Raw genomic sequence first — 225,646 nt, 5'->3', positions numbered from 1 at the left:
GGGGCGCCAAGATCCTCTTTGCAACCAGCTACGGACACCTCCAGGCAGCGCAGAAGATCGCTGCTGAGAATCCCGATGTTGCTGTGGTGCAGCAAGGCAACTACATCGCCGACCCGAAGGACATCGGGCCGAACATCGGTACCTACTTCGGCACGGTGTACGAGCCGGTCTACCTCGCTGGCATTGCCGCGGGCAAGGCGACCAAGTCCAACAAGCTGGGCTACATCTACGCCTTCCCAATCCCGCAGACGATCAACAACATCAACGCTTTTGAACTGGGTGCCCAATCGGTGAATCCGAAGGCCACCACTTCAACGATCAGCACCTCCAGCTGGTGTGATCCGCAGAAGCAGAAGGCTGCAGTTGACAGCCTGCTCAAAGAGGGCGTGGACGTGATCAGTCAGCACCAGGATTGCACCGACACCATCATCAAGGCGACTGAAGCAGCCGGCGCGATGACTGTTGGCTACCACTCTGATGCCTCATCCCTTGCACCCAAGGGCTGGCTGACTGGTTCTCAGTGGAACTGGGGTCCGCTTTACAACGACATCGTCAAGACCGCCGTTGAAGGCAAGTTCACTGGCAGCCCGTACAACTCGAACTTCCGCGTTGGTCTTCAGGCCGGCGAGAATCCGTTCGTGCAGTCACCATACGGAGCGACTGTCACCGATGACACCAAGTCGACGATCTCCGCAGCACTGGAATCAATCTCAACTCCGGGCGCCTCGGTGTTCACCGGTCCGATCAAGGATCAGTCCGGCAAGATCGTGGTTCCCGCAGGCACAGCACTGCAGTACGGCGATCCTGAGATTGAAGGCATGAACTGGTTCGTCGAGGGAGTCAAGGGGAAGATCGCGCAGTGACCACTGATTCCAGGCCTGCTTCCGTCGAGCGGCTCGAGCAGCAACCAGATGTCTGGGTGGCCGGTTCGACTCCGTATCCCTGGCCATATGACGCAAGGATTCAGCCGGCAACTCTGGCCCTGATCGTCATCGTGCCCGATGGAGCAGCGCCTGGAATCACCCCCGCTGCGGGCGATGCGGCTATGGCCAGCATCACCACTCTCGCTCAAGCAGTGATTGCCTTCGGTGCCACGGTGCTGCATGTGACAACTGCGAGTCCTGTCTTGCGAGCAGGGCTTGGAGCGACTGACACTGACAGTTCTGTGGGAGGCGCCTGGTCGCCTCCCACAGAACTGCCCTTTCCTGCAACGAAGTTGAGCGCAGTCGGCATCGATGCCTTCTTCGGAAGTCAGCTGGATTCCCTGCTTCGCTCATCGCACCTGACTCACCTCCTGCTGGTGGGTGTGCCACTTGAGACCGCCGTGCATTCGACTATGCGTGCGGCCAACGACATGGGCTACGAATGCCTGCTTGTCCAGGACGCAACTGCCGCACTCGACCCCGACTTGAAGCGCAACACACTGTCCATGGTCGAGATGTCCGGTGGAATCTTCGGCGCGATCGGCACCACCGCTGCCGTGCTCGCCGCACTTGAACTCTGAGCCATTCACTACTTCAACAAGCCCTACGTCACCAAGGAGCGCCAGTGTCCCTCTTCGGCCAAGTCGAGTCCGAGCCCTATGCATGGCCATACGACGGTGTCATCGATACTGAAAGGACGGCACTTGTTCTCATTGACTGGCAGGTGGACTTCTGCGGACCTGGCGGGTACGTGGATGCCATGGGATATGACCTGAACCTCACGCGTGCTGGTTTGGAGCCAACAGCACGAGTGCTTGCCGCGGCTCGCGAAGTCGGCATGACCATCATTCACACGCGCGAAGGACATCGCGCAGATCTTGCTGACTGCCCACCCAACAAGCTGTGGCGCTCTGCCCGGATTGGCGCAGCCATTGGTGACAGCGGGCCCTGCGGACGCATTCTGGTGAGGGGCGAAGTGGGCTGGGAGATCGTTCCCGAGGTGGCACCCATTGCAGGCGAGCTCATCATCGACAAGCCTGGCAAGGGCGCGTTCTACGCCACCGACCTGGACCTTCTGCTGCGCACTGCCGGCATCACGCACTTGATCTTCACTGGCATCACCACGGACGTATGCGTGCACACCACGATGCGCGAAGCCAATGACCGCGGTTACGAATGCCTCCTGCTCACTGACTGCACTGGCGCTACTGACACGGGCAACTACGCGGCAGCATTGAAGATGGTGACGATGCAGGGAGGTGTTTTCGGTGCGATAGCTGAATCATCAGCTCTCCTGGGCGCTCTGGGGATGAGTGCGGGAGTTCATGCATGAGCGTTTCTGCCCAAGCCGCTCTGGAGGCACTCACCGCAGCCAGAGCTTTGGAGCAGCCGGCGTTCATCTCGATTCAGACAGACGCAGATGTTGAAGAGCTCGCCCACACGGCACCCCGCGGACCACTGGCCGGATTGCCCTTTGCGGTCAAGGACAACATCGATGTGTATGGACTGGCAACAACTGGGGCCTGTCCAACGCTGACGACCAGAGCTCCCGCGCATGCATTCGCGGTGCAAAGACTCATCAACGCCGGGGCGATCCCGATCGCCAAGACCAACATGGATCAATTCGCTACTGGGCTGGTTGGAACTCGCAGCCCGTACGGCGCCTGCCACAGCATCTACTCCACTGACCACATCAGCGGAGGAAGCAGCAGTGGAAGCGCGGTGGCAGTTGCTTCAGGCATCGTCCCACTCGCGCTCGGTACTGACACTGCCGGCAGCGGTCGTGTCCCCGCCGCCTTCAACGGCCTCGTTGGGATGAAGCCGTCGCGCGGATTGGTATCCAATACCGGATTGCTACCCGCCTGCCCATCACTTGATTGCATCACCACCCTCACGCGAACTGTGGGTGAAGCACAAGCGGCCTTCGAGGCAATCATCGGATTCGACCCCAGTGATCCCTACTCGCGCAGAATGCCCGCGGCCTTGCCACCAGGTGTTGCGCAGCACCTTCGTGTGATTGCAGTGCCAAATGGCCCGCTTGACCTGGAGCCTGCGCAGGAGACTGCGTGGCAGGAAGCGCTCGCGTTCGCCGCCACTGTCGCGATCCTGGTGCCAGTTGACATTGAGCCATTTCTGGCCGCCGCACGACTGCTCTATGAAGCCCCCTTCGTGTCTGAACGCACTGCAGCATTCGGTCACCTGCTGCAGCCCGACGGCCCGCATCTGGATCCAACTGTGCGGGCAATCGTGCTGCGCGGTGCTGAGTTCACCGCCGTGCAATCGTGGTCAGCTGCACATGAACTTGCACGACTGCGATCACTTGCCGAACGTGTGTTCATCAGTGCTGACGCGCTGTTGCTGCCCGTGACTCCTTGGCATCCAACCCTCGCCCAAGTTGCTGCCGACCCCATTGGGGCAAATTCGCGTAACGGTGTCTTCACGAATATGTGCAACCTCTTTGACCTCAGTGCAATCGCGATTCCCGCCGGGATGCGACCTGACGGACTCCCGTTCGGTGTGCAACTGCTCGCGCCAACGTTCAGCGATCGACCGCTGATGGAGCTGGCGAGTGTGTGGACCGGCGAGTCCAAGCCTGATCCGTGGACAGTCGACGGCACTCGCACTCTGCTGGCAATTGCTGGCGCGCATCTCACAGGGCAGCCTGCCAACCGTGAGCTCGTTGAACTCGGCGGCCGACTGCACGCGCGTGCTCGAACATCTGGCGGATATCAGCTGTTCACCGTGCCTGGTCCGTTTCCGCGACCGGGGCTCATCGATACCGGCAAGGGTCCGAACGCCGGAATGGAAATTGAAGTGTGGAGTCTGCCCAGCGCTGGCGTGACTCAACTCTTCTCTCGAGTGGCTCCGCCGCTGCATCTGGGGCTGGTAACTCTCGATGACGGCACGCGCATTCAGGGCTTCGCATGCGACGCCGCGGCTGCAGATGCTGCCAATGACATCAGTGCATATGGCAGTTGGCGCGCGTACCTCAGTTCATTGAGCTGAGACACGGTAATGCAGGTGCACGACTCCTGATGTGAATCGGCGCTCGCCGAGCAGTTCCAAGTCGTGCCGGAAGTTGGCAGGGAAGACCGCGGTCCCGGCGCCGATGAGGATCGGATGCATGAACTGATGAATCTCGTCGATCAAGCCTGCCTGCAGAGCCACGCCAGCGATTGTCGGTCCGCCGATGCTCAGGTCGGTGTCTGCAGATTGCTTCAACTGACGCACAGTTTCAGGGTTGAACTCCCGATGCAGGTGCGTGCGGTCAGTGGTGGCTGCATTGAGAGTTGATGAGAACACATGCTTGTCCGCATCTGCCCAGATCCGCGCGTAGTCACGCACAACCTCAGGCTCGTCCTCGATGCCCGGAAAATCACCCCAGACCTGCATGATCTCGTACATGCGCCGGCCATAGAGATAGGTCCGAATGGGTGCTTCGAGTTCATTGGCTGCCTGATGCAACTCCTCGTCAGGGAAAGCCCAGTCAAAACTGCCGTCTGCATCATTAACAAAGCCATCCAGTGAGCAGATGGCTGCATAGATCAGCTTGGCCACGAACTACAGCCGCACGTCGTCCAGTGTCGTGAGCACCCAGGGTCCATCGGCAGTGATGGCAACAGTGTGCTCCCAGTGCGAGGCCCATCGGCGATCACTGGTGACCACCGTCCAGCCATCACTCAGTACCTCAACCTCGGATGAGCCAAGGGTGGCCATCGGCTCGATCGCCAAGGCCATCCCGACTTTCAGTATTGGGCCATGACCCGCAGCACCGTAATTGGGAACCGGCGGCGCCATGTGCATCGAGGTACCGATGCCGTGCCCGACGTATTCCTCGATCAGGCCGTACTCCCCCTGTGAGCGAATGACAGTTTCGACTGCATGGCCAATGTCGCTGAGATGGTTGCCGGCGCGGGCTTGCGCCAGGCCAGCCCACATTGATGCCTCGGTCACCCGCGAAAGTTCGGCTACTTCTTGACTCGGTTCACCGACGAAGACACTGACCGCGGCGTCGCCGTGCCAACCATCAACGATTGCACCGCAATCGATGGAGATGATGTCGCCGTCAAGGAGTCGTCGAGGGCCAGGAATGCCGTGCACAACTTCTTCGTTGATGGAGGCGCAGATGGCTGCGGGATAGCCGTGGTACCCGAGAAACGATGGGGTGGCACCGGCGTCGCTGATGATCTGGTGGGCGATCATGTCAAGGTCAGCCGTGGTGACACCCGGGCGAACAGCTTCTGACACCGCCTTCAATGCCGTGGCGACAACCAGCCCGGCCTGCCGCATCACGGCAAGTTGATCTGCGGATTTAATCTGAATGCTGTCCTTCTTGCGGAACATGACGAGCTATTCGCTCAGCACGGCAAGCAGTCGAGCGGTGACATCAGAGACCTCACCCATGCCGTCGACCTGAACGAGCAATCCGCGCTGCGAGTAGACCGCGGTCAACGGAGCCGTCTGCTCGGAGTAGACCTCAAGTCTGCGCCGGATGACTTCTTCATTGTCATCTGCGCGGCCTTGATCAAGAGCGCGCTTGACGAGGCGATCAACAACTTCGTCGATATCAACAGTCAGTTCGATGACCTTCTGGATCGGGCTGGCAGTGAGCATCGAATCCAGCTCGCTCACCTGATCCAAGGTGCGGGGGTAACCATCAAGCAGAAAGCCAGGCTCGCAGTCGGCGTGGGTGAGGCGATCGCGCACCATGGCATTGGTGACGTCGTCAGGCACGTACTCGCCGGCATCCATGAAGCGCTTGGCTTCAATGCCCAAGGGGGTACCGGCGCCAACATTGGCACGGAAGATGTCGCCAGTTGAGATGTGCGGGATGCCCAACTTGTCAGCGACGAAGACCGCTTGAGTTCCCTTGCCCGCCCCCGGCGGGCCCATGAGTATCAGACGCATGTCGACCCCTAGCGGAGGAATCCCTCGTAGTTGCGCTGCTGCAGTTGCGATTCGATCTGCTTCACGGTGTCCAGGCCAACGCCGACCATGATCAGCAAGCTGGTGCCGCCGAAGATGAACTGACCGGAGACGCCGAGCATCCCGAAGGCGAAGACCGGCAGTACCGCGATCAATCCGAGGTAGATCGAGCCAGGAGCAGTGAGGCGCGTGAGCACGTAGTCGAGGTAGTCCGCCGTCGGTTTGCCAGCGCGAATACCAGGGATGAATCCGCCGTACTTCTTCATGTCGTCGGCCACGTCAACTGGGTTGAAGGTGATCGACACGTAGAAGTAGCAGAAGAAGACGATGAGAACGAAGTAGAAGAGCAGGTACCAGGTTCCGCTGCCGGTGCCGAAGTTCTGCTGAACCCAGATGGCGATATCGGACTGACTGCCGGTGAGCTGAACGAGCAGAGTCGGAATGAAGAGCAGGGAGGAGGCGAAGATAACCGGGATGACACCGGCCATATTGACCTTCAACGGGATGTAGGTCGACGTGCCGCCGTACATTCGGCGCCCCACCATCCGCTTGGCGTACTGCACAGGGATTCGACGTTGAGCCTGCTCAACGAAGACCACGAATGCCATGACGGCCACGCCGACTGCAAGAGTCAGCAGGAAGGTGAAGGCTCCATGACTGCCCCAGATCGAGGCAAACTGCGCGGGAACCGTTGCAATGATCGAAGCAAAGATGAGCAGGGACATGCCATTGCCGACACCGCGTTCGGTGATCAGTTCACCGAACCACATCACCACTGCGGTACCTGCGGTCATGGCCAGGATCATCACCATCAGGATCCAGACGCCCTGATCAGGGATGATGGTCTCGTTGCACCCGCTGAATAGCGCTCCCTGAGTTCGAGCGAGAGACAGAATCGCTGTTGACTGCAGCACAGCAAGCGCGATCGTGAGATAGCGCGTGTACTGGGTGATCTTGGCCTGACCGGCCTGGCCTTCCTTCTTCAAGGATTCCAGGCGCGGAATCACGACCGTCATCAACTGCAAAATGATGCTCGCAGTGATGTACGGCATGATGCCGAGCGCAAAAATAGACAACTGCAGCAGTGCGCCACCGCTGAACAGGTTGATCATCGCGTAGACGGAGTTGCCTTCGACTACATCTACACAGCGTTGGACAGCCGAGTAGTCAATGCCTGGGGTCGGGACGACCGAACCCAAGCGGTAAAGAGCGATAAGGCCAAGGGTGAACAGGATCTTCTTGCGAAGGTCCGGAGTCCGAAAGGCAGAGCCGAACGCACTGATGTGCACTATGCCTCCTGCCTAGCGTTCGGTGACGGTCCCACCTGCAGCGATGATCTTGTCACGAGCGGTCGTTGAGAATGCATCCGCACTCACAGTGATCGCCACGCTGATATCGCCTTGGCCCAGAACCTTGACTGGCTGACCCTTGCGGACTGCTCCACGGGCCACCAACTCATCAACAGTGACTTCGCCGCCCTCTGGGAACAACTTCTCGATCATTGCCACGTTGACGACCTGGAACTCAACACGGTTGGGGTTCTTGAAACCCTTGAGCTTGGGCAGGCGCATATGCAAAGGCATCTGGCCACCCTCGAAGCGGGCCGGAACCTGGTAACGCGCCTTGGTGCCCTTGGTGCCACGACCAGCGGTCTTGCCCTTTGAGGCTTCACCACGACCCTTGCGGGTGCGCTCAGTCTTGGCGCCCGGAGCCGGGCGAAGGTGATGGACTTTGAGTGCCATGGTTACTCGACCTCCTCAACTACTACGAGGTGCTGCACGGTGTTGACCATGCCGCGGATTTCTGGGCGGTCTTCCTTGACCACGGTGTCATTGATGCGCTTCAACCCAAGTGAGCGCAAAGTGTTGCGCTGTCCCTGAGTGCCGCCGATCCCTGACTTCTTCTGGGTAACCTTCAAGCTCGCCATTACGCACCGATTCCTGCTGCACGCGCACGCAACAACTGCGGCGGCGCAACTTCTTCGACCGTCAGACCGCGGCGTGCCGCAACCTGCTCAGGTGATTCAAGACCCTTCAACGCCGCGATGGTCGCGTGGACCACGTTGATTGCGTTGTCTGAGCCCATCGACTTGCTGAGGATGTCGTGGATGCCAGCGCATTCCAGTACTGCACGCACCGGGCCACCGGCAATAACACCGGTACCGGGAGCAGCTGGGCGCAGCATGACCACGCCGGCAGCGGCCTCACCTGTGATGGGGTGCGGAATGGTGCCCTGGATGCGCGGCACCTTGAAGAAATGCTTCTTGGCTTCTTCAACACCCTTGGCGATCGCTGCGGGTACTTCCTTGGCCTTGCCATAGCCGACACCGACCATGCCGTCGCCGTCCCCGACGACAACAAGCGCGGTGAAGCTGAAGCGACGACCACCCTTGACGACCTTGGAGACGCGGTTGATTGCGACTACACGCTCGACGAATGCGGACTTCTCTTCGCGAGGAGCACGCTCCTTGCGATCCTTGCGCTCACCTGTGCCGCCTTCGCGGCGCTGGGTTGCTGCCATGGTTGTTCCTTCTTCCCTATGTCCGAATACGTCTTAGAAGTCCAGGCCACCCTCGCGGGCGCCCTCAGCGAGAGCGGCCACACGACCGTGGTACTTGTTGCCGCCGCGGTCAAACACAACCGCTTCGACTCCGGCCTTCTTCGCGCGATCAGCGACCAACTGGCCGACCGAACGTGCCTTGGCAGTCTTGTCATCAGTTACACCGCGAAGATCGGTCTCCATGGTGGACGCCGAAGCCAAGGTGCGACCCACGGTGTCGTCGACGATCTGCGCCACCATGTGGCGGGCAGAGCGGGTGACAACCAGGCGGGGACGCTCGGGCGTTCCGGAAACCTTCTTGCGCACGCGGATGTGGCGACGCTTGCGGCCGACAACATTCTTGTTGCCCTTGCCGAGCTTGATGCCGTAGGAACTCACTTCTTGCCCGCCTTTCCAGCCTTGCGGCGGATGACTTCACCCTCGTAGCGCACGCCCTTGCCCTTGTAGGGCTCCGGTGGGCGAATCTTGCGGATGTTGGCGGCGACTTCGCCGACCTGTTGCTTATCGATGCCCTGAATCTTCAGCTTCACAGGGCTTTCGACCTGGAAGGAGATCCCGGCTGGTGCGGGTACGACCACTGGGTGGCTGAAGCCGAGCTGGAACTCAAGGTCAGTGCCCTTGGCTGCAACGCGGTAACCAGTGCCGACGAGCTCGAGTGACTTCTCGTATCCGGTCGTCACACCGATCACCATGTTGGAGATCAGCGTGCGGCTCAGACCATGAAGTGCGCGCGAGCGACGCTCATCATTGGGACGGGTGACGGCAAGAACGCCGTCCTCCTGAGTGACTTCGATGGGCTCAGCAACGTTGAAGTGCAATGAACCCTTGGGTCCATTGACCGTGACGAGCTGGCCGTCGATTGTCGCCGTGACTCCCGCTGGAAGCGTGATAGGCAGACGTCCAATACGTGACATCAGATACCCCTACCAGACGTAGGCGAGGACTTCCCCACCTACGCCTTTCTGCTTGGCCTGGCGGTCTGTGAGCAGACCAGTGGACGTGGAGAGAATCGCGATTCCCAAACCACCGAGCACGCGTGGGATCGCGGTGTTCTTCGCGTAGACGCGCAGTCCGGGCTTGGACACCCGGCGCAGTCCGGCGATGGAACGCTCGCGGCTGGGACCGTACTTCAGCTGCAGGGTCAAAGTGCGCCCCACTTCGTCTTCGGTCTCGCTAAAGCCAGCGATGTATCCCTCGCGCTTCAGGATCTCGGCAATGTGCACCTTGATCTTGCTGTGCGGCATCGCCACTGTGTCGTGATACGCAGAGTTTGCGTTGCGCAGTCGCGCAAGCATGTCTGCAATCGGGTCAGTCATTGTCATGTGTTTGGCCTAAGGCCTTCCTCGTTGCGGTTTCCGCCGTAGCGGACCTTCAGCGTCGTGGTTTACCAGCTGCTCTTGGTCACGCCTGGCAGTTCGCCAGCGTGTGCCATTTCACGGACACAAATACGGCAAAGGCCGAACTTGCGGTAGACAGAGTGCGGACGTCCGCACTTGTTGCAACGCGTGTACGCGCGAACCTTGAACTTCGGCGTCTTCTGCTGCTTTTGGATGAGTGCTTTCTTCGCCATGGCTCAGGCCTCCTTGAAGGGGAATCCGAGAAGGCGAAGCAGTGCGCGGCCTTCATCATCGTTGGTCGCGGTGGTCACCAGTGTGATGTCCATTCCACGGGGACGATCGATCTTGTCCTGATCGATCTCGTGGAACATCGACTGCTCACTGAGCCCGAAGGTGTAGTTGCCCTTGCCATCGAACTGCTTCGGCGAAAGCCCGCGGAAGTCGCGGATGCGAGGCAGGGCGACGGACAGCAGGCGGTCCAGGAACTCCCACATGCGGTCACCGCGCAGTGTGACGTGCACACCGATCGGCTGGCCTTCACGCAGCTTGAACTGAGCGATGGACTTGCGAGCCTTGGTGGTCTGGGGCTTTTGACCCGTGATCTCGGTGATGTCGCGAATCGCGCCCTCGATCAACTTGGAATCGCGAGCGGCCTCGCCAACACCCATGTTGACCACGATCTTGGTCAGACCAGGGACCTGCATGATGTTGGTGAATGCGAACTCGGTCTTCAGCGCAGGGACCATCTCCTCGCGGTACCGTGCTTTGAGGCGCGGGATCGCGGGAGCGTCAGTCGTGGCTGTTTCAGTGCTCATGCTCAGATGTCCTTACCTGTGCGGCGTGAGATACGCACGCTGCGCTGTGCTTCGTATGTTGAGCCATCCGGACGACGCTTCTCAACGTCCTCGCGGCGGTACCCAACGCGAGTCGGACGGCCATCTTCTGGGTCGATGACCATGACATTGGATGCATTGATCGGGGCCTCAGTTGTGATGATGCCGCCGGTCTGTGCACCACGAGCGTTCTGCCCGACCTTGGTGTGCTTCTTGACGCGATTCACGCCTTCGACAATCACGCGGTTGGCGTCAGGAAGGACTTCAAGGACCTTGCCCTTGACCCCGCGATCCTTGCCGGAGATGACCTGAACGAGATCGCCCTTGCGGACGTGCAGCTGCTTGGTCATTACAACACCTCCGGTGCGAGCGAAATGATCTTCATGTACTTCTTGTCACGAAGCTCACGGCCCACAGGTCCGAAGATGCGCGTGCCACGTGGCTCGCCATCGGGCTTGAGGATGACAGCAGCGTTCTCGTCAAAACGGATGTAGGAACCATCCGGACGGCGACGCTCCTTCTTCGTGCGAACGATGACCGCCTTGACGACGTCACCCTTCTTCACTCCACCACCGGGGATGGCGTCCTTGACCGTGGCGACGATGACGTCACCAATGCCGGCGTAACGGCGCCCGGAGCCACCGAGTACACGAATGCACAGCAACTCCTTGGCACCCGTGTTGTCAGCGACACGTAGTCGCGACTCTTGCTGAATCACTTCATTCTCCTGATCGTCTGCCGGTTCTCAAATAAGAGCCTGGCGGAACTGACTACTTGGCCTTCTCGAGGATTTCCACGACGCGCCAGCGCTTGGTTGCTGACAACGGGCGGGTCTCCATCAGAAGCACGCGGTCACCGATACCGGCTGCGTTTGCCTCGTCATGTGCCTTGAGCTTGTTCGTGCGACGCACGACCTTGCCGTAAAGCGGGTGCTTGAAACGGTCTTCGACCGCAACCACCACTGTCTTGTCCATCTTGTCGCTGACCACCAGACCCTCACGGGTCTTGCGGTAGCCGCGCTTGACGTCATTCACACTTGCCTCTTTCGCACTCATGCTGCGCCACCCTCAATTGGGGTGATGCCCAGTTCACGTTCACGCAGGATCGTGTAGATCCGCGCGATGTCCTTGCGCACGGCGCGAAGACGGCCATGGTTCTCCAGCTGTCCAGTTGCGCCCTGAAAGCGGAGGTTGAAAAGCTCCTCCTTGGATTCGCGCAACTTGGCTGTCAGCTCGACGTCATCAAGATTACGCAATTCACCAACCTGGGTTCCTGCGGCCATCAGTTCTCACCTACTTCATCGCGCCGAACAATGCGGCACTTCATCGGCAGCTTGTGCATGGCGCGAGTCATCGCTTCCACAGCAACCTTGTCATCGGGGTACGAGAGCTCGAACATGACGCGGCCTGGCTTGACGTTGGCCACCCACCATTCGGGCGAGCCCTTGCCGGAACCCATGCGGGTCTCAGCTGGCTTCTTCGTGAGGGGACGGTCTGGGTAGATATTGATCCAGACCTTTCCGCCACGACGGATGTGACGCGTGATTGCGATACGAGCCGACTCAATCTGACGGTTCGTGACGTAACCATGCTCAAGTGCCTGCAGGCCATAGGCGCCGAAGGTCACCTCGGTGCCGCCCTTGGCAACACCACGACGAGTCGGGTGATGCTGCTTGCGGTGCTTGACGCGACGAGGAATCAGCATGGCTCAGGCCTCCGTCACGGTATCGACAGTCTCAACGACTGCCTCAACTGGTGCTTCGACAACAACCTCGGCGGTTGCCTCTGGGTTGGCCTCAACTGCAGGGGCATCACTGCCGCCACGACGGGGACGAGCTGCTGCTGGGCCACGCTGACCAAGGCGGGCAGCTGCAGCAGCAGCTTCACGCTCGGAGCGGGTCGGCAGGGCATCGCCCTTGTAGATCCAGACCTTGACGCCAATGCGACCGAAGGTGGTGCGAGCCTCGTAGAAGCCGTAGTCGATATCTGCGCGCAGGGTGTGCAAAGGAACGCGGCCTTCGCGGTAGAACTCGGTGCGCGACATTTCTGCGCCACCCAGACGACCTGACACCTGCACTCGGATGCCCTTAGCACCACTCTTCATCGTGCTCTGCATGCCCTTGCGCATTGCGCGACGGAACGACACACGACTGGAGAGCTGCTCGGCAATGCCTTGGGCAACGAGCTGGGCATCGATCTCGGGGTTCTTGACCTCGAGGATGTTCAACTGCACCTGCTTGCCGGTGAGCTTCTCCAGATCGCCGCGAATGCGATCGGCTTCGGCTCCACGGCGACCAATGACGATGCCTGGGCGTGCGGTGTGAATGTCTACGCGGACGCGATCGCGGGTGCGCTCGATCTCGACCTTGGAGATGCCAGCACGCTCCATGCCCTGTGAGAGCACCTTGCGGATCTTGACGTCCTCGTCGACATAGTCGCGGTAACGCTGTCCGGGCTTCTGGGAGTCAGCAAACCAACGTGACTTGAAGTCAGTGGTGATACCGAGGCGGAAACCATGCGGATTTACTTTCTGTCCCACGAGCGGGTCACCCTTCCTTCTGGTCTGACACAACCACAGTGATGTGGCTGCTGCGCTTGCGGATCTGGTATGCCCGACCCTGTGCGCGTGGACGGATGCGCTTCATGGTTGGACCTTCGTCCACATATGCCGCGCTTACGACGAGCGAACGGGCGTCCATCGCATGGTTGTTCGTAGCATTTGCAATCGCACTGTCCAGCACTTTGCCAATTGGCTCCGATGCTGCCTGTGGTGCGAATGCCAATACCGCCTGGGCGTCGCTTGCGTTCATGCCTCGAATGAGGTCAATCACGCGGCGCGCCTTCATGGGCGTGACGCGGACGTACCGCGCCTGGGCCCTGGCTTCCATCGCTATCCCCTTGCTTCGTCGTGTCGTTCGGTAGTGGTCATTGAGTAGCGCTGCGGTTAGCGGCGCTTGGCCTTGCGGTCATCCTTGACGTGGCCCCGGAAGGTACGTGTCGGTGCAAACTCGCCGAGCTTGTGTCCGACCATGTTCTCGGAGACAAACACGGGAACGTGCTTGCGGCCGTCATGCACGGCGATCGTGTGACCCAGCATCGCTGGCACGATCATCGAGCGGCGCGACCAGGTCTTGATCACTGTCTTTGTGCCGGCTTCGTTCTGTGTGTCGACCTTCTTGATCAGATGGTCGTCGACGAACGGACCCTTCTTGAGGCTACGTGGCATGACTTCCCTTAGCGCTTCTTGCCGGACTTGCGGCGACGGACAATGAACTGGTCGCTGGCCTTGTTGCGCCTGCGAGTGCGGCCTTCTGGCTTGCCATTGGGATTGACCGGATGGCGTCCACCTGAAGTCTTGCCTTCACCACCACCATGTGGGTGGTCTACCGGGTTCATGGCCACACCGCGGACGGTCGGGCGCTTGCCCTTCCAGCGCATACGGCCGGCCTTACCCCAGTTGATGTTGGACTGCTCAGCGTTGCCAACCTCGCCGATAGTTGCGCGTGAGCGCAGATCAACGTTGCGGATTTCACCGGATGGCATACGCAACTGTGCGTAAGGGCCGTCCTTGGCCACCAGCTGAACACTGGTTCCAGCTGAACGAGCAATCTTGGCTCCACCGCCTGGCTTGATCTCCACGGCATGGATCACAGTGCCGACGGGGATGTTGCGCAGTGGCAGGCTGTTGCCCGGCTTGATATCGGCACTTGGGCCGTGCTCAATCGGGTCGCCCTGCTTGAGCTTGTTCGGGGCCAGGATGTAGCGCTTCTCGCCGTCCGCGAAATGCAGCAGCGCAATGCGCGCAGTGCGGTTCGGGTCGTACTCGATGTGCGCGACCTTGGCAGGCACGCCGTCCTTGTCATTGCGACGGAAGTCGATCAGACGGTAGGCACGCTTGTGACCGCCACCTTGGTGCCGAGTGGTGATCTTGCCGCTGTTGTTGCGGCCACCCTTCTTCGGCAGTGGACGAACGAGCGACTTCTCCGGCTCAGACCGCGTGAGCTCGACAAAGTCGGCCACGCTTGAGCCACGACGGCCCGGCGTTGTCGGCTTGTACTTGCGGATTCCCATTTCAGTTCCTCAGGTTGTCTTTGGCCGGTCAGGAGACCGGGCCTCCGAAGATGTCGATGCGGTCGCCGTCTGCAACAGACACGATGGCGCGCTTGGTGTCAGCCCGCTTGCCGAAGCCGGTCTTGGTGCGAAGACGCTTGCCTTCACGGTTCATGGTGTTCACAGCCGTGACCTTGACGCCGAATACCTGCTCAACGGCGATCTTGATCTGTGTCTTGTTGGCATCTGGCGAGACGATGAACGTGTACTTGTTCTCGTCGAGCAGTGCGTAGCTCTTCTCTGACACCACGGGTGAGATCAGAATGTCGCGCGGATCTGGGATTCTCATGCTTCAACCTCGCTCTCGGCTGCAACAGCCTTGACGCTCTTGCCGGCAGGAGCACCAGCGACGAAAATCTCAAGTGATGCCTCGGTGAAGATCACGTGGTCACTGACCAGCACGTCATAGGTGTTCAGCTGATCGATGTAGAGCACGTGCACCGTGGGCACATTGCGAAGGCTCAGAGCAGCAATGTCGTCATCACGAGTGATGGCAGCAAGAATCTGACCTTCAAGACCAAGTGCGGTCATTGCGGCAATAGCGGCCTTGGTTGACGGCACCTCGCCAGCAACGATCTGCGACACCACATGAACGCGACCATCACGAGCGCGATCAGACAATGCGCCACGAAGTGCGGCGACCTTCATCTTCTTGGGAGTGCGCTGTGCGTAGTCACGAGGGTGCGGTCCGTGAGCAACTCCACCGCCCTTGTAGTGCGGGGCGCGGATTGAGCCCTGACGTGCGCGGCCAGTGCCCTTCTGCTTGTACGGCTTGCGGCCGCCACCACGGACTTCGCCACGACGCTTGGTGTCGTGGGTGCCCTGGCGTGCAGCAGCAAGCTGTGCCACGACCACCTGGTGGATCAACGGAACGTTGACCTGCACGTCGAAGATCTCAGCTGGGAGTTCAACCTTGCCCGAAGTCACACCTGCGGCGGTGCGGACGTCAACATCAGTCATCGTCAGGCCTCCTTCACAGCGGTACGAATGAAGATCAGTGCGCCCTTGGGTCCAGGAACGGCACCCTTGATGAGCAGCAGGCCCTTTTCGACGTCAACGCTTTGCACGCGAAGGTTCAAGGTGGTCTGACGATCGGTGCCCATACGGCCCGCCATCTTCATTCCCTTGAACACCCGGCCTGGGGTGGAGCAGCCACCGATGGAACCTGGCGAACGGTGCTTGCGCTTGACACCGTGCGAGGCGCGCAGACCGTGGAAGCCGTGACGCTTCATGGCGCCGGCGAAGCCCTTGCCCTTGGTGGTGCCAACGACGTCAACACGCTGGTCAGTCTCGAAGGTGTCAGCACTGAGCTCCTGGCCCAGGGTGTACTCCGAGGCGTCGTCGGTGCGGATCTCCACAAGGTGACGGCGAGGAGTGACGCCAGCCTTATCGAAGTGACCAGTTGCCGGCTTGTTGACCTTGCGAGGGTCAATAGCGCCGAAAGCGATCTGAACGGCTGAATAGCCGTCGTTCTCGGGGGTGCGGACCTGGGTGACGACACAAGGACCGGCTTGAATCACAGTCACGGGAACAACCTTGTTGTTCTCATCCCAGACCTGAGTCATGCCGAGCTTGGTGCCCAGTACGCCCTTCACGTTGGTGCCCATCGTTTCGTCTTCCCTACAGCTTGATCTCGATGTCGACACCGGCCGGAAGGTCAAGACGCATAAGCGAATCAACGGTCTTCGGCGTGGGGTCGAGAATGTCAATGAGGCGCTTGTGCGTGCGCATCTCGAAGTGCTCGCGGCTGTCCTTGTACTTGTGGGGCGAGCGGATGACGCAGTAGATGTTCTTTTCCGTCGGCAAAGGCACCGGGCCTGCTACCGATGCACCAGTGCGGATCACCGTCTCGACGATCTTGCGCGCCGATGAATCGATGACCTCATGGTCATAGGCCTTAAGCCGGATGCGGATCTTTTGTCCCGCCATGGTGGCTGGTGTCCTTACTTCTCGTGTGCCAATGCTTCGGTTCGTACTTGTGGTGCAGTCGGTGCAGGTAGTGCAGTGGTGCTGTTGGGAGCGGCCCGAGGGCCGCCCCCAACTTCACTACTTGGTGATCTTGATGACGCGGCCAGCGCCAACCGTGCGGCCACCCTCGCGAATTGCGAAGCGAAGGCCCTCTTCCATGGCGATGGACTGAATGAGCTCCACTGCCATGTCGGTGTTGTCGCCTGGCATAACCATGTCCTTGCCGTCAGGCAGGGTCACAACGCCGGTGACGTCAGTGGTCCGGAAGTAGAACTGCGGACGGTAGTTGTTGAAGAACGGGGTGTGACGGCCGCCTTCATCCTTGGAGAGGATGTAGACCTGTGCGTCAAAGCCCGTGTGCGGGGTGATCGAGCCTGGCTTGCAGCAGACCTGACCGCGCTCGACATCTTCACGCTTGGTGCCACGAAGCAGCAGTCCGACGTTCTCGCCAGCCTGACCTTCGTCAAGCAGCTTGCGGAACATCTCAACGCCGGTGACCGTGGTCTTCAGCGGGATGCCCGGACGGATGCCAACGATTTCGATTTCCTCGTTGATCTTGACGATGCCACGCTCGATACGGCCGGTGACGACGGTGCCACGACCAGTGATCGTGAAGACGTCCTCGACTGGCATGAGGAAGGGCTTGTCAACTTCGCGCTCAGGGGTCGGGATGTAACTGTCGACGGCATCCATGAGGGCCATGATCGACTCGCCCCACTTGGCATCACCCTGAAGAGCTGGGAAGGCTGCCACGCGCACCACTGGGATGTCGTCGCCTGGGAACTCGTAGGTTGACAGAAGTTCGCGAACCTCCATCTCGACCAGCTCAAGCAGATCCTCATCGTCAACCATGTCGCACTTGTTGAGTGCAACGACGATGGAGGGAACGCCGACCTGGCGAGCAAGGAGCACGTGCTCCTTGGTCTGAGGCATCGGGCCGTCAGTGGCGGCAACCACCAGGATTGCACCGTCCATCTGAGCTGCGCCGGTGATCATGTTCTTGATGTAGTCAGCGTGACCTGGGCAGTCGACGTGTGCGTAGTGACGCGTCTCGGTCTGGTACTCGACGTGCGCGATCGAGATGGTGATACCGCGCTGACGCTCTTCTGGCGCCTTGTCGATCATGTCGAAGGGTGTGAAGGGGTTCACATCCGGGTATTTGTCGTGCAGCACCTTGGTGATGGCAGCAGTCAGGGTCGTCTTGCCATGGTCAATGTGACCAATGGTGCCGATGTTGACGTGCGGCTTGGTGCGCTCAAACTTGGCCTTCGCCACTTGAGTTCTCCCTTGTCGTGTAGCCGTCCGGCGGTATCGCGGATCGGATGGTTATTTTTGTTAGTGGTGTGTTTCTTTTGATCCGCGACTATTCGCCGCGAGCCTTGGCGATGATCTCCACCTGCACGTTGGACGGAACCTGTGCGTAGGAGTCAAATTGCATGCTGTAGCTCGCACGTCCCTGAGTGCGGCTGCGTAGATCTCCTACGTAGCCGAACATCTCGGACAGCGGTACAACTGCTTTCACAACACGAGCGCCCATGCGTTCTTCCATCGCCTGGATCTGTCCGCGTCGTGAGTTCAGATCGCCGATGACATCACCCATGAAGTCATCAGGTGTGGTCACCTCAACAGCCATCATCGGTTCCAGGATGACTGCGCCAGCCTTGCGCGCAGCATCCTTGAACGCCATGGAGCCGGCGATCTTGAATGCGAGTTCTGAGGAGTCAACATCGTGGTACGCACCGTCTTGCAGCGTGACCTTGACGTCAACCATTGGGTAACCAGCGAGCACACCGTTCTCAAGTGCTTCCTGTGCTCCCGCGTCAACGGATGGGATGTATTCACGAGGAATGCGTCCACCGGTGACCTTGTTCTCAAATGCGTAGCCGCCACCTTCATCGGTGTTCGGCTCGAGGTCGATGATCACGCGAGCGAACTGGCCTGAGCCACCTGACTGCTTCTTGTGCGTGTAGTCGATCTTGACGACCTTCTTGGTGATCGTCTCGCGGTAGGCAACCTGTGGCTTGCCGACATTTGCCTCGACGTTGAATTCGCGCTTCATGCGGTCAACGAGGACCTCAAGGTGAAGCTCACCCATGCCACCGATGATGGTCTGGCCGGTCTCTTCGTCGGAGCGCACGTGGAAGGTGGGATCTTCTTCAGCAAGACGCTGAATTGCGATGCCCAGCTTGTCCTGATCGCTCTTGGTCTTGGGCTCAATGGCGATGTGGATGACAGGTGCTGGGAAGGTCATCGACTCCAGCACTACTGGGTTCGATGAATCGCACAAGGTCTCGCCTGTGGTGGTGTCCTTCAGACCCATCACAGCAACAATGTCGCCGGCGCCCACTGAATCGATTTCTTCGCGCTTGTTGGCGTGCATTCGGTAGATCTTTCCGATGCGCTCCTTGCGATCCTTCACGCTGTTCAGCACGGCAGTGCCGGTGTTCAGGCGACCGGAGTACACGCGCAGGTAGGTCAGCTTGCCAAGGTGTGGATCAGTCATGATCTTGAACGCGAGAGCTGCGAAGGGCTCGCTGTCACTTGGCTTGCGCTCGATGATGACATCTTCGTTGCCCGGCTTGTGACCCTCGACAGCCTCGACGTCCAGCGGGCAGGGCAGGTAGGCCACAACTGCATCGAGCATGGGCTGGACACCCTTGTTCTTGAACGCAGAGCCGGTCAGGATCGGGGTGAGCTTGTAGGCCAGGGTCGCGCGGCGAATGGCGGCCTGCAGCTCGGCAGGAGTGAATTCCTCGCCTTCCAGGAACTTCTCCAGGATTGCGTCATCGGCCTCGGACAGCACCTCGAGCAGCTTCTCTCGGTACTCCGCAGCCTGAGCAGCAAGCTCGGCTGGGATTTCCTCGATCTCGTAGTCCTCGCCCTTTTCGGTCTCGCCACGCCAGGTCAATGCCTTCATGGTGATGAGATCGACGACGCCCAGGAAGTCGCCTTCGGAACCGATGGGGATCTGCAGAACCAGAGGAGTTGCACCAAGGCGCTCGACGATCATGTCAACGCAGCGGAAGAAGTCAGCACCGGTGCGGTCAAGCTTGTTCACGAAACAGATGCGTGGAACGCTGTACTTGTCAGCCTGACGCCACACGGTCTCGGACTGTGGCTCTACGCCGGCAACGCCGTCGAACACCGTGACTGCGCCATCAAGCACACGCAGTGAGCGCTCAACTTCAACAGTGAAGTCCACGTGACCGGGTGTGTCGATGATGTTGATGGTGTGGTCTTTCCAGACACAGGTGGTGGCAGCCGAGGTGATCGTGATGCCGCGCTCCTGCTCCTGCTCCATCCAGTCCATCGTCGCTGCACCTTCGTGAACTTCACCGATCTTGTAGTTGATACCGGTGTAGAACAAGATGCGCTCGGTCGTGGTGGTTTTGCCCGCGTCGATATGCGCCATGATCCCGATGTTCCGGACCTTGGCGAGGTCGAGGCTGGTCTGCGTAGACACGAATGCTCTCCGTTGCGTAAGCGATGAAGGGGTGGGGGGTGCGGACTACCAGCGGTAGTGCGCGAAGGCCTTGTTGGACTCAGCCATCTTGTGGGTGTCTTCACGCTTCTTGACGCTTGCGCCAAGGCCGTTGGAGGCATCCAGGATTTCGTTCATGAGGCGTTCGGTCATCGTCTTTTCACGCCTCTGGCGCGAGTAGCTGATCAACCAGCGAAGGGACAGGGTGGTTGCCCGGCCTGCCTTGACCTCGATGGGGACCTGGTAGGTGGCGCCACCGACGCGGCGGGACTTCACCTCAAGGGTGGGACGAATGTTGTCCAGAGCGCGCTTGAGGGTCTGCACTGGATCGGTGCCGGTCTTTTCGCGGCAGCCTTCCAATGCGCCATAGACAATGCGCTCTGCGGTGGAGCGCTTGCCGTCAAGGAGCACCTTGTTGACGAGCTGGGTGACCAACGGGGCCTGGTAGACCGGGTCGATGACGATGGGCCGCTTGGCGGCAGGACCCTTGCGAGGCATTAGGCCTTCTCCTTCTTCGCGCCGTACTTACTGCGAGCCTGCTTGCGGTTCTTGACACCCTGGGTGTCAAGGGCGCCGCGGATGACCTTGTAGCGCACACCTGGCAGGTCGCGGACACGTCCACCGCGGATCAGCACGATTGAGTGCTCCTGCAGGTTGTGACCAACACCTGGGATGTAGGCGGTGATCTCGATACCAGAGGTCAGTCGCACACGGGCCACCTTGCGCAGAGCCGAGTTCGGCTTCTTGGGCGTGGTTGTGTACACACGGGTACAGACTCCGCGACGCTGAGGACTGCCCTTGAGTGCGGGAGCCTTCGTCTTGGTGATCTTGTCCTGCCGACCCTTACGGACCAGCTGCTGGATCGTTGGCACGCGTTGCCTTTCTCGGTTGGTGACCTTGCCGTTCCTGTTCCCTCAGTCTCCGACCCACGCGGTCGGGTGTGTCGCGCTGCGCAAGGCAACAACGATCACCAGATCGTGGCTGGATCCCAGACGCAAAGCGTCGGTGCATGCCTTCGGGGGAAGTTCGCACGGCGGGATGTGCCTGAGGGGTCAGACACGAAGGGGAAGATTACCCGGCTTTAGGTCGGGGAGTCAAAACGGGGTCCGATTTGCGAAACTCTGGCGACAGTCGCCTCACGGAAGGGCGGGCTCAGAGCCAGCGCCAGCCAGCAGCAGGACCAGTCCGATGAAGCCACCGATGAAGATCAGGGCCACCCAGAAGCCGATATTGATCCAGGCAATCAGCTTGGCTGCCAGGTTCAGGCCACTGCCGCCCAGCGTCGACGGGGATGCGGCCAGGGCCCGATCTGCCTTGGCAGCGAAGATCAGGGCCACGATCGCGAAGATGATCGGGCAGACCGCCCATGAGACCAGAGACAAGATGAACGCCACGATCGCATCTGCCGACGTGGACTTGGCAGGCGTCGGGACGGCAACCGCCGCATAGGGAGGAATGGGGGGAGCCGGGATCGGCTCGCGCGGCCAGGATGGATCTGGTGGCTGCGGATCCTGCGGACTCATGGCTTGACTCTATTGGATGCCTAGAGCACGGACTCTGCAATCCGATCAAGCTCCCGCTTGGCATCCTCCTCATTGGTGATGGTGGCTAGCGAGATGAGCACCCGATCAGCCCCGGCATCAACGAGCTCGGAGACCATTGCTCGGTTCACCTCACGCGCCGGACCAAGGTCGCCATCAATCTGTGGCCCGCGGACGATCACACTGATCTGAAAGTCTGCCGGTTCGCGACCCGCTTCAACAGCAAGTGCGCTGATCTGTCGTCGACCATCTGCAATGATCTCTGGGCCATGGGCAAGATCCTCCTCACTGACAAGGGCCGGCAACCAACCGTCTGCGTAGCTGACGATTCTGGCAAAGCCCTTCTCACCGGGTCGAACGCCAAGTAGCACTGGCGGTCCCAGGGGATTCACGGGCTTGGGATACAGCTGCACTGGTGGAACTGTGTAGATCTCACCTTCATATGTCGTGGTCTCCTGAGTCCACAGCAGCTTCATAATCTCCACGGTTTCTCTGGTCTGCTGCCAGCGCCGACCCCATTGGCCCCCGAGCAGTTCACATTCGACCTGGCTCCAGCCGATGCCTGCACCGACCAGGAGTCGACCTCCGCTGTAGAAGTCAAGGCTGGCAAGCTCCTTGGCGAACTGCACGGGATTGTGTTGCGGGATCAGGAACACTCCGCCACCGAACTTGATCGTCGTCGTCAGCGCAGAAATGCGCGCCATCGCAATGAGCGTGTCCTGAAAGAATGGGATTCCATCTGCGTGCACGCCCTGACCCGCCTGGTCAACGGGACGTATCGGGTGCTCTCCATACACGATGGATTCAAACCCCATGCCTTCGGCAAGCACGGCTACTACGGCAGCATCAACATCAGGTATCGGATGCGGGGGCGTCGGTGGCCGAGAAATTCCAATGTGCACAGCCCATGACGCTAGTTGATCCGTACGGCGTAGAGGCGGATATCGCCAACCACGTCAGGGTAGGCGCAGCGCCCACAGGGCCACTGCCGAGGCTGCAGCGACATTCAGGGAGTCCACTCCCCCGGCCATTGGGATGCGCACCGTGACGTCAGCATCGGCGATCACCGCCGAGGACAGCCCGTCTCCCTCAGAGCCCAGCACAATCGCCAGTCGATCAGGTGCTGTCGACGCAAAGCTCCCCAGATCCTTGGCCTGCAGCGTCAATGCCAGAGCCGCAATGGTGAAGCCGGCGTCGCGCAACTGGCCCACATCAGCCGTCCAGCTGCCAATGCGCGTCCACGGCACCTGGAACACCGAGCCCATCGATACCCGCACACTGCGGCGGTACAAGGGATCGGCGCACTGCTCTGTCAGCAGCACAGCATCGGCCCCCATGCCGGCAACTGATCGGAAGATCGCGCCGATATTGGTGTGATCAACGATCCCGTCCAGGATGACCAGGCGCGCAGGGCCATCGGAAATGAGGTCACCCAGTGCGGGCAGAGCCGGACGATGCATGGCAGCAAGGGCTCCGCGATGCACATGGAAGCCGGCGAGTGCTTCGAGCTCTGCCTCATCCCCGATGAAGATGGCGGTGCGGGGGTGACGTGACTGGATGTCTTCAATGAGTTCGCCCATGCGCGGCAGCCATCGATCTGACATCAGTACCGAACGCGGAACGTGGCCTGCGCGCAATGCTCGCGTGATCACTTTGGCGCTCTCAGCGATGTAGAGCCCGTGCTGGGATTCGAAACTGGTACGCAGTGCCACATCAGTCAAGGACGAATAGTCGGCCAGGCGTATGTCTTCAATGTCGCTGACGGGGATTACTGGCATGAGGCATTGTCTCCAGACAGCAAGAAGGGGAAGGGCCAAGGCCCTTCCCCTTCTTGCTTAGCACTGATTGCTTATGCGTTGTATCCGCGGAAGTCGAACTCCTCCAGAGGTACAGCAGCACCGGAAGATGCGCTGAAGCTGGTGTAGTCGAGCTCGTCGTAGTTCGCGAATGTTGCATACATTGCGTTCTTGGCTTCCTCGGTGGGCTCAACTCGAACATTGCGGTAGATCGGCATGCCGGTACCTGCAGGAATGAGCTTGCCCAGGATGACGTTCTCCTTCAGACCAAGGAGCGGATCGCTCTTGGCATGAATTGCTGCGTCAGTGAGCACACGAGTGGTCTCCTGGAAGGAAGCCGCTGACAACCAGGACTCAGTTGCTAGCGACGCCTTGGTGATACCCATGAGTTCCGGGCGACCAGCTGCAGGCGAACGACCCTCAGAGACCACACGACGGTTGACGTTCTCGAAGTTGGTGCGCTCGACAACATCACCGGTGAGGAAGCCTGAGTCGCCATCGTCAATGATCGTGACGCGCTTGAGCATCTGACGAACGATGACCTCAATGTGCTTGTCGTGGATCGAGACACCCTGCGAGCGGTAGACCTCTTGCACCTGATCAACCAGGTAGAGCTGGACTGCACGCTGACCAAGGATGCGCAGCACCTGCTTGGGATCAACTGCACCAATGGTGAGCTGATGTCCAACCTGCACATGCTGGCCGTCTTCGACGAGCAGACGAGTTCGCTTCGACACTGGCTGCGCGATTTCTTCGCTGCCATCATCGGGAACGACCACGATCTTGCGGGTCTTGTCGGTGTCATCAATGCGGACGCGGCCAGTGACCTCGCTGATCGGGGCGACACCCTTGGGGGTACGTGCCTCGAAGAGCTCAACGATGCGAGGCAGGCCATGCGTGATGTCCTCACCAGCAACACCGCCGGTGTGGAAGGTACGCATAGTGAGCTGAGTGCCTGGCTCACCGATGGACTGTGCTGCAACGATGCCGATGGCCTCGCCGACGTCAACCAACTTGCCGGTTGCCATTGACTTGCCGTAGCACATTGCGCAGGTGCCGACCTTGCTCTCGCAGGTCAGCACTGTGCGCACCCGAACCTCTGCTGCACCCAGTTCGACGAGTTCAATGAGTCGTGGTGTGGTGAGTTCTTCGCCAGCCAGCGCAATCGTCGTGCCGTCGACCTCAACGTCGCGACCAAGCACCCGTGAGGTGACAGCGGTATCGAGGTTCTCCACTGGGCGCAAGTGACCGTCGACAGTCTCACCGATGATGATCACAGTGCTGCGATCGGTGAAGCAGTCGACCTCGCGAACGATGACATCCTGTGACACGTCAACTAGGCGACGAGTCAGGTAACCGGAGTCAGCGGTACGAAGTGCGGTATCAGCCAGACCCTTGCGAGCACCGTGGGTGGAGATGAAGTACTCCAGAACCGACAGGCCCTCGCGGAAGTTGGACTTGATCGGGCGCGGGATGATCTCGCCCTTGGGGTTGGCCACCAGACCACGCATACCTGCGATCTGACGAACCTGCATGAAGTTACCGCGAGCACCTGAGTCGACCATGATGTGGACGGGGTTGGTGCGCGGGAAGTTCTCCTGCATGGCCTTGGCAACCTCGTCGGTCGCACGGGTCCAGATCTCAATGAGCTCCTGACGGCGCTCAGCATCTGTGATCAGACCACGCTCGTACTGCTTCTGCACCTTGTCAGCAAAGCCTTCGGCAACAGCGAGCAGTTCAGCCTTGCGTGGCGGGGTGACGACATCGGAGATCGAGATCGTGACACCGGAACGAGTGGCCCAGTAGAAGCCGAGTTCCTTCAGCTTGTCCAGGGTCGCGGCTACATCAACCTTGGCGTAACGCTCTGCGAGCTGGTTGACCACTGCGCCCAGCATCCGCTTGTCGACCTGCGCGTTGACGAATGGGTAGTCACTTGGCAGTGCCTCGTTGAAGATGGCCCGACCGAGTGTGGTCTTGAGCAGGAAGGGCTGACCTGGCTCCCAGCCCTCAGGGGCTTCAAAGCCCTCTGGAGGCATGCCGTCAGTCAGGCGGATCGTGATTTCCGACTGACGTGAAAGCGATTTGGCGTCAAAGGCCATCATGGCTTCAGCGATCGAGGAGAAGGCACGGCCTTCGCCCTCGGCACCTGGCTCGTTCATCGTCAGCGAGTAGATGCCCAACACCATGTCCTGAGTAGGAGTGGTGATGGCGCGACCGTTTGCTGGCGAAAGGATGTTGTTGCTTGAGAGCATCAAGATCCGAGCCTCTGCCTGAGCCTCTGCCGACAAGGGCAGGTGGACGGCCATCTGGTCACCATCGAAGTCTGCGTTGAACGCTGTGCAGACCAGTGGGTGAATCTGGATGGCCTTGCCCTCGATCAGTTGAGGCTCGAAGGCCTGGATGCCAAGGCGGTGCAGGGTAGGGGCGCGGTTGAGCAGCACTGGATGCTCAGTGATGACCTCTTCAAGGACATCCCACACAACTGAACGCGAACGCTCGACCATGCGCTTTGCACTCTTGATGTTCTGAGCATGGTTGAGATCAACCAGGCGCTTCATGACGAAGGGCTTGAAGAGCTCAAGTGCCATCTGCTTTGGCAGACCACACTGATGCAGCTTCAACTGCGGGCCAACCACGATGACCGAACGGCCTGAGTAGTCAACGCGCTTGCCGAGCAGGTTCTGACGGAAGCGGCCCTGCTTGCCCTTGAGCATGTCGGACAGTGACTTCAGCGCGCGGTTGCCTGGTCCGGTGACCGGACGGCCACGACGACCATTGTCAAAGAGCGCGTCAACAGCCTCTTGGAGCATGCGCTTCTCGTTGTTCACGATGATCTCGGGAGCACCGAGATCCAGCAGGCGCTTCAAACGGTTGTTGCGGTTGATCACACGGCGGTAGAGGTCGTTGAGGTCGCTTGTTGCAAAGCGGCCACCATCGAGCTGCACCATCGGGCGAAGATCCGGTGGGATGACAGGAACTGCGTCAAGCACCATGCCGGTAGGCGAGTTCGAGGTGGTCAGGAATGCGTTGACAACCTTGAGTCGCTTGAGTGCACGAGTCTTCTTCTGGCCCTTGCCGTTGACGACGATGTCGCGCAGGATCGTGTTCTCTGCATCGAGGTCGAAGGTCTCCAGGCGCTTTTGGATTGCAGCCGCACCCATGCTTCCGTCAAACCAGCGACCATAGCGATCACGCATTTCGCGGAACAGCATTTCGTCACCCTCAAGGTCTTGGACCTTCAGCGTGCGGAAGCGATCGAAGATGCGATCAAGACGCTCGATCTCTGTGTCGGCGCGACGGCGTACAGCAGCCATCTCACGTTCGCCTGACTCGCGAACCTTGCGACGCACATCAGCCTTGGCGCCTTCGGCCTCAAGCTCGGCCAGATCGGTCTCAAGCTTCTTGGCACGGGCATCGATATCTGAATCGCGACGATTGGCGATCTGCTTCTTCTCAACACCCAACTGGTTCTCAAGTGATGGCAGCGCCTCATGGCGACCATCGATGTCGACCCACGTGATCATGTATGCCGCGAAGTAGATGACCTTTTCAAGATCCTTCGGTGCAAGATCAAGCAGGTAGCCAAGACGACTTGGCACACCCTTGAAGTACCAAATATGCGTCACTGGTGCAGCGAGCTCAATGTGACCCATGCGCTCACGACGAACCTTGGCGCGAGTGACTTCAACGCCGCAACGCTCGCAGATGATGCCCTTGAAACGCACGCGCTTGTACTTGCCGCAGTAGCACTCCCAGTCGCGAGTAGGACCGAAGATCTTCTCGCAGAACAGGCCGTCCTTCTCAGGCTTGAGGGTGCGGTAGTTGATGGTCTCTGGCTTCTTCACCTCGCCGTATGACCAGGTGCGGATGTCATCCGCAGTGGCAAGGCCAATGCGGAGTTCGTCAAAGAAGTTAACGTCTAGCACTGAAGTGTCCTTCGTTCGTGTGCGGGAAGTTGGCTAGGAATAGCTCTGCGGTGCTAGAGCTCTTCAACGCTGCTGCGCTCTGGGCGTGACAGGTCAATGCCGAGTTCCTCGGCGGTGCGGAAGACATCCTCATCGGTGTCACGAAGCTCGATGGCCTGGCCATTGCTGGACAGAACTTCGACATTCAGACACAGCGACTGCATTTCCTTGACGAGCACCTTGAATGATTCAGGGATACCCGGCTCAGGAACGTTTTCGCCCTTGACGATTGCCTCGTAGACCTTGACGCGACCAAGCACGTCATCGGACTTGATGGTGAGCAACTCCTGCAGCGCGTAAGCCGCGCCATAGGCTTCAAGTGCCCACACTTCCATCTCACCAAAGCGCTGGCCACCGAACTGCGCCTTACCGCCCAATGGCTGCTGGGTGATCATCGAGTACGGGCCAGTTGAGCGTGCGTGGATCTTGTCGTCAACCAAGTGCAGAAGCTTGAGGATATAGATGTAGCCGACCGTGACCCGACCTGGGTACGGCTCGCCGCTGCGTCCATCAAACAGTGAGGCCTTACCGTCAGCGCCGACGAGAGTGAAGCCGTCATCTGTTGGCAGGGTGGACTCGAGCACGAGCGCGAGCTCATCCTCATGTGCGCCATCGAACACTGGCGTGGCAACCTTGGTGCGGCGTGGAGCCTCCTTGACCATCTCAGGAAGGTTCTTTGCACGTGGGTCAGAAGGATCAACCTTCCAACCCGTTGCGGCAGCCCAGCCCAAGTGGGTCTCAAGGATCTGGCCGACGTTCATACGACCAGGAACACCCAGTGGGTTCAGCACCACATCGACAGGCGTGCCATCTTCAAGGAAGGGCATGTCCTCAGCAGGCAGGATCTTGGCGATGACGCCCTTGTTGCCGTGACGGCCAGCAAGCTTGTCACCTTCTGTGATCTTGCGCTTCTGAGCGATGTAGACGCGGACCAAGCGGTTGACACCTGGGGGAAGCTCGTCACCCTCTTCACGATCAAAGACGCGAACGCCGATGACCTTGCCGGACTCACCGTGCGGAACCTTCAGCGAGGTGTCGCGAACTTCGCGAGCCTTCTCACCGAAGATGGCGCGCAGCAAACGCTCTTCAGGGGTGAGCTCGGTCTCGCCCTTGGGCGTGACCTTGCCAACCAGGATGTCGCCAGGGACGACATCGGCACCGATACGGATGATGCCGCGATCATCGAGATCGGCCAGCACCTCCTCGGCAACGTTGGGGATGTCGCGAGTGATCTCCTCTGGACCCAGCTTGGTGTCGCGTGCGTCGACTTCGTGCTCCTCGATGTGAATCGAGGAGAGCACATCGTCTTGCACAAGTCGCTGGTTGAGGATGATCGCGTCCTCGTAGTTGTGGCCTTCCCATGACATGAATGCCACGAGCAGGTTCTTGCCGAGTGCCATTTCACCGAGATCCGTTGACGGACCATCAGCGAGCACCTGGCCAACTTCGACACGGTCATTGGTGCTGACAATCGGGCGCTGGTTGAAGCAGGTGCCCTGATTGGAACGGTGGAACTTCTCGATGCGGTACGTCATGTACTCGCCGTCGTCCTGCATCACCGTGACGATGTCAGCGGAAACCTCGGTGACCACACCTGCAGCCTGCGCAGTGACGATGTCACCTGCGTCGTATGCAGCGCGGAACTCCATGCCGGTACCCACGAGTGGGGCCTCGGAACGAAGCAACGGCACTGCCTGACGCTGCATGTTGGAACCCATCAGGGCCCGGTTTGCATCGTCATGCTCGAGGAAGGGAATCATCGCGGTGGCAACTGACCACAGCTGACGAGGAGAGACGTCCATGTAGTCGACATCCTGTGGAAGGATGTAGTCGACTTCGCCGCCCTTGCGTCGCACGAGCACACGGTCGTCAAGCATCTTGCCGTTGCTGTCGATCGTCGTGTTGGCCTGTGCCACCACGTGCAGATCTTCTTCATCAGCAGTCAGGTAGTCCACGTCATCGCTGACGCGGCCGTTGATGACCTTGCGGTACGGAGTTTCGATGAAGCCGAAGGCATTCACGCGGCCATAGGTCGACAGCGACCCGATCAGACCAATGTTCGGGCCTTCTGGAGTTTCAATCGGGCACATGCGGCCGTAGTGCGAAGGGTGAACGTCGCGAACCTCAAAGCCGGCACGCTCACGCGAAAGACCACCGGGCCCAAGTGCGGACAGCCGACGCTTGTGGGTCAGACCGGCAAGCGGGTTGGTCTGGTCCATGAACTGCGACAACTGCGAGGTTCCGAAGAACTCCTTGATCGAGGCAACCACGGGACGAATGTTGATCAGGGTCTGCGGCGTGATCGCCTCGACATCCTGAGTCGTCATGCGCTCACGGACCACGCGCTCCATGCGGGACAGACCCGTGCGAATCTGATTCTGGATCAGTTCGCCAACGGTGCGCAGACGGCGATTGCCGAAGTGATCGATGTCATCGGTCTCGCAGCGAACCTCACCGCGAGGGCCTTCGATCGTCGTCTCGCCTGCATGCAGACGAACCAGGTACTCGATTGTCTGAACGACGTCTTCAAGGGTGAGCACACTCTGCGTCAGTGGCAGGTCAAGACCGAGCTTCTTGTTGATCTTGTAACGGCCAACCTTGGCGAGGTCATAACGCTTGGGGTTGAAGTAGAAGTTGTCGAGCAGGTTGCGGGCGTTCTCCAGTGTTGGCGGTTCGCCGGGACGCAACTTGCGGTAGATATCCAGCAGCGCATCCTCTTGAGTGGCGATGTGATCCTTCTCAAGCGTGGCCATGAAGGTCTCGTACCGGCCAAAGCGCTCCACGATCTGCTCGTGGTTCATGCCCAGTGCCTTCAGCAGCACCGTGACCGGCTGCTTGCGCTTGCGGTCAACACGAACAGCGACGAGATCCTTCTTGTCGATCTCGAACTCAAGCCAGGCACCACGGCTGGGGATGATCTTGCAGGCGAAGACATCCTTGTCCGTGGCCTTGTCGACTGAGCGATCGAAGTAGACACCCGGTGAGCGAACCAGCTGGGACACCACGACACGCTCGGTGCCGTTGATGATGAAGGTGCCCTTGTTGGTCATCAGGGGGAAGTCACCCATGAAGACGGTCTGAGACTTGATCTCACCAGTCTCGTTGTTCATGAACTCAGCCGTGACGAACAGCGGCGCAGAGTAGGTGAAGTCCTTGTCCTTGCACTGCTCAACGGTGTACTTGGGAGGCTCAAAGCGGTGATCGCGGAACGACAGCGACATGGCGCCGGCGAAATCCTCTATCGGGCTGATCTCCTCGAAGATCTCGGTCAGGCCAGAGGCCTGCGGGATCTCGTTGTTGCCCGAGGCCAGGGTCTCACGGACCACCTGCTGCCATTCGGTTCCGCCAAGCAGCCAGTCAAAGCTGGCGGTCTGCAGCTTCAGCAGATCAGGCGCAGCCAGAGGCTCACGAATCTTGGCAAAAGATGCCCGGTGCAAACCGGGTGAGAGCGGCGTGACGCTAGACGTACGCGTGGGGGCCAAAGTAGTTCCTTCCACAGGGCGCTAATTTCCAGCTTGCACAGGCCTGAATCAATGCGAACAGTCCGGATAGTCAAGGAGCAGACCCTTGGACAACCCGGTTTGAGTTAGCAATGAAATGGCAGCGCAAAGCGGCAGCCTACCCTAAGGGCAAACCGCTGTCGACCCCGACCCCTTGGCCAATCACCCTCGATGCCTTACCCGCAAGCACGACGTTCGACAGCCATGAGCTCATCGACTAACGCGGGCAGGTCCTCGGTAACCGGTCTGGTGCACGAGACTGCGTTGATGAGAATGGACCCTGACTGGCAAAAGGTCAAGCGCATCGCCACAAATCATGTCGGGCGTGTGGATATCGGATACGTGCACACAGGGTCCGGACGCCTCCGGACAGCACTATGGGGGGCAGGCCCAAAGGCCCACCCCCCACGCAGTACTGGGAGTTACTTGATGGTTACGGTGGCGCCAGCTGCTTCGAGCTGTGCCTTTGCCTTCTCAGCGGTCTCCTTGTTGACCTTCTCAAGAATCGCCTTAGGAGCTGCCTCCACGAGATCCTTGGCCTCCTTCAGACCCAGGCTCGTGAGTGCGCGCACCTCCTTGATGACTGGAATCTTGTTGTCGCCGGCAACGTCCAGGACGACATCGAACTCGTCCTGCTCTGCTGCTGCGCCGCCAGCGTCGCCGCCGGCCGGTGCTGCTGCGGCTGCAACGGCAACCGGTGCGGCCGCAGTCACGTCAAAGGTCTCTTCGAACAACTTCACGAACTCTGAGAGCTCGAGAAGGGTCATCTCCTTGAATGCTTCAAGCAGATCATCGGTGCTCAACTTCGCCATGGTGGCGTCCTTTCAGGTAGAACCGGCCGAGGGCCGGGGTTTGGTGGGCTTTAGCCCTCGGTGGTTTCCTCAACAGCTGCCGTTTCGGCTGGCGTCTCGGGGGTGACAACTTCTTCGGCAACAGCTTCAACGACCTCATCGGCCGCTGGCGCCTCGGCGACAGGCGCCTGGGCTACTGGAGTCTGGGGTGCAGCCTGTGCGGACGGATCCGCTTCAAGCTTGGCCTGCAGTGCGCCAAGGGCTCGGGCGGTCTTGGCCAATGGGGCTGCGAACAGCGCCACAGCATGGGACTGCTTGGCCTTCATTGCGCCAGCAAGCTTGGAGAGCAGGACTTCGCGAGATTCAAGATCAGCGATCTTCTGGACGTCAGCGGCATTGAGCACCTTGCCGTCCATGAATCCGCCCTTGATGACAAGGGCGACGTTGTCCTTTGCAAAGTTGCGAATGGCCTTGGCTGCATCAACGGCATCGCCTGTGACGAACGCAATGGCGCTCGGTCCGGCAAGCAGGTCATCCAGGCCAGCGACACCAGCATCTTTGGCTGCGATCTTGGTCAAGGTGTTCTTGACGACCGCGTAGGTCACCGTTGGGCCCAGGGTGCGACGCAGTTCTTTCAGCTGCGCAACGCTGAGGCCACGGTATTCAGTCAACACAGCCGCACTGGACGTGCGGAAGTGCTCTGCGAGTTCGGTGACTGTTTCCACCTTTGTCGCTTTAGCCATGGGGCTCCTTCTCAAGTGGACCCCCCACCATGCAAAACGCCCCGGCGCAGGCGCACGGGGCATGGCCACCAGGGGCCATTCTCAAGTGTCCTACGCAGGTCGCCCACATGCTGTGGAGCCTTCGACGAATCTTGCGATTCGCGACCAGCGGTCTTCGGTCGGGGTGAACTGTACGGGTGGCTACCCGTCAGGGGCAAATGCAGAAGGCCCGCAACGTGTGCGGGCCTTCTGAGAGCAGTGCGAAGACTTAGCTCTCGTCGTCGCTGAGCAGGTTCTTGACGCGGTTGGGATCAACCTGAATGCCAGGACCCATTGTTGACGACACCACGGCCTTGCGGACGTAGCGCCCCTTTGCCGAAGAAGGCTTCAGGCGAAGGACCTCGTCGAGTGCTGCTGCGTAGTTCTCAACCAGCTGAGCTTCGGTGAACGAGGCCTTGCCGATCGGGAACTGCAGGTTGGAGTGCTTGTCGACGCGGAACTCGATCTTGCCGCCCTTGATGTCGTCAACGGCCTTGGCCACGTCCATGGTGACGGTGCCGGTCTTGGGGTTGGGCATGAGACCGCGAGGTCCAAGCACCTTGCCCAAGGTTCCGACCTTGCCCATGAGATCAGGCGTGCAGACCGCTGAATCGAAATCGGTCCAGCCTGCGCGTACCTTTTCGATGAGGTCATCTGAGCCGACGAAGTCGGCGCCTGCGGCACGGGCTTCTTCTGCCTTCTCGGCATTGGCAAACACCAGGACCCGAACGGTCTTGCCAGTGCCATGAGGCAGATTCACAGTGCCACGCACCATCTGATCTGCCTTGCGAGGGTCAACGCCCAAACGCATGGAGATCTCAACGGTGGGATCGAACTTCGACTTCGTGGTCTCCTTCACCAGGCGGACAGCTGCCAGTGGTGTGTAGAGCTCATCTGCGTCGATCTTTTCTGCCGCTTCGCGGTATGCCTTGCTGCGCTTCATTGTCTGCTCCTTCGCAGGTTGTACCTCTAGCAGGTTGTGGTTGGCGAGCCGCGCTGGCTCTCCCACGGGTGGGGTGTGCGTGACTACGCGGAAACGGTGATTCCCATTTGACGTGCGGTGCCTTCGATGATCTTCATCGCTGCATCAATGTCATTGGCATTGAGGTCAGGCATCTTGGTCTCGGCAATCTGACGGACCTGATCTTGAGTGATCGAGCCAGCCTTTGATGTCTTGGGTGTTCCCGAGCCCTTCTCCAGGCCGGCGGCCTTGAGAATCAGGCGGGAAGCGGGCGGGGTCTTCAGCACGAAATCGAATGAACGATCTTCGTAGACCGTGATCTCAACAGGGATCACATTGCCCTTTTGGGATTCTGTTGCGGCGTTGTATGCCTTGCAGAACTCCATGATGTTGACGCCGTGCTGGCCCAAGGCTGGGCCCACTGGCGGCGCGGGGTTTGCTGCGCCTGCCTGAATTTGCAGCTTGATCAGGCCGGCGACCTTCTTCTTCGGTGCCATGATGTTCGGGTCCTTACGTGTGGGCGTGCTGTTGGGATTGGTACGACCTGAGAGCGGCGCTTCCAGGACTCTGCGTGGTCGCTAGTTCTTCACGACCTGGCTGAACGCGAGTTCAACCGGAGTCTCGCGGCCGAAGATCTCCACCAGTCCGGTGACCTTCTGTGCCTCGATGTTGATTTCGGAGATGGTCGCATGCAAGGTGGCAAACGGTCCATCCACGACCGTGACTGAATCGCCAACGGCGAAGTCGATCTCGGTGATCTGTGGGGTTGACGGGCTAGCGCCACCAGAGCTGCCTGTGGCTCCGGCCTTCTTCTCAGGCACGGGGGCCAGGATCGCGGTGACCTCATCAACGGACAAGGGCGAAGGCTGATGTCCGTGACCAACGAAGCCTGTGACACCGGGAGTGTGGCGCACCGCGCCCCATGACTCGTCAGTGAGGTCAAGCCGGACCAGGACGTAGCCGGGGAACTTGTTGCGCTTGACCTGCTTGCGCACTCCGCTCTTGATCTCGGTGACCTCTTCCATCGGCACCTCGACCTGGAAGATGTAGTCCTCCATGTTGAGGGAGTTCACGCGGGATTCAAGGTTCTGCTTGACCTTGTTCTCGTAACCGGCATAGGAGTGAATGACGTACCAGTCGCCGGGGGCGCGTCTCATCTGCTCGCGGAATTCCTCGACTGGGTCGATTTCCTCATCGATCTCGGCCTCAAGGATCTCCGCAACGTCATCCGAGCCGTCCAGCGACTCGACGGAAACCAGCTCCTCGACGTCAGCCAGCACGGACTCGGCTACCTCAGTGCTCTGGTCGCGCTCGTCAACTGCGAGTTCGATGTCAGTTGCTGACTCGACTACAACTTCGTTCAGGTCCTGCTCGGACACAGCGGGGTATCTCCTTGATCGGGGAAGGGCTTGAGGTCTGTGCTCATCCGAAGACGAACAGCACACCCTTGGTGAAGATGAAATCAAGACCTGCAATGAAGCCGGCCATGATCAGTACGAACACGAGCACGACCGCCGTGTAGGCGATGAGCTCCTTGCGCGTGGGCCAGATGACCTTGCGGAGCTCAGCGACCACCTGGCGGATGAACAGCGCCAGCCGGGCAAAGACATTCTTCTTATTTGGGCGCGCTGGACTGCTCGAGCTGCGCTCGAGGGTGCCATCCGTGTCCGTCATTGCCTTACCTTCACTTCGTCGAAATCGTGCTTCCTGCAACGTGCGCAGGGCCGGAGGGAGTTGAACCCCCAACCCCCGGTGTTGGAGACCGGTGCTCTGCCAATTGAGCTACGACCCTAAGTCGCCCCATTGGCATGCCTGTGGGCAGGCTACCGCCAACGGTTTAACCGCGGCAGGCAGTCTACGGCCGCTGCGGGGTGCTGAGCAATTCGGGCACAAGTGCCCTCCTGAGTCCTGCGGCAAGTCCCAATTGGGGTCGGTGAGCAGTGCAACACCAAGCCCGACCGGGGAGTCAACCTTGATGGAGATCTTGCGGGCCAGTTCGCCGATCAGCACCGACTGGGGGACGGTATACCGCGATCAGGCATCTTTGCCCCGTTGGCATCTCCACATGCAATCAGTAACGCGAGGCTGCCGCTTGGAGCGCGCGAACGCGCTGAAACAATGGACATATGACCGCACGCGTATCTGATCGCATTGCCGCAATTACCGAATCCGCCACCTTGGCTGTGGATGCCAAGGCCAAGGCCTTGAAGGCCGCTGGCCAACCTGTCATTGGCTTTGGGGCGGGCGAGCCGGATTTCCCAACACCTGACTACATCGTTGCCGCAGCCATCAAGGCCTGTTCGGAGCCTAAATGGCATCGCTACACGCCCGCCGGTGGTTTGCCGGAACTGAAAGAGGCAGTAGCGCTCAAGACCAAGCGCGACTCGGGCTACGAGGTCACTGCAGGTCAGGTATTGATCACCAATGGTGGAAAGCAGGCGCTCTACAACGCCTTTGCGTCATTGCTGGATCCAGGCGATGAAGTACTTCTGCCGGCTCCTTACTGGACGACGTACCCAGAGTCGATCCGGCTGGCCGGCGGCATTCCTGTGGAAATCATGACCGATGAGACATCTGGCTACCGCGCCACCATCGCTCAACTTGATGCTGCCCGCACTGCACGCACCAAGGTGCTGGTCTTCGTGTCACCTTCGAACCCAACCGGCGCGGTCTACTCCCCCGCCGAGGTGAAGGCCATTGGCGAGTGGGCGGTTGAACACGGCATCTGGGTTGTCACCGACGAGATCTACGAGCATCTGGTCTACGGCGATGCGCAGTTCGCATCGATGCCTGCACTCGTCCCGGCTCTTGCTGACACCTGCATCGTGGTCAATGGTGTTGCAAAGACCTATGCGATGACCGGTTGGCGAGTGGGCTGGCTCATCGGACCTGCCGACATCGTCAAGGCTGCAACCAATCTTCAATCGCACGCAACTTCCAACGTGGCCAACGTCTCTCAGATTGCTGCGCTGGCTGCAGTGACCGGCGACCTTTCCGCAGTCGCCGAAATGAAGGCAGCATTCGATCGACGCCGCACATTGATCACCGGCATTCTCGACGCGATTCCCGGTGTCACCTGTCCGCTTCCTGAAGGTGCGTTCTATGTGTACCCCTCAGTCAAGGCACTGATGGGCAAGAGTCTGCGCGGACAGCAGTTGACTTCGTCGGCGCAACTTGCTGGGTTGATCCTTGATGAGGCAGAAGTTGCAGTGGTGCCCGGAGAAGCCTTTGGCACTCCTGGGTATATGCGATTGTCATACGCCACGAGTGACGCAGATATCGCGGAAGGTGCCGGCCGGATTGCTGCGTTGCTGGGCGAGATCAACTAGTCCAGTGTGCACCCAACAAGGCGCACCTCAGGCTTGAGTTCGATTGCAAATGTCGACAGGACTCGTTCGCGCACATGCTTCGCGAGTTCAAGGATGTCTGCCGCATTTGCTTCACCACGATTGGTCAGGGCCAATGAGTGCTTTGTCGAAATGCGGGCACGCTCATTGAGACCGAAACCAGGGTCAACTCCCGCATGCTGGATGAGCCATGCCGCACTGAGCTTGGCGCCAGATGAAGCTGGATAGCGCGGACAATCCGCTGGCAAGGTGCGTTCAACTTCGGGTGACACGATCGGATTGGTGAAGAAGGACCCAGCGCTCCACGTGTCGTAGTCAGTTTCATCAAGCACCATGCCCTTGGACCGACGCAGTCGCACAACAGATTCGCGGATGCGCGACGGCAGTGCGGTATCGCCGACATCCAGATCCAGCAGTTCGGCGAGCTGGTCGTACATGATGCGACTCAAGCCGGTTCGGGCAAGGGCAAAGGTGACAGCAAGAACGACCCAACGATCAGGGTGCTCCTTGAAGATGCTGCCGCGGTAGGTGAACCCGCACTCTTGCGGGGACAGATCTCGTTGCTCCTGCACTTCGCGGTCCCACACCCGAACGCTCGCAATCAGATTGCCTACTTCAACGCCATAGGCACCAACGTTTTGAATTGGTGTTGCGCCGACGTCACCTGGAATTCCCGAGAGCGCTTCGAGTCCGTGAGCGCCAGAACTCAGACAGACCGAAACGAAGCTATCCCAGGGCTCACCGCAAGCTGCAGTCACGAAAACCAGATCACCAATGTCCTGATGGTGGATGCCACGCACCTTGGTTTGAATGACAAGTCCAGCAAAGCCTTCGTCGGCTACCAGCAAATTGCTGCCGCCACCGAGCAGCAGCACTGGCGTACCCGTGACGTCTGCCTGACGAACGGCTTCAATGAGCGCCGCCTCGGTCGTGACGACCAGCGAGGCAGTGGCATTTCCGCCCACACGCAGGGTGGTGTGTTCAGCGAGCCGCATGAGTCAAGACTAGAGATGACTAGGCAAGACGGACGATCGCCTGAGCCCGGCCCAGCACTGTTTGATCCTGGCTCTTGCATGTGATGGCGATCTTCACGCAGCGATCCTCGAGAAGCTCGGTGATCTTGGCTGAAACTGAAAGCACCGCGCCTTCGTCGTCATTTACCACGATGACCGGGCGCGTGAAGCGCACGCCGTACTCAATGACAGCGCCTGGATCCCCAACCCAGTCGGTGACGACCCGCACGGCCTCCGCCATGGTGAGCATCCCGTGCGCGATCACATTGGGCAGACCCACTTCAACTGCGATGCGCTCATTCCAGTGAATGGTGTTGAAGTCTCCGGAGGCGCCTGCGTACTTCACCAATGTCAGTCGAGTAAGGGAGTACTGCGCCGGCGGCAGTTCGGTACCCACAGCCACGCTGTCGAAGTTCACGCTCATGCGTCTTCACCGCGTGAGACCAGCATTGAAGTTGCCGTTGCAACGGGCTCACCGTCGACTGTGGTGATGATGCCCTTGGTGGTGACCATGTCGTTGCCCGCCATTGAGCGGATGTTTTCGATCACGGTCGTGACGATGAGTTCATCGCCTGCACAGATCGGTCGGGTGTAGGAGAAGGACTGTTCGCCATGCACCACGCGCGAGTAGTCCAGACCAAGTTCGGGATCAAAGAGCGCGGCGTTTGCTGCATCCAGCGAGAGCACAATCGCAAAAGTCGGCGGCGCGATGACATCGGGGTAGCCCAAGGCCTGGGCCGCCTCCGGGTCAAGATAGGCAGGGTTATCGTCACCCACCGCGCGCGCGAATTCGCGGATCTTCTCGCGGCCAACCACGTAGGAGGGGCCTGCTGGATAGGTCCGCCCGATGAACTCCGGATTCAGCGCCATGAGTTACTGAACTCAGACCGGCTAGCGAGTTTCCTTGTGGACAGTGTGCTTGTTGCAGTTCATGCAGTGCTTCTTCATCTCCATGCGGTCAGGATCGTTGCGACGATTCTTCTTGGTGATGTAGTTGCGATGCTTGCAGTCTTCACACGCCAAGGTGATCTTGGGGCGAACGTCGGAAGCCTTAGCCATGGTCGTGCCTTTCTGAGGGTCGTGCCTTGTCGAGCCTGAATCGTACGGTGCAATGAGCGTGAGGCTCACCAGTAGCGAGGGCCGGACTTGAACCGGCGACACAGCGATTATGAGCCGCTTGCTCTACCAACTGAGCTACCCCGCTCTAGGCGGTAGGAACCGAAGCTCCTGCTGCCATACGGGCCCCCATACGGATTTGAACCGTAGACCTTCTCCTTACCATGGAGACGCTCTACCGACTGAGCTATGGGGGCACAAAGCCCCGCAAGCGTACACGGAGGGTGAAGCCAATCGAAATCCTGTCTCCCCTCGATGCGATCGTGAGGAATCAGAGCAAAGGCCCCACACTGTGCACATGCCCTGGACGCCTGCAGACATGCCCAATTTGCACGGCCGTCGCGCTGTCGTCACCGGTTCAAACGGCGGCATTGGCTACTTCACCGCACTTGAACTGAGCAAGCACGGTGCTGCCGTCACCTTGGCTGTGCGAGATCTGGCCAAAGGACAGGCTGCGGCCCAGCGCATGCGGGGCGCAGGTGCCGGCGAACTCGCAGTCCTCCAACTTGATCTTGCGAGTCAGGCGAGTGTGCACGCCTTTGCCGACCAGTGGAGCCACCAGAATCCAGCCGGTCTGGATCTGCTCATCAATAACGCCGGCGTGATGGCCATCCCGCGCGGACTGAGCCCAGATGGCTTCGAGCTGCAGTTCGCCACCAACTATCTGGGCCACTTCGCACTGACAGCGCTCCTGCTGCCTGCTCTGCTCGCGCAACCCCAGGCCCGCATCGTCAACGTGACATCCAACGCGCACCGCTTCGCAAGATCGATCAATTTCGACGACCTCATGGGTGAGCGGCGCTATCGGGCGTGGGGGGCGTACAGCCAGTCCAAGCTTGCGCAGCTGCTGTTCACCAATGAGCTGCAAGTCCGGTTGAATCGCATCGGCAGTTCGGCAAAATCTCTGGCCGCCCACCCGGGCTACGCCGCGACGGGTCTGTACAGCGCTCCTTTGCGCCTCACTCACCTTCCGTTCGCCACATCCGTTCTTACACAGATCGGCTCGATGTTCGGTCAATCCGCAGAGATGGGTGCGATGCCCAGCTTGTTCGCCGCGACGGCACCAGACCTCAATGGCGACAGCTACATCGGACCAAACGGCGCAGGCCAGTGGAAGGGGTACCCACAACTCGTTGATCGCTCAGCGGCGGCGATAGACTTTGCAGCTGCCACCCGCCTGTGGAGTGTCAGCGAAGAACTCACTGGCGTTCAATTCCCGCTTGATTGATCACACTCTTGGCAGAAGAACTCGATTGCGATGTTGTCAGGGTCGCGTGCCTTGACAGCCCAGACATAGTCGACATCCTCAACCGGGCCATAGGCGTATTGCAGTTCGTCCAGGCGCGGACTGCGGCCTCTGATGGCAGGCGAGACCAATGTGATCAAGGCCCACCCGGTTGTGGTCGCAGCGACATCAGTAACGCTCAAGGCGAGGTGGTCCAAGGACTCGACTTCGGGCAGCTCAGACATGGCGAGCATGCCATGGATTCCCACTTGGCCACCTGTGCCAGCGCGTAAAGTCCACACATGAGCACACCGGGTCGAATCGCCCTCGTCGGCAGCGGCGAGTACCTACCGGTGATGCAGGAGATCGAGGGATGGCTTCTCGAAGATCGCCCCAAGCGCTACGTGCAACTGGCAACCGCGGCTGCACCTGAAGGCGAGGAGTCGCTGAACCGCTGGCATGAACTTGGGCGTCGAGCCGCTGACCGTTTGGGCGTTGAACAAGTGGTCATCGATGTGCGCAATCGAGATGATGCTGAGAACGTTCAATTGGCACAGGCGATTGCGGGTGCTGGATTGATCTATCTCTCTGGCGGCAATCCTTCCTTTCTGGCCGACACGCTGCGCGGATCCAAGGTCTGGGCTGCGATTGATCACGAATGGCGGGCCGGAGCCTCTCTTGCCGGCTGTAGCGCAGGGGCCATGGCAATGGGTGGAGCCGTCAATGACTTCAGGCATCCGCGCAGGGGCGGTGTCGATGGCCTGCAGGTGCTGCCAGAAGTGCGAGTGCTTCCTCACTTTGATCGCCTAACCCAGTGGATGCCCGACTTTGCCCTGCGCCCATTCGTTGCCAAGGGGGCGATGACTCTTGGCATTGACGAGGACACCGCGCTGGTCGGCGAGAGTGACGGCTCCTCCATGTGGTCCTTCCGTCCACGCGGTCGTCAATCAGCCTGGCGCATCGATTCTTCTGGGAAACAGCTCATCGATGATGCAGTGGTGCTGCGCGTCAACTAGCGTCCTGCGCTCTGCCACGAACCTCGCGTTCGCGCCGCGCATGCGGATCGGTCTTCACGTTGTACTTCCACAAGGTCGGCGTGAGTACGGCGGCAATGAGCACACCCGCCACGCACAGCAGTCCGCCACTGGCGAAGGAGAATCGCAAGGAAGTCACCGAGGCGACCGTGCTGCTGCGCACCTGGCCGAGCAGGGGCCCAACTGAGTAGCTGAGCATTTCGATTCCGGCCATCCGGCCGCGCACTCCGTCGGGAATGGTCTGATTCCAGATCAGAGTCCGGAACAGACCGCTGACCATGTCAGCAGCGCCCGCCAGCACGAGCAGAATCAGTACCCACCAGATGCCCGGGGCAAAGCCGATCAAGGCGATACACAGACCCCAGAGCGCAGCGGAGATCACCACCATGCGCCCGTGCCGGTCCACATGAGAAGTCCAGCCGCTGGTCAGAGTCATGATCAGCGCGCCAACGGCAGTGGCTGCATACAGCAGGCCCAGCGACCAGGGCGCATCGAACTGCTCTGCTACGAACGGGAACATCGCGACCGGGAAGGCGAAGATCATGGCTATGAGATCGATGATGTACGTCCCCAGAAGATCGCGGCGACCGTACGCGTACTTCACTCCCTCAAGGATGTGGCCGATGCTGGCCTTCTCCACGGATTCCAAGATGGGGGCAAGGCTTCTCAGCCTGAACAGGAAGATGGCCGAAAGACCATAGGAGACGACGTCAACGCCATAGGCAAGTGCCGCGCCGCCGAAGGCCACGAGCAGTCCGCCGATGGCCGGGCCGATGATCGAACCCATGGTGTACTGCACCATCCTGAGGGCGCCAGCTGCCGGCAGTTCCTCATGCGTGACAACGCGCGGAATGATCGCGTTCATCGACGGTCTCTGCAGTCCCTGGTTTCCAGCCAGCACGAATGCGACCACATAGATGACCCAAAGGTGAGGTTCTGGCAGAAGCGAGTTCACACACAGCAGGCCGACGAGCACCATCGCCACCACTTCGGTGATGAGCACGATTCGTCGACGATCAAGGGTGTCGGCGAGCGCGCCGCCATACAGACCGAACACGATCAGCGGAACCAGTTGCACAAGCCCAACAGCTCCCACAGCGAAGAAGGAGCCGGTCAGATCCGCGATCTCAAAGGGGATGGCGACGTAAGTGATCATCGAGCCGAGATACGTGACAAAGCCGCTCACGAACAGGTACCGGAAGTCCCTCGAGGTGCGCAACGGCGTGAGGTCGATGCTCCACTTGGACACGTCCGCAGTCTGTCAGCAGGACCAGTCAGCAGCGTGGGGTTCATCGGTTTGCCGACGAACCCCACAGCAGTGCGTGGCAGGTGAAGGATTCGAACCTTCGGAGGTATTAACCGGCGGATTTACAGTCCGCTCCCATTGGCCGCTCGGGCAACCTGCCATGCTCCCCTTGCGGGCAGCGCGGGAAACAATACACGCGGTGCGTTCTCGGCGGCACGACGCAGGACGGCGTGAACGATTCGGCACAATAGCGGGGTTGAGGAGGAGCTATGGCAGACAGCAGTTTTGACATCGTGTCGAAGGTGGACCGGCAGGAGGCCGACAACGCCTTGAATCAAACGGCCAAGGAATTGGCCCAGCGATTCGACTTCAAGAACACTGACACCACGATTGAGTGGAAGGGTGAACTCGGCGTAGAGATCACCTCCGGCACTGAGGAGCGAGCCAAGGCCGCCCTTGACGTGTTCAAGGAGAAGATCATCAAGCGCGGGATGAGCCTGAAGAGCTTTGAAGCCGAAGAGCCACGCTCATCAGGCAAGGAGTACAAGATCACCGGGACCTTCAAGGCCGGCATCAGCCAGGAGCAGGCCAAGAAGCTCGGCAAGTTGATCCGAGATGAGGGCCCCAAGGCCGTCAAGGCTCAGGTCATTGGCGAGGAGCTGCGGATCACGAGCAAGAGTCGTGATGATCTTCAGGCTGTTCAGGAACTCGTGCGCACTGCCGAACTGGATTTTGCGACCCAGTTCGTCAACTACCGCTAGGGGTTTTCGCTAGTCGGCACGACGTGCAAGATCTGCGCGATCGCTCACGAGTGCTGCGCGACTTGCCACGGCAAGGCCAGCAGTCTGACTCCAACTGAGCGCATCTGTCGGGCACACGTCGATGCAGATGCCGCAGTACATGCAAAGCGCGAAGTCAATGCTGAACGCATCGAGCACGTGCACAGTCCTTGGTCTGCGCCCTTCGGAAATCTGCTCGGTGTGCCGTTCGATCTCAATGCACTGACTTGGGCATTCCCGCACACAGATAAGGCAGGACGTGCACGAATCCTCATGCAGGCCAATAGATTCGTGGCTGCTCATGGTGTCGCAGTCTTGCGCAGCGGAGGTGGGTTCAGGAAGCTGCGACGGATGAGTGGTCGTTGGTCCACTAGACCAATGAAGCCAATTCCGAACATCTCCTGGGTCTCGCGTTCATACCAACGGGCACCGACGAACAGCCCTGAAAGGGAGTCGAGTTCGACGGACACCGCTGTCGTGACAAGCGCTGACTGAGAGTGTGAAAGGTCAGCGACGCAGGCGATGACGTCGACGTGATCGCCCCTGTCGATAGCCGAGAGGAAGTCGAACCAGACGAAACCCTGAGCCTTTAGGCCGGCGAAATGCTCAATCCAGGTGGCGGCATCGACTCGGATAGGCGTCATCGCTGCGGCACCAGGGCGAGCACTCCGTCAACAATGCGACCAGGATCCGGTGGACAACCGGCGATATAGCCCGAGGTCTCAATGAGATCTGTGATGCCCTTGCGCACGGGAATAGCGGCCCAATAAGGCCCACCTGAACTCGCACAAGCACCAATGGCGATTGCCAACCGGGGCTCAGGCAAGGCCAGCCATTGCGCTTCGACGGCCGGTGCCAGCAGTTCGGTCACCGTCCCCGCAACAAGGAGCACGTCTATCCGGGCAGTCGGGGCGTACTCGCTTTCGATCTCGAGCAGTCCCAAGCTGAGCGCCGAACCTACTTCTAGCGCGCAGCAGGCCAACTCGCTGACGTGGATACGGATTGTCGAATCAGCGACGACTCGATAGGCGGATGCTTGCGGCAGCACGCAGTTCAGCCGGTGCGCGAAACGACGTAGTCACAGAGTTGCTCCAGCGCTGCACGCGGGGCGCCCGCTGGGAGCTCGATCAGGGACTTGCGGGCATGATCTGCCCAATGCCTGGCCTCGACCCTGGCATCTTCCAGAGCGCTGTGCTGACGCAGCAGCGCGAGGGCCTCGGCGTGCTCTAGCGCTTCAGGCAGAGGACGAGAGAGCAACTCCTGCAATCGCAGGTCGGCTGGATCCGTACTGGTCAGAGCAATCAGCACGGCCAGTGTTGGCACTCCCTCGCGCAGATCAGTGCCCGGGGTCTTGCCTGATTGCTCAGACTCAGAAGTGATGTCGACCAGATCATCGGCAAGCTGAAAGGCCACGCCAATGGACTCGCCAAATTTTGTGAGCACTTCAATGGTGAGGTCATCGGCGCCAGACAACATCGCACCGAATTGACCGGCCGTGGCAATCAGCGAGCCGGTCTTGTCTGCCAGTACTTGCAGGTGATGCTGTACGGGATCAGCGCCTTCAAGTGGCCCAACGGTCTCGCGGATCTGGCCGATGCACAGCCGCTCGAAGGTGCGGGCCTGTATGCGCACTGCCTGCGGACCGAGATCAGCGAGGATGTCGGAAGCTCGAGCGAAGAGAAAATCGCCGGTGAGAATCGCGATGGAGTTGTCCCAGCGCGCATTGGCAGAATCTGCCCCGCGGCGCATCTTGGCCTCGTCCATCACATCATCGTGATAGAGGGTTGCTAGGTGAGTGAGTTCCACTACTACCGCGGCTTCGATGACTTCCCTGCGATCGGCATCACCGAACTGCGCGGCCAACAGGGTCAGCAGGGGGCGAAAGCGCTTACCGCCGGCGTCAACGAGATGTGCTGAGGTTTCGGTGACGAATGGGTAGTCGCTTTTGATGGCCTCGTGCAGGGCGGATTCGACCTCGGCCATGGCCAAGGTGAGGGATGCCTCGAGGTCAGGATCGCCCGAGAGCAGATCCATGCGTTGAGGACTCATGGATACACGGTACTAGCGAACGAAAACGCCGGCATTGACGATCAGCTCAAGCAGCGGTTGCGGCACGATTCCGAGCAGGATCGTGACCGTGGCGCCTGCCGCCAGCGCAATGGTGGTGAAGACCGAGGGGACAGCCACGGTTGCGGTGTCCTCAGTGGGTTCGGTGAAGAACATGAGCACCACAACCCTCAGGTAGAAGAAGGCTGCGATCAATGAGGCCACCACGGCCACGATCACCAACCAAGTGTCTCCGGAAGCGATCGCTGCTGTGAAGACGCCGAACTTTCCAATGAATCCGCTGGTAAGCGGGATACCGGCGAGCGAGAGCATGAACAGAGCGAAGACCGAGCCGACAAAAGGCGACTTTCGACCTAGTCCGGCCCACTTCGACAGGTGCGTTGCCTCACCTGTTTCGTCACGCACAAGCATGATGATCGCGAATGCGCCGATGGTGGTGAAGGAATAGGCGATCAAGTAGAAGATCGAGGCGGCCAAGCCTTCCGGCGAAGCAGCGATCACGCCGATCAGGATGAAGCCAGCCTGAGCAATCGACGAGTAGGCCAGCATCCGCTTGATGTCGCTTTGGGTGAGCGCGATGACTGAACCGACCAGCATCGTGAGGACTGCGATGACCCACATCATCGGGACCCAGTCCCAGCGCATACCGCCCAGGGCGACGTAGAACAGGCGGAGCAGAGCGCCAAAAGCGGCGATCTTCACGCCAGCAGCCATGAAGCCGGTCAATGGTGTCGGGGCGCCCTGGTAGACGTCAGGGGTCCATTGGTGGAACGGAACCGCGCCGATCTTGAACAACAGTCCCGCCGCGACGAATGCGATAGCGATGAGAACGAGCGTGGTCTGCCCAAGATTGGCTGCGAGTTTGTCAGCGATAACCGGAAAGGAGATGGAGCCGGAGAAGCCATAGAGCAGAGCCGATCCGTACAGGAAGAATGCCGAGGAAAAGGCCCCCAGCACGAAGTACTTCAGCGCTGCTTCCTGCGAGAGCAGACGACGGCGACGAGCCATGCCGGCAAGCAAGTAGAGCGGCAGTGACATGACCTCCAGAGCCACGAACATCATCAGCAGGTCATTTGAGACCGGGAAGAGCAGCATGCCACCGACGGCGAACAGGAACAGCGCCCAGATTTCAGTCTGGAAGTAGCCGCGCGCTGTGAACTGACGCTCGTCTTCAGATCCCGGAAGTGCCGAGGCCCGAGGTGCGAAGGCATCCCCGCTGGGATCAAGTCCTCGCTCGGCCATCAACAGTGCGCCAAGGATCGCGATGACCACGATGGTGCCCTGCATGATCAGGCCAGGTCCGTCGACAACTAGCGCCCCTCGACCAATGACGGCGCGATCCCCATGCAGGCTGATGATCGCCACGAGCGCAGAAATCAAAGCCGAGAACACCAGAATCAACTGGGTGGGACGCCGAGCTGCACGGGGGAAGAAGGCTTCGATGAGCACCGATACGACGCCCGCGCCCAGCACGATGAGAATCGGTGCCAGCAGGCGATATTCGATCGAGGGCATGACCCAAGGAGTGGCGTCTGTTGCCGCCTGGATCACGGCACTCACGGCGATCACGGTTGGGTCCCTTCAGCGGGTGTAATGGCAATACCGACGGTCGGAGGAGGATCGGTCTGACCTGTGATGGACATTACGGTCTCGACTGCCGGATTCACCACGTTGAGCAAAGGCGCCGGGTACAGACCCAGGAAGATTGTCAGCGCTGCGATTGGCACCAGAACTGTGATCTCGCGTGCACCCAGATCCTTGATGTCTTCCAGCCCTTCGCCCACCGATCCGGTCATCGACTTGCGGTAGACGCGCAGCACATATGCGGCCGTGATCACGATGCCGAGGGTGGCGATGCCGCCGATCCAGACGTAGCGCTGGAAGGTGCCCAGCAGCACCATGAACTCGCCGATGAAGGACACCAAGCCTGGCAGCGCCAAGGAGGACAAGGCGGCGAACAGGAAGAAGCCAGCCAGTACCGGTGCTGGCTTGTTCACGCCTGAGTAGTCCGAGAGCAAGCTCGAACCACGACGACGCTGCATGAGGAAGCCTGCAGTCAAGAACAGCGCTGCGGTCGAGAGTCCGTGGGCGACCATGTACACCACAGAACCGCTGATGCCGATCGTCGTGAACACGAAGATGCCCAGCGCAATGAAGCCGAAGTGCGACATCGATGAATAGGCGAACAGGCGCTTCATATCGTTTTGGCCAAGAGCCACGAAGGCGCCATAGAAGATGCCGACCAGGGCCATGCCAATGATGATCGGCGCGTAGAAATCACTGGCGGCCGGAAAGATCGGCAGGCAGTAGCGGATCATGCCGAAGGTGCCGACTTTGTCGAGCACACCGATCAGCAGCACGGCCGTCCCTGGCTTTGCCGCGCTCGCAGCATCGGGCAGCCAGGTATGAAATGGCCACAGCGGAGCTTTGATGGCGAAAGCGAAGAAGAAGCCAAGGAAGAGCAGCTTCTGCGTGGTTGGGTCAATATCCAGACCAACGAGTTGGAACCAGTTGAACGTGCCTTGACCAGTGATCTGGCCAGAGACCACGAACAGGCCGATCATGGCCGCCAGCATGAACAAGCCGCCAAGCAGGCTGTAGATCAGGAACTTCATTGCAGCGTAAGAACGCTGCGGGCCGCCGTAACGACCGATCATGAAGTAGACCGGGATCAGCATCGCCTCGAAGAAAACGTAGAACAAGAAGACATCGGTGGCTGAGAAGACGCCGATCATCAAAGTCTCCAGCACCAGGATCAGTGCGAAGTAGCCCTTTACGCTGCCGACGCTCTCGGAGTTTGGCTCCTCGACATCGTTCCAGCCGGCCAGGATTGTGATCGGCACCAAGATCGCCGCAAGCGCGATCAGCACCAGTCCGATGCCATCCACACCCATCGAATAGGTGATGCCGAAGGCCGGGATCCACTGGTGGTACTCAACAAACTGGAACGGCGCCTCAGTCGAGCCATCAAACTTCAGCGCGATGACAATTGTGAGACCCAGTGCCACGATGGAAATGGCCAGTGCAAGTTGCTTGGCCAGGAGAGGGCGCGCCTTTGGCAGCAATGCCACCACGACACTGCCCACCAGAGGAACGGCTGCTAGAAGGGTCAGCCAGGGGAACTCGTTCACGAAAGCCTCACCAGTACAAGTGCCAGGACAACCAAGACGGCGCCACCGACCATCGAAAGTGCATAGGAACGGATGAATCCGGTCTGGTACTTGCGCATGCGACCAGAGAGCCCGCCAACCGCAGCCGCGCTGCCATTGACGAAGCCATCGACCCAGGCATTGTCAAACCACACGAGGAATCGTGAGAGCCAGAAGGAGGGACGCACGACCAGGACATCATTGATCTCGTTGCCGTAGAGCTCAGAGCGAGCTGCGCGCGTCAGGAGATTGCCATGCGGTTCAGCAACTGGAACCTCACGACGCGCGTATTGGATCCAGGCAATGGCCGCACCGATGAGAACGACGGCAAGAGTGATGGCCATCAGCAACAGCTCAGGGATTGCGACATGGCCTTCTTCAAAGCCCACGACTGGCTCAAGCCAAGTCTCGATGTTGCCCCAGAACAGCAATGCCATACCAAGGAAGGTGGCGCCGATGGCCAGGATGATGAGCGGGATGGTCATGACTGCTGGTGACTCATGCGGATGCGCATCATCCTCCCAGCGAGCCTTGCCGTAGAAGGTCATCGCAACCATGCGAGTCATGTAGAAGCCTGTGATACCGGCGGCAAGCACTGTGCAGATGCCAACCAGATTGCTGCTCTCGAAAGCCGCGTGAACGATGCTGTCCTTGGACCAGAAGCCCGAGAACGGCGGGATGCCCATGATCGACAAAGTGCAGATCAAGAAGGTGCCGAAAGTGATCACCATTAGTCCGCGAAGCGCGCCATAGCGCCGCATGTTCACGTTGTCCTTCATGCCATGCATGACTGATCCGGCCCCAAGGAAGAGTCCGGCCTTGAACACGCCGTGAGTCAAGAGGTGGAAGATCGCGAAGACATAGCCGACCGGGCCAAGTCCGGCGGCCAGCACCATGTAACCGATCTGGCTCATCGTGGAGCCGGCCAAGGACTTCTTGATGTCATCCTTCGCGCAACCGATGATCGCGCCCATGAACATGGTGATCACGCCGACGACGACCACTGCTGTGGCGGCCCAGGCCGCTGCATCAAAGATCGCGTTGCTTCGAGTGATCAGATAGACGCCGGCGGTGACCATAGTCGCCGCGTGAATCAATGCCGAGACAGGTGTTGGACCCTCCATTGCATCAAGCAACCAGGCCTGCAGAGGGAACTGCGCAGATTTACCGCAAGCTGCCAGCAAGAGGAGCAGACCAATAGCCGTGAGCGTTCCCTCACTGGCCTGACCTGAGCTGCCGAAGACATCTTGGAAGCTGACCGAGCCGAAGGTCACGAACATCACCATGATGGCAAGGCTCAGGCCGACGTCACCCACGCGGTTGATGATGAATGCCTTCTTCGCGGCAGCAGCCGCACTCGGCTTGTGCTGCCAGAATCCGATGAGCAGGTAACTGGCAAGGCCCACGCCCTCCCATCCGACATACATCAGGAGGTAGTTGTTGGCCAGAACCAGCAACAACATGGCCGCGACAAACAGATTCAAGAAGCCGAAGAACTTACGGCGATCTGGGTCATGGCTCATATAGCCAAGTGAGTAGACGTGAATCAGTGCGCCCACGATGGTGATGAGCAGCACGAACACCATGGAAAGCTGATCGAGTTGGAAGGCCATGTCGACCTTGAAACTGCCGGCAAAGACCCAGCTGTAGACGCTGTCGTTGAACGTGCGCTCTTCAGCACCTTGGCCCATCATGGCGATGAGCATCCAGATGGCGAGTGCAGCATCGACAACAACGGTGAAGACGCCGAGATACGGGCCCCACTTGTTGGTCATACGCCCACCGAGCAGCAGGATCGCCGCGCCCACCAGTGGCAGCGCTATGAGCAGCCACAGCAGCGAGAACACGCCGGTCGCCGGCATCAACTCTTGCACGTGAGTTCCTTTGTCCTAGTACTTCAGCAGGTTGGGTTCGTCAATGGACGCAGAACGGCGCGAGCGGAAGATCTGGACGATGATCGCCAGACCTACTACGACCTCAGCAGCAGCGACCACCATCACGAAGAAGGCGACCGCCTGGCCATCGAGATTGCCGTGCATGCGAGCGAAGGCAACAAACGCCAGGTTCGAGGCGTTCAACATGAGTTCCACACTCATGAACACCACGATCGCATTGCGTCTTACCAGCACACCTATAGCCCCGATGCCGAACAGCAGGGCTGAAAGAACGATGTAGTTGGAGGGATTCACAGCGAATCAGCCTCCTCGATTTGATGAACATCCTCGATGTCGACCGGGGCAATATCGCCGCGGGCGCGCAATGGACCAGGGATGCTGAGCTCAGTCGGCGTGCCATCTGGCAGCAAAGCCGGAGTGTCGACCCTGTTGTGGCGGGCATAGATGCCGGGGTTGGGACGATTGCCGGGATGCTCGTCGCCCAGGAAGCGTGCCTTGGACAACTCCTCCTGAGTCGGCTTTGGCTTCCAGTGCTCGCGATGTGCGAGGACCATCGCACCCAGGGCTGCCGTGATGAGCAGTGCCGACGTGACTTCAAAGACGACGAGGTAGTCGGTGAAGATCAGGCGCGCGATGCCCTGAACGTTGCCACCGTCTGCGCTGTTGGCGGCTACAAGACCGGTAGCCGGAACTCCAGCGAGCGCACTGCCAAGGCCCCACACGAGGACAACAATCAACGCCAGGCCCAACAGGAGTGCCGCCCAACGCTGGCCCTTGATTGTTTCAATCAACGAATCGGAAGAATCGACACCGACCACCATGATCACGAAGAGGAACAGCATCATGACGGCGCCGGTGTAGACGATGATCTGCACCATTCCCAGGAACGGCGCAGCGTTGGTGAGGTAGAGGACGGCCAGAGTGATCATCGTCAAAGCCATCCACAAAGCGCAGTGAACTGCCTTGCGCGAAGTGACGAGGCCAACTGCTCCGAGCACGGAAAGAATCGCGCAGACCCAGAAGACCACGGCTTCGCCAGTGTTGGTCGGGGTATCGATCACGGGTTCACCCCCTGATCAACTGCATCAGCTCCCTTGATCCGATTCGCGTAGTAGTCCTGCTCGGTTGAGCCCTCGACCATCGCATGCGGCGGAGCAATCATGCCCGGAAGCAGCGGAGCCAAGAGGTCCTTCTTCTCAAAGATGAGATCCGCACGATTGTTGTCTGCCAGCTCAAAGACATTGGTCATCGTCAAGGCGCGAGTCGGGCAGGCCTCAATGCACAGGCCGCAGAAGATGCAGCGGGTGTAGTTGATCTGGTAGACCCGGCCGTAGCGCTCTCCAGGGGAATAGCGCTCTTCTTCAGTGTTCGAGTCGCCTTGCACGAGGATCGCGTCAGCTGGGCACGCCCAGGCACACAACTCACATCCCACACACTTCTCCAGACCATCAGACCATCGGTTGAGCTGATGGCGGCCGTGGAAGCGCGGCTTCGGTGGAAACTTTGCAGCGTCCTCGGGGTACTGCTCAGTGACCACCTTCTTGAACATGGTTCGGAAGGTGACCCAGAATCCCCGGACTGCTTGGGGCAGCTCAGCCATCGATGGCCTCCTGCGTAGTGATGGTCGCCGGGCCTCTGCGCGAAGTCAGGTTCGCATCGACGCCTGGCATGGGAGGTACGGGATAGCCGCCGGCCATAGCGTCAAATGGTCGCGCCTGAACTTCAGCTGCATCCTGTTCTTCAAGTGCCGCCTTGCGATCTGCTCTGACCTGCAGCAACCAGGACACGGCGAGCAGTACAGCAATAACGATCGCGCCGATCACCAGGATCTCTGTTGTGTCGAAGGTAACCTCATTGCGCAAGGCACGGGCGGTAGCCACGATAAGGATCCATGCGATCGAGGCTGGAATGAGCAACTTCCAGCCGAACTTCATGAACTGGTCGTATCGCAGGCGAGGCAGAGTTCCGCGGAGCCAGATGAAGATGAAGATGAAGATCTGCACCTTGGCCAGCCACCAAAGAATCGGCCAGTAACCGGTGTTCGAAGCCTCCCAGAGCGACAGAGGCCAAGGCGCTCGCCAACCACCAAGGAAGAGGGTGGTGGCCAATGCCGAAACCGTGACCATGTTGATGTACTCGGCCAGGAAGAACAATGCAAATTTCATCGAGGAGTACTCGGTGTGGAAGCCGCCGACGAGTTCACCTTCTGCTTCAGGAAGGTCGAAAGGTGCCCGGTTGGTCTCCCCCACCATCGCGGTGACGTAGATAAGGAAGGAAGGAAGCAGGATTACTGCGAACCAGACAGGCTCTTGCGCATTGACGATTTCAGAAGTCGACATCGAGCCGGCGTACAGGAACACAGCCACAAACGACAGGCCCATGGCGATTTCGTAGGAGATCATTTGCGCGCTGGACCGCAGACCACCGAGCAGAGGGTAGGTGGAGCCAGAAGCCCAACCAGCCAGCACGATGCCGTAGATGCCGATCGAGGCGATCGCCAGGACGTACAGCACCGACACCGGGAAATCCGTCAGCTGCAGCGGCGTGTAGACCCCGAACATGTTGACGACCGGGCCGAAGGGGATCACAGCGAAGGCGATGAAGGCCATGGTCGCCGAGATGATCGGAGCAATCCAGTAGACGGCGAGGTGCACTCCCTTGGGAACGATCTCTTCCTTCAGTGCAAGCTTCACGCCATCCATCAGTGACTGCAGCAGGCCAAAGGGTCCGACGCGGTTTGGACCGATGCGGTTCTGCATACGTGAGACAACCCGACGTTCCCACCAGATGGTGAACAAAGTGAGCAGCACCAAGAGCACGAAGATGCCAAGCACCTTCACAACGATGATCCACCACGGATCATTGCCGAAGTAGTCCAGTTGGTTGATGGTCACGCCACACCTCCAGCTATGACATCCACAGTGGCTCCAATGCGAGTGCCTAGGTCGGTGTAGATCGAGCAGCCCGGGGCATTCATGGGCACAAAGATGACATTGTCGAGCACCTCACCTGCCTGGACAGGCAGCTGCACGGAGCCAAGAGGTCCGGTGACAGTGACGCTCACCGGCGAGCCAAGCTCGGCCAGGGCAGTAGCCGACATCACCGCGACCACCGGACGAGCAGTGGCTGCCAAATGCGGCTCGCCATCTTGCATCACGCCGGCGTCAAGCAGTTCACGCCAGGAGGCCAAGCGGAAACCATCAACAGCAGCGTCAGGCGCCTGAACACTCGGAGCCTCAGTGCGCGCTCCAGTCCATGGACCCAGTCCAGCCATTTCACGGCGAATGCCTGGACCGTCCCAGGCACCGACAGTTGCACCCATTGCGCGGGCCAGCATGCCGAGCACGGTGGCATCACTCATGGCAAGCGCGTCCTTGAATACCTGCGCAAAAGGACGAGCGCGACCCTCCCAGTCAACGAAGGTGCCCGACTTCTCAGTGACCAAAGCCACCGGCAGCACGACATCAGCGAACTCGGTGATCTCGGAGTGATGATGGTCCAAGGAGACGATGAACTCCGCGCGTTCAAGCGCAGCATCAGTGACAAATGGCGCCGGCATGTCAGCGGGATCCACACCAGCGACGAGCAAAGCCTTCAGGGTGCGTCGGCTGGCCGCATCCAACACGTCGCCCGCAGGAGACTTCGGCAAAGAGTCAGCACTGATGCCCCATGCGGCCGCAACCTCATGGCGCGCCTGCACATCGGTCAGCGGGCGGCCGCCAGGAAGCAATCCGGCGAGCGCGCCAGCGTCCAAGGCGCCGCGCTCCCCTGCCCTGCGCGGGATCCAGGCCAAGGCCGCTCCCGTTGCATCAGCCAGCTCGCTGATCGCGGAGACTGCGCCGGCGCTCGCGGCGATGCGCTCGCCAACCAGAATCACGGCACCTGGCTGCGATAGGGCCTCACGAAGTTCGGCTGAAAGATCACGGACTGCCTGCGCTTCTTGGCCAGGTACAACCGGAATCAAGGAGCCGCCAAGTTTGTGCAAGCCCTTGGTGCCGCGGGTGGCGATGCTGGCCACGCGGGTGGCTGACTTGCGTAGGCGCAGGAAGACAATGGGTGATTCATCTTCGGGCTCAAAGGCAACCAAGAGAACGAATGGCGCTTGCTCAAGTGCTGCATACGTCGTGCTGATGGGAGCGCCTGCAACTCTTGCACGAAGGAACTGCGCCTCCTCTTCGGAGTAGGCGCGCGCACGGAAGTCAATGGCGTCAGTGCCCAACACTGCACGAGCGAACTTTGCGTAGCCGTAGGCATCCTCTTGCGTGAGTCGCCCACCTATCAGAACACCGGTGGCCGCACCGGCTGCTGCAAGTGCGCGTGCTGCCACATCAATTGCCTCGGGCCACGATGCCGGACGTAGCTCACCGTCTTCACGAATGAGCGGAGTGGAGATACGACCTTCTGACAGGTACCTGAATGCGAAGCGGCCCTTATCGCAGTTCCAGTCCTCATTGACCTCTGGAGTCTCCCAAGCCAAGCGGCGAGTGACGTCTCCGCGACGAGTGTCGGTGCGCAGTGAGCAGCCAGAAGCACAGTGCTCGCAAGTGGTCGGGGTGGAAACCAGATCGAAGGGTCGCGAAATGAAGCGATAGTCGGCACTGGTCAGCGCGCCCACTGGGCAGATCTGAATGGTGTTGCCCGAGAAATAGGAGTCGAAGGGCTCATCGCTTGCGATACCGACCTGCTGATTGGCGCCGCGCTCAAGCAGTTCGATCATCGGGTCGCCAGCGATCTGCTCGGAGAAGCGAGTGCACCGCGCACATGAGACGCAGCGCTCGCGGTCAAGCAGGATCTGCGCGCTGATCGGGATCGGCTTTTCGAATGTGCGCTTCTCACCCTCAAAGCGCGACTCAGAGCGGCCTGCGCTCATGGCCTGGTTCTGCAGGGGGCATTCGCCGCCCTTGTCGCACACTGGGCAATCAAGTGGGTGGTTGAGCAGCAGGAACTCAAGTACGCCTTCTTGCGCATCACGTGCGACTGGCGAGGAGTTCTGCGTGCGGATTGTCATGCCATCGCCAACAACCTGCGCACATGCTGGCTGGGGCTTTGGCATGCCTTCCACCTCAATGAGGCAGGCACGGCAGGCGGCCACCGGCTCAAGAAGAGGATGATCGCAGAAACGCGGAATCTCAACGCCAATCAACTCCGCAGCGCGGATGGCCAAAGTGCCCTTGGGTACTTGGAGTTCCACGCCATCGATGGTGACAGTGACCATCGCCACTACTTCGCTGCTGAGAATGTCGGTCATCGCGCAACGGCTCCAGCAAAGACGTAGGAAGCCACCGGATCGAATTGCTCATCGACCGGTGTCTGGGTCGCCGCGATGAACTCATCACGGAAGTACTTCAGTGCTGCAGGGAATGGTGTCGCCGCAGCATCACCAAGAGCGCAGAAGGATCGGCCGGCAATCTGGTTGCAAGCGCTGACGAGCACTTCCAGATCAGACTCAGCGCCATGCCCATGCTCAAAGGTCTCGAGCATTCCGGTGATCCAGTACGTGCCTTCACGGCAAGGGGTGCATTTGCCGCAGGACTCATGCTTGTAGAACTCAAGCCAGCGGGTCACTGCCTTCACCACGCTGACCGTCGTATCGAAGATCATCGGCGTACCGGTGCCAAGCATGGTTCCGGCGGCAGCCATCTCCTCGTATGTCATCGGGATATCGAGGTGATCAGGTGTCAGCATTGGCACCGACGATCCGCCGGGCAGCCAGAACTTCACCTCGCCGCCGTTGCGCACGCCGCCTGCATAATCCAACAGCTCGCGCATGGTGATGCCCAATGGAGCTTCGTAGATGCCAGGACGACTCACGTGGCCAGACACCGCCCACACTTTGAAGCCAGGTGACTTCTCAGTGCCGAACTGGCGGAACCAGTCGACTCCACGATCAACGATGTACGGGATATTGCAGATGGTCTCGACGTTGTTGATCACCGTCGGTGAGGCATACAAGCCAGCAACTGCGGGAAACGGCGGCTTCAGGCGGGGCTGGCCACGGAAGCCTTCAAGGGAGTCAAGCAGCGCAGTTTCCTCACCGCAGATGTAAGCGCCAGCGCCAGCGTGCACGACCACTTCAAGATCAAATCCGGTGCCCAGGATGTTCGTACCGATGAACCCGGCCCGACGCGCTTCAGCCACTGCACTTGCCACCTTGCGCAAGGCGTTGGGAACCTCGCCGCGGATGTAGATGAAGGCATGGCTGGCCCTGATCGCAAAGGCCGAAATGATGACGCCTTCAACCAGCGCATGCGGGTTGGCCATCATGATCGGGATGTCCTTGCACGCACCTGGCTCTGACTCATCAGCATTGACGACCAGGTAATGCGGCTTGCCGTCGTTCTGCGGAACAAAGCTCCACTTCAGTCCAGTCGGGAAGCCAGCGCCGCCACGTCCACGAAGTCCAGAGTCCTTGATGGTGGTGATGATCGCGTCCGGGTCAAGGGTGAGGGCCTTGCGCAAGGCGCGGTATCCGCCAAAGCTCTGGTAGCCATCAAGGGTGTACAGATCAGGCACATCCCAGTGCTCGGTGATGACAGGAGTAAGCGTCATGTTCAGCTCTCCTGTCCCAAAGTTGGGGCGGCCATGTTGTGCTCCTTGGCGTAGCGCAATCCGGCGAGCATCTTGTCGTCCACGGAATTGCCCTCAGAGGCCAACCCGTCGTCGGGGAAGGCCAGGCTGTACTCGGTGGCCTGAAAGTTGCGGATGGCCGGCCCGCGGGTGGATTCCACTCGCTCGCCGCGCGCCAATCGCTCGACAACATCAAGCGCTGAGGACGGGGTGACGTCGTCCATGAATTCCCAGTCCACAGTCATCACGGGAGCGTGTGTGCATGCCGCTTGGCACTCAATACGCTCCAGTGAGAACTCACCGTCCGGAGTTGGCTCGTTGTGCCCGACCCCAAGGCGCTCGGAAAGCGCGTCATACACCGCGTCACCACCGAGCAAGGCGCACAGGGTGTTGGTGCACACGCCAATGTGGTGCTTGCCCACTGGCTTGCGCTTGTACATCGTGTAGAAGGTCGAGACTCCAGTGACTTCGGCGGGTGACAGGCCCAGCACATCAGCGCACACGGCGATGCCCTCAGGAGTGACTTCGCCCTCGACACTTTGCACCAGGTGCAGCATCGGCAGCAGGGCAGAGCGGGCCTTGGGGTAGTTCGCGGCAAGCGCCCGCATCTGCTCAATGGTCTGTTCGCTGATGGTCATGTTCTCTTCCTCTCGATCGCGTTAGCGATCGACTCCGCCCATGACGGGATCAATACTCGCGACCGCTGCGATGACGTCAGCAATCTGACCGCCCTCGCACATTGCCGCAACGGCCTGCAGGTTGGTGAACGAGGGATCGCGGAAGTGCACGCGATAGGGACGAGTGCCGCCAGAGCTGACGAGGTGGCAGCCAAGTTCACCGCGAGGGGACTCAATTGCCGTGTAGACCTGACCTTCAGGAACGCGGAAGCCCTCAGTCACGAGCTTGAAGTGGTGAATGAGCGCTTCCATGGACTCGGACATGATCTCGCGAATGTGATCAAGTGAGTTGCCTTGACCGTCGCTGCCGACTGACAGTTGTGAAGGCCAGGCGATCTTCTTGTCGGCGATCATGACCGGTCCCGGCTGCAGACGATCAAGTGCCTGCTCGACGATGCGCAGTGACTGCTCCATCTCGCCAATGCGAATCAGGAAACGGCCATAGGCATCGCTGGTATCCGCAGTGACGACATCGAACTCATAGTTCTCGTATCCGCAATACGGCTGAATCTTTCGGAGATCGTGCGGGAGTCCTGTTGCACGCAGAATCGGTCCGCTGATGCCCAGGGCCATGCAGCCCGTGAGATCCAAGTAGCCGATTCCTGAGGTGCGGCCCATCCAGATGCTGTTGTCAACCAGCAGATTGGCGGTGTCCTTCAAACGAGAGCGCAGCAACGGGATCGTGTCGCGGATCTGCTGGACTCCATCAGTCGGGAAGTCCGTGGCCACACCGCCCGGGCGAATGTAGGCGCTGTTCATGCGCAAGCCGGTGATCAATTCGAATAGTTCGAGCACCAGTTCACGTTCACGGAAGCCGAATTCCATTGCGGTCAGAGCGCCAAGCTCCATTCCACCTGTTGCCAGTGCCACCAGGTGGGAGGAGATGCGATTGAGCTCCATCATGATCACGCGAATAACCGTTGCACGCTCTGGGATCTGCTCGGTAACGCCGAGCAGCTTCTCCACTGCCAGGCAGTACACCGCTTCATTGAAGAAGGGCGCGAGGTAGTCCATGCGCGTGGCGTAGGTGACGCCCTGCACGAAGGAGCGGTACTCCATGTTCTTCTCAATGCCGGTGTGCAGGTAGCCGATGCCGCAGCGCGCCTCAGTGACCGTTTCGCCTTCGATTTCAAGAATCAGGCGCAGCACGCCGTGAGTCGACGGATGCTGGGGGCCCATGTTGACCACGATGCGATCAGTTTCGCCTTCAGGAGCCACCGTGATGGAATCCCAGTCGCCACCACCGATATTGAAGATGCGGCCATCGGCATCATCGTTGGCCCCGGCATACGCGTCATTGGGCTGCGAAGCAGTATTGGTGTACTTGACGTCTTCAGTGGTCATGAGTTGTACGACCTCCGCTGATCTGGTGGCGGAATGGTTGCGCCCTTGTATTCAACGGGAATGCCACCGAGTGGGTAGTCCTTGCGCTGTGGATGCCCGGGCCAGTCATCGGGCATCAGGATGCGCGTGAGCACCGGATGACCGTCGAACACGATGCCAAACAGGTCGAAGGTCTCGCGCTCATGCCAGTCATTGGTCGGGTAGACGCCAACTGAGGAAGGTACGTGCGGATCACTCGCAGGCGCGGTGACTTCAACACGTATCCGACGGTTGTGCGAGATCGAAAGCAGGTGGTAGACCGCGTGGAATTCACGGTTGAGATCACTTGGGTAGTGCACGCCGCTGACGCCACTGGAGAACTCGAAACGAAGTCCAGGCTCATCGCGGAGGGCAGACAGCACGCCGACCAGGTGATCGCGAAGAATGAAGAAGCTGATTTCCTCTCGGTCAACAACAACTTTCTCAATCGCACTGCCTGGATCGATGCCGCGAGCGGTCAGCGACAGTTCGAGCTCATCTGCGATCTCATCGAACCAACCGCCGTAAGGGCGGGCACTTGGTTCAGGCATGTGCATGAGTTCAACGAGCCCGCCAAAACCACTGGTGTCCCCGGAGCCTTCAACCCCGAAGGCGCCTTCGCGTACGTGAAACACTTCTATTTGGCTCACGCCGTCCGGCACTACGGGAAGGACTATGTCGGGCGCCTGCGCGGCCGGGGTTTCGGTCATCGCAGAAGCCCCTTGGTCTCCAAAGTAGTCGGCGCAACGAGGGCATGGGCCTCGAGTTCGCGCATCTGCTCGCGGCGATTGGCGCCGAGTTTCATGTCCTGAATCTCCTGATGCAACTTCAAGATTGCGTCGATCAGCATCTCTGGACGTGGTGGACAACCGGGCAGGTAGATGTCAACGGGCACGACATGGTCCACCCCCTGCACGATCGCGTAGTTGTTGAACATGCCACCACTTGATGCACACACACCCATTGCCAACACCCACTTGGGATTGGGCATCTGGTCGTAGATCTGACGAAGCACTGGCGCCATCTTCTGGCTGACGCGACCCGCCACGATCATGAGGTCGGCCTGACGAGGCGAAGCGCGGAACACCTCCATGCCAAATCGCGCAATATCAAAGCGCGGCCCACCGACAGCCATCATTTCAATGGCGCAGCACGCAAGTCCGAAGGTTGCCGGCCACAGTGAGCCCTTACGGGCATAGCCAGCAACCTTTTCCACCGTCGTCAGGAGAACTCCGGACGGCAGATTTTCTTCAAGGCCCATGACGACTCCCGGCTAATCCCACTCGAGTCCCCGGCGACGCCATACATAGGCGTACACAACGAGGAGGGTAGCGATGAACAACACCATTTCCACCAGACCAAACAGGGCCATGCGGTCAAAGGCCACTGCCCAGGGATACAAGAACACAATTTCAATGTCGAACACGATGAACAGCATCGCGGTCAGGTAGTACTTCACCGGAAAGCGTCCGCCACCTGCGGGTTGCGGGGTCGGCTCGATACCGCATTCATACGCGTCAACCTTTGCTCGGTTGTAGCGCTTGGGACCCGTGAGAGGTGCAATCACGGCGGAGAAGAGTGCGAAAGCAAAGGCCAGCGCGCCCAATACGAGGATTGGCGTGTAGACGTTCACCTACGTCTCCTCACATACAGAATTCGGCGGCCAGATTGCGCGATTGTGAATGCATTCACGACCTGCATAAGCATAGTGGCGGCCTTCTCGTCTGTCTTACGGGTTCACTGCACGATGAATGGCAACGATGCCGCCTGACAGGTTGCGCCACTGGGCGCTGACGAAACCGGCGCGCAGAATCTCCCGCGCGAGCTCGGCCTGCGCTGGCCAGGCCCGAATGGACTCGGCCAAGTACACGTATGCCTCTGGATTGCTCGCGACCTTGGTCGCTACCGCTGGCAATGCCTTCATCAGATATTCGGTGTATGCCGTGCGAATCGGCGCAATGGTCGGGTGTGAGAACTCGCAGACCACGAGTCGCCCGCCCGGCTTGAGCACCCGACGAAATTCGGCTAGACCCGCAGCCCGATCAGAGAGGTTGCGCAGTCCGAAGGAAATGGTCGCCGCATCAAATGAGGCATCCCGATATGGCAGGTGCAGGCCATCGCCAGCCACAAAGGGCAGCTGCGGCTGGCGCTGGCGCCCAACGCGGAGCATGCCCAAGGAGAAGTCGGTGGGAATGACATGGGCACCGGCCTCAGCAAAAGGCAGGCTTGAAGTACCAGTGCCAGCCGCCAGATCAAGGATCACTTCACCTGGCAGGGGCTTGACGGCTGCCACCACAGCTCGTCGCCAAATGCGTGTCTGGCCAAGTGCCAACACATCATTGGTGATGTCGTAGCGCTGAGCCACCCCGTCAAACATGGCAGCCACATCAGTGGGCACCTTGTTCAGGTCGGCTCGCGTCACGCCCGCATCCTTGCACCGAGCCAACACGCCAGCGCATCTAGGCTGGTCTCATGCAAGAACCCCAGGCTGATCCGGCCATGTCAGTCCCGCGCGCATCTGAACGACAGGGAGCGCCACTCCAAGTGCGCACTCGACCGCTGGATGACCCGGGCAATCTCTTCTCGCTTCTGCCTTCCGGCGATGCGGTCAGCTGGGTACGCAACGGCGAGGGAATGGTCGGCTGGGGAGTCGCAGCCAGCCTGGAAGTCAGCGGCACCGAACGCTTCAGCAGAGCACAACGCTGGTGGTCGCGCTTCTGCGCAAGCGCCGCTATCGACGACACCGTCGCGATGCCAGGAACTGGACCAGTCGCCTTTGCCTCGTTTGCATTTGACCCTGAGCCTGGCAATTCGATCATCATCGTGCCGCGAGTGCTCATCGGCAGACGGCGCGGGCAGTCGTGGATAACCGTCATCGGCTCCGAGGGAGATCCGCGCAGTGAACTGCGCGCAGTCAGCGTTCCTGAGCAGCCTAAGAATGTGCAGTGGAGCGAAGGCTCTCAAACATCACATGAATGGCGACAGGCAGTAGATGAAGCCATCGCTCGCATCGATCGCCGAGAACTCGACAAGGTCGTCCTCGCGCGCGACATCATTGCCACAGTTGAAGGTCCACTCGATGCTCGCGCCATGCTCAGCTCTCTTGCCAACTCCTACCCCTCCTGCTGGACGTTCAGCGTCGGCGGACTCATCGGCGCCACGCCAGAACTCCTCGTGCGACGCACGGGTGACATCGTCACCAGCCGCGTACTTGCGGGAACTGTGCGTCGGCAAGGTGATGCAGCGGCAGATGCGAGCATGGCTGAAGCGCTGCTCGCCAGCCCAAAGGATCTTGCGGAGCACGAGTACGCCGTTCGTTCAGTTGCGCGTGCGCTCGCAGCGCACTGCACCGACCTCGATGTTCCCGACGGCCCAAATGTTCTGCAGCTGCCCAATGTGCAGCATCTCTGCACGGACGTGACCGGCCGATTGGCCGACGAAGTCCCAGTGCTGGCACTGGCGGCACTACTGCACCCCTCCGCAGCGGTATGCGGCACACCTACCGAACGCGCACTTGCTGTCATCCGCGAGCTGGAAGGCATGGACCGCGGTCGGTACACGGGACCAGTCGGCTGGTGCGATGCATCGGGCGATGGTGAATTCGGCATTGCCCTCCGATGCGCGCAGGTGGATCAGGAGCAGGGACGCATTCGCGCTTTCGCAGGATGCGGAATCGTCTCGGGTTCAAACTCCGAGCAGGAGCTGGCGGAAACCAATGCCAAGCTCGTGCCGATCAGGGATTCACTCGCAAGCAGTTGAGCAATTCAAGCCGTAGCCAGGGCTTGATCGATGGCTGTCTTGACCTGAACCAGTATCTGGGCCTCGTGATCACGAGCACAGGTGCGAGCCACGATGACATGCACTCCCCCCGCCTCAAGAGCGACCTTCAAGGCTTCGTCGACTTCTACAACAGTGCTGGCTACGACGCACGCGAAGCCCAGTGCAGTGACGCTCGCCGGAATATCCGCATCAAGCGGAGTACCGAACACTCGGTCAAAAGAAGCCGCGAACCGTGGTTGGCCTTGCTCAAGTTGGGAGAAGATCCCGCCACCGTTGTTGTCACTGACGACGAAGACGAGGTCCGGGATCTCCTCGCTTGCAGGCACGCGCAGGGCATTGAGGTCGTACAGGAAGGTGAGATCGCCCACGAGTGCAATGCAGGCTGCCTCGTTATCGCGCTGTGCTGCAATTGCAGCGCCCCACGCAGTTGAGATGACTCCATCAATGCCCGAGGTCCCCCTGTTGGCAAGGGTCACTGCGCTGCCTGTTGCATTGGCGGCGAAATTGAAGACATGTCGCGCTGGCCACGAGGGCCCCACAAAGAACATGCCGTCTTCGGGAACTGCCTGACCGCATGCACGTGCAACGTGCATCCCCGTCAATTGTGTGAGCGGACCAGCCAGCACCGTTTCAATAGCAGCAGCTGCAAGCAGATCCGCTCGCTGCCAGGATTCCAGCCAGTCACTTCCGAGATCGGCGGCTGTTGGCGGCAAAGGGCACGCGGCGACAACAACATCTGCTGAACGCATCGGATCACTCCATTGCGGGTGCGGATCAACGGCGATGTGCACCTTGGCCGCAAGAATGTGTCGATTGATATCGCGGCTCAGGCCGACGCGACCAACAGTGATCAGCACCTCAGGTACATGTGCCTCAGCAAATCCTGGACTTGCCAGCAGCAATGCACCGTGAGCCAGCGCAGTGTCGCAAGTCGAGACATTGCCGCTTGGTTCGCCGATGATTGGCCATCCCAAAGCATCGCCGAGTTCATCAACGAGATCGCTGGCCTCACCATCGGCGTGATCACCAACGATGATCAGCCCGCGCTCTGGGATGGTCGGATCATCCAGCAGCATCTCCAGAATCTCATCGATCGGCAACCCCATGCCTGCCATCAGCCGAGCATCGGCGGTCCATGGACGGCCCTCGGCCCGCCCGCCTAGAGGGCCAGCCTTCATCATCTCGCGCTGCTCGTCGGGCGTCAGGTCCGCATCAGGAACCAAGGGCTCGTTGAATTGCACATTGACATGCACTGGGCCCGATTGCATGACGTCAGTCGTGGATGCCACTGCTCTGGAAATTGTGGAGCGCCAGACCCGGTTCTGGGAGCCCAGGACAGCGTCGCTCACATCAGTTGATGGCGCCGCGATGTCGATGGCTTCACGAAGGCTTGAACCGAAGATCCCCACCTGAAGAATCGTCTGGTTGGCCCCGATGCCACGAAGGGCCGACGGGCGATCGGCGGTCAGCGCGATCATCGGCACATTCGAGTGATCTGCTTCAACTATCGCCGGATGTAAATTGACCACGGCAGTGCCCGAAGTGGTCACGACCACCGCTGGCACCCCGCTGACCTTGCCAAGACCCAGCGCGAGAAATCCGGCTGAGCGTTCGTCAACGCGCACGTGCAAAGTCAGATCACCACGACTTTCTGCGGCAGCAAAAGCCAGGGCCAGCGCAGCAGAGCGCGAACCAGGGGCCAGCACGACATCGGTGATCCCGCAGCGGATCAACTCATCGACGATTACTCGCGCCATCGCAGTTGACGGGTTCACGCGCTCACCATTGCATGTCTGAGTTCAGTTCACGCATTCGAGGTGATGACTTTCGACCAGGCAGCCGATGAACCTGCCACCCAAGCACGGGCCAGTCGCTCCTGCCAGAAACTCACACGTTCAGGCGCAAGAGATTCGTGAGCCGCCTGCAAGGCGACCCGGTCCGGGGCCAGTCGCTGCACGCGCATCACTCCGTGTTCTGGAACCAAGGGCTGAGCAACAAGGTCAGTGGCTAGCAATGCTCCCGTGCCCAGCCCGCATGCACGATCGACATCAAGTGCCGCTGCAAGGGCAAGCGCTGCGCAAAGTCCGACGGAGGAGTCCATCGAACTGCTGACGACGACTGGCAGTCGCACAAGTTCAGCCACGTCAATTGCTCGCTGCACTCCGCCGACGGGATAGGGCTTGATGATCGCAAGATCGGCAATCTCGGCCAGCTCGCTCAGCGCCCTTGGGTCAATGCCGGGATCGGTTCGGATCGACTCGTCGACAGCAATCGGCACGTCAACTGCGCGCCGCACCTCAAGCAACTCCTCCTTGCTCGTCACCGGCTGCTCCACATATTCAAGCCCGTATGCAGAAAGCCGATGAAGCACGCTGATTGCCTGCGCTGAAGTCCAGCAGGCATTCGCGTCAATTCGAATGAGCCCAAGGCCCTTGCCCAGTGCGCCATCCAGGCCTTGTCTAATCGCTGCCACCCGCTGTTCATCTGCACCATCGTCGCCAGTGATCTTCACCTTGATGGTCGTGCAGCCATCTCGGAGAACTGCCTGCTGCGCCAGTTGCAGGGCCACGTCTGCGGTCACCACAGGGATGATCGCGTTGACGTTGATGACCGAACGCTGAGCTGCAGGCCAGGATCCGAAAGCAGCCTCAATCGCAGCTCCCAGCCATCGACTGGCTGCTTGATCGTCATAGTCTTCAAAGGGAGCGAACTCACCCCAACCTGAAGGCCCTTCAATGAGCAAGCCTTCGCGCCCCGTGACTCCGCGAAATTGGCGATGCAGGCGGATTGCAAAAGGCACGGCCCCTTGCAGGAGAGCGCCCAGTGCCGTCACGGGCGCTTGGGAAACTTCGAGAAGTCGGGTTGGCGCTTCTCCTTGTAGGCATCGCGTCCTTCTTGCGCCTCTTCGCTCATGTAGAACAGCAGGGTTGCATCGCCAGCAAGCTGCTGAATGCCGGCAAGCCCATCATCGGCTGCATTGTGCGAGGCCTTCAGCATGCGCAATGCCAACGGCGATAGCGCAAGCATCTCCTTGGCGATATCGACCGTTGCAATCTCAAGATCCTCGAGAGGTACCACCTCGTTGACCAAACCCCAGTCATAGGCCTGGGCTGCTCCGTACTGGCGGCACAGATACCAGATCTCGCGTGCTCGCTTCTGACCGATGATGCGAGCCAGGAGGCCAGAGCCATAGCCACCGTCAAAGGAACCTACCTTGGGGCCGGTCTGGCCAAAGCGAGCGTTGTCCGCGGCGACTGTCATGTCGCACACGACATGCAACACATGTCCGCCACCGATTGAATACCCGGCAACCATGGCAATCACAGGCTTGGGAATGCGGCGAATGAGGATCTGCAGATCAAGCACATTGAGTCGTCCAACACCGGCTTGGGCAACAGCATCGTCACCGATATAGCCATCGTCGCCACGAATGATCTGATCGCCACCTGAGCAGAAGGCCCAGTCACCCTGACCGGTCAGGATGATGACGCCCACCTTGCCGTCATCGCGAGCCAGAGTGAAGGCCTGGATCAACTCAATGATTGTCTGCGGCCGAAAGGCGTTGCGCTTTTCTGGGCGATTGATGGTGATCTTGGCTATGCCCGCAGCATCGCCCACCGACAACTCGTATTTGATGTCGCGAAACTGCCCAACCGACTCCCAATCGCAGGCAGCGATTGCCGAGGAATGCTCAGGGTTTGTTCGGGCCGGTGAGTCGACCGGAACAACGGGAGGCAGCGTATATCGCGTACGGGTATCCATGACCGGAACGCTATCGCGACTACGCTTCATGAAATGCCTGACCGACCACTCGCCCGCATCCCGGTGCCACCAGGAGCGCAGGGCGTCGCAGCGCTGATCGAGCCGCTGCGAGCGGCACTGGACGGGACCGGCCCCGCGATCGCGCCTATTCCTACAGTCAGCGCCACCACCTCAAATGAGTACGTCAGCCAACTGCTCCAAGCAACTCGACCCGCAGACAGCTCTGCCCCCTTGGAATCGGACGAAATCGCCGTCGTGATGGCCACCTCCGGCTCAACGCACAATCCCAAGGGCGTCCTGCACAGCGCCGCCACAATTACCGCACTCTCTGCAGCCGCGCTTGGCCCCATCGCCTCCGCTCCCCAATGGATCGCGGCACTTCCAGTGACGTCGATGGGCGGGCTCAATGTGCTCATCCGATCTCTGGGCAGCGGATTGGATCCCATTGCCGTATCCAGCCTTGGTGGTGCAGCGCCATTCACTCCGCAGGCATTCAACGAGGCCTTCCGAGCCGCATTGGTGCGTTCGCAAGATGTTCGCGTGTCTCTCGTCGCGGCTCAGTTAAGGAGGTTGCTTGCAGATCCCGAGTCTTCGGCAGCACTTCAGCAGTGTGCGCAGATTCTTGTTGGCGGTGGACCACTGCCACTGCACACGGCTGAGGCTGCCCGCTCAGCGAACGTTCTCATCACCACCACTTATGGGGCCACCGAGACCGCCGGAGGCTGTGTCTTCAACGGTAAGCCCTTGTCCCAAGTGCAGGTGTCGATCGACGCCGAAGACTCGCAGATTGTCCTGTCGGGACCGATGGTCGCACTTGGCTACCGCTGCGAACCAGAGCTCACTTCCCGCCAGTTCGATCAGGGTTCGTATCGCACTGGCGACACTGGCACTTTCAACGACACCTTGCTCGTCACTGGACGACTCGACGATGTGGTCACCATCAATGGAGTCAATGTTGCAGTGCAGGCTGTGTCAGATGCGCTCACCGGTCATGCATCAGTAAGCACATGCGCTGTCCTCGCTGAAGCGGACGGCACCGGAGAGACGCAACTCTTCGCAGCCATCACTATGACAACCCTTGACGTGGACAGCGATGCGCTCAAGCAGGAGTTGCGCGCTGTCATCCGTGAGAATCTCGGCGCTGCAGCCGTCCCGCGGTATTTTGCGCTCCTCGAGAGCCTGCCCATGCTGCCCAATGGCAAGGTGGATCAACGAACGCTCAAAGGACTCATCGGTGATGGAGTGACATGGCAACGCTGAGTCAGTGGGTCTCCGGTTCTCGGCCGCGCACCCTGCCTTCAGCAATCGCACCCGTGGCAATCGGCGCAGGCTTGGTTGCGCGCCTGGATTCCTTCATCGCCTCGCGCGCGCTGCTCGCGCTGATTGTTGCCCTTGCCCTGCAAGTGGGTGTCAACTACGCCAACGACTACAGCGATGGCGTCAGGGGCACCGACGAAGTCCGGATCGGCCCGGTCCGGCTGGTAGGCCAGGGCCTGGCCAGGCCCGAGCACGTGAAGCTGGCGGCCTTTGCCAGTTTCGGGGTGGCCATGATTGCCGGGCTTGCGCTGGTGATCGTGACAACCCAGTGGTGGCTGGTGCTTGTTGGAGCGGCATCGATCGCCGCCGCGTGGTTCTACACGGGCGGCAAGCACCCGTACGGGTATTTCGGCCTGGGTGAGATATTTGTCTTCGTCTTCTTTGGACTCGTGCCGGTGCTCGGCACGGTCTATGTACAAGCCTTGAGCATTGCCGAAGCCGATGTTGTAGCGGCGTGCGCGGTTGGATTCTTGATCTGCACCTTGCTCATCGTCAACAACCTTCGCGACATTCCAACCGATCGCATCGCAGGCAAGCGGACCTTGGCCGTGGCTCTGGGCGATAAGAGAACGCGCCTGCTGTACATCGCCTTCATGCTGCTGACCGCCGCACTGAGCATCTGGCTGGCCGCGCTGACGAGCTGGTGGGTGCTGTGTGGGCTCGCGTCCTTCGCGCTTGCCGTGCGGCCGGCGCTGATGGTTCTAGGTGGCGGTGTCGGACCGGTGCTCATCACCGTTTTGAAGATGACCGGGATCCTGGTCTTGTGCTACGGGCTGCTCACTGCTGGGCTGCTCGCCTGGACCTGAGCCCTCAGGCTCCTGCCAGTAGTCCTCTGCCGCCGCGGACTTTTCGATGCGGTCATTGATACGCGTGAAGAACGCTCCCACTCCTTCGCTCATCGCGTCGCGTTGACGGTCAAGCAGGACGATGCTGATTGCCCCGGAAAGCAGCAGCGAAATCACCAGGGCGAGTCCTCCCTTCACCGGCGTCAGGAACTGCAGGATGGCCCACACCCCGAGCCACAACAACAGCCGGAGACCGGTGTAGACGACAAGGTTCCTTATGCGACTGCGATCAACTGGCACAGCCCAACCGTATGCGAAGACGGCACGGCGCCTTCGTGGGAGTTAGGCTAACTGCTGGAGGTTTCAGTGCTGAGAGTCGCCGGCATCATCGTGTTACTCGCGGTGTACATATGGTTCATGGTCGATGTAGTGGGATCGCCCAAATCTGCTGTCCGCAATCTCCCCAAGGGCATCTGGTTGCTCATTGTGGTCTTCGTACCGATCATTGGTGGAGCGATCTGGGTGCTCTTTGGTCGCACCAAGCCCATTGGTGGTGGCGGTCGAGGGCTCCGACGCACACCAAGTGCCCCTGATGACGATCCGCGCTTCCTGGCCAAGCTCGATGAAGACGCTTGGAAGAAGAGGATGCGCGAGCGCCGCGGCGAGAACTAGAAAGACGTGCCCTAAGAAGAGACTCCTGCGTAGGAGTGCAGGCTGCTGGCCAGGAAGTTCACGCCGAAGTAGTTGATCAGGAACACGATCCAGCCAGCCAGCGCAATCCACGAGGCCCTGTTCTTGCGCCAGCCGGCAGTTGCTCGAGCGTGCAAGTAGGCCGCGTAGACCACCCACGTAATGAAGGCCCAGGTCTCCTTGGGATCCCAACCCCAGTAGCGACCCCATGCGTTCTCCGCCCAGATCGCGCCGGCAACGACCGAAAAGGTCCACAGCGGAAAGGCGAAGGCCAGGACGCGATTGGTGATCGTGCGCAGACGCTCGGCATCTGGGAGGTGCGAACTCAAGGAACCAGACGGGCTGGTGCCAGGCTCGGCACGACGCTCAGCTCGATCTCGGACGAGGGAAAGCCCAGCAGTTGCGGCTGCGAGAGTGAAGGCGCCTGCACAGACAATTGCAGCGAGTACGTGGATGACCAGCCAGTAGGACTTCAGCGCTGGAACCAACTGCGCAGCCTCGGTGTAGAGCACGGTGACAGCCATACCCAGGGTCAGCAACGCCGGAATGACCACGAACAGGCCGAGCCAGCGCAGATCCATCTTGATGTTCATGAAGAGATAGACGCCCAGGATGCCCAGTGCCGCGGTGATGGAGAACTCATACATGTTGCCCCAGGGCGCGCGACCAGCCCAGACTCCGCGCAGCACGACGCCAAAGAGCAACAGGACAAATGCCAGCCATGTCAACGAGACTGCGATGTTTGCCGCCCGGCGACCGGGGTCAGAGACCGGCGCTGACTTCTGCTTGGTCAGAACTGCAGCACCGCCGGCACTCATCGTGGACTCCTGTGCGGCTACCGCAGCCGGACGTCGTTGACCACTTGCGAAGGAGGCGGCAAAGGCAACCATGGCCATCGCCAGGGTGAGCATCGATGAATAGATCGCCACATTGCTCATCTGAGCCAGCGACTCTGGATTCACGATTCCTCCTTGGGTTGTTCTTGTGTCTGTCCAGCCGATTCCAGTGCCTGCGCGACAAGGTCGAGATCCTCAGCGAGCACGCCGATGTCCTCATCTTCGAAGGTCGAGGTGCGCATGATTCCGGCAAGCTGGACAACGGTAACGCCATCCTTGTGCACGACCTTCACCCAGACCCGTCGCCGACGAATGAACAGGGACATCGTCAGGCCAAGAATTGCCGCTACGGCGGCAAAGAGTGCGATCTCCTTTCCGGGATCCGCGGCGATCTGGAACGAGGCCCATCGCTCGTAACCCTGGAAACTCACCGTGCCTGAGCCGTCGGGCAGAGTCCAACTCTGTCCCGGCTTCAATTGCTCCAGGCCGATCTTCTCCATCTTGTCTGTCACCAGGCGATAGACGCTCTGCGGGGTTCCGGCATCCAGGCCCAGATCGCCCCTCCAGGCCGACATGAACAGCGCCGGGTCATCTGGTGCTGGAAAAGTCGATATTGGGCCGAGCACCTCATCGAGCTTGGCGGTGGGAAGAAACAGTGCCTGAATGCCCAGTGGTGGACTTGAATCAGGGATCTTGACCACCCCGGTCGAGGTGAAGGCACCATCTTGTGGCAGAAATGGCACTGCGTCATTGAAGACGACCGCGCCGGTCTTGTCGGTCACCTTGATCACCGGCGCATACCCGTGACCAACGAGGAATACCTTGGCCTCATTGATCCCCAGCGGCTCATTGACCTCGATCAAGGCCTGCTGCAGCGGCGCCGCCGGATCGGGACGGTATGAGACTCTTGCCTCAAAGGCCCGCGGCGAACCACGCTGCGCCACCCCGCGTTCGAAGTCTGCAGTGAATTTGTCGAGAGTGAACGAGAACGGCGGCAGGTTCTCAGGCCTGACAAAGCGGCCGCCACCCCAGGCGTCATATTGCGTCAGGGTGTTGGAAAAGCCCGAGCCCTCGCGGACGATGACATTGCCCTTCCAGCCAAACAGTCCGCCAAGTGCAACCGAGACCAATACGACAAGCAGTGAAAGATGGAAGATCAGATTGCCGGTCTCGCGCAGATAGCCCTTTTCTGCCGACACCCACTGAGGATCGGCTTCAGGTCCAGTGACCACCCGCCAGCGGGCATCGCGCAGTGCCTTTTCTGCAGTGCCCAAGATCTCAGCACTTGAGCCAACTGCCTGCACGCTTCGCGTGCCCGAGAAGCGGTGCAGCATTCGCGGCGCAGGTGGCGGAGTGCCGCGCATCGCACGAAAGTGCACGCCAACGCGCGGGATGACACAGCCAATCAGCGACAAGAAGAGCAGCAGATAGACCGCTGAGAACCAAGGCGAGGAATACACCTCAAAGGCGCCCAGCCGGTCCAGGATCGGTCCCCACGTTGGATTCTCCGTGAGGTAGGCGCGAACCTTGATGGGGTCAATGCCACGTTGCGGTAGGAGAGACCCCGGAACACTGGCCAGTGCAAGCAGGAACAGCAGGATCAATGCCGTCTTCATGCTGGTCAGCTGGCGCCAGGCCCAGCGCAACAGTCCGGTATTGCTGATCGGCGGCAGAGAGCTCACAGGGCGGTCTCAAATCCTGGAATCGTCACGCGCAGCCAGATGGTGAAGTCCATCCAGAGGCCGGTCACCAGCAGGATGCCGACGAGCACCAGCATGCCGCCGCCAATGCGCATGACAAGCTCATAGTGTCGACGAATGAAGCCGATGGCATGTCCCATACGCGTGAAGAGCAAGCCGAGAAGCACGAACGGAAGGCCAAGTCCGAAGCAGTAGAAGAGCGAGAGCACAGCACCACGGGCCGCGCTGGCTTCTGTGAAGGCCAGGCTCTGCACGGCAGCGAGCGTTGGTCCGATGCAGGGTGACCAGCCAAGACCAAAGAGCACACCAAGGAGTGGCGCTCCGGCAACGCCCCAACGCGGAAGCTGGTGGATGCGCCACTCGCGCTGAAGTCCGGGGATCAGGCCCATGAAGGCCAGGCCCATGACAATGACCAATACGCCGAGCACTCGATCAATCGTCACTTGGTATTCGAGCAGGGTGGAGCCGAGGGAGCCGAAGAGCGCCCCGTAGGACACGAAGATGACGCTGAAGCCAAGGACGAACAGCAGACTTCCAGCGAGCACGCGCCGTCGATTGCCCTGACCCTCAGCTAGCTCTGCGCCGGTCAGTCCGGTGACATAGGAGAGGTATCCAGGCGCGAGCGGCAGAACACAAGGCGATACGAAAGCGAGCAAGCCGGCCGCGAAGGCCAGAGGCAACGCGAAGGCAAGGGCGCCCTCATTGATGACGTCCGCGATCACTTCGTGCTCGCTCGCACATCGTCAATCACATTGCGCAGCGCTGCTGCTGTTGTGGCGCCCAGGAATCGAGCGGCAACCTTGCCCTCGGCATCAACAATCAGAGTCGAGGGAATGGCCTGTGCTGGCAAAGTGTCGCGGAACAGCAGTTGTACTCGGCCATCGGTGTCGATGGCCTGTGGGTAGGTCAAGCCGAAACGATTGACGAAGGCCTGCGCTGCAGTTGCCGAATCGCGAGTGTCCAGTCCGACAAACTGCACACCCTTGTCCTTCTCCTGCTCCCACACCAGCTGAAGTTCCGGAGCCTCAGCCCGGCACGGCGCGCACCATGAAGCCCAGACATTCATGACGACGACTTTGCCCAATTGCTGGCTCAGAGTGAAAGTCGAGCCGTCCAGGGTTGGCAGCGTGAAATCAGGAGCTTCAGTCCTTTGCGCTGCGGGGATAACCACGATGGATCCGTCGCCAGCGACAAATCCCGTGTCGCCACCTGTTGACGAAGGAGTACTCGAATTGGCACATGCAGTGAGCGACGCGCAAGCGAGCAACAGCACAGCAAGAGCGCTGCCGACTCGAAGGCGCGGACTAGACATGGAGAGAGGGGCCTTGACTGCGTTCAGGCACCCGACACCTTGCTTGCCTTAGCGAGCAGATCTCGGGAGGGCTCTGTGTAGGAGACGGCAGCAAGCTCGTCACCGCGGAACGTCAGTGATGTGATCGACGCCAAGGAGCATTGACGACTCCTTGGATCGTGCACGAATCTACGTCCCTCAGCAGCCAAGCGAGCGATCCAGATGGGCAACTGATGACTGACGAGCACGGCCTCGCTTCCGCGCACCTGCTCACGAGCGGAGGCAATTGCGTCGGTCATCCGCTCGGCGACTTCGGTGTATGGCTCTCCCCAAGATGGCTTGAAGGGGTTGTACAGATGCCGCCAGGCACTTGGCTGCTTGAGAATCCCGTCGCCAACGCTGACGCGCTGGCCTTCGAATATGTTGTCGGCCTCGATGATTCGAGGCTCAGTGCTGACCGACAGCTCATGCACAGATGCTATGGGAACTGCAGTCTGCTGAGCGCGCTCCATCGGCGAGGAGATCACTGCAGTGATGTCGTGGCCCTTCAGCGCAACAGCTGCCCGCTGGGCCATCTCGTGACCGAGCTCTGAAAGGACATAGCCCGGCAAACGTCCATAGAGGATGCCTTCAGGGTTATCCACTTCACCATGCCGGAGCAGGTGTATGACAGTTCGGTCAGATGCTGCCATCGTGGATCACGCCTTGCGTCGCGCCGGAGTACGGCGACGACTTGGGCGCCAACTACCTTCACCTGCCTCTGCGGCAGCGAGGCGCAATTCCTCGCCGTGAGCAGCGAGTGCATCAACGAGACCGATCAAGGTGCTGGTCTCAGCCATCACATCAACGCGCAAACCGTGCTCTTCTGCAGTCTTGGCGGTCTGTGGCCCGATGCACGCGACAACTGTTGTGTGATGAGGCTTGCCAGCGATGCCAACGAGGTTGCGCACGGTGCTGCTTGAAGTGAACAGCACAGCATCGAAGCCGCCAGTCTTGATCGCTTCGCGGATCTCCGCTGGTGGCGGTGCGGCGCGCACGGTACGGAAGGCAGTGATGTCTTCAACTTCCCAGCCAAGCTCAGTGAGTCCGGCGACCAGAGACTCAGTCGCGATGTCTGCGCGTGGCAGGAAGATACGATTGATCGGGTCAGTGAGCGAGTCGTACCCGGGCCACTCTTCAAGAAGGTCAGCGGTGGTCTGTTCACCAAGCGGCACGAGATCAGGACGAACACCGAACTCGATCAGTGCGGCAATTGTGGCCTCGCCAACGGCTGCGACCTTCAGGCCGGCAAAGGATCGCGCGTCAAGACCGTACGAAGCCAACTTCTCGCGTATCGCCCGCACGGCATTGACCGAGGTGAAGCCGATCCACTCGTAGCGCCCTGAGACCAGCCCGTGAACCGCACGATCGATCTGCTGAGGGGTGCGCGGCGGCTCGACCGAGATGGTGGGCACCTCCATCGGCACTGCTCCGTGGCGACGGAGAAGGGCCACGATCGAATCTGAGGAGTCCTGAGTGCGAGGGATCAGTACCCGCCAGCCGAACAATGGCTTGGCTTCGAACCAGTCAGCCTTGTCGCGCTGGGCCACAACCTCTCCGACCACCACAACGCCAGGACCGGCTTGCTTGGAGCGCTTTGCGATAGCGCCAATCTCGCCGAGAGTTCCGGCCAGGGTGCGCTGATCGACTGTGGTGCCCTGACGAGTCACTGCAATCGGAGTCTTGGGATCGGCGCCGGCATTGAGCAACTGCGTAGCGATCTCAATGCATGAGTCTGCGCCGTTCAAGTACACCGTGGTGACCTGTGGCTGCGCGAGCTCTACCCATGGCAGATCTGACGAACTGCCGTCGACGACACGGATCTGACGCACCTTGCCGCCAGTGAGGCTGAAGCCGGCGTAGGCCGGAATGCCAGTGACTTCACTGACTCCTGGAGCAACTTCAAATGGAATCTTGGCCTTGCGAAGTGATGCAGCCTCTTGAACCAGCGTGCCATCAACGATCGGATCACCGGCAATCAAGCGTACGACATTCTTGCCCTCGCGAGCAGCGTCGAGCATCGCCTTGGAGTGGTCACCAGCCATGATGAATTCAGCTTCGACTCCCATGTACTGACGGGCAATCAACTCGGTGGCGGGATCGGCCACGATGACATCAGCCTCGCGCATCAACGCAACAGCACGCAAAGTCAGCAGATCCGGATCACCCGGGCCTGCGGCAACGAGTGCAACAGTGCCCACCGGCGCCTTCTTGCGACTCTTGACTGGTGCAGTTGTTGCGCGAATCACCGGGTTATCTCCTGCGGTTGTTGAGCTGGGACTAGGGGACTTCTTCTTGGCTTGGGGGCTGGGCTTTGACGTCGTTGTTGGCTTTGGGAGCTTCGGCGGCGGCGTGCTGATGGCTTTTGCGCTCATGCCTGCATCACCTGCGCCAATGGGCTGGAGTCATCGACGCGACGTTGTTCGTGAAAGGCCAGGATTTGCAGTTCTACAGCTAGATCGACCTTGCGCACTTCTACTCCTTCAGGAACAACCAGCACCATCGGTGCAAAGTTCAAAATGCTGCGAACTCCCGCAGCTACGAGTCGGTCGCACACGCCTTGTGCTGCGTCTGCCGGGGTGGCGATCACACCAATGTGCGCGCCACTGGAGCGCACCACTTGTTCCAGCTCGGACATGGGCTGAACAAGCAGATCGACCCCGCTGGCGCAGACCTGCTCACCGACCACATCCGGATGCGAGTCAAGAAGGCCCACGATCTCAAATCCGCGGGAGGCAAAGCCCCGGTAGGAGACCAGGGCATGCCCGAGGTTGCCAACCCCGACGATGACCACACCCCACGGCTGGCTCAAGCCAAGCTCGCGACTGATGTGGTAGCTCAGGAAGGAGACGTCGTAGCCAACTCCGCGCGTGCCGTAGGAGCCAAGATGCGAGAGGTCCTTGCGCAATTTGGCCGAGCTGACGCCACATGCCAGAGCCAGGTGTTCAGAGGAGACGGTCTGCACGCCATCATCTGCAAGATCTCGCAGCACGCGGTGATACACCGGCAATCGCGCCACAGTGGCGTCAGGAATCCCGCGCCCATCGTCGCGCGTGCGACTCGGGCCAAGTTGGCGGGACAGGGACACAGTGCTCCAGGGTTCGTCCGGTAGGCGTCAGCATCGGGAGATGCCGTGGGAAGACCCACCGAATTCGGCCCGAGGGTGCTGGCCGCCTGCTAAGGGTAAGGATTCGTGCACGAAGTCACAAAGTTCATCGGACGGTGGCGTCCGTTATACGGATAACGCCCCTCGTAGGATCTCTGGATTTATCCGCCAGAACTGCACCACTCGCTCATCCACGAGCACCACAGGGATTCGCTCCCAATATTCGTCGTACAACGACGGATCGTCCATGATCGAGGCTTCGGTCCACGCAATATCGAGTTCGCTGCACACCGCGCTGACCACACTTCGCGCATCGTCACAGAGATGACAATGCGGCTTGCTCAACAGCTGCACGCGAGAAGCGCGGGGCTGGTCCATGTCGCGCAGACTACGCTCGCACGATGAATGAGGGTGTCGACCGGGCGCGTGTCGCTGGTCTTGCGTCGGCAGCCGCAGCTCAACTGCCCAGTGAGTTTGACCCCGCGCGAGCCGCTGCGTTCTTTGATGTCGACAACACGATCATGCGCGGCGCCAGCTTGTTTCATGTCGCCGTTGGCATGGCTCGCCGCAAGTTCTTCACCACTGGTGAACTCATCGGCTTTGGGATGGCACAGGCAAGATTCATCCTGCGCGGAACCGAGAATGCCGAGGACATGGCCGAGGCCACAGAGGCTGCACTTGCATTTGTCAAAGGCCGAAAAGTCGACGAGATCATCGCCTTTGGCCAGGCAATCTTCGATGACTCGATGGTCGACAAACTGATTCCCGGAACTCTCGCACTTGCACAAGAGCATCTGGATGCCGGCCGTCAGGTGTGGCTGGTCACGGCAACACCAATCGAACTGGCCCAAGTCATCGCCCGCAGGCTCGGCCTCACCGGTGCTCTTGGCACGGTGTCTGAAATATCAGACGGCGCGTACACCGGATGCCTCGTGGGTGCGCCGCTGCACGGCAAGGCCAAAGCCGAAGCCGTACAAGCACTCGCACATCGCGAAGGCTTGGATCTCTCGAACTGCTGGGCATACTCGGACTCAACGAATGACTTGCCGATGCTCGGTTGCGTTGGCCACCCAGTGGTGGTCAATCCGGATCCACAGCTTCGCGCCCATGCTCGATTGCACTCATGGCCGATTCAGGACTTCCGGGCTCGACGTCATGTGCACAAAGCAGTGGGCTCAACCTCCGTTGTAGTCGCGGGCGGACTGGCTGCTGGCATGCTCGTCGGTTATCTCGCCGGCCGGGCCGGCCGGGCATCGCGCTAGTTCACTCAAAGACATTGGTCCGATGCAAGAGCATCGAAATGAGCATCTGCTGGATTCGGTCTCGCATCAGATCAGCGAGCGCAAACACCACCTCCGGATCATTGGCGGCTTCAGGACCGTAACCACTGGTGTCAATCGCTTCGCCAAAACGTATAGTCCATTTGCTGGGCGCCGGGATCATTCCCAATGGGCCAAGCCACGGAAATGATGGCGTGATCGGAAAGTACGGAAGGTCCAACAATCGGGCCAGACCCTGCGCATCACCAATGATCGGGTAGATCTCTTCGGAACCCACAATCGCCGTGGGGATCAGCGGCGCCCCAGTGCTCAGTGCAACAGAGACAAAGCCGCCTCGACCAAACCGCTGCAGTTGGTATCTCTTGTGGAAGGGCTTGCCGACTCCCTTGAAGCCTTCGGGCCACACCCCGACCAACTCACCGCGCGAGAGCAGGGTCTCGGCGGTAGGCACACTGGCGCGCACATGCCCTGCGCGCGTTGCGATGTCAGCAAGGATCGGGATCCTGAACACGAGATCTGCAGTGAGCATCCGCAGGTAACGTGGCGTGGGCAGGGCATCGTGTGCGGCGACTTGGGTCATCACCGCGTCGACAGCGATCGCTCCCGCGTGATTGGACACCACAAGCCCGGCACCCGCACTGGGCACGTTCTCGGCGCCTTCAACATCGATGCGAAACCAGGATCGATACAGCGGCCTCAGGACGGGCAGCAGAAGGTGCGTGGTGAATTCTGGATCGAATCCGAATTCGTCAATAGCCCCGTTGGACGACAGTGCATCCTGAATCACTGCACACAGGTGCAGGAAGCCGTCGCCACTGTCAGCGGGCGGAAGGCTTGCTTGAACGCTGGGCCGAGGGGCCGTCGGGCCGGTATTGCCCGCAGCTCGAGCCGCTTGCGAAGCATTGGCCACGGCCCGAATCTAGCGCTACTTCTTATTGCGACGCTGGACTCGTGTGCGACGCAGCAGTTTGCGATGCTTCTTCTTCGCCATCCGCTTGCGACGCTTCTTGATAACTGAGCCCATTGATGAAACCTCACGTAGTGTGTGAACAAACTTGCGGGATCCACGAAGGAATCCTGTGGTGTGGACAGCCGAGCCTAGCGTGGCGGCAATCTCACTGGCTTTGGCGGGCTATGAAGCGCCACGCCCCCGCAGATCAGGCGATATCGACGAATGAATCGCGGAGGTAGTCCTGCACTGCCTGCTCGGGAACTCGAAAGGATCGGCCGACTCGAACTGCCGGAAGCTCACCGTGGTGCACCAGGCGATACACGGTCATCTTGGATACCCGCATCAGGGCTGCAACCTCGGCCACAGTCAGGAAACGGACCTCGCTCAGTGACCGGTCAGCGCCTGTCGACATTTCCCACCAAACTTCCTGTTGCACAGCCGCACCAGCACCCCGGTGACCAACGACTTGCAACGCGAAACGGCAATCTAGTCCCCACGCGCTGCATTGCAAAGATGGGGGACAGATTTGCGCTCAGTTAGAACCAGTCCACGGGCTCAGTGACCAGCCCCCAGAACGGGTACACCGCCTTGCGAGTAGCCAGAATTGCTTGGTCAACAGGGTCTTCCGGATCGAATCCGAACTCAAATGGCCGGGCCCAGGGAGTCTGCCCATCGGTCATCCGCTCAGGACTTGGTCTGTGCAATGCCGAATCCACGAAGGCGCAGTAGGCCTGCGGCACCATCGCGCCTGGATCGATGGGATGCCCGGTGATCTCGGCAATGAGATGGGTCCAAGCGCGCGGCACAACCTCAGGACAGGCGTAGCCGCCGCCACCGACTGCCAGCCATTTGCCATCTGCATACTGATGCGCCCAGCGATGGACGAGCTCATAGGACATCCGCTGGCCATCAATGCTCATCGTCAGGTGGGCCAGCGGATCCAGCAGGTGAGCGTCGGCTCCTTGCTGCGTCACCAGGATCTGCGGTTGGAAGACTTCGAGAATGTCCGGCACAACTGCGGAGAACGCTCTGAGCCATCCTTGATCTCCAGTACCAGCCGGAAGGGCGACATTGATGGCGCTGCCCTCGGCGTTGGGTCCGCCAATCTCAGTGGGGTAGCCGCTGCCCGGGAACAGCGTCCTTGGGCTCTCATGCAGTGAGATGGTGACCACCCGCGGGTCATCCCAGAACATGGCCTGTACTCCGTCGCCGTGATGCACATCCAGATCCAGATAGGCAATGCGCTCGTAGCCGGCATCAAGCAGCCACTGAATCGATACCCCAAGGTCGTTGTAGACACAGAAGCCCTCAGCTGCGCCTGGCAGCGCATGGTGGTGCCCGCCGGACAAGCTGACCACATGCTCAAACTCGCCAGAGTGCACTGCGCGCACTCCCCTGAGTGTGGCGCCAACAACCCGCGCTGATTCGCGATGCATGTCGGGGAACACAGGAACGTCGGGTGTGCCCAAACCGTGTGCAAGATCGATCGTGTCAAGGTCATCAGATGCAGCGATCACTGCGTCGATGTAGTCGCCGGTGTGCACTCGCTCGAGGAGTTCTCGTTCAACCGGTTCAACTTCATCCAGCAATTCAACGTTCACATGGGAGAACAATCCGAACTCATGAGATAGGCGCATGGCGAGTTGCGCACGCATCGGTGCAAGTGGATGCGAAGGGCCCAGGTCATAGCCGCTGAGCGCGTCATCCCAGACCACACCCACGTGAGCACTCATGAGCTCGCGAGCTCCTGACTTCGATCGCGTGCCGCGAGCATCGCTTTGACGATTGCGTCACTGACACCTTGCTCGTTCAAGACCGCAATGGCTGCAGCAGTCGTGCCATTGGGCGAAGTCACATTGGTACGCAGAGTTGAGGGCGATTCAGATGATGCTGCGAGAAGTTCTGCCGAGCCCAGCAGAGTGTGCACGACTGCTGCACGTGCGTCATCGGCACTCAATCCCGACTCCTCTGCGCCACGCATCATCGCTTCGGCGAGATAGAAGAGGTACGCGGGACCGCTGCCTGATGTTGCGGTGATTGCATCCTGCTGCTCTTCGGGAATCTCAAGCACCAGTCCCACGGATCCAAGCAGAACCGCAGCATTCTCGAACTGTTCAGGGGCGCAACTCACGCCCGCACTGATGCCGATCACGCCGCGCTGAATTCGAGCGGGTGTATTGGGCATCGCGCGCACCACAGAGACCTGCGGAAGCAGGCTTGAGATGAAAGCCGTGGTGATGCCGGCAGCGATTGAGATGACCAAGGCGGACTGGGGCACCGCGTCCGAAATATCCGACAATGCCTCGCGCATGTCCTGCGGCTTCACGACGGCGATGACGACGTCCGCGTCGGAGACTGCCTGCCTCGCAGGGGCGCTCTGAATTGAATAGCGATCTGTCAGCTCCTGTGCTCGCGCGGCGAGTTTCTCCACCACCGTGATTGAGGGCTGTGGATCGAACTGGAGCAGTCCGGCGATCAAGGCTTCGCCCATGACTCCACCCCCGAGCACGGCTATCCGAGTCATCCCCACCTCTTCTCCTGGATCGCAATCGATTGTGACTACCCGACCTAGCCTGCCATGGGGACGCTGTGATCACGGGCGAAGGCCAATGCCTCCGCAAGATCAACCGAGCGTTCGTCTGCATTGGCTGCCGATCGGGTGTTGACCTCAACGATGAGATTGCCCGTGAATCCGGTGTTCGCCAGATGTGTCAGCACTTCAGCGACCGGCTGGGTACCCCGACCAGGGATCAAGTGCTCATCGCGTGCTGAGCCAGTGCCGTCAGCGAGGTGCATGTGCGCAACGCGTGAACCGAGATCGTGCATGAGCTGCATCGCATCGGTCCTGGATACCGCTGTGTGCGAAAGATCGACGGTGGTGTGCGGGTAGTCCTCATCGCGGACATCCCATCCCGGTGCATACGCAGTGATCTCCTGTGAAAGCGCGCGCCAGGGAAACATGTTCTCCACTGCAAACTGGATTTCAGTCTCGTCCTTCATCCGCGCTAATCCTTCGACGAATCCTTGCGCGTAGCCACGCTGCCATCGGAAGGGCGGATGCACGACAACCGTGCGCGCGCCGAGTTGCTCGGCTACCGTTTGGGCTCGTTGCAGCTTTCCCCACGGCTCGGTGCCCCAGACCCGCTGGGTTACCAACAGGCATGGAGAGTGGATGGACAGCACCGGCACCTGATGGGTCTGTACAAGATCAAGCAGGGCATAGGAATCCTGGCTCAACGCATCGGTGCCGACCATGACTTCAACTCCGTCATAGCCCAGATCGGCAGCCATCTGGAACGCGACGCCGGTTCCCTCGGGGAACACAGACGAGGACGACAGACCGACAAGGGAACTCATTGCGGAGGCCGACGCCAACGATCAGTAATGCGGGTGGCGATTGCGACACCGATGGCTCCGATGGCACCCACGCCCACCGCCACCACCGAGTAGCGCTCAGGAGCAAGCGAAAGCGCGAAGAAGTCAGACAGGAAAGGAATGAACAGCACTGCGAGGAAGGCAAGGATCATCCCGAGCACGATTGCTAGTCGAAGCAAGTTCAGCGGGCGAGCACTTTGGATCAGTACCGCGATTGCCACGATGAACAAGGTGACCGTGGCAGCGGCTTGAGCACTTTCCACCGGTTCCCCAAGACGCAGTGCCGTGCCGTAACTGGAGAAGGCAGCGATGGCACAAATCGCGCCTGCAGGAGCAGTGAACAGCAGCACTCGCTTGAAGAATCCGGGACGGAATCGTTCGGTGTTGGGCATCAGAGCCAGGAAGAAGCCCGGAATCCCGATGGTGAGGGCGCCGATGAGTGTCAGGTGCCTTGGAAGGAAGGGAAACTCAACGGCAAACAGGCCAGTGGCGACAGAGATAAGCAAGGCATAGAACGATTTCGTGAGAAAGACGTCAGATACCCGTTCAATGTTGCCCAGCACTCGTCGACCTTCAGTGACCACACTTGGCATCACAGACCACTTGTTGTCCAACAGCACCAACTGCGCAACGGCTCGTGTTGCCGCTGATCCGGATCCCATTGAGATACCAAGATCGGCAGACTTCAAAGCAAGCACATCGTTGACACCATCGCCGGTCATTGCAACCGTCGAGCCGCGCAAGTGGAGTGCGTCGACCATCGCCTGCTTCTGCGTCGGGGTCACGCGACCAAACACTGATGCTCCCGCGACTACCTCGGCCAGCTCTGCAGGATCAGTGGGAAGGGTGCGAGCATCAACTGGCGCCTCGGCGCCTGGTACTCCAGCCAAGGTGGCGATTGCGCCAACCGTGACTGCGTTGTCTCCCGAGATCACCTTGACGGTCACCCCCTGCTCAAGGAAGTACGCCACGGTCTCTGCGGCATCTGCGCGCAACTGCTGATCGATGAGTACGAGTGCTTCAGCCGTCAGTTCCTGCAATTGCGAATCTGGAGATATCTCGGCCGAGTCGGTGCGAGCCAAGGCCAGCACACGCGAGCCGTCGGCGCTGAGTTCTTGTGCCTTGGCAAGCGCGGCATCATTCGTGTCGAGCACCATCTCCGGCGCACCGATGATCCACGTACCGTGCTCACCGAAGCTTCCCGATGACCACTTACGAGCGCTGGAGAAAGGCACCATCGAAGTGATCGGCCAAGCCGGATCGGCATAGGCCTCTGCCACCGCAGCAAGAGTTGGATTGGGCGAGGATTCAACAGCGGCGATTGCTCCCAGTGCTTGCTCGGCGTCCTGTTGGCTGCCTTGCAAGATGACCAGATCGCGCACATGCATGCCCGGTTCAGTCAATGTTCCGGTCTTGTCCACGCAGATCGTGTCCACGCGGGCAAGCACTTCAACGGCGGGCATGTCCTGCACAAGCACTTTCATCTGAGCCAGGCGGACAACTGAAACAGCCATCGCGATGCTGGTCAGCAGCACCAGGCCCTCAGGGACCATCGTGACCATTCCGGCGATCGTGCCGCGGATGGCATCGTCCCAACTTGCGTCGGCTCGCACGCGCTGCGAGTACAACAGCAGCGCACCAATGGGAAGCAGGAGGAAGGACACCACGCGGATGAATCCACTGATGGCATCACGGAGTTCAGAGTTGGTCAGATGGAACTGCTTGGCCTGCTCGGTCAAGCCCGCGGCGAAGGAGTCCGGGCCGACTCTTGTTGCTCGCATCAGGCCACTGCCCGCGACAACGAAGGATCCGGACATCGCCTCGTCGTCTGCGACCTTGTCCACAGGATCGGCCTCGCCAGTGAGCAGGCTTTCGTCAATCTCCATACCCTGCGACTCCAGCACCACCCCATCCACCACCAACTGATCACCAGGTGACAGGACGAGCACATCATCGAGCACGACGTCACTTGCACTGACTGAGAGATCCTGGCCATCGCGACGCACGACGGGGCGAGCTGCACCAAGGACGGAGAGCTTCTCCAACGCACGCGCAGCGCGGTACTCCTGGATGATGCCGATCGCAGTGTTGGCGACAATCGCAAAGCCAAACAGTGAATCCTGAATCGGAGCCACGATCAGCATCACTGCCCACATCGATCCGATGACGAGGTTGAACCAGGTGAGTGTGTTGGCCCGAATGATGCTCGACAGACTCCGACTAGTGGCCGAGGGGGCCACGTTCGTCTGTCCTGCGGCTATGCGGACTGCCACCTCTGAAGAGGTCAGCCCCGTCTGCACGTCGATCATGCGGGCAGGCCGTCCATCCGATGCAGGATCACGCCTTCTCGAAGGGCCCAAGGACAAATCACGAGCTCATCGACACTCAGCAACTCCATCGCAGCTTCTGCGACAACGGCGCCAGCCAGCATTTGCTCAGCCCGCCCTTCTGAGACGCCGGGAATCAAGGCGCGCTCAATCGCCGGCAACTTGGCCAGATCGCGCACGAGAGTCTGCACACTCTCAAGAGTCAAGGTGCGACGTACATACGGGCCTTCACTTGACGGCGCGGCACCAGCGATGCGCGCGAGCTGCTTGAAGGTCTTGGACGACGCCACCCCAATGCGAGGTTCGCCTTCGCGGCGCATCCGACCCACAACACTGGCAATCGATGCCCGCACGTGCTTGCGAAGTGCGCGCAGCTCTTCAGCGCTCGGTGGATCCTCGGAAAGGAATTCTCGAGTCAGTCGGCCGGCACCCAAGGGCAGGGACACCGCAACATCGGGCTCCTCATCGACTCCGGAGGCCAGTTCAAGAGACCCACCACCGATGTCCATCACCAGCAGACGACCAGCGGACCAGCCAAACCAGCGGCGCACTGCGAGAAAGGTCATCCGGGCTTCGTCTTCACCAGCCAGCACCTCCACCTCAATGCCGGTTTCAGTGCGCAGACGGGTCAGCACTGCCTCACCATTGCCGGCTTCGCGAATAGCACTGGTGGCAAAGGCCATCAGCTCACTGACTCCCAGATCCTCGGAGAGCGCCTGAGACTTGTGAATGAAGGCAATGAGCGCATCGACTGCCGAATCGGCAATATGGCCGTCAGCGCTCAGATGCTCAGCAAGCCGCAGCGGGATCTTCAACTTTGAGGCCGGAATTGGCGCGGCTCCGTAATGCGCATCTACAAGCAGCAGATGAACCGTGTTTGAACCGATGTCGAGAACTCCCATGCGCACCTGCTGACGGTATCTAAATATGCGCGCAAACGTGCATCGACCAGTGTCCTGTGCGCGTCACAGTTGGCCCTAGGCTGCCGTCATGCCTGAGGTGCTCTTGGAGTTCCCGCGACAGTGGTTCGAGTGCGCTGACCCCGCCGATGAGAATCAGCGCATTCGCGCTGACCTGACGTGGTTGACCTCCAAGTGGACCTGCATTTTTGGCCGCGGATGCCCAGGGATCTACAAGTCCTCTCCGGAAGCTGGCTGCTGCACGCTGGGCGCGCACTTCTCGGACAAGGACGACCGAAAGCGCACTGAGAAGTGGGTCGCCAAACTCGACGCGAGCACGTGGCAGCACCACAAGACCGGAACCGAAAAGGGCTGGATGGTCAAAGAGGACGGCACCTGGAAGACGCGCGTTGTTGGCAAGAAGTCCGGCCGCGCCTGCATCTTCCACAATGACCCCGACTTCCAGGGCGGCTACGGCTGCGCCTTGCACCATCTCGCGCAGAACGAGGGCATCTCATTCACTGAGACCAAGCCTGAGGTCTGCTGGCAGGTCCCTATGCGTCGCTCATATGAGACTCTCGAGCACCCGGACGAGACCGAGAAGACCGTTGTGGTCATCAGCGAGTACGACCGCGGATCCTGGGGTCCGGGCGGACATGATCTTGACTGGTACTGCAGCGCCAACTCCGAAGCCCACATTGCAAACGAACCTGTCTATATCTCAGCCAAGAATGAGCTGATCACGCTGATCGGCGAGCAGGGGTACGCCCTGGTGGCCGATGCCTGCAGCACTTTGGAGCAGATGCGCGCCAAGACTGGCTTGACCATCGCCCCACATCTGGCCGACTCGCAATGACGCGTCAGGCCTAAGCACTAGCGTCACGGCCATGGCTCGAGCTACCACCACCTACCGTTGCACCGCCTGCGACGCAACCACGGTTCGCTGGGCCGGGCGCTGCCCTCGCTGCGGGGCATTCGCCACGATGGATCTGGATGCCCCCGTCACCGCAAGTCCTGGGATGAAGAGCGCCCTGACCGGGACAGCACCGGCACGGCCGGCCCGGCCCGTCTCGGCAGTTGCCAGTTCCGGCCCCATTCCCCGGCTGACCACTGGTGTCGGTGAATTCGATCGCGTCCTCGGTGGCGGGCTGGTCGCTGGCCAGATGTGCCTGCTCAGTGGCGCACCCGGCTCAGGCAAGAGCACTCTGGTGCTCGCTGTAGCCAACAGCCTGGCCACCCGACTCGCGCGTACCGTGCTGTATATCTCCGGCGAGGAATCCGTTGAGCAGATCGCCATCCGCGCCCAGCGGATTGGCGCCACAAGTGAGCACCTGCTGCTCGCCGACGACACTGAGCTCTCGGCCGCCATCGGCCACATCGACGCCCACTCCCCCGAACTCGCACTCGTGATTGTCGACTCGGTGCAGACGATGGCGTCTTCAGATATCGAAGGTCGCGCGGGTGGCGTCACCCAGGTCATGGAAGTCGCCCAAGCCCTCACGCGGATCGCCAAGACCCGCAATGTGCCCATCATCTTGATCGGCCAGGTCACCAAGGATTCAAATGTGGCCGGACCTCGAGCTCTTGAGCACATCGTCGATGCAACGCTCTCCCTTGAAGGCGATCCGCACACCTCCTTGCGTCTGTTGCGGTCTGTGAAGAACCGCTACGGCTCTTTGGAGGTCGCGGCCTTTGAGCAAACTGATATCGGCATGCAAGAGGTCCTTGATCCGAGCATGCTCTTTCGCGGCCATCGCGATACAGCCGTGCCCGGCACCTGCATCACGGTCACCGTTGAGGGCAATCGTGCGCTCACCGCTGAGGTGCAGGCGCTGGTAGCTGCCACAACCAACCCCAATCCTCGACGCGGGGTTTCTGGTCTGGATAACTCCCGGATGGCAATGCTCATTGCGGTAGCTGAGCGCACTGCGTCCTTGCGACTGTTCGACAAGGATGTGTTCCTGGCCACCATTGGCGGCATGCGACTTTCAGATCCCGGAAGTGATCTTGCTGTGTCCCTGGCAGTTGTCTCAGCGAGCAACGACTCGGCCATCGCCCTTGATCTCGCCGCAATCGGCGAAGTCACCCTGTCTGGCGATGTTCGTCCAGTGCCACATATGACCGAACGAGTGAGCGAAGCTGCCCGCCTCGGATTCCGCCGATTGCTTGTTCCGGTGGGCACAAAGAGTCGCGTGCGCGATGGTGAGCTCGAACTTATCGAGGTGCCGACTCTGGCTCGGGCGATTACCGCGCTGCAAACTGGCCGGGCGCGCTAGTTCTTGGAGGTCAGGGCAAATGGCGTCTTGTCACTTTGCACACGATCATTGCTGCCGGTCAGGTCATAGGAGCCGGCCTTGGCCACCGCGCCCTGCTTGTTGCAGTCCTGACTCGATAGGCGTCCGTCCCACGTAATGCTGGACGCCACCTTCTCGCCGGCTTCCAGCACCGAAGGCTTGGTCGTCTTGCTGGCATTGCATGCATCGCTGGACCACACCGGGAATCCGCCCGAAGTGATCGCCAGTTCGTTGGCCTTGGGGCCGATATCTCGGGTACAGGCAAAGTTGCCGATGTTCTGGATCGTGAGCGTCAGTCGCGGAGTCGCTCCTACGGGGTAGGTCGATGAATCAGTTGTTGCGGACACCCCAATACTGGCGTCAGGGCACAGGTTCGAGGGATCAGGCGCTGCAACCGGAGTAGTGCTCGCTGCTGGAGTGATGCTCTCCGCTGGAGAAGCGCTTGACGAAGACGTAGCGCTGGGGCTGACATCGGCATCAGAACTTGAGAGTCCGGCAAACAACCACCACAGTCCAATGAGCACGGTAAGCACGACAAGCGCCACGGCAATGCGTCGCACCCAATACACCGATGGTGGCTCCGGTCCACGTGGTGTCATCACTCCGCTCACGATGGACACGGTACTGGCAGGGCTGCCTAGTCATGCGACGATCCACTCGTGGCGCGATCATCGGTGGAAGTCAACCGAGTGATTCGGTGGTTTGAGAAGAACTCTCGACCACTGCCATGGCGAGATCCGGAGGTCTCGCCTTGGGGAATCCTGGTCAGCGAATTCATGCTGCAGCAGACCCAAGTCGATCGGGTCACCCCAAAGTGGAATCAATGGATGCGAGCATGGCCAACGGCTGCCTCGTTGGCCTCGGCTCCCATTGCTGAAGTGCTGCGTGCCTGGCAGGGCTTGGGATATCCGCGTCGCGCAATCCGTCTGCATGCCACCGCGCACATGATCGTGGAACGGTGGGACGGCGAAGTGCCTAGCGAAGAATCTGCCTTGCTGACTCTGCCAGGCGTTGGGCACTACACAGCTGCGGCCGTCGCTGCATTCGCATTCGGCCAGCCAGCTCTCGTCCTGGACACCAACATCCGCCGAGTCATCGCACGAGCCTGGGCTGGGCGGGCAGGCGTGACGGCGCATTTGACCAACGCCGAGCGCGAACTGGCTCAGAGTCTGCTTTCTAGGAGGTCTGGCGCTCGGTGGTCAGCTGCTGTGATGGAGCTCGGCGCTGTGGTGTGCACCGCCCGAGCTCCCAAGTGCCAGCTCTGCCCGATTGCGGACACCTGCCGCTGGCTTGCGGCTGGTCAACCACTGAATGCCCCTGCAGCACGCAAGCAGCCCCGCTTCGAGGGCAGTGATCGGCAGGCGCGTGGAGCACTGCTGAAGGCGGTGACCGCTAGTGACCCCAAGAGCGCGATCGAGGCAGCTTGGCCTGATGTGGAGCAACGCGAACGCGCGTTGGCAAGCCTGATTGCAGACGGCCTGGTAGCGCGCACCCCCAAGGGGTACGCGCTACCAGTGAATTAACCGGCCGTCTCGACTGGAGGCATGTCTGGAAGAACCGCGCGTGGCGTGGCGGTGAAGGTCAGCTCGCGCTGGTCACCTTCGCCTTCAACATCCACGACAACGATGTTGCCCGGCTTGAGATCTCCGAACAGCATCTTCTCGCTCAGTGGATCCTCGATATCGCGCTGAATTGCTCGACGCAGTGGTCGCGCTCCGAGCTGGGCGTCGTAGCCCCGCTCAGCAACCAGTGCCTTTGCGGCAGTGGTCAACTCAATGTCGATGTCCTTGTCGGCAAGACGCTTCTCCAGGCTGGCGATCATGAGGTCGACAATTTCGACGATCTCAAGCTCAGTGAGCTGGTGGAAGACGATGACATCGTCAATGCGGTTCAGGAATTCAGGGCGGAAGTGCTGCTTGAGTTCCTGCTGCACCTTTGCCTTCATGCGTTCGTAGCCAGTCTCGCCTTCGTTCTCAGGAGCGAAGCCGAGCAGCACACCTTGCGATACATCGCGACTGCCAAGGTTGGTGGTCATGATGATCACGGTGTTCTTGAAGTCCACGGCCCGGCCTTGAGCGTCCGTCAGTCGGCCTTCTTCGAGTACCTGAAGCAGCGAGTTGAAGATGTCCGGATGTGCTTTCTCGATCTCGTCGAAGAGCACAACGGAGAATGGCTTGCGCCGCACTTTCTCGGTGAGTTGGCCACCCTCCTCGTATCCGACGTATCCCGGAGGTGAACCAAACAGGCGAGAAGCGGTGTGACGCTCTGAGTACTCACTCATGTCGAGAGAGATCAGTGCATCCTCGTTGCCAAACAGGAACTCGGCCAGTGCCTTGCTCAATTCGGTCTTGCCCACGCCCGAGGGCCCGGCGAAGATGAATGAACCTGAAGGCCGCTTGGGATCCTTCAAACCAGCACGTGTGCGACGGATTGACTTGGAAAGGGCCTTGACTGCCTGGCTCTGTCCGATGACGCGCCTGTGCAGCTCATCTTCCATGCGCAGCAGTCGTGCCAGATCGTCTTCAGTCAGATCAGTGACCGGAATGCCGGTCATCAGCGCCAACACTTCACCGATCAGGCGCTCATCGACCTCGGCGACGACATCAAGATCGCCTGCCTTCCATTCCTTCTCACGCTGGGCCTTGTCAGCAATCAGGTTCTTCTCATCATCGCGAAGAGAAGCTGCCTTCTCGAAGTCCTGCGCGTCAATAGCGGATTCCTTCTCACGGCGCACCACTGCAATGCGGTCGTCGAACTCACGGAGGTCTGGTGGTGCAGTCATCCGACGAATGCGCAGCCGCGATCCGGCCTCGTCGATGAGGTCAATGGCCTTGTCTGGGAGTTGACGATCTGAGATGTAACGGTCAGACAATCGCGCAGCCGCATCAAGAGCGCCGTCAGTGATGGAAACCCGGTGATGGGACTCATAGCGATCACGAAGACCCTTGAGAATCTCAACCGTGTGCGCCACATCAGGGGCGTCCACCTGAATAGGTGCGAATCGGCGCTCAAGAGCGGCGTCCTTCTCGATGTGCTTGCGGTACTCATCGAGTGTGGTGGCCCCGATGGTCTGAAGTTCGCCACGGGCCAGCATCGGCTTCAGGATGCTTGCGGCATCGATCGCGCCTTCGGCTGCACCAGCACCGACAAGGGTGTGCATCTCGTCAATGAACAAGATGATGTCGCCGCGAGTACGGATCTCCTTGAGCACCTTCTTCAAGCGCTCCTCAAAATCTCCGCGGTAACGACTGCCAGCAACAAGAGCACCGAGGTCAAGTGTGTACAGCTGCTTGTCCTTCAGGGTCTCAGGAACTTCACCCTTCACGATGTTCTGCGCAAGGCCTTCGACGATCGCTGTCTTTCCAACACCAGGCTCACCGATCAGGACCGGGTTGTTCTTGGTGCGTCGTGACAGCACCTGCATCACGCGCTCAATTTCCTTCTCGCGGCCGATGACCGGGTCCAACTTGCCCTCGCGGGCAGCGACGGTGAGATTGCGGCCGAACTGATCAAGCACCAATGAGGTTGAGGCAGTGCCTTCAGCCGGGCCAGCACCGCTGGCCGGCTCCTTGCCCTGGTAGCCACTGAGCAACTGGATCACCTGCTGGCGCACGCGATTGAGATCGGCACCCAGCTTCACGAGCACCTGCGCTGCAACGCCTTCGCCCTCGCGAATCAGGCCAAGAAGGATGTGCTCAGTACCGATGTAGTTGTGTCCCAGTTGCAGGGCCTCACGCAGGGACAGTTCGAGGACCTTCTTGGCACGTGGGGTGAAGGGGATGTGACCACTTGGAGCCTGTTGCCCCTGGCCGATGATTTCCTCTACCTGGCTGCGCACGGCTTCAAGTGAGATGCCCAGACTCTCAAGGGCCTTGGCGGCTACGCCTTCACCCTCGTGGATCAGGCCAAGAAGAATGTGCTCAGTGCCGATGTAGTTGTGGTTGAGCATGCGCGCTTCCTCTTGCGCAAGCACCACTACTCGTCGGGCTCGGTCGGTAAACCGCTCAAACATCGCCACACACCCCTCTTCGTCAACTGCTGGGAATTGTCCCAGCAGTTTTTCGTTCCTGCAGTCCCAACTGTAATCCGCCTTCGATTACAGCCGTATGACGGCGGACGCTGTAGATAAGAGAACCACGAGTTGGGCCAGAACCTTCCCTTTCACGTGTACGCCGGCCGCGAACAGCCTCATGTAACGCACTGGAAACGCACCTGTACGAGGATAGGTGCATGCCAGCGGGCGACCAAGCACACAGCTCGGACGCCCGATTGAGGGCTCATATTCGAGAACTGGGACAGCTCCTGGGCGAGACAATGGCCCGACAGGAGGGCCAAAGTCTTCTGGATTTGGTCGAGGAAGTCCGCCATGCGGTCAGGCGAGACCCAGCCCAGGCTCGAGTCCTGCTGGAGTCTGTCGATCTGCCGACTGCCACCAGATTGGCCAGAGCCTTCTCTATCTACTTCGACCTTGCAAATATTGCTGAACAGGTCGAGCGCTCCCGAGGCGTTACTGAGCAACGACTGCTTACCGGTGGACCCATGCAGCAGGTTGCCACGGCCGCCTTGCAAGCCAAGGTCTCAGCTGCCGAAGTCATGCATCTGACTCAAGTGCTCTCCGTGCGCCCGGTCTTCACCGCGCATCCAACGGAAGCCGCTCGTCGGTCCGTGCTGGTCAAGTTGCGGCGGCTGGCCTCGCTGCTCCTGCATGACGACGAGCGTGGAGATGCGCTTCCGCATCGCGCGTCCATCGCAGAACTCATTGATCTGCTGTGGCAGACCGATGAATTGCGCCACGACCGCCCACAGGTGATCGACGAGGCGCGCAATGTTCTGCACTACCTCACAGACCTGAGCAAGGGACCACTTGGATCAGTGCTTGATGATCTGACCAAGGCCTTTGCCTACCTTGGCGTCGCACTTGATTCGCACGCCCAGCCGTTGACTTTCGGCAGCTGGATCGGTGGCGATCGCGATGGCAATCCATTTGTGACGCCTGAAGTCACTGGCGAAGTGCTGATGTTCCAACGCGAACAGGCAGTGCAGGCCTTGATCCCGCACATCGAGAACCTGATAGACCAACTCTCGATATCAGAACGCATCAGTGGCACAGCAAGCACCTTGCGCGAAATTGTGGCTGCGGATCTGTTGCTCCTACCGGAGTTCGACAGTCGCTACCTCGTGATCAACGCCGATGAGCCAATTCGACTGAAGTTGCGCATCATTCGCCTACGCCTGGGGCTGACGACAAATCGCCGACATCGACCCCACCAGAATGGCCGTGACTACGCCACTACCGAAGAGCTGCTGATCGACCTGCTTCACGTGCGCGACGCCGTCATCGAAAGTGGCAGCACGCGAGCGGCCTTCGGCAGTCTGGATCATGCCATTCGACTTGTGTCCTGCCTTGGTTTGAATCTGGCGACACTGGACATTCGTGAACATGCCGAGCAGTACCACCACGCCATAGGCCAACTGCTTGATCGGGTGCGTCTGACATCCGCGGACTACTCAAGCCTTTCGCGTGCGGATCGCCTGCAAGTACTCAAGAACGAACTTGCCTCCCTGCGTCCCCTTGCCCCAACACCACCGCCTTTGGATGAACTCGGGCATCGCACCTATGACACCTTTGTTGCGGCTGGCCAAGCGCTACGCCAATTCGGTGATGGTGCGATCGAGTCGTGCATCATCTCCATGACCCAAGGCGCTGACGATGTGCTGGCGGCAGTCGTGCTCGCCCGCGAGGCCGGGCTTGTCGACCCAGTAACGTGCAGTTCGAGAGTCGGATTCGTCCCACTGCTTGAAACTGTCGACGAGTTGCGAGCTGCCGGTGAGATCGTGGACACCTTGTTGAGTGATCCGGTGTATCGACAACTCGTTGCCTCCCGCGGCGACGTACAAGAAGTGATGCTCGGATATTCGGATTCAAATAAAGATGCCGGCATCACCACGTCGCAATGGGAGATTCATCTGGCTCAGAGACGACTGCGTGACATTGCTTCTGCACACGGTGTTCGGCTCCGGCTGTTCCATGGCCGCGGTGGCACTGTCGGTCGCGGCGGTGGTCCCACATATCAGGCGATTCTGGCGCAACCTTGGGGCGTGCTCGACGGCGAGATCAAGGTCACCGAGCAAGGCGAGGTCATCTCCGACAAGTACCTGCTGCCGACTCTGGCGCGCGACAATCTGGAGCAGATGGTCGCCGCGGTGATGGACGCGACCCTGCTGCACCAAACTCCACGCGTGTCCCTGGAGCAGCGAACCAAGTGGGATGCCGTGATGAACCTGGCCTCCACCGCTGCGCAGGACCAATACCGAGCCCTCGTCGAGCATCCATTGCTGCCGCGGTACTTCGCCGCGTCCACACCCGTTGATGAGTTCGGCGGCATGCATCTTGGTTCGCGTCCGTCCCGTCGACCAGACACTTCGGCTGGCATCAGTGGACTTCGCGCTATTCCATGGGTCTTTGGCTGGACGCAATCGCGCCAGATCGTGCCGGGTTGGTTCGGCGTGGGCTCCGGCCTTGCCGCGGCACGCGCGGCCGGCTTCGGAGGAGAACTGGCAAATATGTATCAGGGCTGGGAGTTCTTCGGAAACTTCATTTCCAATGTGGAGATGACCTTGGCGAAGACTGATCTCACCGTTGCTGCTTCCTACATCGATGCCCTGGTCGACGAGGATCTGCGCGATTCATTTGAACTGATTCGAAGTGAGTTCGATCAGACAGTGACAGAGGTCTTGGCCATCACAAACAGCGAGGAACTGCTCGGTAACAATCCCACATTGCAGCGGACCCTCGCCGTTCGCGACACCTACCTGCTTCCGCTGCACACCTTGCAGGTCACCTTGCTCGATCGAGTTCGTAAGGACCGTGCAGCGGGCATTGAGATCGATCCTGCGATGACACACGCACTGTCCGTCACGATCAACGGCATCGCGACTGGACTGCGCAATACCGGCTGATCCCTGTCGCAATTTGCTGTGCGTACTGCTTCACACCTGCCGTCGAGGACATCTGTGCGGCATCCTGCGCGTTGCGCATATTGCCCAGTTCAACAATCACAGCAGGAACACCGTTGAAGTTCAACGTTGACTGATCCGTCCGCACTGACAGCGGGCTGGAGAGATAGGTAGCGGGCGTGGCTCCGGCCCGCTGCATGCCATCGATCATGCTGCGCGCCAGAGTTCGACTCCCGGCAGCAATGTCGTTGGTCCAGGCCTTGATTCGTCCGGGCGCGATCACGTGGAAGCCGCGGCCCTTGGCCGGGGCGCCATCGCCATGGATGCTGACGAACAGATTCGCGCCCACCTTCTGGCTGAATCCACCTCTATCCCATACGCATGGGCCCCAAGAGTCGCGCGAGTTGCTCGTGCGGGTCAGTTCAACTCGAGCGCCCTGATCTTCCAGGAGCTTCTTGAGCTGCTGGCTCACCCGCCAAGTGAAGGTAGCTTCAGGAAGCCCTTTGTTCGTCGCGGTGCCAGTCGTATTGCACGACTTCACAATGGTGCCATTGAAGCGCTTCTGCTTCATCTGCGAACTGAACTTCGGATTGCTGTTTCCCAATTGATGACCGGGGTCCAAGGCAATGACTGCGCCGGCAAGTACGCCGTCTGCAGCCAGTGTCGGGGATGGCGCAGCAACCAGAATCAAGGTGCCAAGCAGCACCGCAGCGAAGCGCTTCACAACTCCAGAAGCATTCGATGATTGCCCAAGGTGTTGGGCTTGACTCGCTCCAGACCGAGCATTTCTGCCACACCCTCGTCATAGGACTGGAGCAATTGCTGGTACACCGCCGGATCCACGGGCGCACCGTCGATCTCCTTGAAGCCGTGGCTTCCGAAGAAGCGAGTCTCAAAGGTCAGGCAGAAGATCCGAGAGATATCCAACTCGCGAGCGCGCTCAATCAGCGCATGCAGAATTGCCGAGCCCACACCGGAGCGAGTGGTGGTGGGACGCACTGCAACGGTGCGCACTTCAGCAAGGTCCTCCCACATGATGTGCAGAGCACCGCAACCGATCACTTCATCGCCGTCTTCAGCCACGTAGAACTCTTGAATCTGCTCGTACAGGGTCACCGTGGCCTTGGCAAGCAGGATCCCGCGCGAGGCGTAGTACTCCACCATCTCGCGAATAGCAGGCACATCGCGCGGATGCGCAGGACGTACAAGCACAGGACTCCTTGCGATTACAGCCGTTCAGGCTTGACGAGTGGGAAGAGGATCGTCTCACGGATGCCCAGACCCGTAAGAGTCATGAGCAGTCGATCGATGCCAACACCGACACCGCCGGAAGGAGGCATGCCGTGCTCAAGTGCGCGTAGAAAATCCTCATCAAGCTTCATTGCTTCGACATCGCCTCGCGCACCCAATGCCGCCTGCTCTATCAGGCGCTCACGCTGAATCACTGGGTCCACCAACTCCGAGTAACCAGTGGCCTGCTCATACCCATTGATATAGAGGTCCCACTTCTCGACCTTGCCCACATCAGTGCGGTGATCGCGCGTCAATGGTGAGGTATCGACAGGAAAGTCGATCACGAAGGTGGGACGACCACCGAAGCCCTCAATGACGTGGTGCTCGAATAGCTCTTCGACGATCTTGCCGTTGACCCAGGTAGGACCGACTTCGATTTCAACAGCTCTTGCCAGTTCAATCAGTCGCTCGCGTGAGGTCTGGGGAGTGACCTGCTCACCAACTGCCTCTGATAGCGATCCGTACAAGGAGATCATCGGCCATTCGCCCGAGAGATCAAGTTCCGTGCCATCCATATGGGTGGCGATGTGTGAGCCGAACACCGCGAAGACTGCTTCCTGAATCAACTCACGGGTCGTCTGCGCCATCTCGATGTAGTCGGCGTAGGCCTGATAGAACTCCAGCATCGCGAATTCAGGTGAGTGGGTTGAGTCAGCGCCCTCATTGCGAAAGTTGCGGTTGATCTCAAAGACCCGCTCCATACCGCCGACAACTGCCCGCTTCAAGAACAGTTCCGGGGCGATCCGAAGGAAGAGCTGCATGTCGAAGGCATTGGATGTGGTGATGAACGGGCGGGCAGTGGCACCGCCATGCATGGTCTGCAGCATCGGCGTCTCGATCTCGAAGTAGCCGCGTCCCTCAAGGCTCTTGCGCACCTGACTCACCACTGCGACTCGGGTCGCTGCCATCTGTCGCGCCTCGGGACGCATGATCAGATCCAAGTAGCGCTGCCGAATGCGACTGTCGTCATTCATCGGCTTGTGCGCCACAGGGAGCGGCCGCAGCGACTTCGCCGCCATTGCCCACCAATTTGCCAGCACCGAGAGCTCGCCACGCTTGGAGGTGATGACTTCGCCTTCGATGAAGACGTGGTCACCCAGGTCGACCAGGGACTTCCAGTCATCCAGGGCCTCTTCGCCGACATTGGCCAGCGACAGCATTGCCTGAATCTCGGTTCCATCGCCAGCGCGCAGAGTGGCGAAACACAATTTGCCGGTATTGCGCACGAATATCACCCGCCCTGCGATGCCAACGATGACGGAGGTCTGGGTATCAGTTTCCAAATCAGGAAACTCAGCACGCACAGCGGCAATCGAGTGCGTAACAGGCAAGGAGACGGGGTAAGGATCACGACCCTGCTGCGCCAATCGGGCGCGCTTGTCCAGGCGAATACGCATCTGCTCAGGGAGGTCGAGCTCTTCGTCGTGGTCAGTGGTCACGACAGGCAAGGCTAGCGGCAAGGCTTACGCTGCAAGCATGCTCGTCGAAGCCGCCGCACAGGCACCGTTCAATCCGGTTATTCCGATCACCACCGTCATATTCGATGTCCACTCCACACTCATCGATCAGGGTGACTCGCGGCAATGGCTGGACTTCGCGCTGACAAAGTCCGGGCTGGCCTTGGCTGCCGATGCGCACGCCGAATTGGCCCTGTTCTTGGACAGAGTGTGGGAGAACGCACGTGTGCTTGATCCAGGCAGTGAGCGCGATCTGTCGTCTCAGGCCCACGAGCAGGTCTTCCACGCATTGCTCGCACAGGGCCCTGATCTGGACCCGCAGTTGGCTGCTGCCCTGTACGACGTGATTCTGGATACCTGGCACGCCTATGAAGATGCCGCTCCGACCCTTGCCGCTCTACGACAACTGGGGGTGAAGGTGGGCTTTCTCTCCAACGCCGCTCTGCCGTTGCACGACGTGCTCCGTCGTGAGGGGCTCTCGAGTTACGCCGATGCCGTTGTGCTCTCGTGCGAGATCGGAGTAGTCAAACCAGAGCTCGCCATCTTCACCGCAGTGCTCGATGCCCTGGGTAGCACGGCTGCCGAGTCATTGATGGTCGGCGACAGCGGACACGATGACGTCGGCGGCACCGGACTTGGCATGCGCACTCTGGTGCTTCCGCGCACGCGCGGGGCGACACATGGACTTGCTGTGGTACTTGGCCTGGTGCGAGCCAGTGTGGATCTAGCGCGCTGAATTGCGCTCGAATACCAGGCGCAGACCGATCAGGGTCAGGTCAGGCTCGTGATGGGTGATGGTGCGTGACTCGTCGATGACGATGGTGGCCAGCCCACCAGTGGCGATCACGGCAGTGACCTCGTCCAACTCTTCACAGATGCGATCAACCATTCCGTCCACCTGACCAGCGAATCCGTAGAGCGCGCCTGACTGCAAGGCTTCAACAGTGTTCTTGCCAATGGCTGCCCGAGGGCGGATGAGTTCGATCTTGCGCAGGGCTGCCGCACGCTGCGCCAATGCATCAAGGGAGATCTCGATACCAGGGGCGAGCGCGCCGCCAAGGAATTCACCTTTCGCCGAGACGACGTCGAGATTGGTCGAGGTGCCGAAGTCAACGACGATGCTTGGTCCTCCGTAGAGCGCGAAAGCCGCAACCGTATTGACGATGCGATCGGTGCCCACCTCTTTGGGGTTGTCCGTGAGCACTGGCACACCGGTCTTGGTTCCGGGCTCGACGATGACGGTCTCGATATTGCCGTAATAGCGAGACAGCATGAGCCGCATCTCGCGCAGCACTGATGGCACAGTGCTGCACAGCGCGATGCCGGTAATGGGCGCATGGCCGTCGAGCAGTCCGCGGAATGTCAGTGCGATCTCGTCAGCCGTGTCCCGCGCGTCGGTCTTGATGCGCCAGGAGGCGGTCAGATCCTCGCCATCGAACATGCCAACGACGGTGTTCGTGTTGCCTACGTCAATTGTGAGGAGCATCAGTCCGCCTGTCTGAGATCCGCGCCGATATCGAGTACTGGCGCTGAGTGGGTCAGCGCACCGACAGCAAGGTAGTCGACTCCGGTGGCTGCCACAGCATGCGCCACGTCGATCGAGAGCCCTCCAGACGCCTCGAGCCGGGCTCGACCGTTCACCAATGCCACCGCCTCGAGGGTTTGTGCCACCGTGAAGTTGTCGAGCAGCACCAGATCGGCACCAGCCTCGACTACCTCGGCGAGCTGATCGAGCGAATCGACTTCCACCTCGACGGGGGTGCCCGGGAAGGCCTTGCGAACCAATGCGAAGGCCTCTGCAACGCCACCCGCAGCAAGTACATGGTTGTCTTTCACAAGCGCGGCATCAGAGAGCGACATCCGATGGTTGACTCCCCCACCACACCGCACTGCGTACTTCTCCAGCGCACGAAAGCCTGGTGTGGTCTTGCGGGTGTCGCGTATAGCTGCACCCGTGCCCGCAATGGCCTGAACCCAGGTACGCGTGAGGGTGGCGATGCCACTCAAGTGACCCAGAAAATTGAGTGCGGGTCGCTCCGCCTGCAACAGCGCGTGGGTTGACGAGCGCACTGAGAGCACAAGATCTCCAGCAAGCAGTTCATCGCCATCATTGCTCGCGAAGTCAATAGTCAGGTCATCATCAGCGCAGACCATCATGAAGACCGCGGCTGCCACAGGGATTCCCGCAACGACCCCGGGCTTGCGCGCCACAAAGTCAAGGATGGATTGCTGTCCACTCGGCACGGTAGCAACTGTCGTGACATCGACTCCGCCATCGAGATCTTCGTCGATGGCCAGCCCAATGAGCTGGCACACGAGAGCCGGATCAAGCTGCGCCGCTGTCAACATCTGCGAGATTGTCGGGCCAAGCAGTTCGAGCTCAGACATGCTCACCCTTCGTCTTGGTAGGAAGCGCCAGTTCGCGAGACCTTGCGAGTGCGCAGTGTGCCATCGCTTTCCAGGTTGGTCACCAGTCGAAGACGCCAGTGCTCATCGTCGATCAAGGGATAGTCCTCACGCCAATGCGAGCCACGTGTCTCAGTGCGCAGGGCCGCATGATGGGTGACAACTGAGGCCAAGGTGTGAATGTTGGTCGTCTCCCAATCCTCGGTACTGGGACGACCCTCCTGTGACGAGGCAAGCACTGTGAGCTCTTTGCTGGCCAGTTCGAGCGAGTGCTCGCTTCGCAATACACCAACATGGCTGTCCATCGTCTTCTGCACACGGCGGCGCGCCTGATGTGCAAGCAGCCGCTGCCCGCCGCGCTCGGGCAGGATCGGATCGCGCACTACGCCGGGGTGCACAGCCATCCGCGCGCCGATGCGACCGGCGAAGACCAGGCCTTCAAGCAGAGAATTTGAGGCAAGCCGGTTGGCACCATGGACTCCGGTGCAGGCGACTTCGCCACAGGCATACAGACCCGGGATCGATGTGCGGCCGTGCAGATCTGTGAGCACTCCGCCGGAGACATAGTGCTGAGCTGGACCAACGGGAATGAGATCAGTGACCGGGTCGATCCCGCGCGATCGACATGACTCCAAAATCGTGGGAAAGCGACGCACCCAGGTATCCGCCCCGAGAGCACGACCGTCGAGCCAGACATGATCAGTGCCGGATTCGCGGATGCGACGCATGATCGCCTTGGCCACAACGTCGCGGGGTGCCAGATCAGCCATCTCGTGCACCTTGGACATGAAGCGATCACCAGCTGCATCAATGAGGAAGGCGCCTTCGCCGCGCACGGCCTCCGACACCAGCGGTTGCTGCCCTTGCGCGAATGGTCCAAGCCACATCACCGTGGGATGGAACTGCACGAATTCGACATCGGCTATGTCCGCACCCGCGCGCAGCGCAAGGCCCACGCCATCGCCAGTTGACACGTACGGATTGGTCGTCTGCCGGAAGACCTGACCAAATCCTCCCGTGGCCAGGACGACTTGCGGAGCAAGGGCCGCGCCCACGCCGTCGCGTTGTCCTTGACCCATCACGTGCAAGGTGATGCCTTGAGTTGCCCCTGAGGCATCGGTGATCAGGTCAAGCGCCAGTGCATTCTCAACAAGCTCGATGCCAGGATCACGTGCAACGGCCTGTACCAGCGCTCGCGAGATCTCAGCACCAGTCGCATCGCCACCGGCATGGGCAATCCGATCTCGATGGTGCCCGCCTTCGCGCGAAAGGGAGATTGCGCCTCCGGGGTCGGTATCAAAGCGAGCTCCGAGCCGCATGAGTCCCCGCACTGCGCCTGGACCCTCGGTGACAAGCACACGGACTGCTTCTTCGTCGCAGAGACCCACTCCAGCAACCAAGGTGTCCTCGAGGTGCTCGGCCGGCGAATCGTCATCGGCCAAAGCCGCTGCAATCCCCCCTTGCGCCCATTGGGTGGATCCTTCATTCACGGTCGCCTTGGTCACCAAGAGCACTGAGAGCCCGGCTCGGCGAGCATGCAATGCCGTAGTCAGACCTGCGATGCCAGAGCCCACGACGATCACGTCGGCACTCACTGTCCAACCCGGCTGTGCCGCAGTGAGTTGGATGGGCAGAATGCTCACGCACTGCCACCGATGACGCACGGCATGTTGTCGATCAAACGAACGACTCCAATGTTGGCTGCAACGAGCACGCGACCTTCGCCAACGGTGGCGGGGCCCAGTTCGGGGTTGGTGATGACCAGGTAGTCGAGATTGATCTCCGGATGCAAGGCAAGGACGGCATGGCCTGCACGTTCACCTGCCCGCGCTCCGTCTTGGGCTGCCACTTCAGCCGCAACCGCGATGGCTCGGGACAGCGCAACGGCCGTGGTGCGCTCCTGCTTGGTGAGGAATCGATTACGACTGCTTCTGGCCAGGCCGTCCTCCTCACGAACAGTCGGCACTCCCACAACTCTGATCGAGAAGCACAGCGAGTTCACCATCGAGGTGATGAGCGCGAGCTGCTGGTAGTCCTTCTGCCCGAAGAAGGCGACGTCTGGTTCAGTGAGGTGCAGGAACTTGGCAACCACGGTGAGCATCCCCTGAAAATGACCAGGGCGCGACTTGCCTTCAAGAATCGATCCCAGCGATCCCGGATGGACCATTACCTGCTCGTGGAGATGTGCCAGATCTGTGGTGCCGTACACCTCTTCGACTGCCGGTGCATACACAAGATCAGCGCCGGCCACGCCCGCGAGGTCCAGATCGTGCTCCAAAGTGCGCGGATAGCGAGCAAAGTCCTCGGCTTCGCCAAACTGGGTCGGATTCACAAAATCCGTCACGATGACACAGCCTCCGCGTCCCACCTCTTGCCGGGCGCAGTGGATCAATTCGGCATGACCTTCATGCAAGGCGCCCATCGTCATCACCACTGCAACCGGACTCAGCGTTCCGCGTGCGGCCTTGAGTTCTGCGTGCGTTGACACCAATCGCGCCGTCATGACGATTCGCCTTGCGAATTCAGCACTTCAAGCAAAGGCCCGGCAAGACCTGCCGACAGCAGTCCCGCGGCAACTGCGCGATCTGCCGTCACGCGAGCGAGCGCACGGTAGGCATCCTGCGCCGTGCTGGATTCGGCCCCAATGACCTCAAGGTGCGCGGCCACCGAACCTGCATCTCCACGAGCCACGGGTCCGGTCAACGCCTGATCACCAAGTCGAAGGGCGTTATCCAGACTGGCTCCCAACAACGGGCCCAGTACTCGCTGCGGACGCTCAATGCCAGCATGTTCGAGCAGTTCAGTGCTTTGGGCAACAAGCGTGATCAGGAAGTTCGAGCCGAAGGCGAGCGCTGCGTGGTACAGCGGCCGACTGCCTTCAGGCACCCAGATTGGCTCGCCACCCATTTCAATGACCAATGCCTCCGCTGCAGTTCTCAACGCCTCCGGAGCCGTCACTCCGAAGGGGCAATCAGCCAGGCGAGTGAGATCCATGCTGGTTCCGGTGAAGGACATCACCGGATGAATGGCCAATGGCAAGGCCCCGTCGCGCGTGACTGCATCCAGCGCTGCGATGCCGTAGCGGCCGCTCAAATGCATCCAGAATTGCCCAGGCGTGACCACTCCGGCGTTTGCCAAACCTTGTACGAGTCCAATCAAGGCATCGTCAGGCACCGCAACGAGCACTAGGTCAACTGTGGCAGCGACCTCTGCCAGATCAACAATGGGCGTAGTCGGCAGCAGCGCTTCCGCGCGCAGTCGCGAAAGATCCGAAACCGCTGAAGCCGCGATCACCAGGTGTCCGGCGCGCTGCAAGGCGGCGGCGATGACTGATCCGGCTCGACCAGTGCCAATTACGCCAACGCGAAGTCGGGGAGGAGCCGTCACGCTCACGAGCGTAGACGCTAGCGACTGGGTGTAGGCAAGGCCTTGCCTGAGAAGATGGGACGTGAGCTCGCGCGAAGTCCTCGTCTCCTTTGGGATGGCACGGCACCTGCCATCAGACTTGTACGTGGACCTGGGCATATTGCACCCCACACAACATGCTGCGCTGCAGATCAATCTCCAATTGGACGGCGAGATCATCACGGCCGCTGACCCGCAAATCGGCTTCATGCACCGCAGCGATGAAAAGCTCTTTGAATCTCTCGACTACCGCCAACTGCTGATGCTGGCCAGTCGACACGATTGGGTCAATGCCTTCCATGCCGAGTTGAATATTGCTCTGCTGCTTGAGGAAGCGATGGGCATCATCCCTCCAGAGCGAGCGAGCTGGTCGCGAATGCTGCTTGCCGAACTCGACCGGGTTACCACGAGTCTGCTCATGCTCGGCGCAGCGGGCGGTGGACTGATGCCGGCAATCCAGGCCAGAGAGCGCCTCATGCACCTGCACGAGCAGTTGACGGGAACTCGGCTGCACCCGATGTTCGTGCGAATCGGCGGCATTGCGCACGAAATATCGCCGGCTTGGCTGGACTCTCTTGAACTCGAACTCGACTCGCTGCGAGCCATCGTGCCGAACATGCGTGCGCATGCTGAGAGTGCGTTCGCGCACTTGGCTGGCGTTGGCATCATCACCGCCGAGCAAGTCAACCAATTCGGACTCTCCGGGATCGCAGCGCGAGCAGGGGGCATGCCCATTGACCTTCGAATTGAGCGGCCCTATCTGTCCTACTCACACATCAATGTGCCGCTGCAGCTCGGAAAGGTCAGCGATATTCCAAGCCGCTTGTCCCTGTTGGCTGAGCAGCTCGAATCCAGCCTGACGATCATCAGAGCTGCCACGACTTGGTTGCGGGTAGCCGGAGCCGGAGCCGTCAATACGCCGCTGCCGAAGGTTGTTCGGGTTCCTGAAGGGACGACCTACTTGGCGATCGAGGGACCCCTTGGCGTCCTTGGTGGACTGTTGGACAGCGCCGGAGACCGGACTCCATGGCGATTGAAGCTGCGCACGCCTTCGTTTGCGATGGTGCAATCCCTCACTGAGACGCTGATCGGACTTCCGCTGGAACATCTGGCCGTGATGCTGCAGTCGTGCACATTCGTGATCGGCGACGCAGACCGCTGACACTGCTATGCAACGTCAGACCTGACCCGTGGCCACCATCAGTGCATTGATGAGGTACGCGGTGACCATCACTAGAACAGGAACCGCCACCACCAATCGCGCTACCCGCAATTCGTGCTGCACATCCTGCTTGATCGCGCCCATCGCATACCTCCCTGGCGATTCCGCCAAGGCTTGGACGCGCGGGGTGGCAATTTGGTGCCATCGACTCTTGAGGGGTCCTGCGTCAGCGAACTACCGCTCGCCGTGCTCCCGCAGGTAGGTAGCGAATCGAGCCCGAAGCAAGGCCTCCGTGGTGGGGTCCAGCGGGTTGTCCCCGAACATCTCGCGGACAGCGCGGACGGTCTCGATGAAGGTGCCACCCACTGCACCTAGGTCTCCGCCCTCACCCTCGATCGCGGCCATGCTCGGCATATGCCCAAAGAGATCCGTGAAGAATCCGAGGTCGACATGCTTCTCCGCGCGACGGAAGGCACGCTGCCGCAATTCTTCGAAGGGCAGGTCCTCAAGCTCAGGCTCAGTGCTCATGCGCTGACCCTACCGAGGCCAGCATTATTGCCATCCCCGTCCGTTGGCAATCGGCAGATGTGCTCGAGCCAGAGCGCAGCGGCAGCCAAGGCGAGGGCACCCGCAGCAGACGCAAGGCTGATCCAAAGAGTGTCCGAGCCGGCCTGCGTAGCGCGTGAGGGAATGGTCCCGATGCAGATACCTGCGTAGAAACCCGCGACCAGCGAGCCGGTGCGAGAACCCGCCATGGCCAAAGCCGCTGTTCGGGCCGCGATCAGTGGCGCCATGCGTCGATGACCTGGCTTGCGCTTCAGGCGCGGACGCGCCAGTAGGGTCCAGACGAACAGGGCGATCGCCAGAAACCACAGGGTGACAGCAGCGAGCCACGGGACGGGCACCACTCGACCGGAGTGCCGCTCTACGAGCACCGCGATCGCCCAGCCGATCGAACCAGCCAGGACTCCCAATGCCAGCAGAAGGCGTACGCGCGTCGGGGTCATGACTGCACCTGCAACTCCAGAGGAGGATCAAGAAGTTGCACGCCCGAGGTGTCTACCTGATCAACGAGTTCGCGCACTGGCACGCCAAGGAGCTCAGCATCGGGATCTGCGTCCAGCCAAGGAACCAGTACGAAGCCGCGCTCTGAGGCGCGTGGGTGCGGCAGAGTCAGGCGAGGGTCCGATGACACCAGAGAGTCGAACACGATGATGTCAATGTCCAAAGTGCGCGGTCCCCAGCGGACCTCTCGAGTGCGATGCCACTGCTCCTCTATGGCATTGACGCGCTGGAGCAATTGCATCGGAGTCAGTGTGGTCTGGATCAGCACCACTGCGTTGACGTATGTCGGCTGCTGCGGACCGCCAACAGGCTCGGTGGCGAACACCGCTGAACTGCAGTTCACAGTGATACCCGCTGTTGAGACAAGTGCATCGACTGCCCCTTGCAGGGCCGCAATGGCATCCCCCAAGTTGGCACCAAGCCCGAGCACCGCTGAACTCACGGGCGCAGAATTCTCAACGCGACATTCTCAAAGGGAACTGGGATGGGTGCTTGCGGCTTGTGCACGGTGACTTCAACCTGCTCCACACCCGGGATCTTCAGGATGTCCGCGGCAATCTGTTCAGCCAGAGTCTCAATGAGCGACACTGGCTCGCCAACGATGCGATCAAACACCACCTGCGAAACCGCACCGTAATCGACGGTGTTCTTGAGGTCATCAGTGCTCGCCGCAGTGCTTGCTTCGAGGAAGACTGTGATGTCGACAGCAAACTCCTGTCCGTCACGACGTTCGTAGTCGAAGACACCGTGAAAACCGATGCCGCGAATCCCTGTGATGACAATCTGATCTCTGCTCATAGTCTGCTGCTCATCCTCTTCCCCGTTTCCACGCCTCACCAACGCGCACGGCATCCGCACTTCCGGGCACATCGTGCACTCGAACAGCCCATACCCCAGCCGCAGCAGCGAGCGCAGAGATCGCATCCGTCGCAACATCGCGTTGATCAACTGGCCGCGCACTCCCATCTGGGGCTGCGAGCAGCCCGCCAAGGAATCTCTTGCGCGAAGCGCCGAGCAAGACGGGAAAGCCGAGCTCGATGAAATTCTTCAGCGAATGCAAGAGGGCCCAGTTGTGATCAGCCTCCTTGGCAAAGCCAAGCCCGGGATCCAGGACAATCGCCTCACGCTCAATCCCAGCTTCAAGCGCTGCAAAGACTCGAGTTTGAAGTTCGCCTCGCACCTCGTCAACAACATTGTCGTAATGCGACTGCGACTGCATGGTGGTGCTGTGTCCTCGCCAATGCATGACGACATAGGGAACACCAAGACTGGCAACCGTGCCGTACATATCAGGATCAGCGAGCCCACCGCTGACGTCATTGATCAGAAAAGCACCTTCGGCCACTGCAGCAACAGCAGTGGTGGCTCGCATAGTGTCGATGCTTGTTGGCACGCCTGCTGCCTTCAATCCGCTCACAACGGCAAGCACTCGATGCTCTTCCTCGCTGGCCGCAACGCGCTCTGCTCCCGGTCGCGTGGACTCACCACCAACATCGACGAAATCGGCTCCCGAAGCCTGCAGGGCAATGCCGTGCTCGATTGCCGCCTGCGCATTGCGATAGCGGCCGCCATCAGAAAAGGAATCGGGCGTGACGTTGAGGACACCAACGATCAAGGTGCGGTCGATGCCGAGCAACGCCGCAGGCAACCCTGCCGGGTGCCGGGTGCTCATCGGCCTTGGATCAGCGCCATTGCCTCGGCGCGCGAGGTCGAATCCCGCAGCGAGCCCCGTACTGCGCTGGTAAGAGTCTTGGAGCCTGGCTTGCGCACGCCACGCATCGACATGCACAGGTGCTCAGCCTCGATCACGACGATGGCACCGCGAGGCTCAAGGATGCGCATCAAGGCATCAGCGATCTGCGTGGTCAAGCGCTCTTGCACCTGGGGGCGCTTGGCATAGACATCAACCAGGCGAGCCAACTTGGAAAGCCCAGTGATGCGGCCGTTCTCGTTGGGGATGTAGCCGATGTGTGCCCGCCCATGGAAGGGAACCAGGTGATGCTCGCAGGTGCTGTACATCTCGATATCGCGCACGATCACCATCTCGTCATGACCGATGTCGAACATGGTGGTGAGCACATCTTCGGCTGTCATGTGCAAGCCCGCGAAGATCTCCCGGTATGAGCGAGCAACTCGAGCTGGGGTGTCCTTCAAGCCCTCGCGTGAGGGGTCCTCACCAACAGCGATGAGCAGCGCGTGAATGGCGCGCTCAACACCCTCAGCATCAAATGCACCGACAGCGGTGTTCGGGTCGATGCTCACTGGATTGATGCTCATTGCACCTCATCTGTCGCGTTGTGCCCATTGGATGAGGGCGAGACTCGTGTAATTGGCCCACGGAAATCCGGTTGCCGACGAGCTGAGCCTGTCCAGGCTGGGCGGGGCTCCTGCAACTGCAGGGTCGCAAAGACCTCATCGATCTGGCTGCGATCCAGAGTCTCCTTTTCAAGCAATTCGGTGACGAGCGCATCCAGGACATCTCGATTGGCGACCAAGATGTCGTACGCCTCTTGGTGCGCGAGTTCAATGAAGGTTCGCACTTCTTCGTCAATTGCACTGGCGATGTCCTCGGAGTAGTCGCGCACATGCCCCATGTCGCGACCCAGGAACACTTCCTGGTTCTGCTGGCCGTATTGAATTGCACCGAGGCGTTCGGTCATGCCGTATTGGGTGACCATTGCCCGGGCAACCGCCGTTGCACGCTCAATGTCATTTGAGGCACCAGTGGTCGGATCGTGGAAGATCAATTCTTCTGCGGCACGCCCACCGAGCATGTACGCGAGCTGGTTCTGCATCTCGCTGCGGGTAGTTGAGTACTTGTCCTGTTCAGGCAGCACCATCGTGTAACCCAGTGCGCGACCACGCGGCAGGATCGTGATCTTGTGCACGGGGTCATTGCCCGGCAGCGCTCCGGCAACAATCGCGTGTCCGGCTTCGTGATAGGCCGTGATGCTCTTCTCGAGATCGTCCATCACTCGGGTTCGCTTCTGCGGACCGGCGATGACTCGATCAATCGCCTCGTCGAGAGCGAAGTCATCGACGCGTGTCTTGCCAAGACGAGCAGTGAGCAATGCGGCCTCGTTCAGTACATTGGCGAGATCGGCGCCTGTGAAGCCAGGTGAGCGACGAGCAACGGCCATCAGATCGACTTCGTCGGCCATCGGCTTGCCCTTGGCGTGAACCTCAAGGATGGCGAAGCGGCCCAACAGGTCGGGACGATCAACTGCAATCTGACGATCGAAACGACCGGGGCGAAGCAACGCAGGGTCAAGAATGTCCGGACGGTTGGTCGCCGCAATCAGGATGACGCCACCGGTGACATCGAATCCATCCATCTCCACGAGCATCTGGTTGAGGGTCTGCTCACGTTCGTCATGTCCGCCGCCAAGACCTGCGCCGCGATGACGACCGACCGCATCGATCTCGTCGATGAAGATGATGGAAGGCGCGTTTGCCTTCGCTTGTTCAAAGAGGTCACGAACGCGGCTGGCACCAACACCAACGAACATCTCCACGAAGTCAGATCCAGAGATGGAGAAGAAGGGCACGGCTGCTTCGCCGGCAACTGCGCGCGCAAGCAGGGTCTTGCCTGTTCCGGGAGGGCCGTACAGGAGCACGCCTTTGGGGATCTTGGCACCCACGGCGTGGAACTTGGTCGGGTCGGCAAGGAACTCCTTGATCTCCTGCAGCTCCTCGACGGCTTCATCGGCGCCAGCAACATCGGCAAAGGTGGTCTGCGGCATGTCCTTGTTGACCAGTTTGGCCTTGGACTTGCCGAAGTTCATGACGCGATTGCCGCCGCCTTGCATCTGGCTCATGAAGAAGAAGAGCAGGAAGACGACGATGGCAATCGGCAGCAAGGAGAACAGGAGCGTGAGCAGCAGATTCTCACTCGGCACAACGACGTTGTAGCCGCCCGGGATCTGGCCCGCATCAACCTTGGACTGCAGCAGTTCCTGCAGATTCACACCCTGCCCGGCGATATATGACGTACGAACCTTGGAACCGTCCTTCAAGGTCAGTTCCAACAGTTGATCGCGATCAGTCAGGGTCGCAGTGTCGACTCTGTTGGCGTTGATATCCGAGACGGCTGCGCTGGTATCGACCTGCTCAGGTGTTCCGAGGCCAGAAAGGAGGCTGGACCCGATCAATACGAACGTCACAGCGATCGCAACCCAGAAGATGGGGCCACGAATTATGCGCTTGAAGTCCATCATCTGACGGTACTACGAGGAGAGCAGGCCACCCACCAGCGGAGTACGGCTTTCGCCCTCAGCGATCAAGATCCATAGACATGTGGAGCCAAAGTGCCCACACATCGCAAATTGCGGAATTTCTGGGCGTAGTCAAGTCCGTATCCGACAACAAATTCATTGGGGATGTCGAAGCCCACATACTTCGGGAGCACCTGAACCTTCAGGGCATCGGGCTTGCGCAGGAGCGAGAACACTTCAACTGAGGCAGTGCCTCGTGAGCCCAGGTTCTTGATGAGCCAGGAGAGCGTCAGACCAGAGTCAAGGATGTCCTCCACGATCAGCACATTGCGACCAGCGATGTCCCCGTCGAGGTCTTTCATGATGCGCACGACACCACTGGATTTGGTTCCGGATCCGTACGAAGAGATGGCCATCCAGTCCATGTCAGTGCTGCGGCGAAGAGCGCGCGCAAGATCAGCCATGATCATGACCGCGCCTTTCAGCACCCCGACCAGCAGCAGATCCCTGTCCTTATAGTCAGCCTCGATCTGCTCGGCAAGTTCAGCGATGCGTGCATGGATTTGTTCTTCACTCACCAGTACATGGGCAAGATCGGCGCCGATATCTTCAGGTAGCAACGGGGTCTCCTGCGTCGAGGACGGTGATGAGGACCAGCCTCCCATACTCTCGACGGGCGCTGACCCGCCCAGGCAGGCTCACTGCTCCCTGCCCATGCCAGTTGTCCACCAAGGCATCCACGGCGAGCACCTGTGCCCGGGTCACATCCTCGGGAACTGCACCCAGATCTATGCACATACGCCGAATGATGCGGGTGCGGATCGCCACTGGGAGTTGCGCGAACTCAAGGATGTCGATTTCCAGGCGGTCATCCGAAAAGACAACGAGATCCACAAATGCAGCCTGGGCCCACGCATCGAGAGCATCTGCGTCATCTGCGGCAAGCTCAGCACTGCGTGCGAGGCCGGTGGCCAGCCCAGGGCCCAGCGCGCTCTGCAATTGATCCAGAGCGGTGCGCAAACGGACTCGAGCGAAGCGCTCCTCATCGTTATGGGGATCCTCCCAAGCCTTCAGGCCCAAGGCTTCACACTCCTGTTTCGCGCTGGCCCGCACGAGCTCTCGGGACAGATGCAGCAGCGGCCGCCGCAGCAGTCCGGCCACTGGACGCATGGCAGCAATCGAGCGAGTGCCTGAGCCTCGCGCCAAGCGAAGCAACACCGTCTCAGCCTGATCATCACGTGTGTGGCCAAGCAGCACGGCCACCGCCTGCATCTTGACCGCTACGGCATTGAGCGCCTCATAGCGAGCAGTGCGAGCCGCGGCCTCCGGGCCGCCATCCGAACCCACATCGACTCGAGCAATCACCACTGGATCCAGATCAAATGCAATGCAGGCTTCCTGCGCTGCATGAGCAACCTGATGCGAGCTCTCCTGCAATTGGTGGTCCACAACAACTGCGCCAACGGTCAGTCCAAGGGACCTACCGACAAATGCTGCGGCTGCGGCAAGCGCAAGAGAGTCTGGCCCTCCCGAGCAGGCAACCAGCACTACTGATCCCCGCTGTAGATCACGGAGTCCGAGTTGAACTGCCTTGCGCACCTCCAGAGTCGAGGTCGAAGCCCAATGTCGATCGTCCACGGTCACAGCTTCACGCGCCCATGCTCACGGCTTCACCTCGGTACAACCACACGCCCTCAATTTTGTAGCAATCTGATCGACCACTGTGCGCGCGGCACCAATCGATGGCACGTCATTTGCCATGACTGCGAATACCAGCACTCGCCCATCGATATCGGGCACGATTCCGGCCAGAGTCACGACATCGTTCAGAGTGCCGGTCTTTGCACGAACAAAGCCGGCCGCATCGGATTGACGTGCCGACGTGAACCGATCGGACAGAGTTCCGGTGAATCCAGCAATTGCCAGACTCGGCGCAATTCCGCCGAAGGATCCTTGGGCAGACAGCATCAAGATGCTGCCAAGGGTCTGCGCTGCAACTCGATCTCGACTGGACAGGCCACTGCCATCTGACAGGGCGATCCCCTGGGTTGGCAGCCCAAGCTCGGTCGCTGTCTTGGTCATTGCTTGGGCTCCGCTCTTGAAGCTGCCGACGCCAGTGAGTTTTGCGCCCGAAAGATGCGCCAAGGCTTCAGCGAGATCGTTGTCGGAGTCCGTCAGCATGTGATGCACCAATTGCTGAACAGGAGCCGATTCAACTCGAGCGATTTCAATGGCATCCGCCGCTGCCTTGCCTTCAATGACAGAGCCGACCTTGACTCCACGAGCTCGCAGCATTTTGGCGAAAGCCCGTGCTGCGTATTGCGCCGGATTGCTGACTCGAGAATTGCCGCGGGGATTAGCTCGCCCCTGGTCCATCATCAATGCCTGAACCGGAGCCACCACCCCAGCAGCGGGAAATGAGCGCGACCAACCTGCGCCAAGAGTGCGTCCTGTAAACAGCGAGATGTCGTAGACCAGATTCACGGATGCGCCCGGCAGTGCTTTCGCCGTTTTATCGGCCAAGGTGGCCAAGGAGGCGCCGGCGCCCTGTGAAGGCAAGGTCGCGTCTCCGCCACCCACCAAGGTCACCGTTGATCCCTCACTCACGACGCGGGTGGCAAGTCGCGTCGATGAACCCAGTGCGCGAAGGGCGGTGGCTGCGGTGAGCAGCTTCAGGGTCGAGGCCGGAGACAACGCGGTCTGGGCCCGGGACTCCAGCAAAGTGGCGCCGCTCGCCGGATCTGCCACCCAGAGAGCAGATGTGCCAAGAGCTGGCCTGCTCAGAAGTGGGGTGAGCACCGACGAGAGGCCAGCCGTTGTAGGGATCGGAGCAGTGCTTCCGGCTACTGGCAGTGCGGGTAACACTGGGGAAGTTGAAGCATCTGCAGTCGCTGGCGCTTGAGCGCTGAGCCCACAGGTCAGGAGCAAGATCGCCAAAATGAGCGGAAGGCGCACTCGGTGTGTCACCTCTCACCTCCTTGGCGGTCGGCATCACTCATGTCGATAGGGAACACTAGGCGACTATGGAACCCTTGATATTCGACGTCACGATTGAAATCCCAGCCGGTAGCAGAAACAAGTACGAGGTCGACCACGAGACCGGCCGAATTCGCCTCGATCGGATGCTGTTCACCTCAACTCGCTACCCACATGACTATGGATTCATTGAGGACACCCTTGGTCAAGACGGAGACCCACTCGATGCGCTCGTCATGACTCAGGAGCCCACCTTTCCTGGTGTCGTGATTCGATGCCGCGCAGTTGGCATGTTCCGCATGACCGATGAAGCTGGTGGCGACGACAAGGTGCTGTGCATTCCCTCTGGTGACCCACGCCTGGAGCACTTGCGCGACATCCATCACATCGCGGAATTCGACCGTCTGGAGATCCAGCACTTCTTCGAGGTCTACAAGGACCTTGAGCCTGGCAAGAGCGTTGAAGGCGCATCATGGGAAGGCCGCCACGAGGCTGAGGACGAGATTCGTGCCTCCCAGAAGCGCTACGTGCCGAACCCGAACCACAAGCGCTGATCTGCACGGACAAGACGAGGGGCCCGCCATTCTGGCGGGCCCCTCGTCTTCAGTGACGCTTCACTAGTGGGCATCCTTTCGGCGGAATAGGCGGCTGAGCGATGATCGGACAGATCATGATCAAAGTGAAGACCAGTGGGGCGCGCGCATCTGGGATGCTTCCACCGTGGCCGCGATGGATGTGCTCCATTAAGGCACGAGAAGCGCGGCAAGAATGTGAAGGCGATCGGCGTGCTCGCCGAACGCGTAGGTCTCAGCATCCGGGCAGTGCGCTACTACGAAGGACTCGGACTCGCGGTTCCCTTGACGCGTTAGCCCCGTCGGGTTTCGCCTCTTTGGGACGGCGGAAGAAGAACGCCTCCGCGTCCCGAAGATCTCAAGCCCGTGTGCTTCAGGCTGGAGCAGATGCGCAATATCGTGTGAATGCTTGAGGAAGCAGCCAGCCCTGGACTACCACCAGACTCGCGCACCGGGCTGCTGAAACAGCTCAATACGCATCACCACGCCCTTGACCAGCGTCGAGGCTGACAGCAACAACAACTCCAACTCCGCAAAGCAACTCAGCCACGCACTTCAATGCGCCGAGGAGTCACTCTCAGGCCATAGGCCTTACACACCTGCCGTCTAATTGCCTCAGTACCTATCGTCCACATTCAACTCGTAGGCACTGACCCAGACCACTCGCTCGGCTAACGCATCACTAAGAGAGTTGACGATCAGGCTCATCAACGTCTGCGTTGCCGAGGGGTCGATATACGGCACTCTGATAGTAATTTCACTTTGGCTCATGTCTAAGTCATCGCGAATACTGTCGATACAACCATCGAACACTTCGAACAATTGCGCGACTTCCACTTCCCTCAAATAGGGGTAGGCGAAGGCCAGCGTTATTCCGAAAGCGACATCCCTCAATCCTTCTTGGTCACAAGTCGTGGGTACGGAGAATCGAAGAGTCGGTCCTGCATTGACCGGTGGCGCTGATTGAATCTCATTAGCAGAAAGCGCCACGCGCCACGCACCCAACTTCTGTGTCCAGCTATCGCAAGCAAGAACAGCCGTGGAGACCTTCGAAGCTTCGTCAAGCGCCGATGCAACTCTAAGCAAGTCTTCCTTCAATCGCGGAATCATTCACAACCAATCTCAGCACTCGAGAGGTAGGGACTCGACAGGCGCCTTCAGCCAATATCAAGTCCTCCATTGAGTGATTGATAAATTGAATTCGAAGGCAGATCCAACGCACGCGATCACGCATCCAACCGGCTTCCTCGCTCACGCCCGCAAACTGAGAAACCATTGAGCGCGCTGAAGCGAGGGCGTCCAAAGCCTCAACAGTCAAGACTTTCAATGCATTTGCCTGATCGGCAACATGAGGAAAGCGAGTTGCTTTGTCTTGTGCAACTGACGGCAGATCGGCAGTCTGGAGTGACTCAACGAGTACATCCAAAGCAACCGCGAGCCTGGTCCACCAGATCGCCTGTTTCAAGTAGCCATCAGGGCAAACGGCCAGCGCATTGATTTCTTGAGCAGGGATCATTTCAACTCTGCTCTGCATCTCTTGGGACTGTTGCACGTCTACCTCCTTGAGAAGTCGTTCAATAGAGACTCTCATTGGCCCATCACCGAGTCCATGCTCGATGGGTGACAGTCGCATCACAGATCCATTCGCATTCAGCATGACGAACGTGCCACTTCTTTGATCGCTCTTGGCAGCTGGGGTGTTGGTCCTGCATTGAGTTGGCTTTGCGCCCACGGATGAAGAATCCAGCAAAATGGACCGGAACGTTGTCAGATCGAGAACCGTGGCGAGAGTGTCGCGACATCAGTATCGTGATCCAAGCTCAATCCAAGTGACTCTTCACGTCGCACTTGCGCGCACGGAGCGATGCGATCCAAGTCTTCGACAAGGTAGTTAATGAGTTGTATACGCTTGTGTACCCATTTCACAGTCTCGCGCACGCTGCGCGCTTCCTCTCGCCGACCGGCCAATCGAGTCACGAGCATCCGTGCTGATCCGATCGCCTGGAGGGCCTCGCTCTCCATCTCCTCAAGCGCAAGTGCTTGATCAGATAGGTACGGCACGTGCTCGGAGAAGTACCTTGCCAATTCGCGTAGGCGGGACTCAATTACTGCCTCTGCCAGGCTATCGAGAGCCGCCGCCAACCTTGTCCACCAGATGGCCTGTTGCGTGTATTCATGCGGAGACATTGCCAAGGCGCGGATGTCCTCTGTCGGAATTGCTTCCGCGATCAATTGAAAATCCTTCGATTGACTCACAAGACCTCCTCACTTGAAGCGCTAGAGGATTCCAGATTTCCACACACGTGACTTTCAAACGATGCGCGGAGCGTGACAGCTATGTCACAGAATGATTCGGACTGGATCTGCCAGTCTGGAATGGGGACTCGAGCCTCGAGCCGAGGTTTAATGAGGCATGGCTCGAACAATCATGGTGGTTGAAGATGACGCTGCTATTCGAATGGTGCTCAAGGCTCACTTGACGGACGAGGGTCATGACGTTCTTGAATGCTCTAACGCAGAACAAGCGCTGGTCCTGTTGGTCGATGAGCATCCCGATGTCATCCTGATAGACATGCGTCTTCCGGGTATCCACGGCTTGGATCTTGTGCGCAGCGTGCGAGGCACTAGCCAAGTGCCGATCATTATCGTCTCGGCGCAGACGGATAGCCATGACGTGGTTGCTGGCATGGAGGCGGGTGCCGATGACTACGTCACAAAGCCTTTTGTGGCAAAGGAACTCATGGCCCGCATTCGTCGCCAGGTTCGAAGAGGCGAACCAGCTAATTCAGACCTGCCAGGTCTGAAATGTGGACCGCTTGAATTGCGACCGGCGACAGGTCAGGCGCTACTTGGATCACAACAACTCGCGCTCTCTCGCATCGAATTTGACGTCTTAGCAGAACTCATGAGCGCACGCGGACGTGTGTTAAGTCGCGACGAGTTGCTGCGCGACGTGTGGGGCTACAGCAGCATGGGTGATGGCCGAATAGTGGACAGTCTGATCTATCGACTGCGCGGCAAAATCGAATCCGATGCCACAAATCCTCAACTTCTGCTCACGGTTCGAGGATTCGGCTATCGAATGGGGTTCACCAAATGACTCCCCCGTGGGGTCTGCGTTGAAGTTGGGACTACGAGCGCGGGTAGCAGTTGCCTTGGCTCTTGTGTCTCTAGTCGTGGCAGGAGCCGTAGCAGGCAGCACGTATGTATTTGCGCGCTGGTTCCTGCTTGATCAACGCGAGTCCGCAGCGATCACGCGGGCAGTCTTGGACGCTCGCGCAGTAAACGCAGCGCTTGACGGTGGAACTTCGCCATCCAAGACTCTTGAACTCGTGCCTTCGGTTGGCACCTCACAGCCGATGATCCACACTTCCGAAGGATGGTTCACAGCATCTGTCGGCGTGCCCCCGAGCGCCTTTCCCGCCGCCTTCCTCAGCTTGGCCGCAGCGCAGGGCGCACGGCAGCGAATCGATGTCGCGGGCGATCCGTACTACGTCGTCGGATTACCACTGACGTCCGGCACGTACATTGAAGTGTTCACGCTGCGAGAACTAGACCAGACGCTCCGACTGGCAGGCTCAGCACTGATACTCATGAGTCTCTTCGCCGCTGCTGTGGGCGCCGCCTTTGGAGCTACTACAGCTGGCAGAGTCTTGATACCGGTGCGAAATCTAGGCTTTGGTGCCCAACGAATCGCAGGTGGGGAACTCGATACACGCATTGATCTCAACGGGGACTCAGACCTAGATCCAATTGCGCGATCATTCAACGCCATGGCTGAGGCTGTGCAGCAACGTATTTCTCGCGAGCAGAGATTCACTGCAAACGTGAGTCACGAGTTGCGCTCGCCCGTGACATCAATCGTCGGCACTGCCGAAGTGCTTGAGCGTCACGCAGATCACTTGTCCAATGAAGATGCGCCAATGATTGCCATTTTGGGCGAGCAAGCGCGAAGAATGTCGCAAACTCTCGTTGATCTCATGGAAATCAGCCGTCTAGACAGGGGCTATCCACTGTCACTGGAGAGCGTCGATGTCACACAGTTGTGCCGCGAAGTGGCTGCTCGACAAGACGTAGATCCCCATATTGTTGATGGTTCCCAAGTGCGCGTACTCACAGACGGTAGGCGCGTTGAGCAGATCATCCGAAATCTGATCGAGAATGCGCAACGCCACGGCAAAGGCGCAACCCAGATCACCGTTCGAAATTCCCCTGAACACATTGAGATTGCCGTCGAAGATGCCGGACCCGGTATCGCATCTTTCGATCGCGCACGACTGTTCGAGCCCTTCGCTCGAGGCGACAATGTGGAGAGCGCCACCGGCGCAGGACTCGGACTTGCAATTGTTCGCGAGCAAACTGAGGCCCTGGGCGGAACGGTCGTGATAGGCACCTCGGCGTTGGGTGGAGCGAAGTTCACGGTTTCTCTGCCGCTGCGAGACTCAGGTCATGAATAGTCTACGCAGCGTAAGACAAGCGAGCGTTCTTGCACTGGGTGGCTTGCTCCTTCTTGCAGCGTGTGGAGTCCCGAAGCAAGAGAATCCCGAACCCTTGCCAGCAGGTGCGCTACCGGGTCCGGTGGCTTCTACTCCTGCGGCAGCACCCAGTGCCGATGTCGTCCAGCGTGGCTTGTGGTTTACGCGCGAGGATGGCCTTGTCCCAGTGGCACTTCGCTTGCCACGGCCCGTTTCCGCCGACGATGTGCTGGAGGCACTCGTGACCGGGCCTTCCCAAGCAGAATTGGGCTCAGGACTGCGAACGATTGCCCGAGATCCATTGACCGGCCAAGCCATGATCTCTCTCCTGGAGGCTGAACCTCGCGACGCGACTAATTCATCTCCCAGGGTTGCCAAGGTATCGGTGAATTCAGCATTCAATGCGTTACCACCTGCGGATCAACTCCTTTTACTGGGTCAGGTCGTGCTGAGTCTGAGCGATGCCGGATGGCAGCGAGTTCAATTTCTCGATGAAGTCGGGTCGGAGTTGTCTGTGCCGTTGCCCAATGGACGTGTGCTTGTCGGCAATGCCGAAGCTTCAGACTTTCGGACCCTCGTCCTTTAACGGCCCGCGGGACTTCGCATTCAGTGAACCAGCGCGAATGAGGATCCGTCCTCGCAGCTTGCGAAGCTCGATGCAACTTCGCTCTGCATGAAGTCAATGAGAAAGCCCTCGGTTTCTCTCACGCTACTTCCAATATCGGTCACTCGGCGCGCTCAAGAGCTTGGGCCGCTTTCTATTGAATCCCCATTGTGGTGAACTGAATCCATGGAACACGAGGCCTCCCTGCAGAGTCGAATCGTGTTTGGCGACGATCACTCGGCCGGAGCAGATATCGCATGGAAGTGGATCACTGCACACGAATGGCCTGCGTGGGATCTCGACATTGTCTACGTAACACCTCCGGATCCGAGCCTTGTATCTTTGGTCACCTCGGACTCCTTGCGCGAAGTGCAGCCCGAACACCCTCGGACGATTCCAAAGTCATCCGGATTGAAAGAGGTCCGATACCTGACTGCAGCAGGAGACCCCCGAATCGTGCTCAGCGAGGGCCTCGGAGTTGGCCTGACGGTTATCGGAGCTCGCGGGAGCGGAATCATGAAGGCGCTCCATCTGGGCAGCACTGCTGAGTGGCTGGCGAAGTCTCCAAATGCACCCGTTGTCATCGCACGGCGCTCGGCACGGATACATTCGATCCTCGCGTGTGTTGATGGTTCCACTCATTCGGATGCCGCCATCGCTGCACTCGCCAGGATGCCTTGGATCGCCGCGACGCACGTGACTGTGCTCGCCGTTGATCACGATTTGGATTGGGATTGGGATTCGCAAGTGCCATCCTTGCGTGAGAAGGCTGAATACTCTGCGCGGATATTGCGTGACTGTGGCGCAAGAGTGTCAGTGAAGGTCCTGCTCGCTGATCCGGCAGTGTCGCGACTCAACGCCAAGTACTCGATCTTCGACGTGATCGATTCATTGGCCCCGGATCTGGTATCCCTGGGCACAAAGGGGCGCCGGGGTCTATCTCGTGCGCTGATGGGATCGATTGCAGGTGCCGTCACTCAGTACGCGGAATGCTCCGTGCTACTGGCCCATGACCACACAAGCGACTTCGACGGCGACAATAACAGTGCGATCAAGCAGTGGAGCCCAACGCCTTGATCCGTCACAGTTGCCCGAGGTTAGGGCTTCCGACAAGGTTGAACCATGGATCCCAATGACCTAGTAGTCACACTCACGGATCCCATCTGGATCCTCATCGCATTTGCTGCGGGTCTCCTGGGTCGCGCCATTGGTCTGCCACCTCTGGTGGGGTACCTCGCCGCCGGCTTGACCCTGCATGCATTCGGTGCTGAAACAGGTGCCCTTCTCAATCAGATCGCCGATGTCGGCATCATCTTGCTGCTCTTCAGTGTCGGACTCAAGCTCAATCTGAAATCTCTCTTCAAGGCCGAGATCTGGGTTGTCGGAACCCTTGAAGTCACGCTGGCCACCCTGGGCTTCACCGGTGTGATCTGGCTGCTCGCATTCACTCAGACGGGCCCCTTTTCGGGCTTGGATCTGCGTGCTGCGCTACTGCTGGGCATAGCGCTGTCATTCTCAAGCACGGTCTTCGCAGTGAAAGTTCTCGAGGACCGGGGCGCGGCATCGAGCAGACACGGAAAACTGGCGATTGGGGTGCTCGTTCTGCAGGACTTCATTGCCGTCATCATCCTGGCCGCATCGGCGCAGGTGTGGCCAAGTATTTGGGCTCTAGCTCTGGTCCTGCTCATTCCTGCACGTCCACTTCTCGTCCGCGTGATGAACAGCAGCGGACATGGAGAGCTGCTCCTGCTGTTTGGGGTCGCAGCAGCCCTTTCCGGCAGCGCACTCTTCGATGCAGTCGGCATCAAGGGAGCCGTAGGAGCACTTGCTGCCGGACTCCTGCTTTCAAACACAGAGAAGGCCGATGAGCTCAGCAAGAACATGCTGGGCTTGAAGGACGTTTTTCTCGTGGGCTTCTTTCTCAGCGTCGGGATGACAGAGTTCCCAAGTGGGTTCGGCATCGCCATCGCAGTGGCGCTGATCTTGATACTGCCGCTCAAGGCTCTGCTCTATTTCCTACTGTTCTCCATGCGGTTCCTGCGAGCACGCACCTCTTGGCAGGCGAGTCTGGATCTCGCTAACTACAGTGAATTTGGCTTGATCTTGCTCGTTGCCGCGGCTGGCGTGGGCTGGGTTCCATCGACATGGATCGCAGTTTTGGCCTTGGCAATCATCGGGTCGTTTGCGATCTCCGCGCCTGTCGCTGAGCGAGGGGACGTGTTCTACCGGCACGTGCGGCCGAGTCTGAAACGCCACGAGCGAGCTCGACGACTACCAGGCGATGAAGATCTTCACATGCTCGACATCGACTACGTGGTCTTCGGTATGGGCCGCATTGGCTCGCATGCCTACAGTGCACTCAACGCTCAATACCCTGGCCGGGTGCTCGGCGTTGACATGGACAGTGCTCGGATAGCAAAGGCTCAGGCGCACAAGCAGACGTGCGTTGTGGGAGACGCCACCGATCCCGAGTTCTGGTCGAGGACCGATGGGCTCTTTGAACATCTGTCGTGGGTCTTGCTCACTATGTCTTCACACGAAGCCAATGTGGCAGCTGTCGAATTGCTGAGGGAACGCGGCTTCGTTGGCAAGATCGCCGCAACATCGACCTTCCCCGACGATGCGCAGGACCTCCGCAACCTTGGAGTGGATCTCGCTTTCGATGTGTATGCGGAAGCCGGGGCCGGATTCGCCGCCCACCTGTCACAGCGCATCGCCGATGACTGACCGGCAACTCAAGCCCCGTTGAGCGACGGGCAACAGGCATGAGCTCACAATTACAGGGATTTCTGCGATACGTCGATCTCTTGGCACGCGCTGCGATTCCGATTGGTTTTCCAACACCGAATCCACCCACCAAGTGCAGGTATCGCAGTGCTCGTGGCATCCCTCATCGCAGGAGCCATCGCCGCAATCATTCTGCTTTCCAGGAATCGGCGCTGCGCGAAACTATCGGCAGACTTGGACTAGCACTCCAACGGTCGGCAACCCACCTCCAAGGAAGTCGGAGGTGAAGCCTTAAACCTCCGCCTTCTGGACGGTGCCGCGCACCTCACAGACCGCAGCCAGTGTGTTGTAAACGGTCCCGAACTTCTTCAGGTTGCGGTGCATCACTTCGAGTTGATGCTCGCTTGCATCGCTGTCTACCTGCATCTCGTAGGTGACACCTACGAATATGGGTGGACTGTCTTGCCTACGCGCACGAACCTCCACCCTTGCGCTGCGATAGGTGATGCCCAGGAGGATGCTGGACCGCTCAAGGTTCTTCATCAGGCATGCGGCGAATGCCGAGGCAAGCAACTCGGCCGGTCCAGGCAAACTGGAAGGAGCCTCTGAGCCCCAACGCGCATCCATATGCACAACCTGATCACCAGCATGCAGTTCTGCAGTGCCTCCTGCGAGGCACTGACCTCGCACCGTGTACTCATACGGAGCTTGACTCATGTCGGCAGCCTTTCACGTCGATGCTGCACACACGGAGTTTCAACTCACGCAGCCGTCGCCTTGGTGGCGAAGTAGCGGCGGCGCAGCCACAGCGATACATACACCAGCCCTACAAGTGCCGGAACCTCGATGAGTGGGCCGATGACACCGGTGAGCGCTTGTCCAGACGTAACGCCCCACACACCGATGCTGACAGCGATGGCCAGTTCGAAATTGTTGCCAGCCGCTGTGAATGCCAGGGTCGCGGTCTTGGGGTACCCGAGGCGGCTGCGCGCTCCTGCCAAGAAGGACACTCCCCACATGATGGCGAAGTAGCACAGCAGCGGAATTGCGATTCGAACGACCGATGCCGCATCAGAGGTGATCGCGTCTCCCTGCAACGCGAACATCACGACGATGGTGAACAGCAGCCCGTAGAGCGCGAAGGGAGAAATGAACGGGATGAACCTGTGCTCATACCAATCCCTGCCCTTGGTACGCAGACCAATGCGTCGAGTCAGGTAGCCCGCGACGAGGGGAATGCCCAGGAAGATGAGGACGGCTTTGGTTATCTCCCAGGTGGAGAACTGGATGTCTTCGGTGTCCAAGCCCAGCCAGCCGGGAAGGATCTTCAAATAGAAGGTGCCAAGGAGGGCGTAGGCCAGAATCTGGAATACCGAGTTGATGGCAACCAAGAGCGCGGCCGCCTCTCGATCACCACAGGCAAGGTCGTTCCAGATGAGCACCATCGCGATGCATCGGGCCAGGCCGATGACGATCAGGCCAGTGCGGAACTCCGGGTAGTCGGCCAGGAACACCCAAGCCAGGGTGAACATCAGCAACGGACCAATGACCCAGTTGAGCAGCAGCGAAAGCCACAGGAGCCTGCGGTCTCCGGTGACGTGGCCCATCTCCTCGTATCGCACCTTCGCGAGCACGGGATACATCATCAGAAGCAGGCCAAGCGCGATCGGCAACGATGTCTGACCCACGCTGACGGCATCAAGTGCCGACTGCGCTGACGGCACCAGGCGTCCAAGCAGCAGGCCACCGGCCATCGCCACCAGGATCCATACGGGAAGGAATCGGTCCAGCAGCGAGAGCTTGGCAAGGACCGCATCCTCACCGGGTGCGGCGTGCGGAAAGGCATGATGGTTCGGCATGAGTGCCGTCCTAGAAGTTCGCAGGTGCTAGCGGACATGACGCATACGCAAGGTAGCGCTAGGCGAGGCCGACGAGGTTGCCGGTCAGGCGCGCCCGAAGTGCACAAGCACGCCCCGGCGGTTCTTTCGTCCGCGCTTGGCGTTGTGTACTGCCCGAACTCAGCCGAGCAGAACGTCCAGACTCACGAGCAGTGCCTCAACCCGAGATTTGATTTCATTGCGAATCGGGCGAACATCGTCAACCGTGAGGCCATTTGGATCTGTGAGCTCCCAGTCTTCGTAACGCTTGCCCGGAAAGACAGGGCAGGCATCTCCACAGCCCATCGTGACCACCACATCGGCTGCCCGTACCTCTTCATCTGTCCACGGCTTTGGATATTCGCCTGAGATATCGATCCCGATTTCTGCCATGGCACCAATCGCGGCCGGATTGACCTCACTGCCCGGCTCAGATCCGCCGGACCAACCAATAGCTCGGTCTCCCGCGAGGGCGCGAAAGTAGCCAAGTGCCATTTGAGAACGCCCGGCGTTGTGGGTGCACAAGAAGAGAACGATTGGACGATGATCATCACTCTTGCCCTCGACGCGCGCCAAGGCCGTGAGGCGATCACGTGCAAACCTTTCAGCAAACAGCGCCAAGTAGGTGTCATTCGTCAAGCGAGAGGCAATGTCGTCATAGGAAGTGATGAGGAAACGCTCGATCGTCTCAGTTGAGAACATGCCAGCGAAATGCTTTTGCAGCAACAGAGCAGATGATCGCAAAGTCATCAACTGCATGAGAGGTATGTCGTCGCGAAACGGACTGTCTGTCATGAAACTCTCCTCTTAGGTGGTCGATAGGAAACGCGTGGTGCCAATTCGTCGATACGACTGGTGATTTCTTCCAAGGCAGCAGCGAACGCCGCGTCAGTGTCGATTCTTGAGGGATCGGGGATTGACCAATGAAAATGCGGCTGATCAAGATTCGGCAGGTGCTCGTTCACCGCATCACACACCGAAATGACAATGTCGTCATCGCGCAAGATCGTGTCAATTGACTGCGGGGTCTTGTTGGGGATGTCCAAGCCGGCTCGCTTGGCCGTAGAGAGAGCGCGCGGGTTGATGGCCGATGCAGGTTGGGAGCCAGCCGAAGCACTCGGCACATCGCTCACCTGACGCCAGGCAGCCTCGGCAAGAATCGAACGTGCCGAATTGTGCGTGCACACAAAGACAACCCGTGGGGCTTGCAAGGGCGTCGGCTTTGGAAGAAGCGATGCCAGTGCCGACTGATCCAGCTGCACGTACGTCCGGCGACGATCGTTCTGTGAATCGGTCCTCTTGATGAGCCCAGCCTCCTGCAGGACCTTGAGATGGTGGGCAAGCAGATTGCCGGTGATGCCCACGGCCGCGGCCAGCTGATCAGGTGAGCGATCTCCTTCGGCCAGCATGTCGACAATCGACAAGCGGATCGGGTCACCTAACGCGGCGAGCACACGAACCCGGACGAGCACTGCATCAGAGGGCTCGACTGCGGATTTTACTTCAATGGCCATTGACTCAATAATGGCTGATGTATTGTGCGCCTGTCAAGCATCCCGTCCGCAACTGAAAGGTCACGATGATTCACGGTCTCAGCAAGCGTGCAGTTGGCGAATTCATCGGCACGGCGATGCTGGTAGCTGCTGTAGTTGGCTCGGGAATCATGGGCACATTGCTCAGCGAAAACCTCGCCTTGACGCTGCTGATCAATGCCGTGGCGACCGTGGCGGCCCTGGGCGTCCTCATCTGGGCTATCGGTCCAATCTCGGGCGCCCATTTCAATCCCGTCGTGACAGCTGTCGCGCTCGCGCGACGTGAGATGCCTCTGGGCGAAGGTGGCATCTACATCGGGGCGCAGGTCCTTGGCGCCCTGGCAGGCGTGGCCTTGGCGAACGTCATGTTTGATCTGCCGGCATTTGAGGCTTCAACGCATGTGCGTACTGGCATGCCGATCTGGTTGGGAGAGGTCGTTGCCACAGCAGGCCTTTTGCTGGTGATAGGTGCTCTCACGCGCACAGGTCGAGGTCACCTTGGAGCTGTTCTGGTGCCGGCCTGGATTGGGTCTGCCTACTTCTTCACTTCATCGACATCCTTCGCCAATCCCGCCGTGACTATCGGCCGTAGTCTGACCGACACCTTTTCAGGTATCGCCCCATCGAGCGTGGCTTTGTTCATCGTGTTTCAAATCATCGGCGCCATCATCGGTGCAGGCCTGACCGAGTTCTTCTACCCGCGTCGCGGCATACCTGAGCCTCTGGACCTTCCCGATCCGATCCACCACGGACCGAACGCACAAGCGTGATCACGGCCTTGTCAATGGAGACCCCTATGAACTCCCGACCATCAGTGCTGTTTGTCTGCGTCCACAACGCCGGACGCTCGCAGATGGCTGCCGCCTTCTTGACGCACCTGTCAAAGGGAAGCATCGAAGTGCGATCTGCGGGGTCTGCCCCCGCAGACACAGTGAATCCGGCAGTCGTTGCGGCAATGCGTGAAGTCGGAATAGACATCGCCGATGAAGTCCCAAAGGTGCTGACAGTGGATGCCGTGCGGGAATCCGATGTCGTGATCACGATGGGGTGTGGCGATGCCTGCCCGATCTTTCCGGGCAAGCGCTACGAGGACTGGGTGCTGCAGGACCCCGCTGGCCAGGGAGTTGCATCAGTGCGCCCGATACGCGATGAGATCAAAGCCCGCATTGCGAAGTTGGTCTCCGAGCTAGTGCCCAGTGCCTAACAACAGGTTGACGCCTCAACTGCATCAGATGTGGCCGGCGTGCAGCATGCACTTCCGCCGACCTGATTGATGATCATTGGCTCGAACACCAAGGCGTCCGTCAAGTCGTCAGTGATGGTGTAGATCTCCCACGGAGCACCGGCCGGATCATGCGCCCAGGTCTTGTCCTGTTCTGCGTAGCAGCACACAGTTCGATTGATGTCCGTGACTTCAACACCTTCACTGCTCAGTCGCTGGGCAGTTGCACTCACCGCGGCTGAATCTTCGACCTCAATGCCGAGGTGGTTCAAGGCGCCGGCGACACCTTCCCCGCGCTCCTCGGCGCTGGCTTGGATCAACACCAGTTTGAGCGGTGGTTCATTGATAGCAAAGTTCGCGTAGCCCGGACGACGCTTATGCGGAGTCGTATTGAACAGGCGTGAATAGAACTCAACGGAGGCTTCCAGGTCTGACACATTGAGCGCGAGCTGAACTCGGGACATGATCGTTTCCATTCCATAGACAAGCGTCGATGGATGAATTCTGCTGCATACATTGATAGGTGTCAATAGAGACAGGTATCGATATTTATCTGGACTTGTGGAAGGCTGCCCCTATGGCATCTCGAAAAACCGTCGATATCGCTTTGAGTTCTGCCCCCTGTTGCGAACCCGGCCTTGCAGCCCCACTCTCTCGAACCGAGGCCGACTCACTTGCGCAGTTGCTCAAGGCAGTAAGTGATCCCACGCGGCTGCAATTGCTCTCGATCATTCGATCCAGCCCGGACAACGAAGCCTGCGTGTGCGATCTGACAGAGCCGGTCGGGCTGTCACAACCCACGGTGAGCCATCACCTCAAGGTGCTGACCGATGCTGGGATTCTCCAGCGAGAACAGCGCGGAACCTGGGCCTGGTTCTCGATCGATCAATCACGTCTTGACGCTATTGCCCAAGCGATCAGCTGATTAGTTCTCTTCCCCTGGCGCAGCTGTCACCCTTAGGGGAACAAAGGTCTTGACACGGATCGGCTCAGGCATTGGTGTTAGTCCGAAGCTTTCAAGCGCCCCTTGCCCAGCGAGCCTGACCAGGTACTGCGCAAAGAGCAATGGCAGTGCTGAGCTTGAACCGGAGTCGCAAATCAGGAGATGCGCGTAGCCCTGCACCGGCCAGCCCACCAAGCCGGCTCCTTCGCCAAGCACGATCTTGGACGAGGCGAGATCGAAGTTGCCCGCGACCGGAAAGCCTCCGGTTGCAGCGCTTGCAAGAATGTCGCCTTCGGGTGTGACCGTCACGTTGGTGGCGCCCGACCCGACCTTGTAGAGCTGAATGTCATCTGAGGTGATGACCGTATCCACCTCTTGACCGTTGAGATCGGTTCCCTTGACCGGCAAGTTTGCCGATGCGATGCCATTGTTGACCGCCGTGAAGATCGGCAGGACAGCCAGTGTGCCCTCGGATGCAAGCATCTCGGCAAGCATCTCTTCTTGGTCAGCGAACTTCTTGCCGGCCTTCAACGTCGCGACAGGTCCTTGGGGCCAAGCGGCCGGATCCTGCTGCGAGATCCACGTGGTCATGGCCGTGACCGCGCCCTGGGGGGAGTCGATTGACACAAGGGAGAGTGGCGGCAGGCCGGACAGGTCAAAGTCGGGGTTGGCATCGGCGATCAGCGGGTCCTCCCAGGTAGTGACGGTGCCGTTGAGCACTCCCGCCGCTGCTTGGGGCGTGAAGACCAGTCCCTCCAGACCAAGGACGCTGTAGGCAATCGTCACTGGATAGGCGAAGGCCGGAATCGCAATGACCTTGTCAGCCGGGCACGATGCCGTCTTGAAGGCCAGCAGTTCGGCCGGGGTGGGGGCCTGCCCGAGCAATGCGATCGGCGCCTTCGTGCCAGCAGCTACTTCCGTGACCGTCTGATCTGGACACACTGACGCAAGTGCTGCGCCGACCGTGTCCATCGAACCTGTGAATTCCTGCGGTGTAGAGATGTCGACATTGCCGGTGCCACATTCGATGTTTGCCTCAGCACGTGCGGCGAGCACATCAGGTGGCATCGGTGGCGTGCAGGCACTGAGCAGTAGCGCACCTGCGCCGAATACAGCAGCGAGGACGATGCCTCGGATCTTCAACGAGTTCCGAGACATCGTCCTCACCTTCGATAGTTACTGTTGAATTTGAGTTGCGACTTACTTGATCTTGAGGACGTTCGCGCGTGCCTTGGCCAGGATTTCGCCTGTCAATGGCACATAGCCGAGTGAAGACGCACGTGAAGGTCCGCACTTGGCCAGGACGTAGTCGAAGAACTGGCGAACACCCAAGCCGTTGGGGCCCTTGCCATCCGTGCGTGCGAGGCCGTAGGTGAAGATCGCAATCGGGTAGGCACCCTTGACCTTGCTCGCGTAGTTCAACTGCACGATGCCTGACGACTGCATGTCTGTCTGCTTGGCGAGGTTCTTCGCAGCCGATGCAGCTGATGGGGCAATGAATTCGCCCAATGCATTCTGCAGGCGTGCTGATGGGTAGCCCTTGGCGTCGCCGAGATCGACGTAGCCAATGGTGCCTTCCTTGGCGATCACGTTAGCCATGACACCCTGATTGGTGCGACCTGCGACTGAGTTCTGCGGTGGCACGCCACCGGGGAACGCAGTGGACATGTCATCTTGAACCTTGGTGAAGGATGAAGGTGCCCATGCGTTCAGGTACTGCAGGAAGTTGTTCGTGGTTCCTGAAGCATCTGAGCGGTAGGCGATCGTGATCGGCACAGCCGGGATCGACTTGGCGATCCGGGGATTGGACTTCAGGATCTCAGGATTGTTCCACGTGGTGATGGCACCACTGAAGATCTTCGCCAGAGTTGCCTGCGTCAATTGAATGGATGAACCAAGAGTGCGACCAGTGGTCGGATTCTTCAGGTTGATCGTGATGGCGATCGAACCGCCGACATTGGGCACGTACTCCCAATCGAAGGTTGGCTCGCCAGAGGTGTACGCCGAGTCGGTCTGACCGAACACGAAGGTGCCCTTGGAGAAGTTGCCCTTGCCCGTGCCTGAGCCAGTGGAGGTATAGGTGATGGTGAAGTTGTTCTGAGAGCCGTTGTAGTCGGCTGCGCACTGCTGCATGAATACGGCTGGGAACGACGCCCCACCGCCTGGAACAGTTTCGGCTGCATTTGCCGGGGCAACCATGGCAAGCCCCGAGGCTGCGATGGCGGTGCCGGCGATGATCGCGAGTGTGCGACGCACTGGATTCTCCTTTGATGTATGTGATGACTGCATACTTGAAGTTACGTACCTGACGTTGCCGGTCAGGGGCTTATCTGTGACGCGCAGCCAACTCTGAGATGAACAGTGCGTGCCAAGATGAACAACGGCTTAACCGAAGCGCCCATTCACGTAGTCAAGAGTGCGCTGGTCTTGCGGCTGGCCGAAGATGTCAGTGGTCAGACCCTGTTCGACGATATGTCCGGGCTCGTTCTCCTGGGCCAGGAAGAACGCCGTGTTGTCAGCCACGCGCACCGCTTGCTGCATGTTGTGCGTGACGATGACAATCGTCACCTCCTTGGACAACTGACGAATCGTCTCTTCGATCTTGAGAGTGGATGCCGGGTCAAGCGCCGAGCAAGGCTCGTCCATCAACAACACGCTGGGTTGCACGGCAAGTGCGCGAGCAATAACAAGTCGCTGCTGCTGTCCGCCGGAGAGATCGCCAGCTGCGTGATTGAGTCGGTCTTTGACTTCAGTCCACAAACCAGCAGCTGTCAGAGTCTGCTCGACGATGTCATCGTGGTTGTCACGCTTCATTCCTGAAAGCTTCAGGCCCGAGAGCACATTGCCGCGAATGGTCATGCTCGGAAATGGATTTGGCTTCTGGAAGACCATGCCGATTTGCAGTCGAATATGCACAGGGTCGACATCCGAGCTGTAGATGTCTTTGCCTTCGTACAACACCGAACCAGCAAGGGCTGCACTGGGGATCAACTCATGCAGGCGATTCAACGTACGGATGAAGGTCGATTTGCCACATCCCGAAGGGCCGATGAGAGCGGTCACGGTGTTCTTGGGAAAGTCGATATTGACGTTCTCCAGAACCTTCCGCTTGCCAAACCAGACGCTCACATTCTCAGCGCGCAACTCACTTGTAGCGGGCTTGCGAGCAGGCAGGAGATCCGATTCCATCATTGCGACTTCCTCGAATTCAGCGGTTGACATGGCCATCTCCTATTTCGCGCGACCTACGCGTCCTCGGCCGAGGACGCGTGCAAGGGTGAACAGAACTGCGATGAGAATCATGAGCACCAGCGCAGCTCCCCAAGCCCGAGCAACGGCATCGGGGTAGGGCACAGCCACGTTGTTGAAGATGTAAACCGGAATGGAGGCGATTGCCTGCCCAAACGGATTGATCACGGTGCCGTCGTTGTTTCCCGCGGCGAGCAGCAACGGTGCAGTTTCGCCAATGACGCGAGCAATGCCCAGCAGGATCGCTGTGATGATGCCGGTCTTGGCTGCAGGCAGCACAACCTTCATGACGGTCCGAGCACGAGTGGAGCCAAGCGCCAGGGCACCCGTGCGCAGTTCATCAGGGATGAGCTTCAGAACTTCTTCAGCCGTGCGAGCCACGGTTGGCAGCATCAGGATCGCGTATGCGAGACCGCCAGCAAATGCATTCTGGCTGAACCAGCCCGTGGACACCGCAATGGTCAGGATGAACAGGCCAGCGACCACGGAAGGAACGCCGCTCATTGCCTGGACGAAGAAGCGAACGTACGGCACTGCCCTGCCACGCACTTCGGTGATGTAGACGGCTGTTGCGATGCCAATGGGCACTGCAACAAGTGATGCGATGCCGACGATAAGGATGGTGCCAAGGAGCGCGTGTCCGATGCCGCCATATTCAAGGGGCGTACTCGGATTGATGAAGACGCTGTTCTGATACACGAAGTGAGCACTCAATGCGCGCAATCCGCGAACAACCAGAGACCCGATCAGTGACAACAGCACCACTAGAGCGAACACAGTGGAGCCAATGGCATTAACGATGATGACCGAGTCCGCGATTCCGCGGACACCACGCGTTGACCAGGCTGCAATTGCGGAGGCAAGCAGTTGCAGCGGGAAGAAGATGACGGTGAGGACGAGAGCACCAGGAATCGGTGAGAAGAAGAACAATCCGGCAGAGATCAGGGCTGGGATAGCAACTGCCAGTGCGACGGCGGTGGTGAATGAACGAGGCTTCTGGCGCCATGGACGTGTCGGCTTCTGGACCAGATCGTCCGGGTTCAGCGGAGCTTGATAGGTGATGGTGCTCACTTCTGCATCCTGCCTGTCCGACTGACGATCAAGTTCGCAACGATGTTGACGCCGATGGTCCCAAGGAAGAGGAAGAATCCGGCTGCGAGCAAGAGGTTCAACTCTTCAGGCCCAGAGACCTCGCCGAAGCGGGAAACAATGAGCGTGGCAATCGAACCACCACCAGACTCAATGATGTGGTACCAGTTCGTCTCGAATGTCAACTTCAACACGAAGAACACCGCGATGGTCTCGCCAAGTGCGCGTCCCAAGCCGAGCATGACCCCGCCCACGATCCCGCCACGGCCATAGGGCAAAGCGACATAACGCAACATGGTCCACAGCGAGCAGCCAAGTGCCTCGGCAGCATTGACCAGATCCGGTGGCGTGCGGCTGAGCACTTCGCGGGAGATGGAAGTGATGATCGGGATCATCATGATTGCCAGGACCAGTCCAGCGATGAACGGTGTGCCCGAGAAGTTCTGCGAAGTATTCTCAAAGATCGGAATCCAGCCGAGGTACTGGTTGAGCAATTGCTGCCACCCCTCTGCCGGGGGATTCAAGATGTAGAAGGCCCACAGGCCGATGATCACTGAGGGAATGGCTGCCAGCAGGTCAATCAGATTGGTCAGCACCGCAGCAAGCTTTCGCGGTGCCAGGAAGACCATGAAAATCGAGAGCATGACCGCCACGGGAACAGCGATTGCCAGGCCGATCACTGCCAAGAGCACTGAGCCGTAGAGCATGCCCCAGATGCCTGCTGTCGGTGGATCAGTGTTGATGTCCCAGCCGGTGGAGAAGATGAAATCAAGGCCCTGACTCTGAAACGCCGAAACTGCTTGCACGCCAAGGAAGATGGCAATGCCAGCCAAGACGATAAGCGAGGTGAATGCCGCGCTTGTGACGATCCGACTGAATACCCGATCCCCTCGGTGGGAGGTCGCGGCCGAGTTCAGGTCGCGCTGCTCCAGATCGGTATTTGCCATGTCCGGATGCTGTCTGAGCGAGGTTGACGTGAGGGGGTATCCCTAGAAAACACCAGCCATCACAAACATGAACGGATGGTGAATTCACTCAGGGAAGGAGCGCTCTGCGCCCCGCTAGGGTCATTGGGATGAGCGCCAAACCTTCCGGCAAGACGGTGCGCACTGTGCTCACTGCGGTCATTGGGCTGGTCATCGTGATAGCGGTGTTTGCGTTCCTGTTTCCGCAGATGGGCGACTACCGGGCAGCGCTGACCCAAATTGCCGAGATGGAGCCCATCTGGATTGCCGGGCTGGTCGTTGCAAGTGTCATCAATATTGGCGTGTATCCCTTCACCACATCGGCAGCAATGCCCGAGGTTGGGTACCGCACCAGTTTCATCAATCGCCAAGCCGGGTTCTCGATCAGCAACATCCTGCCTGGCGGCGGTGCGCTGGCCGCGGCAACTCAGTACGCGATCTTGGCTCGATACGGGGTGGAGACCGCGCGGGCGGCAGCTGCTGTCACCGCAGACGCCATTTGGACCTACCTGCTGATTCTCGGCGCACCTGCAGTTGCTGTGGCATTGCTCGTTGCCGACGGAGATTCCGCAACCGCGTATGTGACGATCGCCGGCCTGGGTCTTGGAGCGGTAGTGATGTCGATCCTGGGCATCGTCTACGTCCTTCGCTCCGAGGCCACCGCGCGCAGGGCAGGAGAGCTTCTGCAGGCGCCGGCGAATTGGCTCTACGGCGTGATTCGCAAGACGCCACCGGACGTCTCCGAGGCGCTTGGCACCTTCAATGCTCATGCGTCAGTAATGGTGCGCACCCGATGGAAGCAGTTGACCATCAGCAACGTGGCAGCGCAGATGGCCCCGATTCTGGTTCTGATCGTCGGGCTGGCCGCACTCGGCTCCTTTCCCGAACCTGTGAATCTGATTGAAGTCTTCGCAGCATTTTCCATTGCCTTGATTCTGACGAGCATTCCGCTGACTCCCGGCGGACTGGGCACCGTCGATGCGGCTCTGGTCGGCCTGCTCGTGGCTTTCGGCTGTCCTGCTGCTGAGGCAATTGCCGCTGATCTGGTCTGGCGGCTGGCCTGGTTTGTTCCGCAACTGGTGGTTGGGCTCTTGGCTCTGGGTATCTACGGTTGGGACAGAAGACGTCAGCCGCTGGTAAGTGAGGATTGAGCAATGCAGATTGAAGTCTGGTCAGACCTGGTGTGTCCGTGGTGCTTCATCGGCAAGCGTCAGCTTGAGATCGCCCTATCGAGCTTTGAGCACAAGCAGGATGTGACGATCTGGCATCGCGCCTATCAACTCAATCCGCAGGCCAGCACGACAACCCAAGCCACAACCGAGATGCTCGCTGCGAAGTACGGAGTCAGCGTTGCTGAGGCCAAGGAGATGCAAAGGGGAGTGAGTGACGCCGCAGCCAGTGTTGGCCTGAACTATCAACTGGACCGAACCTTGAGCGGCAACACCCGCGATGGGCATCGACTGGTCCTGTGGGCTCAGGATCTCAGCCACGCGTCCGGTGAACGCCTCCTGAATACCTTGTTCAGTGCCTACTTCGAACAAGGCGCCTCGATCTTTGGCATCGATGAGCTGACTGCCTTCGCTGCGGGCGCCGGTCTGGACGAGGACGCTGCTCGCGATCTGCTCACCGGCGAGGAGTACTCGGACGCTGTCCACCGCGATCAGGAGATTGCCCGGGCTTTGGGTTGCACTGGGGTTCCCTTCTTTGTGCTGGATGAGCGATTCGGCGTGACCGGCGCTCAGTCGAGTGAACTTTTCGCGTCTGCCCTTGCTCAGGCTTGGGAAGCCGGCTCGGGCACCACATGACAAGTGGACAGATCTTCTTGGTGCGCCATGGCCAGACCGAGTGGAGCAGATCCGGAAGACACACTGGGAGAACTGAGATCCCATTGACCGAACAAGGCGAATCAGCTGCCCGAGCGGTCGCCTTGGTTCTGCCGAAGGATCCCGATCTTGTCCTGTGCAGCCCGCTGCAAAGAGCGCAACAGACCGCGGCCTTGGCTGGACTGGTCATCACTGAGACCGTCCCGGATCTGCTCGAATGGGACTACGGCGCATGGGAAGGATTGACCACCGCCGAAATACGCGCGCGGCTCAACGAACCTGATTGGACGATCTGGGCCGAGCCGATCCCAGCAGGAGCCACGGCCGGTGAACAGCTTGCTGAGATTCAAGTCCGCACAACTCGAGTCATCGAAAAGTGTCTGCCCGTCGTTGAAGCAGGCGGAGTGTGCGTATTGGTTGCGCACGGCCATGTCCTGCGCATTCTCACCGCCACTTGGCTTTGCCTTGAGCCTATCGACGGTCGGCTGTTCGCTCTTGACCCAGCCACGGTGTCCATCCTCGGTTTCGAACACGAGCAGCGTGTGATCCGAACCTGGAATGCAGGAGCGCACCCCTCTCACTAAGTTGACCCAATGACGAATGACGGCGCGCCGGGCAATAGTGCAACCCAGCGGCAGATCAGATTTGCCGTGTTCCTTCAGTCGATGGCTGCGCTTCTCCTGATCACCGCAGGTGTCGTCCGCGGCACAGCGGTGGGTTTCGACGCTTGGTCCTTGGTCTTCATCCTCGCGGGCCTTGGCGCAGCAACAGCTGTCGTCTTTCTCGTCCGCGCCCTTCGCAGGTTCTGAGCCGCCGCCGGGGAGCATCCCCAGCCACATAGACTTCACGCACCAAGGGGAGCTCGCAGATTCGGCGGGCTGAGAGGGTGGACGTCTCCACCGACCCAATGAACCTGATCTGGGTAATGCCAGCGCAAGGGAAGAGGTGGATATGCGTTTCCATGCATCAAAACTGATGATCGGGCTGGTGCTCAGTGGCGGGCTCGTGCTCGGTGCCTGCAGCAGTGCCGAACCCTCAAGCCCAGAAACATCTGGGCCAACGACAGTGCGACTGCTCGCTCATGATTCCTTTGTTGTCAGCGAGTCACTCCTCGAGCAGTTCAAGAAGGACACCGGCATCACCATCGAGGTGATGACGGCAGGCGACGCGGGCGCCATGGTGGCCGGTGCAGTGCTCGCTGCCGGATCCCCCAGCGCCGACGTCATGTTCGGCATTGACAACACTCTCCTGTCGAAGGCCGTCGATGCCGAAGTATTCAGTCCGTACACCGCAAGTGATGCAGATTCGATAGTCCCCGAGTTGCGCGACGACACCTCTGGAGGAGTCGTCACCCCGATCGACTACGGCGACGTCTGCATCAACATCGACGACACCTGGTTTGCCAAGAACCAAGTACCGGTCCCGATCAATATCGATCAATTGACGGGCAAGAAGTACAAGGACTTGCTTGTGGTCGAAGATCCGGCAAGCTCTTCTCCCGGCTTGGCTTTCATGCTCGCCACCATTGCCAAGTACGGGGAGAACTGGCCTCAGTACTGGGAGCAGTTGAACGCAAATGGTGTCAAGGTCTCGGGAAGTTGGACCGACGCCTATGAGAGTGTGTTCAGCGCAGGCAGGGGAGACCGACCTCTCGTCGTCTCCTATGCAACAAGCCCACCTGCAGAGATCGTCTACGCAGAACAGCCCAAGCCCAGCAAGCCTTCAACTTCAGTGCTGACCGATGGTTGCTACCGGCAGATCGAATTCGCTGGCGTGTTGCGAGGCACGCCCAATGAAGCGGCCGCTCGAAAGGTCGTCGACTGGTTGCTGTCGGCACCAGTGCAGGCCGACGTTCCCTTGTCGATGTTCGTATTTCCGTCGCGCGCGAACGTGCCGTTGCCTCCGGTGTTCACCAAGTTTGCCGCCAGGGTTGCCAATCCACTTCAACTGTCGGCTGCAGATGTGAACGCCCACCTGAGTGAGTGGCTGAAGACCTGGGGTCAGGTGATGGGGCGCTGAATGCACCGAGTTGGCTGAAGTGGGCATGGGTCCCCCCTGCTCTCTTTCTGGCTGTACTGCTCGGAGCCCCGGTCGCAACTGTGCTGGGGCGTGCCCTCGAGGCGATCAGCACTTTCGACTGGGCTGGCACTCTGCACATCGCTGGGCTGGCTGGCGGCCAAGCACTCATCAGTGCCGGCCTGGCCCTGCTCATCGGTCTGCCCTTGGCTGGTGTGCTGAGCAACTACCAGTTCCGTGGAAGAGCCCTGACCCAAGCATTGGTCACCGTGCCATTCGTGCTGCCAACAGTTGTGATCGCCCTAGCTTTTCGAGGCCTGTTCGGCTCACTGCTGGAACCGGGTCTACTGCTCGTCATTGCAGCGCACACATACATCAATCTCGCAGTGATCGTGCGCATTGTGGGCGCGACCTGGCAGCAGTTGGACGTTCGCGAAGCGACCGCTGCACGAGCACTGGGCGCAACTGCCTTTCGCGCATTCGCAACGGTGACCCTGCCTCAACTGCGCGGGGCAATCCTGTCTGCCACGGCAGTGGTGTTCGTCTTCTGCTTCACCTCGCTTGGTGTCGTGCTCGTACTGGGAGACAGCAGCACTCGGACCCTGGAATCTCAGATCCTGCGCGAGACGTCTTTGCTTCTGGACTTCCCGACTGCTGCGCTTACCGCGGTTCTTCAATTGCTCGTCGTCACCGTTGCCTTGCTCATCGGAGCTCGGGCTTCGCTGAAACGAACGCGGTCGACCCCTGTGCTGCGCATCGCACGAATGCCACACCCACGGCGACCGCGCCAACGCATCCTCGTCTTCGCAATCGCCGCTTCAGGAGTCGCCATCGTGGTACTCCCTCTTGTTTCATTGGCCCTTGACTCATTTCGGGGCGAAACGGGGTGGACTCTGCAGTGGTGGCAGTCGCTGACCTCATTGGACTCGGGCACCACTCGTCTCAGTAGTCCGATCTCAGCGATTGCCGTTTCGTTGAAGTACGCATTGATCTCCGGGCTTATTGCTGGGGGCATCGGCGTCCTAGCCGCCATGAGCGTGCTGGCTCACCGCTTTGGTCGGGCTGTGGCGCTGATTGCCTTGGCGCCGCTTGGTCTTTCCGCGGCAACTCTGGGACTGGGGCTGATGCTGTCCTTCGGACGACCACCCATCGATCTGCGCTCGTGGGATCTCCTGATTCCGCTGGCGCATTCACTCGTTGCAGTACCACTCGTAATTGCTGTTGTGCTTCCAACCTTGCGAGCAACAGATGCGCGCGCCGCAACGGCGGCCAGCGCTCTGGGTGCCAAGCCGACGCGCGCCTTCTTCACTGCTTATGGGCCAACACTGCGCATCGTGTTGCTGGCAGCGGGCGGGCTCGCCACGTGTGTGTCACTCGGAGAATTCGGAGCCGCCTCATTCTTGGCTAGGTCCGGTTCACCGACAGTGCCGCTGCAGATCATGCATCTGCTCCAACGACCAGGAGATGCCTCCTATGGCGTGGCAGCCGCGCTGGCAATGGTGCTGGTCGTCGGTACCGTCATGCTGATCCTGGGCGTTGATGCTCTTGGACGCAGGAGGCTGTCTCGATGAAGAACGGGCTCGAACTCGTCGATTGTTCGATCGGCTACCAGTTGCCACTGATACAGGCGGATCTTCAAGTACCCCTAGGGCACACCATCGCAATTCTGGGTCCAAGCGGATGCGGAAAATCAACTCTCTTGGCATCGATACTTGGCACAGTGCCGGCACTGGCGGGAAAGATTCTCGTCGGCGAACTCGATGTGACGCACCTGCCGATCCACCAGCGGCGGGTTGGCATGGTTTTTCAGGATCCCTTGCTCTTCACCCATCTCTCAGTCGTCCGCAATGTGATGTACGGGCTACGTCGTGCTGGCATGCCGAAGGATCTAGCACGACCTCGAGCTCTCGAGCTCCTTGCCTGGGTGGGACTGGAGGGCTACCAGGATCGGTCTCCACTGGAGCTCAGTGGCGGGCAGGCCCAGCGGGTAGCGCTAGTGCGCGCTCTCGCTCCGAAGCCAAGGTTGTTGTTGCTTGACGAGCCCTACAGCGCTCTTGATGCCGACTTGCGCACCAGACTTGCGTCTGAGGTTGCCGGGCTGCTTCGCGAGGAAGGCGTCACGGCAATTCATGTGACACACGACGAATCAGAAGCGCGCTCCATCACCGAAACGGTCTACCGGATCAGCGAGCACCGACTCATCGGCTAGCTAAGCGAAATCTGCGAAGACCGGCGCGTGGTCACTCCACCGCTCGGCGTACGTTGCTGCCTTTGCCACCACTACCGACTGTGCACGAGCCGCCAGGTTCGGCGTTGTGATGATGAGGTCGATGCGCCATCCGCCATCGGTATCGAAGCTCTTTCCGCGCATGGACCACCAGGTGTAAGGCCCGGGTCCGTCGCCGCCAAACTTTCGACCCAGATCAATCCAGGACTTCTCAAACCAGCGATCCAGAAAGACCCGCTCTTCTGGGAGGAATCCGGCGTTCTTCAGATTGCCCTTCCAGTTCTTAAGGTCGACCTCTTTGTGCGCGATGTTGAAATCTCCACAGACGACTGCGGGCTTCTTGCGTCGGGGAGACTGCAACTTTGCGAGTCTGGCATCCATCGAAGCCAGGAATACGTACTTCGCATCCTGGCGCGGAGTGCCCACCGCACCAGAGTTCACGTAGACCGAGACCACCGTGATGGGTCCGACCTCGGTGTCTACTTCGACTTCGACCCAACGGCCTTCACTGTCAAGTTGAGGATCGCCTGTCTTGATGCGCTTCAGCGGTTGCCGGCTGAGCACCGTTACACCAGCGCGCCCCAACTGTGGCGCTGGCGAGTGCTCAACGAAGTACTCCGCCAGTGGCGAGTCCCGCAGGACCTCATGCAATTGCTCATGAGTTGCGCGGACCTCTTGCATGCAGATCACGTCAGCCCCCGAATTGCCGAGCCAGTCCAAACCGCCATTGCGGTTGGCTGCGCGAATTCCGTTGACGTTGACTGTGAGGACTCGAAGCATGCCCGCATCGTGCCAGAAGTCAACGAACTAGCAGTGCCAGCGCCCGCCGCGCCAATGCTTGGCTCCGGACTTTGTCTTCTCCCAGTTGTAGATCGTGCTGAACGCCGCGTCCTGCCAGTAGCGCGTCCACTTCGACACCGGAGTTGCACGTAGCTTGGACATCGCAAGTGCTGCCGCTGAGTCGCCCAGCAAAGCGCGATGCTCTTTCAGCATCATCCATGTGACGCCATGCCCAAGGTCCTTGGACATTTGATATGCGCCTCGGTATCCACTGCGCGAGACAGAGGTGTAGTGACCGGAGCTCTCACGTTGCACGATGCACTTGCGAACTTGCTCGACTGACGGGCGGAAGAACTTGCCGCGGTACAGACTTGGCTCCACTCCATTGCGGTCCAAGGTGGCCGTGGAGGCAAAGGCGAGCTTCCAAGTCTTCGCTCTCAGCGTTGCTGCCTTTGCCGTTGCTGCGCTTTGGCTGATCACCAGCGCAGTTGGCTGTTGTGCTTGGGCTGGAGAGGTCATCGGAAACAGCCCCACAGCCAGGGTGGCCACCACAAGGGCGGCACGGTGCGCAGTGCGCATTGGTCCTCTTCGATCAGCACCTTGGTGCGTGGTGAGACCTCGGGTCATCGCGCAGAGTGGCCATCGGTACGGCCCAGTGCACTTTCCAACCAGCGAGACCGCTGCCCCGAATCCCACGGAGCAGACCACAAGGGCCGCGCAGTTCTTGGCCATTGCCAAGGAGATCCCCCGAGTTCACGATGCAAACTCGGACCGGATGACGATACGAACCGAATCCGGGATTTCCAAGCCTGCTCTTCGTTCCATCCCGGGGGATATCTACTGATTTGCCCTATAAATACCGTGATCTGAGTCACAGCTTGACCCCAATCCCCCGTGGCCAAATGTGAGATGAACCACCGGCCGTTCTGCGGCAATTGGGAGCTTCGACGAGTGTGATTAAATGCGTGAACGTTTGTTCACCATCAAGCCGAAGGCGTCCATGCCACTGCAGCAAAAGCGTCAGTACTCCCCCGCTGCAATCATCGCCGTGCTGGCGGTCAGCGGCATGGGTGTCTCGCTCATGCACACGCTGCTGGTGCCCTTGCTGTCAGACCTTCCCGAGCTGCTGAACGCATCGACTGACGATGTGTCGTGGGTCGTCACCGCGACCCTGCTCGCCGCAGCTGTCGCCACCCCAACCTTGTCGCGGCTGGCAGACATGTACGGCAAACAGCGGATCATGCTGGTCTGCCTTGGCCTGCTACTTGCTGGGTCAGTGCTGGGTGCCCTGAGCAACAGCCTGCTGCTGATCATCGTTGCCCGAGTGCTCCAAGGTGCATCATCTGCGCTGATCCCTATTGGCATCAGCATCATGCGAGATGAACTCCCAGCCGAGAAGCTGAGTGCCGCGGTCGCCTTGATGAGCGCCACTTTGGGCGTCGGCGCGGCAATGGGTATGCCGATGGCCGGCATCATCTTCACGACCTTGGGCTGGCATGCCGTGTTCTGGGTCTCAGGGCTGTTCGCGATTCTCATGGCGATCGCCATCCTGATCGTGGTGCGAGAGTCAGAGATCCGCACCGGCGGAACCTTCGACTACCTCGGGGCAGTTCTGCTTTCTGGTGCTCTGACTTCGCTCCTGCTCGGCATCTCCAAAGGTGGATCGTGGGGATGGACCAGTCAGCAGACTCTTCTGACCTTCGGGATCAGTGCGGCGATCTTCGCTGTCTGGGCGCCATGGGAGTTTCAGACCAAACAGCCGCTGGTAGACCTACGCATCAGTTTGAAGCGACCTGTGCTCATGACGAATATCTCCGCAATCGTGATGGGCTTTGCGATGTACGCCAACATGCTCTCCACTCTGCAGATGCTGGAGATGCCCACCATCACTGGCTACGGACACGGCTTGACACCCCTTCAAGCCGGCATCGCCATGATTCCGACATCTTTGACGATGGTGATTCTGGCTCCCATCTCGGCCAGCGTCACGCGCAGATTCGGTGCCAAGATCACGCTGATCACTGGCGCTTTGATCATGGCCTTTGGCTACATTTTGCGAGGGTTCATGCACGAGACAGTCACGCTCATCATGATTGCGGCAGTCATCGTCGCCGCAGGAACTGCGGTGTCCTATGCGGCGATGCCAATTCTCATCATGGGTTCAGTCCCAGAGACTGAAACAGCTGCTGCCAATGGGCTGAATACCCTGCTCCGAAGCGTTGGCGCTTCGGTATCCAGTGCAGCCGTGGCCTCGATTCTGTCCATCACCACCTTGACGGTCGCCGGCCAGGCTTTGCCCTCACTTGCAGCCTTCCAGCACATCTTCTGGATCGCAGCGGCTGCCTCGCTCATTGGCGCCCTAGTTGCGATGGCTATTCCAAGGCCGATTCATCTTGAACTTGAACCCATCGATCCGGCGCTCGTGGAAGAACTCACCCACCAACATGAGGCGATCAAGTGAAGCCCAACTCGCGTGACGTAGTACTCGATGCTGCTCGACGGCTCTTCGCCGAACGTGGTTATCCATCAGTCACCATCCGACAGATTGCGGCTGAATCCGGTCTGTCTGCGTCGATGGTGATGAAGGTCGGTGGAAGCAAGGCCAAGCTCTATGAAGACGCCGCCCCAACCATGCCACCACCATTTGACCCGAGCATTCCGCATTCACGGGTGGGAGAGGCCTGGGCCCAACGAGTGCTGGATCGACGTCAGTCCGGCGCAGCTGAGCCATGGGTGCAGGCGGTCTTCCGCACGGCAGATGCCCCTGACCCACAGGCCGAGAGAGAGGAGTTTCGGGCCTGGGCCCTAGAGCACGTCACTCCACTGATTGCGCCCGGCGACGAGTTGGAATCGCGCGTCGAACTCCTCGCTTGCCTGGTCATCGGCCTGGCGATCGGCCTGCGCACTCAACGGCTCCTGGCGGACACCGAGGATGAATGGATAGTGCGCAACTACGGGCGACTCATCCAGATCGTCAGCGAGGGCTCCGCAAAGCCTGATTCTTCCTGAAATCCCAACTGCTGATCTTGCTGGGCACCACCCGTAACCAGGCGTGGCGACCGTCCGGATAGAACACATCACTGCGGGCGTACTTGCGTGCGAACGCCAATTCGATCGGGGCCAACTCCTCATTGGGTTCAGCAGTGCGCGGCACGTCACCAACAACCTCGGTTGAGCCTTCAATTTCAACCCCGTGCAGATCAACGAACTCGACTCCACCGTCGATGACCACAGCGGTGCGGGGTTGACTCTGCAAGTCCGCCCATCGCTGACTTCGCACAATGGAGTTGAGCCACAGGTGCGTACCATCCCAGATGAACCACAAGGGAGTCACGTGCGGAGCGCCGTCGCTACCCACTGAGGCCACCCGACACACACGCTCAGACTCCAGGAACTCGTCTCGCTCTTCTGGTGTCATCGCAATGCTTCGACTGCGACGCTGCTCTTTCAGTTCGGCCGGCGGCATGATCAACGACCCTTCCATTGAGGCGGACGCTTCTCGAAGAATGCCGCGAGGCCTTCGGCCATATCTTCGGATTGGAGAATAGCCTCAACTGCAATGCGTGTCGCCTCCCAACCAAGCGCATCGTCCTGCGCCAATTGAGCATTGATGGCCTTCAGCGTCTGCTGCACCGAGTGCGGCGAAGCGGCACAGATGCGCTCGGCCAGATCGACAGCGGCTTGGCATGCTTGCTCTGGTTCAGTGACCTGACAGACCAGTCCCAATTGGTGGGCGCGCTCCGCATCGAGCACCGTTCCAGCGATCAACATCTCGCGGGCAACATTGATGGGCAGGGCTCTCATCGCCCGGAACAGCGCACCAGACGTCGCAATGACTCCTCTTTGCACTTCAGGTAGCGCGAATCGCGCGGTGGTTGAGGCAACAATCAGGTCACAGGCCAAGGCAATCTCGAAACCGCCGCCGAGTGCATTGCCTTCGACCGCTGCAATCAGTGGTTTGACACGCTGGCGGCGAATGAGGCCATACTCGCCGCCGCGCTGCGTTGATCGGCCGTCACGCGAGCTCATGTCTGTTCCAGCGGAGAACATTGACGGCGTGCCAGTAATGACACCCGCCCAAAGATTCGGATTGTCATCGAGCTCGTTCAGCGCCAGATCGATGGCCTCGGTGATTTCATTGTTGATCGCATTGCGCTTCTCAGGGCGATCGATGGTGATAACCAAAATGTGTCCACGCTGCTCATGTCGGGCGGTCACATTCGAAACCATAAAGGTGTGTTCGCCACCTAGAGTGCACTTCGAGGAGATTGCTGCAATGGAGGGAGGACCGCATGTCTGATTTGGCCGACCTGCGTTCTGAGATTCGATCCTTTGTCGAAGCCGAACGTTCGCAGCAGAGCTTCACTCCCCACTGCGATTCATGGTTGATCGGCTTTGATCCGGACTTCAGCCAACGCCTTGGCAAGCATGGCTTGATCGGCCTGATGCTGCCTTCTGAATATGGCGGGCGCGGGCTGGGCGTGGCCGAGCGACTCGTGGTCAGCGAAGAGCTGCTGGCAGCTGGTGCACCCGTAGCTGCGCACTGGTTTGCTGAGCGCCAGTTCGCGCCGTCGATTCTGCGCCATGGAACGCAGGCTCAGCAAAGCGAGTGGCTGCCCCTCATAACTGCGGGCAAGGCCTGGATCTCCGTCGGCCTCAGTGAAGCCGATGCCGGATCAGATCTTGCTGCCATTCGCACTCGCGCTGACAAGGTCGCTGGCGGTTGGCAAATCACCGGTGCCAAGCTTTGGTCCAGCGGGGCGCACACCTCTCATGCGATTGTCGTGCTTGCGCGTACTGGAGGGCAGCGTCACGAAGGTCTGACGCAATTTATTGTGCGACTTCCCAATCGCGGAGTTCAGATTCGACCCATTCCACTCATCAGTGGCGAGCACCACTTCAATGAGGTGGCCTTCGACGCAGTATTCGTTCCCGACAGCGATGTGCTCGGTCCCATTGGCAATGGCTGGACTCAAGCCATGCAGGAATTGGCCTTTGAGCGAGCTGGACCAGAGCGGTACCTCTCCACCCTGCCCTTGTTACAGGCCCTGCTGCCCGGACTTGACGATGATGCGCCCACTGCGGCTCAACTGGGTCGCTGCGTTGCCGAGATCACGACTTTCAGAACGATCAACCAGCGGGTCGTGGAGCATCTGGCCTCGGGGCATACGACGGCGATTGACATTCCTTTGCTGAAGTCTCTTGGCACAGCATTTGAGCAACGCAGTGTTCAACTCGCGTTGGACCTCGTGGCTGATCCCAACCGCACACTGCCCCCAAGTGATCACGCACAAACCCTGTTGCGCGAAGCACAATTTCAGTCCCCCGGATTCACCATCCGTGGGGGGACGAATGAAGTGCTGCGCGGCATCATCAGCAAGGGTCTCGCGCGATGAGCCAAATGGATTGGATGCAAACCACCGAGCGACTTGCGCTTGCGCGCATGGTCACAGCCATGTGCAGCGGGCCAGCAGAACATCTGATCCCCGCACTCGACGAAGGCGGCATCCCGTGGATCGGGATCCCCGAGGTTGACGGTGGTTCTGGCGGAGAAGACGCCGATCTCGCGGTCGCAATCCAGGTCCTCGCTGGAGAAGCAAGAGATGCCGATCTTGCTGAGACGGGCTTCGTCAGTGCCTGGGCAATGCGCCACTGCGGCCACGCAGAGCCCAACTGCCACATTGCCCCTGCCTTTGATCTGGGCACCGAGGTGACTGCGGATCTCAAGTCAGGTGAGTGGCACCTCACCGGTCAAGCGGCGCGTGTGTCAGGTATGACAGGTGCGCAGTTCGTATTGGTGCCGGTTGTCGCGGAGGGCTCTTTGCACCTGGCGCTCGTACCTGCAAGCGAAGTCGACGTCACTTCGCACAGCAACCTCGCTGGGGAGGCTCGCGCAGATCTGCGCTTTGATTCCGTGAAAGCCGAGCGCATGCTCGACTTTCCCTCACACCTTGCCTGGCTGGATTTGCACGCACGGCTTGGACTGGCCAGAGCCATCCAAATAGCGGGCGCACTGCAGGCGACCTGCAATCTGACCGTCAATTACGCGCGCACTCGAGAGCAGTTTGGCAAGCCCATCGCAGAGCAACAGGCAGTGGCCCACATGCTGGCATCCATTGCTGAACAAACCCTGCTTGCTGAGGCGGCCGTCGCAACAGCTATGGACTCACCCACGCTTTGGTACAGCGCGATTGCCAAGAGCGTCACCTCACGGGCTGCCAGGAGCGCCGCAGCGACCGCGCATCAGGTGCATGGCGCGATGGGTATGAGTCAGGAATATCCACTTGGCCGGCTGACGACTCGACTCTGGTCGTGGGCAGAGGAGGGCGGTCGACCCGAGGTCTGGGAATCCTGGCTGGGAAGTCAGTTCATGCACCAAGATCACCCGCAGTTGTGGGAATCAATCGTCAACGCCATGGAGGGAACACACCAATGAGCCACGAGATTCTCTATTCAGTCTCGAATGCAGTTGCCACCTTGACCTTGAACAGGCCAGCGCGACGCAATGCCTTCACGCTGGGGATGGTGAACCTATGGGCGGACCTCCTGATGCAGGCCGATGCAGATCCCGATGTCCGGGTCATCGTGATCACAGGTGGAGATGAAGCCTTCTGTGCTGGCATAGATCTGGAAGCCCTTGCTGCGATCGATCCGTCAGCACTTGCGCGTCGCGAATTCCTGACCAAGGATATTCATCGCGTTGCTCTCACTCTCGATCGCATCGACAAGCCTGTGATCGCAGCAGTCGCAGGCGCCGCCGTGGGCGCTGGCATGGACATGGCCTTGATGTGTGACATGCGCATAGCCGCCGAGTCGGCGAGGTTCAGTGCCGCATACGTACGCCTGGGCGTAGTGCCTGGAGATGGCGGCTGCTACTACCTACCCAGGCTCATAGGGCCAGCAAAGGCACTCGAACTACTCCTGACCGGAGACACCGTCACAGGCGCCGAAGCCAAAGACATCGGATTCGTCAACGCGGTGGTACCTGACGCTGGGCTTCAGGAGCACGTACAGGCACTTGCGGAGAAGATTGCGCGCCAATCTCCATTGGCAGTGAGCCTGATCAAGCGCACGGTCTACCAATCTGCCGATATCGACCTACGAACGGCGCTTGATCTGGTGGCATCCCATATGGGCGTGATCATGACGACCAGTGATCATCAGGAAGCACTTGCTGCCATGCGCGAAAACCGGGCGGGCGACTTCCAGGGAAGGTGATTTTGCAGATGAGCAGAACTCACCGGGCGGCAACTCGAACGTGGCGCCAGGTCGGTGCAGACCGCAGCTGTTCATCCACAGGCCAGATCCCACGCCGATCCTTACCCAACTCTGACAATTGAGCGTTTGATCAGATCGGACTCGGGGAAACCTCCTCTGTGACGGCATCGGCCGTCCTGAGGAGGAAAGAACATGAAGCGTCTCATTGTGGCGTGTTCAGCCATAGCCGTCATCGGGCTGATCCTGAGTTCGACGCCAGCACTTGCCGTCACGGTCGCGCAGGAACCAGCGCCAACAGTCATCGCCACGGACTCCATACCGGCTGCCACTCAGGTGCTTGCCGATCACATCAAAGGCGTCACGGTGATTTCGCCGGTGGGGGGTCTCATCGCTGCGGTAGCCCCGGGCCATCAATACCGAGCAGTCAAAGTCCGCCCCGGCCAGCCGGCGGTCCTCAACGATCTTGATCCGGGCATCCGCTATTCGATTACGCGCGACGGGGTTCGCATTGGATTCGTCGTTCCTGTCTCGCAAGTTGGTGCCGCAACTGGTCTCACTGTGGTGACCACAGCGAATCCAGGCGAAGTGCTGTTGAGTTGGAATCACACCGTGAACAAGGGCGAAGGCCCTGTCGTGCAATACACGGCTACGGCCACCGTCGTTGGTGCGACAAGTCCGGCCGCAAAGGTCATCACGTCCGATACGCACGCAACGCTGAGTGGCCTGGACGTCAGGCAACGCTATGTCTTCACCGTTACCCCCGCCAATTCGGCGAGCAATGGGCGCCCGAGCACGGCCACGATGCAGCAAAGCCTTGCGCAATTCACAGGCGCTCTCGTTGACCAATCAGTCCCCGCAGTGCAGCCAGTTTCAGCAGCACCGACTCCTGCGCCTTCTCCTTCAGCACCGCCTGCTCCAGCACCCGCGCCGGGACCATCGACCCGCACAATCTGGGTGTGTCCAGATGGCTTCGCTGACGCTGGCTCGCTGTGCCAGAAGACGCTGGCCTACACCTACCACTCGGTGACCAGCACTTGGCCCTACACCTACCACCAGCAGTTCATGCAGACCGGATCGCACATCGACTTCTCAACCTCACCGAACGGCGGAACGTACTACGCACAGAATGCATGGGACGCCAACGGAAGTGCGGCCGGCTACTACGCGGTTGTCCCCGATGGTTACTACGCATCTGTCAAGGACGCGGCCCCAGCCGGCTACACCGATACCGGGTCTGGGTACATAAAGACCGATCAGGTCAAGGACAACCCGCCAACTGGCTACACCGACAACGGAACAGCGTGGGTCATGACAACTGCCAAGGTGGCGCAGCAGGTCCCGGCCTGAGACAGAAAAGGAGTGAGGGGTGCCGAAGTCATCGTCGCCACCCCTCACTCCTGCGAGTAGCGTGACGACATGCGTCCACCGTTGCTGTCAGACAAAGAGATTGCCAGCCTGCTTGAAACTCGACCTCTGTGGTTCCTGGAGAACGGCCAGCTCACCCGCACTGCGGAAGCCAAGGATTTTCCAACGGTCATGAAGTGGGTCGATGCCATTGCCGAAGCCGCCGAAGCGATGGACCATCACCCCGACATCGACGTGCGCTGGACAAAATTGCGCGTGTCGGTCAAGACACATGACAAGGGCGGCTTGACGACTCTTGACTTCGAGCTCGCTGAGCGAGTCGACGCGATCTGCCTGTGAGCTAATCGTTCGCAGCAGTGCTCTCAATGCCCGCGGTACTGGTCATGTTCACACGCTCTGGGCGAGGCGATGATTGAACGACGGTTCGAGATCGAAATACTGCTGACATGAGCATCGCGCCCTTCTCGCCGCCGCTGCGACGCAGGATCGTACGTGCGCGACTCAGCGCCGTCGGGATCGTCTTCGCAGCGCTTGGCTATGCGATCGCGCTTGCTCCCTCTCTCCTGCCAAGGCCCCTCAGCCTGCTCATAGTGCTGGCTGCAGTCGGTACCTCGCTGGGCTACGCCTTGGGAGCCACGATTGCCTGGCTATGGCGCAAGACTCCCGTGACATCCAACTGGAGGCTGAATCGCAGTCTTTGCATAGTGGTGATGATCCTTGCCTGGCTCGTGCCCATCATCATCACACCGATCGCGATCACCTGGCAGTTGGAGCAGCAGGTGGAGTTGGATATGCCCACAGCGTTGGCATCCAGCCTGGTTGTGTTGCTCGCCAGCATTGTGGTGGCTCTTGTGTTCATTACCGGTGCCCGTGGAATCCGACTGGGCACGAACAGTCTGGCGCGCATGGCAACCGCTGTTGCGCCGTTGTGGAGATGGTCCACCTGTCGAGGGCCGCAGCGCCAATACCGACGAGTGATGATCATCCGTGTCGTTGCTGCTGTGCTGGTGCTGCTCCTGTTCAACTCTGCCATCGGTCTGGGATACAACCGGCTCCTCACAAGCTACGAAACCATCAATGCCGATACTTCGGGGCAATCACAGGCAGCATTGGGCAGCAACAGCGGGAGCACAGACAGTTTCACACCTTGGGAGACTCTGGGCCGCGAAGGACGTTTCTTCGTGGGCAACACGATGCAGCCAAGTGAGATCTCGGAGATCACACAGGAAGCAGCGACCACGCCGCTGCGCTTGTATGTCGGAGTCGATCAGGCCCGCACACCACAGGAGCGCAGTGCCCTGGCGCTGAAGGAACTCGATCGCACACGCGCCTGGGATCGCGAATACCTCGCCATCATCGCGCTGACCGGAACTGGCTGGGTTGAGCCCGACGCCATCAACAGCCTGGAGATCGTCACCAGCGGCGACATCGCAAGCATCGGAGTGCAGTACAGCGCAGTGCCGAGTTGGATCGGCTTTCTCGTGGATCAGGAGACCACCAAGATCCAGAACGCCGACACGATTCACACGATCGTGGAGGAGTGGCGCACACATCCGGCTGACGACCGACCCAAGCTGGTGCTGTTCGGCGAATCACTGGGCGCCTTCGGCAGCCAGGCCGCCTGGAGCAGTTCGTCGACTCCAGCTGATGTGCTCACCGACTTCTCATCCGTGATCTGGATCGGCCCTCCCGCCGGCTCAATTCTTTGGAAGGCATGGCAGAACGATCGATCGGCGGGACCAGCGTGGCAACCCGTCATAGGCGATGGCAAGTCAGCACGAGTGTTCATCGACAGTGAATCACTGCTCACTGCGCCTGCAGCCAGTGGAAAGTCGATATCCATCGCCGCGCATCCCAACGACCCGGTCGTGTACTGGAGCTGGGATCTGCTCTTCAACCGTCCCGACTGGATTGATCCTCCACTTGGTCCCGGGGTGGACCCCCATATTCGATACACCTGGATCATCACCTGCTTGCAGGTCGGCATGGACTTGGTCAGCGGCGGCGAGCCACCAGAGGTAGGTCACAACTACATCGGCGCATCTGGTCCAGCGATCGCATTGACCATCAATCCACCAGGATGGACAAGAGCAAGGACCATTGCAATGCAGGAAGCACTCGCCAAGTACCGCTACCTGACTGGCTAGTTCTTACGCTGGCGGAACAAGGATTCCTGCATGATTCGCGCGATCAGTTCGCCGCGCTCATTGAACATCGAGCCTGAATACAAACCGCGACCACCATTGAGGGATTCGCCGACTAGCTCCATGAAGAGCCATTCATCGGCTCTCGCGGGACGTAGGAACCACATCGCATGATCCAAACTGCTCAAGGCAACATCATTGCGACGAGGAGTAAGGGTGAAGAGTCCCGTGAACAGGTCAGAGACATAGGCGGTCACGCAGGCGTGCAACAGCGGGTCATCGCCCAGGTTCACAGTGGCTCTGGCCCACACCTGGCGAATCATCGTGTCGTCGATTGCAAGGCGAGGATCACGATAGTCAATATCAACGGTTCGAGTGCTCATCTGCTTGGCGCGAGGATCATCGGGATACAGCACGTCGGGAATGCCGAATGGCTGAATGTCTGGTCCTTCTTCATCCACGTGGAACGAAGTGCTCATCGTGAGAATCTCGCGACCATCCTGCATCGCGCTGACCGTCCGCGCTGAATACGCTCGGCCATCCCGATCGCGATTCACGAAGTAATCGACTGGCAGCTTGGGGTCTCCCGCACGCAAGAAGTAGCAATGGAATGAATGCGGAACACGACCTTCGGGCACAGTCGTGCCAGCTGCGCGCAGAGCCTGCGCTGCCACCTGACCGCCATAGAGATTGATGGGATCTTCGAAAATCGTCCTCGCTCGAAAGACGTCGTGATTGGTTTCGTCCAGCTGCAAGAGGTCCAACAGACGGGGCATCGTCACGTCTGCATAGAGCGACTCTTGCGAAGAATTGTCTGGCAATGGCGTACTGATGGTGGCCTCCGTGATGTGTTCGGAGCTACCGCTTCCGACGCCCGAACACTACCAACGGCAGCGCTTAGCGCTTGGACATCCGATCGACTTGCGCCTGGATCTGTGCTCTCACTTCGAGCGAAGTCCAAGCATCGGCCACCTCGTCGTCCCCTTCAGGAGTTCCAGCCTCCATCAAGTCACGTGCTTCGGCGTGCAGAAATTGCTTCATCAGCGCGTAGGTGATCGCAGGCACCTCCGTCAGAGACTGCGCCTGCGCAACGGCGCGATCCAAAAGCAGCTCCGGGTCGGCAAGTTCATCGACCATCCCAATGGCAAGGGCTGCCTGCGGCTCTATAGCAAGGCCTTGCAGTACATGTCGGGGCAGACGGGAACTCAAGACATAGCGAGCCAACTCCATCAGCGCCGACGGGATAGGAACGCCCACCTGCAGTTCAGGCAAGCCAATGACGCCTTGGGACATGATGCGAACATCCGCGGCCAAGGCGAGCATTGCTCCTCCCGCGATAGCTGCGCCATTCACGGCCGCGACAACTGGGCGGGGATGATCAAAGATCATCAGGCAGGTGGTTGTGAGCTCATCGAGCAATCGGTCGGAGTATTCCAAAGGTGAATCAAGCAACTGCCGCAGGTCCAGCCCGGCGGAGAATGCCCGGTCGTTGCCGGTCAGGACGATTGCTGCTTGCTTTGGCACCTGCTGGAAGGCTTCACGTACAGCGATCAGCAGATCAACGTCCAAGGCATTGACCTTCCCGTGGTCCATGCGTAACACGACGACGTCATCGATGCTGTCCGCTACAACCATTGCCGCCATATTTCTCCCTGGAAGATCTGACTTCGACTCTTGCCTAGGTGGACGTTACTCGTCAGACTCGGGAATCCAGAGCTCGTCTGGCGTGCAATCGAGGGGAGGCCGCTGAATCAGCATTCTTCGGCGCAATCCGTTGCTCAACTACTCCAAGCACATAAGGAAGCAGAAATGGAAGGAGCCCTCGAGCAGACGATGTCAACGATGGGACCCACACGCCATCTCAGACATGTGCCTGTCCGCACTGACAACGGACTGGTGACACATGAGCACATCTACTGGAATCAGGCGTCGGTGCCGGCGCGAATCGGCTTGACTGACACAGGCCCACTCGTCCGTATCGGACTGCGTTCTAGTAGACCAAGGCCTTGTACTCGAAGTACTCCTCAAGCCCATACTTGCCAAGCTCGCGACCATTGCCCGACATCTTGTAGCCGCCAAAGGGAGCGCGGGCATTGAAGGCTCCGCCATTGATCGCCACCTGGCCCGTGCGAATCTTGCGGGCGAATGCCACAGCCCGATCACGATCCGCTGACCAGACCGCACCTGCTAGTCCGAACGCCGAGTTGTTGGCCGCGGCCAAGGCCTCCTCCTCGGATTCGACAGGAATCACCACGAGCACAGGACCAAAGATCTCTTCCTGAGCGATCCGCATGTTGGCAGTCACATCGGTGAACACTGTTGGTGTAACAAAATAGCCTGAACCCTCAGGCCGCTGTGGCCCACCAACGAGCACACGCGCACCTTCAGCAATACCAATCTCGATGTACTCAATGACGCGATCGCGCTGAACTGCCGAGACCAAGGGGCCCAATCGAGTCGAACTCTCCATTGGATCGCCCGGGACGAACCTTTCAGCCGCCTTCAACAACAGTTCCTCGACTCGTGGCAGCTGCGATCTCATGACAATCAATCGCGTAAGTGCAGAGCACACCTGTCCGCTGTTGAGATAGCAATTACTGAGCGAAGACGGAACTGCACGGTCTAATTCGGCATCGTCCAGCAACACCGTTGCCGACTTACCGCCGAGCTCAAGCGCGATCTTCTTGACGTCATTGATCGCCAGTTCACCGACACGCTTTCCCGCGCGCGTGGAACCAGTGAAGCTCACCATGTTGACTAGCGGATGACGCACCAAGGCTTCGCCGACAATCGGTCCAGTGCCGCAAACAAGATTGACCGTGCCAGGAGGGAGTCCAACGCCATCAATGAGTTCGAAAAGGGCTATAGACGAAAGCGACGTCTGCTCAGCCGGCTTGACGACGATGGTGCATCCAGCGGCTAGCGCAGGAGCCAGCTTCGCAACGATTTGGTGCAACGGAAAGTTCCACGGCGTGATTGCCGCAACGACCCCGATGGGCTCGCGTTCAACGACAAAGTTCTCATCCTCTTCGGAGAGCGACAATTCATCCATCGCATCGGCGGTAGATCGAAGCACGCGAACAGCAAGGCCAACCTGCACCGCCTTGGAGATGGACAAAGTGGTGCCAACCTCGCGCGTGGCCAATTCAGCAAACTCGTCGGTTCGCGCTTCAAGCGCTTCCGCAATTTCGTGCAACTTCGCTGTTCGTTGGGCACGCGGAGTCGCACTCCAAATTGGGAATGCCGCGGCAGCGGCCTGCACCGCCTCATCGACCTGTGCCTCTGAGGCAGATTGCACTTGACCAAGCAGTTGATCATCAATCGATGATCGCTCGACCAACTCTTCTGTGCCGGTGCCCGAACTCCACCTTCCAGCAATGAAAACTCCGTTACGCACGGTCAAGGTGTGCACTCCTCCGCGACTTGAGTACCCCGCGAGCTATTTGCAGCGGGTTCGACCGACGCTAGACCCCACTACTTGAGCGGTCAACACAGTTCAGCACATTGCCTGCAGGCAATGCGTGCTAGCGAACCTTCATGAGATGGATCGTTCTGGCAAAGCTGTTCACCTTGGGATTCGTCGGTGCGAATCGTGCGATGAGCCGCCCCTTGCCCTTGACCCAGCTTGCCGGCGTAGCAAATGAGGAGGAGACAACACCATTCACAGGCTTCAAGTTCGGAACCAGGATCCGCTTGGCCCCTTGGCGGTAGGTCAGATTCACCACGCCAGTTGCGGTCGAAGGGTTCAGCGTGACGACAAAGGTCGCTGCGCTGCCTCGCTTGACTACTGCTGGCCCAGCGATCGTCAATGTCGTAGTTGTTGCCTTGACCGTGGAAGTAGGTGCAGGTGTAGGTGTCGGTGGTGCAGTCGGGGCCGGCGTCACACTGCCACCCACTTGAACGGGAAGGCTGTTCACAGCGCTCACTGGTCCGTTGAGGTTCGTGGCAGCAACGCTCGAGATGAGGTACCTGCCGGAATCGGCTGATGTGACGACATACGTGGCCGCTGTAGCTCCAGCAATCACCGTGCAGCTCGTTGTGACGTTCGTTGTGCATCGCTGCCATTGATACGTGTACGTCGTCGGCTCATACGCCCAAGTGCCGGTGGTCGTTGAAGCAGTGGCTCCAACTGCAACACCGCTTGGTGTCACTACAGGTGGAGCAACCGAGGTCGGCAGTTGGCCTGACAACACACGAGCAACCTTGGCGATGCCGCTTTCAGCAACCCAGATGTTTCCATCTGAACCTTGCGTGAGCCCTGTGGGTTTCGCACCTGCCTCAAGCTGGTACGTGGCCTGCAGGGAGCCCGCAGCGGTGAATACAGCAACGGCTGAAGTCCCGAAGAGGGACACCCACATTGTTGGGCCAGGGCCTTGAGTGAGCCATAGAGGCTGAGTGCCGGAGGGCAGACTGATCTCCAGCACTGTTGTGCCTTGGAGTTGAGCAAGCTTGTTGGTGCCATGCAGGGCAACCCACAGCGCTGAACCGATGGTAGTAATGCCGAACGGCCGGGAGCCGGCAGCCAGCGGGAACTCCGTGATGGCACCCGAAGAAGTGATCTTGCCGATCTTGTCGCCAGCTGACTCAGTGAAGTACATGTCGTTACTGCCCGCAGGTCCAGCGACGATGCCGTAAGGAACAGAAGCAGGCGTCGGGATCGGGAATTCAGTGACGGATCCTGAAGTGGTGATGCGACCGATCTTGTTGGCTGCCTGCTCGGTGAACCACAGGTTGCCATCCGGTCCGGGTGCGATGGCGAAAGGCTCCGCACCTGCGGTGGTGACAGGGAATTCAGTGATGACACCAGCGGTTGTAATGCGTCCGATCTTGTTTCCAGTCTGCTGGGTGAACCACAGATTCTTGTCCGATCCCACAGTGATGAAACGTGGAGTCGAAGCGGCTGTCGGCACCGGGTAGTTCGTGACCGTGCCCTTGGCATCGATGCGCGCAATTGAGTTGGCCGCACCTGTCGCCACCCATATCGCACCATCTGGGCCAAGAACCGCGCCATAGGGCGTGGCACCTGCGGCAAGCGCAAATGGGGTTGCATCTCCTACGGCCGCTGGGCTTGGAGCAGCCAGGCCGACAATCGCCACAGCTGAAACGGTCAGGAGGACAAAGGGACGCACAAGGGTTCGAATTGCCATAACTTCACGGTACGAACGGCTACGCGCAACGCGTGGTTACGACACTCCACTTCACCGTCGAATTCTGCTCCGTCACAGTGGAACTAAGAAAAATCCAGCACAAGGCGCCCTCGCACCCCACCCGCCTCAAGCCGACGATGCGCCTCGGCCGCATCCGCAGCAGGAATGACATCGGCGACACGGAGAGTCAACAGCCCCGCCTCGGCTTGCTGCACCAGTCGCTCCAAGGCGGCTGTGTTCTTTGACTGAGTGGTGACCATCACGCGCTGCACAGTGATGCCCCGCTCGAGTTCCTCATTCCACCCTCGCACTACTGCGTAGCCACCACCGTCTTTGATGGCAGGGATCACGAGGTGGCCTTGGAGTGAGCCATCAGCCAAAGCATCAACTCCTTCGGGAGCCATTTCGCGAATGGCAACCGCCACCGCATTTCCACGAGGAACCACTTCGTAGACACCAAGACCCCGCACGAAAGCCTCATCCGCCGACGAGGCATCAGCAATGACACGCAGTCCTTCAGCCAGGGCCAGCTCACAGACGTACGCCCCATAGGCTCCGGCGGCGCCAGTGACGGCCAGGCTTTGCCCTTCATGCAGCCCAAGCAGATCAAGGGTGATGCGCGCTGTGAGGGCATTCATCAGCAGGGTCGAAGCCGCAGCGAAATCGGCATCCTTGGGAGCCTTCACTACAGAGACGGCGGGCACAACGATCTGCTCGGCGTAAGCGCCGCCGCGTGAACCTCCCGGCAGCACGATGGCGACTACGCGGTCGCCGAGTGCAAGCCGGTCATCATTGTCTGGTCCGATGGCATCGATGACTCCGGCAGCATCCATACCTGGAATGAAGGGGGGCTCAGGCTTGCGCAGATTGCCCGCTTGGGCACCCGCGCGGAACAAGGTATCGGTGGGATTGACCGCCGCCGCATGAACGCGGATGCGAACTTGACCAGGACCCGGTTCTGGAGATGGCACCTCGAATACCTTGAGTGCTTCCGGACCGCCAAACTCTTCAACACCGACGACACGCATATGAAGCCTTCCCTGGATCTTGTGGAAAGCAAGACTTGCATAGGTCAGCCTGGCGTGAGGCCGAATCCGCTAGCGAGCAGTCTTTGATAGATCACTCGCGTTTGCAGATTGCATCTCCAACCTCCCTGGCTTGTGAGCGCTGGACTCGCGGATTGCCCAAGCAGGCGCTTCAAAGAGGTACTTTCCTATGTTGTTACGCGTCACCCAGTACAGCAGCAGCGCAGCCCCCACCAACATCGACGTCATCACGATCGGGAACAGCGCTTGCACGATGGGGTTGTGCATGTATGCCGGATCATTGTTGCGCAAATAGGAAGAAAGACACATCAGCAAGGGGAACTGCACGACAAATATCGGCAGAGTGCGAGCACCGAAGAAGGTGCCAAACCTCCGTGGAGCTTCCCATTTCACGAGCAGATATGCCGCCATCACACCTGCGACAATCCAAATGAGCGAGATCGGCAGATACGTCTGCTCCCACGTCGACGGGTACGCGTCTCGCCAAATCCCGTAGGCAATCACCGGCACCAGCAGCAAAGCGACCCAGAGCCAGGATGCCCAACGTGTGATCTGCGTCAGGAGCTCCTTGTAATACGCACCGATCAGAAAGAAGACCAAGTTGGTCACAATTGCCGTCATTGCGGAACCCGCGTCGATGCCCACCATGAAATCGCGATTCCATTGCGCAACAGGTTCGCGAAGAAGATTCAGCACAATTGCCAGCCCCACGATGATCCACGCGGGATAACGACGAAGCAGTTTGGCCACGATGAAATACAGGAGCAGAGCGTAGATATACCAATATCCGCTGCTGCCTACGAGCAAGCGACCGGGAAACTGGGTGATAGCAGCGACAAAGCCAGTGTTCACATAGAGCGCGACCACGGTGAAGAAGATTGCGCTCCACAAGACGTAGAGATAGGTCATGCCGTACGTACGCCGTCGTGACAGCCGCCAAGGCCGCGAGACCGCTCCTGCTGCAAGCATTCCGGAGACCATGAAGAACAAGGGCATGCGCATCGGCTCGAGCACATTCATCGAGGTGGACCACACCGAAGTGACGTTGTCTTCCTTGGAAATGGCGTCCAGATGGATCACTGAGTGGAACAAGACCACGAGCAGGACCGTGGTGCCTTTGACCAGATCCATCCACTCGATGCGTGGACGGGCGGTCTCCATGGGGGACAAATCTACCTTCAACTTTTCACAAAGTGATGAATCGGTCTCCGCTAGAAGGGGGTTACTTGCCAGTCACCGGTTGTAAACCACTGACTGGAGCACTGCCAGATACTCCGAGCAATTCACTGTTCTTCGGATTGCGCAACACCACACAGCTATTGGCGAAGATGGTCTGACCTTCACGCCCCCAGTGGAATCCTGGATATCCCGTCACCGATTCGATGATCGCCGCTGGGTGCTGCGTCTGAAGATCTCGCAGTTGCCTGACCAATGCGGTCGTTGCCCTTGTTGTGGCGAGACGCTTCGCCGTGGCTTGATCTGGACCAATCGCAGACTCGGTAACGGTCTCGGTCCGGTATCCGTAGGTGCCTGATTCAGCCATACACATATCCGCGCTCACAGATACTGCGGAACCCACATAGCCCGAACGAGGATTCACAGGAGTCGTACCGGGGCACTCCAGATTGGCACTCTCAGTACGTGTCGCTGGGATGATGTCTTTCTTGCCAGAAGCGCTGGTCTCGTTTGCGTGGCCCTTCAACAATTCAATCAGAGCGGTCGTTGAAGCAGCACTGACAGTGATTCGCTGGTACCCAGGAGGGCTTGTCGCATCACTCCAATGACAGATGTTCCACGCATCGGGATTACCGCCAACAGTGGCGGGCACTGCACAGTCATTTGCAAAGATCTCTGCGCCCGTGCCTGTGTTGTTGTACCCAGCGAAGTCGCCGAAAGCGGGAATGATGTCACCCCACGTACCACCGGTTGCATCGCTATTGGGATCGAATACTGGGCCTTGATCTGTCCCGTGACCACGAACAACCGTTCGCTTCAACTGAGCTGAAGTTGCGGCAGTCTCGATCACCTTCACATAGGGACTGGCGGCCGACTCGGTCGCATGACACAGCACCAAGCGGTACTTGTCAGTGCCCGGGTTTCCAGGGATAACGGGTATGCCAGGCAGCGGTGGGATCACGATTGGGTTGGAAGGACGCGTAGGAGTCGTAGGCGCGACCGAAGGGCGAGGAGTCACCGAGGGACGCGGGGTAACCGTGGCAATCGGATTACTTGGACGAACCGGCAAACTCGGAGCCGTCGCAGACACCGACGGACGAGGAGTCACCGAGGTTGACGGCGTTGGGCTTGGCGACGGGCCAGCCGGCACTACACATCCGTTTGCAAGGATCTCGGCCCCTGAGCCCGAATTGTTCATTCCGGGGTAGCCGTCAAATGCCGGAATGAGATCGCCCCAGGCAGTGGGGATCCCGACGTAATAGACCGGGCCGGTATGCCCACCGTGACCATCGATAGCAGCGGAAGTCGCAACCGTGATCATTGAGTACGGATTCTCGGTGGACGAAGTTGCGTGGCAGAGCGTGACCTTCTTGTCATTGCTGCCACCCCCGTTGTCATTGGACTTGGCCGCGGGCTCAACTTGCTGCTGGTCAACTGCCACCGGCACAGGTGCCAAAGTCGCGATCGGCGCGATCGGCGCGATCGGCGCACTTGATGGAATCGTGGCAGGAGAGGCTGCAGGTCGTGGCCCAACAGGTGCCTGCGAAGTCGAAGCGGTGACGCCAGCGGATGGCGTACTGCTCGGCAAGGGCGCGTCAGCCGCATCTGCAGTGACAGTCACCCCGATGCCGCCCACGAGGAGGGCGATCGCTGCAGTGACCATGGCGATGATGGGACGAGACCTCTTGCTCATGCTCACCCTTCACCCTTGACCAAAGAATTCGATTGAGCGCAACTCGAATGCGGCTGTGCTACGCCAGCACAGGAGCCAGCACTCGTCAGCCGCTCTTGCGGCGATGCTCCCTCTTGGCCCCAGCGCGATTAGACGAATCCTTCACAGGTCCACCGGCGTTAGTCGGACCCTGTCCACTGCGATGACCCTTGGTCTTCTTTGCTTCGAGCGCCTGGCGAAACTTCTCGCGCTGCTCGTCTAATTGCTCGTCAGCCATAGCCTCAGTCTGGCATCCGCATTGCCGCTCACTTCCGAGGGCTGTCTTGCGCCGCCATGCGCCTTGGCGTCTTCGAATTCCGTTGACAGGTAGTTGACGCTTGAACTACCTTCGCAACCAACCCCTGGTGGCAGCGGGGTCCGTGAGCGGACAACAGGGAGCAGCGCATGAAGCCACGATCAATTGCAATCGCAGCAGTCCTATCGATCAGCCTCACTGGGCTGGGAGCCACGATGGCGAGTGCCGAAACACAAACGGTCAAAACTGGGTCGACAAGTTCCGGAAAGGTGCTCGTCGGAGCCAACGGCAAGACTCTTTATGTATTCGCCGCGGATTCACCCGGCAAGTCCACCTGCACGAGCGCGTGCGCTCAGGCATGGCCACCGGTTCTCGCTACAGCAAAGACACTGGGGCGCTCAGCTGATGTCAAGGCAAAGCTCACTGTCATCAAGCGAAGCGATGGCAAGTCGCAACTGGCTGTCAACGGTCTTCCGGCCTACACCTTCAGCGGCGACTCCGCCGCGGGACAAGCGCTTGGTCAGGGCATGAATGCTTCAGGTGGCTTGTGGTGGGTGATCGCCCCAAGTGGAACTCCCATCAAGACAACGACTTCGCCTGGCTCGGGGACCACACCTGGATGCACCACTACTCCCGGTGGAACCTACGACTACTACTGAGGAACAAGTCGGGCTGCGAGCCGCGCATCAGGTAGTTCGCATACAGCAAGCCGTCTATTCCATCTGTATCGATTCGCTGCAAACACGTCGTACGCCGACTCAGTCAATGCATCAGGCAGGACTTCAAGCAGTTTGCCGACCACTCGCCATCTCGGGATGAGCGACAACACTCGCTTGACAGCAGCGGCACCTTGGAGAAGTTCTGCGGCGTCGAGATAGACGAGTGAGTCACGGTGTGGGTTGTGTGGGCGACCCGAGAGAAGGGACTTAGCCAGGTCAGAATCAAGTGGCACGAACGAAAGTTCAAGCGCCGTTGGCAATCGCAGAGCGATGAAGTTCAGGGCTCGATGGCACGTTGCGCAATCGCCATCAAACAAGATGGCACGACGCAGTCCCTGAATCACATGATCAGCATAAGCACGCCTACGATCAGGTAGCACTCGCGAAGGAGGATGTCGTGAAAATCGGGGTACCTCGAGAGACCAAGAGCCAAGAATCGCGCGTGGCGATCACCCCCGCGGGAGTGCACGAATTCGTGCGAAATGGCCATACGGTCCTGATTGAGTCTGGCGCGGGATCCGGCTCCTCTATCGCCGACAGCGAGTTCGTCTTGGCCGGAGCTGGCATCTGCAATGACCTGACGGATGTATGGGAACAAGCTGAACTCGTGCTGAAGGTCAAAGAGCCCATCGCGAGTGAGTATGAACTGCTGAGACCCGGGCAGATGCTCTTCACCTATCTTCACCTTGCCGCGTCCAGGGAATGCACGCAGGCACTGATCGATTCTGGCTGCACTGCTATCGCATATGAGACGGTCGAATTGCCCAATGGAACTCTTCCGCTGCTGGCGCCAATGTCAGAGGTTGCCGGGCGCCTTGCCCCACAAGTTGGGGCGCAAGCACTGCTCAGCATCAGCGGTGGCCGAGGAGTGCTGCTGGGTGGAGTATCAGGAACGTACGCAGCGAAGGTAGTAGTCATCGGCGCAGGTGTGGCAGGAATGAACGCCGCCGCTATTGCGCTTGGGATGCAGGCTGAGGTGCTACTACTGGATCGCAATATCGCCCGACTTCGCGAAGTCGACGCCATATATCAGGGACACATGCAGACCATCGCCTCAAACTCATTCGAGGTCGAGCGTGCGGTGATTGACGCGGATCTGGTGATCGGCGCCGTGCTTGTGCACGGAGCCAGGGCACCTCGACTGGTCAGCGACCAACTCGTTTCGCAGATGAAGTCCGGATCCGTACTCGTTGATATCGCAATCGATCAAGGCGGGTGCTTCGAAGGCTCTCGTCCCACGACTCATGCCGAGCCCACCTATCGCGTACACGAGTCACTCTTCTACTGCGTAGCAAACATGCCAGCAGCAGTTCCGCACACATCCACGTACGCTCTCACCAATGTCACGTTGCCTTACGCGATAGACCTCGCCAACAAGGGCTGGCGAAAGGCGATGCTCGACGATCCGGCCTTGTCATACGGCCTCAATGTCCACGCGGGACAGGTGACCTACGCGGCTGTGGCCGTCGCTCTGGGTTACGAACTGCGGCCGACAGCCGAACTGCTTCAATAGCGAAATCGCAGACTCGCAGGTCACCCTGAGGAAAATCACCGAGGAATCACAGAGATTCGTCGCACTCTTTGAATAGCAATTGGGTGGGTCCGCGCAGCACGGACCCACCCAATTCGCGCAAGCAAGGCAAGTTGCTGGCGTAACTGGTTCTACTTGAGGTAGTTCTCGAGATCCTCGCTGATCTCAGCCGGGGTGACACTTGGCTCGTAGCGCTTGATGACTGCGCCATCAGGCCCCACCAGGAACTTGCTGAAGTTCCACTTGATTTCGTCAGTGCCAATTCGCTCGGGAAAGTTCTTGGAGATGTGCTCGTACATGCCGCCGTACTGCGGACCGAAGTCACCAGGCGCCTCAGCGCGAAGGTACGTGAACAGTGGATCCGCATCTGGGCCATTGACGTCGATCTTGCCCAGGATTGGGAATGTGACGTTGAAATTGACACTGCAGAAGTCCGCGATCTCCTCCGCCGTGCCTGGCTCCTGCCCACCGAATTGATTGCACGGGAAGCCGACAATCTCAAGGCCGAGATCCTTCTTAGCCTTATACAGTTCTTCCAAGCCTTCGTACTGCGGAGTAAGTCCGCACTTGCTCGCCACGTTCACCACAAGCAGTGTCTTGCCCTTGTACGAGTCCAGGTCAACCTTGCTGCCGTCAGGTGCCTCGACGGAGAAGTCATACACGTTTGTCATGAGTTCCTCGCTGTAATTCGCTTGCGCTACGTGCACGCCTGTAATCCACAGCCAACCACAGTGTGCGAAGCCACCGGAACGATATTTGTCGGCTGTAGGCCAAATGCCCGTCAATCAACGATGATCAGGAGTTCGCCGTGCGAGATCGTGAACCAGCCGTCAGGCTCTGCTGACCACTCACGCCACGAACGGGCCAACTGTTCAAGCTCTGCTTGCTCAGCAAAGCCAGCAGCCACTGCCTGTCTGGCGAACTCCGATTTCGTGACCCGCTCAGCCCAAGTATGTCCCCACTCCTCGCGTTGCTCTGGTGTCGCATAGCACCACACGGTCGCTGACGGCTCAATGTTCTGCAAGCCGGCTGCGTGAGCCCAAGCCAAGAGGTGCCGGCCGCCATCGGGCTCGCCTCCGTTCGCTCGCGCCACCTGCATGTAGAGCTCCATCCACCGAGCCAGTCCCGCCGAGGCTGGGTACCAAGACATCGCCGAATAGTCCGCATCGCGAATCGCAATGACACCGCCGGGTTTGCAGACGCGGTGCATTTCGCGAAGAGCTGCCGGTGGATCGCTCAAGTGCTGCAGAACTTGATGCGCGTGGACCACATCGAAGCTGTCATCGTCAAATTCCAGTTCATAGACGTCACCTACAAGGAACTCTGCATTTGCGATTGCTGCTCTTTCACCTGCGGCCCGCCCAACTTCTACAGCCGTCTCGCTTCGTTCCAGTCCAATGACCTCACCAGGCCAGACCAACCGGGCGAAATCCAAGGTAATGGATCCCGGACCGCACCCCACGTCCAGAAGCCTGATACCCGACCGCAATCGGCTCAGAAGATAGCCGGCCGAATTCTGAGCGGTGCGCGCCGAGTGAGACCGAAGCACGCTTGTGTGGTGCCCATGGGTGTACACGTCGTTGCGCGGACTCAACTCACTCACCACTGCGCTCCCTGTCGACGTCAAGAATCGTTACGCCAGACGGGTCCTCCACGAACACTCGGTAGCCACTGGCTTCCAGTCGATTGATCAATCGGCCAAACATCATGCTGGCAGCCTCGCCAAGTGAGGTCACGTGAGTCAGGTCGAAATGAACCTCTGCTCCCGGCTTCTGGTGCGCCACCAGGTCATCAGTGACTTCGTGAACAACAAGCTCGAGATCCACAAAGTCCAAGTCACCTCGCATGCCGATAGCAAGTGTGTTGTCATCCCAGACCTGTTGGTGAATTGGGCTGGCGGGCCGGGGTGGATGCTGCAAGAGGCTGAGGCCGTACTGCTGCGAAAGCATCGTGAGCACGGCGACGCCTCGACTGCTGTTGCCTGCTTCATCAAGGCGCGGACTGAACACTCCAATGCCGAACTGCCCGGGTTTGACCGCTGAAATGCCACCACTGACCCCGCTCTTTGCTGGCATGCCTACTCGTACGGCCCATTCGCCCGCGTAGTCATACATGCCGCAACTGCCCATGACCGCAAGCGTGTGACGAGCCACCGTGGCATGCACTACTTGAACGCCGGTCATGGGATTGATGCCGTCGTTGGCCAGGGTCGCTGACATGACGGCGACGTCGTATGCGGTCACAAGGAGGGAGCACTGTCGGAAGTACACCTCAGTCACATCCAGCACATCACGAGTCAGACTCCCGGAGGCTTTCATCAGGTACGCCAAGGCCCGATTGCGATCACCGGTCTCCATCTCCGAAGCAAAGACGGTCTCATCGACCTCAAGTGGTCTGCCCGCAAAGGCAGAGAGCGCTTCGAATATCCGATCAAATCGCTGCCCCGGAGAAGACCCCGGAATCATCGATGACGTCATCATTGCGCCAGCGTTGACCATTGGATTTGCCGGGCGTCCGTGCTCGTCAAGGCTGAAGGCATTGAATGGCTCGCCACTTGGTTCAAATCCCACACGTTCATGGACTTCCTGCAGGCCAAGTTCACTGAGTGCCAGGGCATAGACAAAAGGCTTGGAGATCGACTGCAGTGTGAATGCAGTGCGCGACTGGCCAGCTTCATATGGGTGACCAAGCACGCTGACGACAGCGATGCCAAAGGCTTCGGGATCCGCTTTGGCCAACTCAGGGATGTAGTTGGCAACCTCCCCCGATGTGACAGGCAGCGCCAACCGCACCAACTCATCCAGGAGGTGATTGACCGGCTCGATCCGTTCAGTCGCTTGCATGCTTGACCCCTGCCTATGCTCACTCGTGCGCCAAAGATTTCGGCGTACACGACAGGAGAACGATATGACCTATTGCATCGCAGTCCGTCTCGATGATGGATTGGTCTTCGTCTCTGATACACGTACCAATGCAGGTGTCGACAACGTCGGCACCTACCGCAAGCTCCACGTGTTCACCCCCACACCGGATCGGCTGTTCGTGTTGCAGTCCGCGGGCAATCTCGCGACCACGCAGGAAGTGCTCGATCGAATTCGTCGCGATCTTGTGGATCCCGAAGCTACGGTGAATCTCGCAACTGTTGATCACCTCTTCGAGGCAGCGCTCTACGTCGGTGCGCTCGGGCAGGAGGTCACTAAGGCTCACGCTGAGGCGTTCAAAACCGACCGCGGGGCGACAGCCACGTTCATCGTTGGCGGACAGGTTGGCACGGAGGCCCCTGACATCCTCCTTGTGTATCCGGAGGGGAATTACATTCGTGCCTCAGATGAACGGCCTTTCCTGCAGATCGGCGAAACCAAGTACGGCAAGTACATGCTTGAGATTGGCATCCACAGCGGTGTCGACTTCGTTACTGGTCTGAAAGTGGTCCTCAGTTCCATGATGAGTACCTCCCGCTCCAATGTTTCTGTCGGGCCTCCGTATGACATTGGGATCTACGAGACTGGATCTCACGAACTTGAACAGTTCCGGGTGCCGCCGGGTTCGCCAGCTCTCGCCAGACTTGAGCACTTCTGGGGTGACCGACTGCGGGATCTGATGGATCAATTGCCACCGATCTCGCCAGCGGACTTCGCAGTAGATGCAAGTTGAGCCGCATCTGAAGGACTAGGTTCACCTTGCATGAAGAGCCTCATACCTGTTTCGCTGCAAGGCTACAAGCGTGCCTGGCTCTCAACTGACGTCATCGCCGGAGCCACTCTCGCCGCAGTAGCCATCCCCGAAGTCATGGGTTACACCTCCATAGCGCAGACCCCTCTTGTCACTGGGCTCTACACCATCATCTTTCCGACCATCGTTTTCGTCCTACTCGGTTCTTCCAAACTGCTTGTGGTCGGAGCTGACTCCGCAACCGCCGCGCTGCTTTCGGCTGGACTCCTCAGCGTCGGCATTGCCGGGGTCACGCCCAATTCGCCAGAGTGGCTGGCCTACTGCGGGATCATCGCCTTGATCTGTGCTGGGATGCTGCTGCTTGCTCGGGTGTTCAAACTCGGCTTCCTCGGCAATTTTCTGAGCGCCTCAGTTCTCATCGGCTTCCTTACTGGCGTAGGTGTGCAAGTGCTCTCGGGACAGATCCCTGAGATGCTCGGCGTTCCAAAAGGCACTGGCAACTGGTTTGCAGTGCAACTCGACTGGATCAAGGCCCTGCCGCAAATCTCGTGGCCAACTTTTGCCTACGCCGCTGCAACCCTGATCATCATTGTTGGCTTCAAACGCTTTGCCCCGCGGATTCCGGGCGCGATCATCGCCGTCATTCTGCTCATCACGATTTCCACTGTGCTGGACTCCGCATCCAAGGGCATCGCAGTTGTAGGTGCAGTGCAGGGTGGGTTTCCCCCAATTGGCCTGCCGCAAGGCGTGAGCATGTCGAACATGGCCGACCTCGTTGGCATTGCCTTCTCCTGCTTCATCTTGATCATTGCCCAGAGCGCGGCGACCTCGCGCAGCTTCGCGATGAAGCACGGCGACCGCGTCGACATCAACCGAGACATCATGGGTTTGTCGGGCGCAAACCTCGCCGCTGGCCTGAGTGGGACCTTTGTCGTCAATGGCAGCCCCACCAAGACCCAGATTCTGGATAGTGAGAAAGGCAGGACTCAGGTGGCCAACCTGACAATGGCCTTGATCGCGTTGCTCTTCACGCTGTTCTTCACCGGACTGCTGACAAATATGCCCAAGGCCGTGCTTGGCGCGATCGTCTTTCTGATCGGCTTCGATCTCATCGACATCACTGGTCTCAAGCGGATAGCTGCACGGCGGCGCAGCGAATTCATCATTGCCGTCACAACGGCGGCAGTGGTGTGCGCGGTCGGAGTCGAGCAGGGAATCATCCTTGCCATCGTCATCTCGATCCTGGAAATCATCCGGCGCCAGTACAAGCCGAAGGACTTTGTCGTCAGCATCAGCCCAACAGGCGAACCGACGTACATCGCCAGTTCTCCAGGTGTGCAGAGCCAGCCCGGATTGATTGTCTTTCGATACGACGCCGAACTCTTCTATGCCAACGCGAGTTCTTTCGTCGATGACGTCGAACGACTCATCGACTCTGCTCCAACCCCGGTGGAATGGCTGATCCTGGATGCTTCCTCACTGGATGACATCGACTACTCCGCCGGTATCGCTGTCGCGGGGCTCCTGGACTTCCTCAAAGCACGCAATGTCACCTTTGCCCTCGCGCGGGCGGACTCAGGGCTGACGACAACTTTGCAGAAGTACGGCCTGATGGATCGGATCTCTGCAGACCGGATCTACGGCAATCTTTCCGATGCGGTGCAGGCATTTGAGGCGCGGGATCACTCGTAGCTCCACATTTCGGATGCAAAGTCTTGCCGTCACCGCGCGGCGCCAAGGAACCTGTGAATGATCTGTGCTGCCCGATGGGGGTATTGAAACAGGAAGGAATGTCCAGCGCGTGGCATCAGCACCAGCTGCGCTTTGGCAATGAGCTCGGCGATGAGTCGACTGTTTGCAGGGGGCGTGATGACATCGGAAGCCCCTGTGATGACGAGTGCGGGGATACTCACTGCTCGAAGCGCACGCTCGTTTTCAGCACTTTTCAACCATGGATCCTCAGCAGCAACCATTGCGTCGTATGTAGCCGTAGGCACGTGCTCATCTGGATATGCACCGGTATCAACTGCTGTGGCCAGCCGCTTCAAGAAAGCGCGGCCGGCCGCCTGCGCAGCCCTAGTGTCCGGATAGTTCGTTCTCAGATAGGCCTGATCGTTCTCGACGGACGCACTGTCGATTCGCTGCACCCATCGCGGCCCCAATTGCGCATTCGGCCCGCCTGGATTTGTGGCAGCCAAGACAAGTCTGCGAATCTGATCCGGATGGCGGATGGCGAGTTGCTGTGCCACAAAGCCACCCATGGACCAACCCAGCACATCGATCTTCTCACCAGGGACAACCGTTTCAGCGAACTCTGCCATCCAGTCGGCAGCCCTTGGGAAGTTCCATTGCGAAGGCGCTGGGCCTGACAGGCCCAATCCTGGATAGTCGACAACGATGACATGGTGCGATTTCTGCAGCCCCGCCAGCAGCGCTGGGTCCCACTCATTCATCGGCGAACCTGTGCCATTCAACATCAGCAGAGGAGTTCCGCTGCCGAGTTCCGCATAGGCGAAGGTCGTTCCTGCCGCCTTTGCATACTGCACATGCAAACGGACTCGATCTGCGGCAGTATCGGCCGCGGCTGAAGGCAGCAATCCACCAACGATGGCCACTGCCATGACGAGCACGCGGAATGCGCGTGCTGCTTGGCTATGCAACATCCTCTATGGCACTCTCAAATTGGCTGGCATACAAGGCGTGGTAGGCCCCCTCCGCAGCCATGAGTTCCTCGTGGCTGCCTTGCTCAACAATCGTGCCACGTTCCAGCACCAGGATCGTGTCGGCATCGCGAATGGTGGAAAGCCGATGGGCAATGACAAATGCAGTCTTGCCATGGCGAAGTCGGGCCATGGCCTCCTGAACCAGCACTTCTGTTCGCGTGTCGACAGCGCTGGTGGCCTCGTCGAGAATCAGGATTGCCGGATCAGCCAAGAAGGCACGCGCAATCGTGAGCAGCTGGCGCTCACCGGCCGAGACATTGGATGACTCGCCTTCCAGCGTGGTCTCGTATCCGTGCGGCAAGGTGCGCACAAGTCGATCGACATACGCGGCTCTTGCTGCCTCTTCAATCTCCTCATTGCTCGCATTCAGCGAGCCGTAGGCGATGTTCTCGCGAATGGTCCCCGTAAACAACCAGGCATCCTGCAGAACCATGCCAAAGGTGCTGCGCAATTCATCCCGTGTCAGATCGCGAATGTCGACACCGTCCAAGAGAATCCGACCACCGTTGAGCTCATAGAAACGCATCAGCAGATTGACCAACGTGGTCTTGCCCGCACCGGTATGGCCGACGATGGCCACGACCTCGCCTGGCTCGACATGCAGGTCCAGACCTTCGATGAGCGGGATGTCCTCCTTGTATCGGAAGGTCACATCCTCGAAGTCAACTCGCCCCCGGGGAATGGCAATGCTCGAGGGCGTACTGGTATCGGGAATTTCCTCCTCTTCGTCCAGGACCTGGAATACGCGTTCAGCAGACGCCAAGCCGGACTGCATCAAGTTGATGATGCCTGCCAGCTGTGTGATCGGCATCGTGAACTGTCTCGAGTACTGAATGAAGGCCTGCACGTCACCCAGTGAAATCGCACCGGTGGCAACACGTAGCCCCCCGATGACTGCAATCAGCACGTAGTTCAAGTTGGAGATCATCAACATCACCGGTTGCGCAATTCCTGAGAGGAACTGCGCCTTGAAGCTGGCCTCGTACATCTTCTCGTTTGCTGCACTGAATTCAGCAATCGCCTCAGCACGGTGTCCGTACAGCTTCACGAGTTCATGTCCGCTGTACATCTCCTCAACATGTCCATTGAGGGAGCCGGTCCATTTCCATTGCTCAGAAAAGTGCGGTTGCGCTTTGCGAGCCACTGCAATGGTGACGTAGAAGGACAACGGCACCGTCAGCAGGGATATGAGCGCAAGGATCGGGCTGATCCACACCATCATGAGCAATACGCCGATAACCGTCAGAAGTGATGTGATCGTCTGTGTCAGTGCCTGCTGCAGAGTCATCGACACGTTGTCGATGTCATTGGTGACGCGGCTGAGGAGATCTCCCCGTGAATGCCTGTCGTAGTAGCTGAGCGGAAGCCGTGCCAGTTTCGCGTCCACTTCTTCGCGAAGTCGATACATCGTCCGCTGAGTAACGCCTGCCATGAGGTAGGCCTGCATGTACATGAATATCGAACTCAGCAAATAGACGATGATCACCAGCGACAGGATGTGGGCCAGTTGAGTGAAGTCCACGCCGACACCGGGGGTCACAGGCGTCGAAGCGATCAGATCGGCTTGCGTTGAATTTCCCGTGGAATTCAGCGCAGCAACCGCCTGATCCTTGGTGAGGTTCGCGGGAATCTGGTTTCCAAGGAAGCCTTCGAAGACCACGTTGGTGGCCTGCCCGAGCAGATACGGCCCAAGCACGGCGAAGATCACGCTGATCGACCCGAGAACAAACACCAGAAGAATCCGCATGCGCTCGGGCAGCAGACGTGAACCCAGCCGTCTCAATGCTGACCCGAATGCCTTCGGCTTCTCCGGTGCCATGGCGCCGGGTCCGGGTGGTCCGCCCGGACGTCGCATCATCGGGCCAGCTGGCCCCCCGCCGCTCATGCCGCCTCCGTAGCACTGAGCTGGGAGAACACAATCTGCCGGTAGGTCTCACATTCGGCCATCAGCTGCTGATGGGTTCCGATGCCCTCCACTCGACCATCGTCGAGAACAACGATCTGATCGGCCTGCATCACAGTGCTCACGCGTTGAGCCACGATGATGACGGTGGCCTGCGTGGTCTGCTCTCGCAGTGCGCTGCGCAAGCGGGCATCCGTTGTGAAATCCAGAGCCGAGAATGAGTCGTCAAAGATGTAGATGAGCGGCCGCCGAATGAGTGCTCTGGCTATCGCTATTCGCTGACGCTGACCTCCAGAAAGGTTCGCTCCTCCCTGATCAATACGGGCCTGAAGTCCGCCCTGCAACTCACGCACAAAATCTGCCGCCTGAGCAGTTTCCAGAGCCGCCCACATCTCAACTTCAGTGGCCTCTGGCTTGCCAAATTTCAGATTGCTCTCAATCGTGCCGCGGAACAAGAAGGCCTTCTGCGGAACTGCACCAAAGGCCGACCACAGGGATTCAAAGGAGAGCTCGCGCACATCAACACCGTCGACGAGCACCTGCCCGGCGGAGACGTCGTACAGCCGGGACATGAGATTGATCGCTGTTGTCTTGCCAACCCCGGTGCTCCCTACAATCGCCGTCACCTGTCCGGGACAACAGGTAAAAGTGACACCTTGGAGAACGGGCTGCTCAGCTCCCGGGTAGGCGAAGTCGACTTCACGAAACTCCACGAGTCCAAGGCTTGGAACAATCGCTGATGGATGCTCTGGCTCGACGATTGCCGGCTCAGTGTCCAGCACTTCCTGAATGCGCTCAGCTGAGGCAGCGGCTCGGGGAACCATCACCACGATCATCACGGCCATCATCACCGAGGTCAGGATCTGCATGACATAGGCGATGAATGCAGTGAGATTGCCGATCTGCAGAGATCCATCATTGACAAGTTGACCGCCGAACCAGAGCACGCCGACTACGGCCAAGTTCAAAATGAGTGACAGCGACGGCATCATCAGAGCAAAGAGCCGCTGAACCCGAAGAGACGTTGCCGTGAGGGCATCATTGGCTTCTGCAAAGCGCTCGCGTTCATATCGATTGCGGACGAATGCACGAATCACTCGAATACCGGAGAGATTCTCACGCAATACGAGGTTGATCCGGTCGATCCGCTCCTGCATCACCTGAAACTGCGGAACAGCCCGCAGCACGATTGATCCAATGACCAGGAGCAGCAAAGGGATCACGAAAAGCAGGAGAGCTGAGAGCCGCAGATCCTCGTGCATCGCCATCAGCACTCCGCCAACGGCGACGATGGGAGCCGAGATCATCGTCGTCAGTGCCATCACCACAAGCATCTGGATTTGCTGGACGTCATTGGTATTGCGTGTGATCAATGAGGGAGCCGTGAACTCATTGACCTCACGCAGAGCAAAGCCTTGCACCCGCTCGAAGAGTGACATACGCACATCACGACCGAATCTCATTGCAGTGCGGGCGCTGTAGTAGACAGCAATCACTCCGGCAACCGTGAATGCGGCGGTGACCAGCAGCATGAATGCGCCTGTTTTGAGGATGAAATCCGTATCACCCTTGAGCACACCGTCATTGATGATCGAAGCGTTCAGGTTCGGCAGATACAACTGACCAAGCGCTTGAATTGAGAGCAACACGATGATGACGACCAATGTTCGCCTGTAGGGCTGTAGGAATTGGCGAAGCAGGCGAATCATCAATGGGCACATCCATCCACGGCTCAGAATATGGATCGATCGTATTCCTCAGTGCGAATGCGAGGACATCGTTACGCCAGCATCGAACAGGCAGAGCTCGAGTACATGGCTCTACAGGTCGAGCCGATAACCCATGCCAGGTTCTGTCATCAGGTGTCGCGGATGGGCCGGATCACGCTCAAGCTTGCGCCGCAGTTGCGCGATGTACACGCGCAGATAGTGGCTCTCCTTCTCATAACCTGGACCCCACACTTCGCGCAGGAGCTGCTGTTGAGGAACGAGACGGCCAGCATTGCGTCCCAGGACTTCCAGCAGGTGGTACTCCGTCGGGGTCAGGCGGACTTGGACTCCATCTCTCGTCACGATCCCGGCTGCCAGATCCATCTCGAATTCATCCGCGGAGATCACTTGTGGGGCTGAACTTGTGCCACCAATCTGCCCACGACGGACTGCTGCGCGTACCCGCGCCAAGAGTTCGTTCATCTCAAAGGGTTTCGTGACGTAGTCATCAGCTCCAGCATCCAAGGCAGCGACCTTCTCATTGCTGGTTGACCGCGCGGAGAGGACGACAACCGGGACTGGATTCCAACCGCGAATGCCATGCAGCACTTCGATGCCATCAAGATCAGGCAGACCCAAATCAAGAACTACGACCTCGGGATGGAATCGGGCAACCGCATCAAGCGCGCCCTTCCCTGTCATGACAAGTTCAACTTGAAATCCGCGCGCGCGCAGATTGATGGTCAGCGCGCGCCCCAGCGGTGCGTCATCTTCAACTACGAGCACCCGCATCATTGGATCGCGCCGGGATCCTGAAACGCAAGCGGGACTGCCAGCACCATCGTCAAGCCACCGCCGGGAGTGTCTTCTACTTCGATGCTCGCCCCGACAGCCTCTGCCAGACCGCGCGCAACAGCCAGTCCAAGCCCAACCCCCGAGCCAGCCGGGACATCGCCCAAGCGCTGAAAAGGAAGGAACATCTTGACTCGATCGTCAACAGCAACACCCGGACCACGATCGATGATGCGCAACTGCAGGGTGTCTTCTGGTACTACAGCCGCGCAGATTCGAACTGGTACTCCAACAGGTGAGTGCTGAACAGCGTTTTCGACAAGATTCGCCACAGCCCTCTCCAGTAGCCCCGCATCCGTTTGTATCAGTGGCAAAGCCTCATTCGTCTCATCGACAACGGATTGATCAAGAACGCCACGCAGGGCTTGATGCAGCACTTCATCCAATGACACGGCTTCGAGTATCGGTCGCACACTGCCGGTCTGAATGCGGCTGAGGTCCAGGAGGTTGGAGAGCAGTGCATCAAGGCGATCAGCAGCTTCGTCGGCATCTTCAAGCAATGCGTCGCGATCGTCTCTGGGCAGTTCAAGGGTGGGATCCCGCAGGGTGGCAATCGATGCCTTGATGCCTGCGAGCGGTGTGCGGACTTCATGAGAGACAGCCGTTAGGAGAGCCGTGCGCATCGCATCGGACTCCTGCAATCGCGCTGCATCGGCTACCAGCGCAGCGAGGCGATTTCTCTCCAGGACGGCTGCCGCCTGTGCTGCAAAGGCATCCAGCATCCGACGATCAGAGGCCGGTAGGGGTGTGCCCGAGAGTGCCATCACCAATCCCGGACCGGCGTCGACCGCGACATCAGCTTCATCGATGCTTCGAGGCGGAAACTCGCCCGAGACCTCGATGATCGCCATTCCGCGGCCGGCCGTCTCGAACAGCGCCGCGCTGCGCATACCGAATGTCTCGCACGCCTGATCTAACAGGGCGCGCACACCGTTCTCGCGCCCGAGCACTCCCACCGAAAGGGACGCCAGCACGTTGGCCTCAGCTCGTCGCTTGCCTGCTTCCTGTGCCAGAGAAGCACTGCGATCAACAATGGTGGCGATCACCGCCGCGACAAGAACAAAGGCAAGAATCGCGAAGGCGTTCTGCGGCTCGGCGATAGTGAAACTGCCAACGGGTTCGACGAACTCATGGTTGACCAGAAGACTTGCGACGACGGCGGTGACAATCGCTGGAAGCAAGCCACCCACGAGCGAAGATGCGACGACCCCGAGAAGGAACGCCAGGAGCACCGTGGAGAGGCTGAGCGAATCGCCAAAGGGAAGCAACAGCGCCGTGAGCAACACGGGGATCAAGGGGGCAAGGATCCAAGCGACAACTCGTCGAGTGGGGGCTCGCCGTGCAGTCCGGGCGCGTGTAGGGCGTTTGCCCGCGCGCTCGTGACTCACGACGTGGACATCTATATCGCCTGAATCGCGCACGATCTCATCGACTGCGCTAGGGCGCATGACTCGGCTCAATCGCTTTCGGCGCGAAGCCCCCACCACTACCTGTGTGCCATTCACCGATCGGGCGAACTCAAGGATTGTGCTTGCGATGTCCTCACCAACAACTGTGTGAAAGGTTCCGCCAAGATCTTCAGTGAGCTGTCGCAGGCGCGCAACTGAATCAGGGCTCGCCCCAATGGTGCCGTCTCCGCGCACGATGTGAACTGCCACTAGCGCACGGCCAGCAATACGACCGGAGATGAGTGCGCCTCGCCTGAGCAGGGTCTCGCCTTCGGCGCCTCCAGTCAGGGCAACAACAATCCGCGGGCGCGCCGCCCAAGTCTGCTGAATGCCGTGGTCTGCTCGGTAGCGCTCAAGGCCTTCCTCCACCCGATCGGCCAGCCACAGCAGTGCCAGCTCGCGCAGGGCGGTCAGGTTGCCCACCCGAAAGTAGTTGCCCAGTGCTGCGTCGACCTTTTCGGGTGCGTACACGTTTCCGTGAGCCATCCGGCGTCGAAGCGACTCTGGGCTCATGTCGACCAGTTCGATCTGGTCGGCAGCCCGCACCACCGCATCGGGGATGGTCTCTCGCTGCTTGACGCCTGTGATCGTTTCGACAACGTCATTCAGCGATTCCAGGTGCTGGATGTTCACTGTTGAGATCACGTCGATCCCAGCATCGAGCAGTTCGTTGATGTCCTGCCAGCGCTTGGTGTTGCGGGAGCCGGGGACATTGGTATGCGCAAGTTCGTCGACGAGTGCCACCTGCGGATGTCTGGCCAAGACGGCGTCAATATCCATCTCTTCAAATTGTGCACCGCGATAGTCCAAGGTATGTCGCGGGATGACTTCCAGATTCGTCAGCATCGACGCCGTGTGAAGCCTGTCGTGCGTTTCCACGACGCCGACCACAACGTCAGTGCCTCGTTCCAGCCGTCGATGGGCCTCGCCCAACATGGCGTAGGTCTTGCCGACGCCCGGTGCCGCACCCAGATAGATGCGAAGCTTCCCGCGAGTCACTTCGCCATTGTTGCGTACGGACTGACTTGGCTCTGCTGTGTCGGCGTCCATGACAAGTCCGCCGTCACTTCAACTGCTCAAGAGCAAGATTCAACTCGAGCACGTTTACGCGAGGCTCACCGATGAACCCAAACAGGCGCTGCTGCGTGTGTTCTTCTACGAGAGAAGCGACCGTTGCTGGCGCCAGGCCACGCGCCAAAGCCACTCGGTTGATCTGCAGTTGGGCGTATTCCGGGCTGATGTGGGGGTCAAGCCCGCTGCCACTGGCGGTGACAGCATCAGGCGGAATCTCGTTGGCCTGGACTTTGTCCGTGGCCACGATCGTCGCCTTGCGCTCCGCAACGGCCTCCACCAGAGCGGGATTGTCTGCCGCCAAATTGGAGCCACCGCTCGATAGGGCGTCATAGCCATCACCAGCCGCTGATGGGCGGGGGAGGAACCACTTGTCACCTTCAAAACTCTGGCCGATGAGCGAGGAGCCAACGACCTCTCCCGAGGAGTTCGTCAGCATCGATCCACCACTGGCATTGGGAGCCAGTTGCGCGATGACGAAGATGGCGAGTGGGTAGGCAATCCCGAGGATCACCGTCATCACGATAAGGAAGCGCAAGGCCACAAAGGCCTGACGAATGCTGGCATTCATAGGTTCACCCGATTCCTGGGATATGGGAGATGACGAGATCCAGCAGTTTGATTCCCACGAACGGAACAACAATTCCGCCCAGTCCGTAGATCCAAAGATTTCGACTCAGCAACTTGGACGCGCTGGCCGGTCGGTACCTGACTCCGCGTAGCGCCAACGGGATCAGCACGACGATGATCAGCGCATTGAAGACGACAGCCGACAGGATTGCCGAATTCGGACTGGAGAGGTGCATGACATTCAGCGACTCAAGTCCTGGGTACGCCACGATGAACATCGCCGGAATGATCGCGAAGTACTTTGCGATGTCGTTTGCAACGGAGAACGTCGTCAGCGCACCACGAGTGATCAGCAACTGCTTGCCGATTTCCACGATATCGATGAGCTTCGTTGGATTGGAGTCCAGATCCACCATGTTGCCCGCTTCTTTGGCGGCCGAAGTGCCGGTGTTCATTGCAACGCCAACGTCGGCCTGAGCAAGGGCCGGAGCATCGTTGGTTCCGTCCCCGGTCATCGCGACCAGGCGACCACCCTCCTGCTCACGCTTGATCAAGGCCATCTTGTCTTCAGGAGTGGCCTCAGCCAGGAAGTCGTCGACCCCCGCTTCTTCAGCGATAGCGCGCGCAGTCATCGGATTGTCACCCGTGATCATCACTGTCTTGATGCCCATGCGACGCAACTCATCGAAGCGTTCACGAATGCCGACCTTGATGACATCCTTGAGATGTACCACCCCGAGGATTTCGGCACCTTCACTCACCACGAGTGGTGTGCCACCTCCTGAGGAGATCGCGTCCACCGTAGCCGAGATTTCACTTGGCGTGCTTCCGCCGGCGGCGTTCACATGTGCGAACACTGCACCCGCAGCACCCTTGCGAACGCTGCGACCGTCCACGTCAACGCCACTCATTCGCGTCTGTGCCGCGAATGGAACCCAGACAGCATCGCGAAGCGCGCCGTCCACACGCGCGCGAAGGCCGTACGTCTCCTTGCACAGCACGACAATCGAGCGGCCCTCCGGAGTCTCGTCAGCAAGGCTGCTCAACTGAGCTGCGTCAGCCAAGTACGTGATGGAAACGCCGGGCGCTGGGATCAGGTCCACAGCCTGCCTATTGCCCAAAGTGATGGTTCCGGTCTTGTCCAAGAGCAGAGTTGAGACGTCGCCAGCTGCTTCAACTGCACGCCCTGACATGGCCAGAACATTGCGTTGAACAAGCCGGTCCATCCCTGCGATGCCAATGGCAGAGAGCAATGCGCCGATAGTTGTCGGAATCAGGCACACAAGCAGTGCCACCAGCACGATCACACTCTGGGCGGCCCCTGAGTAGTCAGCCAAGGGCTGCAGGGTCATCACGACGAGCAGGAAGATGATCGTCAGCGATGACAGCAGGATGTTGAGGGCGATCTCGTTGGGGGTCTTCTGCCGACTGGCACCCTCGACGAGAGCGATCATCCTGTCGATGAACGTATGACCTGGAGCCGCAGTGATCTCGACGACGATGCGATCGGACAACACCTTGGTGCCGCCCGTCACCGCGCTGCGGTCACCACCGCTCTCGCGAATCACTGGAGCCGATTCTCCGGTGATCGCCGACTCGTCGACACTGGCCACACCATCGACGACGTCGCCATCACCTGGAATGACGTCGCCGGCCTCGCACACGACACGGTCACCGAGCCTGAGCTCGGTTGCGGCCACCTGCTCCTCAAGGTCACCAGCAACCAAGCGGCGGGCCATGGTGTCGCGTCGAGTCGCGCGCAACGAAGCAGCTTGCGCACGTCCGCGGCCCTCGGCAACAGCCTCGGCAAGATTGGCGAACACAACAGTGATCCAAAGCCAGATCGTGACAAGCCAGGCGAACACACTTGGCTCGGTGATAGCGGCGATCGTGGTGAGGCCCGACCCGATGAGCACGACGAACATCACCGGGTTTCGCCACATCCGTCGCGGGTCCAGCTTGCGGAATGCCTCGGGCAGTGACGTGATCAGAGACCGAGCATCGAAAGCACCAGAGCCAACGCGGTTGTCCGGTAGGAGATCCGGCGTGGGAGCAAGTGTGGTCATGACAGTCCTTCTGCGAGTGGTCCGAGTGCGAGTGCAGGTACATAGGTGAGGCCAGCGATGATCAGAACGACGCCCACGACGAGCAGTACAAACTGAGGCCGGTGTGTGGGCAGGGTTCCGGCTGATGCGGGTGTCCTGCTCCGGGAGGCAAGCGAGCCGGCCAGGGCAAGCACCAGGCAGATCGGAATGAAGCGACCAAGGAACATTGCCACGGCCAAACCGACGTTGTAGAAGTCGGTGTTCGCATTCAATCCCGCAAAGGCGGAGCCGTTGTTGTTGGAAGCCGAGGCGAAGGCATAGAACACCTCAGAGAGTCCATGCGCCCCAGGATTGAGCATTGATGAGCGGCCGGTCTCTGTGGCCATCGCGACGCCCAGTCCTAAGAGCAGTAGCGCGGGAGTCGTCAGTATGTAGAGCGAGACGAGCTTCATCTCGCGGGCACCGATCTTCTTGCCCAGATACTCCGGTGTTCGCCCAACCATCAGCCCAGCAATGAATACAGCGACGATCGCTGCGATCAGCATGCCGTAGAGACCAGAGCCAGTGCCGCCAGGAGTGACCTCACCGAGAATCATGTTGAAGATGGTCAGTCCGCCACCCGCTGCAGTGAACGAGGAATGCATGGCATCAACGGCACCTGTGGATGTCGACGTTGTCGCTGATGCAAAGACAGCCGACATAGGGACGCCGAATCTGACTTCCTTACCCTCCATCGCACCACCAGCAAGCTGAAGAGCAGCACCTCCGTGGTTCAGTTCTGCCCAGATCAGCAGACCTGTGACAGTGGTCCAGATGCTGGCCATCACTGCCAGGATCGCGTAACCCTGACGCAGATCGCCCACGATGCGGCCGAAGGTGCGAGTCAGAGCGACCGGGATGAGAAGGATGAGGAAGATCTCGATGAGGTTGGTCAGCCCGGTTGGGTTCTCGTACGGATGAGCGGAGTTGGCGTTGTAGAAGCCACCGCCGTTCGTTCCAAGCTCCTTGATAGCTTCCTGACTGGCCACTGGGCCACCCGTGACTGTCTGTGATCCACTGGTCAATGTTGTGATCGTTGTGTCGCCATTGAAGTTGTGCACGACGCCAGCGATGACGAGCACGACAGCGAACACCGCGGCAAGTGGAAGCAGGATTCGGATGGTGATGCGGGTGAGATCCACCCAGAAGTTGCCGAGTCGATCAGTCCGAGTGCGAGCAAGACCTCGAATCAAGGCGACCGCAACGGAGATGCCCACTGCGGCAGACAGAAAGTTTTGCACTGCCAAGCCGGCCATCTGTGCCGTGTAGCCCAGCGCAGCCTCGCCGGAGTATGACTGCCAGTTGGTATTCGTGACGAAGCTGACAGCAGTGTTCAGTGACTGCAGTGGCGGCATGCCCTCGCGGTCAAGTGAGTACGGCAGGTACGCCTGTAGACGAAGAAGTGCGAACAGCAGAACAATGGAGACTGCCGAGAAGGCCAGCACCGAACGAAGATAGACCGTCCAACGCTGGTCGGCACTTGCATCCACCCCGACAGCGCGGTAGATCCCGCGCTCGATTCTGAAGTGCCGCGTGGTCTCCAGGGATCGCGCCATGTAGTCGCCGAGCGGTCGGTAGCACACCCCGAGCGCGACGAGCAGCAAGAAGATCTGCAGGATCGCTGCAGCAGTTGAATTCACTGATACTCCTAGAATTCTTCAGCGCGTACGAGTGAGATGACTAAGTAGCCGAGCAGCAACACTGCGGTTGCCAATGAGATTCCTGCGAGAACGCTCACAGATGCTCCGTTCCGGTTGCGATAGCAAGGACAATTGCGGAAAGCACAAGGATCAGCGCTAGGGCGAAAACGTCAGCCATGGTCATTCATCTCCTGAAGTTCTGTGTGATGGACGGGATCCGGCCAACCAACGACCCAGGATCGAAACTGTGATTGCGAGTACGAGCAGTCCGGTCAGCCTGATGAGGTCCTCGGTACCGTGCCAACCCAGCACACCCCGGGTGTCGTAGAGGAAACCTTGTTCAAACAGGAACGCCAAGCCTGCAGTTGTCACTGCAGCAGGAACTGTCGTGAGATAGCTGATGAGCGCGACCAAGATCGCAAATGCCGCTCCGGCAGTTCCGGGTTGTAGGACCGCGGATGAAATAAGGACACTCAGGACAAGCCCAGCCCCGAAGCAGATGGCTACAGCGCCCCACAGGCTAAGCGGGCGGCCTGAATGTTCAGGCGAGCGCAACTCAACCCTGCGCATCTGAGTCCTGGCTATGTTCACTCGCTAAGGAAAGCCGACTCGAGCGCCACGATCGATGCTTCTTAACGCTTCCTTAACGCCATGTGCGGGTGCTCATATGCATCTCTGACAACTACCGGTTGAAGGCGCGCTCCAATTTCCGATCAGGAACCAACCACATACCGGCCACAAGGACGTAGAGCGCAACAGCAATCCATGGCTGAACGAATGCAAGCACGATGCCCAGCGCATAGATGATCGGGGAAATCTTGCCTTTGATGTTGCTTCCGAGAACAGCGGCAATCTCAGAATCTGTGCCCTGCGCTCGAATGATCACAAGCAGGAGAATGTAGAAGGCAATCGCAGCCATCATCAGCACACCGCCGTACACAGCGGTCGGAATGGGCTCAAAGTGGTTGAGACCCATCCAGCCGGTTGCAAACGGAAACAGCGACAGCCAGAAGAGCAGATTGAAATTCGCCCACAGCACTCCGCCAGTCACACGAGTTGCAGCTTGCAGCAGGTGGTGATGGTTGTTCCAGTAGATCGCCAGATAGATGAAACTGAGAACGTAGGTCAGGAACACCGGGAGCACTGGCTCCAGTGAGGCCCAATCCGCGCTCTCAGGTGGTCGAAGTTCCAGCACCATGATGGTGATCAGGATTGCGATCACCGCATCGCTGAACGCTTCGAGCCGACCTTTGCTCACGAACGGGAAGGTACCAAGACTTGGTCAGGAATTGGATTTCTGCATCCGGGCTTGTGCACCTCGGCTGGAGTAGGAGGCCAGATCAAACAGGAAGCCAAGCGCCACGACAAGCCAACCAATGCCGCTCACTCCGCCGGCAAATGACCACGCTACGCAGTATGCGAGGGCAGTCCAGGGCAAGAACAACAGGCCAAGGATTGGCAGGATCCAGCCGCCGGAGAATGCATCGCTGACTCGCTCGGTGAAGATCCAGGCATACAGAAATGCCAGTCGCGGACCCAGAAACCCAAGCACGAGCACGAAGCAGCACATGCTGGGGAGCGTAGGACAACATTGGCTGCAGCGCACGCACTTGAAGTGGTGACCAATTGCTCTTGGAACTCTGCCTCAAAGACAACTATGTTTGCGCTACACACGTGGGTGATTCAGACTCCTACGACTTTCCTGCATGAGGAGGCTCCATGGCTATCGGGCCAGTAGACGTCTACGTCATTGGTTTCCCCGGAAACCAGTTCACCGGTCGCATTGCGCCAGCAATCCTGGACCTCGTTGCCAGCGACACCATCCGAATCTTGGACATGCTCTTTGTCATCAAGGACGCCAATGGCGTGGTCTCGTCAATTGAGATGGCTGACCTCAATGCCGAAACCGGGCCCGCCTTCATGGAGATCACGATCGCTCAGCCAGGTGCACTCGATCAGACAGATGCCGAAGAGATCAGCGATGACTTAGAGCTCAACAGCTCCGCGCTACTGGTGGCTTTTGAGAATCGCTGGGCCGCCAAACTCGCTGACGCACTGCAAGCTGCTGATGCCAACGTGATCGATTACGTGCGCATCCCCGTTGACGTCGTCCAAGCCGTCATCACCGTTTAACTCCAACTTCTCTGAAAGGCACTGACATGGGACTTCTTCGAATGGCAGCACGCACCGCAGTCGTTGCCGGAACTGCCACGGCAGTTTCCGGAAATGTCGCTCGTCGACAGGCCAACAAGTACGACGCCCAACAGGCTCAAGCTCAGGCAGCTGCAGCCCCGGCTCCTGCCGAAGCCGCACCTGCTCAGGACGACGCCATGGTTCAGTTGCAGAATCTCGCAGCACTGCACAGCCAAGGCGTGCTCTCCGATGAAGAGTTCGCTGCGGCCAAGGCCAAGATCCTCGGCATCTAAGAACACAGTCTTCAGCTGTGAGTCAGGCCACCGCCTACTCCCGACTCGCGGCGGTCTACGACGAAATCGTCGTTGACCCGTGCTATCCGCAATGGGCTCAGTACTTGCATGCCCTCTGGAGCAGTGATGGCGAAGGCGTCAGCACTGTTCTTGATGTTTGCTGCGGTACCGGCTTGATGGCGACCGAGCTCTTGCCGCTTGGCTACTCAGTGGTCGGTACAGATGCATCAGAGGCAATGCTTGCCCGAGCCCGGGAACTTCTTGGCAAACAGGTTGAACTGCTGAATGCCACCCTGCCTGAGCTTGGCACTTCCCAGATATTCGACGCGGCAATTTCCACTTTCGACGGGCTCAACTACCTGACGCCCGAATCATTCGATATGAGTCTCAGTGCCATAGCCAAGCGGGTGCGACCTGGGGGATGGCTGTGCTTCGATTTGCACACCGACGCAATGATGGATTTCACCCTCAAGAATGCGCAGATCTCAGGTGAAGAACAGGGTCAGTTCTTCACCATCCGCAGCGATGTTGATCCGGTCCTTCGCACGTGCAATACCTATATCGAAGTCACAGATACCAATACGGGTGGGCAATTCACCGAACACCATCAACAGTACTTTCACACTGACGATTCCGTCCGGCTCGCCTTGACCATGGCCGGCTTCACGGACGTCGTGGCAGTTGAGGAGTACTCCAGCGCACCCGCTACTGCTGACACCTTGCGGGCGACGTGGATCGCGCGCAAAAAGAAGCTTGGGATGCCTGCGCAATAGCAGACATCCCAAGCTCACAATCGAACTGAGGGCCGAGTTAGGCCAATGCCTTGGCCTTCAACGACTCGAACTCCTGCTGGTTGATCGTGCCAGCATCAAGAAGTGACTTGGCTGAGGCGATCTGATCGGCAGGTGCCGCTCCAGACCCGGCGGCCTGCTGGATATAGGCCTTCTGTGCTGCCTCGGCTTTCTCCATTGCAGCTTTGCGGCGCTCAGTCATGCTGTTGCCACGGGCAATGAGATAGACCAACACCGCAAATGGACCAAAGAGAATCAGTGCGACGACCCAGATGGCCTTGAATCCACCACTCAAAGTGTGGTCGCCGAACAGGTCGAAGATGACCATGAAGAAGACCATGAAATACATGACCATGAAGAAAATGACGAACAGGCTCCACAAAACGTCGCCTAGTTGCATTGCGCTTACCCCCTGCTAGTTGATGAATCAGACATTAGCGGAATGTGCCTGCAAGCGTGGCTCACAGATGCATCGATTGATTCGAATCAAAATGAACCATGACCAAGAAGATCTCCACACTTTCTTCCGCCGGCGAGCATTGGGTGCGGGCAACCGCGCACCTGTTCGATGTACTCGCCATCGTCTTTCTGATCAATCTGCTGGTGATCTGGTCGGTACCGGACGCGTCAACGGGGTTGAAACAGCTATCCGAACTCATCGCTTGGCTGGTCTGGGCCGGGTTCGCCGTCGACTACGTCGTTCGCCTGACATGTTCACGCCCCAAGGGCGCATTCATTGGCACCCACAAACTGGATCTGCTCATGGTCCTCTTGCCGATGTTGCGCATACTTCGCGTGTTTCTGCTTCTGCGCAGAAGCCTGGCTTCAGTGAGTACCGAGAGGATCGCTGGGTCGATCGCAAGCATCGTCGCAATCGTCGTAGTTACCAGCGCATTCCTGGTATGGCAGGTCGAGAAGGATGCTGCCGGGGCGACCATCACAACTTTTCGGACTGCACTTTGGTGGGCTGTAGTCACGACTACGACGGTCGGATATGGCGACTACACCCCTGTGACCCAGATCGGACGACTCATTGCCATGGGAGTGATGCTCGTTGGCATCGGGTTGATAGGAACGGTCAGCGCCACCGTGGCCTCTTGGTTTGTGAATCGACCCAATGCTGCGGAACCGCCCAAGGACGTTGCGGAATCGGAAGCACCGGCGTTCTCCGATGAACATGCTGAACTCCTGGATCGACTGGATCGACTGACCGCACAACAACAAGAGATCCGCGCGCTTTTGCTCAGCAGTTCCCCGGGGCACGGACAGAGCACCAGTCAGTTGCCTAAGAACTGAGAAATTCAGCAGCCCGCGAGCCCCAGGTAAGCAGATCCTCATGCGTGTGGGTCACGTGCAGCTGGGCATTGGGCATGACATTGAGCAGCGTCTCAGCAGTGATGACCGGGTGCCCAGGATCCCCCGACCAAGGCAGCAGCAGAGTCGGCTGATTCACGGTGCTGAGCAGTTCAAGAGAGGGCAGGTCACTGAGTCCGGCACCTCGGAAGACAAACGGCAGCAACTCAAAGATGATGTCTGGGGGCGCAGGGAAACCCGTGACGTCCGCAAAGACAGGTGGAACAACTATTGGCGTTTGCTCAAACAAGGTGGCGACCGATGTTGGATCGCCCTGCTCAATGATGTCCGCTATTTGCCGATAGACGCCTGCTTGTCCGGCACGCGTCTCCCAAGCAGTTGGCGGTGCAGTGAGAATCAGGGCTGAGAAGCGATCAGGGCGCTGGCTGGCTGCGTGCAGCAGAGTTCCGGTCCCCATCGAAGATCCGATTCCAACAATGGGCGCGTGCGGTGAGAAGTGATCCGCCAAGGCAAGCAAGTCTTCGGCCAGCGAAGCCCACGAATAGTCCTCGGCAACTGCTGTACCAGTCGATTCGCCATGGCCACGCGCATCGTAGGCAATGACCTGGTACCCAGCATCTGCTACCTCGGAGAAATTGCCCATTCCGATCTTGCGATTGTTCGCTCGACTCGATGAGAGTCCGTGGGCACTGATCGCAACTGGCCCAATCCCATGCATCGAATACGCAAACTTCACCCCTCTAAGCTCGACGAACTCCGAATTGTCGGTGTGTGACACGCCTCTCATAGCTGCGAGTCTTCCGCATCAAGCCTCGATCGACTGTGCAGATGGTGGAATTCACATTTTTCTTTGTAAACATTTTGAACGCGCTTCTTCATCGACAGAACGACGTTCCCCTCACGGAATAGCTACGGACGAAAACTTGTTGTAGGCCAATGTTTCCACTTCGTTCACCGTCGTAATGCGACCGTGATGAATGACACGTCCTGATTGCAAAGTGGGCTCTTTGGAAGTGCGACAATTGGGGCACCAACAAGGCCGTACGTGGTTGCAGGTCACAAGCCAAGCAAACGCGCACACAAGAAAAGGAGCACAACTCCATGAAGATCACCACACTGTTCCACCGCAATGCAGGGTCCACTGAAAATGCGGAAATCCGCACTGAGTGGGACCGCCGACGCGCAATGGCCATCGGCGCCAGCGAGCTCGCAGAGATCGACGCAATCTTCTCCCGCGCCCTCTGATCTGAGTCGCAAAAGAATCCACTGCTAGCCCAATAACGTTGGGCACGTTGCCTGTTCAGTTTGCAGATGACGTGCCCAACTGGGCTTTCACATTCCTGAATGTCTGACCAATCGCAAGCCCGTTCTCATCCTGAAGTTGGTAGGTTGCAACCATCAAGTTCGGGATTCGGAGCGCGCCATGAAGAAAACCCTCGTCGTCCTTGCGGCTGCCGGATTGCTGGCTGCCTGCAGTTCCAGCACCACAGACTCCACTCCCAGTTCGTCGACAGCCAGTGGTGAGCCAAGTTCAGCTCTCATCGCATGGGCGGGCCAGGTGTGCACTGACACCTCAACCTTGAAGACGTCAATCACTGACATCGGCAGTGCCGTGACATCTGGCGGGGCCGATCTGCAAGCCTCGATCGGGCAGCAGTCCATTTTGATCCAGCAATCCGCCGATGCCCTGCTGACAACAGTCGGCGCGATACCCGAATCTGATGCCTCAAGCCCAGATGCCATCGCGATCCAACAATCAAGTGATGCCTTGAACGCTGCGGTTGCGGCGCTGGGGACAAGCGTCACTGACCTGACGGACACTTCCGGCATCGCCTTTGCCAAAGCACTTGTCAACGTTGGCTCTGCCGCTTCTGATGCCGGACAGGCCGCCATCGACAGTGTTGAAGCGATCGATGCGGCGATCAAGAATCGAACGGCCTCAATCGGCAAGGCTTTTCAAGCCAGCCCTTCCTGCACTGAACTCACTGCGGAGAAGCCGTAGCGCCACTACCAGCTACGTCAGGAGCGAACGACCTCACGCATCTTGACGCGTCGTCCGGTGATCAAGAGCGCGCGAGCGTAGATGGCAGAGGCCAGCGCGACCAACGCCAGTGCCGTAGCCGCGGTCAGCGTCATGGCAAGCACCAGTTGGTAGATCGGCACATCGCCAGATGCCCAGCGGATAGGCATTGCCAAAGGCGCACTGAGCGGAAAGATGGAGGCGAAGACACTTACAGCACTGCTCGGATCCGCAACAACCACCGTGACCGCTACGAGATATCCCGCAAGCAGAACAAGGGATACCGGCAGGATCGCCGACGTCACTTCGGTGACCTTATCGACAAGCGCAGCGGCAGCCGCGAACACGAATGCATAGAGCGCAAAACCCAGAACAAACCAGATGACTGCGAGCGTCAGGTCGCTTGCGGCAACCTGCGGAAGTTCAATCCTGTCGGTGACTCGGACAGCAATGGCAAGCGGAGCAACCAACACCAGCAGTTGACTCAGTGTCGCTAGGCCCACTGCAACGACAGTTCCCACCAGAATCTGGCTGGGGCGCAGCACCGCAAGCAGGACTTCCGATATTCGCGTGCTCTTCTCTGTTGCAACAGCCGTCGCAATTGCATTGCCAGCAAAGGTCAGGGCCAGATACAGGACGATGCCGACGAGAAAGCCGATGCCCGAACGTCCCTCATTCTCTGTCCTGCCTAAGACGACCTGTTCCGGCGGAGCAATAGCCTGAAGCTCTGCCACTTGAGCGGGCGATAATCCAGCTGCTTTCAGCTTCTCCACTGTCTTCATGGTGACGACCGACTGCAATAGCAGCGCAGGAAAGCTTCCGGAACCGCCGGAGGCTGTGTAGATGACATTGCCGACCAGCCCTGCCGAGGCATCACCGTTTCGGACACGGTCCCGAACAGTCGCATCACTCGGGTAAGGCTGATACTCCACATCGAAATCGCCCGAGGCTCCTGCTGCATTGAGAGCAGTCGCAAGCGCTGCCGGAGGAGCACCAACCGTGGCCAGCGAGTACGTCGTAGGGCCACCGGAGATTATCTGCGGCAATGTCACCGCCGCAATTGAAATCAGCAGCAGGATCAGCGTGACAATCTTGAAGGCACGGGACTTCAGGTTTTCAGTCAGCGCCCGCTCGGTGACAAGGCGCACACCCTGTACCCATGACTTCATGCGATCACCCGCTCTGAACCTTCTCTTTGTTCGGCAGCAGCCAGAAACAGCTGGGAAAGGGTAGGCAGATCTAGACCAAAGTCAGAGACGTGACCAGCCGCGCGCGCGGCGTCAAGCACGGCGAGGGGATCTACGCCAGGAGGAATCCCCACCCGAATCTCGTCGGCCTGTTCGCTCATAATGTCAACGCCAGGGAAGGCATCGATCCATGATGGCAAGGCGCCGACGATGTGCAGCCTCAATTGCCGCAGCCCCGACGAGGCGCGCAGATCAGCCACACTTCCTTCGAGAACGGTGTGACCGTGATCGATCATCGTGATGACTTCGCAGAGATCCTGTACGAGATCCAACTGGTGGCTGGAAAACAGCACGATGCAGCCTGCTTTGGCACGTTGGCGAAGAGTGTCCGACAGATTCGCGACAGCCACCGGATCCAGACCGTTGAACGGTTCGTCCAAAATGATGACATCAGGCTCATGCACAAGTGCAGTTGCCATCTGCAGCCGCTGCTGCATGCCACCCGAAAGCTTGTCGGTGCGGTCTGCCCAGCGATCTTCCAGATCAAGTTCTTCAAGGAGTGCGTGCGCTCGTCGAGTTGCCTCTGCGCGCGAGAGCCCATGCAGACGTCCAAAGTAGATCACTTGCTCGCCCACGGGCATCGCTGGATACAAGCCGCGCTCTTGTGGCATGTATCCCCATCGACGACGATCAACTGATGTGACCGGCTTGCCGTCGGTGAGCACACTCCCGGTATCAGGCGTCAGGACTCCGAGCAGTACTCGCAGCAAGGTTGTCTTACCTGCGCCATTGGGTCCGACAAGACCAGTCAGCACACCTGCGGGAACTAGTGCATGCAGGTGGTCAAGCGCCACTCGCTCCCCATATGTCTGGGTCACGTCAAGCATTTCCAATCCCACATCTGGACTGTACCCATGCGCAACAAGTCAATGCAGCCACTCAAACGGCGAGGCGAGTGGTTGGGGTCTGTGCATCTGTGGTCGAATTTCGACCGTGACGACTCCTGATAGTTCTTCGGCATCGGAGTCTGTCGACGATGGTGACATCGGAGACGCCGGCCTGCCCAAGGACCGTCCTCGAGGGATCATCCGTCGGATTCTCTCGGGCCTTCTTACCTACGGTGTCGTCATCATCGCCTTGCTCTTCTTGTTCAGCAAGATGGAGGGAGCAGAGAACACCGGAGATGCACTTGCACTGATCACCTGGCAACAGGTGGTCATCATCAGCCTTCTCGGCGTGTTCAACCTCTTCACGAACTGGCCACCGTTCGTCGTTGCCCTGAAGGGGCTTCGCCTACGCGAAGCTGCTGTAACAAACACGGCATCTGCGGCACTTTCGAACACTGTGCCTGAAGGCGGTGCCGTCGCAACTGGGCTGAATTTTGCAATGCTGCGCTCGTGGGGGTTCGCCCTTGACGACATCACGTCTCAGGTGATCGTGACGGGCGTCTGGTCGCAGATGACGAAGTTCACCTTGCTGGCAGTGTCTCTGGCTGCAGTCTCCTTCTACGGACCCGCTCCGGAGAATCTTTTCGGATGGGCCTTGCTGCTCATCGTGCTGGTTGCGCTGGCGGCGGTGATTCTTGGCTTGATCCTTCGTAGCGAGAAGTTCGCAAAGAAGCTCGGGGCTTGGACGAATGCGGCACTGCGTGTGGTGCGAAAAGTCATCAAGCGCATGAAACCGCCGGACATGACATCAGAGCTTCCGCGCTTTCGCACTCAGATGGTCCAGAGTCTGCGCACGTGCTGGCTTCGCCTGTCGCTGGCCATGATCGCCTCACAGTTGACCACGATCTTCGTGCTGGGCGTCGCTTGTCGGATGCAGGGGCTGGATCAGTCCACCATCTCCTGGTGGACCATCACATTGGCCTATAGCTGCGTGGTTCTTGCCTCCCTTCTCATTCCCACTCCCGGTGGGCTTGGGGTTGCTGAAGTCGTGTTGGTCGCCGTCATTGGCTATGGACTCCCCGATTCAGATCAGACAGCAGTCCTGGCAGCCGTTCTCCTCTATCGACTCGCAACCTTCCTGGTGCCAATCCCCATCGGTTTGGTCACCTACCTCTATTGGCGTCGCTCGACCAAATGGCGACGACCAACCGATTCGCGTCGCGTTTACAGTCAGACTGCAGGGGTCTAGTCAGCAGTCAGCAGCGCGCAGGCGGCGAAACCGCCAACTGCATTGCTGACCACTCCCACCTTCGGGTTGTTGGGCAGTGCGCGTTCGCCCGCGGTTCCACGCAGTTGGCGAGTGACCTCAATGAAGAAGTTGGCTCCATGTCGTCTGCCGACATTGCACGCGCCGCCATCAGTGTTGGTTGGGAGTGATCCATCAACACCTGTTGCGCCTGAACGAATGAAGGCACCACTTTGGCCTTCATCACAGAAGCCAAGGGCCTCCATCCACTGCATGGCAATGAATGTGAATCCGTCATACAAGCCAGCAGTTTGCACATCCTTGGGCTTCAAGTCCGTGCGACTCCACATCCGCTTGGATGCCATCCACGGTGACGACTGCGTCATCTCTTCGACATAACTGAAGTCAGACTCCCTGGTTGTGCCATTGGCCCACGAGTCAAAGAACACAGGCTTCTGCTTCATGTCCCTTGCCCGTTCCTCAGTGGTGAAGATGAGGGCGCTCGATGAATCAATCGGATAGTCGCAGTCGAGCATGTGCAGGGGCTTGAAGATGTAGCGGGAGTTCATGTAGTCGTCCATCGTCAATGGATCTGTGTGAAAGGCCTCCGCCGGGTTCTGCGTCGCGAACTTGCGTTGTGCGATGGCCATTGCACCGAAGTCTTCTTCCGTGCTGCCGTACTTGGCCATGTGACGCTTCATGTAGAAGGCCGCCCACGAAGGCCCCCCGGCGCCATATGGCCCTGAGAGCTGACCTGGGCCGTCGATCCTGGCATTGGGATCGATCATGTCCAGAGTCGGCATAGCAGCACCTTGCTTTTGGATCGTGCGGATCGTCAGCACGGTCTCAGCAGATCCGGAGGCAATCGCCGCAATCGCATGCATCGCAGCCACGCTGTAGGCAGCACCGTCAACTGAGGAGGAGTAGAAGGCCAAGTCCGGGATGCCCAGCATTGCCGCCGTATGGGTGGAGCTCACGTACTGGTTGAGTCCGCTGTGTATGACGATGCCATCAATGTCTTTCGCCGTGATACCCGCGTCCTGCATCGCGGCCACACTCGATTGGGCAGTGAGTTCGTCCAGCGAGAGTCCGGTATTTCGACCGACCGTTGAATAGCCATATCCAGCAATTGCCACCCGAGGCATCTTGGCCATGTCGCATCCCTTCATCCGGAGGCATTCGCCCCGTGCCCATCAAAGGGCCATACACCGTATAGATGGGCTTGAATCAGCAAAGTGGGGCAGGTGACCAATCGAACCAGGGCAAGACTCTGCCAGGAACTGTCTGAACGAGCACGACTCGCGAATCTGCGCTGTCGGGCGCGATTTCCAGCCTCGTGCCGTAGAGCGCAACGCTCGCACACGGCCCCATGCGCAGGCGCGAACCACTTCAATCCTGGGGAATCAAATGCGCGCAATTGCGACCGATGTGCACTGCACGAGTGGTTCCATAGTTTCGTGGAACCAGGGCCAGTGCTCGTGCAATTTCAAGGTGAGGTCTATGCCGGACAGTTGATCGTGTGGCGCAAGGACCGCGATCAGAACACCATGAAGGGTCTGGTTCGATTCACGCGCATGGACCGCGAAGTCGAATTGTGGTTTCCACAGGGACAAATTCGAGCGAGTGTTGCCAATGACGAGTCAACACACGATGAGCAGTGGTCAGCGGACGCGGTGAAGAGGATGCTGGCCAGCCTCGAGGACGAGCAGCGGGACAACTGAAATTGCCGGAGCTAGGTATTCACAGATGAGTTCTCGCGGCCTTTCTCCCGCGTGACCCAATCGGGGATTTCGAACAAGTAGCGTGCACGGTTGTTCAACGTGACGCGGTGCAGCCACAACGCGAAGAGCACCACAAATGCTGTGAAGGCTATGGGGAAAAGCAGGGCGAAGACCCAGCTGTTGAAAAGTGGAATGTTGTCATTCTTGAACACCTGCTGAAGCATCAGCATGAATGGGAACTGCAGAACAAAGATCGGCAGAGTCTGGGTGCCTATTCGCGAGCCAAAGTCGCGCGGACCCTTGAAATTGATGAGCTTGGACGACAGCATGACGCCCAGAACAATGAACAGCAGCGAGGCCGGAAGGTAGGACTGCTCCCAGAACCACGAGACGCGATACCGCACCACTCCGGCAATCGTCACAATCACACTGAGGGCAGCGATACGTGGCCAGGTGGCGAACCTTGTGATCTGAGTCAGCAACTCCTTGAAGTGCAGTCCAATCAGGAAGAACAGCAGGTTCTGCAGGATCTTGACCATCATCGAGCCCGTTTCAAGGCTGTTGAAGTACTCGCGATTGAGCTCAAGCAGAGGCGACTTCAGCAGATTGAGGAGCACAGCGACTGTCAGCAGGATCCAGATTGGCCAACGCCTCGTCACTCGCGCCAGGATGAAGTACACGATGAGGGCGTAGAGGTACCAGTAGCCATTACCAGCCACGAGCAGGTTGCGCGCAACCCAACGCAGTTCCTCCAGAATTGGCAAGGGCGCATAGATATAGACGAAGGCGAAGAAGATCGAGCACCAGAGCACGTAGAGATAGGTCATCCCCCACGTGCGCCGACGCACCTTGGACCACGGCTTGGAGATCGCCGCTGTTGCGAGCATGCCGGAGATCATGAAGAACAGGGCCATTCGCATGGGTTCGAGCACAGTGATAATCAGCGACCAGGCTGTCTGTGGCGCTTGGCCGTTGGTCACAGGCTCCATCAGGATGACCGCATGTGAGCCCACGACAACGAGGATGGCCGAGCCCTTGGTCAGGTCCATCCATTCGATGCGTGGACGAGTCTCAGCCATACAACTGATCATGCCGCATCTCCCCGGTAGGGTCCCAAGAGTGAGTGCGCCCCCTGAGATCTCGACCTTCATCGCGGGGCTTCCCAAGGCTGAGTTGCACGTGCACCTGCAAGGGGCAGCATCGGTGACCACGGTGCTCGAGTTGGCCCAACGACACCCAGAGTCGAGCATCCCCACCAGTGAGCATGAACTGCGTGACTTCTACACCTTCACTGACTTCGCGCACTTCATCGATGTCTACATCGCGGTCAATGAGTTGATTCGCACCGCCGCCGACGTGCAAGCACTGGTGTTCGGCCTGGGTCGCGACCTCAAGCATGTCGAGGTGAGGTACGCCGAGGTAACGGTGACACCAGACAGCCACCTGCTGATGGGAATAGCTCCTGAAGCGCTGGCTCGAGCATTGACGCAAGGACGACAAGAAGTGCTCGAGAGCTTTGGTGTCGAGCTCGCCTGGATCTTTGACATACCAGGCGAACTCGGACTGGAATCGGGGGTCCGCACGATTCAATGGGCCGAGCAACATCTGCCGGAAGCCAGCGTGGGCTTTGGGCTCGGCGGCCCGGAAGCAGGTGTACCGCGATCTGCATTCACCGATGTCTTCAAGCGTGCGCGCGCTCTTGGCCTGGCCAGCGTTCCGCATGCAGGGGAGACAACTGGCCCAGAGACCATTCGCGAAAGTCTGACTGCGCTTGACGCAGTGCGCATCGGCCATGGCATTGCTGCTGCTCAAGACCCAGAGCTCATGGCAGATCTTGTTGAACGAGATGTCGTACTCGAGGTGTGCCCAACCTCGAATGTGTGCACAAAAGCCGTCGCCAATATGCACGAGCACCCATTCCCCCTGCTGCGCGAGGCAGGAGTGCGCCTGACTTTGAACACCGACGACCCCGGCATGTTCGATACCGACCTCAATAACGAGTACCGAATCGCACATGAGGTCTTTGGACTCAACGGCCTAGAGCTCACGGAAATCGCTCGTGAATCTGTACGTGCCTCCTTTGCAGGCGCACCGACAAAGACGCGAATCTTGGATGAGATCAATGCGTACGCAAAGCAGTTGGCCTCATGAGCGCAACAGCGGCAAAGGACTCCGCGGAAAAATCGCGTGGCGCCTGGGGCATCGTTGCTGCGGCATTTGTCATGCTCACGCTCAACACCGGTTTCGGCTTCTACTCGCTGGGGGCCTTCAGCCGCGCGTACATCGACAACACTGATATCTCACTGACCGCCGCTTCAGCTGGCGCCACAATCTTCTTGCTGAGTAACGGCATCGGTGGAATCCCAGTCGCCCGCATTCTTCCCAGATTCGGTCTACGCAGGGTCATCACCGTCAGCGCCATCATTTCCGCCGGATGCTTGGCATTGCTCGGTGCCGTGCAGCACGCCTGGCAGTTGTGGGCTCTCTACCTGGTCTACGGCCTGGTCTCTGCCGGCTTCTCGATGATCCCGGCTTCCACGATGGTGCTGGAGAGGTTCGGCGACAACAAGTTGGCTCGGCCACTTGCTGTTGCGGCAGCCGGACTCAGCGTCGGCGGCGCGGTCTTCGCACCAATTGTCTCGTCAGCGGTGCAAGGGCAGGGACTCACGGCCACGGGCATCGCAATGGGCGCAATTTTGATAGCAGTGCTGATTCCCGTTGCCACTGTCGCGAAATCATCGAACGCCAAGGAGCTCGCAGCCGCCTCCCGTGGAACCACGGCATCTGACACAGCTGTCGCCACTCCCCCTCTGATCACAGGGGCTCGCGTCACACGAGTGTTTGCGACGGTGTGTGTGGCCTTCGGCCTGCTGATCATGTCGCAGGTGGCAGCAATCACGCACATGCTCACGCTGGGAGTGGAGCGCGGAATCACCAACACTGCTCTGGCCGTCTCTTTGATAGCTGCCACATCGGTAGTGGGAAGAGTGCTCGGCATCATCGTGCTGCCGCATGTGCCGCTCAAAGTGCTCAGCCTTTCAATGGCGGTCTTTCAAGTCAGCTCGTTGACCATCATTGCCTTTGCCCACAGTCTTCCTGTCCTGATTCTCGGTGCCGTGCTCATGGGTATGACTGTCGGCAACAACCAGGTCTTCATCCCCTTGTGGATCCTGGGATTGTTCGGTGCCCAGCGCTACGCCCATTTGTTTGCCCGCGCGAATCTGTTCACGTCACTTGGTGTCGCGGCTGCACCTCTGTACATCGGACTCACCCATCAGTTCTCCGGCGACTACTTCCTTCCGTTCATGCTTGTCGCCACCGGATCCGCGGTGGCCGGGCTCTTGATCCTGACCTTGCCCAACACCAGACGCGAGCACTGAAGCCAGCCTGAATCCCGAACAACGCAAAGGGTGATCTCACCGAACTTCCGCAGAATGGCGATGAGTTCAGATACCTTGCCCAAGGCCCACCTGCTCACTTTCCGACAAGGAACCCATGGAAGATCAAGGCTCGCCTGGTTGGCAACGCAACAACTTTGCCGCCATGCTGGTGAGCTTTCTACTGACCGCCACCTTCTCCTTCACCTACCCATTTCTGCCGCTCTACATTCAGGAGATTGACGGCTCCACGGGCGAACAAGCTGCCATGTGGGCGGGAATCTCGGTCGGCGCACAGGGATTGGGAGCCTTCATCTCGGGCCCAATCTGGGGAATTGCTGGCGACCGCTACGGGCGTAAACCGATGCTTGTCCGGGCCTGTTTGGGCGGAGCGACGGGTCTGCTCCTACTCGGGCTGGCCACCTCGACTTGGCAGATCGTGGCGATCCGCCTGTTCATCGGACTCATGGCGGGTTCGGCTGCCGCAGCGATGGCGCTCATTGCGGCCGGAACGCCAGGAAAGCTGATCCCAAGGTCAATCGGACGATTTCAAGGCGTCAGCCTGGCGGGACTGGCACTGGGTCCTTTGATCGCAATCGGCTTCGTGGCCTCACTTGGCTATCGCACGACCTTCATCGTGGCCGGCGTGCTGATGTACTCAGGCTCCATCGTGGCAATGATCATGATTCGCGAACCCAAGAAGTCCCTTGCGCCCGCCCACTCCTCAAAGAAGCAAGGCTTCAGATCAGTACTTCGAGCACCCATTACCTGGGCGGCACTTGGGCTTGTCCTGTGTCTGAGTTTCGCCGGACCGATGATTCAAACGATTCTGGCTCCTTACGTTGTCACCATGCTGCCAGAAGGCAGCGATCCAACAGTGATCGTGGGATTGATGTTCTTCGGCATCGCTGCTGCCAGCGCGTTTGCAGCAGTGTCAGCGGGACGCATCATCGGGCGCATCGGGATCCAAATGTCGCTTCTTGCAGCAACCATCGGAGTCGCACTGTTCCTGTTTCCGATGGGCTTGGTGCAGTCAGTTGCCGCCCTGGCGTTCCTCGTAGTGGTGATGTCGTTGTTCCAAGGCGTATTGCAGACCAGTTCGGCCACGCTGCTGCCCACATTGGTATCGGCCACTGCGTTGAGTTCGATCTTTGGGCTCTACCAGAGCGTCCAGGCCCTCTCTGGGCAGATGGGCCCGGCTCTGGGCGGAATCATCGCTGCCAACATTGGCTTTCGAGCTGTCTTCCCGCTGGCTGCCATCTCACTGCTATTGCTGGGCTTGCCCATGTTCTGGATCTTCAAACGAGTTGCCGCGAGAATGGCGCCAATTGAAGACGCAGTCGAAGTCGACGCGCACCCACTCAACTAGATGCGCTGTCAGGACAAGTCCTCGCGAAGACTGTCTGCTGCGATAAATTCTCGCCATGTCTGAATCACTGACTGCCTCGTTCATCATGTTCACTGGCGCCAATGGCGAACAAGTCCAGGGGTATCTCGTGATTCCTGAAGGAAGTGACCCTCGTGGATCAGTCATCGTGCTGCACCACATGCCTGGATTTGATCGAGGCTCCAAGGAGATCGCTCGAAGATTCGCAACGATGGGTTACAACGTCTTGTGCCCGAACCTGTACTGGAGAGAAGCGCCCGAGGCAGCGCCAGACGATGCGGCGGCTGTCGCGCGTGCAAATGGCGGCGTTCCCGACGAACGCCTGATCGGCGACGCTGCTGGAGCCGCTGCCTACCTCCGCAGACTCAGTACTTCAAATGGCAAGGTCGGAGTGATCGGCTACTGCTCTGGAGGACGGCAATCGGTTCTCGTTGGCTGCACTGTTGATGTCGATGCTGTCGTGGATTGCTACGGGGCATTCGTCACCGGAACTCCCAGCGAGCGCTTCCCACTGAAAGTCACCAATCTTGTCGACCAGCTGCCTGATCTCCGGGCTCCGCTCCTGGGCTTGTTTGGCGCCGACGATCAGTACCCGAGCCCGGAGCAGGTCGCCGAACTCGAAGAGATTCTGGTGCGAGAAGGCAAGACCCACACGCTCGTGACGTACGAGGACACCGGCCATGCCTTCTTCACTACTGATCGCAGCGCGTATCGCTTTGAGTCAGCCAATGACGGTTGGTCCCGCATCACTGACTTCTATGCCACGTACTTGGGGGCCTGAGATGTGCACCTACCTCACCATTCATGCTCCAATCGAGGCAAGCGCAAAGGGCCCAGGTGGACAGTGGTTTGCAGCGAGCGACGCTGTCGTCTACTTCGACCACCCCGTGCACGCCGCAGCAGACCACACACTCAACATTGATCTTCCGGATCCAAGGTCTTCCACAGGTGAGCGCATCGCAATCGAGATGACCGCAGCAAGCGCGCGCGAACTCATGGATGCCATCGCAAATGTGCTCGCAACAGTGCCTGCCGAGTTGACGACATAGGAGCTGAAATGGATCTAGGTGCGTTCTCCGTCAGTTTGACTGTGAAGGACATTGCGGCCTCTCAAGCCTTCTACGAGAAGTTCGGCTTTGCCCAGTTCATGGGTGAGCCAGCCGACAACTGGGTCATCCTGAAGAACGGCGATCACGTGATCGGGCTCTTCCAAGGGATGTTCGAGCAGAACGTGCTGACGTTCAACCCCGGGTGGGATGCCAATGCGCAGCCGCAGTCAGAGTTCACCGACATTCGTGAGCTTCAACGCCAACTCAAGGCAGCAGGAGTGGCGTTGCTGCTTGAGGCGGACGAGACAACGAGCGGACCTGCCAGCCTGATCGCTCTGGATCCAGACGGTAATCCCGTCATGCTCGACCAGCACGTGTAGGTCATTGGCGCCAAGAATGTGAGTTGGGCTGTCCTTTCCGAGTGATCCCGCTCGTCCCTCTTATGTAAGCGGCCCGGTGGAATCCCGCCCGGCACGAACCGATGGACGAAGGAGATTGACATGGCCTACCAACTCACCTGTGCTGACACCGGCGCTGCATGCCCGGGAAGCTTCACCACAGAGAACAAGGAAGAGCTCGTCGAGCACGTCATGCTGCATGCTGAGCGCGCGCATCCAGAGCTCGCTGGCAACCCAGACATGGGTGCCATGGTGCAAACGCTCATCAAGACCGTGTAAGCCAGTGCCCGTCTCAAAGCAGCGAGGAATCCGTGCTTTGAGGCGGGCACTGCTTTCAAAGTCGGCGGGCGTGTCGCACTATTGAGCCATGAACCGTCGCGCTGTCCTCAGCTTTGCCGCCCTTGCTGCATCCGCCGCCCTATTGATCAGTGGTTGCTCTTCCAGCCCAGCTGAGTCCAGCGGCCCGCCTCGCACGGTGAATGTCTCTGCTACCGGCTCCACAGAAGTGGCGCCGGATGCTGCCAAGGCATCGCTCACTGTCTCCACCGCAAATGCCAGTTCAGCGTCATCTGCTCAGCGCGCGACCGCAGAAGCGACAGTGAAGGTTGTCGACGCTGTGAAGAAGGCTGGCGTTGACGCGGCAGATATCGCTACCCAGAGCATCAGCGTGAGCCCCGTCTATCGGTATTCATCAACGGGCTCACAGAGCCTTGATGGCTACCAGGCGACCCAGAGCATCACCGTCACCCTTCGCGATCTGACCACCGCGGGAGCAACGCTCGATGCAATCGTGACAGCGGGAGGCAATGCCGTGAGCATTGACTCGGTGAGCACATATGTCAGTGATCCGGCCGCCGCATCTCAGAAGGCTCGGGCCCAAGCGGTCGACGTTGCCCGCGCTCAAGCACAGCAATACGCGGAGTTGCTCGGATTCAGCCTCGGCCCTGTTGCTTCTGTCAACGAGACATCGTCCAATGCTCCGGCTCCTATTGCGATGGCTGATGCAGTAGGAGGAGAAAAGGTGAGCACCCCGATCGAACCAGGTACGACCAAGGTCAGCGTCACCCTTGACGTCTCCTGGCTGATCGAGGACTAGCGCTCACTCGAGCGGGCTAACTGCTAGCCAGATATACCTTGGTTCTCTCGTCCTGGGGATCTGCGAAGACTTGCTCTGCTTGTCCGTACTCGACCAGATGTCCGTGCCGCGCTTCTTGTCCGACATGTTCGGCCTCGAAGAAGGCAACGTCGTCGGAGACTCGCAAAGCCTGTTGCAGGTTGTGTGTCACGAGAACAATGGTGTGATCCAAAGCCAACTCCATCATCAGCTCTTCAATCGCGTGCGTGGCAACCGGATCCAGTGAAGCGCAGGGTTCATCCAAGAGCAGGACTTCAGAGTCCACCGCAAGGCACCGTGCAATCGTCAAGCGCTGTTGCTGTCCGCCAGAAAGCTCCGTCGCTGGCTTGCTCAGTTGGTTCTTCACTTCATTCCAGAGGCCTGCGCGCGTCAGACACCGCTCGACAAGTGCATCCAGGTCACGGTCCATATCCCGCAGTCGAGGACCGTAGGTGACGTTGTCGTAGATCGACTTCGGAAAGACGTTTGGCTTCTGAAACACCATGCCGATGCTTCGGCGGATCGCCGTGACATCAGCCGTAGAGGAGTAGAGATCCAGTCCTCGAAAGGCGATCAGCCCTTCGGTCCGAATCTCCGCCACGAGGTCATTCATGCGATTGAGCGCCCGCAGCAAGGTCGTCTTCCCGGCACCGCTTGGACCAATAAAGGTCTTGATGCGGTTCTCGGAGATGGGCATGCTGACTTCGCTTACCGCGAGATCTGGGCCGTAGAAGATATTGACCTGGTCGAGCAGAAATCCGGAGCTCATTTCGCTTTCACCAACTGCAGCGGACTGATCATCCGCGTCGTGATCACACTCGTGATGCTCTGCGCGAGCAAGAGCCCGATGAGCACTAGCAATTGGATCTGAACGGCAAGGAGTGGAGTAGCGCCACCGAGCAACAGGCCAACAAAAGCACCAGGCAGAGTTACCAGTCCGGCGCTCTTGGTCTGATCAAGTCCGGGGAACAGCGAGTGCTCTGCGGCTTGCCTTGCGAATTCTCGACCGGCTTGTCGATTGCTCGCCCCCAAGGCAACATAGCCTTCAAATTCCGGGAAGCTCGATCGGACATCTGCCCGAAAGCGAACACCGGATAGGGATGCTGCAGTCATCGCACCACCGATCATCTGCGCAGTGAACGGCAGTAGCGCTTGGGGACTGAAGTCGATGGCTCCTGTCACAGCGACAATCGAGGTGGTGGCGGCAACGCCCGCGAATATCGCGATGAGAATCCAGCCCCAGTCGCGGCGATCCCCGCGAATGCGCCGATTCGACGTGAAGGAGGCTGCGAGCAGCATCACTCCCAAATACACGAATGCGCCTTCAGGGTGATTGAAGATCCAAGCGATGACGAGCGCGACGACTGTCAACTGAACGAGTGCCCGCAATGAGGCCACGACAAGCTCGCGCCGGTAGGTCAGGCCACCGACAGTCATGACAGCGAGCGCAGCGATCAGCAACAACAACAACGCGATTGCTGTCCGCGCCACTTGCTCACTCATTGACGCATTGTCTCGCGATCGCTGAGCCGACGGGTACCCGTGGCGGCCAACTCACTGCTTCGGCGAGTCACCCCTGCGTTCGGCCTTATCGGTGTACATCGCCAAGTCAGCACGAGATGACGCCGTGCTGAAGTCTTCGTCCGGGAGCCATTCGGTGACTCCATATGACCACGCGATGTCGATTGCCTGGCGCAGACGTTGGGCGACAGCATCAGCGTCCTTTGTCGTGGTATTCGGAAGAATCACGACGAACTCATCGCCGCCCACTCGAAAGGCAATGTCCTGTGGCCGCAGTTCTGCGCTGAGCGCAGCACCAAATTCAGCGAGGGTCCTATCGCCCGCAAGGTGTCCATCGCGATCATTGATGGTCTTGAAATTGTCCAGATCCAAGGCGATGAGCGCACGTGGGACTTGCTGGCCAACAACTTGGGTGCGCCGGTCGATGAGCGCGCCAAGTCCTTGTCGGTTCAGCAGACCAGTGAGCGGGTCCGTAACGAGCTGCACCTTCATGTTCCATACGAGTGCACCAAAGGCTATGACCAGACCAGTGGACAGGGCTGTGATCGACAGCCACGACACAAGCAAGTCTGGAAGACGATCAGTGCGCCAGAAGGAGAACAACAGGCCGAGGTTTGCCAACACGATGAGAATGATCGAAGCAAGGCGCGGGACCCACCATCCGAGGTAGACAGCGAGCACGATGAGATTCATGCCAGAAGTCACCGCGCTTTGCGGCGTTCCGGCCATCGTGGTGATTCTGATCAACACCAGGATGTAGATCACCAGTTGCATGTAAATGAACGTCATCGGCGTTCGACTGCGCATGAAGATCAGCGCGATCGCCACGGCAAAGCCGTAGATCATCGCCGCGAGACGTAACTCGGGGTCCTCGTTCGGGGGAGTGGGAAATACCAGCGAGAAGCCGACAACAATCGAAGAAGCGGCGAACCACAGTGCCATGGTCCACACCGGGCCCGGCATACCCAGCACACGTCGATCAGCTGCCTCGTAGATCTCAGGCAAGACCCCGCGGCGAGTTACTGCCAGCCCCATAAGCCCACGCTATCGGCAGGTGAAGATAGTTTGCCCTTCAGTCGAGCAGGATTGCATCCATCTGACCCATGGCAAGGCGCATGCCCTCATCCATCCCCATCTCAATCAGCTGCTGCATCGCTTCCACCGACGCAAAGGTCGAGCGAATGGAGGCCCGTGTCCCGGTCGGATTCCGCTCGCTGAGTTCTACCCGCATCACTGTGACGGGCATTGCGTCCATGGCACGCCACGAATCATCGGCGAAGGCGTCTTCGACGACCAGAAGGCGCGGAGCATCGACCTCAACTACCCGCCAAAGACCTTTTGGCTGATCGCCATCAGGCCCAGTCATGCAGTAGGTCACCAACCCTCCCGGAGTCAGATCGTGCTTGAAGAATGTCGCCGGGTAGGTCGGTGGACCCCACCAACGCTCCAGTTGTCGAGGATCCGCCCAGAGCTGCCACACGCGCTCAACAGGTGCATCGAACTCAGCCGTGACCGTCATCGAGCACGTGCTCAGGTCCTTGATGACATCGGTAACACTCATGACTTGCCTCCTGGGATTGGTTCGGCCAACAACTCGCCCATGCGGTCGAATCGGTCGCGCCAGATTTGTTCATAACTGTCAAGAAGGCTCTGAGCGTGCTGAACGGCATCGACATTGCCAACCACGCGCTGCTCACGGCCTTGTCTGACTTTCGAGATAAGCCCTGCTTCCTGCAGGACCAATACATGCTTCTGTACAGCTGTCATGCTCATGGCGTAGCTGCGCGCCAGTTCGGAAATGGAACTGTCCCCGCGCATGACTCGTCGGACGATGTCACGACGCGTGGCATCGGCCAGTGCGTGAAAGAGTCGATCAACTTCCCGATCGCTCATTTGATCTACAACCATTTGGTTGTATTTAATAGCGCGGGTGGCGCCCTGTCAACCTGAGCCGGAGTAGCCTCCAAAGATGACTCGCTCCCAGGTTGACCTGCTCCAAGACTGCATGACCAAGACTGGAGCGCTCATCGCGGCCGTTGAGCCCGACCAACTCCACCTGCCAACTCCCTGTGCTGAGTTCACTGTTGCTCAGTTGGTCAACCACCTCGTGGGCTGGGCGGACAGCTTCGCCAATCGACTGAACTCCGTGCCGTCAGATGCCGATCCAAATGCATACATCGCTGGCCCCAACCCGGCGAACGACTTCAACACGGCTGCGGCACAGGTCGTCAATGCCTACAGGTCTGAACTTGAGGGAGCCAAGCAATTTCCCATCGGCATCCTGCTGATGGAGTACGTCACGCACGGCTGGGACCTGGCAACTGCAATAGGCCAGATTTCGCCGTTCACCGACGAGGAAGCCAAGGCGGGCCTTGCAGTGGGCAAAGGGATGCTCAAGCCAGAATCCCGCGGCCCGGGCAAATCCTTTGGTCCCGAATTGCCAGCGTCGCCAAGCGACAGCGCCGTGCAACAACTCGTTGCCTTCCTCGGGCGCAACCCGCACTGGGCTTCATAGGTCAATCGCGGACTAGGCCGCTGCGTCCTCGAATAGAAAGACGCGGCCTTTCCCTGAGCGCTTGACTGCATACAGGGCCTTGTCGAGTCGGTCCAAGGGAATGCGGTTGGGTCCTGCCACTGCAACGCCAACTGAAGCACTGACGCTCAGAGCCTGCCAGGGGGTTGGCAATTCCGTTTCGGCCAATTGCTTGACTATGCGCTCTCCCACTCCAACGCCGGCCTGCGCGTCAAGTCCGGGTAGGACAACGAGAAACTCATCTCCACCAAGTCGCACCACTACATCCTGCGGTCGAGTGACGCGCAACAACGCAGCCGCGACTGCCGACAATGCCGCGTCTCCTGCTGAATGCCCGCTGCTGTCATTGATGAGCTTGAGTCCGTCAAGATCAACGAGTAATGCGGTGACTTTGATTGGCGATTCCTGGACGGGAGAATCAAGGAAGCGTTCGAGAAAGAGTCGATTGTGCAAGCCGGTCAGATGATCCAGTTCAGACAATTGGCGCTCGCGTCGAAGTTGCTCGCTCAAATGATCTGTGCGCTGGTGCGCCGTTTCAATGCTCGCAACCATCTGCTGGGTCACTGCCGCCAGCCTCGCCTCGGTGACTGTAGGTGCGGCGGCTTCAGCGATCTGGATTGCGACGAAGGAACGCTCTCGAACCTCACGTGGGAGCCGATCACCGAACTCGTCAATGAGTCTGCGCGCTTCCTTGGCTCCGTCTATGTGGCTGAAGGACCAACGCGAATGAAAGAGCCGAGCGCTCTCAAGGCTGTCACCTCCAAGCGCGATGTCCTGGGCATCGAGTCCGATGAGACTCATGCCCATAGCGCCGTCGAGTACTACGAGCGCCCACTCCTGAGCGAGGGCTTCGTCCAGACTCAGGTGGATCTGAATGACGCCACTTGAGGCTGGCGAAGCAGTTCCTACGAATCCCACGATGCACAGGCACCCACGTTCGGCCATCAATTCATAGCGTTTGCGTTCTGCCTCGAAGTATTCGCGACGCTGGAAAAGGGCGATCACAAGCGGGGCGTGTTCTGGCTCGTAAGTCTGACGATCCAAGGCCAGTGATTGCTCCATCGCATGACTGATTGCCAGGAGACTTCTCTTTGTCGACATCATTGAATCAACGGCATGCTCTGGCGACATAGCCAGCCTTCTCACTCTTCGACTGAACAAGCGTGGCAGTAGCCAAATAGCACTGCCGTACTGTCATTATCCCGCGACTTGGCTGACGAGTCGAACGCATTGGTAGACTCGACGCAGGAAGTCACGAGATGACCTCTGGACGAGATGCGCCGTACCCAGTCTGACGACGACGCACGCGGAGGTCGTGATGATCATTCAGGTGGTCGGCTCATTGCTCATTCTCGCCGGATTTGCGTTATCGCAACAAGGCATCCTGTCCATGAAGTCCAAGTTGTATCTGCTGCTGAATTTCTTCGGTTCAACGATCTTGGCTGTGAATGCCTTTGTTGAAGGCCAATGGGGCTTCCTGCTGTTGGAAGGCACCTGGTCGCTGGTGTCTGCGTGGGGCTTGCTCGCAGTCCTTACACGATCACGCATACAGTCGAAAGCGAAGTGGATTCTCCTTCAATGACTGACCGAATAGACCAGCGAACGCTGAATCGCACCACTCTGCAACGACAACGACTCCTGAGTCGCTCACATGAAGCCACCCTCGACCTGATTTCAGACTTGCTTGGATTGCAAGCGCAAGTGCCAGGCGATCCATACGTAGGGCTTTGGTCACGGCTAGCCGACTTCAATCCGGCATCACTTTCGGAGTTGATGCAAGCGCGCGCGGTGCTGCGTATGGTCGTCATAAGGGGAACGATTCATCTCGTGACGGCAGATGACGCAGTCGCTTTGAGGCCCTACGCACAAGCGGTACTCGAACAGGAACTTCGTTCACACGGCGGGCACAAGGATCATCTCAAGGGCGTGGATCTGGATCAGGTCATTGCCTACGCCGAGCCATTCCTCACGGCCTCACCCCGAAGTCCCACAGAACTTCGAGCTCTACTGGCGGAAGAATTCCCGCACCTGAATTCCAGTGCGCTCGCATTGGCTTGCCGCAATCGTCTGCCACTCGTGCAAACCCCACCCCGTGGACTGTGGCAATCAACCGGCGGTCTACGCCTCATGACCCTCGAAGGATGGATCGGTCGTGACTGCGCTGGCATATCCGCACGTCAATCGCGTGAGATCGTCTTGCGCTATCTCGCGGCATTTGGACCAGCCCTCGCGAGTGACATCGTGACTTGGTCTCGAGTGCCCAGCCTTGGCAGGACGATGGAAGACATGGCCTCGCAACTGCGCCGCTACACCAATGAACGTTCCCAACAACTGTTTGATCTGCCAGATGCTCAACTCATCAATGCAGATGTTGATTCAAGCCCAAGATTTCTCCCTGAATACGACAACCTGCTGCTCTCACACAAGGACCGGTCTCGATTCGGCGATGACGATCGGCGGCGACAACTCGGCCAAGCATCCGCCATCAAAGGCACAGTATTGATTGACGGCTTCATCAGTGCGGCTTGGCATATTTCACGCGACATCGACACCAAGCCCTCCAAGCAAGCAGCTGCGACTCTGCACGTCGAGTGCCTCGAGAAGGTCAATGCCGCAACCGGCAGTGCCGTTGAGGCAGAGGGTCTCGCACTCGTGCGCCTGCTGACACCGTCGGCGATGCACCACCGGGTCAAGGTCAGCCGGATCGACCGATAGCAGGTGTGCGATTCGACAATTCGATTGTGCACAACTCAGTTGTGTCCTATCTGAAGGGGGCACCATGGATTCTCTGTACACAGCTGTTGCCACTGCATCTGGCGATGGACGCAATGGTCACACCGCACCGATGACGGCCTGCTCGACGTGGATGCTCGCATCCCCAAGGACATGGGGGGCCAGGGTGGTGCGACCAACCCTGAGCAACTCCTTGCTGCGGGCTATGCCGCCTGCTTTCACTCGGCACTGAAGATGGTGGGTACCGAAAGGGCGCAGATCCCAAGAGAAATGAGATCACCACTCGCGTTTCCTTTGGCAAGCGTGCAAGTGGGGGCTTGGGCCTAGCCGTCGAACTGGATCTCTACGCCCCTGAACTCGAAGCCGGCATGGCCCAGACACTTCTGGAGAAGGCTCATCAGGTCTGCCCTTACTCCAACGCCATCCGCGGCAATGTGGATGTGCGATTGCGGCTCATCTAACTGTCCGGCGATACTCATGCCACCCAAAGGTGACCAGGGAGTAGCGATGCGTGTGGGTTTTGTAGGTACTGGCCAGATGGGCATAGAGATAGTCAAGAGACTGAGTCTTGCTGGCGTTGATCCATTCGTCGTTGATCGCAGCGGGAAGCTCACTGGCGAACTGACTGAGGCTGGGATACGCAGTAGCAGCTCGGCAATTGAAGTCGCGCGTGAATCTGACGTCGTCTACATCTGCGTCCTCACAGATCAGCAGGTCAAAGATGCAGCCCTCAGCGAGACGGGGATCATCGCCGAGATACCGGCAGGTGGCGTGATCATCGTGCACACCACCTGCGATCCGCAGACACTGGAAGCGATCGCCCGCGAGGCGGCCATGAAGGGCATCCGCGTCGTTGACGCTGCCTTGAGCGGTGGGCCTGCAGATATCAAAGCGGGACGACTGACCTTGTTCATCGGTGCGACAAGTGAAGACCTCGAATACGTGCGACCACTGTTGATCACATACGCCGAAGTAATCGTGCCCGCAGGAGCAGTCGGGTATGGCCAGCGCGTGAAACTCATCAACAACGCGCTGTTCACCGCTCATATTGGTCTTGCTGCTGATGCTCTTCGCCTCGGACGCGAGATTGGTGTCTCTGAGCAAGTGTTGCTTGCAGCGCTTCCACATGCCAGCGGCAACAGCCGTGCGGTCCAGATCATTGCTGCAAGTGGCTCACTGGACAGGTCAGTGGCGGCGGTCGGCAGGTTTGTGGCAAAGGACGTACGCGTTGTTCAGGAAGTCGCCGCTCGCCTCGATGCTGATCTAGGCGTGCTTGGCCAGGTCATTGATTCGCCGTTCATCCACGACGAAATCATGAAGTACTAGTCGACTGAAATGAATGTGGCGGGTGTCCGAGGACACCCGCCGCATTTGCTGCTCTGGACGAACTAGCCGCCGAAGACGACCTTGCCTGTCGTGGTGTCGATGTACTTGGCACCACAGGTGGGCTTGGCATCCGGCACGAGGTCGGTGCCCTTGGCGATGAGGTACCAGCCACAGGCTGCCGGATTGCCGTTTGGCATCAGGCCTGGCTTGAAGCTGACCTTCTCAGGAACCAAGCCACCACCGTCGTAGTTAGTGACATTGCGCAGGTTGCTGATGAACGACTCACGAGTCGGGCACTTGCCAGCAACCTTCAGGCCCTTGATGAACAGGTCCGCACCCAAGAAGCCCATCGGGGCACCTGAGGAGTAGGGGTTCAGGCCAGCAGCCTTCATACCTGCTGCGTAGGTCTTGACCGCACGGTTGTTCACACCGACCGGCACGGAGCCATAGGTGGTGCCCAGTGCACCATCGAGGGCCCCACCGGAGGTCTTCAGCACGGCTGGGTCAGATAGACCAACAATGCTGACGCCCTTCAGGGTGACACCCTGCTGCTTCAGCGCCTGCATGATCGAGATTGCACCGTCGATGAAGCCAACGATGATCGCGCCATCGGCACCTGAGGTCTTCATGCGAAGAGCAGTGGAGGTTGCATCGTGCGTGCCCTGAGGCTCATCAGCAATACGCAGCACCTGAGTCAATCCGCCCACGAGCGGGATGAGCCCTGCGGTGGCATTGCCGGAAGCCGAGGCGCCTGTGCTGACGTGGTTGATGTTGGCGATCTTGGTGACGCCCATCTGCTTCAACTTCTCCAGCACACCAGTGCTGGCGATGGATGGGATCGACGAGGTGGTTGCACCAGTGACGCTGAAGGCATTGCGGTCTGTGCCAAAGGCCGGGTTGGAGAAGCCTGTGACAGGAATGCCCTGATCCTTCAAAGTGGCGTACATCGACGTGGTGTTGGTCTGAGCAGTCAGGGCGAAGACGTTGTCGGACTGGATGGCCTTCTGAGCTGCAGTGATCTGGCCACTGCCGTTGGACTGGTCGTCATAGACCTTGTAAAGGATCTTGCGGCCATTCACGCCACCCTTGGCGTTCTCCTGGTCGATGCGCAACTGCGCTGCCTCAGAGGAGCCGATGTAGTTCGCTGCAGCAGCGCCAGTCTTAGGACCGATCCAGCCGAAGTTCACGGTGGTGGGAGTAACACCAGGCGTCGAAGGACATGACGCGTTGTTCTTCACAAGTCCTGGCGGCGTCGTCGGAGCGGCCCCAGCGCTTGTGGCAATTATGGTGAGCAGCAGCGAAGCGCTAGCTCCTGCAGCGAGTGCCGCCGACGTACGCCGGGCACGATTGTGAACGTGCATACGAACCTCCTGAATTTCCATCTGCAACCCACGAATGTGGGTGCGCACATCCATGGTGAGGCCAAGCGAAGAGCCGTGTACATAACGCGCTTCTCTTTGTTATCTCTTTGTTACTGGCAATTCGGATAATCGGTTCAGAACAGACAAAGCCTTGCTATATATGGACTTGCTGCTCCGCTTGCAGGAGCAGCGCTCAGACCAAATGAATGTGGCGGGCGTCAAAAGACACCCGCCACATTCCTTGAGTTGCTCGACTAGCTGTAGACGACCTTGCCTGTCGTGGTGTCGATGTACTTGGCACCACAGGTTGCCTTGGCATCGGCGACGAGGTCAGTGCCCTTGGCGATCATGTACCAGGTGCACAGCGGCGGGTTGCCGTTCGGCACCAGTCCTGGGCCCTTGAAGCTGACCTTCTCAGGCAGCAGTCCCCCACCGTCGTAGCTGGTGAGATTGCGCAGGTTGGTGATGAAGGACTCTCGGGTCGGGCACTTGCCGGCCAACTTGAGTCCCTTGATGAACAGGTCCGCACCGAGGAAGCCCTGAGGCGCCGCAGCTGAGTAGGGGTTCAAGCCGGCGGCCTTCATACCTGCCGCGTAGGTCTTGACCGCGCGAACATTCACGCCCACAGGCACCGTGCCGTAGTTGGTGCCAAGCACGCCTTCAAGAGCGCCGTTGGCGGTCTTCAGCACTGCAGGGTCGGAAAGACCAACGAGGCTGACGCCCTTCAGGGTCACGCCCTGCTGCTTGAGCGCCTGCATGATCGAGATGCCACCGTCGATGAAGCCGACGATAACCGCGCCATCAGCACCGGAGTTCTTGATGCGCAACGCAGTGGAGGTCGCATCGTGTGTGCCCTGAGGCTCATCAGCGATACGCAGCACCTGAGTCAGACCACCCACAAGAGGGATCAGATTGGCAGTGCCATTTCCAGCTGCTGAAGCGCCAGTGCTGACATGGTTGATGTTCGCGATCTTCGTAACGCCCATCTGCTTCAACTTCTCAAGCGTTCCTGTGCTGACCAGGGCGGGGTTGGACGAAACTGTCGCACCACTGGCACCAAAGGCGTTTCGGTCAGTGCCGAAAGCTGGGTTTGAGAAGCCAGTAACGGGAATGCCCTGATCCTTCAGCGTGGCATACATCGACGTGGTGTTGGTCTGAGCAGTCAGGCCAAAGATGTTGTCGGCCTGAATCGCCTTCTGAGCCGCAGTGATCTGGCCACTGCCGTTTGACTGATCGTCGTAAACCTTGAACAGGATCTTGCGACCGTTGACGCCGCCCTTGGCATTCTCCTGGTCAATGCGCAGTTGCGCACCCTCCGCAGAGTAGAGGTAGTTCGCTGCAGCAGCACCGGTCTTGGGACCGATCCAGCCGAAGTTGATGGTGGTCGGGGTCACGCCCGGGGTCGTCGGACACGACGCATTGGTGACGGGCTTTGCCGGCGCAGGCGTTGGTGCGGCTGAGGCACTATTGGCCATGACAGCAAGCACAAGCGACGCACTCGCACCGGCAGCAAGGGCTGCCGATCGCCGTCGCGAACGAATGGGAGCGTGCATACAAACCTCCTTGTTGCGTCCATCGCAATTGCGAAAGACGAGTTGAGTGGCGATATGAGAGCACGATCTGCCGTGGCGTCGAAAGGGCGAGGTTTGTTTCGTTACTCGTTCGTTACGAAGCGGGATATTTTCCGTACCTAACGGACATTTCGATATATATCCGATGGAAGTGTGCGTATTCGACTCTTTCTCCAGCGTCAAGCTCGCTCTCGATGTCAGTCAATAGTTGTTGCAAACAATGCTGTATTTGTCCATCTTGCATGCATTGCGCAAGGGGCTGAGTCCAATGAACTGCAGGTGGCCCGAGTCTTCCAACTGATGTAAGTGGAGTGCCATTCTCAATTGATGCAACGCGCTCCACTTACCAACTGACTGCGCACGCACTCAGCTGCACGCTAGAACGTGCGCACAATTCGATTCTCAAGCCGTGCAAGTTCCTGCTGCGTCAGTCCCAGCGCCTTGGTCAGATAGCCCTCGATATCCCCATACCGTGCATGCATGAATGAAAAGGCTTCAGCAAGGTAGTCAGGGTCGGCATTCACAAGCGCTGAGAATGCTTCCAGATCACCGCCAGATGCGCGCACGCTCTCAATGCGCGGTTCGTAGCGACTCACCAAATACTCATTGCTCCTTGCGTACTCCTGAATCGCAGTGGCTTCATCGATGCCTGCGAAGTTCTGGAGGAATGCTGCTGCCCATCCGGTTCGATCCTTGCCGGCAGCGCAGTACACAGCGATCGCGCCATCACTCGATATCACTGCTTTGGCGAAGGCGCCATAGGCAGCCTGGGCCGCGGGTAGGCGGATGAAATTTCGATAGGTCTCCAGCATCATGTCCTTGCCGCCGGGCGGACTCGCGCTGACGGCCTGTTGCGATTGGCGGCCGGTGGTAGCGGCTCCCGCAGCAGCAGCACCTGAGACCGCCACATCACCGATCACATCGGCGACCGTCACTTCTATGCCAGCAGGCACCGTGACTGGCAGGTCCGTACGTTCCTGTTCCATCCTCAGGTCAACGACCCGCGTGAGTCCAAGTGAGAGCAACTCTGCCTGCGCTTGCTCCGACAGGCCCGAAAGCGCCTGCGTGCGATACACGACTCCGCGGCAAAATTCTCGATCAGCACCGGCGGGCACTCCACCCAGATCGCGAAAATTGGGAACCTCAGCGTTCAAGGCGGGGAACATCTGCTCGTCCAACGCTTGCCCTCCACTATGTGGCTCGCCTCGTTAGCTCGCAACCGTTCGCGATCGTAGGGGGTGGACTTGTGGGATTGCGTGGAACCGGCCGCGGACTTCTTTGCACCTGAGTGGCCGACGCGCAATGACGGCACCTTCCCCATCCAAGCCAGAGCCCCGGATCCAAGGCTCTGGAATCCGAGGCTCAGGCTCAAGGTCAGCTATGCAATGGCGTAGCGCTCTTCGTAGCGTCGCTTGAACTCAGCCTTTGTCGTCGGCGTCACGTCCACGTCGGTGGCCAGCGCACGAAGCGCGCCCACAGTCGCATTCTCCTTAGAGGTGTGCTTGAAAGGATCCCAATCAAAGAATCGCGCAACGTTCTCGTGCGTGATCATGTCGATCTCTTTGTCCGTGCAGTTCGCGTTGATGAACTCCGCCATCAGCTTCTCGGGTGAATACGGCCAAGTTGAGTCCGAATGCGGGTAGTCGCATTCCCATGCAATCGTTTCGACTCCGATGCGATGACGCGAATCCAGACCGCTGGGCTCAGTGATGTAGCAGGCCATGAAGTTCTTCTTCCAGACATCGGTTGGACTCATGCCTGCAGGAAGACAATCCAGACCCGTCCACAGTTGATTCTCAACATGGCGTTCCAGCCGGTCCAACAGGAAGGAGGCCCAGCCAACGCCGCCTTCGCTCATGGCAAACTTCAGCTCCGGGAACTTCTTGAAGATCCCACCAAGGATGAGGTCGTTCACCGCAATCATCGAAACTGCAGAAGTCAGAACGATCATGTCGTCGATTCGCGCCGACTCGGGTCGCTTGAGAAGACCGAAACCACCACCGATGTGCAGACTTGCAACCATGTTGGTGTCCACCATCGCCTTGAGCATCGGATCCCAGTACCCCGAGGCGTAATCGGGGAGTCCTACGCCGTACGGCGTCTCTGGCAAGGTGACCGAGCGACAGCCCATCGCGGCCAGGCGATGGACCTCTTTGCTGGCCTCATCTATGTCAAAGGTCGGCACAACGCCCATCGGAATGAATCGCCCCGGGTAGGCATTGCAGATCTCGCCGACGTAGTAGTCGTTGTAGGCCTTGATCGCCAGATTCACCAGATTGCGATCAGGAAGCCGAGCCAAGTGACTGGCGGCAAAGCCTGCAAAGGTGGGGAATTCCATCTGAGTCAACAGGCCATTGGCGTTCATATCTCGAACGCGCTCATCCCAGTCGTACGCACCTGGACGCATCTCCGACAAGCTCGTGGGATCCATCGCCCACTCGTTCTTGGGCAGCCCCACGACGGCTGCGAGTCCGGCCGTCCCGACTGCCTGGCCTTGAAAGACCCAAGCATCGACTTCTGGGTTGTCCGGGTGCTTGGTCAGCTTGGGTGCTTGATCCTTCAGATGCTCTGGAAAGTACTTGAAAGTGTCAGCCGGTTCGATCGCGTGGTCATCAATGCTCACCATGACCATGTCTTCAATATTCATGCTCTCCCCACTCGAAATTGGCGTTCTTCTTGAGTGTCTTGGAGCAGGCCGCACTGCAGCGTTCAGACGACTGCACGATATGACAAGAATCAGGAGATGGAAAGAGCAGCGAGCAGCCAGGGTCGGCGAATCTCAGCGCGCCAGAAGCGCCCTCGCTTTCTAGCCCGTGGGTGCGGCGTTGACGATCTGGCTTTGCGTGATCACCCCAAGTGGCCCGCTCTGATCAAAGAGCTGCGTATTTGCAAGCCCAATGCCCGCTGGGCTCACGGTTCCCGAGGTAGCGATGCAGAACCACGGACCTTTCGGGTTGCCAGCCAGTGTCACGTTCACGTCGACGTTGATCAACGCGACTCCGGATCCGGGCTCGACTCTTTGCGACAGAGGCGAGCTCAAGTCGGCGATGGCCATCAGTTGGCAAAGGTCCGGAGTCGGCTCACCTTCAATGAGCGGAACACCCAAGCGAATCCAGGCAGTGCCTGGACCTGGGATTCCCCAGTTGCCAGTGGTGAACCGCACTTCAATTGCATCCCGATGGAACACCACCGGCTGCGATGACCACCGATCTGGTTCATACGGTTCAAGGACACTTGACGGCAGAGCTGGAGCAACTGGCTGATCGCGCTCCACAAGCGGCACTGCGCCCTTGCCGCGAAGCAGCAGTGCTCGAGCAGAAGCCACCACACCTTTTTCGGTTCGCAGTTCAACACTCAGATGTGCGACCCTGCGCGAGACCTGCCGACGGGTGCAGTGCAGCTGCATCGGCTCCAAAGGAACCGGCTTCTCCAGGTCCACGCCGATCCGCGCGACTTCCTCGTCCGGCTCCAGCGCGTCGTGGATAGCAAGTGAGATCAGGGAGCAGGGGGGCCCACCATTCATGGCGTCCGGACGCCAGGGTCCAGTGGTGAATGAAGTGGGAATGAACCAGTCCCCATCCCGGCTGAAAAGCGCGTTGACCTCCATAATTCGCGACCGTAGCAGGCCGATTTCAGTGTCCTGCTTGTGGTCTTGGCGCTGCTTCCAGAGTGGAAGCAATCTTGGCACCAGCAATTCGTCCACAACATCACCCGCCCCAAGTGGACGGAGCCGACTTCATGTTCTTCTTCTGGGCGTCCACTGCCGATACTTGGACAGTGCCTATCAATGCCGGTGAGTCGCCAAGAGATCGCTATGGCAGACCCTTGCGCGGAACAGGGCAGTCAGCAGTCCCCGGAATCAGGGAAAGGATGGAGATCTCCAGCGACGAAGCGTGGACTCAAGCACTCGACTACATCGAGACGGATCTTCCATTCCACGCGCATGAAAGCTTCGAGCAGCGTTGGCGCTGTTGCCCTCCCGAAGAACGACAGGCATGGCAGGCACTAGCGCAATGGGGCGCAGCGCTCACGCAATTGGCGCGCGGCAACCCCACAGGTGCCAAAGCCAATGCTCAGAAGTCGCTTGCCAATCTGGACGAGGCACCGTTGATCCCACTGCCCGTCGATTCGGGCGTGGTGCGAGCCTCTCTGGCTGTCCTACTCAGTTGATGCAGGACGAGGCTCAGCAGCGACCTCAACGGAGAACAGGGCCTTGCTGCCGTCAATGCTCGTGACCTTCACCGCGACGTCGTAGTCCTTGCCAGAGGTGTCGTCCATGAGCAGACAGGTTGTTGAAGCCCCGACCTTTGCCTCAAGATCCTCAGGACAGGTAATGGTGGGCACCTGGTCGACATCGACCTGCATGTTCTCCGCTAGTGCGGTAGTCACCTGCGTTGCCAATTCCTCTGAGGAGATCGACTGCTCGCCGATATCAACGCTGGCTGAACATCCAGCAAGCAAGGTGACGGCAAAAGCAGCGACAAGAACTGGGGCGAGGTGACGTTTCATGCCCAGAACCTATCGGTTTGGGACGGAAGTCTTCGCACTTGACTAGCGATGTCGGGCTACGCCTCTCTCGCACACCTCTCGCTCGATGCTCGCAAGTTCCACGGCTACCCCCTGCAAGGAATAGTTGCTGAGGACCGCACAGCCATGAGGATGCTGTGCAATCTTCGCTTGCACTAGGTGACAGAGCTCTCCTGAGCTTTCGGTGTCGGGGACTCCCAGGGCCACACTTGACCCGCTTCATGATCACGATCAAGTCGACGCAGGTACCAAGCGATGAAGACGCTGCTGCAAGCCGCAAAGAAGCACCAAAGTGAAGGCAAACCGCGGCTGGCCCAGTATGCGAGACCGCCAACTGCCAAGGCATTGACCACCCCCCAGTACACAAGGATGCGCTGTCCGGAGAGCAGAAGCGCTCCGCAGGTGGCCAGGATGTAGGACACGGCTACTGACGTCGCTGTGAAATCGATATTGAAAGAAATGTAGAAGTCGCACGCAACTGCGCTTCCACGGCCTTCAATGAGTGCGGTCAGAAATGACATGCCTGCATACATGCCTGTCAGCACAAGCAGGACAAACACCGACCTGCGCCACCCTCGCGGTTCAACAAGCAGCACAGCTGTCGGCGCATAGATTGGAAGCAGGACGAATGCTACGAACAGATAGAAGCCGGTCGCAGCGTTCAGTACTCCTGGCGATACATCACCCAGCAGCCCGAGCCAGACAAACGCCGAAGTGAAAGAGTGCACGGCGAATACTGCGGGCAGCAGCGCCAGCCCTAGCAGTCGTGGATGCTTGCAGTGACGCAGTGTGTCGACCGCGACGACAGAAAGCGCAAGGCCTACTGCAACATCAACCTGCGGTGACAAGCACACGGCCATCCTTTCGTCACTGTTCGCCTTGCTAGCAAGTACGCGTCGTACTCATCTGCTGTCAGACCAAGCAGCGACCTACTGCACGCCTCCTGGGCCCTTACCCGGGGCAAAGGCTGTCACGCCCAGGGGAATGGGCTTGCCGATTGGTCCGTTGGCTTGGAGTTCCTGCTTCAGGATCGAACTCTCAGCAACGCTGGCGCCCTTCTGAGCGGCGAAAGTGATGCGGGTGATGGTGACGAGTGGCCCTGTGTAGGCGGTAGCTGATCCGAGGGCGAACCATGCCTTGGCCTTTGGTGCCAGGACGAAGCTGGTGATCTTGGCACTTGGAAGATTGAACAGCGCGCCATTGTTCACACTGATATCAACTTTGCCTATGGCAGACGAGGCGCCGGTGAGTACCGGGTAGCCCTTCAGCGAACATGGCGAGGAGCTTGTGTTGGTGACCGTGATGACCGAGTACGGCTGCGACATGCCCGCACCTTCACCAGTGGTCTTTCCGGAAAGTTGGGTACCCAGACAGGTAGGTGTGTCGAGCGCCTGAGCCGGTGCAAACGAACCGACGGCAAACAGTGTCACCAGAATCAGCGGCGCAGCCAGGGACTTCCGCGTCAAACCTCGTGACTGCATGCGAGTCCTCCCCTTGGCCAGAAATGCTTCGTGCACTGACGTTCAGTGTGTCAGTGCCAACTCGACAATTAGCACCAATAGGCCAATGAATCCGTAACTCAGTCCAAAGGACAGCTGTCTCCATCGGCTAAGGCCGGCCTTGCGCGCGGCAAAGGCGCCCCAGAAGAACAGCGTCCCAAGGCCAACGATCATGAGCACAGTCACTGCTGAATCCGAATCCCAATTCAAAGGTGCAAGGAGCAGCAGAATCAGAATTGCGGGCAGCGCTACGTACATGTATTGCGCGTTGTTCAACAGAATTCGCCAGCGATCCTGACGAGTGAGCCGACGCCGAAGTTGAATTTGGGTATCAAGTGCTTCGGTGAACGTGTGCGCCATGGCCAACGCGAACAATGCCGCAAGACCCAACACACTCAACTCGAGCAGTGCACCGTCGAGCAGGGGCGCTGTTCCCTCATCAAAGAGGGAGTACGCGACCATCAGCATGATGGTCGAGTAGATGAGCGCGTGCGGCTCCAACACGACGACTGACACTTGCGGGGGCCGTGGACTTTCCTTCATGGAGAAAACCTACTTGCGCCCAAGCATGCAGTACCTTCACCAACGTGGCGGCTCAGTCGATTCCGGCGCCTATTGCGCTTACTGCATCGGGTGGTACTGGCGAGATCTACACTCACGGCGCGCATCTGACACGTTGGAACCCAAGCGGCAGCGCGCCAGTCATCTGGGTCAGTCACCTCGCTCGGTTTGAACCCGGCGTCGCAATCAGAGGCGGGATTCCGATCATCCTTCCCTGGTTTGGTGCCGGCCGATCCGGCGACATGACTCCCGCACATGGCTTCGCGCGCACACGACTTTGGAGATTGGTAGAGCAGGGTTTTGACGGCGACGACGCTATTGCCATGTTCGAACTTCAGGGATCCTCATCTGACGATGAGACTTTCCCGTATGCCTTCAAGGCGCGGTACGAGGTTCGAATTGGCAGTGCGCTGCACCTGTCTTTGATGGTTGAAAACACTGGTGAAGACGTGTTCTCATTCGAGGAAGCGCTCCACACATACTTCCACGTAGGCGATGTGCGAAAGATCCACGTTGAAGGGCTTGACGGATGTTCGTATCTCGACCAAGCAGACCCCAGTGGACTGGCGATCAAGCAGCAGAGCGGCGATTTGGAGTTCTTAGGTGAGACAGACCGCATCTATGACTCAAGCAGTCGTGTTCGCGTCGTCGACCCGGTCCTTGGTCGGGCTCTTCTCATCGAGAAGGAGCACTCCGCAAGCACAGTGGTATGGAATCCGTGGATTGACAAAGCTCAACGCATGAGCGACTTCGGTGACGACGAATGGTCGTCCATGGTCTGCATTGAGGGTGGCAATCTTCGCGATGCAGCGGTGCATCTGGATCCCGCGCAGTCGCATCAGATGCGCTACTCAGTGCAGGTCGAAGCGATCCAGACACATCACCTTGTCCCACGCTGAGACGAAATCGCGAACGAACTTCTCCTTGGCATCATCGGATGCATAGACCTCAGAGAGCGCTCGTAGTTGCGAGTTGGATCCGAATATGAGATCGGCGGCTGAGGCCGTCCACTTGACGTCACCGCTCGTGCGATCCACTCCGTCGTATACGTGCACGTCATGCTGCGAAGTCCGCCACTGCGTGTCCATGTCCAGCAGATTCACAAAGAAGTCGTTGCTCAGAACTCCTGGTCGTCTGGTCAGTACGCCAAGAGTCGATTGCCCTGTGTTGGCACCCAAGGCCCGCATGCCTCCAATGAGCACAGTCATTTCTGGAGCCGTGAGCGTCAACAAATTCGCGCGATCCAGCAGGAGAGTCTCCGGAGAGAGCTTCTCTTCGTCTTGCAGGAAGTTGCGGAAACCATCTGATGTTGGCTCCAACATGTCAACGGATTCAATATCTGTGTCATCCTGTGTCGCGTCGGTACGCCCGGGGGCGAATGGCACGGTGATGCTGAAACCAGCATCCCTGGCCGCCTTCTCCACAGCGGCACAACCGCCAAGGACGATGACGTCCGCGAGCGAGACACGAACGCTGTCTGACCGTGATGCGTTGAATTCGGACTGCACGCGCTCGAGCGTGGCAAGGGCGGACTGCAATGCGGCGGGTTCATTGACGGGCCAGTCCTTTTGCGGTGCAAGACGAAGCCGAGCACCATTAGCACCGCCGCGCCTGTCAGTGCCACGGAAGGACGCTGCAGATGCCCATGCGGTCGTGACGAGTTGTTGCACGGACAGACCTGACTGCACCAGTGCCTTCTTCAAATCTGCGATTTCAGCATCACCAATCAGAGGGTGATCAACCGGCGGTACCGGGTCCTGCCAGATCTGTGGTGCAGGAATCCATGGACCGAGGTAACGAGAAATTGGGCCCATGTCTCGATGAAGAAGCTTGAACCATGCTTTGCCAAACGCATCCGCGAGCTCATCAGGATGCTCGAAGAAGCGACGCGCCAGCGGTTCGTATACCGGATCCATCCGCATTGCCAAGTCACTTGTCAGCATCATCGGTGCATGACGAATGGTCACGTCGTGTGCGTCGGGCACAGTGTCCTTGGCTGCGGGATCTGTTGGCTCCCACTGCTTGGCTCCCGCGGGACTAGCAGTCAGTTGCCATTCATAACCGAAGAGATTTTCCAGATAGCCGTTGTCCCACTTCGTGGGTTCCTTCGTCCATGCGCCTTCAAGACCACTGGTGATGGTGTAGACACCTTTGCCAGTTGCAAAGCTGCTCGCCCAGCCGATGCCTTGAGCCTCAATGGGCGCTGCCTCGGGCTCGGGTCCGACATACTCCGGATCAACCGCACCATGAGCCTTGCCGAAGGTGTGACCGCCCACGATGAGCGCAAGAGTCTCTTCGTCATTCATGGCCATCCGCTTGAACGTCTCGCGGATATCGCGAGCTGATGCGTGCGGATCTGGATTGCCCTCTGGACCTTCTGGGTTGACGTAGATCAGGCCCATCTGCACTGCCCCAAGCGGACCCTGGAGCTGGCGGTCGCCGCTGTATCGCGCGTCACCTAGCCAGGTGTCTTCTGGGCCCCAGAAGATTTCTTCAGGCTGCCAGACATCCTCGCGACCAAAGGCGAATCCGAAAGTGGTGAAGCCCATCGATTCAAGTGCGCAGTTGCCAGTGAAGACCAGCAGGTCCGCCCATGAAATCTGCTGCCCATACTTCTTCTTGATTGGCCAAAGCAGACGACGCGCCTTGTCGAGATTTGCGTTGTCTGGCCAACTGTTCAGCGGAGCAAATCGCTGCATGCCGCTTCCACCACCGCCGCGACCATCTGCGACGCGATACGTACCAGCCGCGTGCCAGGTCATCCGAATGAAGAAAGGGCCGTAATGGCCGTAATCCGCAGGCCACCACTCTTGCGAGTCCGTCATCAACGCGAAGAGATCCTGTTTCAAGGCCTCAACATCCAGACTTGCAAAGCGCTCGGCGTAGACAAAGTCCGGACCGAGTGGATCCGGACCAGCGGCGTGCTGTTCGAGCACCTGCAGGTTCAGTTGGTTGGGCCACCAGTCACGATTGGATCGAGGTCGAGAGTCCTTGACTGTGGGCGCTGGGATTGCGGGATTCTCGCTTTCGCTGCCGCTGTCGGTGACGCCCTCTAAATCAGCCATGTCGATGCCTCCCACTGCTACTTGCGTCGAGTCGTAGATGCATCCTGTCTGGCTGGACTCCAAGGATCAACAGGAATCTGTCGCAGATCCATCACACCGGAAGAATCCATCACACCGGAAAATGCGCAGAAGCGCTTTGGAATTCCCATTCAACCTAGTGGTTGATAAAGGTGTCGAGTGTGACTATCCTTCTCAACTACTTGGTTGAGGAGGGTCAATGGCCGACAAGCTGTCGCTGGCGTTCAATGCGCTTGCGGATCCAACCCGTCGCGACATGCTGACCAGGCTGGCATCAGGCGAGGCGACCGTCACTGCACTGGCCGACCGATATGACGTCAGCATCCAAGCGATCTCAAAGCATCTGAAGGTGCTGGAGACAGCCGGGTTGGTCAGCCGGACGAAAGATGCGCAGCGTCGCCCAGTCCACATCGAACCTGAAGTGCTGGACATGATGGCTGGCTGGATTCGGCGCTACCAGCGCGAAGCCGAGGCGAGATACAGCCGACTGGATGAAGTTCTCGCAGAAATGAACGAGCGCGCAGAAGGGGAAACCGCGTGAACACCACACTGAGCCAGGCCAGCATCGAAGCTGATCCAGAAGTGCCGCAGATCCATATTCGTCGGGACTTCCGCGCCACTCACGAACAACTGATGAAGTGCCACCTCGACCCAGCATTGTTCGCAAGGTGGGTCGGGCCAGCAAGCCTGACTGCACGCATCGACTACTGGGATGCCAAGACCGGAGGCTCCTGGCGTTACATTGCGAGCAGAGATGACGGTGAGTTCGCCTTTCGTGGCTGCTTCCACTTCATCGGCGAGCGCAAGATCGTTCAGACATTCACCTGGGAAGGCCAACCAGATGATGTCTCGCTGGAGACTCTGGAGTTCACTGATCTCGGCAATGGCATGACTCGTCTCCACGCGCGCTCACTTTGCGACAGCTTCGCCGGACGCGACGCCTGGTTGAAGAGCGGCATGGAGTCTGGCGTCAATGAGGGATACGAGAAACTGGATAGGTTGCTCAACAATGGCATTTCCTGAAGATCCGGTAGCGCGCTACTTCGCGATCTCCGACGGCTTCACGACACTCGTGGAGAACACCGATGACTGGAATGCGCAATCACCAGTGTCGGAGTGGAAGGCTCGCGATGTCGTGTGGCACCTCGTCGACTGGGTTCCAGGTCTGCTCAGTGTTGGTTCATCGGTGCAGTTGCTTTTGCGTGACCCATCAACAAACGACCCGGCACAAGACTGGAGGCGTTTCGATAATGGGCTTCGCGACATTCTTATGCGACCCGAGACCGCGACGGCTGAATTCGCGCATCCGCAGGCCGGGACAATGCCACTTGGCAATGCGATCGACATGTTCATCACTCCCGATGTCTTCATGCACAGCTGGGATCTCGCGCAAGCCATCGATCAACCAACTGAACTGGATGCGGACTTCGCCGCTGAACTCCTTGCGGGGATGGAGGGCATCGACGAAATGCTGCGTGCATCTGGCCAGTACGGACCGCGGGTGCCGGCACCCGCTGACGCCGACGCGCAGACTCGACTCATGGCCTTCGTCGGACGCGATCCCAACTGGCGCAAGATGATCAGTAGCTAAAGTCATAGCGTGGACTCCGAAGCCGGCGCAGCTCGCGACTACGCAACTGAAATCGCGAACGCGCGAAGTGCGGCTCGACTGCTCAGGCGCGGCGCCTTCGCTACTGCAGCAGTCGGGATCGTCACCTGTGTCGTGGCAGTGATTTCCTTCGTGCGCGGTGAGGCAGGGCTCGATGCGTCTGTTGAATACTTCTGGGCTGTCGGTGCAGTCACCGTCATCAGTGGTGTCGCGTTCTACGCCACAAGTTGGAATCTTGCACTATCGGCTTCACGTCTTGAGGCACAACTAACTGCAAGCCTGCCCAACACGAATACGAATTCAAACCACTGATGCACCGCGCGCGCTCGAGGTGCAAAGACGCCGCAGCCTTCAGTGCGTCTGCTTGACCATCAACGCTGTGGTGGCTACGACCAAAGCCGCCAGCATGGCAAACACGAAGAATGCTTTCGCATCATCGGCGTTCAGGTGCAACCATCGCCTCATTCTTTGAGGCTACGCCCGGCCATCGGCCTTGTCGATGGGCAAGCACCTCCGGACCCCTCGCCAGCTACTTTGCTGAAGAATTCGAGCGCTCGATCAGCACGATCGGAATCACGCGGTGCTCAGCGGCACGCGCTTCGTAGCGAGGCAGGCTTGGCAAGGCTTGAGACATGAGTTGAACGAGATGGTCGCGCTCGGCACCAAGCTCTACGGTTCGCGCAACTGCCGAGTACTTGTCGCCGCGGTATTCAACAGTGATCTGCGGATTCGCATTGAGATTCTCATACCACTGAGGGTTCGTTGGGAGTCCGCCCATCGAACCGACGACGATGAGTCGGTCGCCATCGGGCTGCACCGCCACAGGGGTGGTACGCAGCTCGCCAGATTTCCGGCCAGTGATCGTCAGCAGAACTAGCGGCATGCCGTCGGACTCGTAAATGCCCTCTTCGCGGTAAAGCCTGGTGATTTCACGATTGACCTCACGAATGTCCTGCATTGCTGGTCGCTCTGACACGAATCTCCTTCGATGATCGTTCGCTTGCCCACGCGGTTCTGGATAGCGGAATAGGTGAGCATCGCACAACGTTCACGGGTGCATGACAACTATCGGATTGATCGGAAGTGGCAAGATCGGGAGTACCGTCGCGCGCTTCGCTGTAGCCGCTGGGTACAACGTCGTCCTGAGCAACTCGCGCGGTCCGCAGACCCTGAGTGAGCTGGTTGAGGAACTGGGGCCACATGCCTCGGCAGGGACGGTGGCGCAAGCCGCGCAGATGGGAGACATCGTCGTGGTGACCATCCCCCTTCGGGCATACCGCGATGTACCAGTTGAGCCTCTCGTGGGAAAGGTCGTCATCGACACCAATAACTACTACCCACAGCGCGATGGCAACATTGCTGAACTCGACGACGAGTCCACGACGACGAGCGAACTGCTGCAGGCACATCTTCCCGGCGCACATGTCGTCAAGCTCTTCAACAACATTTGGTACAAGGCGCTCGAGCAATTAGCACGACCAGCGGGGGCAGATGACCGCAGCGCATTGGCGATTGCTGGCGACGATGCTGCAGCAAAGGCCGCCGTTGTCGAGTTTCTCGACAGCATCGGTTACGACGTTGTCGACGCTGGGCCGCTGGCCGAAGGCTGGCGCTTTCAGCGAGACACCCCCGCCTACGCGGGGCTGTACAGCGGGCCGGACGGCATCACGGATGTCCGCGGAGCCTCTGCTGACCATATTCGGGAAAAGCTCGCCCTCGCCGTTCGCTACCGAGACATGTAACAGGCCCCGCTATTCGTCAGTCTCAGTGATCTCACTGGTGAAGCCCGGCAAGCTGTTGAGCCATTGGAAGAGTTTGCGTTCGCTCTCCTCCAGGATGGACATGAAGACGCCGGCTACTCGCGGCTCGCTGAACAACTGAAGCGCTTCAAGATCGGGAATGCTGATTGTCACGCGATTGGCAAGAACGCCTACCGACCACGCCTCGATTCTGCCCTCAGCTATGAGCAGGCGTCCGCCGTAGCGAATCGCAATGTTGCGCAAACCGTTCACTCGCAACCGGAGTTCATCGAGTGAATAGATGCGATCCGGAAAGTGCGTCTGAGCAACGAGCACACCAGTCACGATTCCGGAGGCATCTCGCACTGCCTCAATTTGCCGACTCAACTGCGTGCTCCTTTGACTTTGCGCGAGGCCGTTGAATCCGGCCACACCCGAGGTGTGGAAGTCTCAACAGCCTCGAAAGATGCGACCGGGATGCGCTTGAGTTCTACGATCAGTCCGCTCTTTGCTCAGCACACTGATCATTGTGCCCGTGCGAAACGCTCATCAGCGTTATACCCGTCGGTCAGATCAAGACACCTGAGTTCCCGGGCTCCAGCCTTGAGAACGATGAGCTGCAATGGCCAGTCCACCCAACCCCACGGCGAGAGCGCCGAATACTGCTTGCAAAACACTCGGTCCAACGAATGGAATCTGAACGACTACTTCGACAAGCAGCAATCCGTTGGCCATCAGCACCACTTTGGGAGCGCTCGGCCATCGACGCATAGCGGCAATTGCCGCAATGCCTGACGGGACTGCTACAGATCCGAACAGCCAGACTGCCGGGAGCCGCCAACTGTCCAGACCAAGCGCTTGAAGATCGGACAGCGGCGGTGCGTAAGTACCAGTCCAAAGCTGCCAGGAGCCCGAAAGCCCGCCGATTGCGACCAGTGTTTCAGCGCCAATGAACGTACGGCGGAATGGATGAATATCGGAGCGCAATGCCTGCTGCATCTTCAACATCATGTCTGCCTCCTTTATGGGAGTCACTGCACCGTTGAGTGCCTGCTGCGAAATCAACGCTACGCGCGCTGAGACAGTGCCGACTATGGATCCGCAGTATGAACGCAGTCACATTCTGTTCAACAACAAGGCGCATCGCGCATACGCAGATCAATCTCGACTGAGAATGGGAGAAGGACTACTAGTCGATCGATTGCGCAATTGTCAGTAGCACCACCGAGTCTTCAAGTGCCTCCAGCCGATGGCGAGCCGCAGGAATCTCGATGAGGTCGCCGACAACGCCCTCTTGAACATTCGCGCCCTCGACCAAGCGCACATTCCCCAACACAACTTGAAGAGTGGCTTCACCAGGACTGTCATGATCCGCGAGATTGTGTCCGTCAGCCAGTGCAATCAAGGTCTGCCGAAGGACATGGGTGTGCCCGCCCAGCACCGTGTGAGCACTGCGTCCACTTGAAGCGGTGCGAGCGATCTGCAGGTGTTCTTGCGCTAGCGATGTGAGTGAGGTCTTGTTCACGCTGTGCCTTTCAATCGTCCTATCGCGGATCGGGGCGTGCTTGGCTCGCCAAGTGGCAGCCAATTTACTACAGTTGCCTCCGTGATATTAGTCGGCCCCGCACCTGTGCGTCATGACATCTCCAGTGAGGCTCTCTCGCCAGCTCGCTCACGCATCCTTGAATCGCTGCAGCAGGCACTGGAGCCGGTCTCTGCCAGCGAGTTGGCGGCGAACCTCGGGCAGCATGCAAACACCGTCCGAGAGCATCTGGAGGCGCTGGTCCAGAGGCAGTTGGCAACCAGATTCAGATCCGATCCGGATGGACGCGGGCGCCCCGCCTGGCGCTACTCGCCGAGCACAGTGCTGCAGGAGCCGGATTCCCGCGTGCGCGAATATGCTGGCCTTGCATTGGTGCTAGCAGAGCAACTCGCTCGCTCCAGCGCAGATCCTGAAGTTGAGTCGATCGCTGCTGGTCAGGCGTGGGGACGAATGCTGACTCAGGAAGCCGTTCGTGGCAAAGCCCTATCGGCTCGGCGTCAGACGATCGCCTTGATGACTGAAATCGGATTCGACCCCGAAACTGACTCCCGAATGAGCACGGTCCTATTGCGACGATGCCCCTTCCTTGATGTAGCACGCAAACAGAGCTCAATCGTCTGTTCTGCTCACCTTGGCATGATCGCCACGGCCTTTGAAGCCTTCGGCGGCGATAGCGAAGGCGTCCAACTGGTGCCATTCGACAGCAGTAGCGGCTGCGTCCTGAGGTTCGCACGATCAGCAGGCAAGCAATGAAGCGCAGCACCAGCGCCGTCCGCCTAGGTGGCAGCAGATCCATACGAACGCAGAAGAAGAACTCCTACTTTCCTCCTCAACACGGAGCATGGGCATTCCTGGCTCTTCCCCTTGCTCTCGGTGCAACCGTGTCGACATGGAGTCCCCTGTTCGTTCTACTGGCGATCACGTGGATCGCCGCCTATCCGATGTCCTATGCGGCCTTCGGACTTGTACGAGCAAAGCGACCTCAGCGCTTTCGAGCTCCGTTATTCACCTGGGCCGGCATTGCACTGCTTCCCGCCGCGCTCTTGGTGATCTGGCGGCCATGGCTGCTGTGGATCGGACTGGCCTATGGCGTGCTGCTCATGGTGAACCTGTATTACGCACGACGCAACGACGAACGCGCGCTGGCCAACGATGGCGTGTTCATTCTTGAATGTGCTGGCATGGTTGCAGTGGTCTGGGCGCTCAGCGCTGGCGAACAATCCTTGACTCCTCCCCGCCTTGATAGCGTGCCTGCTCATGTGTTGATCCTGACGATCATCTGCGCGCTTGTACTCCTCAGCTCGACTCTGCACGTGAAGTCGCTGATCAGAGAGCGCCGCAATCCGCGCTACGCATTCGCATCTCGTGCCTTCGCCGTTGCCGCCCTGCTCGCTTCGATAGGGCTTGGCGCATGGTGGGGATGGCCCAGCGGCCTTTGGCTCATCGTGCCGTTCACGGCACTTGCGGCGCGAGCCTTCATCGTCCCGGGTCGCCAACTTCGGCCGGGGGCGATCGGAGTCATTGAACTCGTGTGCTTTCTGACTGCTGTCTGCGCTGCCGCCTTGGCGACAGCATGAGCGACCTCGGACACTCACAGATGAACGACATCGCAAATCGGCAGGACGTTTCGGATCTCATCGTCGCGTTCTACGAACGAGCCTTTCAGGACGAACTCCTTGGCCCAGTCTTTGTCGAGGTCGCTCATCTCGATCTCGCAGCGCATCTGCCCATCATGTGCGACTTCTGGGAGACCGTCCTATTTCGCACCGGTGTGTACAAGCGAAACGCTTTGCTTGTACACACGTCACTGCATCAAAAGTCACCATTGACAGCAGAGCACTTCAGCCGCTGGCTGGAGCTATGGACTGGAACTGTCGACACCAAGTTCAGAGGTGAAAAGGCTGACCTGGCCAAGCTGCAGGCCTCTCGCATCGCATGGTCGATGAGTCGACGTCTCATGGGGGAGTCTGGAAGCGAGTTCATCACGGTCAAGCGCGCGATTGCGCGCACAGACACCTAGGCCTGCGCAAACTCAGTTGATCCGAGCGTACCAACCGCTCACGACTTCCGCGGCCGGCTTGCCGCGGATGTTGTGCTCCTTGGATAGCGGGAACTCATCAGGCCAGTAGACAAATGGGTAGGTGCCGATCACATAAGGCGATTGGGCCACGGCATTGAGTACTGCTTCGTAGGCCATCGCCTGTCCCTGCAAGTCCAGCACCATGGACGGGTCGTACGCGTTCCACATCTGGATGCCAGAATCAAAGACTCCAATCCTGCCGGTCACCCCGCCGACCACACTCGGGTAGGAAATCTGTGAGAGCACCACTGGCTTGCCATATTGCGCCGCCATTGGGGCCAGGCTGGTCTTCATGATTCTCAGCGCCGACTCGTTGAGCTCAGCCTGTGCAGCGCTCGGGTTGGCACTGAGCCCGGCCCACCAGTTGACCGCAAGGAAGTCCCATTGGGCCATGCCCGGCATGTCTGCGGGCGATGGCCAGACAGGTTCGGCAGCACCGTCGACGCCGCCCAGGTAGAACGTCCGGCCGATGGGGCCGCGGAAGTGCTGCCGCACCTTGGCGTAGATGGTCTCAAGTCGCTCGGCATAGCCAGCGGGCTTGCTGTCGATCGCCGCCCAGTCGCCGTACAGGGCCAACTGATCGACTCCGGTCCTAGCCGCCACATCGGCAAAGTGCAGTGAGTAGGCCTCGTACTGGTCAAACCACGAGTTCCACCACTTG

General features: G+C 59.3%; 249 protein-coding genes, 4 tRNA genes, 2 pseudogenes and 2 riboswitches (2 of these 257 cut by a window edge). Of the genes and pseudogenes, 78 read left to right on the top strand and 177 right to left on the bottom strand.

Annotated elements, in window-relative coordinates; translation table 11 throughout:
- The 4 genes in view from Q8M73_04720 to atzF are tightly spaced (at most 44 nt apart) and all read left to right on the top strand, a layout consistent with a single transcriptional unit that may run on beyond the window.
- Window positions 1–863 carry the 3' portion of a BMP family ABC transporter substrate-binding protein gene (locus Q8M73_04720; GenBank protein MDP2287850.1) on the top strand. The gene continues 325 nt to the left of window position 1, outside the view, so only the last 863 of its 1,188 coding nucleotides appear in the window; its start codon lies off the left edge, out of view; its stop codon occupies window positions 861–863.
- On the top strand, window positions 860–1,504 hold the full coding sequence (locus tag Q8M73_04715) for a cysteine hydrolase family protein (GenBank protein ID MDP2287849.1): 645 nt from the start codon (window positions 860–862) through the stop codon (window positions 1,502–1,504). The genes Q8M73_04720 and Q8M73_04715 overlap by 4 nt, the downstream gene beginning before the upstream one ends.
- 44 nt (window positions 1,505–1,548) lie before the next feature.
- On the top strand, window positions 1,549–2,256 hold the full coding sequence (locus tag Q8M73_04710) for an isochorismatase family cysteine hydrolase (GenBank protein MDP2287848.1): 708 nt from the start codon (window positions 1,549–1,551) through the stop codon (window positions 2,254–2,256).
- Window positions 2,253–3,929, top strand: coding sequence for an allophanate hydrolase (gene atzF, locus Q8M73_04705; protein MDP2287847.1), 1,677 nt, complete (start codon window positions 2,253–2,255; stop codon window positions 3,927–3,929). Before Q8M73_04710 ends, atzF begins: the two co-directional genes overlap by 4 nt.
- Here atzF and Q8M73_04700 read toward each other — a convergent pair.
- The 41 genes from Q8M73_04700 to Q8M73_04500 all read right to left on the bottom strand — a co-directional run bounded on the left by Q8M73_04700 (window position 3,918) and on the right by Q8M73_04500 (window position 35,243).
- Window positions 3,918–4,481: a dihydrofolate reductase family protein gene (locus Q8M73_04700; protein MDP2287846.1), complete on the bottom strand. Its 564-nt coding sequence runs from the start codon at window positions 4,479–4,481 to the stop codon at window positions 3,918–3,920. The two genes, atzF and Q8M73_04700, sit on opposite strands and share 12 nt — an antisense overlap.
- Before the next feature lie 3 nt (window positions 4,482–4,484).
- Entirely contained in the window at window positions 4,485–5,267 is a 783-nt protein-coding gene (gene map, locus Q8M73_04695) for a type I methionyl aminopeptidase (protein ID MDP2287845.1), read from the bottom strand.
- Between the two features lie 6 nt (window positions 5,268–5,273).
- Window positions 5,274–5,831, bottom strand: coding sequence for an adenylate kinase (locus Q8M73_04690; protein ID MDP2287844.1), 558 nt, complete (start codon window positions 5,829–5,831; stop codon window positions 5,274–5,276).
- Window positions 5,832–5,839: 8 nt separating this feature from the next.
- On the bottom strand, window positions 5,840–7,138 hold the full coding sequence (secY, locus tag Q8M73_04685) for a preprotein translocase subunit SecY (GenBank protein ID MDP2287843.1): 1,299 nt from the start codon (window positions 7,136–7,138) through the stop codon (window positions 5,840–5,842).
- Window positions 7,139–7,150: 12 nt separating this feature from the next.
- Window positions 7,151–7,591: a 50S ribosomal protein L15 gene (gene rplO / locus Q8M73_04680; protein MDP2287842.1), complete on the bottom strand. Its 441-nt coding sequence runs from the start codon at window positions 7,589–7,591 to the stop codon at window positions 7,151–7,153.
- 2 nt (window positions 7,592–7,593) lie between these two features.
- A complete protein-coding gene (gene rpmD, locus Q8M73_04675; protein ID MDP2287841.1) occupies window positions 7,594–7,776 on the bottom strand; it encodes a 50S ribosomal protein L30 in 183 nt (60 codons plus the stop codon).
- On the bottom strand, window positions 7,776–8,369 hold the full coding sequence (rpsE, locus tag Q8M73_04670) for a 30S ribosomal protein S5 (protein ID MDP2287840.1): 594 nt from the start codon (window positions 8,367–8,369) through the stop codon (window positions 7,776–7,778). The genes rpmD and rpsE overlap by 1 nt, the downstream gene beginning before the upstream one ends.
- A 33-nt stretch (window positions 8,370–8,402) precedes the next feature.
- Complete coding sequence (gene rplR, locus Q8M73_04665) at window positions 8,403–8,786, bottom strand: 50S ribosomal protein L18 (GenBank protein ID MDP2287839.1); 384 nt, start codon at window positions 8,784–8,786, stop codon at window positions 8,403–8,405.
- Entirely contained in the window at window positions 8,783–9,322 is a 540-nt protein-coding gene (rplF, locus tag Q8M73_04660; GenBank protein ID MDP2287838.1) for a 50S ribosomal protein L6, read from the bottom strand. Before rplF ends, rplR begins: the two co-directional genes overlap by 4 nt.
- 9 nt (window positions 9,323–9,331) lie before the next feature.
- Window positions 9,332–9,730 carry a 30S ribosomal protein S8 gene (rpsH, locus tag Q8M73_04655; GenBank protein MDP2287837.1) on the bottom strand — a complete coding sequence of 133 codons (399 nt, stop codon included), beginning with the start codon at window positions 9,728–9,730 and terminating at the stop codon, window positions 9,332–9,334.
- Window positions 9,731–9,792: 62 nt separating this feature from the next.
- On the bottom strand, window positions 9,793–9,978 hold the full coding sequence (locus Q8M73_04650) for a type Z 30S ribosomal protein S14 (protein ID MDP2287836.1): 186 nt from the start codon (window positions 9,976–9,978) through the stop codon (window positions 9,793–9,795).
- 3 nt (window positions 9,979–9,981) lie between these two features.
- Window positions 9,982–10,560, bottom strand: a complete 579-nt coding sequence (rplE, locus tag Q8M73_04645; protein ID MDP2287835.1) for a 50S ribosomal protein L5 — start codon at window positions 10,558–10,560, stop codon at window positions 9,982–9,984.
- Window positions 10,561–10,562: 2 nt separating this feature from the next.
- Window positions 10,563–10,928 (bottom strand): 50S ribosomal protein L24, encoded by a 366-nt coding sequence (gene rplX, locus Q8M73_04640; GenBank protein ID MDP2287834.1) that lies wholly within the window; start codon window positions 10,926–10,928, stop codon window positions 10,563–10,565.
- Complete coding sequence (gene rplN / locus Q8M73_04635; protein ID MDP2287833.1) at window positions 10,928–11,296, bottom strand: 50S ribosomal protein L14; 369 nt, start codon at window positions 11,294–11,296, stop codon at window positions 10,928–10,930. The genes rplX and rplN overlap by 1 nt, the downstream gene beginning before the upstream one ends.
- A 52-nt stretch (window positions 11,297–11,348) precedes the next feature.
- On the bottom strand, window positions 11,349–11,633 hold the full coding sequence (gene rpsQ, locus Q8M73_04630; GenBank protein ID MDP2287832.1) for a 30S ribosomal protein S17: 285 nt from the start codon (window positions 11,631–11,633) through the stop codon (window positions 11,349–11,351).
- Entirely contained in the window at window positions 11,630–11,860 is a 231-nt protein-coding gene (gene rpmC, locus Q8M73_04625) for a 50S ribosomal protein L29 (protein MDP2287831.1), read from the bottom strand. The genes rpsQ and rpmC overlap by 4 nt, the downstream gene beginning before the upstream one ends.
- Window positions 11,860–12,282 carry a 50S ribosomal protein L16 gene (rplP, locus tag Q8M73_04620; GenBank protein MDP2287830.1) on the bottom strand — a complete coding sequence of 141 codons (423 nt, stop codon included), beginning with the start codon at window positions 12,280–12,282 and terminating at the stop codon, window positions 11,860–11,862. The genes rpmC and rplP overlap by 1 nt, the downstream gene beginning before the upstream one ends.
- A 3-nt stretch (window positions 12,283–12,285) precedes the next feature.
- Window positions 12,286–13,116 carry a 30S ribosomal protein S3 gene (rpsC, locus tag Q8M73_04615; GenBank protein MDP2287829.1) on the bottom strand — a complete coding sequence of 277 codons (831 nt, stop codon included), beginning with the start codon at window positions 13,114–13,116 and terminating at the stop codon, window positions 12,286–12,288.
- Window positions 13,117–13,123: 7 nt separating this feature from the next.
- Window positions 13,124–13,465, bottom strand: coding sequence for a 50S ribosomal protein L22 (rplV, locus tag Q8M73_04610; protein MDP2287828.1), 342 nt, complete (start codon window positions 13,463–13,465; stop codon window positions 13,124–13,126).
- A gap of 56 nt (window positions 13,466–13,521) precedes the next feature.
- Entirely contained in the window at window positions 13,522–13,803 is a 282-nt protein-coding gene (gene rpsS / locus Q8M73_04605) for a 30S ribosomal protein S19 (GenBank protein ID MDP2287827.1), read from the bottom strand.
- 8 nt (window positions 13,804–13,811) lie between these two features.
- The gene (gene rplB, locus Q8M73_04600; GenBank protein ID MDP2287826.1) at window positions 13,812–14,648 is read right to left on the bottom strand and encodes a 50S ribosomal protein L2; all 837 of its coding nucleotides are present in this window, start codon (window positions 14,646–14,648) and stop codon (window positions 13,812–13,814) included.
- A gap of 28 nt (window positions 14,649–14,676) precedes the next feature.
- Window positions 14,677–14,976 (bottom strand): 50S ribosomal protein L23, encoded by a 300-nt coding sequence (gene rplW, locus Q8M73_04595; GenBank protein ID MDP2287825.1) that lies wholly within the window; start codon window positions 14,974–14,976, stop codon window positions 14,677–14,679.
- The gene (gene rplD / locus Q8M73_04590; protein ID MDP2287824.1) at window positions 14,973–15,647 is read right to left on the bottom strand and encodes a 50S ribosomal protein L4; all 675 of its coding nucleotides are present in this window, start codon (window positions 15,645–15,647) and stop codon (window positions 14,973–14,975) included. Before rplD ends, rplW begins: the two co-directional genes overlap by 4 nt.
- Before the next feature lie 2 nt (window positions 15,648–15,649).
- Window positions 15,650–16,294, bottom strand: coding sequence for a 50S ribosomal protein L3 (rplC, locus tag Q8M73_04585; protein ID MDP2287823.1), 645 nt, complete (start codon window positions 16,292–16,294; stop codon window positions 15,650–15,652).
- A gap of 13 nt (window positions 16,295–16,307) precedes the next feature.
- Window positions 16,308–16,616 carry a 30S ribosomal protein S10 gene (rpsJ, locus tag Q8M73_04580; GenBank protein ID MDP2287822.1) on the bottom strand — a complete coding sequence of 103 codons (309 nt, stop codon included), beginning with the start codon at window positions 16,614–16,616 and terminating at the stop codon, window positions 16,308–16,310.
- A 117-nt stretch (window positions 16,617–16,733) separates the two neighbouring features.
- A complete protein-coding gene (gene tuf / locus Q8M73_04575) occupies window positions 16,734–17,930 on the bottom strand; it encodes an elongation factor Tu (protein MDP2287821.1) in 1,197 nt (398 codons plus the stop codon).
- Between the two features lie 88 nt (window positions 17,931–18,018).
- Window positions 18,019–20,067: an elongation factor G gene (fusA, locus tag Q8M73_04570; protein ID MDP2287820.1), complete on the bottom strand. Its 2,049-nt coding sequence runs from the start codon at window positions 20,065–20,067 to the stop codon at window positions 18,019–18,021.
- A gap of 96 nt (window positions 20,068–20,163) precedes the next feature.
- A complete protein-coding gene (gene rpsG / locus Q8M73_04565; GenBank protein ID MDP2287819.1) occupies window positions 20,164–20,634 on the bottom strand; it encodes a 30S ribosomal protein S7 in 471 nt (156 codons plus the stop codon).
- Entirely contained in the window at window positions 20,634–21,008 is a 375-nt protein-coding gene (gene rpsL / locus Q8M73_04560; protein ID MDP2287818.1) for a 30S ribosomal protein S12, read from the bottom strand. Before rpsL ends, rpsG begins: the two co-directional genes overlap by 1 nt.
- A gap of 264 nt (window positions 21,009–21,272) precedes the next feature.
- A complete protein-coding gene (locus Q8M73_04555; protein ID MDP2287817.1) occupies window positions 21,273–21,659 on the bottom strand; it encodes a hypothetical protein in 387 nt (128 codons plus the stop codon).
- Window positions 21,660–21,679: 20 nt separating this feature from the next.
- Entirely contained in the window at window positions 21,680–22,579 is a 900-nt protein-coding gene (locus Q8M73_04550) for a TIGR03619 family F420-dependent LLM class oxidoreductase (GenBank protein MDP2287816.1), read from the bottom strand.
- Between the two features lie 54 nt (window positions 22,580–22,633).
- Window positions 22,634–23,455 (bottom strand): RNA methyltransferase, encoded by an 822-nt coding sequence (locus tag Q8M73_04545; GenBank protein ID MDP2287815.1) that lies wholly within the window; start codon window positions 23,453–23,455, stop codon window positions 22,634–22,636.
- 71 nt (window positions 23,456–23,526) lie between these two features.
- Window positions 23,527–27,399, bottom strand: coding sequence for a DNA-directed RNA polymerase subunit beta' (locus tag Q8M73_04540; protein MDP2287814.1), 3,873 nt, complete (start codon window positions 27,397–27,399; stop codon window positions 23,527–23,529).
- A 53-nt stretch (window positions 27,400–27,452) separates the two neighbouring features.
- Window positions 27,453–30,920 (bottom strand): DNA-directed RNA polymerase subunit beta, encoded by a 3,468-nt coding sequence (rpoB, locus tag Q8M73_04535; GenBank protein MDP2287813.1) that lies wholly within the window; start codon window positions 30,918–30,920, stop codon window positions 27,453–27,455.
- A 440-nt stretch (window positions 30,921–31,360) separates the two neighbouring features.
- On the bottom strand, window positions 31,361–31,750 hold the full coding sequence (gene rplL, locus Q8M73_04530) for a 50S ribosomal protein L7/L12 (protein ID MDP2287812.1): 390 nt from the start codon (window positions 31,748–31,750) through the stop codon (window positions 31,361–31,363).
- Between the two features lie 50 nt (window positions 31,751–31,800).
- Window positions 31,801–32,472, bottom strand: coding sequence for a 50S ribosomal protein L10 (rplJ, locus tag Q8M73_04525; GenBank protein ID MDP2287811.1), 672 nt, complete (start codon window positions 32,470–32,472; stop codon window positions 31,801–31,803).
- 247 nt (window positions 32,473–32,719) lie between these two features.
- Window positions 32,720–33,433: a 50S ribosomal protein L1 gene (gene rplA / locus Q8M73_04520; protein MDP2287810.1), complete on the bottom strand. Its 714-nt coding sequence runs from the start codon at window positions 33,431–33,433 to the stop codon at window positions 32,720–32,722.
- Window positions 33,434–33,516: 83 nt separating this feature from the next.
- On the bottom strand, window positions 33,517–33,948 hold the full coding sequence (gene rplK / locus Q8M73_04515) for a 50S ribosomal protein L11 (protein ID MDP2287809.1): 432 nt from the start codon (window positions 33,946–33,948) through the stop codon (window positions 33,517–33,519).
- A gap of 81 nt (window positions 33,949–34,029) precedes the next feature.
- The gene (gene nusG, locus Q8M73_04510) at window positions 34,030–34,830 is read right to left on the bottom strand and encodes a transcription termination/antitermination protein NusG (GenBank protein MDP2287808.1); all 801 of its coding nucleotides are present in this window, start codon (window positions 34,828–34,830) and stop codon (window positions 34,030–34,032) included.
- Window positions 34,831–34,873: 43 nt separating this feature from the next.
- On the bottom strand, window positions 34,874–35,125 hold the full coding sequence (gene secE / locus Q8M73_04505; GenBank protein ID MDP2287807.1) for a preprotein translocase subunit SecE: 252 nt from the start codon (window positions 35,123–35,125) through the stop codon (window positions 34,874–34,876).
- Between the two features lie 45 nt (window positions 35,126–35,170).
- Window positions 35,171–35,243 (bottom strand) — tRNA-Trp (locus Q8M73_04500).
- A 334-nt stretch (window positions 35,244–35,577) separates the two neighbouring features.
- Between Q8M73_04500 and Q8M73_04495 the strand changes: the two genes are divergently transcribed.
- Window positions 35,578–36,780: a pyridoxal phosphate-dependent aminotransferase gene (locus tag Q8M73_04495; protein ID MDP2287806.1), complete on the top strand. Its 1,203-nt coding sequence runs from the start codon at window positions 35,578–35,580 to the stop codon at window positions 36,778–36,780.
- Here the strand turns inward: Q8M73_04495 and Q8M73_04490 are convergent.
- The 6 genes from Q8M73_04490 to Q8M73_04465 form a co-directional block, all read right to left on the bottom strand.
- Window positions 36,777–37,793 carry a UDP-N-acetylmuramate dehydrogenase gene (locus Q8M73_04490; GenBank protein MDP2287805.1) on the bottom strand — a complete coding sequence of 339 codons (1,017 nt, stop codon included), beginning with the start codon at window positions 37,791–37,793 and terminating at the stop codon, window positions 36,777–36,779. The genes Q8M73_04495 and Q8M73_04490 overlap by 4 nt on opposite strands.
- A gap of 19 nt (window positions 37,794–37,812) precedes the next feature.
- Window positions 37,813–38,235, bottom strand: coding sequence for a MaoC family dehydratase (locus tag Q8M73_04485; protein ID MDP2287804.1), 423 nt, complete (start codon window positions 38,233–38,235; stop codon window positions 37,813–37,815).
- Window positions 38,232–38,681 carry a MaoC family dehydratase N-terminal domain-containing protein gene (locus tag Q8M73_04480; GenBank protein ID MDP2287803.1) on the bottom strand — a complete coding sequence of 150 codons (450 nt, stop codon included), beginning with the start codon at window positions 38,679–38,681 and terminating at the stop codon, window positions 38,232–38,234. The genes Q8M73_04485 and Q8M73_04480 overlap by 4 nt, the downstream gene beginning before the upstream one ends.
- Window positions 38,682–38,702: 21 nt before the next feature.
- Window positions 38,703–38,870, bottom strand: a complete 168-nt coding sequence (gene rpmG, locus Q8M73_04475; GenBank protein MDP2287802.1) for a 50S ribosomal protein L33 — start codon at window positions 38,868–38,870, stop codon at window positions 38,703–38,705.
- Between the two features lie 72 nt (window positions 38,871–38,942).
- Window positions 38,943–39,015: transfer RNA gene (locus Q8M73_04470), tRNA-Met, on the bottom strand.
- Window positions 39,016–39,051: 36 nt separating this feature from the next.
- Window positions 39,052–39,124, bottom strand: a tRNA-Thr gene (locus Q8M73_04465).
- Window positions 39,125–39,225: 101 nt separating this feature from the next.
- On the opposite strand from Q8M73_04465, the gene Q8M73_04460 reads away from it, so the two are divergent.
- Window positions 39,226–40,155 carry an oxidoreductase gene (locus Q8M73_04460; GenBank protein MDP2287801.1) on the top strand — a complete coding sequence of 310 codons (930 nt, stop codon included), beginning with the start codon at window positions 39,226–39,228 and terminating at the stop codon, window positions 40,153–40,155.
- Here Q8M73_04460 and Q8M73_04455 read toward each other — a convergent pair.
- The gene (locus Q8M73_04455) at window positions 40,137–40,421 is read right to left on the bottom strand and encodes a hypothetical protein (GenBank protein ID MDP2287800.1); all 285 of its coding nucleotides are present in this window, start codon (window positions 40,419–40,421) and stop codon (window positions 40,137–40,139) included. The genes Q8M73_04460 and Q8M73_04455 overlap by 19 nt on opposite strands.
- Before the next feature lie 33 nt (window positions 40,422–40,454).
- Here Q8M73_04455 and Q8M73_04450 point away from each other — a divergent pair, with 33 nt between their 5' ends.
- Window positions 40,455–41,168, top strand: coding sequence for a Type 1 glutamine amidotransferase-like domain-containing protein (locus tag Q8M73_04450; GenBank protein MDP2287799.1), 714 nt, complete (start codon window positions 40,455–40,457; stop codon window positions 41,166–41,168).
- Here Q8M73_04450 and Q8M73_04445 read toward each other — a convergent pair.
- Both Q8M73_04445 and Q8M73_04440 read right to left on the bottom strand, forming a co-directional pair.
- The gene (locus Q8M73_04445; GenBank protein MDP2287798.1) at window positions 41,161–42,435 is read right to left on the bottom strand and encodes an MFS transporter; all 1,275 of its coding nucleotides are present in this window, start codon (window positions 42,433–42,435) and stop codon (window positions 41,161–41,163) included. The two genes, Q8M73_04450 and Q8M73_04445, sit on opposite strands and share 8 nt — an antisense overlap.
- Window positions 42,436–42,509: 74 nt before the next feature.
- Window positions 42,510–42,592 (bottom strand) — tRNA-Tyr (locus Q8M73_04440).
- A gap of 109 nt (window positions 42,593–42,701) precedes the next feature.
- On the opposite strand from Q8M73_04440, the gene Q8M73_04435 reads away from it, so the two are divergent.
- Entirely contained in the window at window positions 42,702–43,193 is a 492-nt protein-coding gene (locus Q8M73_04435; GenBank protein ID MDP2287797.1) for a YajQ family cyclic di-GMP-binding protein, read from the top strand.
- Window positions 43,194–43,280: 87 nt separating this feature from the next.
- On the opposite strand, the pseudogene Q8M73_04430 reads toward Q8M73_04435, so the two are convergent.
- The 19 genes and pseudogenes from Q8M73_04430 to Q8M73_04340 all read right to left on the bottom strand — a co-directional run bounded on the left by Q8M73_04430 (window position 43,281) and on the right by Q8M73_04340 (window position 61,350).
- Window positions 43,281–43,496: pseudogene (locus Q8M73_04430) on the bottom strand (4Fe-4S binding protein).
- Window positions 43,497–43,510: 14 nt separating this feature from the next.
- Window positions 43,511–43,855: an NADH-quinone oxidoreductase subunit C gene (locus Q8M73_04425; protein MDP2287796.1), complete on the bottom strand. Its 345-nt coding sequence runs from the start codon at window positions 43,853–43,855 to the stop codon at window positions 43,511–43,513.
- Entirely contained in the window at window positions 43,852–44,259 is a 408-nt protein-coding gene (locus Q8M73_04420; protein ID MDP2287795.1) for a hypothetical protein, read from the bottom strand. The genes Q8M73_04425 and Q8M73_04420 overlap by 4 nt, the downstream gene beginning before the upstream one ends.
- A 5-nt stretch (window positions 44,260–44,264) precedes the next feature.
- A complete protein-coding gene (locus Q8M73_04415; GenBank protein ID MDP2287794.1) occupies window positions 44,265–45,260 on the bottom strand; it encodes a polyprenyl synthetase family protein in 996 nt (331 codons plus the stop codon).
- A 12-nt stretch (window positions 45,261–45,272) separates the two neighbouring features.
- On the bottom strand, window positions 45,273–46,838 hold the full coding sequence (gene nuoN / locus Q8M73_04410; GenBank protein ID MDP2287793.1) for an NADH-quinone oxidoreductase subunit NuoN: 1,566 nt from the start codon (window positions 46,836–46,838) through the stop codon (window positions 45,273–45,275).
- Between the two features lie 5 nt (window positions 46,839–46,843).
- Window positions 46,844–48,409 (bottom strand): NADH-quinone oxidoreductase subunit M, encoded by a 1,566-nt coding sequence (locus tag Q8M73_04405; protein MDP2287792.1) that lies wholly within the window; start codon window positions 48,407–48,409, stop codon window positions 46,844–46,846.
- Window positions 48,406–50,289, bottom strand: coding sequence for an NADH-quinone oxidoreductase subunit L (nuoL, locus tag Q8M73_04400; GenBank protein MDP2287791.1), 1,884 nt, complete (start codon window positions 50,287–50,289; stop codon window positions 48,406–48,408). Before nuoL ends, Q8M73_04405 begins: the two co-directional genes overlap by 4 nt.
- Before the next feature lie 27 nt (window positions 50,290–50,316).
- Window positions 50,317–50,616 (bottom strand): NADH-quinone oxidoreductase subunit NuoK, encoded by a 300-nt coding sequence (nuoK, locus tag Q8M73_04395; protein ID MDP2287790.1) that lies wholly within the window; start codon window positions 50,614–50,616, stop codon window positions 50,317–50,319.
- On the bottom strand, window positions 50,613–51,383 hold the full coding sequence (locus tag Q8M73_04390) for an NADH-quinone oxidoreductase subunit J (GenBank protein ID MDP2287789.1): 771 nt from the start codon (window positions 51,381–51,383) through the stop codon (window positions 50,613–50,615). Before Q8M73_04390 ends, nuoK begins: the two co-directional genes overlap by 4 nt.
- Window positions 51,380–51,922 carry an NADH-quinone oxidoreductase subunit NuoI gene (nuoI, locus tag Q8M73_04385; protein ID MDP2287788.1) on the bottom strand — a complete coding sequence of 181 codons (543 nt, stop codon included), beginning with the start codon at window positions 51,920–51,922 and terminating at the stop codon, window positions 51,380–51,382. The genes Q8M73_04390 and nuoI overlap by 4 nt, the downstream gene beginning before the upstream one ends.
- Window positions 51,915–53,216 carry an NADH-quinone oxidoreductase subunit NuoH gene (nuoH, locus tag Q8M73_04380; GenBank protein MDP2287787.1) on the bottom strand — a complete coding sequence of 434 codons (1,302 nt, stop codon included), beginning with the start codon at window positions 53,214–53,216 and terminating at the stop codon, window positions 51,915–51,917. The genes nuoI and nuoH overlap by 8 nt, the downstream gene beginning before the upstream one ends.
- A complete protein-coding gene (locus Q8M73_04375) occupies window positions 53,213–55,570 on the bottom strand; it encodes an NADH-quinone oxidoreductase subunit G (GenBank protein MDP2287786.1) in 2,358 nt (785 codons plus the stop codon). The genes nuoH and Q8M73_04375 overlap by 4 nt, the downstream gene beginning before the upstream one ends.
- A complete protein-coding gene (nuoF, locus tag Q8M73_04370) occupies window positions 55,567–56,871 on the bottom strand; it encodes an NADH-quinone oxidoreductase subunit NuoF (protein MDP2287785.1) in 1,305 nt (434 codons plus the stop codon). The genes Q8M73_04375 and nuoF overlap by 4 nt, the downstream gene beginning before the upstream one ends.
- A gap of 2 nt (window positions 56,872–56,873) precedes the next feature.
- Window positions 56,874–57,527, bottom strand: coding sequence for an NADH-quinone oxidoreductase subunit NuoE (gene nuoE, locus Q8M73_04365; GenBank protein MDP2287784.1), 654 nt, complete (start codon window positions 57,525–57,527; stop codon window positions 56,874–56,876).
- Window positions 57,528–57,548: 21 nt separating this feature from the next.
- Entirely contained in the window at window positions 57,549–58,910 is a 1,362-nt protein-coding gene (locus Q8M73_04360; protein MDP2287783.1) for an NADH-quinone oxidoreductase subunit D, read from the bottom strand.
- Window positions 58,907–59,638 (bottom strand): NADH-quinone oxidoreductase subunit C, encoded by a 732-nt coding sequence (locus Q8M73_04355; protein ID MDP2287782.1) that lies wholly within the window; start codon window positions 59,636–59,638, stop codon window positions 58,907–58,909. The genes Q8M73_04360 and Q8M73_04355 overlap by 4 nt, the downstream gene beginning before the upstream one ends.
- Window positions 59,635–60,189, bottom strand: a complete 555-nt coding sequence (locus Q8M73_04350) for an NADH-quinone oxidoreductase subunit B family protein (GenBank protein MDP2287781.1) — start codon at window positions 60,187–60,189, stop codon at window positions 59,635–59,637. The genes Q8M73_04355 and Q8M73_04350 overlap by 4 nt, the downstream gene beginning before the upstream one ends.
- Window positions 60,190–60,201: 12 nt before the next feature.
- On the bottom strand, window positions 60,202–60,561 hold the full coding sequence (locus tag Q8M73_04345; GenBank protein MDP2287780.1) for an NADH-quinone oxidoreductase subunit A: 360 nt from the start codon (window positions 60,559–60,561) through the stop codon (window positions 60,202–60,204).
- A 96-nt stretch (window positions 60,562–60,657) separates the two neighbouring features.
- Window positions 60,658–61,350, bottom strand: a complete 693-nt coding sequence (locus Q8M73_04340; protein ID MDP2287779.1) for a demethylmenaquinone methyltransferase — start codon at window positions 61,348–61,350, stop codon at window positions 60,658–60,660.
- A gap of 50 nt (window positions 61,351–61,400) precedes the next feature.
- On the opposite strand from Q8M73_04340, the gene Q8M73_04335 reads away from it, so the two are divergent.
- The gene (locus Q8M73_04335; protein MDP2287778.1) at window positions 61,401–62,687 is read left to right on the top strand and encodes an isochorismate synthase; all 1,287 of its coding nucleotides are present in this window, start codon (window positions 61,401–61,403) and stop codon (window positions 62,685–62,687) included.
- Window positions 62,688–62,692: 5 nt separating this feature from the next.
- Here Q8M73_04335 and menD read toward each other — a convergent pair whose 3' ends face one another.
- From menD to menB, 3 genes are read right to left on the bottom strand one after another with little or no spacing between them, the layout of a single operon-like run.
- Window positions 62,693–64,483, bottom strand: coding sequence for a 2-succinyl-5-enolpyruvyl-6-hydroxy-3-cyclohexene-1-carboxylic-acid synthase (menD, locus tag Q8M73_04330; GenBank protein ID MDP2287777.1), 1,791 nt, complete (start codon window positions 64,481–64,483; stop codon window positions 62,693–62,695).
- 29 nt (window positions 64,484–64,512) lie between these two features.
- Window positions 64,513–65,541, bottom strand: coding sequence for an o-succinylbenzoate synthase (locus tag Q8M73_04325; protein MDP2287776.1), 1,029 nt, complete (start codon window positions 65,539–65,541; stop codon window positions 64,513–64,515).
- Window positions 65,538–66,470 carry a 1,4-dihydroxy-2-naphthoyl-CoA synthase gene (menB, locus tag Q8M73_04320; GenBank protein MDP2287775.1) on the bottom strand — a complete coding sequence of 311 codons (933 nt, stop codon included), beginning with the start codon at window positions 66,468–66,470 and terminating at the stop codon, window positions 65,538–65,540. The genes Q8M73_04325 and menB overlap by 4 nt, the downstream gene beginning before the upstream one ends.
- Before the next feature lie 33 nt (window positions 66,471–66,503).
- On the opposite strand from menB, the gene Q8M73_04315 reads away from it, so the two are divergent.
- The 3 genes from Q8M73_04315 to Q8M73_04305 all read left to right on the top strand — a co-directional run bounded on the left by Q8M73_04315 (window position 66,504) and on the right by Q8M73_04305 (window position 69,244).
- Complete coding sequence (locus Q8M73_04315) at window positions 66,504–67,730, top strand: AMP-binding protein (protein ID MDP2287774.1); 1,227 nt, start codon at window positions 66,504–66,506, stop codon at window positions 67,728–67,730.
- Window positions 67,718–68,593 (top strand): 1,4-dihydroxy-2-naphthoate polyprenyltransferase, encoded by an 876-nt coding sequence (locus tag Q8M73_04310; GenBank protein ID MDP2287773.1) that lies wholly within the window; start codon window positions 67,718–67,720, stop codon window positions 68,591–68,593. The genes Q8M73_04315 and Q8M73_04310 overlap by 13 nt, the downstream gene beginning before the upstream one ends.
- A 345-nt stretch (window positions 68,594–68,938) precedes the next feature.
- Window positions 68,939–69,244 carry a PLD nuclease N-terminal domain-containing protein gene (locus Q8M73_04305; GenBank protein MDP2287772.1) on the top strand — a complete coding sequence of 102 codons (306 nt, stop codon included), beginning with the start codon at window positions 68,939–68,941 and terminating at the stop codon, window positions 69,242–69,244.
- Between the two features lie 11 nt (window positions 69,245–69,255).
- Here the strand turns inward: Q8M73_04305 and ccsB are convergent, their stop codons facing one another.
- From ccsB to Q8M73_04265, 8 genes are all read right to left on the bottom strand, one after another.
- Window positions 69,256–70,224 carry a c-type cytochrome biogenesis protein CcsB gene (gene ccsB, locus Q8M73_04300; protein ID MDP2287771.1) on the bottom strand — a complete coding sequence of 323 codons (969 nt, stop codon included), beginning with the start codon at window positions 70,222–70,224 and terminating at the stop codon, window positions 69,256–69,258.
- Complete coding sequence (locus tag Q8M73_04295) at window positions 70,221–71,780, bottom strand: cytochrome c biogenesis protein ResB (GenBank protein MDP2287770.1); 1,560 nt, start codon at window positions 71,778–71,780, stop codon at window positions 70,221–70,223. The genes ccsB and Q8M73_04295 overlap by 4 nt, the downstream gene beginning before the upstream one ends.
- Window positions 71,777–72,520: a cytochrome c biogenesis protein CcdA gene (locus tag Q8M73_04290; protein ID MDP2287769.1), complete on the bottom strand. Its 744-nt coding sequence runs from the start codon at window positions 72,518–72,520 to the stop codon at window positions 71,777–71,779. The genes Q8M73_04295 and Q8M73_04290 overlap by 4 nt, the downstream gene beginning before the upstream one ends.
- Window positions 72,517–73,110: a TlpA disulfide reductase family protein gene (locus tag Q8M73_04285; protein MDP2287768.1), complete on the bottom strand. Its 594-nt coding sequence runs from the start codon at window positions 73,108–73,110 to the stop codon at window positions 72,517–72,519. Before Q8M73_04285 ends, Q8M73_04290 begins: the two co-directional genes overlap by 4 nt.
- Before the next feature lie 23 nt (window positions 73,111–73,133).
- Window positions 73,134–73,781 carry a histidine phosphatase family protein gene (locus Q8M73_04280; protein MDP2287767.1) on the bottom strand — a complete coding sequence of 216 codons (648 nt, stop codon included), beginning with the start codon at window positions 73,779–73,781 and terminating at the stop codon, window positions 73,134–73,136.
- 6 nt (window positions 73,782–73,787) lie between these two features.
- Entirely contained in the window at window positions 73,788–75,503 is a 1,716-nt protein-coding gene (locus Q8M73_04275) for a bifunctional uroporphyrinogen-III C-methyltransferase/uroporphyrinogen-III synthase (GenBank protein MDP2287766.1), read from the bottom strand.
- Complete coding sequence (locus Q8M73_04270) at window positions 75,500–76,210, bottom strand: redox-sensing transcriptional repressor Rex (protein MDP2287765.1); 711 nt, start codon at window positions 76,208–76,210, stop codon at window positions 75,500–75,502. The genes Q8M73_04275 and Q8M73_04270 overlap by 4 nt, the downstream gene beginning before the upstream one ends.
- 150 nt (window positions 76,211–76,360) lie before the next feature.
- Window positions 76,361–76,612 (bottom strand): glutaredoxin family protein, encoded by a 252-nt coding sequence (locus tag Q8M73_04265; protein MDP2287764.1) that lies wholly within the window; start codon window positions 76,610–76,612, stop codon window positions 76,361–76,363.
- Window positions 76,613–76,635: 23 nt separating this feature from the next.
- Here Q8M73_04265 and Q8M73_04260 point away from each other — a divergent pair, with 23 nt between their 5' ends.
- Window positions 76,636–77,496 carry an HAD-IB family hydrolase gene (locus tag Q8M73_04260; GenBank protein ID MDP2287763.1) on the top strand — a complete coding sequence of 287 codons (861 nt, stop codon included), beginning with the start codon at window positions 76,636–76,638 and terminating at the stop codon, window positions 77,494–77,496.
- Between the two features lies 1 nt (window position 77,497).
- Here the strand turns inward: Q8M73_04260 and Q8M73_04255 are convergent, their stop codons facing one another.
- The 8 genes from Q8M73_04255 to Q8M73_04220 form a co-directional block, all read right to left on the bottom strand.
- Window positions 77,498–78,424 (bottom strand): lysophospholipid acyltransferase family protein, encoded by a 927-nt coding sequence (locus Q8M73_04255; GenBank protein ID MDP2287762.1) that lies wholly within the window; start codon window positions 78,422–78,424, stop codon window positions 77,498–77,500.
- A gap of 15 nt (window positions 78,425–78,439) precedes the next feature.
- A complete protein-coding gene (locus Q8M73_04250) occupies window positions 78,440–78,538 on the bottom strand; it encodes an AURKAIP1/COX24 domain-containing protein (GenBank protein ID MDP2287761.1) in 99 nt (32 codons plus the stop codon).
- A 133-nt stretch (window positions 78,539–78,671) separates the two neighbouring features.
- Window positions 78,672–78,878: a helix-turn-helix domain-containing protein gene (locus Q8M73_04245; protein ID MDP2287760.1), complete on the bottom strand. Its 207-nt coding sequence runs from the start codon at window positions 78,876–78,878 to the stop codon at window positions 78,672–78,674.
- A 124-nt stretch (window positions 78,879–79,002) separates the two neighbouring features.
- Window positions 79,003–80,199 carry an acetoin utilization protein AcuC gene (locus Q8M73_04240; GenBank protein MDP2287759.1) on the bottom strand — a complete coding sequence of 399 codons (1,197 nt, stop codon included), beginning with the start codon at window positions 80,197–80,199 and terminating at the stop codon, window positions 79,003–79,005.
- On the bottom strand, window positions 80,196–80,990 hold the full coding sequence (proC, locus tag Q8M73_04235; protein MDP2287758.1) for a pyrroline-5-carboxylate reductase: 795 nt from the start codon (window positions 80,988–80,990) through the stop codon (window positions 80,196–80,198). The genes Q8M73_04240 and proC overlap by 4 nt, the downstream gene beginning before the upstream one ends.
- Before the next feature lie 44 nt (window positions 80,991–81,034).
- Window positions 81,035–81,823, bottom strand: coding sequence for a sugar phosphate isomerase/epimerase (locus Q8M73_04230; protein MDP2287757.1), 789 nt, complete (start codon window positions 81,821–81,823; stop codon window positions 81,035–81,037).
- Window positions 81,820–84,150: an HAD-IC family P-type ATPase gene (locus Q8M73_04225; GenBank protein MDP2287756.1), complete on the bottom strand. Its 2,331-nt coding sequence runs from the start codon at window positions 84,148–84,150 to the stop codon at window positions 81,820–81,822. Before Q8M73_04225 ends, Q8M73_04230 begins: the two co-directional genes overlap by 4 nt.
- Complete coding sequence (locus tag Q8M73_04220) at window positions 84,147–85,076, bottom strand: Ppx/GppA phosphatase family protein (protein MDP2287755.1); 930 nt, start codon at window positions 85,074–85,076, stop codon at window positions 84,147–84,149. Before Q8M73_04220 ends, Q8M73_04225 begins: the two co-directional genes overlap by 4 nt.
- 82 nt (window positions 85,077–85,158) lie before the next feature.
- Here Q8M73_04220 and Q8M73_04215 point away from each other — a divergent pair, with 82 nt between their 5' ends.
- Both Q8M73_04215 and radA read left to right on the top strand, forming a co-directional pair.
- A complete protein-coding gene (locus tag Q8M73_04215; GenBank protein ID MDP2287754.1) occupies window positions 85,159–85,923 on the top strand; it encodes a hypothetical protein in 765 nt (254 codons plus the stop codon).
- Between the two features lie 31 nt (window positions 85,924–85,954).
- Window positions 85,955–87,343: a DNA repair protein RadA gene (gene radA, locus Q8M73_04210; GenBank protein MDP2287753.1), complete on the top strand. Its 1,389-nt coding sequence runs from the start codon at window positions 85,955–85,957 to the stop codon at window positions 87,341–87,343.
- Here radA and Q8M73_04205 read toward each other — a convergent pair.
- On the bottom strand, window positions 87,340–87,972 hold the full coding sequence (locus Q8M73_04205; GenBank protein ID MDP2287752.1) for a hypothetical protein: 633 nt from the start codon (window positions 87,970–87,972) through the stop codon (window positions 87,340–87,342). The genes radA and Q8M73_04205 overlap by 4 nt on opposite strands.
- Window positions 87,973–88,020: 48 nt before the next feature.
- Between Q8M73_04205 and Q8M73_04200 the strand changes: the two genes are divergently transcribed.
- Window positions 88,021–88,884, top strand: a complete 864-nt coding sequence (locus Q8M73_04200; protein ID MDP2287751.1) for an A/G-specific adenine glycosylase — start codon at window positions 88,021–88,023, stop codon at window positions 88,882–88,884.
- Here Q8M73_04200 and Q8M73_04195 read toward each other — a convergent pair.
- Window positions 88,881–91,373 (bottom strand): ATP-dependent Clp protease ATP-binding subunit, encoded by a 2,493-nt coding sequence (locus tag Q8M73_04195; GenBank protein MDP2287750.1) that lies wholly within the window; start codon window positions 91,371–91,373, stop codon window positions 88,881–88,883. The genes Q8M73_04200 and Q8M73_04195 overlap by 4 nt on opposite strands.
- Window positions 91,374–91,591: 218 nt before the next feature.
- Between Q8M73_04195 and ppc the strand changes: the two genes are divergently transcribed.
- Window positions 91,592–94,321: a phosphoenolpyruvate carboxylase gene (gene ppc / locus Q8M73_04190; GenBank protein ID MDP2287749.1), complete on the top strand. Its 2,730-nt coding sequence runs from the start codon at window positions 91,592–91,594 to the stop codon at window positions 94,319–94,321.
- Here ppc and Q8M73_04185 read toward each other — a convergent pair.
- From Q8M73_04185 to lysS, 3 genes are all read right to left on the bottom strand, one after another.
- On the bottom strand, window positions 94,284–95,042 hold the full coding sequence (locus Q8M73_04185) for an N-acetylmuramoyl-L-alanine amidase (protein ID MDP2287748.1): 759 nt from the start codon (window positions 95,040–95,042) through the stop codon (window positions 94,284–94,286). The two genes, ppc and Q8M73_04185, sit on opposite strands and share 38 nt — an antisense overlap.
- Window positions 95,039–95,482, bottom strand: coding sequence for an amino-acid N-acetyltransferase (locus tag Q8M73_04180; protein MDP2287747.1), 444 nt, complete (start codon window positions 95,480–95,482; stop codon window positions 95,039–95,041). The genes Q8M73_04185 and Q8M73_04180 overlap by 4 nt, the downstream gene beginning before the upstream one ends.
- Window positions 95,483–95,544: 62 nt before the next feature.
- The gene (gene lysS, locus Q8M73_04175) at window positions 95,545–97,008 is read right to left on the bottom strand and encodes a lysine--tRNA ligase (protein ID MDP2287746.1); all 1,464 of its coding nucleotides are present in this window, start codon (window positions 97,006–97,008) and stop codon (window positions 95,545–95,547) included.
- Between the two features lie 79 nt (window positions 97,009–97,087).
- Between lysS and Q8M73_04170 the strand changes: the two genes are divergently transcribed.
- Window positions 97,088–97,804 (top strand): HAD family hydrolase, encoded by a 717-nt coding sequence (locus Q8M73_04170; GenBank protein MDP2287745.1) that lies wholly within the window; start codon window positions 97,088–97,090, stop codon window positions 97,802–97,804.
- Here Q8M73_04170 and Q8M73_04165 read toward each other — a convergent pair.
- The 5 genes from Q8M73_04165 to Q8M73_04145 are packed head-to-tail and all read right to left on the bottom strand — an operon-like array spanning window position 97,793 to window position 102,867.
- Window positions 97,793–98,554 carry a type III pantothenate kinase gene (locus Q8M73_04165; GenBank protein ID MDP2287744.1) on the bottom strand — a complete coding sequence of 254 codons (762 nt, stop codon included), beginning with the start codon at window positions 98,552–98,554 and terminating at the stop codon, window positions 97,793–97,795. The genes Q8M73_04170 and Q8M73_04165 overlap by 12 nt on opposite strands.
- Window positions 98,554–99,456, bottom strand: coding sequence for a carboxylating nicotinate-nucleotide diphosphorylase (gene nadC / locus Q8M73_04160; protein MDP2287743.1), 903 nt, complete (start codon window positions 99,454–99,456; stop codon window positions 98,554–98,556). Before nadC ends, Q8M73_04165 begins: the two co-directional genes overlap by 1 nt.
- Before the next feature lie 2 nt (window positions 99,457–99,458).
- Window positions 99,459–101,117, bottom strand: coding sequence for an L-aspartate oxidase (locus Q8M73_04155; protein ID MDP2287742.1), 1,659 nt, complete (start codon window positions 101,115–101,117; stop codon window positions 99,459–99,461).
- The gene (panC, locus tag Q8M73_04150; protein ID MDP2287741.1) at window positions 101,114–101,977 is read right to left on the bottom strand and encodes a pantoate--beta-alanine ligase; all 864 of its coding nucleotides are present in this window, start codon (window positions 101,975–101,977) and stop codon (window positions 101,114–101,116) included. Before panC ends, Q8M73_04155 begins: the two co-directional genes overlap by 4 nt.
- Complete coding sequence (locus tag Q8M73_04145; protein MDP2287740.1) at window positions 101,974–102,867, bottom strand: DUF2520 domain-containing protein; 894 nt, start codon at window positions 102,865–102,867, stop codon at window positions 101,974–101,976. Before Q8M73_04145 ends, panC begins: the two co-directional genes overlap by 4 nt.
- A 55-nt stretch (window positions 102,868–102,922) precedes the next feature.
- On the opposite strand from Q8M73_04145, the gene Q8M73_04140 reads away from it, so the two are divergent.
- On the top strand, window positions 102,923–104,041 hold the full coding sequence (locus tag Q8M73_04140; protein ID MDP2287739.1) for an NADH-quinone oxidoreductase subunit D: 1,119 nt from the start codon (window positions 102,923–102,925) through the stop codon (window positions 104,039–104,041).
- Window positions 104,042–104,056: 15 nt separating this feature from the next.
- Here Q8M73_04140 and Q8M73_04135 read toward each other — a convergent pair whose 3' ends face one another.
- The 11 genes from Q8M73_04135 to dacB all read right to left on the bottom strand — a co-directional run bounded on the left by Q8M73_04135 (window position 104,057) and on the right by dacB (window position 112,287).
- Window positions 104,057–104,185, bottom strand: a complete 129-nt coding sequence (locus Q8M73_04135; GenBank protein ID MDP2287738.1) for a hypothetical protein — start codon at window positions 104,183–104,185, stop codon at window positions 104,057–104,059.
- A 90-nt stretch (window positions 104,186–104,275) separates the two neighbouring features.
- Window positions 104,276–104,569: a hypothetical protein gene (locus tag Q8M73_04130; protein MDP2287737.1), complete on the bottom strand. Its 294-nt coding sequence runs from the start codon at window positions 104,567–104,569 to the stop codon at window positions 104,276–104,278.
- Window positions 104,566–105,048: a DUF3180 domain-containing protein gene (locus Q8M73_04125; GenBank protein ID MDP2287736.1), complete on the bottom strand. Its 483-nt coding sequence runs from the start codon at window positions 105,046–105,048 to the stop codon at window positions 104,566–104,568. Before Q8M73_04125 ends, Q8M73_04130 begins: the two co-directional genes overlap by 4 nt.
- Window positions 105,045–105,548 carry a 2-amino-4-hydroxy-6-hydroxymethyldihydropteridine diphosphokinase gene (gene folK, locus Q8M73_04120; protein ID MDP2287735.1) on the bottom strand — a complete coding sequence of 168 codons (504 nt, stop codon included), beginning with the start codon at window positions 105,546–105,548 and terminating at the stop codon, window positions 105,045–105,047. The genes Q8M73_04125 and folK overlap by 4 nt, the downstream gene beginning before the upstream one ends.
- Window positions 105,545–105,904: a dihydroneopterin aldolase gene (gene folB, locus Q8M73_04115; GenBank protein ID MDP2287734.1), complete on the bottom strand. Its 360-nt coding sequence runs from the start codon at window positions 105,902–105,904 to the stop codon at window positions 105,545–105,547. The genes folK and folB overlap by 4 nt, the downstream gene beginning before the upstream one ends.
- 10 nt (window positions 105,905–105,914) lie before the next feature.
- Window positions 105,915–106,778, bottom strand: a complete 864-nt coding sequence (gene folP, locus Q8M73_04110) for a dihydropteroate synthase (GenBank protein ID MDP2287733.1) — start codon at window positions 106,776–106,778, stop codon at window positions 105,915–105,917.
- Window positions 106,775–107,383: a GTP cyclohydrolase I FolE gene (folE, locus tag Q8M73_04105; GenBank protein MDP2287732.1), complete on the bottom strand. Its 609-nt coding sequence runs from the start codon at window positions 107,381–107,383 to the stop codon at window positions 106,775–106,777. Before folE ends, folP begins: the two co-directional genes overlap by 4 nt.
- The gene (ftsH, locus tag Q8M73_04100; protein MDP2287731.1) at window positions 107,380–109,320 is read right to left on the bottom strand and encodes an ATP-dependent zinc metalloprotease FtsH; all 1,941 of its coding nucleotides are present in this window, start codon (window positions 109,318–109,320) and stop codon (window positions 107,380–107,382) included. The genes folE and ftsH overlap by 4 nt, the downstream gene beginning before the upstream one ends.
- A 65-nt stretch (window positions 109,321–109,385) precedes the next feature.
- Window positions 109,386–109,940, bottom strand: coding sequence for a hypoxanthine phosphoribosyltransferase (gene hpt / locus Q8M73_04095; GenBank protein ID MDP2287730.1), 555 nt, complete (start codon window positions 109,938–109,940; stop codon window positions 109,386–109,388).
- Window positions 109,930–110,958: a tRNA lysidine(34) synthetase TilS gene (gene tilS, locus Q8M73_04090; protein ID MDP2287729.1), complete on the bottom strand. Its 1,029-nt coding sequence runs from the start codon at window positions 110,956–110,958 to the stop codon at window positions 109,930–109,932. The genes hpt and tilS overlap by 11 nt, the downstream gene beginning before the upstream one ends.
- A 24-nt stretch (window positions 110,959–110,982) precedes the next feature.
- Window positions 110,983–112,287, bottom strand: coding sequence for a D-alanyl-D-alanine carboxypeptidase/D-alanyl-D-alanine-endopeptidase (gene dacB / locus Q8M73_04085; protein ID MDP2287728.1), 1,305 nt, complete (start codon window positions 112,285–112,287; stop codon window positions 110,983–110,985).
- Window positions 112,288–112,352: 65 nt separating this feature from the next.
- Here dacB and Q8M73_04080 point away from each other — a divergent pair, with 65 nt between their 5' ends.
- Window positions 112,353–112,850 carry an inorganic diphosphatase gene (locus Q8M73_04080; GenBank protein MDP2287727.1) on the top strand — a complete coding sequence of 166 codons (498 nt, stop codon included), beginning with the start codon at window positions 112,353–112,355 and terminating at the stop codon, window positions 112,848–112,850.
- A 633-nt stretch (window positions 112,851–113,483) separates the two neighbouring features.
- Here the strand turns inward: Q8M73_04080 and Q8M73_04075 are convergent.
- The 3 genes from Q8M73_04075 to Q8M73_04065 all read right to left on the bottom strand — a co-directional run bounded on the left by Q8M73_04075 (window position 113,484) and on the right by Q8M73_04065 (window position 115,124).
- Window positions 113,484–113,966, bottom strand: coding sequence for a hypothetical protein (locus tag Q8M73_04075; protein MDP2287726.1), 483 nt, complete (start codon window positions 113,964–113,966; stop codon window positions 113,484–113,486).
- Window positions 113,947–114,420, bottom strand: coding sequence for a hypothetical protein (locus Q8M73_04070; GenBank protein ID MDP2287725.1), 474 nt, complete (start codon window positions 114,418–114,420; stop codon window positions 113,947–113,949). Before Q8M73_04070 ends, Q8M73_04075 begins: the two co-directional genes overlap by 20 nt.
- Before the next feature lie 215 nt (window positions 114,421–114,635).
- A complete protein-coding gene (locus tag Q8M73_04065) occupies window positions 114,636–115,124 on the bottom strand; it encodes a hypothetical protein (GenBank protein ID MDP2287724.1) in 489 nt (162 codons plus the stop codon).
- 157 nt (window positions 115,125–115,281) lie between these two features.
- Between Q8M73_04065 and Q8M73_04060 the strand changes: the two genes are divergently transcribed.
- The 5 genes from Q8M73_04060 to Q8M73_04040 all read left to right on the top strand — a co-directional run bounded on the left by Q8M73_04060 (window position 115,282) and on the right by Q8M73_04040 (window position 120,674).
- Window positions 115,282–115,968: a response regulator transcription factor gene (locus Q8M73_04060; protein MDP2287723.1), complete on the top strand. Its 687-nt coding sequence runs from the start codon at window positions 115,282–115,284 to the stop codon at window positions 115,966–115,968.
- The gene (locus Q8M73_04055) at window positions 115,901–117,325 is read left to right on the top strand and encodes a HAMP domain-containing sensor histidine kinase (GenBank protein ID MDP2287722.1); all 1,425 of its coding nucleotides are present in this window, start codon (window positions 115,901–115,903) and stop codon (window positions 117,323–117,325) included. The genes Q8M73_04060 and Q8M73_04055 overlap by 68 nt, the downstream gene beginning before the upstream one ends.
- 121 nt (window positions 117,326–117,446) lie before the next feature.
- Window positions 117,447–117,929, top strand: coding sequence for a hypothetical protein (locus Q8M73_04050; GenBank protein MDP2287721.1), 483 nt, complete (start codon window positions 117,447–117,449; stop codon window positions 117,927–117,929).
- A gap of 237 nt (window positions 117,930–118,166) precedes the next feature.
- A complete protein-coding gene (locus tag Q8M73_04045) occupies window positions 118,167–119,024 on the top strand; it encodes a universal stress protein (protein ID MDP2287720.1) in 858 nt (285 codons plus the stop codon).
- Between the two features lie 45 nt (window positions 119,025–119,069).
- Window positions 119,070–120,674, top strand: a complete 1,605-nt coding sequence (locus tag Q8M73_04040) for a cation:proton antiporter (protein ID MDP2287719.1) — start codon at window positions 119,070–119,072, stop codon at window positions 120,672–120,674.
- 291 nt (window positions 120,675–120,965) lie between these two features.
- Here the strand turns inward: Q8M73_04040 and Q8M73_04035 are convergent, their stop codons facing one another.
- The 4 genes from Q8M73_04035 to Q8M73_04020 all read right to left on the bottom strand — a co-directional run bounded on the left by Q8M73_04035 (window position 120,966) and on the right by Q8M73_04020 (window position 124,065).
- A complete protein-coding gene (locus Q8M73_04035; protein MDP2287718.1) occupies window positions 120,966–121,391 on the bottom strand; it encodes an OsmC family protein in 426 nt (141 codons plus the stop codon).
- Window positions 121,392–121,435: 44 nt separating this feature from the next.
- Window positions 121,436–122,533, bottom strand: a complete 1,098-nt coding sequence (gene arsB / locus Q8M73_04030) for an ACR3 family arsenite efflux transporter (GenBank protein ID MDP2287717.1) — start codon at window positions 122,531–122,533, stop codon at window positions 121,436–121,438.
- Between the two features lie 159 nt (window positions 122,534–122,692).
- A complete protein-coding gene (locus Q8M73_04025) occupies window positions 122,693–123,346 on the bottom strand; it encodes an arsenate reductase ArsC (protein MDP2287716.1) in 654 nt (217 codons plus the stop codon).
- Complete coding sequence (locus Q8M73_04020) at window positions 123,343–124,065, bottom strand: helix-turn-helix domain-containing protein (GenBank protein ID MDP2287715.1); 723 nt, start codon at window positions 124,063–124,065, stop codon at window positions 123,343–123,345. The genes Q8M73_04025 and Q8M73_04020 overlap by 4 nt, the downstream gene beginning before the upstream one ends.
- A gap of 65 nt (window positions 124,066–124,130) precedes the next feature.
- Between Q8M73_04020 and Q8M73_04015 the strand changes: the two genes are divergently transcribed.
- Window positions 124,131–124,853 carry an MIP/aquaporin family protein gene (locus tag Q8M73_04015; protein ID MDP2287714.1) on the top strand — a complete coding sequence of 241 codons (723 nt, stop codon included), beginning with the start codon at window positions 124,131–124,133 and terminating at the stop codon, window positions 124,851–124,853.
- Between the two features lie 26 nt (window positions 124,854–124,879).
- Complete coding sequence (locus Q8M73_04010) at window positions 124,880–125,287, top strand: arsenate reductase ArsC (GenBank protein ID MDP2287713.1); 408 nt, start codon at window positions 124,880–124,882, stop codon at window positions 125,285–125,287.
- On the opposite strand, the gene Q8M73_04005 is transcribed toward Q8M73_04010, so the two are convergent.
- Window positions 125,284–125,769: an ArsI/CadI family heavy metal resistance metalloenzyme gene (locus tag Q8M73_04005; GenBank protein ID MDP2287712.1), complete on the bottom strand. Its 486-nt coding sequence runs from the start codon at window positions 125,767–125,769 to the stop codon at window positions 125,284–125,286. The two genes, Q8M73_04010 and Q8M73_04005, sit on opposite strands and share 4 nt — an antisense overlap.
- A gap of 113 nt (window positions 125,770–125,882) precedes the next feature.
- On the opposite strand from Q8M73_04005, the gene Q8M73_04000 reads away from it, so the two are divergent.
- Window positions 125,883–126,230 carry a metalloregulator ArsR/SmtB family transcription factor gene (locus Q8M73_04000; protein MDP2287711.1) on the top strand — a complete coding sequence of 116 codons (348 nt, stop codon included), beginning with the start codon at window positions 125,883–125,885 and terminating at the stop codon, window positions 126,228–126,230.
- On the opposite strand, the gene Q8M73_03995 is transcribed toward Q8M73_04000, so the two are convergent.
- The 5 genes from Q8M73_03995 to pstC all read right to left on the bottom strand — a co-directional run bounded on the left by Q8M73_03995 (window position 126,231) and on the right by pstC (window position 131,533).
- A complete protein-coding gene (locus Q8M73_03995) occupies window positions 126,231–127,406 on the bottom strand; it encodes a hypothetical protein (GenBank protein MDP2287710.1) in 1,176 nt (391 codons plus the stop codon).
- 42 nt (window positions 127,407–127,448) lie between these two features.
- A complete protein-coding gene (locus Q8M73_03990; protein ID MDP2287709.1) occupies window positions 127,449–128,504 on the bottom strand; it encodes a substrate-binding domain-containing protein in 1,056 nt (351 codons plus the stop codon).
- Window positions 128,505–128,633: 129 nt separating this feature from the next.
- Window positions 128,634–129,437, bottom strand: a complete 804-nt coding sequence (gene pstB, locus Q8M73_03985; GenBank protein ID MDP2287708.1) for a phosphate ABC transporter ATP-binding protein PstB — start codon at window positions 129,435–129,437, stop codon at window positions 128,634–128,636.
- 42 nt (window positions 129,438–129,479) lie between these two features.
- Window positions 129,480–130,568 carry a phosphate ABC transporter permease PstA gene (gene pstA / locus Q8M73_03980; GenBank protein MDP2287707.1) on the bottom strand — a complete coding sequence of 363 codons (1,089 nt, stop codon included), beginning with the start codon at window positions 130,566–130,568 and terminating at the stop codon, window positions 129,480–129,482.
- Window positions 130,565–131,533 (bottom strand): phosphate ABC transporter permease subunit PstC, encoded by a 969-nt coding sequence (gene pstC, locus Q8M73_03975; protein MDP2287706.1) that lies wholly within the window; start codon window positions 131,531–131,533, stop codon window positions 130,565–130,567. Before pstC ends, pstA begins: the two co-directional genes overlap by 4 nt.
- Window positions 131,534–131,661: 128 nt before the next feature.
- Between pstC and Q8M73_03970 the strand changes: the two genes are divergently transcribed.
- From Q8M73_03970 to Q8M73_03940, 7 genes are all read left to right on the top strand, one after another.
- Window positions 131,662–132,702 (top strand): lysylphosphatidylglycerol synthase transmembrane domain-containing protein, encoded by a 1,041-nt coding sequence (locus Q8M73_03970; GenBank protein MDP2287705.1) that lies wholly within the window; start codon window positions 131,662–131,664, stop codon window positions 132,700–132,702.
- A 3-nt stretch (window positions 132,703–132,705) separates the two neighbouring features.
- Entirely contained in the window at window positions 132,706–133,356 is a 651-nt protein-coding gene (locus Q8M73_03965) for a DsbA family oxidoreductase (GenBank protein ID MDP2287704.1), read from the top strand.
- Window positions 133,353–133,958, top strand: a complete 606-nt coding sequence (locus tag Q8M73_03960; protein MDP2287703.1) for a histidine phosphatase family protein — start codon at window positions 133,353–133,355, stop codon at window positions 133,956–133,958. The genes Q8M73_03965 and Q8M73_03960 overlap by 4 nt, the downstream gene beginning before the upstream one ends.
- A 9-nt stretch (window positions 133,959–133,967) precedes the next feature.
- Window positions 133,968–134,183, top strand: coding sequence for a hypothetical protein (locus Q8M73_03955; GenBank protein MDP2287702.1), 216 nt, complete (start codon window positions 133,968–133,970; stop codon window positions 134,181–134,183).
- Window positions 134,184–134,218: 35 nt separating this feature from the next.
- Window positions 134,219–134,334, top strand: a riboswitch (TPP riboswitch).
- A complete protein-coding gene (locus tag Q8M73_03950; GenBank protein ID MDP2287701.1) occupies window positions 134,326–135,393 on the top strand; it encodes a thiamine ABC transporter substrate-binding protein in 1,068 nt (355 codons plus the stop codon). Its footprint overlaps the riboswitch before it by 9 nt.
- On the top strand, window positions 135,357–136,961 hold the full coding sequence (locus Q8M73_03945) for an ABC transporter permease subunit (protein MDP2287700.1): 1,605 nt from the start codon (window positions 135,357–135,359) through the stop codon (window positions 136,959–136,961). The genes Q8M73_03950 and Q8M73_03945 overlap by 37 nt, the downstream gene beginning before the upstream one ends.
- The gene (locus Q8M73_03940; protein ID MDP2287699.1) at window positions 136,958–137,599 is read left to right on the top strand and encodes an ATP-binding cassette domain-containing protein; all 642 of its coding nucleotides are present in this window, start codon (window positions 136,958–136,960) and stop codon (window positions 137,597–137,599) included. The genes Q8M73_03945 and Q8M73_03940 overlap by 4 nt, the downstream gene beginning before the upstream one ends.
- On the opposite strand, the gene Q8M73_03935 is transcribed toward Q8M73_03940, so the two are convergent.
- On the bottom strand, window positions 137,600–138,397 hold the full coding sequence (locus Q8M73_03935) for an exodeoxyribonuclease III (GenBank protein MDP2287698.1): 798 nt from the start codon (window positions 138,395–138,397) through the stop codon (window positions 137,600–137,602).
- A 27-nt stretch (window positions 138,398–138,424) separates the two neighbouring features.
- The gene (locus Q8M73_03930) at window positions 138,425–138,976 is read right to left on the bottom strand and encodes a hypothetical protein (GenBank protein MDP2287697.1); all 552 of its coding nucleotides are present in this window, start codon (window positions 138,974–138,976) and stop codon (window positions 138,425–138,427) included.
- A gap of 382 nt (window positions 138,977–139,358) precedes the next feature.
- Here Q8M73_03930 and Q8M73_03925 point away from each other — a divergent pair, with 382 nt between their 5' ends.
- Complete coding sequence (locus Q8M73_03925) at window positions 139,359–140,858, top strand: MFS transporter (GenBank protein ID MDP2287696.1); 1,500 nt, start codon at window positions 139,359–139,361, stop codon at window positions 140,856–140,858.
- The gene (locus tag Q8M73_03920; protein ID MDP2287695.1) at window positions 140,855–141,406 is read left to right on the top strand and encodes a TetR family transcriptional regulator; all 552 of its coding nucleotides are present in this window, start codon (window positions 140,855–140,857) and stop codon (window positions 141,404–141,406) included. The genes Q8M73_03925 and Q8M73_03920 overlap by 4 nt, the downstream gene beginning before the upstream one ends.
- Here the strand turns inward: Q8M73_03920 and Q8M73_03915 are convergent.
- Window positions 141,372–141,863 (bottom strand): pyridoxamine 5'-phosphate oxidase family protein, encoded by a 492-nt coding sequence (locus Q8M73_03915; GenBank protein MDP2287694.1) that lies wholly within the window; start codon window positions 141,861–141,863, stop codon window positions 141,372–141,374. The genes Q8M73_03920 and Q8M73_03915 overlap by 35 nt on opposite strands.
- 2 nt (window positions 141,864–141,865) lie before the next feature.
- Entirely contained in the window at window positions 141,866–142,627 is a 762-nt protein-coding gene (locus tag Q8M73_03910; GenBank protein ID MDP2287693.1) for an enoyl-CoA hydratase-related protein, read from the bottom strand.
- 62 nt (window positions 142,628–142,689) lie between these two features.
- Between Q8M73_03910 and Q8M73_03905 the strand changes: the two genes are divergently transcribed.
- The 6 genes from Q8M73_03905 to Q8M73_03880 all read left to right on the top strand — a co-directional run bounded on the left by Q8M73_03905 (window position 142,690) and on the right by Q8M73_03880 (window position 149,127).
- Entirely contained in the window at window positions 142,690–143,793 is a 1,104-nt protein-coding gene (locus Q8M73_03905) for an acyl-CoA dehydrogenase family protein (protein MDP2287692.1), read from the top strand.
- Window positions 143,790–144,833 carry an acyl-CoA dehydrogenase family protein gene (locus Q8M73_03900; GenBank protein ID MDP2287691.1) on the top strand — a complete coding sequence of 348 codons (1,044 nt, stop codon included), beginning with the start codon at window positions 143,790–143,792 and terminating at the stop codon, window positions 144,831–144,833. Before Q8M73_03905 ends, Q8M73_03900 begins: the two co-directional genes overlap by 4 nt.
- Window positions 144,830–145,615 (top strand): enoyl-CoA hydratase-related protein, encoded by a 786-nt coding sequence (locus Q8M73_03895; GenBank protein ID MDP2287690.1) that lies wholly within the window; start codon window positions 144,830–144,832, stop codon window positions 145,613–145,615. Before Q8M73_03900 ends, Q8M73_03895 begins: the two co-directional genes overlap by 4 nt.
- 192 nt (window positions 145,616–145,807) lie before the next feature.
- Window positions 145,808–146,962, top strand: coding sequence for a fibronectin type III domain-containing protein (locus Q8M73_03890; protein ID MDP2287689.1), 1,155 nt, complete (start codon window positions 145,808–145,810; stop codon window positions 146,960–146,962).
- A 69-nt stretch (window positions 146,963–147,031) separates the two neighbouring features.
- Window positions 147,032–147,319, top strand: coding sequence for a 4a-hydroxytetrahydrobiopterin dehydratase (locus tag Q8M73_03885; GenBank protein ID MDP2287688.1), 288 nt, complete (start codon window positions 147,032–147,034; stop codon window positions 147,317–147,319).
- 107 nt (window positions 147,320–147,426) lie between these two features.
- Window positions 147,427–149,127, top strand: coding sequence for an alpha/beta-hydrolase family protein (locus Q8M73_03880; protein ID MDP2287687.1), 1,701 nt, complete (start codon window positions 147,427–147,429; stop codon window positions 149,125–149,127).
- On the opposite strand, the gene Q8M73_03875 is transcribed toward Q8M73_03880, so the two are convergent.
- From Q8M73_03875 to Q8M73_03840, 8 genes are all read right to left on the bottom strand, one after another.
- Entirely contained in the window at window positions 149,124–149,900 is a 777-nt protein-coding gene (locus tag Q8M73_03875) for a thioesterase family protein (protein MDP2287686.1), read from the bottom strand. The two genes, Q8M73_03880 and Q8M73_03875, sit on opposite strands and share 4 nt — an antisense overlap.
- A 121-nt stretch (window positions 149,901–150,021) precedes the next feature.
- On the bottom strand, window positions 150,022–150,768 hold the full coding sequence (locus Q8M73_03870; protein ID MDP2287685.1) for an enoyl-CoA hydratase/isomerase family protein: 747 nt from the start codon (window positions 150,766–150,768) through the stop codon (window positions 150,022–150,024).
- Window positions 150,769–151,114: 346 nt separating this feature from the next.
- Window positions 151,115–152,527, bottom strand: a complete 1,413-nt coding sequence (locus tag Q8M73_03865) for an aldehyde dehydrogenase family protein (GenBank protein ID MDP2287684.1) — start codon at window positions 152,525–152,527, stop codon at window positions 151,115–151,117.
- Between the two features lie 121 nt (window positions 152,528–152,648).
- Window positions 152,649–154,271, bottom strand: coding sequence for a hypothetical protein (locus tag Q8M73_03860; protein MDP2287683.1), 1,623 nt, complete (start codon window positions 154,269–154,271; stop codon window positions 152,649–152,651).
- An 83-nt stretch (window positions 154,272–154,354) separates the two neighbouring features.
- On the bottom strand, window positions 154,355–155,299 hold the full coding sequence (locus Q8M73_03855; protein MDP2287682.1) for an NADP-dependent oxidoreductase: 945 nt from the start codon (window positions 155,297–155,299) through the stop codon (window positions 154,355–154,357).
- 69 nt (window positions 155,300–155,368) lie between these two features.
- Window positions 155,369–156,478 (bottom strand): acyltransferase family protein, encoded by a 1,110-nt coding sequence (locus Q8M73_03850; protein ID MDP2287681.1) that lies wholly within the window; start codon window positions 156,476–156,478, stop codon window positions 155,369–155,371.
- A 61-nt stretch (window positions 156,479–156,539) separates the two neighbouring features.
- On the bottom strand, window positions 156,540–158,186 hold the full coding sequence (locus tag Q8M73_03845) for a hypothetical protein (GenBank protein ID MDP2287680.1): 1,647 nt from the start codon (window positions 158,184–158,186) through the stop codon (window positions 156,540–156,542).
- Window positions 158,187–158,271: 85 nt separating this feature from the next.
- Entirely contained in the window at window positions 158,272–158,442 is a 171-nt protein-coding gene (locus tag Q8M73_03840; protein ID MDP2287679.1) for a DUF5302 domain-containing protein, read from the bottom strand.
- A 167-nt stretch (window positions 158,443–158,609) separates the two neighbouring features.
- On the opposite strand from Q8M73_03840, the gene Q8M73_03835 reads away from it, so the two are divergent.
- Window positions 158,610–159,119: a hypothetical protein gene (locus tag Q8M73_03835; protein ID MDP2287678.1), complete on the top strand. Its 510-nt coding sequence runs from the start codon at window positions 158,610–158,612 to the stop codon at window positions 159,117–159,119.
- Here the strand turns inward: Q8M73_03835 and Q8M73_03830 are convergent.
- A complete protein-coding gene (locus Q8M73_03830; protein MDP2287677.1) occupies window positions 159,113–159,523 on the bottom strand; it encodes a DUF393 domain-containing protein in 411 nt (136 codons plus the stop codon). The two genes, Q8M73_03835 and Q8M73_03830, sit on opposite strands and share 7 nt — an antisense overlap.
- Window positions 159,524–159,576: 53 nt before the next feature.
- On the opposite strand from Q8M73_03830, the gene ald reads away from it, so the two are divergent.
- On the top strand, window positions 159,577–160,692 hold the full coding sequence (gene ald / locus Q8M73_03825; protein ID MDP2287676.1) for an alanine dehydrogenase: 1,116 nt from the start codon (window positions 159,577–159,579) through the stop codon (window positions 160,690–160,692).
- A 149-nt stretch (window positions 160,693–160,841) separates the two neighbouring features.
- On the opposite strand, the gene Q8M73_03820 is transcribed toward ald, so the two are convergent.
- The 3 genes from Q8M73_03820 to glsA form a co-directional block, all read right to left on the bottom strand.
- Window positions 160,842–161,381 (bottom strand): glutathione peroxidase, encoded by a 540-nt coding sequence (locus tag Q8M73_03820; protein ID MDP2287675.1) that lies wholly within the window; start codon window positions 161,379–161,381, stop codon window positions 160,842–160,844.
- A 110-nt stretch (window positions 161,382–161,491) separates the two neighbouring features.
- Window positions 161,492–162,316: a methyltransferase domain-containing protein gene (locus Q8M73_03815; protein ID MDP2287674.1), complete on the bottom strand. Its 825-nt coding sequence runs from the start codon at window positions 162,314–162,316 to the stop codon at window positions 161,492–161,494.
- The gene (gene glsA, locus Q8M73_03810; GenBank protein ID MDP2287673.1) at window positions 162,306–163,553 is read right to left on the bottom strand and encodes a glutaminase A; all 1,248 of its coding nucleotides are present in this window, start codon (window positions 163,551–163,553) and stop codon (window positions 162,306–162,308) included. The genes Q8M73_03815 and glsA overlap by 11 nt, the downstream gene beginning before the upstream one ends.
- Before the next feature lie 64 nt (window positions 163,554–163,617).
- On the opposite strand from glsA, the gene Q8M73_03805 reads away from it, so the two are divergent.
- On the top strand, window positions 163,618–164,364 hold the full coding sequence (locus tag Q8M73_03805; protein ID MDP2287672.1) for a 20S proteasome subunit A/B: 747 nt from the start codon (window positions 163,618–163,620) through the stop codon (window positions 164,362–164,364).
- A 30-nt stretch (window positions 164,365–164,394) separates the two neighbouring features.
- Complete coding sequence (locus tag Q8M73_03800; protein MDP2287671.1) at window positions 164,395–166,074, top strand: SulP family inorganic anion transporter; 1,680 nt, start codon at window positions 164,395–164,397, stop codon at window positions 166,072–166,074.
- 29 nt (window positions 166,075–166,103) lie between these two features.
- On the opposite strand, the gene Q8M73_03795 is transcribed toward Q8M73_03800, so the two are convergent.
- The 12 genes from Q8M73_03795 to Q8M73_03740 form a co-directional block, all read right to left on the bottom strand.
- A complete protein-coding gene (locus Q8M73_03795) occupies window positions 166,104–167,045 on the bottom strand; it encodes an alpha/beta hydrolase (GenBank protein ID MDP2287670.1) in 942 nt (313 codons plus the stop codon).
- Window positions 167,035–168,990 carry an ABC transporter ATP-binding protein gene (locus Q8M73_03790; protein MDP2287669.1) on the bottom strand — a complete coding sequence of 652 codons (1,956 nt, stop codon included), beginning with the start codon at window positions 168,988–168,990 and terminating at the stop codon, window positions 167,035–167,037. The genes Q8M73_03795 and Q8M73_03790 overlap by 11 nt, the downstream gene beginning before the upstream one ends.
- A complete protein-coding gene (locus Q8M73_03785; protein MDP2287668.1) occupies window positions 168,987–170,717 on the bottom strand; it encodes an ABC transporter ATP-binding protein in 1,731 nt (576 codons plus the stop codon). The genes Q8M73_03790 and Q8M73_03785 overlap by 4 nt, the downstream gene beginning before the upstream one ends.
- A gap of 111 nt (window positions 170,718–170,828) precedes the next feature.
- Entirely contained in the window at window positions 170,829–171,512 is a 684-nt protein-coding gene (locus Q8M73_03780; protein ID MDP2287667.1) for a response regulator transcription factor, read from the bottom strand.
- Window positions 171,509–174,016, bottom strand: a complete 2,508-nt coding sequence (locus Q8M73_03775) for a sensor histidine kinase KdpD (GenBank protein MDP2287666.1) — start codon at window positions 174,014–174,016, stop codon at window positions 171,509–171,511. The genes Q8M73_03780 and Q8M73_03775 overlap by 4 nt, the downstream gene beginning before the upstream one ends.
- 64 nt (window positions 174,017–174,080) lie before the next feature.
- On the bottom strand, window positions 174,081–174,659 hold the full coding sequence (gene kdpC, locus Q8M73_03770) for a potassium-transporting ATPase subunit KdpC (protein ID MDP2287665.1): 579 nt from the start codon (window positions 174,657–174,659) through the stop codon (window positions 174,081–174,083).
- A 4-nt stretch (window positions 174,660–174,663) separates the two neighbouring features.
- Window positions 174,664–176,724 (bottom strand): potassium-transporting ATPase subunit KdpB, encoded by a 2,061-nt coding sequence (kdpB, locus tag Q8M73_03765; protein MDP2287664.1) that lies wholly within the window; start codon window positions 176,722–176,724, stop codon window positions 174,664–174,666.
- Window positions 176,721–178,382 (bottom strand): potassium-transporting ATPase subunit KdpA, encoded by a 1,662-nt coding sequence (gene kdpA, locus Q8M73_03760; GenBank protein MDP2287663.1) that lies wholly within the window; start codon window positions 178,380–178,382, stop codon window positions 176,721–176,723. The genes kdpB and kdpA overlap by 4 nt, the downstream gene beginning before the upstream one ends.
- Window positions 178,383–178,390: 8 nt before the next feature.
- The gene (locus Q8M73_03755) at window positions 178,391–178,480 is read right to left on the bottom strand and encodes a potassium-transporting ATPase subunit F (GenBank protein MDP2287662.1); all 90 of its coding nucleotides are present in this window, start codon (window positions 178,478–178,480) and stop codon (window positions 178,391–178,393) included.
- Window positions 178,481–178,562: 82 nt separating this feature from the next.
- Entirely contained in the window at window positions 178,563–178,952 is a 390-nt protein-coding gene (locus Q8M73_03750; protein MDP2287661.1) for a hypothetical protein, read from the bottom strand.
- Between the two features lie 112 nt (window positions 178,953–179,064).
- Window positions 179,065–179,640 (bottom strand): TMEM175 family protein, encoded by a 576-nt coding sequence (locus Q8M73_03745; GenBank protein MDP2287660.1) that lies wholly within the window; start codon window positions 179,638–179,640, stop codon window positions 179,065–179,067.
- A 24-nt stretch (window positions 179,641–179,664) separates the two neighbouring features.
- The gene (locus Q8M73_03740) at window positions 179,665–179,952 is read right to left on the bottom strand and encodes a hypothetical protein (protein MDP2287659.1); all 288 of its coding nucleotides are present in this window, start codon (window positions 179,950–179,952) and stop codon (window positions 179,665–179,667) included.
- Between the two features lie 149 nt (window positions 179,953–180,101).
- Here Q8M73_03740 and Q8M73_03735 point away from each other — a divergent pair, with 149 nt between their 5' ends.
- From Q8M73_03735 to Q8M73_03725, 3 genes are read left to right on the top strand one after another with little or no spacing between them, the layout of a single operon-like run.
- On the top strand, window positions 180,102–180,515 hold the full coding sequence (locus tag Q8M73_03735) for a DUF6325 family protein (GenBank protein MDP2287658.1): 414 nt from the start codon (window positions 180,102–180,104) through the stop codon (window positions 180,513–180,515).
- 26 nt (window positions 180,516–180,541) lie between these two features.
- The gene (locus Q8M73_03730) at window positions 180,542–180,808 is read left to right on the top strand and encodes an SHOCT domain-containing protein (protein ID MDP2287657.1); all 267 of its coding nucleotides are present in this window, start codon (window positions 180,542–180,544) and stop codon (window positions 180,806–180,808) included.
- A 17-nt stretch (window positions 180,809–180,825) separates the two neighbouring features.
- Window positions 180,826–181,581: a methyltransferase domain-containing protein gene (locus Q8M73_03725; protein MDP2287656.1), complete on the top strand. Its 756-nt coding sequence runs from the start codon at window positions 180,826–180,828 to the stop codon at window positions 181,579–181,581.
- 37 nt (window positions 181,582–181,618) lie between these two features.
- Here Q8M73_03725 and Q8M73_03720 read toward each other — a convergent pair whose 3' ends face one another.
- Entirely contained in the window at window positions 181,619–181,999 is a 381-nt protein-coding gene (locus Q8M73_03720; protein MDP2287655.1) for an SHOCT domain-containing protein, read from the bottom strand.
- Between the two features lie 98 nt (window positions 182,000–182,097).
- Between Q8M73_03720 and Q8M73_03715 the strand changes: the two genes are divergently transcribed.
- Window positions 182,098–182,895 carry an ion channel gene (locus Q8M73_03715; protein MDP2287654.1) on the top strand — a complete coding sequence of 266 codons (798 nt, stop codon included), beginning with the start codon at window positions 182,098–182,100 and terminating at the stop codon, window positions 182,893–182,895.
- Here the strand turns inward: Q8M73_03715 and Q8M73_03710 are convergent.
- Window positions 182,885–183,649, bottom strand: a complete 765-nt coding sequence (locus tag Q8M73_03710) for an alpha/beta hydrolase (GenBank protein ID MDP2287653.1) — start codon at window positions 183,647–183,649, stop codon at window positions 182,885–182,887. The genes Q8M73_03715 and Q8M73_03710 overlap by 11 nt on opposite strands.
- A gap of 365 nt (window positions 183,650–184,014) precedes the next feature.
- On the opposite strand from Q8M73_03710, the gene Q8M73_03705 reads away from it, so the two are divergent.
- Window positions 184,015–184,158 carry a hypothetical protein gene (locus tag Q8M73_03705; protein ID MDP2287652.1) on the top strand — a complete coding sequence of 48 codons (144 nt, stop codon included), beginning with the start codon at window positions 184,015–184,017 and terminating at the stop codon, window positions 184,156–184,158.
- 178 nt (window positions 184,159–184,336) lie between these two features.
- Window positions 184,337–184,915: a hypothetical protein gene (locus tag Q8M73_03700; protein MDP2287651.1), complete on the top strand. Its 579-nt coding sequence runs from the start codon at window positions 184,337–184,339 to the stop codon at window positions 184,913–184,915.
- Between the two features lie 17 nt (window positions 184,916–184,932).
- On the opposite strand, the gene Q8M73_03695 is transcribed toward Q8M73_03700, so the two are convergent.
- Window positions 184,933–186,102 (bottom strand): ABC transporter permease, encoded by a 1,170-nt coding sequence (locus tag Q8M73_03695; protein MDP2287650.1) that lies wholly within the window; start codon window positions 186,100–186,102, stop codon window positions 184,933–184,935.
- Window positions 186,099–187,019: an ATP-binding cassette domain-containing protein gene (locus Q8M73_03690; GenBank protein ID MDP2287649.1), complete on the bottom strand. Its 921-nt coding sequence runs from the start codon at window positions 187,017–187,019 to the stop codon at window positions 186,099–186,101. Before Q8M73_03690 ends, Q8M73_03695 begins: the two co-directional genes overlap by 4 nt.
- Before the next feature lie 94 nt (window positions 187,020–187,113).
- Between Q8M73_03690 and Q8M73_03685 the strand changes: the two genes are divergently transcribed.
- Window positions 187,114–188,256, top strand: coding sequence for a YbhN family protein (locus tag Q8M73_03685; protein ID MDP2287648.1), 1,143 nt, complete (start codon window positions 187,114–187,116; stop codon window positions 188,254–188,256).
- Here Q8M73_03685 and Q8M73_03680 read toward each other — a convergent pair.
- Entirely contained in the window at window positions 188,253–189,407 is a 1,155-nt protein-coding gene (locus tag Q8M73_03680; GenBank protein ID MDP2287647.1) for a thiolase family protein, read from the bottom strand. The two genes, Q8M73_03685 and Q8M73_03680, sit on opposite strands and share 4 nt — an antisense overlap.
- A 303-nt stretch (window positions 189,408–189,710) precedes the next feature.
- Between Q8M73_03680 and Q8M73_03675 the strand changes: the two genes are divergently transcribed.
- Complete coding sequence (locus Q8M73_03675; GenBank protein ID MDP2287646.1) at window positions 189,711–189,974, top strand: hypothetical protein; 264 nt, start codon at window positions 189,711–189,713, stop codon at window positions 189,972–189,974.
- A gap of 11 nt (window positions 189,975–189,985) precedes the next feature.
- Here the strand turns inward: Q8M73_03675 and Q8M73_03670 are convergent, their stop codons facing one another.
- Window positions 189,986–191,053: an acyltransferase gene (locus tag Q8M73_03670; protein MDP2287645.1), complete on the bottom strand. Its 1,068-nt coding sequence runs from the start codon at window positions 191,051–191,053 to the stop codon at window positions 189,986–189,988.
- On the opposite strand from Q8M73_03670, the gene add reads away from it, so the two are divergent.
- The 8 genes from add to Q8M73_03630 all read left to right on the top strand — a co-directional run bounded on the left by add (window position 190,968) and on the right by Q8M73_03630 (window position 197,281).
- Window positions 190,968–192,125 (top strand): adenosine deaminase, encoded by a 1,158-nt coding sequence (gene add, locus Q8M73_03665; protein ID MDP2287644.1) that lies wholly within the window; start codon window positions 190,968–190,970, stop codon window positions 192,123–192,125. The genes Q8M73_03670 and add overlap by 86 nt on opposite strands.
- Window positions 192,122–193,354, top strand: a complete 1,233-nt coding sequence (locus Q8M73_03660; protein ID MDP2287643.1) for an MFS transporter — start codon at window positions 192,122–192,124, stop codon at window positions 193,352–193,354. The genes add and Q8M73_03660 overlap by 4 nt, the downstream gene beginning before the upstream one ends.
- A 115-nt stretch (window positions 193,355–193,469) precedes the next feature.
- Complete coding sequence (locus Q8M73_03655; GenBank protein MDP2287642.1) at window positions 193,470–194,720, top strand: MFS transporter; 1,251 nt, start codon at window positions 193,470–193,472, stop codon at window positions 194,718–194,720.
- A 55-nt stretch (window positions 194,721–194,775) separates the two neighbouring features.
- Window positions 194,776–195,519 carry a dienelactone hydrolase family protein gene (locus Q8M73_03650; protein ID MDP2287641.1) on the top strand — a complete coding sequence of 248 codons (744 nt, stop codon included), beginning with the start codon at window positions 194,776–194,778 and terminating at the stop codon, window positions 195,517–195,519.
- Window positions 195,497–195,787 (top strand): DUF6295 family protein, encoded by a 291-nt coding sequence (locus Q8M73_03645; GenBank protein MDP2287640.1) that lies wholly within the window; start codon window positions 195,497–195,499, stop codon window positions 195,785–195,787. Before Q8M73_03650 ends, Q8M73_03645 begins: the two co-directional genes overlap by 23 nt.
- An 8-nt stretch (window positions 195,788–195,795) precedes the next feature.
- On the top strand, window positions 195,796–196,167 hold the full coding sequence (locus tag Q8M73_03640; GenBank protein ID MDP2287639.1) for a VOC family protein: 372 nt from the start codon (window positions 195,796–195,798) through the stop codon (window positions 196,165–196,167).
- A gap of 120 nt (window positions 196,168–196,287) precedes the next feature.
- The gene (locus tag Q8M73_03635; protein MDP2287638.1) at window positions 196,288–196,464 is read left to right on the top strand and encodes a DUF1059 domain-containing protein; all 177 of its coding nucleotides are present in this window, start codon (window positions 196,288–196,290) and stop codon (window positions 196,462–196,464) included.
- Between the two features lie 88 nt (window positions 196,465–196,552).
- Entirely contained in the window at window positions 196,553–197,281 is a 729-nt protein-coding gene (locus Q8M73_03630; protein ID MDP2287637.1) for an SIMPL domain-containing protein, read from the top strand.
- Window positions 197,282–197,297: 16 nt separating this feature from the next.
- Here the strand turns inward: Q8M73_03630 and Q8M73_03625 are convergent, their stop codons facing one another.
- Genes Q8M73_03625 through Q8M73_03605 form a run of 5 tightly spaced genes read right to left on the bottom strand, consistent with a single transcriptional unit; the run spans window position 197,298 to window position 200,728 of the window.
- Window positions 197,298–198,068, bottom strand: a complete 771-nt coding sequence (locus tag Q8M73_03625; GenBank protein MDP2287636.1) for a phosphate ABC transporter ATP-binding protein — start codon at window positions 198,066–198,068, stop codon at window positions 197,298–197,300.
- Window positions 198,065–198,802 carry an ABC transporter permease gene (locus Q8M73_03620; GenBank protein ID MDP2287635.1) on the bottom strand — a complete coding sequence of 246 codons (738 nt, stop codon included), beginning with the start codon at window positions 198,800–198,802 and terminating at the stop codon, window positions 198,065–198,067. Before Q8M73_03620 ends, Q8M73_03625 begins: the two co-directional genes overlap by 4 nt.
- Window positions 198,803–198,853: 51 nt before the next feature.
- Window positions 198,854–199,855 (bottom strand): GGDEF domain-containing protein, encoded by a 1,002-nt coding sequence (locus Q8M73_03615; GenBank protein ID MDP2287634.1) that lies wholly within the window; start codon window positions 199,853–199,855, stop codon window positions 198,854–198,856.
- Window positions 199,856–199,892: 37 nt separating this feature from the next.
- Window positions 199,893–200,381, bottom strand: a complete 489-nt coding sequence (locus Q8M73_03610; protein MDP2287633.1) for an SRPBCC domain-containing protein — start codon at window positions 200,379–200,381, stop codon at window positions 199,893–199,895.
- A complete protein-coding gene (locus Q8M73_03605; protein MDP2287632.1) occupies window positions 200,378–200,728 on the bottom strand; it encodes a helix-turn-helix domain-containing protein in 351 nt (116 codons plus the stop codon). Before Q8M73_03605 ends, Q8M73_03610 begins: the two co-directional genes overlap by 4 nt.
- A 61-nt stretch (window positions 200,729–200,789) precedes the next feature.
- On the opposite strand from Q8M73_03605, the gene Q8M73_03600 reads away from it, so the two are divergent.
- Window positions 200,790–201,335: a TIGR03086 family metal-binding protein gene (locus Q8M73_03600; GenBank protein ID MDP2287631.1), complete on the top strand. Its 546-nt coding sequence runs from the start codon at window positions 200,790–200,792 to the stop codon at window positions 201,333–201,335.
- Window positions 201,336–201,347: 12 nt separating this feature from the next.
- Here Q8M73_03600 and Q8M73_03595 read toward each other — a convergent pair whose 3' ends face one another.
- The gene (locus tag Q8M73_03595) at window positions 201,348–202,499 is read right to left on the bottom strand and encodes a diguanylate cyclase (GenBank protein MDP2287630.1); all 1,152 of its coding nucleotides are present in this window, start codon (window positions 202,497–202,499) and stop codon (window positions 201,348–201,350) included.
- A 100-nt stretch (window positions 202,500–202,599) separates the two neighbouring features.
- Window positions 202,600–202,660: riboswitch (guanidine-III (ykkC-III) riboswitch) on the top strand.
- Window positions 202,661–202,671: 11 nt separating this feature from the next.
- Here Q8M73_03595 and Q8M73_03590 point away from each other — a divergent pair.
- The 4 genes and pseudogenes from Q8M73_03590 (at window position 202,672) to Q8M73_03575 (ending at window position 205,412) form a co-directional block, all read left to right on the top strand.
- Window positions 202,672–202,935, top strand: coding sequence for a hypothetical protein (locus Q8M73_03590; protein MDP2287629.1), 264 nt, complete (start codon window positions 202,672–202,674; stop codon window positions 202,933–202,935).
- Window positions 202,932–204,068 carry a winged helix DNA-binding domain-containing protein gene (locus Q8M73_03585; protein ID MDP2287628.1) on the top strand — a complete coding sequence of 379 codons (1,137 nt, stop codon included), beginning with the start codon at window positions 202,932–202,934 and terminating at the stop codon, window positions 204,066–204,068. The genes Q8M73_03590 and Q8M73_03585 overlap by 4 nt, the downstream gene beginning before the upstream one ends.
- Before the next feature lie 64 nt (window positions 204,069–204,132).
- Window positions 204,133–204,547: pseudogene (locus tag Q8M73_03580) on the top strand (organic hydroperoxide resistance protein).
- Window positions 204,548–204,593: 46 nt separating this feature from the next.
- A complete protein-coding gene (locus Q8M73_03575; protein ID MDP2287627.1) occupies window positions 204,594–205,412 on the top strand; it encodes an NAD(P)-dependent oxidoreductase in 819 nt (272 codons plus the stop codon).
- Window positions 205,413–205,474: 62 nt separating this feature from the next.
- On the opposite strand, the gene Q8M73_03570 is transcribed toward Q8M73_03575, so the two are convergent.
- The 5 genes from Q8M73_03570 to Q8M73_03550 form a co-directional block, all read right to left on the bottom strand.
- The gene (locus Q8M73_03570) at window positions 205,475–206,773 is read right to left on the bottom strand and encodes an ABC transporter substrate-binding protein (protein ID MDP2287626.1); all 1,299 of its coding nucleotides are present in this window, start codon (window positions 206,771–206,773) and stop codon (window positions 205,475–205,477) included.
- Between the two features lie 254 nt (window positions 206,774–207,027).
- Window positions 207,028–208,326, bottom strand: coding sequence for an ABC transporter substrate-binding protein (locus Q8M73_03565; protein MDP2287625.1), 1,299 nt, complete (start codon window positions 208,324–208,326; stop codon window positions 207,028–207,030).
- A 395-nt stretch (window positions 208,327–208,721) separates the two neighbouring features.
- The gene (locus tag Q8M73_03560) at window positions 208,722–209,510 is read right to left on the bottom strand and encodes a tyrosine-protein phosphatase (GenBank protein MDP2287624.1); all 789 of its coding nucleotides are present in this window, start codon (window positions 209,508–209,510) and stop codon (window positions 208,722–208,724) included.
- A gap of 212 nt (window positions 209,511–209,722) precedes the next feature.
- Window positions 209,723–210,991 (bottom strand): amidohydrolase family protein, encoded by a 1,269-nt coding sequence (locus tag Q8M73_03555; protein MDP2287623.1) that lies wholly within the window; start codon window positions 210,989–210,991, stop codon window positions 209,723–209,725.
- Between the two features lie 159 nt (window positions 210,992–211,150).
- The gene (locus Q8M73_03550; protein ID MDP2287622.1) at window positions 211,151–211,951 is read right to left on the bottom strand and encodes a thioesterase family protein; all 801 of its coding nucleotides are present in this window, start codon (window positions 211,949–211,951) and stop codon (window positions 211,151–211,153) included.
- Window positions 211,952–212,064: 113 nt separating this feature from the next.
- On the opposite strand from Q8M73_03550, the gene Q8M73_03545 reads away from it, so the two are divergent.
- On the top strand, window positions 212,065–212,514 hold the full coding sequence (locus tag Q8M73_03545; GenBank protein ID MDP2287621.1) for a DUF309 domain-containing protein: 450 nt from the start codon (window positions 212,065–212,067) through the stop codon (window positions 212,512–212,514).
- Here the strand turns inward: Q8M73_03545 and Q8M73_03540 are convergent.
- The 4 genes from Q8M73_03540 to Q8M73_03525 form a co-directional block, all read right to left on the bottom strand.
- The gene (locus tag Q8M73_03540; protein MDP2287620.1) at window positions 212,503–212,853 is read right to left on the bottom strand and encodes a DUF4333 domain-containing protein; all 351 of its coding nucleotides are present in this window, start codon (window positions 212,851–212,853) and stop codon (window positions 212,503–212,505) included. The genes Q8M73_03545 and Q8M73_03540 overlap by 12 nt on opposite strands.
- A 173-nt stretch (window positions 212,854–213,026) precedes the next feature.
- Complete coding sequence (locus Q8M73_03535) at window positions 213,027–213,719, bottom strand: hypothetical protein (protein ID MDP2287619.1); 693 nt, start codon at window positions 213,717–213,719, stop codon at window positions 213,027–213,029.
- Window positions 213,720–213,800: 81 nt separating this feature from the next.
- Window positions 213,801–214,388, bottom strand: coding sequence for a DUF4232 domain-containing protein (locus tag Q8M73_03530; GenBank protein MDP2287618.1), 588 nt, complete (start codon window positions 214,386–214,388; stop codon window positions 213,801–213,803).
- Window positions 214,389–214,394: 6 nt separating this feature from the next.
- Window positions 214,395–214,913, bottom strand: a complete 519-nt coding sequence (locus Q8M73_03525; protein ID MDP2287617.1) for a hypothetical protein — start codon at window positions 214,911–214,913, stop codon at window positions 214,395–214,397.
- A gap of 44 nt (window positions 214,914–214,957) precedes the next feature.
- On the opposite strand from Q8M73_03525, the gene Q8M73_03520 reads away from it, so the two are divergent.
- The gene (locus Q8M73_03520) at window positions 214,958–215,830 is read left to right on the top strand and encodes a D-hexose-6-phosphate mutarotase (GenBank protein MDP2287616.1); all 873 of its coding nucleotides are present in this window, start codon (window positions 214,958–214,960) and stop codon (window positions 215,828–215,830) included.
- Here the strand turns inward: Q8M73_03520 and katG are convergent.
- The gene (katG, locus tag Q8M73_03515; GenBank protein ID MDP2287615.1) at window positions 215,783–217,996 is read right to left on the bottom strand and encodes a catalase/peroxidase HPI; all 2,214 of its coding nucleotides are present in this window, start codon (window positions 217,994–217,996) and stop codon (window positions 215,783–215,785) included. The two genes, Q8M73_03520 and katG, sit on opposite strands and share 48 nt — an antisense overlap.
- A gap of 217 nt (window positions 217,997–218,213) precedes the next feature.
- Here katG and Q8M73_03510 point away from each other — a divergent pair, with 217 nt between their 5' ends.
- Genes Q8M73_03510 through Q8M73_03495 form a run of 4 tightly spaced genes read left to right on the top strand, consistent with a single transcriptional unit; the run spans window position 218,214 to window position 219,935 of the window.
- Window positions 218,214–218,555 carry a metalloregulator ArsR/SmtB family transcription factor gene (locus Q8M73_03510; protein MDP2287614.1) on the top strand — a complete coding sequence of 114 codons (342 nt, stop codon included), beginning with the start codon at window positions 218,214–218,216 and terminating at the stop codon, window positions 218,553–218,555.
- Window positions 218,552–219,037: an SRPBCC domain-containing protein gene (locus Q8M73_03505; protein MDP2287613.1), complete on the top strand. Its 486-nt coding sequence runs from the start codon at window positions 218,552–218,554 to the stop codon at window positions 219,035–219,037. Before Q8M73_03510 ends, Q8M73_03505 begins: the two co-directional genes overlap by 4 nt.
- On the top strand, window positions 219,024–219,605 hold the full coding sequence (locus Q8M73_03500; protein MDP2287612.1) for a TIGR03086 family metal-binding protein: 582 nt from the start codon (window positions 219,024–219,026) through the stop codon (window positions 219,603–219,605). The genes Q8M73_03505 and Q8M73_03500 overlap by 14 nt, the downstream gene beginning before the upstream one ends.
- Before the next feature lie 9 nt (window positions 219,606–219,614).
- Complete coding sequence (locus Q8M73_03495; protein ID MDP2287611.1) at window positions 219,615–219,935, top strand: hypothetical protein; 321 nt, start codon at window positions 219,615–219,617, stop codon at window positions 219,933–219,935.
- Window positions 219,936–220,152: 217 nt separating this feature from the next.
- Here the strand turns inward: Q8M73_03495 and Q8M73_03490 are convergent, their stop codons facing one another.
- The gene (locus Q8M73_03490) at window positions 220,153–220,599 is read right to left on the bottom strand and encodes a nitroreductase/quinone reductase family protein (protein MDP2287610.1); all 447 of its coding nucleotides are present in this window, start codon (window positions 220,597–220,599) and stop codon (window positions 220,153–220,155) included.
- Window positions 220,600–220,681: 82 nt separating this feature from the next.
- Between Q8M73_03490 and Q8M73_03485 the strand changes: the two genes are divergently transcribed.
- The gene (locus tag Q8M73_03485) at window positions 220,682–221,365 is read left to right on the top strand and encodes an NAD(P)-binding domain-containing protein (GenBank protein ID MDP2287609.1); all 684 of its coding nucleotides are present in this window, start codon (window positions 220,682–220,684) and stop codon (window positions 221,363–221,365) included.
- A 9-nt stretch (window positions 221,366–221,374) separates the two neighbouring features.
- Here Q8M73_03485 and Q8M73_03480 read toward each other — a convergent pair whose 3' ends face one another.
- The 3 genes from Q8M73_03480 to Q8M73_03470 all read right to left on the bottom strand — a co-directional run bounded on the left by Q8M73_03480 (window position 221,375) and on the right by Q8M73_03470 (window position 222,887).
- Window positions 221,375–221,749, bottom strand: a complete 375-nt coding sequence (locus tag Q8M73_03480) for a hypothetical protein (protein MDP2287608.1) — start codon at window positions 221,747–221,749, stop codon at window positions 221,375–221,377.
- Between the two features lie 186 nt (window positions 221,750–221,935).
- Window positions 221,936–222,373 carry a hypothetical protein gene (locus Q8M73_03475; protein MDP2287607.1) on the bottom strand — a complete coding sequence of 146 codons (438 nt, stop codon included), beginning with the start codon at window positions 222,371–222,373 and terminating at the stop codon, window positions 221,936–221,938.
- A gap of 178 nt (window positions 222,374–222,551) precedes the next feature.
- Entirely contained in the window at window positions 222,552–222,887 is a 336-nt protein-coding gene (locus Q8M73_03470; GenBank protein ID MDP2287606.1) for a LuxR family transcriptional regulator, read from the bottom strand.
- Between the two features lie 81 nt (window positions 222,888–222,968).
- On the opposite strand from Q8M73_03470, the gene Q8M73_03465 reads away from it, so the two are divergent.
- Genes Q8M73_03465 through Q8M73_03455 form a run of 3 tightly spaced genes read left to right on the top strand, consistent with a single transcriptional unit; the run spans window position 222,969 to window position 224,925 of the window.
- On the top strand, window positions 222,969–223,658 hold the full coding sequence (locus tag Q8M73_03465) for a helix-turn-helix domain-containing protein (GenBank protein MDP2287605.1): 690 nt from the start codon (window positions 222,969–222,971) through the stop codon (window positions 223,656–223,658).
- A complete protein-coding gene (locus Q8M73_03460; protein MDP2287604.1) occupies window positions 223,655–224,482 on the top strand; it encodes a YwiC-like family protein in 828 nt (275 codons plus the stop codon). The genes Q8M73_03465 and Q8M73_03460 overlap by 4 nt, the downstream gene beginning before the upstream one ends.
- Window positions 224,479–224,925 (top strand): group III truncated hemoglobin, encoded by a 447-nt coding sequence (locus Q8M73_03455; GenBank protein ID MDP2287603.1) that lies wholly within the window; start codon window positions 224,479–224,481, stop codon window positions 224,923–224,925. Before Q8M73_03460 ends, Q8M73_03455 begins: the two co-directional genes overlap by 4 nt.
- Window positions 224,926–224,937: 12 nt before the next feature.
- Here Q8M73_03455 and Q8M73_03450 read toward each other — a convergent pair whose 3' ends face one another.
- Window positions 224,938–225,646, bottom strand: partial view of a hypothetical protein gene (locus Q8M73_03450; GenBank protein ID MDP2287602.1) — the end only. Its footprint extends 812 nt past the window's final position; 709 of the gene's 1,521 nt are visible here — the last part of the coding sequence; its start codon lies off the right edge, out of view — the gene reads right to left on this strand; the stop codon is at window positions 224,938–224,940.

This window comes from Actinomycetota bacterium, assembly GCA_030684515.1.
Taxonomy (GTDB): Bacteria; Actinomycetota; Actinomycetes; order S36-B12; family S36-B12; genus UBA11398.
Note: the sequence above shows the minus strand (reverse complement) of the source record. Positions and strands in the feature narration are given on the sequence as shown.

Coding starts and splice junctions, on each gene's coding strand:
- atzF (MDP2287847.1), top strand. CDS start 2,253: ATGAGCGTTTCTGCCCAAGCCGCTCTGGAGGCACTCACCGCAGCCAGA.
- map (MDP2287845.1), bottom strand. CDS start 5,267: ATGTTCCGCAAGAAGGACAGCATTCAGATTAAATCCGCAGATCAACTT.
- Q8M73_04690 (MDP2287844.1), bottom strand. CDS start 5,831: ATGCGTCTGATACTCATGGGCCCGCCGGGGGCGGGCAAGGGAACTCAA.
- rplO (MDP2287842.1), bottom strand. CDS start 7,591: ATGGCACTCAAAGTCCATCACCTTCGCCCGGCTCCGGGCGCCAAGACT.
- rpmD (MDP2287841.1), bottom strand. CDS start 7,776: ATGGCGAGCTTGAAGGTTACCCAGAAGAAGTCAGGGATCGGCGGCACT.
- rpsE (MDP2287840.1), bottom strand. CDS start 8,369: ATGGCAGCAACCCAGCGCCGCGAAGGCGGCACAGGTGAGCGCAAGGAT.
- rplF (MDP2287838.1), bottom strand. CDS start 9,322: ATGTCACGTATTGGACGTCTGCCTATCACGCTTCCAGCGGGAGTCACG.
- rpsH (MDP2287837.1), bottom strand. CDS start 9,730: ATGACAATGACTGACCCGATTGCAGACATGCTTGCGCGACTGCGCAAC.
- Q8M73_04650 (MDP2287836.1), bottom strand. CDS start 9,978: ATGGCGAAGAAAGCACTCATCCAAAAGCAGCAGAAGACGCCGAAGTTC.
- rplE (MDP2287835.1), bottom strand. CDS start 10,560: ATGAGCACTGAAACAGCCACGACTGACGCTCCCGCGATCCCGCGCCTC.
- rplX (MDP2287834.1), bottom strand. CDS start 10,928: ATGACCAAGCAGCTGCACGTCCGCAAGGGCGATCTCGTTCAGGTCATC.
- rpsQ (MDP2287832.1), bottom strand. CDS start 11,633: ATGAGTGCGAAAGAGGCAAGTGTGAATGACGTCAAGCGCGGCTACCGC.
- rpmC (MDP2287831.1), bottom strand. CDS start 11,860: ATGGCCGCAGGAACCCAGGTTGGTGAATTGCGTAATCTTGATGACGTC.
- rplP (MDP2287830.1), bottom strand. CDS start 12,282: ATGCTGATTCCTCGTCGCGTCAAGCACCGCAAGCAGCATCACCCGACT.
- rplV (MDP2287828.1), bottom strand. CDS start 13,465: ATGGAAGCCAGGGCCCAGGCGCGGTACGTCCGCGTCACGCCCATGAAG.
- rpsS (MDP2287827.1), bottom strand. CDS start 13,803: ATGCCACGTAGCCTCAAGAAGGGTCCGTTCGTCGACGACCATCTGATC.
- rplB (MDP2287826.1), bottom strand. CDS start 14,648: ATGGGAATCCGCAAGTACAAGCCGACAACGCCGGGCCGTCGTGGCTCA.
- rplW (MDP2287825.1), bottom strand. CDS start 14,976: ATGAGAATCCCAGATCCGCGCGACATTCTGATCTCACCCGTGGTGTCA.
- rplD (MDP2287824.1), bottom strand. CDS start 15,647: ATGACTGATGTTGACGTCCGCACCGCCGCAGGTGTGACTTCGGGCAAG.
- rplC (MDP2287823.1), bottom strand. CDS start 16,294: ATGGGCACCAACGTGAAGGGCGTACTGGGCACCAAGCTCGGCATGACT.
- rpsJ (MDP2287822.1), bottom strand. CDS start 16,616: ATGGCGGGACAAAAGATCCGCATCCGGCTTAAGGCCTATGACCATGAG.
- fusA (MDP2287820.1), bottom strand. CDS start 20,067: ATGGCGCATATCGACGCGGGCAAAACCACCACGACCGAGCGCATCTTG.
- rpsG (MDP2287819.1), bottom strand. CDS start 20,634: ATGCCTCGCAAGGGTCCTGCCGCCAAGCGGCCCATCGTCATCGACCCG.
- Q8M73_04555 (MDP2287817.1), bottom strand. CDS start 21,659: ATGAGTCCGCAGGATCCGCAGCCACCAGATCCATCCTGGCCGCGCGAG.
- Q8M73_04545 (MDP2287815.1), bottom strand. CDS start 23,455: ATGCCAGTAATCCCCGTCAGCGACATTGAAGACATACGCCTGGCCGAC.
- rplL (MDP2287812.1), bottom strand. CDS start 31,750: ATGGCGAAGTTGAGCACCGATGATCTGCTTGAAGCATTCAAGGAGATG.
- rplJ (MDP2287811.1), bottom strand. CDS start 32,472: ATGGCTAAAGCGACAAAGGTGGAAACAGTCACCGAACTCGCAGAGCAC.
- rplA (MDP2287810.1), bottom strand. CDS start 33,433: ATGAAGCGCAGCAAGGCATACCGCGAAGCGGCAGAAAAGATCGACGCA.
- rplK (MDP2287809.1), bottom strand. CDS start 33,948: ATGGCACCGAAGAAGAAGGTCGCCGGCCTGATCAAGCTGCAAATTCAG.
- secE (MDP2287807.1), bottom strand. CDS start 35,125: ATGACGGACACGGATGGCACCCTCGAGCGCAGCTCGAGCAGTCCAGCG.
- Q8M73_04495 (MDP2287806.1), top strand. CDS start 35,578: ATGACCGCACGCGTATCTGATCGCATTGCCGCAATTACCGAATCCGCC.
- Q8M73_04490 (MDP2287805.1), bottom strand. CDS start 37,793: ATGCGGCTCGCTGAACACACCACCCTGCGTGTGGGCGGAAATGCCACT.
- Q8M73_04485 (MDP2287804.1), bottom strand. CDS start 38,235: ATGAGCGTGAACTTCGACAGCGTGGCTGTGGGTACCGAACTGCCGCCG.
- Q8M73_04480 (MDP2287803.1), bottom strand. CDS start 38,681: ATGGCGCTGAATCCGGAGTTCATCGGGCGGACCTATCCAGCAGGCCCC.
- rpmG (MDP2287802.1), bottom strand. CDS start 38,870: ATGGCTAAGGCTTCCGACGTTCGCCCCAAGATCACCTTGGCGTGTGAA.
- Q8M73_04460 (MDP2287801.1), top strand. CDS start 39,226: ATGCCCTGGACGCCTGCAGACATGCCCAATTTGCACGGCCGTCGCGCT.
- Q8M73_04450 (MDP2287799.1), top strand. CDS start 40,455: ATGAGCACACCGGGTCGAATCGCCCTCGTCGGCAGCGGCGAGTACCTA.
- Q8M73_04435 (MDP2287797.1), top strand. CDS start 42,702: ATGGCAGACAGCAGTTTTGACATCGTGTCGAAGGTGGACCGGCAGGAG.
- Q8M73_04425 (MDP2287796.1), bottom strand. CDS start 43,855: ATGACGCCTATCCGAGTCGATGCCGCCACCTGGATTGAGCATTTCGCC.
- Q8M73_04415 (MDP2287794.1), bottom strand. CDS start 45,260: ATGAGTCCTCAACGCATGGATCTGCTCTCGGGCGATCCTGACCTCGAG.
- nuoL (MDP2287791.1), bottom strand. CDS start 50,289: ATGCCGGCGACCGGCGTGTTCTCGCTGCTGTGGCTGCTCATAGCGCTG.
- nuoI (MDP2287788.1), bottom strand. CDS start 51,922: ATGGCTGAGCTGCCCCAAGCAGTCCGGGGATTCTGGGTCACCTTCCGA.
- Q8M73_04375 (MDP2287786.1), bottom strand. CDS start 55,570: ATGACCGACATTCTCAGCAGCGAAGTAGTGGCGATGGTCACTGTCACC.
- nuoF (MDP2287785.1), bottom strand. CDS start 56,871: ATGACGCTTACTCCTGTCATCACCGAGCACTGGGATGTGCCTGATCTG.
- nuoE (MDP2287784.1), bottom strand. CDS start 57,527: ATGACCATCAGCGAACAGACCATTGAGCAGATGCGGGCGCTTGCCGCG.
- Q8M73_04360 (MDP2287783.1), bottom strand. CDS start 58,910: ATGACCACTGAAGACGTCAAGTACACCAATACTGCTTCGCAGCCCAAT.
- Q8M73_04355 (MDP2287782.1), bottom strand. CDS start 59,638: ATGACCGAAACCCCGGCCGCGCAGGCGCCCGACATAGTCCTTCCCGTA.
- Q8M73_04350 (MDP2287781.1), bottom strand. CDS start 60,189: ATGGGCCTTGAAGAAAATCTGCCGTCCGGAGTTCTCCTGACGACGGTG.
- Q8M73_04335 (MDP2287778.1), top strand. CDS start 61,401: ATGCAAGAACCCCAGGCTGATCCGGCCATGTCAGTCCCGCGCGCATCT.
- menB (MDP2287775.1), bottom strand. CDS start 66,470: ATGGATACCCGTACGCGATATACGCTGCCTCCCGTTGTTCCGGTCGAC.
- Q8M73_04315 (MDP2287774.1), top strand. CDS start 66,504: ATGCCTGACCGACCACTCGCCCGCATCCCGGTGCCACCAGGAGCGCAG.
- Q8M73_04310 (MDP2287773.1), top strand. CDS start 67,718: ATGGCAACGCTGAGTCAGTGGGTCTCCGGTTCTCGGCCGCGCACCCTG.
- Q8M73_04285 (MDP2287768.1), bottom strand. CDS start 73,110: ATGTCTAGTCCGCGCCTTCGAGTCGGCAGCGCTCTTGCTGTGCTGTTG.
- Q8M73_04280 (MDP2287767.1), bottom strand. CDS start 73,781: ATGGCAGCATCTGACCGAACTGTCATACACCTGCTCCGGCATGGTGAA.
- Q8M73_04275 (MDP2287766.1), bottom strand. CDS start 75,503: ATGAGCGCAAAAGCCATCAGCACGCCGCCGCCGAAGCTCCCAAAGCCA.
- Q8M73_04265 (MDP2287764.1), bottom strand. CDS start 76,612: ATGGACCAGCCCCGCGCTTCTCGCGTGCAGCTGTTGAGCAAGCCGCAT.
- Q8M73_04260 (MDP2287763.1), top strand. CDS start 76,636: ATGAATGAGGGTGTCGACCGGGCGCGTGTCGCTGGTCTTGCGTCGGCA.
- Q8M73_04250 (MDP2287761.1), bottom strand. CDS start 78,538: ATGGGCTCAGTTATCAAGAAGCGTCGCAAGCGGATGGCGAAGAAGAAG.
- Q8M73_04245 (MDP2287760.1), bottom strand. CDS start 78,878: ATGTCGACAGGCGCTGACCGGTCACTGAGCGAGGTCCGTTTCCTGACT.
- Q8M73_04240 (MDP2287759.1), bottom strand. CDS start 80,199: ATGAGTGCTCACGTGGGTGTGGTCTGGGATGACGCGCTCAGCGGCTAT.
- proC (MDP2287758.1), bottom strand. CDS start 80,990: ATGACTCGGATAGCCGTGCTCGGGGGTGGAGTCATGGGCGAAGCCTTG.
- Q8M73_04230 (MDP2287757.1), bottom strand. CDS start 81,823: ATGAGTTCCCTTGTCGGTCTGTCGTCCTCGTCTGTGTTCCCCGAGGGA.
- Q8M73_04225 (MDP2287756.1), bottom strand. CDS start 84,150: ATGATCGACGTGCAGACGGGGCTGACCTCTTCAGAGGTGGCAGTCCGC.
- Q8M73_04215 (MDP2287754.1), top strand. CDS start 85,159: ATGCCTGAGGTGCTCTTGGAGTTCCCGCGACAGTGGTTCGAGTGCGCT.
- radA (MDP2287753.1), top strand. CDS start 85,955: ATGGCTCGAGCTACCACCACCTACCGTTGCACCGCCTGCGACGCAACC.
- Q8M73_04195 (MDP2287750.1), bottom strand. CDS start 91,373: ATGTTTGAGCGGTTTACCGACCGAGCCCGACGAGTAGTGGTGCTTGCG.
- ppc (MDP2287749.1), top strand. CDS start 91,592: ATGCCAGCGGGCGACCAAGCACACAGCTCGGACGCCCGATTGAGGGCT.
- Q8M73_04180 (MDP2287747.1), bottom strand. CDS start 95,482: ATGGTGGAGTACTACGCCTCGCGCGGGATCCTGCTTGCCAAGGCCACG.
- lysS (MDP2287746.1), bottom strand. CDS start 97,008: ATGCGTATTCGCCTGGACAAGCGCGCCCGATTGGCGCAGCAGGGTCGT.
- Q8M73_04170 (MDP2287745.1), top strand. CDS start 97,088: ATGCTCGTCGAAGCCGCCGCACAGGCACCGTTCAATCCGGTTATTCCG.
- Q8M73_04165 (MDP2287744.1), bottom strand. CDS start 98,554: ATGCTCCTCACAATTGACGTAGGCAACACGAACACCGTCGTTGGCATG.
- nadC (MDP2287743.1), bottom strand. CDS start 99,456: ATGTCTGAGCTCGAACTGCTTGGCCCGACAATCTCGCAGATGTTGACA.
- panC (MDP2287741.1), bottom strand. CDS start 101,977: ATGACGGCGCGATTGGTGTCAACGCACGCAGAACTCAAGGCCGCACGC.
- Q8M73_04135 (MDP2287738.1), bottom strand. CDS start 104,185: ATGGGCGCGATCAAGCAGGATGTGCAGCACGAATTGCGGGTAGCGCGA.
- Q8M73_04130 (MDP2287737.1), bottom strand. CDS start 104,569: ATGAGCACTGAGCCTGAGCTTGAGGACCTGCCCTTCGAAGAATTGCGG.
- Q8M73_04125 (MDP2287736.1), bottom strand. CDS start 105,048: ATGACCCCGACGCGCGTACGCCTTCTGCTGGCATTGGGAGTCCTGGCT.
- folB (MDP2287734.1), bottom strand. CDS start 105,904: ATGAGCAGAGATCAGATTGTCATCACAGGGATTCGCGGCATCGGTTTT.
- folP (MDP2287733.1), bottom strand. CDS start 106,778: ATGAGCACCCGGCACCCGGCAGGGTTGCCTGCGGCGTTGCTCGGCATC.
- folE (MDP2287732.1), bottom strand. CDS start 107,383: ATGAGCATCAATCCAGTGAGCATCGACCCGAACACCGCTGTCGGTGCA.
- ftsH (MDP2287731.1), bottom strand. CDS start 109,320: ATGGACTTCAAGCGCATAATTCGTGGCCCCATCTTCTGGGTTGCGATC.
- Q8M73_04060 (MDP2287723.1), top strand. CDS start 115,282: ATGGCTCGAACAATCATGGTGGTTGAAGATGACGCTGCTATTCGAATG.
- Q8M73_04055 (MDP2287722.1), top strand. CDS start 115,901: ATGCCACAAATCCTCAACTTCTGCTCACGGTTCGAGGATTCGGCTATC.
- Q8M73_04040 (MDP2287719.1), top strand. CDS start 119,070: ATGGATCCCAATGACCTAGTAGTCACACTCACGGATCCCATCTGGATC.
- Q8M73_04035 (MDP2287718.1), bottom strand. CDS start 121,391: ATGAGTCAAGCTCCGTATGAGTACACGGTGCGAGGTCAGTGCCTCGCA.
- arsB (MDP2287717.1), bottom strand. CDS start 122,533: ATGCCGAACCATCATGCCTTTCCGCACGCCGCACCCGGTGAGGATGCG.
- Q8M73_04025 (MDP2287716.1), bottom strand. CDS start 123,346: ATGACAGACAGTCCGTTTCGCGACGACATACCTCTCATGCAGTTGATG.
- Q8M73_04020 (MDP2287715.1), bottom strand. CDS start 124,065: ATGGCCATTGAAGTAAAATCCGCAGTCGAGCCCTCTGATGCAGTGCTC.
- Q8M73_04015 (MDP2287714.1), top strand. CDS start 124,131: ATGATTCACGGTCTCAGCAAGCGTGCAGTTGGCGAATTCATCGGCACG.
- Q8M73_04010 (MDP2287713.1), top strand. CDS start 124,880: ATGAACTCCCGACCATCAGTGCTGTTTGTCTGCGTCCACAACGCCGGA.
- Q8M73_04005 (MDP2287712.1), bottom strand. CDS start 125,769: ATGTCCCGAGTTCAGCTCGCGCTCAATGTGTCAGACCTGGAAGCCTCC.
- Q8M73_04000 (MDP2287711.1), top strand. CDS start 125,883: ATGGCATCTCGAAAAACCGTCGATATCGCTTTGAGTTCTGCCCCCTGT.
- Q8M73_03995 (MDP2287710.1), bottom strand. CDS start 127,406: ATGTCTCGGAACTCGTTGAAGATCCGAGGCATCGTCCTCGCTGCTGTA.
- pstB (MDP2287708.1), bottom strand. CDS start 129,437: ATGGAATCGGATCTCCTGCCTGCTCGCAAGCCCGCTACAAGTGAGTTG.
- pstC (MDP2287706.1), bottom strand. CDS start 131,533: ATGGCAAATACCGATCTGGAGCAGCGCGACCTGAACTCGGCCGCGACC.
- Q8M73_03970 (MDP2287705.1), top strand. CDS start 131,662: ATGAGCGCCAAACCTTCCGGCAAGACGGTGCGCACTGTGCTCACTGCG.
- Q8M73_03965 (MDP2287704.1), top strand. CDS start 132,706: ATGCAGATTGAAGTCTGGTCAGACCTGGTGTGTCCGTGGTGCTTCATC.
- Q8M73_03960 (MDP2287703.1), top strand. CDS start 133,353: ATGACAAGTGGACAGATCTTCTTGGTGCGCCATGGCCAGACCGAGTGG.
- Q8M73_03955 (MDP2287702.1), top strand. CDS start 133,968: ATGACGAATGACGGCGCGCCGGGCAATAGTGCAACCCAGCGGCAGATC.
- Q8M73_03950 (MDP2287701.1), top strand. CDS start 134,326: ATGCGTTTCCATGCATCAAAACTGATGATCGGGCTGGTGCTCAGTGGC.
- Q8M73_03940 (MDP2287699.1), top strand. CDS start 136,958: ATGAAGAACGGGCTCGAACTCGTCGATTGTTCGATCGGCTACCAGTTG.
- Q8M73_03935 (MDP2287698.1), bottom strand. CDS start 138,397: ATGCTTCGAGTCCTCACAGTCAACGTCAACGGAATTCGCGCAGCCAAC.
- Q8M73_03930 (MDP2287697.1), bottom strand. CDS start 138,976: ATGCGCACTGCGCACCGTGCCGCCCTTGTGGTGGCCACCCTGGCTGTG.
- Q8M73_03925 (MDP2287696.1), top strand. CDS start 139,359: ATGCGTGAACGTTTGTTCACCATCAAGCCGAAGGCGTCCATGCCACTG.
- Q8M73_03915 (MDP2287694.1), bottom strand. CDS start 141,863: ATGCCGCCGGCCGAACTGAAAGAGCAGCGTCGCAGTCGAAGCATTGCG.
- Q8M73_03910 (MDP2287693.1), bottom strand. CDS start 142,627: ATGGTTTCGAATGTGACCGCCCGACATGAGCAGCGTGGACACATTTTG.
- Q8M73_03905 (MDP2287692.1), top strand. CDS start 142,690: ATGTCTGATTTGGCCGACCTGCGTTCTGAGATTCGATCCTTTGTCGAA.
- Q8M73_03900 (MDP2287691.1), top strand. CDS start 143,790: ATGAGCCAAATGGATTGGATGCAAACCACCGAGCGACTTGCGCTTGCG.
- Q8M73_03895 (MDP2287690.1), top strand. CDS start 144,830: ATGAGCCACGAGATTCTCTATTCAGTCTCGAATGCAGTTGCCACCTTG.
- Q8M73_03890 (MDP2287689.1), top strand. CDS start 145,808: ATGAAGCGTCTCATTGTGGCGTGTTCAGCCATAGCCGTCATCGGGCTG.
- Q8M73_03885 (MDP2287688.1), top strand. CDS start 147,032: ATGCGTCCACCGTTGCTGTCAGACAAAGAGATTGCCAGCCTGCTTGAA.
- Q8M73_03880 (MDP2287687.1), top strand. CDS start 147,427: ATGAGCATCGCGCCCTTCTCGCCGCCGCTGCGACGCAGGATCGTACGT.
- Q8M73_03875 (MDP2287686.1), bottom strand. CDS start 149,900: ATGCCCCGTCTGTTGGACCTCTTGCAGCTGGACGAAACCAATCACGAC.
- Q8M73_03870 (MDP2287685.1), bottom strand. CDS start 150,768: ATGGCGGCAATGGTTGTAGCGGACAGCATCGATGACGTCGTCGTGTTA.
- Q8M73_03860 (MDP2287683.1), bottom strand. CDS start 154,271: ATGGCAATTCGAACCCTTGTGCGTCCCTTTGTCCTCCTGACCGTTTCA.
- Q8M73_03855 (MDP2287682.1), bottom strand. CDS start 155,299: ATGCGTGTCGTCGGTGTTGAAGAGTTTGGCGGTCCGGAAGCACTCAAG.
- Q8M73_03850 (MDP2287681.1), bottom strand. CDS start 156,478: ATGGAGACCGCCCGTCCACGCATCGAGTGGATGGATCTGGTCAAAGGC.
- Q8M73_03845 (MDP2287680.1), bottom strand. CDS start 158,186: ATGAGCAAGAGGTCTCGTCCCATCATCGCCATGGTCACTGCAGCGATC.
- Q8M73_03840 (MDP2287679.1), bottom strand. CDS start 158,442: ATGGCTGACGAGCAATTAGACGAGCAGCGCGAGAAGTTTCGCCAGGCG.
- Q8M73_03835 (MDP2287678.1), top strand. CDS start 158,610: ATGAAGCCACGATCAATTGCAATCGCAGCAGTCCTATCGATCAGCCTC.
- Q8M73_03820 (MDP2287675.1), bottom strand. CDS start 161,381: ATGACAAACGTGTATGACTTCTCCGTCGAGGCACCTGACGGCAGCAAG.
- glsA (MDP2287673.1), bottom strand. CDS start 163,553: ATGCAAGCGACTGAACGGATCGAGCCGGTCAATCACCTCCTGGATGAG.
- Q8M73_03805 (MDP2287672.1), top strand. CDS start 163,618: ATGACCTATTGCATCGCAGTCCGTCTCGATGATGGATTGGTCTTCGTC.
- Q8M73_03800 (MDP2287671.1), top strand. CDS start 164,395: ATGAAGAGCCTCATACCTGTTTCGCTGCAAGGCTACAAGCGTGCCTGG.
- Q8M73_03795 (MDP2287670.1), bottom strand. CDS start 167,045: ATGTTGCATAGCCAAGCAGCACGCGCATTCCGCGTGCTCGTCATGGCA.
- Q8M73_03790 (MDP2287669.1), bottom strand. CDS start 168,990: ATGAGCGGCGGGGGGCCAGCTGGCCCGATGATGCGACGTCCGGGCGGA.
- Q8M73_03785 (MDP2287668.1), bottom strand. CDS start 170,717: ATGATTCGCCTGCTTCGCCAATTCCTACAGCCCTACAGGCGAACATTG.
- Q8M73_03780 (MDP2287667.1), bottom strand. CDS start 171,512: ATGATGCGGGTGCTCGTAGTTGAAGATGACGCACCGCTGGGGCGCGCG.
- kdpC (MDP2287665.1), bottom strand. CDS start 174,659: ATGAATGCCAGCATTCGTCAGGCCTTTGTGGCCTTGCGCTTCCTTATC.
- kdpB (MDP2287664.1), bottom strand. CDS start 176,724: ATGACCACACTTGCTCCCACGCCGGATCTCCTACCGGACAACCGCGTT.
- Q8M73_03750 (MDP2287661.1), bottom strand. CDS start 178,952: ATGCGCAGGGTTGAGTTGCGCTCGCCTGAACATTCAGGCCGCCCGCTT.
- Q8M73_03740 (MDP2287659.1), bottom strand. CDS start 179,952: ATGTGCTGCTTCGTGCTCGTGCTTGGGTTTCTGGGTCCGCGACTGGCA.
- Q8M73_03735 (MDP2287658.1), top strand. CDS start 180,102: ATGGCTATCGGGCCAGTAGACGTCTACGTCATTGGTTTCCCCGGAAAC.
- Q8M73_03730 (MDP2287657.1), top strand. CDS start 180,542: ATGGGACTTCTTCGAATGGCAGCACGCACCGCAGTCGTTGCCGGAACT.
- Q8M73_03720 (MDP2287655.1), bottom strand. CDS start 181,999: ATGCAACTAGGCGACGTTTTGTGGAGCCTGTTCGTCATTTTCTTCATG.
- Q8M73_03715 (MDP2287654.1), top strand. CDS start 182,098: ATGACCAAGAAGATCTCCACACTTTCTTCCGCCGGCGAGCATTGGGTG.
- Q8M73_03705 (MDP2287652.1), top strand. CDS start 184,015: ATGAAGATCACCACACTGTTCCACCGCAATGCAGGGTCCACTGAAAAT.
- Q8M73_03700 (MDP2287651.1), top strand. CDS start 184,337: ATGAAGAAAACCCTCGTCGTCCTTGCGGCTGCCGGATTGCTGGCTGCC.
- Q8M73_03695 (MDP2287650.1), bottom strand. CDS start 186,102: ATGAAGTCATGGGTACAGGGTGTGCGCCTTGTCACCGAGCGGGCGCTG.
- Q8M73_03680 (MDP2287647.1), bottom strand. CDS start 189,407: ATGGCCAAGATGCCTCGGGTGGCAATTGCTGGATATGGCTATTCAACG.
- add (MDP2287644.1), top strand. CDS start 190,968: ATGACCGCATGTGAGCCCACGACAACGAGGATGGCCGAGCCCTTGGTC.
- Q8M73_03670 (MDP2287645.1), bottom strand. CDS start 191,053: ATGGCTGAGACTCGTCCACGCATCGAATGGATGGACCTGACCAAGGGC.
- Q8M73_03660 (MDP2287643.1), top strand. CDS start 192,122: ATGAGCGCAACAGCGGCAAAGGACTCCGCGGAAAAATCGCGTGGCGCC.
- Q8M73_03655 (MDP2287642.1), top strand. CDS start 193,470: ATGGAAGATCAAGGCTCGCCTGGTTGGCAACGCAACAACTTTGCCGCC.
- Q8M73_03650 (MDP2287641.1), top strand. CDS start 194,776: ATGTCTGAATCACTGACTGCCTCGTTCATCATGTTCACTGGCGCCAAT.
- Q8M73_03645 (MDP2287640.1), top strand. CDS start 195,497: ATGCCACGTACTTGGGGGCCTGAGATGTGCACCTACCTCACCATTCAT.
- Q8M73_03640 (MDP2287639.1), top strand. CDS start 195,796: ATGGATCTAGGTGCGTTCTCCGTCAGTTTGACTGTGAAGGACATTGCG.
- Q8M73_03635 (MDP2287638.1), top strand. CDS start 196,288: ATGGCCTACCAACTCACCTGTGCTGACACCGGCGCTGCATGCCCGGGA.
- Q8M73_03630 (MDP2287637.1), top strand. CDS start 196,553: ATGAACCGTCGCGCTGTCCTCAGCTTTGCCGCCCTTGCTGCATCCGCC.
- Q8M73_03625 (MDP2287636.1), bottom strand. CDS start 198,068: ATGAGCTCCGGATTTCTGCTCGACCAGGTCAATATCTTCTACGGCCCA.
- Q8M73_03620 (MDP2287635.1), bottom strand. CDS start 198,802: ATGAGTGAGCAAGTGGCGCGGACAGCAATCGCGTTGTTGTTGTTGCTG.
- Q8M73_03615 (MDP2287634.1), bottom strand. CDS start 199,855: ATGGGGCTGGCAGTAACTCGCCGCGGGGTCTTGCCTGAGATCTACGAG.
- Q8M73_03610 (MDP2287633.1), bottom strand. CDS start 200,381: ATGAGTGTTACCGATGTCATCAAGGACCTGAGCACGTGCTCGATGACG.
- Q8M73_03605 (MDP2287632.1), bottom strand. CDS start 200,728: ATGGTTGTAGATCAAATGAGCGATCGGGAAGTTGATCGACTCTTTCAC.
- Q8M73_03600 (MDP2287631.1), top strand. CDS start 200,790: ATGACTCGCTCCCAGGTTGACCTGCTCCAAGACTGCATGACCAAGACT.
- Q8M73_03590 (MDP2287629.1), top strand. CDS start 202,672: ATGATCATTCAGGTGGTCGGCTCATTGCTCATTCTCGCCGGATTTGCG.
- Q8M73_03585 (MDP2287628.1), top strand. CDS start 202,932: ATGACTGACCGAATAGACCAGCGAACGCTGAATCGCACCACTCTGCAA.
- Q8M73_03575 (MDP2287627.1), top strand. CDS start 204,594: ATGCGTGTGGGTTTTGTAGGTACTGGCCAGATGGGCATAGAGATAGTC.
- Q8M73_03570 (MDP2287626.1), bottom strand. CDS start 206,773: ATGCACGTTCACAATCGTGCCCGGCGTACGTCGGCGGCACTCGCTGCA.
- Q8M73_03565 (MDP2287625.1), bottom strand. CDS start 208,326: ATGCACGCTCCCATTCGTTCGCGACGGCGATCGGCAGCCCTTGCTGCC.
- Q8M73_03560 (MDP2287624.1), bottom strand. CDS start 209,510: ATGTTCCCCGCCTTGAACGCTGAGGTTCCCAATTTTCGCGATCTGGGT.
- Q8M73_03555 (MDP2287623.1), bottom strand. CDS start 210,991: ATGAATATTGAAGACATGGTCATGGTGAGCATTGATGACCACGCGATC.
- Q8M73_03550 (MDP2287622.1), bottom strand. CDS start 211,951: ATGGAGGTCAACGCGCTTTTCAGCCGGGATGGGGACTGGTTCATTCCC.
- Q8M73_03540 (MDP2287620.1), bottom strand. CDS start 212,853: ATGAAACGTCACCTCGCCCCAGTTCTTGTCGCTGCTTTTGCCGTCACC.
- Q8M73_03525 (MDP2287617.1), bottom strand. CDS start 214,913: ATGAAGGAAAGTCCACGGCCCCCGCAAGTGTCAGTCGTCGTGTTGGAG.
- katG (MDP2287615.1), bottom strand. CDS start 217,996: ATGGCTGATTTAGAGGGCGTCACCGACAGCGGCAGCGAAAGCGAGAAT.
- Q8M73_03510 (MDP2287614.1), top strand. CDS start 218,214: ATGGCCGACAAGCTGTCGCTGGCGTTCAATGCGCTTGCGGATCCAACC.
- Q8M73_03500 (MDP2287612.1), top strand. CDS start 219,024: ATGGCATTTCCTGAAGATCCGGTAGCGCGCTACTTCGCGATCTCCGAC.
- Q8M73_03485 (MDP2287609.1), top strand. CDS start 220,682: ATGACAACTATCGGATTGATCGGAAGTGGCAAGATCGGGAGTACCGTC.
- Q8M73_03475 (MDP2287607.1), bottom strand. CDS start 222,373: ATGATGTTGAAGATGCAGCAGGCATTGCGCTCCGATATTCATCCATTC.
- Q8M73_03460 (MDP2287604.1), top strand. CDS start 223,655: ATGAAGCGCAGCACCAGCGCCGTCCGCCTAGGTGGCAGCAGATCCATA.
- Q8M73_03455 (MDP2287603.1), top strand. CDS start 224,479: ATGAGCGACCTCGGACACTCACAGATGAACGACATCGCAAATCGGCAG.